At 56.0% G+C, this 228,715-nt stretch carries 220 protein-coding genes, 2 tRNA genes and 4 pseudogenes (2 of these 226 running past the window's edge); 97 read left to right on the top strand and 129 right to left on the bottom strand.

What is annotated here, in order from left to right; all coding sequences use genetic code 11:
* A protein-coding gene (locus Z948_RS0113250; protein WP_081784063.1) for an ABC transporter ATP-binding protein crosses the window boundary here: on the top strand, positions 1-257 show its 3' portion. It extends 1,621 nt beyond the left edge of the window; the window shows 257 of its 1,878 coding nt (coding positions 1,622-1,878); its start codon lies off the left edge, out of view; it ends in the stop codon at positions 255-257.
* Between the two features lie 76 nt (positions 258-333).
* On the opposite strand, the gene Z948_RS0113245 is transcribed toward Z948_RS0113250, so the two are convergent.
* Positions 334-1,011, bottom strand: coding sequence for a TIGR04283 family arsenosugar biosynthesis glycosyltransferase (locus Z948_RS0113245; protein WP_025060040.1), 678 nt, complete (start codon positions 1,009-1,011; stop codon positions 334-336).
* Positions 1,012-1,086: 75 nt separating this feature from the next.
* Between Z948_RS0113245 and ygfZ the strand changes: the two genes are divergently transcribed.
* Positions 1,087-1,830, top strand: a complete 744-nt coding sequence (ygfZ, locus tag Z948_RS0113240) for a CAF17-like 4Fe-4S cluster assembly/insertion protein YgfZ (protein ID WP_025060039.1) — start codon at positions 1,087-1,089, stop codon at positions 1,828-1,830.
* Between the two features lie 56 nt (positions 1,831-1,886).
* On the opposite strand, the gene efp is transcribed toward ygfZ, so the two are convergent.
* Positions 1,887-2,450 carry an elongation factor P gene (gene efp, locus Z948_RS0113235; protein ID WP_025060038.1) on the bottom strand — a complete coding sequence of 188 codons (564 nt, stop codon included), beginning with the start codon at positions 2,448-2,450 and terminating at the stop codon, positions 1,887-1,889.
* A 218-nt stretch (positions 2,451-2,668) separates the two neighbouring features.
* Here efp and Z948_RS0113230 point away from each other — a divergent pair, with 218 nt between their 5' ends.
* A complete protein-coding gene (locus Z948_RS0113230) occupies positions 2,669-2,989 on the top strand; it encodes a DUF6280 family protein (protein WP_008228933.1) in 321 nt (106 codons plus the stop codon).
* Positions 2,990-3,043: 54 nt separating this feature from the next.
* On the opposite strand, the gene Z948_RS0113225 is transcribed toward Z948_RS0113230, so the two are convergent.
* Positions 3,044-3,619 (bottom strand): hypothetical protein, encoded by a 576-nt coding sequence (locus Z948_RS0113225; protein WP_025060037.1) that lies wholly within the window; start codon positions 3,617-3,619, stop codon positions 3,044-3,046.
* Positions 3,620-3,683: 64 nt separating this feature from the next.
* Between Z948_RS0113225 and Z948_RS0113220 the strand changes: the two genes are divergently transcribed.
* A complete protein-coding gene (locus Z948_RS0113220; protein ID WP_025060036.1) occupies positions 3,684-5,144 on the top strand; it encodes a cobyric acid synthase in 1,461 nt (486 codons plus the stop codon).
* A gap of 4 nt (positions 5,145-5,148) precedes the next feature.
* Here the strand turns inward: Z948_RS0113220 and Z948_RS18510 are convergent, their stop codons facing one another.
* From Z948_RS18510 to Z948_RS0113205, 3 genes are all read right to left on the bottom strand, one after another.
* Positions 5,149-6,261 carry a hypothetical protein gene (locus tag Z948_RS18510; protein ID WP_025060035.1) on the bottom strand — a complete coding sequence of 371 codons (1,113 nt, stop codon included), beginning with the start codon at positions 6,259-6,261 and terminating at the stop codon, positions 5,149-5,151.
* A 182-nt stretch (positions 6,262-6,443) separates the two neighbouring features.
* A complete protein-coding gene (locus tag Z948_RS0113210; RefSeq protein WP_025060034.1) occupies positions 6,444-7,880 on the bottom strand; it encodes a TolC family outer membrane protein in 1,437 nt (478 codons plus the stop codon).
* An 85-nt stretch (positions 7,881-7,965) separates the two neighbouring features.
* The gene (locus Z948_RS0113205) at positions 7,966-8,619 is read right to left on the bottom strand and encodes a protein-L-isoaspartate O-methyltransferase family protein (RefSeq protein ID WP_025060033.1); all 654 of its coding nucleotides are present in this window, start codon (positions 8,617-8,619) and stop codon (positions 7,966-7,968) included.
* A gap of 167 nt (positions 8,620-8,786) precedes the next feature.
* Here Z948_RS0113205 and Z948_RS0113200 point away from each other — a divergent pair.
* Positions 8,787-8,860: transfer RNA gene (locus Z948_RS0113200), tRNA-Cys, on the top strand.
* A 68-nt stretch (positions 8,861-8,928) separates the two neighbouring features.
* Here the strand turns inward: Z948_RS0113200 and Z948_RS0113195 are convergent.
* From Z948_RS0113195 to Z948_RS0113185, 3 genes are read right to left on the bottom strand one after another with little or no spacing between them, the layout of a single operon-like run.
* Positions 8,929-9,960: a site-specific integrase gene (locus tag Z948_RS0113195; protein WP_025060032.1), complete on the bottom strand. Its 1,032-nt coding sequence runs from the start codon at positions 9,958-9,960 to the stop codon at positions 8,929-8,931.
* Positions 9,957-10,148 carry a hypothetical protein gene (locus Z948_RS0113190; protein WP_025060031.1) on the bottom strand — a complete coding sequence of 64 codons (192 nt, stop codon included), beginning with the start codon at positions 10,146-10,148 and terminating at the stop codon, positions 9,957-9,959. The genes Z948_RS0113195 and Z948_RS0113190 overlap by 4 nt, the downstream gene beginning before the upstream one ends.
* Positions 10,149-10,172: 24 nt before the next feature.
* Entirely contained in the window at positions 10,173-10,367 is a 195-nt protein-coding gene (locus tag Z948_RS0113185; protein WP_025060030.1) for an Arc family DNA-binding protein, read from the bottom strand.
* Positions 10,368-10,400: 33 nt separating this feature from the next.
* Between Z948_RS0113185 and Z948_RS0113180 the strand changes: the two genes are divergently transcribed.
* Both Z948_RS0113180 and Z948_RS18130 read left to right on the top strand, forming a co-directional pair.
* A complete protein-coding gene (locus tag Z948_RS0113180; protein WP_169736158.1) occupies positions 10,401-10,790 on the top strand; it encodes an Arc family DNA-binding protein in 390 nt (129 codons plus the stop codon).
* Positions 10,791-10,811: 21 nt separating this feature from the next.
* Entirely contained in the window at positions 10,812-13,520 is a 2,709-nt protein-coding gene (locus tag Z948_RS18130) for a UvrD-helicase domain-containing protein (protein ID WP_052033110.1), read from the top strand.
* Here the strand turns inward: Z948_RS18130 and Z948_RS0113170 are convergent.
* Positions 13,517-14,158 (bottom strand): hypothetical protein, encoded by a 642-nt coding sequence (locus Z948_RS0113170; protein WP_025060027.1) that lies wholly within the window; start codon positions 14,156-14,158, stop codon positions 13,517-13,519. The two genes, Z948_RS18130 and Z948_RS0113170, sit on opposite strands and share 4 nt — an antisense overlap.
* 158 nt (positions 14,159-14,316) lie before the next feature.
* Here Z948_RS0113170 and Z948_RS0113165 point away from each other — a divergent pair, with 158 nt between their 5' ends.
* Both Z948_RS0113165 and Z948_RS0113160 read left to right on the top strand, forming a co-directional pair.
* A complete protein-coding gene (locus tag Z948_RS0113165) occupies positions 14,317-14,529 on the top strand; it encodes a helix-turn-helix domain-containing protein (RefSeq protein ID WP_025060026.1) in 213 nt (70 codons plus the stop codon).
* A gap of 2 nt (positions 14,530-14,531) precedes the next feature.
* On the top strand, positions 14,532-14,732 hold the full coding sequence (locus tag Z948_RS0113160; protein ID WP_025060025.1) for a hypothetical protein: 201 nt from the start codon (positions 14,532-14,534) through the stop codon (positions 14,730-14,732).
* An 89-nt stretch (positions 14,733-14,821) separates the two neighbouring features.
* Here Z948_RS0113160 and Z948_RS0113155 read toward each other — a convergent pair whose 3' ends face one another.
* Positions 14,822-16,594, bottom strand: coding sequence for an ATP-dependent nuclease (locus Z948_RS0113155; protein ID WP_081784062.1), 1,773 nt, complete (start codon positions 16,592-16,594; stop codon positions 14,822-14,824).
* A gap of 159 nt (positions 16,595-16,753) precedes the next feature.
* Positions 16,754-17,077, bottom strand: a complete 324-nt coding sequence (locus tag Z948_RS18125; RefSeq protein WP_025060023.1) for a hypothetical protein — start codon at positions 17,075-17,077, stop codon at positions 16,754-16,756.
* Between the two features lie 163 nt (positions 17,078-17,240).
* On the opposite strand from Z948_RS18125, the gene Z948_RS0113145 reads away from it, so the two are divergent.
* The 14 genes from Z948_RS0113145 to Z948_RS0113080 all read left to right on the top strand — a co-directional run bounded on the left by Z948_RS0113145 (position 17,241) and on the right by Z948_RS0113080 (position 28,057).
* On the top strand, positions 17,241-17,567 hold the full coding sequence (locus tag Z948_RS0113145) for a hypothetical protein (RefSeq protein WP_025060022.1): 327 nt from the start codon (positions 17,241-17,243) through the stop codon (positions 17,565-17,567).
* 64 nt (positions 17,568-17,631) lie between these two features.
* Positions 17,632-18,210 (top strand): lytic transglycosylase domain-containing protein, encoded by a 579-nt coding sequence (locus Z948_RS0113140; protein WP_025060021.1) that lies wholly within the window; start codon positions 17,632-17,634, stop codon positions 18,208-18,210.
* Positions 18,210-18,500: a TrbC/VirB2 family type IV secretion system protein gene (locus tag Z948_RS0113135; protein ID WP_025060020.1), complete on the top strand. Its 291-nt coding sequence runs from the start codon at positions 18,210-18,212 to the stop codon at positions 18,498-18,500. Before Z948_RS0113140 ends, Z948_RS0113135 begins: the two co-directional genes overlap by 1 nt.
* 7 nt (positions 18,501-18,507) lie before the next feature.
* Positions 18,508-18,786 carry a VirB3 family type IV secretion system protein gene (locus Z948_RS0113130; protein WP_024096577.1) on the top strand — a complete coding sequence of 93 codons (279 nt, stop codon included), beginning with the start codon at positions 18,508-18,510 and terminating at the stop codon, positions 18,784-18,786.
* Positions 18,776-21,142, top strand: coding sequence for a VirB4 family type IV secretion/conjugal transfer ATPase (locus Z948_RS0113125; protein WP_025060019.1), 2,367 nt, complete (start codon positions 18,776-18,778; stop codon positions 21,140-21,142). Before Z948_RS0113130 ends, Z948_RS0113125 begins: the two co-directional genes overlap by 11 nt.
* The gene (locus Z948_RS18955; RefSeq protein WP_024096575.1) at positions 21,135-21,293 is read left to right on the top strand and encodes a hypothetical protein; all 159 of its coding nucleotides are present in this window, start codon (positions 21,135-21,137) and stop codon (positions 21,291-21,293) included. The genes Z948_RS0113125 and Z948_RS18955 overlap by 8 nt, the downstream gene beginning before the upstream one ends.
* Before the next feature lie 46 nt (positions 21,294-21,339).
* A complete protein-coding gene (locus tag Z948_RS0113115; RefSeq protein WP_052033132.1) occupies positions 21,340-22,434 on the top strand; it encodes a lytic transglycosylase domain-containing protein in 1,095 nt (364 codons plus the stop codon).
* The gene (locus Z948_RS0113110) at positions 22,431-23,210 is read left to right on the top strand and encodes a type IV secretion system protein (protein WP_025060017.1); all 780 of its coding nucleotides are present in this window, start codon (positions 22,431-22,433) and stop codon (positions 23,208-23,210) included. The genes Z948_RS0113115 and Z948_RS0113110 overlap by 4 nt, the downstream gene beginning before the upstream one ends.
* 4 nt (positions 23,211-23,214) lie before the next feature.
* Positions 23,215-23,865: a VirB8 family type IV secretion system protein gene (locus tag Z948_RS0113105; protein ID WP_025060016.1), complete on the top strand. Its 651-nt coding sequence runs from the start codon at positions 23,215-23,217 to the stop codon at positions 23,863-23,865.
* A 3-nt stretch (positions 23,866-23,868) separates the two neighbouring features.
* On the top strand, positions 23,869-24,564 hold the full coding sequence (locus Z948_RS0113100; RefSeq protein WP_025060015.1) for a TrbG/VirB9 family P-type conjugative transfer protein: 696 nt from the start codon (positions 23,869-23,871) through the stop codon (positions 24,562-24,564).
* Positions 24,557-25,870 carry a TrbI/VirB10 family protein gene (locus tag Z948_RS0113095; protein ID WP_025060014.1) on the top strand — a complete coding sequence of 438 codons (1,314 nt, stop codon included), beginning with the start codon at positions 24,557-24,559 and terminating at the stop codon, positions 25,868-25,870. Before Z948_RS0113100 ends, Z948_RS0113095 begins: the two co-directional genes overlap by 8 nt.
* A 2-nt stretch (positions 25,871-25,872) precedes the next feature.
* Positions 25,873-26,868, top strand: coding sequence for an ATPase, T2SS/T4P/T4SS family (locus tag Z948_RS0113090; protein ID WP_025060013.1), 996 nt, complete (start codon positions 25,873-25,875; stop codon positions 26,866-26,868).
* Positions 26,861-27,037, top strand: coding sequence for a DUF4177 domain-containing protein (locus tag Z948_RS18950; protein ID WP_162171777.1), 177 nt, complete (start codon positions 26,861-26,863; stop codon positions 27,035-27,037). Before Z948_RS0113090 ends, Z948_RS18950 begins: the two co-directional genes overlap by 8 nt.
* 21 nt (positions 27,038-27,058) lie before the next feature.
* Positions 27,059-28,057, top strand: coding sequence for a TrbL/VirB6 family protein (locus Z948_RS0113080; protein WP_025060012.1), 999 nt, complete (start codon positions 27,059-27,061; stop codon positions 28,055-28,057).
* A gap of 102 nt (positions 28,058-28,159) precedes the next feature.
* On the opposite strand, the gene Z948_RS0113075 is transcribed toward Z948_RS0113080, so the two are convergent.
* The 9 genes from Z948_RS0113075 to Z948_RS0113030 all read right to left on the bottom strand — a co-directional run bounded on the left by Z948_RS0113075 (position 28,160) and on the right by Z948_RS0113030 (position 43,532).
* Positions 28,160-34,066, bottom strand: a complete 5,907-nt coding sequence (locus Z948_RS0113075) for a DEAD/DEAH box helicase (RefSeq protein WP_025060011.1) — start codon at positions 34,064-34,066, stop codon at positions 28,160-28,162.
* Positions 34,063-37,218 carry a hypothetical protein gene (locus Z948_RS0113070; RefSeq protein ID WP_025060010.1) on the bottom strand — a complete coding sequence of 1,052 codons (3,156 nt, stop codon included), beginning with the start codon at positions 37,216-37,218 and terminating at the stop codon, positions 34,063-34,065. The genes Z948_RS0113075 and Z948_RS0113070 overlap by 4 nt, the downstream gene beginning before the upstream one ends.
* Positions 37,219-37,519: 301 nt before the next feature.
* Entirely contained in the window at positions 37,520-39,412 is a 1,893-nt protein-coding gene (locus Z948_RS0113060; RefSeq protein WP_025060009.1) for a type IV secretory system conjugative DNA transfer family protein, read from the bottom strand.
* Positions 39,405-41,213, bottom strand: coding sequence for a relaxase/mobilization nuclease domain-containing protein (locus Z948_RS0113055; protein ID WP_025060008.1), 1,809 nt, complete (start codon positions 41,211-41,213; stop codon positions 39,405-39,407). The genes Z948_RS0113060 and Z948_RS0113055 overlap by 8 nt, the downstream gene beginning before the upstream one ends.
* The gene (locus Z948_RS0113050) at positions 41,200-41,790 is read right to left on the bottom strand and encodes a hypothetical protein (protein ID WP_025060007.1); all 591 of its coding nucleotides are present in this window, start codon (positions 41,788-41,790) and stop codon (positions 41,200-41,202) included. The genes Z948_RS0113055 and Z948_RS0113050 overlap by 14 nt, the downstream gene beginning before the upstream one ends.
* Positions 41,791-41,964: 174 nt before the next feature.
* Positions 41,965-42,246 (bottom strand): hypothetical protein, encoded by a 282-nt coding sequence (locus Z948_RS0113045; RefSeq protein ID WP_025060006.1) that lies wholly within the window; start codon positions 42,244-42,246, stop codon positions 41,965-41,967.
* Positions 42,233-42,457, bottom strand: a complete 225-nt coding sequence (locus Z948_RS0113040; protein ID WP_025060005.1) for a hypothetical protein — start codon at positions 42,455-42,457, stop codon at positions 42,233-42,235. The genes Z948_RS0113045 and Z948_RS0113040 overlap by 14 nt, the downstream gene beginning before the upstream one ends.
* Positions 42,454-42,657 (bottom strand): hypothetical protein, encoded by a 204-nt coding sequence (locus tag Z948_RS0113035; RefSeq protein ID WP_025060004.1) that lies wholly within the window; start codon positions 42,655-42,657, stop codon positions 42,454-42,456. Before Z948_RS0113035 ends, Z948_RS0113040 begins: the two co-directional genes overlap by 4 nt.
* Positions 42,654-43,532, bottom strand: coding sequence for an ArdC family protein (locus Z948_RS0113030; RefSeq protein WP_025060003.1), 879 nt, complete (start codon positions 43,530-43,532; stop codon positions 42,654-42,656). The genes Z948_RS0113035 and Z948_RS0113030 overlap by 4 nt, the downstream gene beginning before the upstream one ends.
* A gap of 479 nt (positions 43,533-44,011) precedes the next feature.
* Here Z948_RS0113030 and Z948_RS0113025 point away from each other — a divergent pair, with 479 nt between their 5' ends.
* Entirely contained in the window at positions 44,012-44,929 is a 918-nt protein-coding gene (locus tag Z948_RS0113025) for a GIY-YIG nuclease family protein (protein WP_025060002.1), read from the top strand.
* A 74-nt stretch (positions 44,930-45,003) separates the two neighbouring features.
* Here Z948_RS0113025 and Z948_RS0113020 read toward each other — a convergent pair whose 3' ends face one another.
* The 8 genes from Z948_RS0113020 to Z948_RS0112980 form a co-directional block, all read right to left on the bottom strand.
* Positions 45,004-47,658: a TnsA endonuclease N-terminal domain-containing protein gene (locus Z948_RS0113020; protein ID WP_025060001.1), complete on the bottom strand. Its 2,655-nt coding sequence runs from the start codon at positions 47,656-47,658 to the stop codon at positions 45,004-45,006.
* Positions 47,651-49,549, bottom strand: a complete 1,899-nt coding sequence (locus Z948_RS0113015) for a site-specific DNA-methyltransferase (RefSeq protein WP_025060000.1) — start codon at positions 49,547-49,549, stop codon at positions 47,651-47,653. Before Z948_RS0113015 ends, Z948_RS0113020 begins: the two co-directional genes overlap by 8 nt.
* Entirely contained in the window at positions 49,549-52,515 is a 2,967-nt protein-coding gene (locus tag Z948_RS0113010) for an ATP-dependent helicase (RefSeq protein WP_245604577.1), read from the bottom strand. Before Z948_RS0113010 ends, Z948_RS0113015 begins: the two co-directional genes overlap by 1 nt.
* 151 nt (positions 52,516-52,666) lie before the next feature.
* The gene (locus tag Z948_RS0113005) at positions 52,667-52,864 is read right to left on the bottom strand and encodes a hypothetical protein (protein WP_025059998.1); all 198 of its coding nucleotides are present in this window, start codon (positions 52,862-52,864) and stop codon (positions 52,667-52,669) included.
* A gap of 321 nt (positions 52,865-53,185) precedes the next feature.
* Positions 53,186-54,478: a type II toxin-antitoxin system HipA family toxin gene (locus tag Z948_RS0112995; RefSeq protein ID WP_025059996.1), complete on the bottom strand. Its 1,293-nt coding sequence runs from the start codon at positions 54,476-54,478 to the stop codon at positions 53,186-53,188.
* Complete coding sequence (locus Z948_RS0112990) at positions 54,478-54,723, bottom strand: helix-turn-helix domain-containing protein (RefSeq protein ID WP_025059995.1); 246 nt, start codon at positions 54,721-54,723, stop codon at positions 54,478-54,480. The genes Z948_RS0112995 and Z948_RS0112990 overlap by 1 nt, the downstream gene beginning before the upstream one ends.
* A gap of 97 nt (positions 54,724-54,820) precedes the next feature.
* The gene (locus tag Z948_RS0112985; RefSeq protein ID WP_025059994.1) at positions 54,821-55,684 is read right to left on the bottom strand and encodes a hypothetical protein; all 864 of its coding nucleotides are present in this window, start codon (positions 55,682-55,684) and stop codon (positions 54,821-54,823) included.
* Positions 55,681-55,992: a hypothetical protein gene (locus Z948_RS0112980; protein ID WP_025059993.1), complete on the bottom strand. Its 312-nt coding sequence runs from the start codon at positions 55,990-55,992 to the stop codon at positions 55,681-55,683. The genes Z948_RS0112985 and Z948_RS0112980 overlap by 4 nt, the downstream gene beginning before the upstream one ends.
* A gap of 209 nt (positions 55,993-56,201) precedes the next feature.
* Between Z948_RS0112980 and Z948_RS18945 the strand changes: the two are divergent.
* A pseudogene (locus Z948_RS18945) lies at positions 56,202-56,933 on the top strand (transposase family protein); the annotation flags it as partial.
* Between the two features lie 177 nt (positions 56,934-57,110).
* On the opposite strand, the gene Z948_RS0112965 reads toward Z948_RS18945, so the two are convergent.
* The 12 genes from Z948_RS0112965 to Z948_RS0112910 form a co-directional block, all read right to left on the bottom strand.
* Positions 57,111-57,833, bottom strand: coding sequence for an ABC transporter ATP-binding protein (locus Z948_RS0112965; RefSeq protein WP_052033222.1), 723 nt, complete (start codon positions 57,831-57,833; stop codon positions 57,111-57,113).
* Positions 57,827-58,594, bottom strand: a complete 768-nt coding sequence (locus Z948_RS0112960) for an ATP-binding cassette domain-containing protein (RefSeq protein WP_037952425.1) — start codon at positions 58,592-58,594, stop codon at positions 57,827-57,829. The genes Z948_RS0112965 and Z948_RS0112960 overlap by 7 nt, the downstream gene beginning before the upstream one ends.
* Entirely contained in the window at positions 58,588-59,433 is an 846-nt protein-coding gene (locus Z948_RS0112955; RefSeq protein ID WP_025059990.1) for an ABC transporter permease, read from the bottom strand. The genes Z948_RS0112960 and Z948_RS0112955 overlap by 7 nt, the downstream gene beginning before the upstream one ends.
* Complete coding sequence (locus Z948_RS0112950; protein ID WP_025059989.1) at positions 59,426-60,364, bottom strand: ABC transporter permease; 939 nt, start codon at positions 60,362-60,364, stop codon at positions 59,426-59,428. Before Z948_RS0112950 ends, Z948_RS0112955 begins: the two co-directional genes overlap by 8 nt.
* A 40-nt stretch (positions 60,365-60,404) precedes the next feature.
* Positions 60,405-61,949, bottom strand: coding sequence for an ABC transporter substrate-binding protein (locus Z948_RS0112945; protein WP_025059988.1), 1,545 nt, complete (start codon positions 61,947-61,949; stop codon positions 60,405-60,407).
* Between the two features lie 39 nt (positions 61,950-61,988).
* Complete coding sequence (locus Z948_RS0112940) at positions 61,989-62,411, bottom strand: hypothetical protein (protein ID WP_025059987.1); 423 nt, start codon at positions 62,409-62,411, stop codon at positions 61,989-61,991.
* A gap of 97 nt (positions 62,412-62,508) precedes the next feature.
* Entirely contained in the window at positions 62,509-64,473 is a 1,965-nt protein-coding gene (locus Z948_RS18505; protein ID WP_156023537.1) for an alpha/beta hydrolase family protein, read from the bottom strand.
* Between the two features lie 171 nt (positions 64,474-64,644).
* Positions 64,645-66,033 (bottom strand): aldehyde dehydrogenase family protein, encoded by a 1,389-nt coding sequence (locus Z948_RS0112930; RefSeq protein WP_037952423.1) that lies wholly within the window; start codon positions 66,031-66,033, stop codon positions 64,645-64,647.
* A complete protein-coding gene (locus Z948_RS0112925) occupies positions 66,030-67,694 on the bottom strand; it encodes an acetolactate synthase large subunit (RefSeq protein WP_025059984.1) in 1,665 nt (554 codons plus the stop codon). The genes Z948_RS0112930 and Z948_RS0112925 overlap by 4 nt, the downstream gene beginning before the upstream one ends.
* A gap of 15 nt (positions 67,695-67,709) precedes the next feature.
* Entirely contained in the window at positions 67,710-69,215 is a 1,506-nt protein-coding gene (locus tag Z948_RS0112920) for an FMN-binding glutamate synthase family protein (protein WP_025059983.1), read from the bottom strand.
* 181 nt (positions 69,216-69,396) lie between these two features.
* A complete protein-coding gene (locus tag Z948_RS0112915) occupies positions 69,397-70,917 on the bottom strand; it encodes a mechanosensitive ion channel domain-containing protein (protein ID WP_037952421.1) in 1,521 nt (506 codons plus the stop codon).
* Positions 70,918-71,007: 90 nt separating this feature from the next.
* Positions 71,008-72,288, bottom strand: coding sequence for an alpha/beta hydrolase (locus Z948_RS0112910; protein ID WP_025059981.1), 1,281 nt, complete (start codon positions 72,286-72,288; stop codon positions 71,008-71,010).
* A gap of 370 nt (positions 72,289-72,658) precedes the next feature.
* Here Z948_RS0112910 and Z948_RS0112905 point away from each other — a divergent pair, with 370 nt between their 5' ends.
* The gene (locus tag Z948_RS0112905; protein WP_025059980.1) at positions 72,659-73,651 is read left to right on the top strand and encodes a type I glyceraldehyde-3-phosphate dehydrogenase; all 993 of its coding nucleotides are present in this window, start codon (positions 72,659-72,661) and stop codon (positions 73,649-73,651) included.
* Here the strand turns inward: Z948_RS0112905 and Z948_RS0112900 are convergent.
* Together Z948_RS0112900 and puuE are read right to left on the bottom strand one after the other, a co-directional pair.
* Entirely contained in the window at positions 73,648-74,133 is a 486-nt protein-coding gene (locus Z948_RS0112900; protein ID WP_025059979.1) for an ureidoglycolate lyase, read from the bottom strand. The genes Z948_RS0112905 and Z948_RS0112900 overlap by 4 nt on opposite strands.
* Positions 74,130-75,542 (bottom strand): allantoinase PuuE, encoded by a 1,413-nt coding sequence (gene puuE / locus Z948_RS0112895; RefSeq protein ID WP_025059978.1) that lies wholly within the window; start codon positions 75,540-75,542, stop codon positions 74,130-74,132. Before puuE ends, Z948_RS0112900 begins: the two co-directional genes overlap by 4 nt.
* Positions 75,543-75,670: 128 nt before the next feature.
* On the opposite strand from puuE, the gene uraH reads away from it, so the two are divergent.
* From uraH to Z948_RS0112870, 5 genes are all read left to right on the top strand, one after another.
* Entirely contained in the window at positions 75,671-76,024 is a 354-nt protein-coding gene (gene uraH / locus Z948_RS0112890; RefSeq protein WP_025059977.1) for a hydroxyisourate hydrolase, read from the top strand.
* Positions 76,025-76,061: 37 nt separating this feature from the next.
* Positions 76,062-77,297, top strand: a complete 1,236-nt coding sequence (locus Z948_RS0112885) for a urate hydroxylase PuuD (protein ID WP_025059976.1) — start codon at positions 76,062-76,064, stop codon at positions 77,295-77,297.
* 71 nt (positions 77,298-77,368) lie between these two features.
* Positions 77,369-78,172: a phytanoyl-CoA dioxygenase family protein gene (locus tag Z948_RS0112880; protein ID WP_025059975.1), complete on the top strand. Its 804-nt coding sequence runs from the start codon at positions 77,369-77,371 to the stop codon at positions 78,170-78,172.
* A 40-nt stretch (positions 78,173-78,212) separates the two neighbouring features.
* The gene (locus Z948_RS0112875) at positions 78,213-78,557 is read left to right on the top strand and encodes a RidA family protein (protein ID WP_025059974.1); all 345 of its coding nucleotides are present in this window, start codon (positions 78,213-78,215) and stop codon (positions 78,555-78,557) included.
* Positions 78,558-78,645: 88 nt separating this feature from the next.
* Positions 78,646-79,038, top strand: a complete 393-nt coding sequence (locus tag Z948_RS0112870; RefSeq protein WP_025059973.1) for a tyrosine-type recombinase/integrase — start codon at positions 78,646-78,648, stop codon at positions 79,036-79,038.
* A gap of 401 nt (positions 79,039-79,439) precedes the next feature.
* Here the strand turns inward: Z948_RS0112870 and Z948_RS0112865 are convergent, their stop codons facing one another.
* Both Z948_RS0112865 and Z948_RS0112860 read right to left on the bottom strand, forming a co-directional pair.
* Positions 79,440-79,877, bottom strand: a complete 438-nt coding sequence (locus Z948_RS0112865) for a hypothetical protein (RefSeq protein ID WP_025059972.1) — start codon at positions 79,875-79,877, stop codon at positions 79,440-79,442.
* A gap of 381 nt (positions 79,878-80,258) precedes the next feature.
* Complete coding sequence (locus tag Z948_RS0112860; RefSeq protein ID WP_025059971.1) at positions 80,259-80,831, bottom strand: Crp/Fnr family transcriptional regulator; 573 nt, start codon at positions 80,829-80,831, stop codon at positions 80,259-80,261.
* Between the two features lie 78 nt (positions 80,832-80,909).
* On the opposite strand from Z948_RS0112860, the gene Z948_RS18105 reads away from it, so the two are divergent.
* Complete coding sequence (locus Z948_RS18105; protein ID WP_025059970.1) at positions 80,910-81,458, top strand: hypothetical protein; 549 nt, start codon at positions 80,910-80,912, stop codon at positions 81,456-81,458.
* Between the two features lie 377 nt (positions 81,459-81,835).
* Here Z948_RS18105 and Z948_RS18500 read toward each other — a convergent pair whose 3' ends face one another.
* Genes Z948_RS18500 through Z948_RS0112840 form a run of 3 tightly spaced genes read right to left on the bottom strand, consistent with a single transcriptional unit; the run spans position 81,836 to position 85,064 of the window.
* Positions 81,836-83,005 carry a hypothetical protein gene (locus tag Z948_RS18500; protein WP_025059969.1) on the bottom strand — a complete coding sequence of 390 codons (1,170 nt, stop codon included), beginning with the start codon at positions 83,003-83,005 and terminating at the stop codon, positions 81,836-81,838.
* A gap of 40 nt (positions 83,006-83,045) precedes the next feature.
* A complete protein-coding gene (locus Z948_RS0112845) occupies positions 83,046-84,134 on the bottom strand; it encodes an NAD(P)/FAD-dependent oxidoreductase (protein ID WP_025059968.1) in 1,089 nt (362 codons plus the stop codon).
* Positions 84,135-84,170: 36 nt separating this feature from the next.
* Complete coding sequence (locus Z948_RS0112840) at positions 84,171-85,064, bottom strand: pirin family protein (protein WP_025059967.1); 894 nt, start codon at positions 85,062-85,064, stop codon at positions 84,171-84,173.
* A gap of 103 nt (positions 85,065-85,167) precedes the next feature.
* Between Z948_RS0112840 and Z948_RS0112835 the strand changes: the two genes are divergently transcribed.
* Positions 85,168-86,061 carry a LysR family transcriptional regulator gene (locus tag Z948_RS0112835; RefSeq protein ID WP_025059966.1) on the top strand — a complete coding sequence of 298 codons (894 nt, stop codon included), beginning with the start codon at positions 85,168-85,170 and terminating at the stop codon, positions 86,059-86,061.
* A gap of 377 nt (positions 86,062-86,438) precedes the next feature.
* On the opposite strand, the gene Z948_RS0112830 is transcribed toward Z948_RS0112835, so the two are convergent.
* The 3 genes from Z948_RS0112830 to Z948_RS0112820 all read right to left on the bottom strand — a co-directional run bounded on the left by Z948_RS0112830 (position 86,439) and on the right by Z948_RS0112820 (position 89,629).
* Complete coding sequence (locus Z948_RS0112830; RefSeq protein ID WP_025059965.1) at positions 86,439-88,409, bottom strand: pyridoxamine 5'-phosphate oxidase family protein; 1,971 nt, start codon at positions 88,407-88,409, stop codon at positions 86,439-86,441.
* Positions 88,410-88,518: 109 nt separating this feature from the next.
* Entirely contained in the window at positions 88,519-88,995 is a 477-nt protein-coding gene (locus Z948_RS0112825) for a nuclear transport factor 2 family protein (RefSeq protein WP_025059964.1), read from the bottom strand.
* A gap of 10 nt (positions 88,996-89,005) precedes the next feature.
* The gene (locus Z948_RS0112820) at positions 89,006-89,629 is read right to left on the bottom strand and encodes a glutathione S-transferase family protein (protein WP_025059963.1); all 624 of its coding nucleotides are present in this window, start codon (positions 89,627-89,629) and stop codon (positions 89,006-89,008) included.
* Between the two features lie 108 nt (positions 89,630-89,737).
* On the opposite strand from Z948_RS0112820, the gene Z948_RS0112815 reads away from it, so the two are divergent.
* Positions 89,738-90,643 carry a LysR family transcriptional regulator gene (locus Z948_RS0112815; RefSeq protein ID WP_025059962.1) on the top strand — a complete coding sequence of 302 codons (906 nt, stop codon included), beginning with the start codon at positions 89,738-89,740 and terminating at the stop codon, positions 90,641-90,643.
* 6 nt (positions 90,644-90,649) lie between these two features.
* Here Z948_RS0112815 and Z948_RS19295 read toward each other — a convergent pair.
* The 16 genes and pseudogenes from Z948_RS19295 to Z948_RS0112735 all read right to left on the bottom strand — a co-directional run.
* Positions 90,650-90,817: pseudogene (locus Z948_RS19295) on the bottom strand (LysR family transcriptional regulator); the annotation flags it as partial.
* A 422-nt stretch (positions 90,818-91,239) separates the two neighbouring features.
* A complete protein-coding gene (locus Z948_RS0112805; protein WP_025059961.1) occupies positions 91,240-92,025 on the bottom strand; it encodes an SDR family NAD(P)-dependent oxidoreductase in 786 nt (261 codons plus the stop codon).
* The gene (locus Z948_RS0112800; protein ID WP_025059960.1) at positions 92,022-93,122 is read right to left on the bottom strand and encodes an NAD(P)/FAD-dependent oxidoreductase; all 1,101 of its coding nucleotides are present in this window, start codon (positions 93,120-93,122) and stop codon (positions 92,022-92,024) included. Before Z948_RS0112800 ends, Z948_RS0112805 begins: the two co-directional genes overlap by 4 nt.
* Positions 93,119-94,534: an NAD(P)/FAD-dependent oxidoreductase gene (locus tag Z948_RS19275; RefSeq protein WP_025059959.1), complete on the bottom strand. Its 1,416-nt coding sequence runs from the start codon at positions 94,532-94,534 to the stop codon at positions 93,119-93,121. Before Z948_RS19275 ends, Z948_RS0112800 begins: the two co-directional genes overlap by 4 nt.
* Positions 94,527-94,829 carry a (2Fe-2S)-binding protein gene (locus tag Z948_RS0112790; RefSeq protein ID WP_025059958.1) on the bottom strand — a complete coding sequence of 101 codons (303 nt, stop codon included), beginning with the start codon at positions 94,827-94,829 and terminating at the stop codon, positions 94,527-94,529. Before Z948_RS0112790 ends, Z948_RS19275 begins: the two co-directional genes overlap by 8 nt.
* Entirely contained in the window at positions 94,826-95,725 is a 900-nt protein-coding gene (locus Z948_RS0112785) for a dihydrodipicolinate synthase family protein (RefSeq protein WP_025059957.1), read from the bottom strand. The genes Z948_RS0112790 and Z948_RS0112785 overlap by 4 nt, the downstream gene beginning before the upstream one ends.
* A 7-nt stretch (positions 95,726-95,732) precedes the next feature.
* Entirely contained in the window at positions 95,733-96,623 is an 891-nt protein-coding gene (locus Z948_RS0112780) for an SMP-30/gluconolactonase/LRE family protein (RefSeq protein WP_025059956.1), read from the bottom strand.
* Positions 96,620-97,783: a CaiB/BaiF CoA transferase family protein gene (locus Z948_RS0112775; protein WP_025059955.1), complete on the bottom strand. Its 1,164-nt coding sequence runs from the start codon at positions 97,781-97,783 to the stop codon at positions 96,620-96,622. Before Z948_RS0112775 ends, Z948_RS0112780 begins: the two co-directional genes overlap by 4 nt.
* A gap of 90 nt (positions 97,784-97,873) precedes the next feature.
* Positions 97,874-98,665, bottom strand: a complete 792-nt coding sequence (locus Z948_RS0112770) for an IclR family transcriptional regulator (RefSeq protein WP_025059954.1) — start codon at positions 98,663-98,665, stop codon at positions 97,874-97,876.
* Positions 98,666-98,775: 110 nt separating this feature from the next.
* Positions 98,776-99,741, bottom strand: coding sequence for a GlxA family transcriptional regulator (locus tag Z948_RS0112765; RefSeq protein ID WP_025059953.1), 966 nt, complete (start codon positions 99,739-99,741; stop codon positions 98,776-98,778).
* A 109-nt stretch (positions 99,742-99,850) separates the two neighbouring features.
* Positions 99,851-101,404, bottom strand: coding sequence for a trimethylamine methyltransferase family protein (locus Z948_RS0112760; protein ID WP_025059952.1), 1,554 nt, complete (start codon positions 101,402-101,404; stop codon positions 99,851-99,853).
* A gap of 106 nt (positions 101,405-101,510) precedes the next feature.
* Entirely contained in the window at positions 101,511-103,751 is a 2,241-nt protein-coding gene (gene ptsP / locus Z948_RS0112755; protein ID WP_025059951.1) for a phosphoenolpyruvate--protein phosphotransferase, read from the bottom strand.
* 174 nt (positions 103,752-103,925) lie between these two features.
* On the bottom strand, positions 103,926-105,167 hold the full coding sequence (locus Z948_RS0112750; RefSeq protein WP_025059950.1) for an aspartate kinase: 1,242 nt from the start codon (positions 105,165-105,167) through the stop codon (positions 103,926-103,928).
* A 59-nt stretch (positions 105,168-105,226) separates the two neighbouring features.
* Positions 105,227-105,871 (bottom strand): SDR family NAD(P)-dependent oxidoreductase, encoded by a 645-nt coding sequence (locus Z948_RS0112745; protein WP_025059949.1) that lies wholly within the window; start codon positions 105,869-105,871, stop codon positions 105,227-105,229.
* 18 nt (positions 105,872-105,889) lie between these two features.
* On the bottom strand, positions 105,890-106,318 hold the full coding sequence (locus Z948_RS0112740; protein WP_025059948.1) for a DUF1178 family protein: 429 nt from the start codon (positions 106,316-106,318) through the stop codon (positions 105,890-105,892).
* Between the two features lie 57 nt (positions 106,319-106,375).
* On the bottom strand, positions 106,376-106,918 hold the full coding sequence (locus Z948_RS0112735; protein WP_342665863.1) for an NUDIX hydrolase: 543 nt from the start codon (positions 106,916-106,918) through the stop codon (positions 106,376-106,378).
* Here Z948_RS0112735 and modA point away from each other — a divergent pair.
* Genes modA through modC form a run of 3 tightly spaced genes read left to right on the top strand, consistent with a single transcriptional unit; the run spans position 106,917 to position 109,455 of the window.
* On the top strand, positions 106,917-107,690 hold the full coding sequence (gene modA / locus Z948_RS0112730; protein WP_245604576.1) for a molybdate ABC transporter substrate-binding protein: 774 nt from the start codon (positions 106,917-106,919) through the stop codon (positions 107,688-107,690). The two genes, Z948_RS0112735 and modA, sit on opposite strands and share 2 nt — an antisense overlap.
* Positions 107,687-108,379, top strand: coding sequence for a molybdate ABC transporter permease subunit (modB, locus tag Z948_RS0112725; protein WP_025059945.1), 693 nt, complete (start codon positions 107,687-107,689; stop codon positions 108,377-108,379). Before modA ends, modB begins: the two co-directional genes overlap by 4 nt.
* Positions 108,376-109,455: a molybdenum ABC transporter ATP-binding protein gene (gene modC, locus Z948_RS0112720; RefSeq protein ID WP_025059944.1), complete on the top strand. Its 1,080-nt coding sequence runs from the start codon at positions 108,376-108,378 to the stop codon at positions 109,453-109,455. Before modB ends, modC begins: the two co-directional genes overlap by 4 nt.
* 2 nt (positions 109,456-109,457) lie before the next feature.
* Here the strand turns inward: modC and Z948_RS0112715 are convergent, their stop codons facing one another.
* Positions 109,458-110,219 carry an EcsC family protein gene (locus Z948_RS0112715; protein ID WP_025059943.1) on the bottom strand — a complete coding sequence of 254 codons (762 nt, stop codon included), beginning with the start codon at positions 110,217-110,219 and terminating at the stop codon, positions 109,458-109,460.
* Positions 110,220-110,264: 45 nt separating this feature from the next.
* Positions 110,265-110,750, bottom strand: coding sequence for a GNAT family N-acetyltransferase (locus Z948_RS0112710; RefSeq protein WP_025059942.1), 486 nt, complete (start codon positions 110,748-110,750; stop codon positions 110,265-110,267).
* Positions 110,751-110,836: 86 nt separating this feature from the next.
* On the opposite strand from Z948_RS0112710, the gene Z948_RS0112705 reads away from it, so the two are divergent.
* Positions 110,837-111,442, top strand: coding sequence for a flavin reductase family protein (locus Z948_RS0112705; RefSeq protein WP_025059941.1), 606 nt, complete (start codon positions 110,837-110,839; stop codon positions 111,440-111,442).
* Positions 111,443-111,504: 62 nt separating this feature from the next.
* Here Z948_RS0112705 and Z948_RS0112700 read toward each other — a convergent pair whose 3' ends face one another.
* Both Z948_RS0112700 and Z948_RS0112690 read right to left on the bottom strand, forming a co-directional pair.
* The gene (locus tag Z948_RS0112700) at positions 111,505-113,175 is read right to left on the bottom strand and encodes a SulP family inorganic anion transporter (protein ID WP_025059940.1); all 1,671 of its coding nucleotides are present in this window, start codon (positions 113,173-113,175) and stop codon (positions 111,505-111,507) included.
* 345 nt (positions 113,176-113,520) lie between these two features.
* Positions 113,521-113,790: a glutaredoxin family protein gene (locus Z948_RS0112690; protein ID WP_025059939.1), complete on the bottom strand. Its 270-nt coding sequence runs from the start codon at positions 113,788-113,790 to the stop codon at positions 113,521-113,523.
* Positions 113,791-114,288: 498 nt separating this feature from the next.
* Here Z948_RS0112690 and Z948_RS0112685 point away from each other — a divergent pair, with 498 nt between their 5' ends.
* Genes Z948_RS0112685 through Z948_RS0112670 form a run of 4 tightly spaced genes read left to right on the top strand, consistent with a single transcriptional unit; the run spans position 114,289 to position 116,984 of the window.
* A complete protein-coding gene (locus Z948_RS0112685; RefSeq protein WP_025059938.1) occupies positions 114,289-115,161 on the top strand; it encodes an S-methyl-5'-thioadenosine phosphorylase in 873 nt (290 codons plus the stop codon).
* A gap of 44 nt (positions 115,162-115,205) precedes the next feature.
* Positions 115,206-115,817 carry a DUF2927 domain-containing protein gene (locus tag Z948_RS0112680; protein WP_025059937.1) on the top strand — a complete coding sequence of 204 codons (612 nt, stop codon included), beginning with the start codon at positions 115,206-115,208 and terminating at the stop codon, positions 115,815-115,817.
* 10 nt (positions 115,818-115,827) lie between these two features.
* Entirely contained in the window at positions 115,828-116,457 is a 630-nt protein-coding gene (locus Z948_RS0112675; protein WP_025059936.1) for a LysE family translocator, read from the top strand.
* On the top strand, positions 116,454-116,984 hold the full coding sequence (locus Z948_RS0112670) for an adenine phosphoribosyltransferase (protein WP_025059935.1): 531 nt from the start codon (positions 116,454-116,456) through the stop codon (positions 116,982-116,984). Before Z948_RS0112675 ends, Z948_RS0112670 begins: the two co-directional genes overlap by 4 nt.
* Here the strand turns inward: Z948_RS0112670 and Z948_RS0112665 are convergent.
* Entirely contained in the window at positions 116,981-118,399 is a 1,419-nt protein-coding gene (locus Z948_RS0112665) for an FAD-binding oxidoreductase (RefSeq protein WP_025059934.1), read from the bottom strand. The genes Z948_RS0112670 and Z948_RS0112665 overlap by 4 nt on opposite strands.
* 276 nt (positions 118,400-118,675) lie before the next feature.
* Here Z948_RS0112665 and Z948_RS0112660 point away from each other — a divergent pair, with 276 nt between their 5' ends.
* Entirely contained in the window at positions 118,676-118,993 is a 318-nt protein-coding gene (locus Z948_RS0112660) for a hypothetical protein (protein ID WP_025059933.1), read from the top strand.
* A gap of 9 nt (positions 118,994-119,002) precedes the next feature.
* Here Z948_RS0112660 and Z948_RS0112655 read toward each other — a convergent pair whose 3' ends face one another.
* The 9 genes from Z948_RS0112655 to coxB all read right to left on the bottom strand — a co-directional run bounded on the left by Z948_RS0112655 (position 119,003) and on the right by coxB (position 126,545).
* Positions 119,003-119,587, bottom strand: a complete 585-nt coding sequence (locus Z948_RS0112655; protein WP_025059932.1) for a GNAT family N-acetyltransferase — start codon at positions 119,585-119,587, stop codon at positions 119,003-119,005.
* On the bottom strand, positions 119,587-120,849 hold the full coding sequence (locus Z948_RS0112650; protein WP_025059931.1) for a M16 family metallopeptidase: 1,263 nt from the start codon (positions 120,847-120,849) through the stop codon (positions 119,587-119,589). Before Z948_RS0112650 ends, Z948_RS0112655 begins: the two co-directional genes overlap by 1 nt.
* Positions 120,846-122,234, bottom strand: coding sequence for a threonine synthase (thrC, locus tag Z948_RS0112645; protein ID WP_025059930.1), 1,389 nt, complete (start codon positions 122,232-122,234; stop codon positions 120,846-120,848). Before thrC ends, Z948_RS0112650 begins: the two co-directional genes overlap by 4 nt.
* A 3-nt stretch (positions 122,235-122,237) precedes the next feature.
* The gene (locus tag Z948_RS0112640) at positions 122,238-122,918 is read right to left on the bottom strand and encodes an SURF1 family protein (protein WP_025059929.1); all 681 of its coding nucleotides are present in this window, start codon (positions 122,916-122,918) and stop codon (positions 122,238-122,240) included.
* A 95-nt stretch (positions 122,919-123,013) separates the two neighbouring features.
* Entirely contained in the window at positions 123,014-123,820 is an 807-nt protein-coding gene (locus Z948_RS0112635) for a cytochrome c oxidase subunit 3 (RefSeq protein ID WP_025059928.1), read from the bottom strand.
* 25 nt (positions 123,821-123,845) lie between these two features.
* A complete protein-coding gene (locus Z948_RS0112630; RefSeq protein ID WP_025059927.1) occupies positions 123,846-124,421 on the bottom strand; it encodes a cytochrome c oxidase assembly protein in 576 nt (191 codons plus the stop codon).
* On the bottom strand, positions 124,421-124,615 hold the full coding sequence (locus Z948_RS0112625; RefSeq protein ID WP_025059926.1) for a hypothetical protein: 195 nt from the start codon (positions 124,613-124,615) through the stop codon (positions 124,421-124,423). Before Z948_RS0112625 ends, Z948_RS0112630 begins: the two co-directional genes overlap by 1 nt.
* A complete protein-coding gene (cyoE, locus tag Z948_RS0112620) occupies positions 124,615-125,550 on the bottom strand; it encodes a heme o synthase (RefSeq protein WP_025059925.1) in 936 nt (311 codons plus the stop codon). The genes Z948_RS0112625 and cyoE overlap by 1 nt, the downstream gene beginning before the upstream one ends.
* 98 nt (positions 125,551-125,648) lie before the next feature.
* Positions 125,649-126,545, bottom strand: coding sequence for a cytochrome c oxidase subunit II (gene coxB, locus Z948_RS0112615; RefSeq protein WP_025059924.1), 897 nt, complete (start codon positions 126,543-126,545; stop codon positions 125,649-125,651).
* Positions 126,546-126,711: 166 nt separating this feature from the next.
* On the opposite strand from coxB, the gene tldD reads away from it, so the two are divergent.
* The 6 genes from tldD to Z948_RS0112580 all read left to right on the top strand — a co-directional run bounded on the left by tldD (position 126,712) and on the right by Z948_RS0112580 (position 134,965).
* Complete coding sequence (gene tldD, locus Z948_RS0112610) at positions 126,712-128,133, top strand: metalloprotease TldD (protein WP_025059923.1); 1,422 nt, start codon at positions 126,712-126,714, stop codon at positions 128,131-128,133.
* Positions 128,134-128,687: 554 nt separating this feature from the next.
* A complete protein-coding gene (gene dprA, locus Z948_RS0112600) occupies positions 128,688-129,845 on the top strand; it encodes a DNA-processing protein DprA (RefSeq protein WP_025059921.1) in 1,158 nt (385 codons plus the stop codon).
* Between the two features lie 178 nt (positions 129,846-130,023).
* On the top strand, positions 130,024-132,810 hold the full coding sequence (gene topA / locus Z948_RS0112595; protein ID WP_025059920.1) for a type I DNA topoisomerase: 2,787 nt from the start codon (positions 130,024-130,026) through the stop codon (positions 132,808-132,810).
* A gap of 132 nt (positions 132,811-132,942) precedes the next feature.
* A complete protein-coding gene (locus tag Z948_RS0112590) occupies positions 132,943-133,509 on the top strand; it encodes a L,D-transpeptidase (RefSeq protein WP_025059919.1) in 567 nt (188 codons plus the stop codon).
* A gap of 125 nt (positions 133,510-133,634) precedes the next feature.
* Positions 133,635-134,339 carry a CoA transferase subunit A gene (locus tag Z948_RS0112585; protein WP_025059918.1) on the top strand — a complete coding sequence of 235 codons (705 nt, stop codon included), beginning with the start codon at positions 133,635-133,637 and terminating at the stop codon, positions 134,337-134,339.
* Positions 134,339-134,965 (top strand): 3-oxoacid CoA-transferase subunit B, encoded by a 627-nt coding sequence (locus tag Z948_RS0112580; protein WP_025059917.1) that lies wholly within the window; start codon positions 134,339-134,341, stop codon positions 134,963-134,965. Before Z948_RS0112585 ends, Z948_RS0112580 begins: the two co-directional genes overlap by 1 nt.
* Positions 134,966-134,973: 8 nt before the next feature.
* Here the strand turns inward: Z948_RS0112580 and Z948_RS0112575 are convergent, their stop codons facing one another.
* Complete coding sequence (locus Z948_RS0112575; RefSeq protein WP_025059916.1) at positions 134,974-135,798, bottom strand: lytic transglycosylase domain-containing protein; 825 nt, start codon at positions 135,796-135,798, stop codon at positions 134,974-134,976.
* Between the two features lie 358 nt (positions 135,799-136,156).
* Between Z948_RS0112575 and Z948_RS0112570 the strand changes: the two genes are divergently transcribed.
* The 16 genes from Z948_RS0112570 to Z948_RS0112495 all read left to right on the top strand — a co-directional run bounded on the left by Z948_RS0112570 (position 136,157) and on the right by Z948_RS0112495 (position 150,287).
* A complete protein-coding gene (locus Z948_RS0112570; RefSeq protein ID WP_025059915.1) occupies positions 136,157-136,360 on the top strand; it encodes a Flp family type IVb pilin in 204 nt (67 codons plus the stop codon).
* 121 nt (positions 136,361-136,481) lie between these two features.
* Positions 136,482-136,685 carry a Flp family type IVb pilin gene (locus Z948_RS0112565; RefSeq protein WP_025059914.1) on the top strand — a complete coding sequence of 68 codons (204 nt, stop codon included), beginning with the start codon at positions 136,482-136,484 and terminating at the stop codon, positions 136,683-136,685.
* A 122-nt stretch (positions 136,686-136,807) separates the two neighbouring features.
* Entirely contained in the window at positions 136,808-137,659 is an 852-nt protein-coding gene (gene cpaB / locus Z948_RS0112560; protein WP_025059913.1) for a Flp pilus assembly protein CpaB, read from the top strand.
* Positions 137,660-137,875: 216 nt separating this feature from the next.
* Positions 137,876-139,312: a type II and III secretion system protein family protein gene (locus Z948_RS0112555; protein ID WP_025059912.1), complete on the top strand. Its 1,437-nt coding sequence runs from the start codon at positions 137,876-137,878 to the stop codon at positions 139,310-139,312.
* Positions 139,313-139,325: 13 nt separating this feature from the next.
* Positions 139,326-140,000: an OmpA family protein gene (locus Z948_RS0112550; protein ID WP_425427136.1), complete on the top strand. Its 675-nt coding sequence runs from the start codon at positions 139,326-139,328 to the stop codon at positions 139,998-140,000.
* Between the two features lie 286 nt (positions 140,001-140,286).
* Entirely contained in the window at positions 140,287-141,519 is a 1,233-nt protein-coding gene (locus tag Z948_RS0112545; protein ID WP_025059910.1) for a CpaE/TadZ family protein, read from the top strand.
* Positions 141,520-141,545: 26 nt separating this feature from the next.
* Positions 141,546-142,967, top strand: coding sequence for a TadA family conjugal transfer-associated ATPase (locus Z948_RS0112540; protein ID WP_025059909.1), 1,422 nt, complete (start codon positions 141,546-141,548; stop codon positions 142,965-142,967).
* Between the two features lie 11 nt (positions 142,968-142,978).
* Complete coding sequence (locus tag Z948_RS0112535) at positions 142,979-143,941, top strand: type II secretion system F family protein (protein ID WP_025059908.1); 963 nt, start codon at positions 142,979-142,981, stop codon at positions 143,939-143,941.
* A gap of 10 nt (positions 143,942-143,951) precedes the next feature.
* The gene (locus Z948_RS0112530) at positions 143,952-144,935 is read left to right on the top strand and encodes a type II secretion system F family protein (RefSeq protein ID WP_025059907.1); all 984 of its coding nucleotides are present in this window, start codon (positions 143,952-143,954) and stop codon (positions 144,933-144,935) included.
* Positions 144,935-145,525 (top strand): tetratricopeptide repeat protein, encoded by a 591-nt coding sequence (locus Z948_RS0112525; RefSeq protein ID WP_025059906.1) that lies wholly within the window; start codon positions 144,935-144,937, stop codon positions 145,523-145,525. The genes Z948_RS0112530 and Z948_RS0112525 overlap by 1 nt, the downstream gene beginning before the upstream one ends.
* A gap of 74 nt (positions 145,526-145,599) precedes the next feature.
* Positions 145,600-146,448, top strand: a complete 849-nt coding sequence (locus tag Z948_RS0112520) for a tetratricopeptide repeat protein (protein ID WP_025059905.1) — start codon at positions 145,600-145,602, stop codon at positions 146,446-146,448.
* 3 nt (positions 146,449-146,451) lie between these two features.
* Positions 146,452-146,946, top strand: a complete 495-nt coding sequence (locus tag Z948_RS0112515; RefSeq protein ID WP_025059904.1) for a prepilin peptidase — start codon at positions 146,452-146,454, stop codon at positions 146,944-146,946.
* A gap of 63 nt (positions 146,947-147,009) precedes the next feature.
* On the top strand, positions 147,010-148,317 hold the full coding sequence (locus Z948_RS0112510; RefSeq protein WP_025059903.1) for an ATP-binding protein: 1,308 nt from the start codon (positions 147,010-147,012) through the stop codon (positions 148,315-148,317).
* 3 nt (positions 148,318-148,320) lie between these two features.
* Positions 148,321-149,115: an NAD(P)-dependent oxidoreductase gene (locus Z948_RS0112505; RefSeq protein WP_025059902.1), complete on the top strand. Its 795-nt coding sequence runs from the start codon at positions 148,321-148,323 to the stop codon at positions 149,113-149,115.
* 86 nt (positions 149,116-149,201) lie between these two features.
* Entirely contained in the window at positions 149,202-149,864 is a 663-nt protein-coding gene (gene pdeM / locus Z948_RS0112500; protein ID WP_025059901.1) for a ligase-associated DNA damage response endonuclease PdeM, read from the top strand.
* Positions 149,865-149,867: 3 nt separating this feature from the next.
* Positions 149,868-150,287 (top strand): PaaI family thioesterase, encoded by a 420-nt coding sequence (locus Z948_RS0112495; RefSeq protein ID WP_025059900.1) that lies wholly within the window; start codon positions 149,868-149,870, stop codon positions 150,285-150,287.
* Here Z948_RS0112495 and Z948_RS0112490 read toward each other — a convergent pair.
* The gene (locus Z948_RS0112490; RefSeq protein ID WP_162171776.1) at positions 150,284-150,997 is read right to left on the bottom strand and encodes a LytTR family DNA-binding domain-containing protein; all 714 of its coding nucleotides are present in this window, start codon (positions 150,995-150,997) and stop codon (positions 150,284-150,286) included. The genes Z948_RS0112495 and Z948_RS0112490 overlap by 4 nt on opposite strands.
* Positions 150,998-151,110: 113 nt before the next feature.
* Here Z948_RS0112490 and Z948_RS0112485 point away from each other — a divergent pair, with 113 nt between their 5' ends.
* Positions 151,111-151,509, top strand: a complete 399-nt coding sequence (locus Z948_RS0112485; protein ID WP_025059898.1) for a DUF2306 domain-containing protein — start codon at positions 151,111-151,113, stop codon at positions 151,507-151,509.
* Here Z948_RS0112485 and folD read toward each other — a convergent pair.
* Positions 151,498-152,400: a bifunctional methylenetetrahydrofolate dehydrogenase/methenyltetrahydrofolate cyclohydrolase FolD gene (folD, locus tag Z948_RS0112480; RefSeq protein ID WP_025059897.1), complete on the bottom strand. Its 903-nt coding sequence runs from the start codon at positions 152,398-152,400 to the stop codon at positions 151,498-151,500. The genes Z948_RS0112485 and folD overlap by 12 nt on opposite strands.
* A 68-nt stretch (positions 152,401-152,468) precedes the next feature.
* Positions 152,469-154,145: a formate--tetrahydrofolate ligase gene (locus Z948_RS0112475; RefSeq protein ID WP_025059896.1), complete on the bottom strand. Its 1,677-nt coding sequence runs from the start codon at positions 154,143-154,145 to the stop codon at positions 152,469-152,471.
* A 302-nt stretch (positions 154,146-154,447) separates the two neighbouring features.
* On the opposite strand from Z948_RS0112475, the gene Z948_RS0112465 reads away from it, so the two are divergent.
* Complete coding sequence (locus tag Z948_RS0112465) at positions 154,448-154,846, top strand: c-type cytochrome (RefSeq protein ID WP_025059895.1); 399 nt, start codon at positions 154,448-154,450, stop codon at positions 154,844-154,846.
* A gap of 5 nt (positions 154,847-154,851) precedes the next feature.
* On the opposite strand, the gene Z948_RS0112460 is transcribed toward Z948_RS0112465, so the two are convergent.
* The 14 genes from Z948_RS0112460 to ruvC form a co-directional block, all read right to left on the bottom strand.
* On the bottom strand, positions 154,852-155,436 hold the full coding sequence (locus Z948_RS0112460) for an MOSC domain-containing protein (RefSeq protein WP_025059894.1): 585 nt from the start codon (positions 155,434-155,436) through the stop codon (positions 154,852-154,854).
* Positions 155,437-155,548: 112 nt separating this feature from the next.
* Positions 155,549-157,471, bottom strand: a complete 1,923-nt coding sequence (gene ftsH / locus Z948_RS0112455) for an ATP-dependent zinc metalloprotease FtsH (protein WP_025059893.1) — start codon at positions 157,469-157,471, stop codon at positions 155,549-155,551.
* Positions 157,472-157,549: 78 nt separating this feature from the next.
* Positions 157,550-158,818, bottom strand: a complete 1,269-nt coding sequence (gene tilS / locus Z948_RS0112450) for a tRNA lysidine(34) synthetase TilS (RefSeq protein ID WP_052033220.1) — start codon at positions 158,816-158,818, stop codon at positions 157,550-157,552.
* Positions 158,809-159,624, bottom strand: coding sequence for a tol-pal system protein YbgF (gene ybgF, locus Z948_RS0112445; RefSeq protein WP_025059891.1), 816 nt, complete (start codon positions 159,622-159,624; stop codon positions 158,809-158,811). Before ybgF ends, tilS begins: the two co-directional genes overlap by 10 nt.
* 12 nt (positions 159,625-159,636) lie before the next feature.
* Positions 159,637-160,161: a peptidoglycan-associated lipoprotein Pal gene (pal, locus tag Z948_RS0112440; protein WP_025059890.1), complete on the bottom strand. Its 525-nt coding sequence runs from the start codon at positions 160,159-160,161 to the stop codon at positions 159,637-159,639.
* 72 nt (positions 160,162-160,233) lie between these two features.
* Positions 160,234-161,556, bottom strand: coding sequence for a Tol-Pal system beta propeller repeat protein TolB (gene tolB / locus Z948_RS0112435; RefSeq protein WP_025059889.1), 1,323 nt, complete (start codon positions 161,554-161,556; stop codon positions 160,234-160,236).
* 199 nt (positions 161,557-161,755) lie between these two features.
* Positions 161,756-162,853, bottom strand: a complete 1,098-nt coding sequence (locus tag Z948_RS0112425; RefSeq protein WP_025059887.1) for a hypothetical protein — start codon at positions 162,851-162,853, stop codon at positions 161,756-161,758.
* Between the two features lie 3 nt (positions 162,854-162,856).
* Positions 162,857-163,330 (bottom strand): protein TolR, encoded by a 474-nt coding sequence (tolR, locus tag Z948_RS0112420; protein ID WP_025059886.1) that lies wholly within the window; start codon positions 163,328-163,330, stop codon positions 162,857-162,859.
* 3 nt (positions 163,331-163,333) lie between these two features.
* Positions 163,334-164,029 carry a protein TolQ gene (gene tolQ / locus Z948_RS0112415; RefSeq protein ID WP_025059885.1) on the bottom strand — a complete coding sequence of 232 codons (696 nt, stop codon included), beginning with the start codon at positions 164,027-164,029 and terminating at the stop codon, positions 163,334-163,336.
* A gap of 110 nt (positions 164,030-164,139) precedes the next feature.
* A complete protein-coding gene (ybgC, locus tag Z948_RS0112410; RefSeq protein ID WP_025059884.1) occupies positions 164,140-164,526 on the bottom strand; it encodes a tol-pal system-associated acyl-CoA thioesterase in 387 nt (128 codons plus the stop codon).
* Complete coding sequence (locus Z948_RS0112405; RefSeq protein WP_025059883.1) at positions 164,523-165,152, bottom strand: hypothetical protein; 630 nt, start codon at positions 165,150-165,152, stop codon at positions 164,523-164,525. Before Z948_RS0112405 ends, ybgC begins: the two co-directional genes overlap by 4 nt.
* Positions 165,153-165,192: 40 nt before the next feature.
* A complete protein-coding gene (gene ruvB / locus Z948_RS0112400; protein WP_025059882.1) occupies positions 165,193-166,212 on the bottom strand; it encodes a Holliday junction branch migration DNA helicase RuvB in 1,020 nt (339 codons plus the stop codon).
* A gap of 46 nt (positions 166,213-166,258) precedes the next feature.
* Positions 166,259-166,921, bottom strand: a complete 663-nt coding sequence (ruvA, locus tag Z948_RS0112395) for a Holliday junction branch migration protein RuvA (RefSeq protein ID WP_025059881.1) — start codon at positions 166,919-166,921, stop codon at positions 166,259-166,261.
* Positions 166,918-167,424, bottom strand: a complete 507-nt coding sequence (ruvC, locus tag Z948_RS0112390; protein ID WP_025059880.1) for a crossover junction endodeoxyribonuclease RuvC — start codon at positions 167,422-167,424, stop codon at positions 166,918-166,920. The genes ruvA and ruvC overlap by 4 nt, the downstream gene beginning before the upstream one ends.
* A 342-nt stretch (positions 167,425-167,766) precedes the next feature.
* Here ruvC and Z948_RS0112385 point away from each other — a divergent pair, with 342 nt between their 5' ends.
* Positions 167,767-167,985: a DUF1127 domain-containing protein gene (locus Z948_RS0112385; RefSeq protein ID WP_025059879.1), complete on the top strand. Its 219-nt coding sequence runs from the start codon at positions 167,767-167,769 to the stop codon at positions 167,983-167,985.
* A 163-nt stretch (positions 167,986-168,148) separates the two neighbouring features.
* On the opposite strand, the gene Z948_RS0112380 is transcribed toward Z948_RS0112385, so the two are convergent.
* The 4 genes from Z948_RS0112380 to Z948_RS0112365 form a co-directional block, all read right to left on the bottom strand.
* Positions 168,149-168,496, bottom strand: coding sequence for a hypothetical protein (locus Z948_RS0112380; RefSeq protein ID WP_025059878.1), 348 nt, complete (start codon positions 168,494-168,496; stop codon positions 168,149-168,151).
* Between the two features lie 105 nt (positions 168,497-168,601).
* Entirely contained in the window at positions 168,602-169,480 is an 879-nt protein-coding gene (locus Z948_RS0112375; protein WP_025059877.1) for a 50S ribosomal protein L11 methyltransferase, read from the bottom strand.
* A 170-nt stretch (positions 169,481-169,650) separates the two neighbouring features.
* Positions 169,651-170,883, bottom strand: a complete 1,233-nt coding sequence (locus Z948_RS0112370) for an MFS transporter (protein ID WP_025059876.1) — start codon at positions 170,881-170,883, stop codon at positions 169,651-169,653.
* Positions 170,884-170,964: 81 nt separating this feature from the next.
* Positions 170,965-173,148 carry a primosomal protein N' gene (locus Z948_RS0112365; protein WP_174416592.1) on the bottom strand — a complete coding sequence of 728 codons (2,184 nt, stop codon included), beginning with the start codon at positions 173,146-173,148 and terminating at the stop codon, positions 170,965-170,967.
* Positions 173,149-173,275: 127 nt separating this feature from the next.
* Here Z948_RS0112365 and fsa point away from each other — a divergent pair, with 127 nt between their 5' ends.
* The 4 genes from fsa to Z948_RS0112340 all read left to right on the top strand — a co-directional run bounded on the left by fsa (position 173,276) and on the right by Z948_RS0112340 (position 176,581).
* Positions 173,276-173,929 (top strand): fructose-6-phosphate aldolase, encoded by a 654-nt coding sequence (gene fsa, locus Z948_RS0112360; protein ID WP_025059874.1) that lies wholly within the window; start codon positions 173,276-173,278, stop codon positions 173,927-173,929.
* A gap of 266 nt (positions 173,930-174,195) precedes the next feature.
* Positions 174,196-174,903 carry a DUF484 family protein gene (locus tag Z948_RS0112350; RefSeq protein WP_025059873.1) on the top strand — a complete coding sequence of 236 codons (708 nt, stop codon included), beginning with the start codon at positions 174,196-174,198 and terminating at the stop codon, positions 174,901-174,903.
* Positions 174,900-175,838, top strand: a complete 939-nt coding sequence (locus tag Z948_RS0112345) for a tyrosine recombinase XerC (RefSeq protein ID WP_025059872.1) — start codon at positions 174,900-174,902, stop codon at positions 175,836-175,838. Before Z948_RS0112350 ends, Z948_RS0112345 begins: the two co-directional genes overlap by 4 nt.
* 44 nt (positions 175,839-175,882) lie before the next feature.
* Positions 175,883-176,581 (top strand): CDP-alcohol phosphatidyltransferase family protein, encoded by a 699-nt coding sequence (locus Z948_RS0112340; protein ID WP_025059871.1) that lies wholly within the window; start codon positions 175,883-175,885, stop codon positions 176,579-176,581.
* Here Z948_RS0112340 and Z948_RS0112335 read toward each other — a convergent pair.
* The 6 genes from Z948_RS0112335 to Z948_RS0112310 all read right to left on the bottom strand — a co-directional run bounded on the left by Z948_RS0112335 (position 176,578) and on the right by Z948_RS0112310 (position 186,003).
* Positions 176,578-177,033 carry a methylated-DNA--[protein]-cysteine S-methyltransferase gene (locus tag Z948_RS0112335; protein WP_025059870.1) on the bottom strand — a complete coding sequence of 152 codons (456 nt, stop codon included), beginning with the start codon at positions 177,031-177,033 and terminating at the stop codon, positions 176,578-176,580. The genes Z948_RS0112340 and Z948_RS0112335 overlap by 4 nt on opposite strands.
* A 45-nt stretch (positions 177,034-177,078) precedes the next feature.
* Positions 177,079-180,018 (bottom strand): isoleucine--tRNA ligase, encoded by a 2,940-nt coding sequence (ileS, locus tag Z948_RS0112330; protein WP_025059869.1) that lies wholly within the window; start codon positions 180,016-180,018, stop codon positions 177,079-177,081.
* A gap of 162 nt (positions 180,019-180,180) precedes the next feature.
* Positions 180,181-183,048: a DUF2339 domain-containing protein gene (locus Z948_RS0112325; RefSeq protein ID WP_025059868.1), complete on the bottom strand. Its 2,868-nt coding sequence runs from the start codon at positions 183,046-183,048 to the stop codon at positions 180,181-180,183.
* An 80-nt stretch (positions 183,049-183,128) separates the two neighbouring features.
* A complete protein-coding gene (locus Z948_RS0112320) occupies positions 183,129-184,142 on the bottom strand; it encodes a YcjF family protein (RefSeq protein ID WP_025059867.1) in 1,014 nt (337 codons plus the stop codon).
* Positions 184,142-184,591: a GNAT family N-acetyltransferase gene (locus tag Z948_RS0112315; protein WP_025059866.1), complete on the bottom strand. Its 450-nt coding sequence runs from the start codon at positions 184,589-184,591 to the stop codon at positions 184,142-184,144. Before Z948_RS0112315 ends, Z948_RS0112320 begins: the two co-directional genes overlap by 1 nt.
* Entirely contained in the window at positions 184,588-186,003 is a 1,416-nt protein-coding gene (locus tag Z948_RS0112310) for a YcjX family GTP-binding protein (RefSeq protein WP_025059865.1), read from the bottom strand. Before Z948_RS0112310 ends, Z948_RS0112315 begins: the two co-directional genes overlap by 4 nt.
* Before the next feature lie 85 nt (positions 186,004-186,088).
* Between Z948_RS0112310 and truA the strand changes: the two genes are divergently transcribed.
* Positions 186,089-186,856, top strand: a complete 768-nt coding sequence (gene truA, locus Z948_RS0112305) for a tRNA pseudouridine(38-40) synthase TruA (protein ID WP_025059864.1) — start codon at positions 186,089-186,091, stop codon at positions 186,854-186,856.
* Here the strand turns inward: truA and Z948_RS0112300 are convergent.
* The 3 genes from Z948_RS0112300 to Z948_RS0112290 are packed head-to-tail and all read right to left on the bottom strand — an operon-like array spanning position 186,853 to position 189,970.
* Entirely contained in the window at positions 186,853-187,338 is a 486-nt protein-coding gene (locus tag Z948_RS0112300) for a hypothetical protein (RefSeq protein ID WP_025059863.1), read from the bottom strand. The two genes, truA and Z948_RS0112300, sit on opposite strands and share 4 nt — an antisense overlap.
* A complete protein-coding gene (locus Z948_RS0112295; RefSeq protein ID WP_052033225.1) occupies positions 187,335-188,933 on the bottom strand; it encodes a hypothetical protein in 1,599 nt (532 codons plus the stop codon). The genes Z948_RS0112300 and Z948_RS0112295 overlap by 4 nt, the downstream gene beginning before the upstream one ends.
* Positions 188,934-188,986: 53 nt before the next feature.
* The gene (locus tag Z948_RS0112290; protein WP_025059861.1) at positions 188,987-189,970 is read right to left on the bottom strand and encodes a membrane dipeptidase; all 984 of its coding nucleotides are present in this window, start codon (positions 189,968-189,970) and stop codon (positions 188,987-188,989) included.
* Between the two features lie 225 nt (positions 189,971-190,195).
* On the opposite strand from Z948_RS0112290, the gene Z948_RS0112285 reads away from it, so the two are divergent.
* The 6 genes from Z948_RS0112285 (at position 190,196) to Z948_RS0112260 (ending at position 197,011) form a co-directional block, all read left to right on the top strand.
* Positions 190,196-191,392: an NAD(P)/FAD-dependent oxidoreductase gene (locus Z948_RS0112285; protein WP_025059860.1), complete on the top strand. Its 1,197-nt coding sequence runs from the start codon at positions 190,196-190,198 to the stop codon at positions 191,390-191,392.
* Positions 191,393-191,409: 17 nt separating this feature from the next.
* A complete protein-coding gene (locus tag Z948_RS0112280; protein ID WP_025059859.1) occupies positions 191,410-191,853 on the top strand; it encodes a GNAT family N-acetyltransferase in 444 nt (147 codons plus the stop codon).
* Positions 191,854-191,895: 42 nt separating this feature from the next.
* Positions 191,896-192,744, top strand: coding sequence for an NAD-dependent epimerase/dehydratase family protein (locus Z948_RS0112275; protein ID WP_025059858.1), 849 nt, complete (start codon positions 191,896-191,898; stop codon positions 192,742-192,744).
* Positions 192,745-192,907: 163 nt separating this feature from the next.
* Positions 192,908-193,564, top strand: coding sequence for an ABC transporter ATP-binding protein (locus Z948_RS0112270; RefSeq protein WP_025059857.1), 657 nt, complete (start codon positions 192,908-192,910; stop codon positions 193,562-193,564).
* Positions 193,561-195,963, top strand: a complete 2,403-nt coding sequence (locus Z948_RS0112265) for an ABC transporter permease (RefSeq protein ID WP_025059856.1) — start codon at positions 193,561-193,563, stop codon at positions 195,961-195,963. The genes Z948_RS0112270 and Z948_RS0112265 overlap by 4 nt, the downstream gene beginning before the upstream one ends.
* Entirely contained in the window at positions 195,953-197,011 is a 1,059-nt protein-coding gene (locus Z948_RS0112260) for a lipocalin-like domain-containing protein (RefSeq protein ID WP_025059855.1), read from the top strand. The genes Z948_RS0112265 and Z948_RS0112260 overlap by 11 nt, the downstream gene beginning before the upstream one ends.
* A 4-nt stretch (positions 197,012-197,015) precedes the next feature.
* Here the strand turns inward: Z948_RS0112260 and Z948_RS0112255 are convergent, their stop codons facing one another.
* Both Z948_RS0112255 and Z948_RS18940 read right to left on the bottom strand, forming a co-directional pair.
* Positions 197,016-200,222, bottom strand: a complete 3,207-nt coding sequence (locus Z948_RS0112255; protein ID WP_025059854.1) for a reductive dehalogenase — start codon at positions 200,220-200,222, stop codon at positions 197,016-197,018.
* Positions 200,223-200,445: 223 nt separating this feature from the next.
* Positions 200,446-200,664, bottom strand: a complete 219-nt coding sequence (locus Z948_RS18940) for a hypothetical protein (RefSeq protein WP_162171766.1) — start codon at positions 200,662-200,664, stop codon at positions 200,446-200,448.
* On the opposite strand from Z948_RS18940, the gene Z948_RS0112245 reads away from it, so the two are divergent.
* Both Z948_RS0112245 and Z948_RS18935 read left to right on the top strand, forming a co-directional pair.
* Positions 200,638-201,573 (top strand): MYG1 family protein, encoded by a 936-nt coding sequence (locus Z948_RS0112245; protein WP_025059853.1) that lies wholly within the window; start codon positions 200,638-200,640, stop codon positions 201,571-201,573. The genes Z948_RS18940 and Z948_RS0112245 overlap by 27 nt on opposite strands.
* A 313-nt stretch (positions 201,574-201,886) precedes the next feature.
* Positions 201,887-202,351, top strand: a complete 465-nt coding sequence (locus Z948_RS18935) for an NYN domain-containing protein (protein ID WP_156023532.1) — start codon at positions 201,887-201,889, stop codon at positions 202,349-202,351.
* Between the two features lie 85 nt (positions 202,352-202,436).
* On the opposite strand, the gene Z948_RS18495 is transcribed toward Z948_RS18935, so the two are convergent.
* On the bottom strand, positions 202,437-203,174 hold the full coding sequence (locus Z948_RS18495) for a hypothetical protein (protein ID WP_025059851.1): 738 nt from the start codon (positions 203,172-203,174) through the stop codon (positions 202,437-202,439).
* Positions 203,174-203,647: an RNA polymerase sigma factor gene (locus tag Z948_RS0112230; RefSeq protein WP_025059850.1), complete on the bottom strand. Its 474-nt coding sequence runs from the start codon at positions 203,645-203,647 to the stop codon at positions 203,174-203,176. Before Z948_RS0112230 ends, Z948_RS18495 begins: the two co-directional genes overlap by 1 nt.
* A 125-nt stretch (positions 203,648-203,772) precedes the next feature.
* Here Z948_RS0112230 and Z948_RS0112225 point away from each other — a divergent pair, with 125 nt between their 5' ends.
* Positions 203,773-204,369 carry a YceI family protein gene (locus tag Z948_RS0112225; protein WP_025059849.1) on the top strand — a complete coding sequence of 199 codons (597 nt, stop codon included), beginning with the start codon at positions 203,773-203,775 and terminating at the stop codon, positions 204,367-204,369.
* 119 nt (positions 204,370-204,488) lie between these two features.
* Here the strand turns inward: Z948_RS0112225 and Z948_RS0112220 are convergent.
* Positions 204,489-204,947: pseudogene (locus Z948_RS0112220) on the bottom strand (IS3 family transposase); the annotation flags it as partial.
* Between the two features lie 114 nt (positions 204,948-205,061).
* Between Z948_RS0112220 and Z948_RS0112215 the strand changes: the two are divergent.
* Complete coding sequence (locus tag Z948_RS0112215; RefSeq protein WP_052033218.1) at positions 205,062-205,829, top strand: restriction endonuclease; 768 nt, start codon at positions 205,062-205,064, stop codon at positions 205,827-205,829.
* A gap of 513 nt (positions 205,830-206,342) precedes the next feature.
* On the opposite strand, the gene Z948_RS0112210 is transcribed toward Z948_RS0112215, so the two are convergent.
* Positions 206,343-207,041 (bottom strand): hypothetical protein, encoded by a 699-nt coding sequence (locus Z948_RS0112210; RefSeq protein ID WP_025059846.1) that lies wholly within the window; start codon positions 207,039-207,041, stop codon positions 206,343-206,345.
* Between the two features lie 125 nt (positions 207,042-207,166).
* Between Z948_RS0112210 and Z948_RS0112205 the strand changes: the two genes are divergently transcribed.
* The gene (locus Z948_RS0112205; RefSeq protein ID WP_025059845.1) at positions 207,167-207,424 is read left to right on the top strand and encodes a helix-turn-helix domain-containing protein; all 258 of its coding nucleotides are present in this window, start codon (positions 207,167-207,169) and stop codon (positions 207,422-207,424) included.
* A 7-nt stretch (positions 207,425-207,431) separates the two neighbouring features.
* On the opposite strand, the gene Z948_RS0112200 is transcribed toward Z948_RS0112205, so the two are convergent.
* From Z948_RS0112200 to Z948_RS0112175, 5 genes are all read right to left on the bottom strand, one after another.
* On the bottom strand, positions 207,432-208,457 hold the full coding sequence (locus Z948_RS0112200) for a hypothetical protein (RefSeq protein WP_156026500.1): 1,026 nt from the start codon (positions 208,455-208,457) through the stop codon (positions 207,432-207,434).
* Between the two features lie 160 nt (positions 208,458-208,617).
* Positions 208,618-209,714 (bottom strand): IS3 family transposase gene (locus Z948_RS0112195; RefSeq protein WP_156026492.1). Its coding sequence is split into 2 segments (ribosomal slippage): positions 208,618-209,468 and positions 209,468-209,714, totalling 1,098 coding nucleotides; the frame shifts between segments, so codons are not numbered across the junction.
* Positions 209,715-209,769: 55 nt separating this feature from the next.
* Positions 209,770-210,861, bottom strand: coding sequence for a hypothetical protein (locus Z948_RS0112185; protein ID WP_156023539.1), 1,092 nt, complete (start codon positions 210,859-210,861; stop codon positions 209,770-209,772).
* A gap of 57 nt (positions 210,862-210,918) precedes the next feature.
* Positions 210,919-212,313 (bottom strand): site-specific integrase, encoded by a 1,395-nt coding sequence (locus tag Z948_RS0112180; protein ID WP_245604574.1) that lies wholly within the window; start codon positions 212,311-212,313, stop codon positions 210,919-210,921.
* A gap of 254 nt (positions 212,314-212,567) precedes the next feature.
* Positions 212,568-212,657: transfer RNA gene (locus Z948_RS0112175), tRNA-Ser, on the bottom strand.
* Between the two features lie 73 nt (positions 212,658-212,730).
* Between Z948_RS0112175 and Z948_RS18930 the strand changes: the two genes are divergently transcribed.
* Together Z948_RS18930 and Z948_RS18925 are read left to right on the top strand one after the other, a co-directional pair.
* Positions 212,731-212,889: a hypothetical protein gene (locus tag Z948_RS18930; protein WP_156023540.1), complete on the top strand. Its 159-nt coding sequence runs from the start codon at positions 212,731-212,733 to the stop codon at positions 212,887-212,889.
* An 18-nt stretch (positions 212,890-212,907) separates the two neighbouring features.
* Positions 212,908-214,344, top strand: a complete 1,437-nt coding sequence (locus Z948_RS18925) for a hypothetical protein (RefSeq protein WP_025059841.1) — start codon at positions 212,908-212,910, stop codon at positions 214,342-214,344.
* Positions 214,345-214,371: 27 nt separating this feature from the next.
* On the opposite strand, the gene ychF is transcribed toward Z948_RS18925, so the two are convergent.
* The gene (ychF, locus tag Z948_RS0112160; protein WP_025059840.1) at positions 214,372-215,469 is read right to left on the bottom strand and encodes a redox-regulated ATPase YchF; all 1,098 of its coding nucleotides are present in this window, start codon (positions 215,467-215,469) and stop codon (positions 214,372-214,374) included.
* 168 nt (positions 215,470-215,637) lie between these two features.
* Here ychF and trpA point away from each other — a divergent pair, with 168 nt between their 5' ends.
* From trpA to Z948_RS0112115, 9 genes are all read left to right on the top strand, one after another.
* A complete protein-coding gene (gene trpA / locus Z948_RS0112155) occupies positions 215,638-216,429 on the top strand; it encodes a tryptophan synthase subunit alpha (RefSeq protein WP_025059839.1) in 792 nt (263 codons plus the stop codon).
* Positions 216,430-216,501: 72 nt separating this feature from the next.
* A complete protein-coding gene (locus tag Z948_RS0112150; RefSeq protein WP_025059838.1) occupies positions 216,502-217,668 on the top strand; it encodes an alpha-hydroxy acid oxidase in 1,167 nt (388 codons plus the stop codon).
* Positions 217,668-218,258 carry a hypothetical protein gene (locus Z948_RS0112145; RefSeq protein ID WP_025059837.1) on the top strand — a complete coding sequence of 197 codons (591 nt, stop codon included), beginning with the start codon at positions 217,668-217,670 and terminating at the stop codon, positions 218,256-218,258. The genes Z948_RS0112150 and Z948_RS0112145 overlap by 1 nt, the downstream gene beginning before the upstream one ends.
* A gap of 133 nt (positions 218,259-218,391) precedes the next feature.
* Positions 218,392-219,036, top strand: coding sequence for a 50S ribosomal protein L25/general stress protein Ctc (locus Z948_RS0112140; protein ID WP_025059836.1), 645 nt, complete (start codon positions 218,392-218,394; stop codon positions 219,034-219,036).
* A gap of 109 nt (positions 219,037-219,145) precedes the next feature.
* Positions 219,146-219,832: an aminoacyl-tRNA hydrolase gene (pth, locus tag Z948_RS0112135; RefSeq protein WP_025059835.1), complete on the top strand. Its 687-nt coding sequence runs from the start codon at positions 219,146-219,148 to the stop codon at positions 219,830-219,832.
* Positions 219,829-220,875, top strand: coding sequence for a DUF2332 domain-containing protein (locus Z948_RS0112130; protein WP_025059834.1), 1,047 nt, complete (start codon positions 219,829-219,831; stop codon positions 220,873-220,875). Before pth ends, Z948_RS0112130 begins: the two co-directional genes overlap by 4 nt.
* Positions 220,876-220,939: 64 nt before the next feature.
* On the top strand, positions 220,940-222,103 hold the full coding sequence (locus Z948_RS0112125) for a serine hydrolase domain-containing protein (RefSeq protein WP_025059833.1): 1,164 nt from the start codon (positions 220,940-220,942) through the stop codon (positions 222,101-222,103).
* A gap of 12 nt (positions 222,104-222,115) precedes the next feature.
* Complete coding sequence (locus tag Z948_RS0112120; RefSeq protein ID WP_025059832.1) at positions 222,116-222,496, top strand: DUF2237 family protein; 381 nt, start codon at positions 222,116-222,118, stop codon at positions 222,494-222,496.
* On the top strand, positions 222,493-223,068 hold the full coding sequence (locus tag Z948_RS0112115) for a DUF4893 domain-containing protein (RefSeq protein ID WP_025059831.1): 576 nt from the start codon (positions 222,493-222,495) through the stop codon (positions 223,066-223,068). The genes Z948_RS0112120 and Z948_RS0112115 overlap by 4 nt, the downstream gene beginning before the upstream one ends.
* Positions 223,069-223,112: 44 nt before the next feature.
* Here the strand turns inward: Z948_RS0112115 and trpB are convergent, their stop codons facing one another.
* The 5 genes and pseudogenes from trpB to rpsA form a co-directional block, all read right to left on the bottom strand.
* On the bottom strand, positions 223,113-224,345 hold the full coding sequence (gene trpB / locus Z948_RS0112110) for a tryptophan synthase subunit beta (RefSeq protein ID WP_025059830.1): 1,233 nt from the start codon (positions 224,343-224,345) through the stop codon (positions 223,113-223,115).
* A gap of 75 nt (positions 224,346-224,420) precedes the next feature.
* Positions 224,421-225,068, bottom strand: coding sequence for a phosphoribosylanthranilate isomerase (locus tag Z948_RS0112105; protein ID WP_025059829.1), 648 nt, complete (start codon positions 225,066-225,068; stop codon positions 224,421-224,423).
* A gap of 4 nt (positions 225,069-225,072) precedes the next feature.
* Positions 225,073-225,423: a lipopolysaccharide assembly protein LapA domain-containing protein gene (locus Z948_RS0112100; RefSeq protein WP_025059828.1), complete on the bottom strand. Its 351-nt coding sequence runs from the start codon at positions 225,421-225,423 to the stop codon at positions 225,073-225,075.
* Entirely contained in the window at positions 225,423-225,707 is a 285-nt protein-coding gene (ihfB, locus tag Z948_RS0112095) for an integration host factor subunit beta (protein WP_025059827.1), read from the bottom strand. Before ihfB ends, Z948_RS0112100 begins: the two co-directional genes overlap by 1 nt.
* Before the next feature lie 272 nt (positions 225,708-225,979).
* Positions 225,980-227,674: pseudogene (gene rpsA, locus Z948_RS0112090) on the bottom strand (30S ribosomal protein S1); the annotation flags it as partial.
* 352 nt (positions 227,675-228,026) lie between these two features.
* On the opposite strand from rpsA, the gene Z948_RS0112085 reads away from it, so the two are divergent.
* Both Z948_RS0112085 and Z948_RS0112080 read left to right on the top strand, forming a co-directional pair.
* The gene (locus tag Z948_RS0112085; RefSeq protein ID WP_025059825.1) at positions 228,027-228,335 is read left to right on the top strand and encodes a hypothetical protein; all 309 of its coding nucleotides are present in this window, start codon (positions 228,027-228,029) and stop codon (positions 228,333-228,335) included.
* 73 nt (positions 228,336-228,408) lie between these two features.
* On the top strand, positions 228,409-228,715 hold the 5' end (the start) of the coding sequence (locus Z948_RS0112080) for an alpha/beta hydrolase (protein WP_156023541.1). 692 nt of this gene lie beyond the right edge of the window; 307 of the gene's 999 nt are visible here — the first part of the coding sequence; it begins with the start codon at positions 228,409-228,411; its stop codon lies off the right edge, out of view.

Below are 228,715 nucleotides of genomic sequence, written 5' to 3'. Positions count from 1 at the left end.
TCGCCCACCGCCTTAGCACCATTCGCAACGCAGATAAGATCATCGTGATGGACCGCGGCCGCGCCGTTGATGAAGGCACCCACGAAGAGCTGCTGGAACGCGGTGGCATCTATGCCGACCTCTATCGCCTACAGTTCAAAGACGGGAAACTTGTGTCAGACCGCCGAAAGGGCATTTTGGGGCGCCGCGATGCTCCGACGCAGGAAAAACCGCTGAACTTGCTGCAACGCATCGGGCAACATTTCTTTGGGAACTAAGCCCGATTTTCCGCGAGAACCTTCGATCCAGACACCGCAATAGCGTCGCGCCTTTGGCGCGCCCTTTGGATCACCTCTAACGGCGATAGGCCTCGGCCAGCTTTTCAGGCGAGGCCCCTGCAGCATAGCGCACCAAGGTCCACAGGTTTTTGGCACCGCGCCGCAGCCATCCTTGGCGCTGGTATTTGATCGCCGAGGTCACCGCCACGCAATCCAGCTCGACAAGCTTGCCGCGCAAGCGCCGCGCGATCGCCACATCCTCCATCAAGGGCTGATCGGGATAGCCTCCAACCTCTTGGTATAAATTCCGATGGATCAAAAGCCCCTGATCCCCATAAGGCAGCCCCATACGGCTGCGAATATTGGCCCAAGTTGCAACCCATAAGGGGAAGATGCCCTTCTGGTCGAAGGCCAAGCGGAACCACCCTGCCCGATCTTTCTGCGTCAGATGCGCACGGACAACCTGCGCCCATCCGGCCTCCAACACCGTATCGGCATGTAAAACCAAAACCCAGTCACCTTTGGCCACCGCAACGCCACGCGCCAACTGACCACCGCGTGAGGCCGGACCAACAATCACTTCCGCCCCCCAAGCCTGAGCAACGGCCCCCGATCCATCGCTGGACCCGCCATCGCTGACGATCAACTCGCGGATCACACCTTGCTCTAACCCTTCCATCAACGCGCCCAGACAATCTGCCAACGCTGGCTCGGTATTGAGCGTAGGAATAACCACTGAAACTTGCGCGCGCATAATTGCCCCCCAACATGCCCCCTGTAACGCAGGACCGGAGTTGCTATATAAAAGCCAACACCAAAAGGACAGCCCATGCCCCCAATCTCTCGCCAAATCCTACGTTTTACAGGCTCTGACACCCGTGAATTCTTGCAAGGGTTGATAACTAACGACATCCAAGGTCTGGAATCGGGGCTGGTCTATGCCGCGATCCTGACGCCGCAGGGCAAATACCTTGCCGATTTCTTTTTGAAAGCTGACGCAGAGGCTGTTTTGTTGGATGTGGATGCCTCTCTGTCAGACATGCTTCTCCAAAGGCTGAACATGTATAAGCTACGCGCCGACGTGAAAATCGAGGCGAGCGATCTGCACCTGCATCGCGGCACGGGCCCAGCACCGGATGACGCCCTGCCCGATCCACGCCATAGCGCCCTTGGCTGGCGCGCCTATCGCGACACCCCCCAGACCGAGGACACCACGGATTGGCCTGCCCTTTATGTCGAACACGCAATCCCCAGCACCAATAGCGAACTGACGTCGGATAGTTTCATTCTGGAAATGGGGTTTGAGCGTATCCACGGCGTGGATTTCCGCAAAGGGTGTTATGTCGGGCAGGAAGTGACCGCACGCATGAAACATAAAACCGAGCTGCGCAAAGGATTGGCACGTGTTGAGGTTTCAGGTGACGCCCCATCCGGCACAGCGATCACTGTACAGGGCAAGGCCGCTGGCACCCTGCTGACCCGTTCGGGGAACAACGCATTGGCCTATCTGCGTTTTGATCGCGCAACTGGTGCGATGGATGCAGACGGATCTGTGGTAAAGCGGATCGACTAAACAAAAAACGCGGCCCCCAAGGACCGCGCTTTGCTATTCTCGTAAGTGGCGGCCAATCAGGCGCGCTCTACGTATTCCATTGTTTCTGTGTTCACGATGATGTCTTCGTCCTGCCCCACAAATGGTGGCACGCTGACTTTTACACCGTTGTCCAAGATCGCAGGCTTGAAAGAATTCGCCGCCGTCTGGCCTTTTACAACTGGCTCGGTCTCGGCGATTTTGCAGGTCACCTTCTGTGGCAGCGCGGCGTTGATCGCCTCATCTTCGTAATATTCAACAACGATCATCATGCCGTCTTGCAAGAACGGGCGGCGCTCTCCCAATAGGTCAGAGGCCAGCTGCACCTGATCATAGGTGTCAGTATCCATCAGAACCAACATGCCAGCATCCTCATAAAGGAACTGCTGGTCTTTTTGTTCAAGGCGCACGCGCTCTACTTTGTCGGCGCTGCGAAAGCGTTCATTTAGTTTGGAACCGTTGCGCAGATTCTTCAGTTCGACTTGCGCAAATGCACCACCTTTGCCAGGTTTGACGTGATCGACCTTCACAGCCGCCCATAATCCACCGTTATGTTCCAGAACATTTCCGGGGCGAATCTCGTTTCCGTTGATTTTAGGCATGTGGCAAAACTCTGACAAAAGGTTGATGATTTCTTGTTCACCCCTATATCTTGCGTAGGTGCCACGTGCAAGGAGCCCAATTTGGTACCTAACGCTTCAAAAGCCATGCAAAATTAACATGGCAGCCATGCGCATACGGGGTATCCGAATCGCTCTTTATCTGTCAGAAGAGGCGAACGCCGAAATGACAAGAGCAAGAATAAGGGAAGGACGACGAGTTGAAAGATTTCGTTGATGGTACAGCCTTTAATAACGAACAAGGTAACCGTGCCCGTAAACTATTTGCAGCCGTAGTACTGGCCGCATTGGACGATGCTATCGCCGACGACAAAAAATATGGCAATGGCCCAGAGCAAATCGCCCGTTGGGCACGCTCACGTGATGGCCGTGAAGTTCTAAGCTGTGCGGGTATTGACCCGAACGAACGTGTTGTAACCGGTCTGATGGACTTTGTTGGTAAAGGTGTACGTACTTCCGTCGCCCTCTCCCGCGAAGAGTCAGAGCGCCGCAATGCAGCTCAGCAGGCAGAAGCCGCTTAAGCACATCAGCTTTGCACTGTTTAAAAAAGACGCAGCCTTTGGGCTGCGTCTTTTTTATTGGCCAAAATTAAACAGCCATGACCACGTGATCCAAAGCTCTCCCATCAAGAGAACAACAAGGGCGGATTTCACCCTCTGCCCTGCATCCATCAGCCAAAGCCGAATAGCGGCAACAGCTGCCAAAGCCCCTTCCAAGGGCGCAACCCAGCTGGCGCCATGGCCGATGTCCCAATAGCTCAGCGGGGATTCAAAAACCCACCATGATATCGGCCAGAAATGTGATCGCCCGTCATCATGATGAAGCGGGAAATCAAGACACAGATGGATGAGCCCTGCCCCCGCAAAGGCAACAAGCAAAGGCTTGCCCCACCAAAGCGCCGCAGCCAAACCCGCCCCCCACAGGATGAACGAATTATCCATCGCAAAGACGGTTTGCCAAGCGTCAGAAAAATACAGCTGGTTAAACACAACATGGGGATCGATCCCCAAGATAAACAGCGACACCCCCGCCAGCAGATAAAGCGAAAAATCGGGCATCAAAGCCCCCGCCATCGCCGCCCAGATCAACCTCGGTTGGTTTTTCTTGCCCATAACGGCGGCGCCAATCAACAAGTGTGCCGGTGTGTTCATGAAATGCCCTTTTCCTCGCCCTGCGTTTACGCCACTTTGCCCCAAATAGGACTGAGGATAGCAAATGGCAAAAGCGATCATGATACAAGGGACCGGCAGCAATGTCGGGAAATCCATGATTGTTGCGGGTATCCTGCGGGCCTGCCGCGCGCGCGGTTTAAACGTGCGCCCGTTCAAGCCCCAGAACATGTCGAACAATGCCGCCGTAACCTCGGATGGGGGCGAAATTGGCCGCGCCCAAGCTTTGCAGGCGCGCGCCTGTGGCGTTGCCCCGCACACCGATATGAACCCGATCTTGTTAAAACCACAAACCGCCACAGGGGCGCAGGTGATTGTTCAGGGTCAGGTTGCGGGCCATCAAGAGGCCCATGCCTTTGGCAAAAACAAGGCGACCCTCATGCCTGCGGTTCTTGAAAGTTTTCAACGCCTTGCTGCGGAATGCGACCTGATCGTGATCGAGGGGGCTGGCTCTCCCGCAGAAACAAATCTACGGGCTGGAGACATTGCCAACATGGGGTTTGCACAGGCCGCAAATGTTCCCGTGATCCTGATGGGGGACATTGATCGTGGCGGGGTCATTGCGCAAATCGTGGGCACTCAGGCGGTGCTGGATGAGGCAGATAACGCGCAGATCAAAGGGTTTAGCGTGAATAAGTTCCGCGGCGACCGCAGCCTGTTTGATGCAGGGCGCGATGATATTGCCGCCCGAACGGGCTGGCCCTGCCTAGGCGTTTTACCGTGGTTCGATCAGGCATCGCGCCTGCCCGCCGAAGACGTCATGGACCTGCCCGCGCGTGCGCGCTCGGGTGGTGAAGGCGTTGTGATCGCCGTGCCGCAACTGCCGCGCATCGCAAATTTTGATGATCTGGACCCCCTCGCCGCAGAACCAAACGTTGATCTGCGGATGATTACAGCGGGCAATCCAATTCCCGCCGATGCGGATCTGGTGCTGCTGGTCGGCAGCAAATCCACCATTTCGGACCTTGCCGCGCTACGCGCCGCAGGCTGGGACATCGACATCGCCGCCCATATCAGGCGGGGGGGCCATGTGATGGGCCTGTGTGGTGGCTATCAGATGCTAGGACAAACAATCAACGACGAGGCTGGCATCGAAGGACCCGCCGGCACGGTTAAAGGATTGGGGCATCTGGATGTTCATACCACCCTTGAGCCCAGCAAAAACCTGTTGCTGCGCGACGGCGTGCATCTGGGATCAGATGCGGCTCTCAGCGGGTATGAAATCCATATGGGGCAAACCGATGGGCCTGATTGCGCCCGCCCATGGCTGCGCCTAGGCAATACAAATGAGGGCGCAGCAAATGCGGATGGCCGCGTACTGGGGTGCTATCTGCACGGCATCTTTGCCTCAGACGCCTTCCGCGCGGCCTATCTGGCCACGTTGGGGGCAACAACATCTGTTGTGTTTGAGGATCAGGTGGAACAATCGCTCGACGCATTAGCACAGCACATCGAGAGCTACTTTGATCTCGACGCTCTTTTGTCAGCTGCCGCAGAGGTCGCCTAAGCCGTTATTCCATATCCTGCGCGGTCAAAGCGCGGTGGATTTCACGGCGCACCAATTTGCGCACATTGCGAGTGATCCGCTCACCCAGCGCGCCCTGAAGCTCGGCGCGCACGATCTCGCTAACAAGATCACGCAGGGCCGCTTCGTCCATCAAAGGCTCTTCCTCGCCTGCATCGCTATCGGCATGGGGCTCTTCTGGGATTTCTTCGGCTTCTAAAGGCGCGTCGTCAAAAGCAGCGTGAATTGGTTCGCCAGTTGCATCCAGATCAACGTTATCTTCCCACGCCATGGCGGAGGTGACAGTGGATGTGAGTTCCTCTTCGATCTCACCATCTGGCTCCCAATCTTGCGCGATCTCACCCACTGCCGCCTCAAGTGCGGCGATTTTATCGGTCAAAACCGAGGCATTCGCGGCCTCATTCGGGGCCTCAGCAGGCGCTTCAAACACGGCTTCCGGCGCATCATTTACAATGACTTCCTCTATCGTGTGGAAATCCGCTTCATGTGCATCCTCTTCTACCAGATCGCTAGAATATCGATCATTTTCATCAACATTCCAATCCGCATCAGCATCGCCTGAATGCTCTTGCGCGTGCATATGTTCTGCGGACTCTTCGTGAACCTGTGCGGGTTCTGCTAGCTCTGGCGTCTCCCAATAGCTTTCATCGCTATAGTCGCCTTCATCTTGCAAATCTTCGCTGGATTGTTCCTGAGTTTCGACAGCCTCATGCACCAATGCGGCTATATCGGTGTCGCCATCCTGCGCACCCGCCTCGGCAGAGGCCTCTTGCGCGGCGGGAAACAGCATCATTGGTTCGTTTTCGGCCACAACGGTTTCGTCCTCGGCCCAAGTGTTCCGCGCGACAGACCCTAGATCAAGTGGCCCTGCATCATCAGCGACCGCTGCAACATCCTGTTGGTCAGTCACACGCAATGCTGGTGTCAGAACAAATCGGTCAACCACTTCGGGTGCAGGTTCCTGCTCGGCTTCGGGCATCGGAACCGCCTCGGCGCTCGCGCTGCGCAACCCTGCAAGGGGCCGTTTATCTTCGGATACCAATCTGCGGATCGAAGACAATACATCTTCGACTTCTTCATTCGTGACAGGTTCGGACATTTTTTACCACTCTCTACTCACGGCAAAGATAACGCGCTGTTTAGATTCTCACAATGGGGCGAAAATCGTTTAATAATATTAAATTAACAGAATACCTTCATGCGGCATCCAATATTTTCAGAATCAAAACGGGCCACCCGATAAAGGATGGCCCGTTAAAATCTGCCGCTTTTTCGCGGGGTCTAGTCGCGCTGCAACCGTTTCAACACGCGATCCAATTGCGCGCCCTGTTTGGATTTCGCAGTCGGGCTGTCTTTTACCAGATTATAATATTCGGTCACATCATAGTGCTGAACAGGCAGACGCAGATCACGTGCTGTCAGCTGCCCTTGGGTGGACAAAACCTGATAGGTTGCAATGTAAACCTGCGTCTGGGCAGAGATACGCGCCGCTTCTGCGTCCAGCACAGATTGCTCTGCATCCAGAACATCTAAAGTTGTACGCGCGCCCAATGTCGCCTCTTCGCGCACCCCACGGAATGCAATACGCGCGGCCTTGATCTGACGTTCGGATGCGGCCAATGACGCGCGCGCCGAGCTGAGCGTCGCATAGGCTGTGCCAACGTTTTGTTGAACATTGTGGCGAACCACATGCAGGTTACCACGCTGCGCATCCCGTTGGGCCTGCGCACTTCGCACAGCCGACGACCGTGTCCCGCCTGAGTAAAGCGTGCCGCTCGCGTTCAGCCCTACTGAAACCCCACGGGTAAACGAGCTGCTGTCCAGGTTTTCGCTCACTGAGAGCGCTCCCTGCGCTGAAATCGTAGGCCGCTTTTGCGCCTTGGCGCGTTTGATCCCCAGCTCTGCTGCGGCCACTTGGTGCTGGACCGCTCGCATATCAGGGTGAATGCGCACCGCCAGTGCCTTGGCCTTGTCTACATTCCCGCCCAGCTTGGGAAGGTTTGGCGGCGCAGAGAGGCGGCCTGGTTTTTTACCGATAACATTGCGATATTCTTCAACCGCGATTTCATAGTTTCCTTGGGCCGAGGCCAGACCGCTGCGCGCTTCGGCCAACTCGGCCTCGGCTAATGCAACATCTGTTCGCGTCACTTCACCAACCTCAAAGCGGTTTTGCGCAGCGCGCAATTCTTGGGCCAGAACGCGCTGGTTATTTTGGTGCAAGTCCACAAATTCGCTTGCCTCAATGACGCCCATATAGGCCTCGACAGCGCGCTGAAGAACCTGTTGTTCGACCCCAAGCAATGTTTGACGCGTCGCAAGAACCGTTTCCTTAGCAACATCAATGCCCAGTGCGGTCGCACCAAAGTCATGGATCAACTGTTCGACAATCAATGATCCTGTCGCGACCAGACTATCTGCGTTAATGCTCCCTAGCGTGCTTGATGTGCTCGTGCGGCCATAAGTTTGCGTAATACTGGCTGTCCACCGCAAAACAGGTTCAAGCGCAGCCCCCGCAGCCGCGACATCTTCATCAGCGGCACGCAGCAATGCGCGGTTCTGGTCTAGTAAACCAGAATGATTATACGCGCTTACCAGTGCATCGGCAAAACTATCTGCCCTTGCGGATGAAACACTCATCCCGCTGAGCGTGACCGCCGTGACCAAAAACCCCGTGCGCCCTAACCGAGCCGCCCAAAGCTTCACTTCTCTAAATACCATTTCCAGCACCCCTAGAACTTCCCCACAACCCCTAAGGGTTGGAATAACATGGTCAAAATCGCCGCGCTGAGACCGCTCAGCGCGATTAAAACGTAAATGAGATATCTTTTTCGAAACCAGGCAATACAGGCGCTGACGCGTTAAACGCCAAGCGCCAGCTGATGTGTCCATCGCGTTTCACCCCCAGACGAACCTCGCCCAGAGGCCCATCCATGAACAATGCCGCAACACGGCCTCCATCCTTTAGCTGATCCAACAATGTGGCTGGCACCGATTCTATCCCGCCTTCGACGATAATAACATCGTATGGCCCGTGCTGCTGTGCACCTTCAACCAATTCACCGACATGAACAACGGCATTGTCGACACCTGCGGCCATCAACGCCTCTTGTGCCTCGCCTGCCATCGCTTCGTCCTGTTCAACAGCAACAACCGCTTCGGCCATCCGCGCGATCACAGCCGAAGAATAGCCCAGCCCACAGCCCACATCGAGAACCAGTTCGTCATTTTGGATCGCCAGCGCATCCAGCATTTTCGCCAATGTACGAGGCTCAAACAGAATACGCCCCTGCCCCATATCCAGATTTTCCCCAACATATGCGGCCTCACGTTGCGCGGCGGGAACAAAATCCTCACGCGCAACTGTCAACATTGCTTCGATAATCGGAAATTTCGTCACATCAGATGGCCGCACCTGCGTGTCTACCATCATTGTGCGCCGCTTGGTGAAGTTGGTCATGGGAAAGCTCATTCGTACAGAATCCTGATTGGTTGCAATGTGCCACAACCGATCAGCAGCAGCAACGCCAGTTCCTCTACCAGAAACTTAACTTGAAAAACTTAACGCCAACAAAGCATGTTGGCCCTTGCAGCCATCAAATACCCAGTTTATAGCGAGGCACCTTCGGCGAGTTGGCGGAGTGGTTACGCAGCGGATTGCAAATCCGTGTACACCGGTTCGATTCCGGTACTCGCCTCCAATAAAATCAATGACTTGCGTCATCCGTCTTCTCCTTCACTGCCATTTTTGAAACAACCGTTGAAACTTTCACGTTTCGGTCTTGCTTCGTTCCATTTGATTTCTTGCCTCTTGAGCGCGCTTCGCCAGCTCTCTTTGCCGAATTGGCCCACCGTACTTTTTCAGCATCTCAACGCCTGAGTGGCCGGTGACCGCCTTGACCATCTCGTCATCACATCCAGCCAGATACAGCTCGATCGTCGCATTTTTCCTGAGCCCGTGTGTTTTGTAGTAGCTCGCCTTCTCGTGCTTCATCTTCTTTTTGATGGTGCGCATTTCCTCCGCGACGATCCGGTAGCTCACTGGTCGACCCTTGGCGTCGGTCACAACAGTGCCGTCCGTTCGTGCGAGCCCGTCGAGATGGGCCTTGAGGCGGTCGGTAAGCGGGATCCACAACGGCTTATCGGTTTTGCCCTGCGTGAAATCGAAACCTTCATCGGAAAAGTGCCCCCACTTCATCTTCACGACATCGCCGATGCGCTGGCCTGTTCCAACGCACAGCTCATAGACCAGCCGAGCCCGTTTTGAAGCCAGCGCTTCGAACTCGGCACGAACATCATCTGGCCAAGGTTCCCAACCATCGCTCTGCTGTTTGAAGAGCGGAATGCCTTTCGCTGGATTGCCGTGCTCCTTCTTGATGTAGCCAATCAATCGTGCGTGGTTCATCAAGACGACCATGACTTGGACGAGATAGTTGGCCTGCCGCCAGTGATCCGCATTGGCGCGGTGCAATTCATAGATGTGATGGGTTTCGATCCTGGCCGGGTCTTTGTCGGCCCAGATCTCACGAATGTGGCTGATATACCGCCGATAATCGGACCTCGTCCGAGGCTTCAGCTTCTTATATGCGTCGCTCTCGTAGTAGCTAAGAATCAGCGCCTCAAAATTGCGCTTCACCGGCGCAGGCGCTGGCTTACCCTTCAGCAAGCGATTGTAATGATCCCAAAATTCCGGGGTGCCCGCTTCCTCGTGCATCATGACCGAGATACCGCGTGAACGCCGGATGAACCGGAGATACCCCCGGTCATTGTAGACATATTTGGGCAAGCTCTTGCGAGTCATTCGCCCATTCTCAGGTCACTGTTGAGAAAGTCGTCTGCCGCCTCTGGCGCGACCATGTTGGCATCAACAATGACACTGCCATCAGGCTTGATTTCGAACTTCGCGCGTTGCCAACCTGCCTCCCGCGCCTCGCGGATGAAGGCCGAGGCTGCCTGTTTCGCCTTTGTCTGTACACTTGCTTTGGTCATCGTATTGGCACCTCTCTCACCCTGTTAACAACGCGCATTATCACCGTGATCCATAGTGATTTTTCCAAATCCACCGGGTGCAGAACGTCTGTCCTTCGCCGCGCGAATGGCGCGGATCACCTCTGAATTTTGGGAGTTTCCATTGCGATCTGACTCCGCCTTGATCCACTCTTTGAGCTCTTGCGGAAGCCGAAGCTGCATTGGTTTACGACTATTCATGAAACGCCTCCAGGTTGAAATTACACTCCATTAGTGGCACTTAGCCACTATTGCGTCAATTGCTTTTTATGGCACAGTGCCACCATGCCAGAACAAAGCTCTCAAAATCAGGATAAATTCATCGTGCGGCTGCCCGACGGCTTGCGCGATCGAATACGCCTTGCGGCTGAGGCCAACCATCGCAGCATGAATGCTGAGGTTGTTGCCCTCCTCGAAGAAAACTATCCGGCTCCTGTGCCGGATAACGTCACCGATCCTGCTGCAAGGCTTCTTTATTGGCTTGCCAAAAGAATACGACGCAGAACGCCTAAACCGGGTTCAGCGAGGGAGCGCCAAGCGGCGCTTTACGAAACAATTGCCAACGAGATAGTAACGCGGATGGTCGCTATCGAGCGCGACGATGCGAAGAACGAGCGTGGCTAAGCACGCAGGAAAGAGCTCGAATTGATTGAGTGGATTATTGGAACGGCCGTACTCGGCGGCTTGCTGTTTGGTGGTAAAGGGGAATCGAGAGACCCCGGCCCCAAATTGGCACGCACTAGCTTAAAGCTAGTGGAGCCACCGCTTTCAATAACCAAAGACTCTGAATACTCCGCATGGCGAGCAAAGTGGGAAGGCGAAGTTGACCCAGATCGGTGGGTCCCTAAAGGTGCGGCCGAGAGCATTATCCGACGCTTTCCACCATTTAAAAACGGGAGCGAAGACGCTGAACCCACTTCGCAACATCCGCGTTTTCAAAAGGCTCTTTCGAAGGAGTTCGATGCGGCCAACGCCGCTTTCGGCGAAAAACAGAAAGACCGATTGAGTAATTTTTTTTCGTCAGTCGAGCGGAACCCTCTCACCGATGAGCAAATGGATTGCTGCATCTGCATGGATAACGCGCTTCAAATCGTTGCCGCTGCAGGATCCGGTAAAACATCAACTATCGTTGCACGGGTCGGGTACGCGCTAAAGGAAAGCTTGGTCCCACCCGAGGAGGTTTTGATTCTTGCGTTCAACCGATCAGTAAAGGACGAACTGGAAACGCGCATCAAAGAACGCCTTGGTGATTTTCCCAATGTTCAACGCATTAATGTAAAGACATTCAATGCTTTCGGCTTGGAGGTAATCGGCAAGAGCACCGGGCGAAAGCCAAGGTTGGCTGACTGGGCTGAACCAGGCAAAGACGTTCAAGCCATCTCAGAAATTGTAGAAGATCTTCGCCAACGCGATCCCCGCTTCCGGCTTGACTGGGACCTGTTCAGAACGGTTTACGGTCGCGGCATCGATGAGTGGGATAACCTCAAACAACCGCAAACCGACGTCTTAGGTAAAGGCAGTATTCCAACTGCAGACGGGAAAATGGTTAAGAGCCAAGAAGAGCGCATGATCTGCGATTTTCTCTTCTACCACGGCGTGTCATATGAATACGAACGAGCATATGAACACGACACTGCAACCGAAGAGCACTCCCAATACCATCCTGACTTCTATTACCCCCGCTTACACCTCTACCACGAGCATTTTGCGCTAGACGCGCGCGGCAGGGCACCGGCCCATTTTTCCGGCGACTATGTTTCGGGTGTCCGCTGGAAAAGGGAGCTACACAATGAAAAAGAAACCCAGCTATTCGAAACAACCTCGCATGGCTTGCGGAACGGAAGCGACCTAGACCGGCTGAAATCGGAGCTCGAGAAACATGGCGAAGTTCTAGAGTTCGACGAAAACCGCAAATCCACCGGCCAAGAGCCTATTCCAACCAAGCAACTAGCCTCGACGATCCGTGCTTTTCAACAGCATGTCAAAAGCAATGGACTGAGCCCGAGCGACTTGCACCATAAGATTTCTGATCACGAGCGAGGCCACCGCGACCGGCTAACGCGCTTCGTTAAACTCTACGAAAGGGTCGCCGAGGAATGGCAGCGGCGTCTTGCTGTCGAAAACTGCATCGATTTCGATGACATGTTGCTCGATGCGATCAAGCACCTGAAAGAGGGGGCATATCAAAGCCCCTTCAACATGGTTCTTGCGGACGAGTTTCAGGATGTTTCTCAGGCGAAGTTACGTTTACTCAAAGCTCTCAAAGAAAACGCAGGGACTTCTGCAAGCTTGTGCGTTGTTGGCGACGACTGGCAAGGAATCAATCGTTTCGCTGGTGCCGATATTTCTGTCATGACCGGTTTTGACCGAACATTCCCGAACGCCACACAGCTCACACTTAGCAAAACGTTCCGATGCCCTCAGGTTTTGTGCGAAGCATCCAGCGACTTCATCCAGAAGAATCCGACCCAAATAAAAAAGACTGTCGAAACCACCAACACCTATGAAAGAGCCGGACTTCATACATTTGCAGCCGAGACGATGAGTGGCGCTCTTGAGCGCATCGAGAAGGATCTTAGGCAGCTGCATGGTGCCGCCCAAAACGGCCAACTTGACGTTCCCAAAGGCAACAAAATCACCATCATGCTCTTGGGCCGTTATCACAAGGATAAACCCGCCAGCTTCAACAGTTGGAAGCATGCCTATGGCGATCAGCTTGAGCTCAGCTACTCTACTGCCCATGCAGCAAAAGGCCTCGAGGCTGACTATGTGATGCTTCTCAACGTCACCGAAGGCTTGATGGGTTTTCCAAGCCAAATCGTTGACGACCCTGCATTGCTGCTCGCGATGCCAGAGCCCGATGACTTCCCGCTGGCTGAGGAGCGCCGCCTTTTCTATGTTGCCCTGACACGCGCCCGCCGACAAACGCGCATCTACACATTGCAGGACAAGCCTTCGAGATTTGTCGTCGAGCTCGCCAAAGATGGGCATACCGAGATAAAAAGCGAAAAGGCTACGTTGAAGGTTTGCCCAAAATGCGGGGCTGGCACACTTAGCCAAAAGAACGGACGATTTGGGCCGTTCGAAGCGTGCAGCGCGCATCCAGAATGTGATTATACCAAGCGACTACTTTCGGTTGGTAGAGGCCGCGCTTTAGCGGTGAAATCTGTTCGACTAAAAGAACCCATGGCTAATGGGGCGAAATGCCCAACATGCAATCAAGGCACCATGGTTCCACGAATGGGACAAAACGACGAACCTTTCCTTGGGTGCTCTTCCTTCCCTCGGTGCAGAACAACCGCCCAAGTCACCAAATCGAGAAACGGGAATGGAAAAAAGGGCAATAGGCATTAGTAAGCCACCCACTCATATCCATGGTTGCCTTCGTGATCTTCCCATTCGACACCGACCCCGCGCCGCCAATTTGATGATGAACATCGCCGCGACGGCAAAACCCATTGCGGGGCGGCCACTGGTGTCGTGCGCTGCCAGCCAAATTCACCCTGCGTCCCATAGGTTCCGAGGCGCATGTTGTAGCTCTCAGAGCAATCATCGTCGCGACCACGTTCGCGATGACTGTAGTACCGCACATCCCAGACGCGGATCGAGCGCACGAAATCGAATTCCAGGCCACTGATGTCGATATCGGCACCGCCTTCGACCACCAGAGCCAGAGTGACTTGGCCGAGTGTCTGACCATTTTGGTTGCTGGCCTCCGAGATATTAGGGGCCGTACTTTGCAATGGCGCGCGCTCAGAAACACCCATCGGGCAACGCCAAATTTGCAACGGCGGCTCAATCGGCCAGGGCGTGATCCGACGGATGAACACGGCACGAGCATGAGCACATTCTGCTGACGCGGGCCACCCACCAGCCAGGCAAAGCAGAATGGCGCAGTCAACCTGATAGGCTCTCGCCGCCTGCGGAGCCACGGTTGAAAGCAAAGCCAAAGCAACTCCGGCAGTCCAATTTCTGATAAGTTTGCACCGCATATCAATCAATACCCTTTGATTACATTACTGCATTATTGATACACTAACTCCAGCCTCAACCTTCACACCATATGCGAGCATTGGGTTTATGATGTTCGCGCGCGTTTTGTGGAATATATTCCGTAGAGCGGTTCTTGTGATCTGGCCGAATACAGGCCATGAAATTACGGGAACAAGTAGGGTTAAATATCCGGAATCTAAGAAATTCCAGAGGGTTGAGCCAAGAACAATTAGCATTAGCTGCTGACCTGGATCGTAGCTACATCAGCGAGATCGAACTCGCCAAAAATTCAGCATCAATCGATGTTCTGGAGCGGATCGCGGATGCTCTCGAGGTCGACCCCAAGGAATTGTTTAACGAGAGGGGCTAGTTTTGCCCGAATTTGACAGTGTTCGCAAAACGGCCGAGGCCATCGGTCGCATTACGTGTATCAGGACTGGCGAAGAAATAGGTCTGCTGTATCAGTGGGATAACGGCGAGACGCAGGCCGCGATTTTTGAGGACGGCTCAACCGAGTCGCCAGACTGCCAAAATCAGGTCACTGAACCGAGCCTATCCGCAAAGCGCAGCTAATGACCGGAAAGAGCACATCTTGGTGGAACTTTGCGCTCGCTGAAGCGTCGGCCGAAGGCTTGGCTTAAAGAACGAAGCCGTTGATAAACCTACACCTTAGATTGCTTTATTTTTTCAGGCAGTCCCCGCCTTATCCTTTTGTATGAATTAGGAAGGCCTCGTGGATGCAGCCCTCTGGTCGTTCCAAGGACGGAATCCTGACGCTTTAGTTGTTTTCTGCGATTAACTAGAATTCCTTCGGATGAACGCTCTGCGGCGGGCATGCCCAGCCTGTCATACAGAATGTTCTTGGCCGTCTCTGAGCCGACAAGGTCAATGTCCATCGACCAGCGGAAGCAAAACACGCCAACGGCTTCAAGAAGCGGCATGGCACGTGAGTGGTTGGTGAAGAAGTAATCGAGCAATTGCTCCCTCGCCCCCTCGTCGGGCAGCATTTCTTCGATGAGGCATGAGTCTTTGTACTCTCGCCTGTATCGAGGGAAACCGTTGGCGTCGCGGCTGGAGGACAACTCATCGTTTAGGTAGGGCATGAAATAGTCCTTGTCGACGACGGACGCAAAATTGATCCTAAGCTCTCGAAGTAGATAAAAGGCGTGCGGCAGTGAGTCGACGCTATCCAGGCTGATGATAGACACACTGTGTTCCGCAAAACTTAGCCCACCGTCTTCTGCCAAGTAGCGCACCAGCTCCGCATCGATCGGCCCCTCGGTTAGGATCACGTAGTCGGCGAAGAAGAATTCGGAATTTCGTCGGCGATGAAAGTTATAGTATCTTTCTCTATCGATGCCCTTTTCTGCCCAGAACCCGCCCGGCAGCTGGGTAACTGTGATTTCAAACCCGCGAGTATTGGAAGAAACCCTTCGGCAAAGCGCGACCTCTTCGTGCTCTAGACTGTCGATCATTACGGTCGAATGGGTAGTGAACAGCACCTGAAGCGGGAGTTCCTTTAACGCCGCAAGTAGTGATCGCTGAGCTTGGGGGTGCAAGTTCTGTTCAGGTTCCTCGACTCCCAAGATGTATGTTCCACCCAATGCTTCGGCCAGATAGGAATAAAGGCCGATTGCAGCAAGGCTCTGGGTGCCGCTTCCACAGTCGGAAATGTCCACCGATGTCTGTCCATCCACGACGCGCAAAACAAGATCCTGAATCAACAGGCCGTAGTCAGGGGGCGAGGAATAGTCCAATTCGAACTCAAAAGATCCGTTGAGGTGGGTAAGCCCTCTTAGATGCTTGCTCAGCCCCTTGAAGGTGCGTTCCTTAATGATCGTTGTGGCGTTCGCCACCTTCGGAGAGATGTTGTCCCTCTTCTTTGTGTAGTCCTTCACCCAGGTTCTTACCGCAGCTTGAAGAATGCTTTCTTTGCCCCACTGGAAAACGGCTTCGGTGCGACCCACAGGAATGTAGACATAGCGAATGTGAGATTTCAAAGCTTCTAGGAAGCCTTGCGGCGGCGTCTGCCAAACCCCGTTATTAAACAGCTCCCAGTTGGCCGTCTTCTTGTACTTCAATCGAATTCGAACACTGCTGCCACCCGCGACTGCCCTCGGCAAGTCACACGCGGCCGGGGTGTCCGAAAACTCCAAATCAATAATAGCCGTCGATGTCTTCTGAAAAGCATGCCTGGATGCTTCGAAATGCTCACGTTCATCTTCAAAATTGAAGAAGGCATTAAGCGCCCGCAAGATTGAAGATTTACCGCCACTGTTCTGACCTACCAGCGCAAGCTCCATCCCCACATCGATCTCGGCCCTCCGGATACCCCTGAACTTCTCAATGCGAACTTTTACAAGTTTCAAAATACCCTCACATGAAAACCGTTTTTTTGCGCCTCCGTTCTTCACGCAAAAGTTGCGTAAGTCCACCTTTGAGTTTTGAGCAGTTGCACCGAAGGAGCAATAGGCGAGCGCCGAAACGAGTCCATTTCATGGGACCCAGTCACATCATTGAGTGAACTGCGTTGCGAAGAAGCCTAAAAACAACGCCGACAGCGTTCTGGGCTAAGCGCGGCCATTGCCGCACAGCTATCGAACGACAGCATCCCTCCCAGACGAAAAGATTGTTTGTCTTCCAGCATCCAGAATCTCCAAAACGCGCGCGTAGTCTTCGCTGGCTGCACGCGCCTGCTCAAAAACCTCTCGCCGCTGCTGATCCATGCAACGGAAGTACCGCTCGACATCGGTAAAATACGTCTCCGCATCGCCCCTCAGCAGGTCCGCATAGGCCCGTACGTCATCGGCATTGGTCGGCATCCAAGGCGGCGCAGGCGGCAGGCAACTGCCCGAGATCGCGGCAGAACCCCAGCTCAGAACGACCATAACCGCCCATGTTTGTTTCAAAATAAGCATATTATCTTGGCTCAGCCACCCCGTTGCAGTAGATTTGTTTCAACGCATGAAAGGCGCAATAATTCAAATTGCACCTATTGATTGCGAGATTATAATATTGTATCGGTTCGGTAGTCCATGAGGGACTGCCGGGTCCATGCACAATTCTGCAAGGCTCGATCTTATGAATTTGATGCAAGACGCCCCCAATGTTGTCAGTGAAGACGGGCTGCGCACGCTGCTTGCCGAGGGTCATTCGGCGGATGTTGTGTGCCGGGTTACGCCCAAACGTACAGGTGCTCAGTGGTCCGGAGTTTGGACCGTGCATTGCGTCTCGCCAGATGGCGAGACGCGTCGCCTGCTCGTTACCGCGCGCAACAATATGGCCGCCCGAGAATTCAAGACAATCAACGGCTTATCCAGCTTCCTTGCGGGGCTTGGCGCTTCGATCATTTCTATCCCCATGTTTGAGGGCGAAGTCGCCTCTCACAAACTGGACGTCGCGGGCTAGAATACTTGCCGTCCTTGCGGTATTCCTTGCTGTCCCCGCCTATTCTGATGGCTTCGTACTTTCCATGCGGGCCGATGGGCAGCTGGAAACCAAAGCACCACAATCCGGCTTTGCCCAAAACTATGTCGACGGGATTGGCGCAAACCCACCAGAGCTTGTCGTTTTCGCAGCGCCAGAACCTGAAGCGTCTTCACCTGCACCCACCCGCGCAGCTCCCCGCCCCGAAATCTTAGCAGCCCTCGAAAGCACCGCGCATCGCTATGGCGGGCACCCCGCATTACACCGCGCTGGTCTGTCTGTGTCCGAATGGCAGGCGCTCTTCCAAGCCAATATTGAGATTGAAAGCGCCTATCGCCCGAATGCGCGCAGCTCGGCAGGCGCGATTGGCCTCGGTCAGTTGATGCCCGCGACGGCAGCACAGCTCGGCGTTGATCCACATGATTGGCAGGCCAACCTCGATGGCTCTGCCCGCTACCTTCTGATGATGCTGGCGCAGTTTGGCGCGCCCGAACTCGCGCTTGCCGCTTACAACGCGGGGCCAAACGCGGTCGCGCGCTATGGCGGTATTCCTCCCTACCGAGAAACCCAAAATCACGTGCGCCGCGTCATGGCTGTGCGTGACCGACTGACTGGAGCCTCCTGATGCATATTCAATTTCGCACGATCCTGTCGCTGGCTCTGGCCAGCTTGATGATTGCCAACCCGGCCTTTGCTCAAAGCATCGACCTCTCGCCGGTGCAGAACCTGTTGCAGGGCATCGTCGACACGATCACCGGCCCCTTGGGCATCGTCATCGGCACCCTGGCCTTGATTGGCGTGTTCCTCTCCTGGCTCTTTGGCATTCTGGATTTCCGCCAGGCCCTCTGGGTGCTGGTTGCCATTGCAGGCATCGCAGCGGCACCCACCATCGTGACCGCCATCTGGGGCGCGTAAATCTGGTATGGCAACGCAAACCCGCCTCTTCCTGGGCCTGATCCGGCCACCAAAGCTCATCGGCTTGCCGATCATGTATGCCATGGTTTGGCTCTTCGGGTTTGTGTTGCTGTTTCTGTGGGTCCAGAGCTGGCCGGTAATCATTATCGCCGCTCTGGCCTATCCCGCACTATGGAAAGCGGCGGATTGGGATCCGGCCTTTCTTGAGGTGATGGTCACCGCGCTGCAGGAAACGCCGCCCACCCCGAACCGCAAGATCCATTCGGGGGACAGCTATGCTCCATGACCCTTCGGATGACCTTGCCATGTTGCCAGATTGGGCGCGCAAAGAGCTGCCGATGGCCAGCATGCTGCCCTATGTCAGCCTCGTGAATGACGTGACGATCCGCACGCGCGGCAATGCACTGCTCCAGTGTATCCGCCTTGACGGGGTCAACAGCATGACCAGCGATGACACACATTTGGAGAAGATTCGCGCGCTCTTCGCAGCGATCATCGCGCAGATCGGACCAGAGTACAGTTTCTATGTGCACAAGGTCTCAAAAGCGATCGAGACCGCCTTGCCACCTGTGCCTGAAGAAGGGTTTGCGCAAGCATTGGATGCCCGATGGCAAGCGGCCATGACGCGGGCGGGCCTTCGAGACAAAACACTCACGCTCACGGTGCTGAAGCGTCCACCCTTGGGCGCGCAGCTGCGCTTAAAACGTGCAGATTCAATCGCACAGCTGAAGGAACAGACGGCAAAGCAGCTGCGCAAGCTCGAAGAGGTCGTCGGATTTCTGCTGTCATCTTTTGCCGAGATGAACCCGCGCCTGCTTGGGGCTGAGAGCGGCGAACTGCTCGGGTTCCTCGGGGCGCTCAATATTGGTCAGGAACGGCCGCTTTTCGCAAAATCCCGCTTTGGCATCATTGCCGAGGATGTGGCCAACACGCGCGTCACGTTTCAGGGGCGAGGCTTTACGCTCGACGACGGGACGGCGGGCAAGCGGTTTGGTACGAGCTTTGCGATCAAGACCTACCCGGCCAAAACCAACTGCACCATGTTCGATGAGCTCAACCTGCCCGTCGACATGGTGGTCACGCATTCCTTCACGCCGATCAACAGCAATTTCATGGCCAGCCGGATTAAGCGTCAACAGCGCCTGATGAAGGCCAGCGATGATGGCGCGATTTCGCTCGCCGAAGAACTGGTCGACGCGCTCGACGATCTGGAATCCAAGCGGCTCAGTTTCGGCGACCATCACATGACGGTCACGGTTTTCGCCGAGACCGAGGAAAAGCTGGAAGCAATCGCCGCCGAGGTACGCAACATCGCAGCCAGTGAAGGCGTAAACCTAGTGAACGAGAGCTTTGCGGCGCGCACCCACTATTTCGCGCAACATCCGGGCAACGGGCAAATGCGCAGCCGCAAGGCCGCCATCACCAACACCAACTTTGCTGATCTCGCGGCGCTGCATCGTGGTCAACTGGGGAAACCCGGGCACAAAGTGCCTTGGGGCAAGCCGATCACTCTCTTCCCGACGCCTGAACGCTCGGGCTTTCTGTTCAACTACCATGAGACGGGTCAGCCAGACAAAGAGCCGACAGGCGGGCACACCTTGATCCTAGGCCGCCCTGGCTCGGGAAAATCGGTCTTGTCAGCCTTCCTCATGACCCAAGCCCGTCGCTGCGACGCGCGCGTCTTTGTCTTCGACTATCGCGCAGGCATGGAAATGGCGGTGCGCGCCAATGGCGGGCGCTACAGCGCCATCAAGGCGGGTGAAGCAACCGGCCTCAACCCGCTCCGCACGGAAATCGACGGGCGCGGGCAAGCCTGGCTCTCCGATTGGTTGGCCACGCTGCTGCATCGTGCCGACAAGCCCCTGAGCCCGGTTCAGATCAACCGCATCCAAGAAGTGGTGCGCCAAAACGCCGGGGCGAGCGATGCCGCCCTCCGCAACTGGCAGGATCTGGCCTCGCTCTTTGTGGCCGGGGCGGATGAAGGTGATCTGTTCGAACGGATCCAGGAATGGACCGCCGAGGGCCGCTACGGCTGGATCTTCGGTCAAAGCGCTGAGGATACCTTCTCGCTCGATGGTGATGTCGTGGGGTTCGACCTGACCGGTATTCTCGACAGCGAAAGTGAGAAGGAACGCATGGCGGTCCTGTCCTATCTGTTTCGGCGGGTGGAGCGCGTGATCGAGGATCGCAAGCCGACGCTGATCATCATCGATGAGGCCTGGAAGGCTCTGGATAACCCGTATTTTGCGGATCGGCTGAGCAATTGGCTCGTGACCGCGCGCAAACAAAACGCGGTCGTCGTTATGATGACCCAATACGCAAGCCAGCTTGAGAAAACCCGCATCGGCAAGACGATTGTCGAGGCTGTGCCGACGCAGCTTCTGCTACCCAACATCCGCGCCTCGGCCAGCGACTACACCATGCTGGGGCTCACTGAAAAAGAGCTCAGCGTTCTGCTCAGCACAGGCAGCAATTCCCGTCTGGCGCTGGTGCGTGATGATCAAGGCTCGGTGGTGATCGACGCTGATCTCAGCGCGCTTGGCCCCTACCTCACGATCCTTGGCGGCATGGAAAAAGGCGAAGCGCTGGTGGGCGCGGATTACCGCCAGAACCTCGATTTTTGGAGACAGATTGATGCGTAGACTTTGCGTGCTGACCCTCACCCTTTTGACCCTGACAGCCTGCGCGGAATATCGGCCGTCTGAAGCCGAATGCTTCAACTCCTTTGCCGAGGTCAGCCGCAGCAACTGCAATTTTGAACTGCTTGGGCCGATTGGTGGTCTCGGTGAGTAGGCACCGCCTGCATATCTTTGCGGGCTTGGTGTGGTTCGCCGCGCCAATGGCCTATGCCCAAGGCGTGCCCACATTTGATGCGGGCATGTTCTTGCAGCGCGAGCGGGTCTTGCGACAAGGCGAACAAGATCTGGCGCTGCAGCGGGATCGGCTGACCAAAGAAGAAGAGCTTGAAGAGCTCGAGCAAGAACAACTCCAGGCACTGGAAGACATTTTGGGTGCCGCAACGTTGGCCAGCGGGAATTCTGGCGCGCTGGTCGCGAGTTTGGAAGTTGGTTCATCGCCTCGAAACGCTGCAGAGACGCTTTACGGCCCGGTTGACCCAAACCCCGGCGCAGCCCAAATGTTCGGCGATGCCTCCGGCTCAATCGAACTACTGATCATTCGCGCCGCTCAAGAAACGCACCATATGTCCGGCGTGCGCGCGGCGGGTCTGTCGCCCAAACAGTGGCGGTGCTTGTTGCAGGCGCTGATCTGGCAAGAAAGCCGTTTCACCATCGGCGCGCGCTCCCCTGTTGGTGCATTCGGCCTGACCCAGATCATGCCCGGCACAGCACAGGATCTCGGGATTTACCCGGCCTACTATGAAAACCCCTACATCCAGGTCACCGGCGGCGCGCGCTATCTCGCGCAGATGCTGGCCATGTTTGACGGCAACATCATTCACGGTTTGGCCGCCTACAATGCCGGTCCCGGAAATGTGCAGCGCTACGGCGGCGTGCCCCCTTTCGCTGAGACCCAGCACTACGTTCAGGTGATCCCCAAGCGCTACAATCTCTACCTTGCCCGTGTCGGCGGCGTGGACGCGCTTGGCACCATTGATCCAGTTTTGCTCACCAACTCGACCATGAGCCTGACCTCGTTCGGTGCAGGGGTCTATGGCGACTACTCATTGGTCTCCGTGCAAGCAGCCGCGCTGCGCGTTCAGGACATCATCAGGCGCATTGGCGAAACTTACGACATTCATGCGGCCATGTCGCTCAACACCTACGCGAGGGCTGAACTCGCGCGCCTTATCGCGATCCGCACCCGCCTCAAGGCCGCCCATACCCGCCCGCTCAGCGCAGCAGAGCTGGCCATGGCGGCCGTTCAGGCGCGCGAACAAGACTTCATGCAATTCGATCTGGAGGCACTCCGATGATCCGCTTTCTTACTACCGTTGCCACTTGCGCGCTGTTGGTTGCCTCACCCCTATTTGCCCAAGGTGTCCCCACGGTCGACACGCGCAACATCGCGCAGGAAATTCGCCAGCTGCAGCAAATGCTGGAGGATTTCGGGATCCAGACCGACCAGCTCGACACGCTTCTCGACCAGCTCGACCTGGTGCAGCAGCAACTCGACACGCTCAACGAGACTTACGCGGCCCTGACCGGCGCAACTGACATCATCGAGATGGCCATGGGCGGTGATCTTGATGGGCTTCTCGATCAGGAATTCGGCGATCTTCTGGGCACCATCAGGCAAATCCAGAGCGGCGATTTCAGCGGCCTGATCGGCAACGCGGCCCCTCAGATGGAAGGGCGCATGACACAAGCGCTGGAGGATGCAGGCTTTGACCAAGACAGCCTATCCGACATGGCCAGCAGTGGCAATCCAGGGGCGGAGCGCATCGCCAGTCAGGCAGGCACCGGGGCGGTGATGTCAGCGGCGGCCGAGAACAGCTATGACGAGGCCGCGCAGTCCCTTGAACGGGTCGAACAACTGGTCTCACTGATCCCGGATATGGAAACGCTCAAGGAAGCCGTCGATCACAACACCCGCGTCACAGCCGAGCTTGCCATCGCAATGACGCGCATTTGGGAGCTCGAAGCCATTCAGACCGTTGGCGCGGGCCAATCCGGCGTGGTGGATGCCGCTACTCTGGCCGAAGAGCGCCGCTACATGGACTTCACCCTGCCAGAGCTGCGTGCGGACTGACCATATGAACAGCGAGGCAGAAATCATCGAAGAAGAGCTCGTCTATGGCGCACGACGGCGCGAGCTCATGTGGCAGAAACTGGGGCTGACAGGCATGGCGCTTGGCGTGGCAGGTTGCCTCGCCGCTGCCCTCGTTGCCCTGTTCGACGTGGACCCGCCGCCCATGATCGTGCCCTTTGATAGCGAAACCGGCATGGCCCTCCCCAATGCCATGGTTGAAACGGTCTCACTCACGGAACGCCCCGCTATCATCGAGGCACAGGTCTACCGCTATGTCATTGATCGAGAGACATACAATCAGCTCGACAATGATGTGCGTGTGCGGCGGGTCCTGGATCAGTCGGACGGAGCTGCGGCCGCAGGACTACGCGCGCTTTGGACCAGCGATCACGAGGCCTATCCGCCGGACAGCTACGGCACAGATGCCCGTCTTGATGTCGAGGTTCTATCGATTACCCATATCAGCGCCAATCGTGCCCAGGTGCGCCTGCGCAAGCGGCTTAATTCACCGCGCGGCAGTCAAAACGGGCTCTTCACCGCAACGCTGATGTTTGAGTTCCGGCCCGAGAATAGCCGGTCGATCGACGATGTCTGGCAGAACCCCTTCGGCTTCACCGTCACCGAATACGCGATCCGCTCGGATCGTTTGGAGTAACCCATGCGCCGCCTGTTCCTGATCCTCGCTTTCCTCGTACCTCTTGCTGGCACCGCCAATGCAGAAACGCAGCCGCGCCAAGGCCCCTATGATGCCCGCGTCCGGCTGGCCACCTATCAGGATGGGCAGGTCTACCGCATCCGCACCAGCCTGACCCATGTAACCAGCATTGAATTCGGTCAGGGTGAGACCATCCGCTCGATCGTCGCGGGCGACACTGAAGGGTTTCTCCTGGACGGCGTACCCGGCGGCCAGGCCTTTGCGATCAAGCCAGTCTCGCGCGGCGCGCATACAAACATCACCGTCTACACCAATCGGCGCAGCTATTACTTTAACGTCACCGAGGCGAGTTCGCCGACCTTCTACGTCATTCGCTTCACCTATCCCGAGGCGGCCCCTCGGCAATCGCGTGTGGCTGCAGGCGCGCCAGCAAATCACGCCTATGGCGTCAGCGCACGATCCGAGATCACCCCGCGCGAGATTTGGGATGACGGCGCATTCACCTATTTCCGTTTTGCCGCGAACGCACCGCTTCCCGCGATCTTTCGATGGTCTGGGGGCAATGAGCGGAGCGTGAATGCGCTCGCGCGGCCAGACGGCGTGATCCGCGTGTCAGGTGTCAGCGATCGATGGGTTCTCAGGCTCGGCGAGGACGAGATTTGCGTGCAAGAGATGAGCGAGGCAAACCACGATGAGTGAATCAACTGAGCTTAAGAAACGCCTCGAAGCGCTTGAAGAAAAACCACAAAACCCAAAGGCGCAGCCATCTTTTTTCGCCCTCGCCCTGGGCATTGGGGCAATCGCGGCTCTTGGCGGTCTCTTGCTATTGCTTTCTGGCAGCTCTGAACCCGATAGCCTGGAAACCGCGTCCCCGGATGAGTTCCAAGCAGCGGGACCGGGCTTTGGTGCGCTCGAGCCCACGCCTGCACCGATTGACACAACCCCGCCGCCGGAGCCGGAACCAGACAGCGAAACAGCAGATCTGCGCGCGCAAATGGACGCCATGCGGTCGGAGCTTGAAGCCCTGCGCAACGCACCTGTACTTGAGGCTCCGGCCGTCGATACAGAAGCGCTGGACACATTGGGTGCAGAGATCGATGCCCTGCGCAGCGAGGCAGCCGCAACACAGGCCGCCATGCGCGAGGAGCTGGAAGAACGTGCCCGACAAATCCAGCGACTGCAGAACGATCTGGAACTTGCACGCCTAGAAACGCCGCGCACGCCCGCACCAACCGGCCCAACGGCCGAAGACCTGCGACTTCAGGAACTCGAGCGGCGGCGGCAAGCGGAGCTTCAGGAGCTCCAAGCCCGTATTGCTAGCCCAATCATCGCCTATGGCGGTTCCGGTAACGGCAACAATGAAACCGCCGCGCAGCAGCGTCGGCTTGATGGCGACACAGAATTTGTTCGCAACGGCGCTGAACCTGCTGAGGTGACGCAGGCCCAGTTGATCGTGAACCCGTCAAATACGGTGGTTCAGGGCACGATGATCCAGGCCGTGCTTGAGACCGCAATCGACAGCTCGCTCGCCGGTCAGGTCCGTGCGATGGTATCGGAAGATGTCCACGCTTATGACGGCACAAGGATCCTTATCCCGCGCGGCGCGCGCCTCATCGGGCGGTATCAATCCGGCCTCGACATAGCGCAGCAACGCGTGACCATTGCTTGGGACCGGATCATTCTGCCCAGCAACCAGACCGTTGAAATCAGTGCCTTCGGTGGCGACGAACTGGGGCGGTCCGGCACAACTGGATTCGTCGACAGCCGTTTCGGCACGCGGTTTGGGTCAGCCGCCCTGATATCGCTGATCGGAGCGTTGCCCGCCGTGGCAGCCCAGAACACCGAAGATGAGATCGCCTCGGATGTCCTTGAGGGCATTGGCGAAGACCTGCAAGACAGCGCGCAAAGCGTGATTGGCGAATACCTCTCCGTCTCGCCCGTGATCTATGTCGACCAAGGAGCCCGCGTCACAGTGATGGTCGACCGCGATCTGGAGATCTTCTGATTATGGCGGCCAGCTATCTGCAAAGCTCGATGGACAAGATCCCCGAGGCGCGTGATCCGAAGCTGATCGAGCTTTGCATCAACCCCGACGGCACGCTGTGGGCGGAGTTTCAGGGTGATCACTTCATGCGGTCCGTCAGTCGTCGGCTCTCGCCCAATGAGATCAAAGACCTTGGCAATCAGATTGCTTCCGCCGCGAACACCACGCTCAGCCAGACCAAGCCCATCGTCTCGGTCAGCATCGCCTACCGTGACCGCCCAATCCGAGCGCAGGTCATCCAGCCCCCCGCCGTTGATGGTGGCTATGCGATTTCGCTGCGGTTCTTCGCTGACCTTCCGTTGGAACAGATCAAGCTGTCCTACCTATTCGGCAAAGAACGCAGCAACGAGGGAGCAAGACGTATGCGCAATGCCGAGCTGCGAGATGTCGTGGTCACCGGCGACATCGACGCTGCGATCAAGTTCTGCGTCACCCACAAGCTCAATATGATCGTGTCCGGCGGAACTTCGACCGGCAAAACCGTCACGGCGCGCAAGATCCTCTCCTTCGTGCCAAACGACGAACGAATTATCACCATCGAAGAGGCCGCCGAGCTGCGTCCGACGCAACCCAATGTCGTCACGCTGATGTCTGACCGCGATGAGGCCACGCGCAGCGCTGATGTCCTGCTGACATCTACCCTCCGCATGCGGCCGGACCGGATTGTTTTAGGCGAAGTACGCGGCAAGGAGGCCATGACCTTCCTTGAGGCGATAAACACCGGCCATGGTGGTTCTCTTACCACGCTGCACGCTGAAACGCCTCAGCTGGCGGTCCAGCGCCTCGCCATCGCCGCCCTAAAAACCGATGTGCCCATGACCTACCAGGACATGAACGACTACATCACCCGCTCGATCGATGTGATCATTCAAGCCGGTCGCCATGAAGGCACACGCGGCGTTACTGAATTTTACCTGCCGATTGATCCGGCCCATTCAAAGGAAACAGCCCATGTTTGAATACAAGATTGAATTGATCAACACTGCCAAGGCAAAGCCGCCGAAGGTCGAGGCGCAGCTGACGGCTCTTGGCCAGGAAGGCTGGGAATTGGTCTCAGTCGTGCCAGACTTCGACGGCGAGCACATCCTGAAGGCCTTCCTGAAACGCCGCACCGGCCAAAGCACCTAAAAGCAAACCGAGGAGGATCCGATGGGCGTCGTCACGTGGATGGTAGAGACAACCGACAACTTTCTGGAAGACGCAGCCCAAACCACCTTTGGCAACGTCGCTGGTCAGCTTGGTGGCGTCATTGCCGTGGCCTCGACGCTGGCTGTGATCGGCGTCTTCCTCAACATGGTGTTTCAATACAAATCCATGGATGGGCGAACCGCCTTCTGGTTCGCCCTAAAGCTCATGCTCATCTCTCTGTTTGCGATGAACTGGGTCCAATTCAACGCGGTGGCCAGCGCCCTCATCAACGGGCTCGACCAGCTCGCGGGCGGCATGGTGGCAGGGCTTGGCGGCAGCGGTGCAGGTGCATCCTACTTTGCCGAGGCCTTCGACGATCTCATCGAGGAATTTGGCGATTATCTGAACGCGGCCGGTGACAACATGCATTGGATGGCCGGAGCCCTGATTGGCGCGATCGGAGCGTTCCTCTTGGGCGTCATTGGCGCGCTCTGCGGCCTTGTCCTGATCTTCGCCAAGATCATGCTCGCGTTCATGATCGGCATCGCCCCAATTATGATCGCGCTTTCGCTGTTCGACGTCAGTAAGGACTATTTCCACCGTTGGCTGTCCAGCACGGTATCCTATGCGCTCTACCCCCTCGTGATTGCCGGGGTGTTTTCCACCGTCGTCGGCATGTCGCGCTCGCTGATGACCGAACTCGGAGATCCCTCCGGCGCGAGCAACATCGGCGCGCTGGTGCCCTTCTTCATGATGATGTTCCTCGCAGGCGGCATGATCATCTCCACGCCGCTGATCGTGCGCTCAATCTCGGGCAATTTCATGATGGCCGGACCGCCAAGCATTCCCGGTCCCGGCGGGTTCGCAAAGGGCTTGATCGGCACCAAAGGCTCGCGGGCGCGGGCACGGTTCGGAACAAGATCAAATGCCGAAATTGCGGGGGCCGGGATCCGTCAGGCGAGCACTGCGACTGTGTCCGTGGTTCAGCGCGTGGCGGAACGGGCGAAAAGGCTGGCCTGAATGTTACAAGAGACCCTATTCCCTCGCAGATTAGCACCTGAAATCATTCAACAAGCTTTCCGTAAAGCTGTGCATTTGCAAACAATTCATTTCACCCTCCACCTAGCGGCGCTTCTCAACAAAAATACTACATTCTTTGTTTCGTGACATGAGGTTATCGATGCCCGAGCTGACATCGACGCGCCAGGTCTCGCTAGTTTCATCGACGTCAAAGTAGACAACGCGGTCGTGAAAATGGCGTACTTCATGTCGGCGTTTGGGTTCCAGTATCAGCTCGCCGTTGTAATTTCGTTCAATCTCATCTCGTAGCGCCTTGGCCTGAATAGCAGTAGAGTCATCCGAGTTGTCGGAGCTCCAAACAACTTTTAGTTCGCCGATGGTGATACTCATTGCTTGAAGCTGTGCGAGGAATTTCGAAACGCTTTCGCGTCCATGCTGACGGGCCCCACACCAAGGGTCTTCGATTGTTATGTTAACCAATTGCCCCGAAAGTGAGGAAAACGCTGGCTCGAGGTTTCGGACATCCCCAGGCCTAAACCGATGTATGGACAGCCGATCAATCAAAGTACCTAGGTAGGACGTCTTCGCTTTGGCAGCCTCTATAATCTTTGCCGCATTCTGGCCTGCCCAAGTTTCGGATGGAGCGCGTGTACAACGAAAGATGACGCCCTCTCCAAGGCCCGCTAGTGCTGCTGCATGATTTTCATCATCAAATAGTTCCTCCATTTCCCCATTTCCCAAAAGGGTCAAACGCGGTGCGCCCTTGGAAACAGTATCAGGAACTGTTGGAAAATTTAGCCTCCCAGAATCTTCCATTGGCCTCAATATTGCAGCGATTTGGCGGTCCAACCAGTTAGCACTTCCAACATCTGGAGTTGCGCAGAATACCGTTGCCTTGCGGTGGGGTTCTGCCTCCAACCAATCTCGCAACCGCTGTGCGCTTCTGATGGAATTCTCTTCGGTTTCAGCGCCCCAGAGTGTTTCTGCGACGACGGCAACTTGATCTCGGTTTCGCAGATAGCGACTCAACGCATCGCCCGAAGGCGCATCGCTCGGGATCGCTTGGGCTGGAACATGATCTGGTCTTGCTGTGCTGTGGGCCAAAACCGCAGACAACCATTTGAGAGACGAGTGTCGGTTGAAGCGATCCCAATAGGCTTGGTTGGAGTAGTCGTTCAGACACCTCACACAACTTGTCTGGCACTTCTCGCCTCGTTCGCAATCGAGGATTTCCAATGCCTTCGAAAACAAGCGCCGAGCCGAATATCTAGGCTCATCAATCAGGCGGCGCGCATAGCCAGCGCCGCCCGGCGTTGAGTCTGCTAGAATGATCAAATAGTCGTCGGTTCCACTTTCGAAGGTTGCTCTGAGATCACGGGGATCTGTCCCCAATAGATCGGCAGCAGCAAGGCGAATGGCCTCGGCTGCGCCCCTCAGCGTGTCATTGATATAGGCCGTGCCGTCTTTGACTTCCGACGGGATTGCCATTGGTTCGGACAATCGCAGGATCCGCACATCTGTTGTGAAGATGTGCGCCAAATCAATTGGGTATTTCAAAGTTTCAACTGGGCAAGGGTCACCCGTTCTTGGATCAAAGTGTTTGCTCGGAAACTCTGCTTTGGAGAAGTTGCTGCCTTGCGGTGCAGCTTCTGCGTGCTCGCATCTTGGGCAGCGAAAATATCCACTGCCGTGGGGACCGCGGTTCACTACTACCATGCGGCCTTCTTCGCCCTCCACACTTCCATGCGACGGCGCCAAAAAGGTTGTTACTCGCGCAAGATCAGACTTGCTCATCTTGTCGCGCGGAGCCCGCGTCAAGAGGCGTGCTTCATCAACGGCACGCGTTCGCAGTCTGCTCACTCCTGGTTCGCCACCAGCTTTGTCCTTGTATGACGTCAAAAAACCAATGGGCTCTAAGTACTTTCGGGCCTTGGGCAATTGGGTCGTTCCACACCCAAAGCACTGCTCTGAAAGTTGATCCCACTCATCCACGCGCTCCACATGTTGACACGCATCGCAAATACGAATGAAGCCTTCTTCTAGCCATGCATCGCCAGATACTCTGGAAGGTCTTTTGGCGATACCAGCACTTTGCCAGATCCGGCCCGCCGCGACGGTCTCAGCGCCGGGCGCATACTCAGAGATGGCCAACGTTGCGTCGCGGCTCAGCTCAATCTCGCCTTCACTGGGCCCTTGCGTGTCCCGATGTTGAACGATTTCGAGCGTCAGCGAATGCACAGGAAAGCTATAGGTGGGAATAACAGCTGCCCGCGAAAGGCTTTCAACAAGCAGGCGATCTAGGTAGCGTTTTTTCTCTCCGTCGGCCCATTTCATCCGCCCAAGAGCCCGCGATTTCAACTCCTCAGTTTCTGCCTGAGATTGTTCCGTTTCAGCAAGTTCGTACCGATGCTGAATACTGGACCAGCGCCCAGCTACTTGTTCAAGCCAACCACCGATTTCATTGCGTACATGGGCGACCAGTTCGCTTCCCTGCAAGGCCGTGCCCGCGGGCAGGCCTTTTGACATTTCTTTCGCGCGATCAAGAGCCGATTTACCATGGTCGCTAGCAAGCCATGTATCCAAATCATGCAACAAACTGCGCGTCTCTTCAGCATCAAGGCGATCCGCCAAGACGTCGCGTAGGCGCGGAGCACCTTTTCGGTCACTGGTTGCAAGGCGCGTATCGAGCCAGCTTGCTAATACACACGACACCTGATGCCTTCGCAAAAATCGGGCGTTGTCCAAAGAAATATATGGCATAGACGGCATGCTCGCCAAGTATTCTGGGAAAGCGCTGAATGTGGCCTGATCGTATCGGCTGCCGCGTGCAATAGTCAGAGCGATAGGCGCTGCCTGCGCTCTGCGTCCCGCACGTCCTGCGCGCTGTTGGTAATTTGCGATACCAGGAGGAACATTCCGACAAATTACTGCTTCCAAATCGCCGAGGTCTACACCCATTTCCATGGTAGTCGTGCAGCTAAGCAGGTTAAATTGGCCTTCCCTGAATCCACCTTCAATCACGTTCCTCAAGCTTGGGCCGATCGCAGCGGTATGTTCCCGCGCGATTGCCGCCGACGGAAGAGCCTGATAGCGTTGAACGTAGTAACTTTCACTGATTGAATCGTTACTTTCGACGCGTTTGGTTGCACCAGTACACCTGAACGCAAGACACACACCCGAAAGGTCAAATCCAGCCACACGGCCACATTTTTCGCACTGGAAGCGGTCGCGTCCTTTCTCAATTTGCAGCCCATCCAGATCAATGACCAACCCTGCTTTGTGTTTTTGCAAGATGCCCGCTCGCCGTGATGAAAGCGCGTCCCAACAGGCTCTTGCTAAGGTGGCGGTCTCGTCGAAACTTAGTTCAAGCCTTTCTGACAGGACCCAAGTAAGTCGCGTGGGCGTCGTTGGCTTGGAGGGAAGAAGAGTTCTTAGACGTTTACCTTCAGATGTTCGATCCAAATCATACGCCGTCTCAACGGAACCGCGCCCTCTCCCCCATACAGCCTCGTCGGACAAATCGATGATGCCACTTAGATCGTTGATTGCCCTGTTTTGCCTCATCATCAATAGAATGAGCTTGAGAGTTCCTGGAACAAGCGCACTCAGCTTTTCGGACGGAAGCTCGCCCTGCGCCTTCCTGATGACTTGATCCAGCTTTGCGTGGTTAACCTGCCAAAGTCCAAATGCTTCCGGCGAAATTCGACCAGTCGCAGCGAGCGTCATCTCTGCGACTACCAAGGCTAACAATCTGTCTTTGAACTGATCGCCCCTCATAGGGCGTTCCAAGTCTCTGCGATCATAGAGAGCGAATTTGTGCTTGCGCAATCGCCTCGCGACTGAGTCTGCAAGATCGCGGATTCCCATCGGTTCGCCTTCGCCGCAGATGGAATCTAGAATTGCCCCTCGAAGTGCTTCTAGGCGAGACGTACGTTCGAAAAACGGCGCAAAAAATGCAGCATCTTGCCGATTGTCCGAGAAGGCCAGCAACGCGCGACCACCCATCGGGCCATCTGACTCCTCTCTCGGCGGAAGTGCTTCCAGCAGCGCTTGGGCGGCCATGGCAGAAACGGCCTCATCGCCGGGGTGAATATGCGAGACTGGTTCAGCGTAATTTCCAGCTCCTGCCCCGCACGCGAGACATTTTTTCACGTAAGGCTTGCGGTCGCGGTCGTCTTCTTCAGTGCTGGCCACCTGAAGTTCAATCACACCATCGTCGGGTCCGTCCATGATTTGGCCATCGACAGGGTTCAGGTATTCAAGATCAACTTCCGATAGATCGTCTGTGACATCGTCTGTTGCTGCTGTTCCGCTTTTGCCAAGCCGCAAAACGATGCGCTTTGACGACCCATTTCGGATTGGAGTTGGTGCTATTTTCAATCCATCGTCGAAACCTTCGATATATGGCTGCCCACAACTACGGCAAACAAGTAAGGGCCAAAGAGCGGGTGTCTTGTCAGTTGCATCTCGTCCATTCCGACCAATCTCGGGTGTTGTCCAGCTCTCGTCGTTGCTTGGATCCAGTCCAACCAAAATGCCTTCAGTAGCGCTCGCAGAAATATGGTATCTCGCCGGTAGCAATGGGTAACCGTCTACACCTGAGGGGACCGCCAAGACAGCGATTGAAATTAGTGCGGTCATGGCTTTGGTAGATACATCTGGCGGCGCATCGGGGAAAATTTGGGTCGCCAAAACGCCTAACGGCAGAATTTTAGCGCCAGCATTTTCGGCTGGTAAAAGAAGGTGGGCGGTCTGTCGTACCTCGGAAAGAGAGGACAGCGCTTCCGAAAGACGGCTCCCAAGGTGTGGCCCATCCTCTAGGTCCAATATGCCGCCTGAGACATCATTCCAGTCTTCAACATGGTTTTTAGCTTCATCGGGGTGGAGCACGCCATCTCGTTTTAACTCAACTAGACCCTCTCCAAGCTTAATCCATTGTTCCGCTGTAAGTGACCGTATTGGTTTGTCTATTTTCAGTTCAGGATGAAGTTCGCGTTTTGAAGTAATGATTGCTTCGCTACCCCCGCCGAAAGGTTCGCCGAATAGGTCCTCTGCGAATCTTGCAAGTTCGTCCTTTCTAGACGGATCGAGGCTGGCAGATGTCCCAACGCATTTCAGGGTGTTCGGCTTTATGTCTAACGCTGCTTTCAGCTTTCTGAGCAGAAACGCCACTTCAATTGCTTGAGCGCCAGTATACGTATGCAATTCGTCAAGCACGATCCATTGTAGATCAGCCCCTTTGAGGAGAGCACGGTTCTTGGGTAAAAGTAGAATATGCTCCAACATTGCATAGTTGGTGATCAAAATATCAGGTGGGTTCTCCAACATCTCCTTGCGCGACAAGAGCCAGTTTTTGGGCACCTTTTCATCATATCCAAAAGCAGATTGAAAACTCGGTGCTTCACTAATCTCCCGCTCGATTTCAGCCCTACCAGCGCGCGCGCTCGTTTGACCGGTAAAACGACCAAGGGTCAATCCGGGATCGCCAAGCTCTTTGAACAAGAGCTTTGAGATGCGGTGCATTTGGTCCGTCGCCAAAGCGTTCAATGGATAGATAAGGATCGCCTTCACACCCGGAGTGCCGACGCCAGAACGCAAAAGCGCATCGATAAGTGGGAACAAGAAAGCTTCTGTTTTGCCCGAACCTGTGCCAGTTGCCACAAGATAGTTTTCTTCTCGGCCGATTGCCGCTCTTTGGTGAAGATGGAGTTTACGCTCAAACAGCGCAGGAGCCTTTTCCTGCATCGCTTTCCAAGCTTCACAAAGGTTATCAGAGGCAACAAGTTCTGCGATAGACTCGCCTTTCTCGAAGTCGGGAAGGCTCTCTACGAAAGGACCGCTGACGAACGGATGGTGCGAAATCAAAGTTTCAACGGCAGACGCAAGGCGCGGCGCATGCACTGGAGAAATTGATGCTGCAGATAACGTGAAATCGCGCAGGCGGTCGGCCAACGTTTTCTTGAAAACGACGGGATCGAGATCATCGTTTTGCTCGGGCAGATCCTTCATGAACGCAGCCTTTCTAGCTCTTGGCATAATAAGTGAAACGTAAGCAATTCAGGCGCTATTCGTAGAAGTTCGCCAAACAATCTCTTGGTTTCGGCAAGTGAAAAGCCCGTTGACTGTGCGACTTTGTCAAACAACACTAAAACCTTATTGCGGCGCGCTGCACTGGCATATGCCATGAGGGTTTGATCTATCCAAAGCACATAGTCCTGTTCTTCGTGCTCCGGACCTTTAGGGATGTCTGGGGCATTTTTGATGACACCTTGCATAAGCTGGTTAAGGCGGGCGCTTCTTAGGCTCATCGGTCCCTCAGCCGCGTCTTCGGAAAACAATCGGAAATCCTCACAGCGCTCTATCAAGCCGGTCATCGCTGCTTGTCGATGTTCTGGTCCGAGCACAGTTCGGCCATCCCAAAACGCGCGAGAGGTGCCAAGCATTTGCAAAACATTGATGAGACGAAGCGTCGAAAAGCCGGATAGTTCTTCGCCGAGACGATCTGCTGACCGAGCGTTCTTGAAGCCGAGGAGCGCGCGGGGATCTATGGCTGAGTTTTGTCGGATCTGACCGCGTCCGATTGAGTTGAGGCGCGAGAGAGCTCTTCCGATTTGTGAGTCGATCGCTCCAAGAGCTGAGTATTCGAAGGCCTCGGCTGAATGAAGTTCAGGTACGACCTCTACTACATGCTTCATAGGCAGCCAGTTAGAGTCTTCTTCTTCCGCATGTACGAGGCTGAGAATTGCTGCACGGCCACCAGCTTGATGATCAATTGCGCGGACAACTTCTGCCCAGCGGCTCGTCAACAGCCTGTTTAGTCCGCCATCCCAACACTCAGCCGCGAAACATTGGTTTATCCAACCATCAATGCGTGACATGGCTTCAACCGTTGGCTCTGCGGGCTCGGACGCTGGAACGGCGAGCGCTATTCGGTCTCCTCGATTTGTTGAGAGACGGGTCCAACGGCGATTACCGACATCGCGTAGACTTATGTCAAACAAACGCAGCATTTCGGAACTGCGGGAATTTTTCAGCAGTATCGTAACCCTGTCATCGGCTGCTTTCTGTGCACTGATCTTTGGATCCGCAGGCACGTCTGACGGGAAATGATCGAAGCTAAACTCACTGGTAACAACTTGACCACCTTCGTCTTCGGCAGCTATCAAAACCCCACCGATTGAAAAGGGGGCGCGGATCCGTGCGGTGACACCGTCAGCGCGGTAGTTCACCACGAGCTCTTTCGGAGCTGCAACGGTCTCTATGCGTGCCAGCAAGGTGCGTGCGGCACCGTTGACCAGGTAGATCTGGTTGTCGTGAGCTTTGTGAAGTTGACGAAGCGGAATTGCCCAACTTCCCGTATTGGCGAAAGGCCGATCCAACGACCGACCTGCAATGGTCAAGGTTGCGCGGCGATCTGGGGACCGGACAACAAGTGAACTGTTCCAATCGTCAAGGCCCAGAATAATTGCGCTCCCAAGAATCAGGGGCTCACGTGTGCCGTTTGTTTTTTCCAAGACAATCGAAATCTCGGGCCAATCTACGAGAAACTGACGGGTTTCTGAATCAATCTCGAACCCAACCAGGGCTTTGTCGTAACCGCCCCTACGATCCAAACACAGATTGCCGGATTCGTCGTACGAAACATGTTTGGATGATGCTGATACAAAATTTGAAGGTGGCATCGCGCTCAGGAACGTGACGCCGTCCAAGCCGGTGTAAGTCGGCCAAACGAAAATCTCCCGTCTGATTCGCGTCTCGATGAATTGACCATCCGCGTCTCGCAGCATCGTCAAAACGAGACGGATGGGATTTCCCGTCTGGTCTAGATGTAGCTTTTCTAGAATATCGTTAACCGACAATCTGCCAATGTCGTTCTCATCGAGTTCACAGTGGACAAGCTCTGATTTCTCACCACACTGGGCCTTCAGGGTCACAAGGCGATCTGTATAGAGCGCGGCTTCCAGCACTATATCCGCGTCACCGGGCCACAAACTGCCAGCTTTGCCCGATTGCACCGCAATTGGGCGACCGTCGATGCTTATTCTTGTTCTTTTGGAGCCGCGTAGTACCACGTTCCCCTTGGAGGATCGAAGTTCTGCGGGTTTGTCCCGCAAGCTCACTTGAGCGACATATAGATCAGGGCCAAAAAGGTCGGCCGGAACCCCATTCACTGTGAATTCCCGAGTTGAGGTTACCGTCGCCACACTTGTCTGAACAATCCATTCCGTGGTCCCTTTGCGAGGTACAAGCTGCCGACCATCTTCTGGCTCGAAGATGACAAAAGTTGAGTTGTATAACGGTAAATAGCGGTCTTCCCCATCTGCGATCCAAGTTAGCTCCGAGGGAAGCGGGGTAGTTAGAGGCCATGTCTGTCCACGCCGTAGCCTGAGTGTTTGCGAGCCGATGTTAACCTGCAGCCTTCCAGCACCCGCCGGCACCTGCAATTGTGGGCGACCATCCAGCCAAATCAAACGTGGCGAAGGTTGAGAAGCGAGCAGCTTTGACGAGCCAACATCTTTTTCAATTTTGTCCAAAGTTTCCGCGAACTCCGCGGCAAAAGTGCTTTGCTTTCGAAGTTCTGTAGGATTGCCACGCCATTTTAGAAAGAGTGCCGCCATCCAGGCCGTTTCGTCGTGCAAGATAGGGCGCTCAGGAACATGTACGCCCACCGGTAGGAACGTTAAAACAGCATCGTCTTCCCAACGGTTCAATTGAACTACATCATCGGAAGATGGCAGGCCATTGGCAGCCTCCTGCTGCAAGAAGGCCTTTGCAACATGACCCATTTGTCCACGCGCTACGCCGACATGGATCAGAAAAACATCAACATTACGATCGAAGCCGTCCGTCACTAGTCCAATCTTGCGGCAAACGGATTTGAATGAAGCGACGATTTCCGTACGCGCTGCTAGGGACGGTTCCTTGCCAAACAATCGACCAATCAGCGGCCATATTTCTTGGCTTCCTTGACCATAATTCTCAAGCAACGATGCACATATTGCCCATGCTGTCACATTCGGAAATTTATGGAGCAATTTCTGAGGCGTATATCCTTCTTTCACCAAAGCTTGAAGTGCAATTCTCGTGTCCGACAAATGGCTTAGTTCAATTGCGAGGGCCAAGAAAGGTGGCGCATTCAGAGATTTCTGGGCGCGATTCACAAGGAAATCCTTTGTTCTCAGTAAAACCTGAGGGTCCATCGACGCTGACTTTTGCTCACGCATTGAATGCTAAATACCTAGATGTAATACAAAACTTTTAGGCTTTCATATTGCCCGACCACAGCCACAACCACAACCACAACCACAACCACAACCACAACCACAAGTTCAAGCTGGCTCGAGAGGCGCGTCAAACGCAAATATGTCCCTACAAAGAGCCAACGTTGCCCAGCAATCCAACTTCAAACCAAAGCGCACCCCACTTGCTAACACAACTCGAATCGAACGAAAGCTCTCACCTTCACCTCACAGAGGCTTCCTCCATGAATCTCTGTATCCTCTCCGTTCCTACCTGATATTCGTCCAGACTAGGCTTTTCGTCTATGGCCACACCTCGATGTTCACCGGCCAAATCATCGATTTCCTCGCGCCGCGTTCCGTCAATTTCAGCGCCATCACCTGAAACCGCTCTCGGCATCTCAAGCGCCCCAATCTTCGCCTCAAGAGCTTTGATCTGCCCTTGCAGCCCCCGCATTTGATCCCCGGCTGAGGGATATGGCAAATCACCAGTCTGCTTGTCGAAGATCTGCTTAAAGAACCAATCCTCATAGTATTTGATCCGCTTGGCGCGCACTGGCATTTGCGCGTCAACCACCAAAACGATGTCATCAAGATCCATGCGCCGAGCCTCATCCTCGGGCAGCAAAGCGGTTTCTTCCGTCCGTTCAGACATGCTGCGACCGGCAAAAGGGTTGCGGCCGACCGAGCGCGAACGGGTCACGACGCGCTTGGTGGTTTTGCCGACGGCTTTGCTGAGCTCTTCGATGGTCTTTTCATCTGAGGGGGTCAGATAGAGCTTGATACCCGCGTTGCCCTGCAGGGCACGGCGGGCATTTTCGCCGTAGATCTCGTCCAGCGCCGGGATCGTCTGTGTGACGATCGCGAGATTGGCGCGATATGATCGCAGGGTTTCGATGCTGTCGAGAACGATCGGCATTTTGCCCAGGCGATTGAACTCATCGAGCATGATCATAACCGGCCAAGGTTCGTCCTTGCCGGGTTCATGGTCCTGCAGCGATGCCAACAAATCCGAGAAGAACAAGCGGATCAACGGCGCGAGGGGTTTCACCATGAGTGGTTCAACTACGAGATAGACCGAAAACGGCGTCTTTCGGATGTCGCGGAAATCTAAGTCTGAGGTCGCAGTTGCGCGGTCGATGGCCGGGTTCGACCACTGCTTCAGGCCAGATGTCATCAAGAGCGACAAATAGGACGTTAACGTGTCGTTGTTGGTCGATGCCACGCGCATGAAGATTAGCTTGGCAGCCGGATTAGCCACTTCATCGGCGCGTCTGCGATATTCCTTTTGCTTGTCACCGCCTGATGCGGTGATGCGGTAGATCTCGCCCAGGGTCGGCCGTTTGCGCTCGAACGCCAAAAGTCCCGCCGCCACAAACAGATCGATACCGCCATCAAGAAGCCCCTGAACTCGGTCATTATCAGCTTGCAGGAACAGCGAGGCCAGGAGTTGCAGCTCCATCTGCTGGCGGTCGACGTTGTCCAGCGCCGATATGCGCAACAAAGGATTGTAGCGGTGCGAGCGGCCGTCCTTCCAATCAGTGGGCGCAAACCGGAACACCTTGTCGCCTTGCGCTGCCCTGTGGCGCGCCGTTGCCTCGAAGTTTTCGCCCTTCACGTCCAGCACCACGGCACTGCCCTGATAGGTCAAGAGGTTCGGGATGACGAACCCAGTTGTCTTGCCGCGTCCGGTCGGGGCCACGATCAGAGCATGGGGGAAGACCTTGGACATCACGAAGGGTTTGCGGCTCCTGGGCTTACCCATTTTGCCGAGGACAAAGCCATGACCAGGCTTGCCGAAAAAGCCGTTCCGTTTCATCTCAGACATCTGCTGCCAGTGGGTTTCACCGAATTTGGTCAGCGCATCGTTCATCAAAACTGCGCTAAGCAAAACACCTCCCCCGGTGCATATCCCGACAAGCAAGTGAACGATCTGCATATCGCCTGGATGGGTCGTTCGGAGAACCCCATAGCTGCGCGCCAGCATCAGGAAATCGATATCGGCCCCGACCCCGAACCAGCGGAATGTCAGAAAGGCCGACGCTAGAACATAGCCCAACACCGCTCCCAGAAGGGCAAAGCTCATTACGCCGAGTGCGATCCGCGCCTTACCCATGCGTCACACCCTTTTCGCTATCGGCATCGACGTGCCGCTCGCGTTGAACATCAATTTCTTCATTGGCGATCTCGTCGAGGACATGCTCCATCGCCAAACTCTTCGCCAGAACGGCATCGCTCTGCAGATATGCCTTGGCCGCATAGAGCCGGTCTAGGCGGTCTTCCATATGTTCCTCCAGCGCGGTCTCATCGCCAATTGCCAAGTCCGGGGTGTTTTCTTCACCGGCCAGATCCTCCAGTTCGGCCCTCAAGGTCTCGCGCTCCAGATCGCTGCGGAATGGATCTGCGGTCGGGTCGTCCCTCATACGGCTCAGGATATCAGCGGTAGTCGGCGGCAACCTGTCGACTATGGCTTCCTGCCGTTCGGCTTCCACCGCCCCACTGTCCTTAAGAACCTCAGCATCGGCCAACAAACGGCCCAGATCACTGTGCACCTGATCGAGGCGGTCGATCGCTTTTTCGAGCTCATCGGCGCGTGACAGGTCAAAGCCCTCCTTATCGGCAATCGCCTTCAAATCTTGCCCCAGCCATTGCCGTTCCAGCGCGGCATTGCCCGCGCCGATTTCAACGCGACGCGTCGCCTCCAGTGCATCTATGCCGGTGCCTTTCAAAGCCTGCTGAAGACGTTCGGCAAGAGCTGGATCTTGCAAGGCTCCTTGGGCCTCAGCCCGTATATTCGCAGCCGAATAGATCCCACTTTTGGAGGCATCTTCTTGCAAGGTGTGGGACTGCGTTCCCATTGGGCTGAGATGCGACAAAGAGCGATAGATGTCGTTCAACTCATGCTCCAGTGCGGCACGCCGCTCCATCGGGGCGTCCGCTACAATGCGTTCAGCTTGGTTGATCTTGTCGTGAAAGGCATCCACGACCTCATCAAACGAATGCTGTTCTTCGGCCATGCCATATACCTTTCCATCTGCTTCAATCGGTTTGCCCTGTGCCAAGAGCGTCGCGGCTTTGTCCAAGGCTGCTGCAATGTCATGCTGGTTCTCGCGCGAGGCCTCGGCGGCCAAGCCGCGATAGAGCCGCGCGTTCTGGGCGACTTCAGCCAGGGCACGGTCAAGCGCTGGCCCGACGCGCTCACGCTCTATCGGCTCCTCACCGGTGGCTTCCGCGCGACGCTGGTCTGCATCGTTTGGCCTCTTCGTCGTGATGCCACGCTCAAGCTTTCGCGTCGCCTCAAGCCGCAGCCCATAGCGGTCCGACACCTCCACCATCGCCTCACGAAAACTGTCGTAGTTGAAGTGGTGCCCTTCCTTCAGAAAGAAGAACTCCCCGTCCTTGCTGCGCCGGTTCAGAACGATGTGCGCGTGCGGATGGTCCCGGTCCTCATGCACGGCCGCGATGTAGTCGAAGTGGCTGCCTTCGCCCTGAAAGAAGCGCTCGCAGATCTCGCGCGTGATCTCGGCGACATCCTCGCCGTGCGTGCCAATCGGGAAGGCCATCAAGAGATGCGAGGTATGTCCCAGCTTGGGATGAAACCCCTCATTCCACTGTGCTGAAAACCGGCGTGTGACCTGTTCGATCTCTTTGGCAGAGAGAGCCCTTTGGTCGTCATAAGTGCCACGGCTGTCGATGATAAAGCTCGATTTGGTGGTCAGGTATTCCAGCTGGTTGCGAAGCTGCGCTTTATTGTGCGTGCCTCCATCGCGAATGGCTTTGAAGATCGCGGGCGAATGCCCCATGGCGGCGCGCGCCATCTGCTTTGCCCGAGAGCGGGGAACGCTTCCACGAATGCGGCTCCAGTCCCGATCGAAGAATGCCTCCTGCGCGGAGGCAACGGTGCTATTCCGGGCCATCGGCAAAGCCTCCCAGTACGCGCGCAATCTCGCCGGACAGCGCGCTACGGCGGCGCTGCGTCATATCCTGAACCTGGTCCGCGATATCGAAGATCAGTCCGGCCAAGGCGCGGACCTGGCTATGGGCAGAATTGCCATAGGGCGGCGCCTTACCCTGCCGCTTCGCCTCGTTGAGGCGCTGCGCGATCTGGTTGATATTGTTGCCGGTGCGATTGAGAGAGGCCGACAACCCCCGCATCTGGTTGGACAGTTCATCGTCGGGAACGAAGAGATCACTCGACGCATGGATCAACCGCCGCAACCCCTCCGCGCGGCTGGCGATATCATGCCGCGTCAAGACCGCATCAAAGCTCGCCAACTCCTTGGGCGTGAGCCGGACATTCACCAACTCGGAGCGTACGCGCGCATCAAGCTTGCGGCTTTGATCGGCCTTCAACGTGTAGAAGATGCTGCGGGTCGTGACCCCGAATTCGCGGGCCAGATCCTCAATCGGCATCCCCTCGGCACGCTTGCGCACGATGGCAAAACGCTGGTTCTGCGTCAGTCGCTTGTGCCGTGGTGTGTGCGGTCGGTGCATGTGAAGTAATCACCCCTATTTCTTGCCAGCATCATACAGGCAGCCCTGTTATGGCATTTCGCCATAATTGATTCAATATTATAATATTGCATCAACTGCCTGTATTCCTTTTGGAGCAGCCATAGGCTGCGACCGCCGGGCAAAGCCCGGCCACATGCGCAAGGCATGGCACCACTAGTCGTGGCTCCACGCCTCAGCATCGCCAAGCAATTGCAGCGCTATTGCGCAGGCCGCGCCTTCGGCGCTGGCATAGGTTTGATGATCGGGCAGCTCGTGCAGATCAAAGGGCTGTTGCGGGTCGTCCGGGGTCTCCACTCGGACATAGATCGCCCAGCCATCGATCAGTGCCGGATCGTCACAATACTCCTCCCTGCCATCGGGCAAGTTGCAGAACCCATGCAGATGCACGCTAGCGCGTCCCTCTCGGGCCGCCTGCCCGATGTCAGAATACTTCATGGCAAACCTCTGCAACTTCCTCGATGAAAAACTCGTCAGGCTCGCCGTTCAGACGGGTGCCATCCCGACTGGTCAAGCCGATAGCCGACCCGTTCCGCGTGAATGTGATGAGGTATTGCCCGAGGTCATCACACGTCACCACATACCCTATGTTGATCCAGTGAACGCGGTTACCCGCGTCCACTGCTGCTTTGATCTCTTCCACAGTCATCGCAGCGCCTCCTCAAGGATTGCGAGAGCCCCGAGGCAGTCGTCGATATAGGGCTGCTCCTCGCCATCCAGATCGTTCAGCTCGAGCCGGTTCAACACCGCGTAGAGCGTGGCGCGCGCCTCGCGGGCAGCGCTTCGCAAGCTAACTGTGTCTTCCAAACGCGCCGTCGCAAAGTCATCGCTGTGATAGTCAGGGATCATGCTGCCACCTCCTTGCTCTGACCTGCAGCTGCTAGGACAAAATCGGCAGCCTTTTGCGCCTCAGACGCCGCGCGAAATATCGTCCGCTTGTCATCTTTGAGCGCTTTCAACCACCCTTCGACATAGGCGGCACTTTGACCGAACTCAGGCGCGACGCCAATCTGAGCCCCAAGGAAACAAGCGCCGACTTCCGCCACCAGCTCTTCAAAGGCATAGGCCTCACGGTTCGCAAATTTCTTGATCCGCTCAAGCCGCTTTTCGCTGCCGGTCCAATGGATCACCTCATGGGCCAACGTCCCATAATAGCCTGCCGCATCGTGAAACGTGGCAATCGGCGGCATGTGGATGTGATCTTTGGCGGGGCTGTAATAGGCGCGCGGGTCGTCGCTGGTGAGGATCTCCGCCCCTGTCCGGCCGAAAAACGCCTCAAGCTCAGGATCTTCGGCCGTGCCAAGATCGCGCGGGGCCTCGGGCCGGATGTAGTAGTCCTCCGGCAAACCTTCGATCTGATCGGCATTGAACACGCGGTATGCGCGCGCATAGGGCAGTTCTTCCTCAATGCCCTGCTCGTTCTCTCGGGTGAACGTCCCGTATTTGACCACGGTCGACGACGTTTCGCCTTTGCGGACTTGGCCGCCCAGCTCCTGCGCCTGCTTGTAGGTCATCCAGCGGCTGGACACATAGCCATGCTTGGCCGCCATGACCCAGAGCATCAGGATGTTAATCCCACGATACTCCTCGCCGTTGTGTCGGGTCGGCAAGGCAACTCCGGACGCGCTTCCGGTCCACGGCTTGCGCCAAGGCGGCGTGCCTGCCTCAATCTCAGCAATAATGGTGTCGGTGACATGGGCATAAACATCAAACTTCGGTGCCATTTGTGGCCTCCTTGATCAAAGTGACGCGGGTGAGGCTTCGCGCCCCCTTCCGCCGATGGGCTGCGCCTCGGCCACCTGATCTGACCGAATACGCATGTATTCGGCGGAACAGAGTGGGAGAGGGCAAAGCCCGACCCACGACCCTGAACGGGGCTGTCAATCGGCCACATTTGCGAAGAAAATGTCTGCGCCAAAATCAGACGCCAATTTGCTCCGCGAGGAATGGCTCGCCTGCGAGACAGGGGAAATTGGTGGCTGATTTTGGGGGTGGACTTAGGTTGACCGCCACGGTCAGGGATGTTGGGCGGACCAAACAAAAGGAATGATGTCTGGATCGGGGTGAACGGGCCAACGGCCCGTTGAGCCCTGGTGCAGTCTATTGCTAATAAGCCGTCCTCACGGGACGACAATTATCTGATTTCGTGTTTTAAGTGTGCTGCGCAAGCAATTGTTAGAATCAAGTTTTCAAGGAACAAATCGTGCAATCAGAGGACTCATTCGGTCGAACAATCCAGCTTTTCCTCGTAGACGGGAAGCCAACTGGGCTGCGAAAAGCGACGATCCATGGTTGGACAGGTTTGCTTTTTGTAAGCGGCGCATCAGCTTTCGGCGACCTTACCGCTCGTGAAGAGGTCGATCGGACCGGCATCTACATACTGTCGGGTCCTGATCCAGAAAAGGCCGGTGCAACCCGCACCTATATTGGCTCTGGAAACTCCGTGGCTGAGAGGATCAAGCAAAGCGCGATCAAACGAGACTTTTGGGAAACGGCCATCACCATCACCACAAGTGACGATGACCTTTCCAAAGGGCATGCGGAATACCTGGAGGCGCGGCTCATAGAGCAAGCCGCCCAAGCAGGTCGCGTCACGTTAGATAACGGCACGCAGCCGGACACCAGCAGGCGACGATTGCCAGAGGCCGACGTTGCCAACATGGAGCAGTTTCTATCAAACCTTCGCATCATCCTCCCCGTGATCGGTTTGGATATGCTCAAGCCACAACCGCGCGCGGTGACACAGACAGCGAAGCCGGTTGACGAGCGGACCGAAGGAGAAGTGCAGTTCGAGATCCGCCACAAGAGCGGCGTCAAAGCGACGGCCGTCGAAGAAGACGGTGAATTTGTTGTACTGGAAGGGTCTGAGGCGCTCACTGAAACCGGCTATGTCCAACAAAGCTATGGCAGCTTGAAGGAAAAGCTCATTTCAGACGGCATTCTAGTCGCAGACGGCAACCAAAAACTCCGATTCACGAAACCTTGGTCGTTCAATAGTCCTTCGGCCGCCGCTGCTGTCGTCTTGGACCGAAACAGCAACGGACGCCTGGAGTGGAAAGTTAAAGGATCGAAGCAGACGTACCACGACTGGCAACAAGCAGAAGCGAACACCCCCGACTAGCTCGTTCCCCAAATATCACACAGCCAGCAGGACATTCCTGGCGAAAGACACCATTTTGATATTCCTAACGGGTTCTAAGCCATCAAGAATTTGTAGTTGTGTGCTTCGGCATCAGTGCCCTTTATGATCGCATATTCCATACCGGATGCGTCAGCCATCTGCTCAGCATATTCACGTTTAGCCTGCACAATCGGATCGTCGATCATATTGTCACCTTTCACTTCAACGATCACGTAAGTCCCGTCGTCTTTTTCGAACAGGAAATCAGGATAGTAGCTGCGGACCATTCTTGACTCGGGATCCACATACTGGATGAAGAACTCAGACTGGCCGTGGGTAAGCATCCCTGTGAAGTACAGCTTCTTGACAGCTCCTTCCCGGATCAAGTCCCAAAAGAGCGTCTGCTCTGGCCGCGAGTCAAACGCATATGTATCCAGGTGGAACGATTTCGAAGAAACAAGCGCATCTTCAACGTCTTGATCTGTCACCACAAGTTTTGGATCGGCCATTACAGAGTATGAGCCATTTTCGGGCAATCTCACGAGTTCGACTTCATGCTCTTCGGTGATTTCGTGTTGCTCCAAATCGTACAAAAGACCAAAGAGGCGCGGGATCACCACGTCGTAGAGCAATTCGTTGTAATCGTTGATCGCGTCGAGGATGTTTTGGATGCCTTCACCGGTGGATCTAAGGATCGCTTCGATTTCCAACGGGCTGCGCCCCAAATACCTCGCGACTTCGGAAACAAGCATGATCTCCGAGAACTCGACTTTCTGTCGTAGTTCCGTCCGGTCGATGGTTTTGGAGGAAGCCGTTTTGCCAATCTGAGATGGCTCGATGCCGCTTTGTACGGTCTCGAGGAGGTTGTACTTCCCGGTCAGCATTTGCCAAGCGCTCTTATCAGCGCGATTGATGCCAAGCTCCTGATTTGGAAGCAGTTCCTTTTCGATCAGCTCAAAGGAACGGCGAACGCGTTGCAGCTTGATCCGCTCAACGGGTTCTTTGACCAGGATGTCGTAACGTTGCTTGTGGCTGTTTGCATTGTTCAGATCGTCTGCGGAGAGCCTGAAGTTTTGGCTGAGCTCGTCGTTCAGAATCTGAAGGTTGTCAGCGGAAAGATATACGTGAGCGGTATGCTGGGTTTCGCCGATTGCACGGAAACAACGCATCGTGGCCTGAAGAACAAAGACCTTCGACGTTGGCGTACGGAACATTGCTACGCTGAACAGCGAGCGACAGTTCCATCCCTCGCGCCCCTTGTTCACCAGCAGGATGAACTGCTTCTTGGAGCCCGGCGTATCAAGGCGGATGAACTCGCGAATGTCGTCGTTCGTGGTCTTGTCGTCTCCGAGGTTCACTAGGATGCTGTCCGCCGGGAGCCCTTTCTCTTCAAGAATTTTGGCGACCAGCGGCTGAAGCTCGTTGCGCACCTCGTCAATAGTGGTGGCAAAGATCGCCATCTTTGGGAGCAGACCTTCCGGTCGCAATCCGTCAGTCTTGGTGAGGAAGTCATCGATGGCGATGCGCAGGAACTCTTCGGACTTAGTGTTCGAATAGCCGTGCAGATCGGCCTTCTTCAGGTACTCGTTGGCGATCGCGTCGCTCAACCCGTAGGCATAGACGACCTCGGGCAGCACGGTCTGGCCGATATACGGCGTCCCAGTGTAGTTGAAACAGGCGACAACGCGCGTTCCGGCCCGCTCGAGGCGAGAGGCCAGCTTGTCGATGGTCGTACGCAAGCTATTGTCGGTTTCCTTCGCGCCGATGCCCATGTCCTTGGCCAGTTTTTTGCCGAAAGCGTGGTGCGCCTCGTCCACGTAGATGCCAAGCTGGCCAAGGCGGGTAAGCTTCTCAAACCGCTGGTTGGTAGTCAGCTCGCCTTCTTCTTCCGGCGTGTCGAAATCGTATAAGTCGGCGGCGTCGGCATAGACGCTCCCGCTTTCCTTGAACGTGTCCGGCGTTGCGCCGAACAAATCGTCAATCGCGGTCTTTTCCTTGTTCTTCCGCTTCAGAATGATCTTCTGCGTATTAGACACGATGACGTTGAACATAGACTGGTCGAGAGTGTCGAGCGACGTTCCCGCCTCTTCCAGAAAGTGGAACCGGATGTGGGACGTCAGAAAGTTCACGTACTCAGGCGGCACCACCTTGGACAATTCAAAGGTTTCAAGCTCGCGCAGTGACAAAAGCACCGTCTTGTCAGGTGAGAACACCAGCGCGTTGTGGCAATACTTGGGGTCCTTCTTCCATTTGTTGGCCAAGATAAACTCGTAGAAGATGCACGTGGCCATCAGAATGGTTTTGCCGGTGCCCATGGTCAGCGCGAAGATGTAGTTCGGATAGGCCCGCGCGTTTTTACGCATGGCCTTGAACACGTCCTCGTATTGCTTCTGGGAAACGTCCTCGAACAGGCTGATTTGACCGGTATCAGCTGCCACACCACCCTCGGCGCGGTCGGCAAACACGCCTTCTTTTTCGTACCATTCCTTGAAGATCTGTTCGATGCGCTTGTTGTCCAAGAACTCCTTCAAGAACACATAGATTTCCAGCGCCTCGAACTGCGGCGTGCGCAAGTAGGCGTGGGCGTTTTCGGGATCGTTGAAGTCGAGGAACTTCTTGGACAAGTCGCGATAGCTGACCCTTATGCGCTTCTTGTTCTGCTGGTAGAACGTCAGAAGGAACTTGAAGAAAGCGAATTCGCCAAGGGCGGCGTCGGTCTTTTTAGGCATCGATGCTGCCTTCCCAGGATTCCGACAACAGATCGGTGATCTTCACGCGCACCGTGCCTGCGTCCTCGGGCACCTTGTAACGGCCGCTGACCAATTCGTTTTTTTCGGGCACGTCCAACTCGACCGGCTGCAAGATCGCGCCGTCATAGTTCCAGTCCACCATGATGCTTTCCACCATCTCGCGCCAATCTGTGACTTGTTCCTTTTGGAGCGAGAGCTTTTGCAACAGGTTCATGGGGTAGAAGCGTTCGATTTCCAGATAGCCATCATTGATAGCCAGACGCGCCTCGGAGTCGCGTTTGAATTCGAGCTGGGATTTGTCGCGCAGGATATCCACGACCTCCACATCGATTTTGTGGGGTTTCACTTCGAGCTCGAGCTGCGCTTTCAGGTCGGGTTCGTGTCCCATGCAGACAAGCAGGATTTTTTCGACCGGCTGGTTCGGGTTGGCGTTTTGGCGGCGATCAAAGGCCTTGTAGTCAAAGCCTGAGATAAGCTCGGACAGGTCTGCTTTGGTTGCGATGCGGTTGACCGGCATAATCTTGACCATGCGCCCATCTTTTTCGCCATCGTATATGGAGCTGGTTTCGATTTTCTGGATTTCTAGGGCTTCCACAAGTAAAGCCTTCGCTTCCACAGGGTTCCTAAAGATGTCGTAGTTATTGACGTTGTAGACCTCGAAACCGGCCGACGTGTCTTCACCAAGAGAGGCAGGCTCACCCAAGATGTTTATCAACCTTTTTGTTGTGGTTTGAACGGAACCAAGGTTGATATCTGCCCCCAAGAAGCGTCTTTTGAGCTTGGCCGCCGCACTTTGCGTTGTCCCTGAGCCCATGAAACAATCAAAAACCAAGCTGCCTTCGTCGCTAGAGGCGGCAAGGATCCGTTCCAATAGCGCTTCAGGTTTCTGCGTTGGATAGTTTTCCTTCTCTTTTGCTTGCGAATTCAGTCTTGAAATGTCGGTCCAAAGATCAGACAAAACCATTCCAGGCATCTCATCAAGGTACCGTTTGTACCGCGCAACGCCATTTCTAGTGTAGTAAATTCTGCCAGCGTCCTCGAGCTTTTGCATGGATTCCTTGGGCCGCCTCCAAAGCTTGTCATGCCCATTCCATTCATACTGGTAACCGCCGCCACTTAGCCCGTAGGCCGTCAGATTATCGTCTTCAAATTTCCTGCCGTCCGGATCTTTCTTCTGATAGTGCGAAGCCAAGTATTCATCATCATATGGCCCGTACAGTTGGTTCCAAATCGGCGTGTCCGTTTTCGTGTACATCAAGATATGGTTTTGCATATCGTTGAAGAAACTCTGATCACTGTGTCCAGGCGAAGATTTCCAACAGATCCAAGACCTGAAGTTTCCCGTGCCGAATATCTCATCGCAAATCAGCCGGAGGTATGAACTTACGCGCTGGTCGCAATGCAGATAGAGCGTTCCTTTGTCACTCATAAGCTCACGGAGAACGACCAGACGCTCATACATAAACTGGAGGTATTCGTCGTTGTTCCAAATGTCTGTATACTGCTTTTCCTCGAAGGAAGCGGTATCACTTTTGACTTCTTTCCCGCGCAGTTTGATTTTCTTCTTGTAGTCGGCCTTTGAGTCAAATGGCGGGTCAATATAAACCAAGTCCACCTTGCCCCTGAAATCTTTCAGAAGGTGGCTCATGACCTGAAGGTTGTCGCCCCAGAAGATTTTGTTGCGCCAACCGTCAACCTCATCGCCATAGGTTTCTTTCAACTGTGCCGGATAGAATTGGGTCGAGGTAAAGGGCCGCTTGCCGCGCCAATTGAGCATCGGATAGCCCTTGATCGGCTGGAATTTGTACCCATCCACAGACGTCGCCACAGCCTCTGCGCCCAAGTCCATTTTTTCTTGTTCGTCAGCCATCACGCACCGCCCGCCTTAAAATTCCAGTTTTTCATATCGCAATAGGCCCGCATATCGCAGTTTTCACACAGCTTTGCGGGACGTTCCTTGATCGCATAGTCGCGTCCCTCAATCCGGTCCACGACGGCATCAAATGATGCGATAGTTTTGCCAATAGCCTTACCGTCCTTTTCGAATGAGATAAACGGGTTACTGTCCTGCTCGCCGGTATAGTAGAGATGCGTCTTGCTGACCTTCTCACCCGTCCGTTCCTCAACCAAGTGCGCATAGACCTCCAACTGACGCTGATACTGGCGCAAGCGGCTGCGGTCCTTCTCCATGTCAGGCTTGCGTTCGGACTTGAAATCAATCAGCTCGACCGTGCCGTTTTCGCCCCTGATCAGGTCCACACTGCCCTTGAGGATGTAGCTGTCCTTGACCAATGAGATGTCGACCTCGGCCTCCTTCAGCCGGTCGAAATTCTTACGCTCGCGTTCCACGTATCGTTCAACATGGCCATGCGCCGCCCTCAGCGACGGCGGAGCCAGATATTGCCGCTCGCGCTTGGACAGGTAGTGGTAGTTCGTGTCGAACCATCCTTTTATCTGATCCTCGGTGACCAAGTGCGGCTCACCCCGCAGGACGGCCTTGTGCACATCCTCAATTGTCTGGTGCACCAACGTACCAAAGAGCTGCGCCCCCGCTCGGATCGGCTGGAACTCGAGTTCTTTGAAGAAGCGGTACTGTTCGGCGCAGTTCTCGAACAGGGTGATGTGCGAGGTGAAGGAGTATTCCCTCTTGAGGTTCACATCCTTGACCTGCTCGAAGTCGAAGTTTTCAACAACAAACTTCGGATCCCGCCAATGGGGCAGATCGTGGAAGCAGTCATCAAAGTACCGCGACGGAGACCGGCCACGCCCTTCTTTGACCTCCGTGGCAAGTACCAAAAGGTTCTGTGCCCGCGAAAAGGCCGTGTAGTAGAGCCGTCGGAAGTCAAAGAACTTGGTTCGCTCCATCGGTTCGAACGGTGGTTTGTTCAGAAAGGGTTCGAGCAACTCATCGATGTCCGTCCATTGCTTGCGCGGCGTCGCCTCGAGCGATCCGCAGATCACAATCGGGAACTCGAGCCCCTTGGACTGGTGGATGGTCAGGAATGAGACGCACCCACTGGGTGCGTATTCGCTGTCATCCTCGTATTCATTGATCCCACCCTCGTGCAAAAACTTGAGGTAACGGTTGAACAGATCCCGGATATTCTGGTCCAAGAAGCGTGGGTTCAGAACCGTTATGTAGTGAAGATATTCGAACTTCACTAACAGCTGGGAAAACGTCGCCAAGTTGCGCGCCGCGCGTCCTTTATCAACGCCGGTCAGTTGGTCTTCTTCCAGAAACCTGCTGAAGAGCGGAAACTGAAGCAGCTGATAGAACAGCCCGGAAAACGCATAATCAGCATCGGCGGTCAGGTTGAGATGCCGTTTGGCTAGAGGCCGCGCCCACTCCAGCAACCGCTTGTTCTCGGGCTTACGCAGCTCCTGAACGAACAGTTTGAAACACTGCTCATCGTAGTATTCCCACACGCGCATCTCGAGGTCCGCCCGTTCCTGCCGAACATCTGCAAACTGCGGAAACAGGAAGATCAGCGCACCGATCATCAACCTGATCTCTTCGCGCTCAAAATAGAGGTTGGAGCGCGGCGAGTAGACCGGAATACCGTTGGACTCGAGGTGCCGGGCGAGCGCGAGCACCTTGTCGTTTTTCACGGACCGGAACAGAAATGCGACTTGGTTCCAGTCTGTCAGTTCACCAGACGCCTCGAGGTGGCGCAGGAACTCGTAGACCTCATCCTGAAAGTCATTGTCGTCAGTTTGGGTGATTTTCAGAACCGAGCTGACGTCCGCAAAATCATCGGGGCGCGGTTCGATAACCTTGTCATACCGGTATTGCGCGTCCTTATCGCTCCATTCTTCATCAGCGATCCATGAGTTGTAGAAGTCGATAATTTTCGGGTCAGAGCGATAGTTTACCGTAAGGGATACTTGTTCACATTCGCCCTTCGCAAAATTGCTGGGGTACTCAAGAATATTCCGAATAGTCGCGCCGCGAAACCGGTACAAACCCTGATCATCGTCGCCCACGACGCACAGGTTTTTTGTGTCACCGGCCAAGTGGAAAAGTATCTGCTCCTGGATCGTGTTCGTGTCCTGGTACTCATCGACCATAAGGTGGGAAAACTTGGATTTCAGGCTCTCTAAGACACCGGGGTGATCCTTCAACAACCGCAAAGCCTCGAACTGAATGCCCGAAAAATCGAGCGCATTCGCCTCTTCCAATAGGTGCTGATAGGTCGCGAAACACTCGGCAAGCGCCTGAAGTGACGCTTGTTCTGAGCCTTCGAGCGCCTTGATGTCCAGCGTCTCTTCTGTGACTTTGTTCAGCCACTTTAGGAGCTGCGTCGATTGATACCAACGTCCAGACCGGTCTTCGCCAATTAAATCGGTGATTCCATCGATGCCCTTGAACTCTCTGAGACGTTGGTAGAGGAAATATTGCTGATCAAATTGGTCAAGAAGATTGAAACTGCGCTTTAACCTCGTGAATTCGCTATGATCCTTTAAGATGCGGAGGCACAAAGAATGAAACGTGCCAATGTACATCTCGTTGACGTTGAAACTAAGCCCGGCAGACATCAATCGGTTCGAAATGCGGGTTGTTAGCTCTTGAGCCGCTTTTTCTGTGAAAGTTACGACCAAAAGAGATTCAGCCGTGGCTTGTCCGGCCTCGATCAACGCCACAACGCGTTCCACAAGGGTGTACGTTTTTCCGGAACCTGGGCCTGCAATAATTAAGACTGGCCCATCTGAGCATCCGATCGCACGCTTTTGACTTTCGTTTGCTAGCGAACTTGAAATCGTTCTGGCTCCCAAATGACTTTCTGCAACTAAATGGCGCTGTAATAAATCGAGCCATAGCCCGACTCGAACTGGCACACACGCCTAGATTGTCGCCGAAAATCCAGCGTTCGACCAGCCCAACTTCGGTCGTCAGGCCAATGAATTTTCAATGAAAAGCCCTTTCTCGACTTGGTTTCGTGAGGCTTTGCCCAAAAGCTAGGGCGGAATGCCCGCCCTAGCGCTGAGGTCATTCGGTGACGGGATCGTCATCGCGGCGTGGAAAGGCGACCATCTCGACGTTGGGGAACATGCTGTATTTGACGTTGATTGAGGTAATGTTGCCGCTGTCGTCGGTGTTGACGAAGAGGACACCGCAGCGGTCCCAGAAGTTCTTGCCGTCTTTTTCGCCGGATTTGACGTTCAGTTTCAGAGTTTGCGTAGCCAATTTTCAATCCTCACTTTGAGTGTTTCGATGAACATGGCCAAAGCGGGCACCAAGGGGATGTCAGCGGGAAAATTGCCTCGCGAGGAATGCGCTGGCGCAGGGGAATTTTCTTGTTGAAGCGGTGCTTGCACCGCGTCTGGCACGGCTGCCAGCTTATGTTCAGCAATCAGAAACACGGCGTTGAGGATCTGAGTTTGGCCCTCAATCTCTGAGCTGGCCCGTCAAAGCTGTCCTGGAACGCTGCAACTACTGTACTGGGCCTGCAGATTGCTCACAGTAAATATGATCTACCGACCATAAAACGGAAATATGATCTGCGGGTCATACGGCATGAAAGGCAATCGCCCGACGTCGTATGCCAGCAGCAATGGCATCTGCCAGTGGCTGTGGAAACCCATCCGGCAGGTCTGCTAGTGTCTTGTCCAAGGCGGGTTCAAGCTCAGACGCGACGCCCGACAAGACCTCTTCCGCCAGCGCCACACCAAAACCTGCCGCCTTCGCAGCCTGCAGGAAATGACGCGGCACTACTTCGTTTATCCGGTAGTGGCCGTCGACGGCCATCGCGAGGCGCATTCGGTTCTGACGGATTTGACCGTCATCAACGGCTTTCTGAGCGCTCAGCACATCGTAGAGCGGGGTCATGCGGAACCCGCCGGGGCGCAATGCGATGCTGAAATTCTTGGCGTGCCCGTCCGTCGCTCCCAAAAGCCAAAACAGCACCTGCGTGCGGAAAAACACGCGCTGATCCGCCTCGGGGTCATCACTGCCAGTCAGCAACCCGATTCCTTCGGTGATCCCCGGCCCGCCATCCATTTGGTATTTCTGGCTTGGCGGAACTGTGAGCGCTTGGCAAAAGTCTTCCTGCGGGAGGCGGATCAAGCGGCCATCCTTGGTCCAACGCCGATCGAACCGCGTCACAACAAGGCTGCGCACGTCTTCAAAATCAGCAATCTCGACCACCGCGACATCCATGCCCATGGCACGGCAAAAGCTCATACAGAAATACTCGTTCTCAACGCTGTCGGACAAATCGATCCCTGCGGGCAGAACGCCAAGCTGCGTCTTGAGGATATGGGTTGTGGGGGTAAGCCCCGATGGACGGATCCACGTTCCCTCGTGGCGCAGCAGCGCTGTTTTCTCCTGCGCCCCAGCGATCGAAATGCGGAAGTCGTCTGCCTCATCCAAGCCCAGCGGAGCGCTCGCGAGGTTGCGCAGCATATCAGCAATCTGCGCCTCAGTTACGGGCTCTCCCTCGAGTGGGCCAACCTCGGGGACCTCACCTGAGACGAACTGCAACGCCCCTACGCAATCGCGCCCGATCTTCTCCAGCATGTGCCACGCATCCGTGCCGCCTGCGCGCACCCGGGCAGCGACGCGCTCACGTATCGCCTGATTGTCCGGAAGCAGGTTTTCGAGGTAGGCAATGACAGGGCCGCCTTGGTGCGCCTCTTCGCGCAAAGGCAGTGATAACGAGATGGGCATGGCATGTTCCCACGACAGCCAGTCCGGATCATAGGTGAAGCTGATTGCGCCTGAACCAGCGAGACGCAAAGCCCCCACCAACCGTCCGTTCAGAAGCACCTGCATCGTGCCGCTACGCCCGCGTTTCGCCATCAGAAGATATCCTCAATCTCAAGCGAGCCACCGCGCTCCACCAATCGGAACTCAAGCCCAAGTGCCGCCATGACAGCGAGCACCGTGGCGAGCTTGGCTCCCGCGTCGCCATTCTCCAGCGACGAAATCGTCGCGACGCGCAAATTCGTGCGCGCACTGATATCGCTTTGGGTCCAGCCGCGCGCTTTGCGCGTCCGGCGAAGTGCCTCGCCGATCTGCTCGGCCGTTCGTGCAGTGAGGTCCATGATGTGGCTCCTTTTACGGCACAGCGTAAATTAAAACAAATTACGCTGCAACGTAAATATCTACTTTTTACGCCATGGCGTAACAATCGAGTCGCACTTATGCCTGCAGCCCCGCAGCGCGCACCTGCTCAGGCGTCACCAACTTTGACACAATCAAGCCCTCGATCTGTCGGCTTGTAATGTGGCGGCAAAGGGGGTGGCGTTCACGGATCCACTCGGCGAGGCTAGCGCGACCTTTGGCTTCGGCCTCTCGCGCCTTCTCACGGTCCGCCTGCACCTGGGCAAGCCCCTTCTCCCATCGGCGCATCTTGAACCAATTGTCCGAGAAACAGACCTTGCTGCGTGTGTAGCCCTCGGTTCCCTTCGCATAGGCTTTGACCGCCTGCTGCAAGTCATCGGGCTTTGCTCCGGCCTTCACGGCGGCTGCGATCAGGCGCGACGTAGTTCGTCGGTCTCGGATCCTGTCTTCGGGATAGTTTGCCAGGATCTTCTCAGCTTCAAGATCTTCAACCTCTTCCGCCGCCTCGCGCCTGCGCGTAGGTGGTTTATGGATGGTTTTAGGATGGTTTGGGGTCCACCGTGAACCCCGTACCCCGTTCACCGTGGACCCCGTACCGGGTTCAGGCTGGACGGGGTTCACAGTGACCCCCGTCTCAATATCGGGCTCAGCCGTGGGTTCGAGCGCGGCCACGCGCTCCAGAACAATGCGGTAAATGACGGTGTAACCGTTCTTGCACTGCCGTCGCCCTGTCTCGATCAGAATGCCTTCGCGCAGGAAGTCGATGATGGTGCGCTTCACCGTGCTCTCGCTGAGCTCCGTGTGGCGCTGGATCGTCCCTTTGGAACACCAGATGCCCGAACCGTCATCGCTCGCCTTGTCGGCCAGGAACATGATGATCTGCTTGCGTGCGGCGCTGCCAAAGCGGCGCTCGGCGCATTCGTTTGCGATGCGCCAGCTCAATGGATCACCTCACCGGTCAGAGGTTGCGAAAAAGCCGACTGAGCGTTTGCGGTGCGCCGCTGGCCCATGCTAATATGGTGCGAAAGCTGACAGGCTTTTTCTATTTGGCCCCGGTTCACAGTTGCCGCTGTGACGGGGCCTTTTTCGTTTTGAACCGGCGAATTTGGCGTTGAAACTTTCGCATTTTGTTCACTTTTTGTCAGGGGGTGTTTTGCACCCTTAAGCCCTTGTTTTCGCTCGCGCTCTTTCTGGATTGCAAATCCGTGTACACCGGTTCGATTCCGGTACTCGCCTCCATTTACTTTCAAGCACTTAACTCTCTCCTCTCTTTACCCTATCGGGGGCGCTGACAAGTAGAGCGTGTTTTCACGCTCCACAGCGGCTTCTAGCTTGGCCAAAATTGCTTCAGATTCACTTGGCGAAACAGTCGCGTAGTACTCAATGACCTGTGCGGCATTAGTGAACCTGTCGCGGTTTGATGCTGCTCCTTTGATAGCATTTACAGCAACAACGGGGACTGAAACGAACGGACGAGTTCAGGGAAGGTGCGGTTCGTTTTGCGCTGAGCAGTGGGCTAACACGTAGGCAGGTGGCTGATGATCCATTGCCCGGCAGGGTATTGCGCAGCAATGTCCCGAAACGGTGGGCGTTGGCATGTCGACGCTGAGCAAATTGATCACAGCGCATCGGGGCACGGATGTGGTGTCGAAAAAGGATTTGGATCTCGCCAAAGAGAATGATCGGCTTCGGCGCGAGAACCGCATTCTCAAGGAGGAGAGGGATATCTTTTAAAAGGCAACCGGCTTCTTCGCGAGCCAAAAGGCATGAGGTTTAGGTTCGCTGAAGAACATTGCGCTGAGTTTTCAACGGCACGCCTGTGCGAGGTTTTAAATTTCAGCAGTCGTGGATTGCGTGCCTTCCGCAGCCGCCCTGCCAGTCGCCGACAGCGGTCTGACTTGATCACGCTTGCGCATATCAGCCGTCAGGACCCGCAAACACAGGGTGACCACTGACAGCGATCACCAGTTCAACATTGCGCCAAACTTACTGGGTCGAGACTTCACGGCAGGTCGACCAAACCAGAAATGGGCTGCCCCTCTCGGAACATTGCTTCGCAATACCCTGTCCGGCAATGGACATCAGCTATGTTTGGACCCGAGAGGGTTGGCTGTCTCTAGCCGTGATCCTGGATTTGCATTCCCGACGTGTCATTGGCTGGGCTGTGAGCAACCGCATGAAGCGTGCCTTGATTTGTCCGTCCTTTTTGTTGGGCGGTCTCTACACAAAATTGAAGGCGCTTTAGGGGCTCAGGGCACTCAGGTCATGGTGAACCATCCCCTTGAGGGGTTTCACGGCATGGCTTTTGGCGAATGGACCAAATCACAAACAATTGCCCCACCTAAGCTTTGTAGAACAACAAGGCCTGTCAAAACCTATCGATATAGGCGCGTGAAAGCGGGTGGCGTGCTTGGGCCGCAAATTCACCCATTCCTAGGTCTTCGACGATCGCGCCCTCATCCAAGACCAAAATCCTGTCCGCCAATTGACGCAGTGGCGCAAGGTCGTGGCTGACAATTAACATGGCCAAACCTGTTTCAGAATGGAGCTGTCGCAACAGGGCGATGGTGGTGACTTGCGTGACCAGATCAAGCGAGGACAAAGGTTCATCGAGGATCAGAAGTTTGGGTTTTGCCGCCAGAGCCCGTGCCAGCGCCACCCGTTGGCATTGCCCGCCCGACAGCGCATGGGGCCTCCGATCTTGGAGCGCGCCTGTGATGCCAAGCGAGGTCAAAATCGCCTCGGCCTCAGCGCGGCGGCCTGTTTTGGGGCCCACTTTAAACCCATGTAGGCTTTCTAAAACGGCGGCGCGCGCGGTCAGATAGGGGCTCAGAGATTGGGCTGGGTCTTGCCAGAGGTATTGAATGTCTTGCAGGCAGCTGCGGCTACCAGGAATGAAGCTGCGCCCCTCCAGCCAGAACGCACCAGTTTCGGGGGTCTCTAGCCCAACAAGACACCGCGCCAAGGTGGATTTTCCCGCGCCAGACCGCCCGATCAGGCCTAGGACCTCGCCAGTGCCGATGGTTAGATCAATATCGGCCAGTACCTGATGGCGTTGATACCGTTTGGAGATCCCTTGCAGTTCTAACATATGGTCTCCAATGCCTGTGCGGCTTGTGCCAAGGCCCGCGCGGCGGGCACGCGAGAGCCGCCCAAGGTCGCGATGGGCGCGTCTTCGACCAGCTGGCCTTGTTGCATGACCAAAGCCCTTTGGGCCACCACCTTCACAGCGCGCAAATCATGGCTGATAAACAATACAGCAGCCCCCGTTTCATCGGCCATCGTGTTCAACGCCTGCAGAATTTCACCTTCGGTCAGGACATCTAGACCGGTTGTGGGTTCATCTGCGATCAGAATGCGCGGCCGCAAGATGAGGGCCATTGCGATCAACACCCGCTGTTTCATGCCGCCTGACAGTTGATAGGGAAAAAAATCTGCCACGCGCCGATCTAGCGCGACCGCATCAAGAGCGTTGGCAATCGCGGGCGGGCTGTCGGCCCCTGCCCTTTGGGCGGCTTCTGCCAATTGATGCCGGATGCGCCGCCCCGGCGTCAGCGCCGTGCTGGGGCTTTGAAAGATCTGGAACACGCCCTGACCTCGGATCTGACGCCACGCGGCGGGCGCACGCCCTGTCATCTCTTGGCCATCGATTTGGATCGAACCGGTCGTGACCCGCAAGGGCGGGCGCAACAGACCGCAAAGCGCTGCTGCAGTCAGGGATTTTCCGCAGCCGCTTGTGCCCAGAAGGCCAACGCGTTCTGCCGGTGCCAAGTGGAAGTCAAGCTGACGCAACAGGGGCTCTGACCCAGCGCAGACCGTCAAATTTCGCACACTCAGCGCATTGTTCACCATAAGAATGGCTCCCTCTTATCCAACAGATCGCGCAGGCCCTCACCGATCAGATTAAACGCCAGAACCGCCAACGTGACCGCTGCCCCCGGCACCCACAACATATGCGGCGCTTGGCTGAAGAAGGGGCGCGCTTCGTTCAGCATTGCGCCCCATTCAGGGGTTGGTGGCTGCGCACCGATCCCCAAAAAACTAAGCGCCGATAAGGCCAACAAAACCGAGGCTGTCTCAAGCGAAATTATCACGGCAAGCGGCGGTAGGATCTGGGGCAAGATATGGCGCCAGACGACCCGCATCGGCGATGCGCCTGCCAAATAGGCCGCGCGGACAAAATCACGTTGCCCGGCTGACAGCACCAAGGCCCGTACGATCCGCGCATTTGAGGGCCACCATGCTGCTGCCACGCCGATAATTGATGCCTCCAGTGACGCGCCAACAAATCCGATAACCGCCAAGGCAAGCACTAAGGTCGGGAAAGCCATGATGATATCGGCCACCCGCATCATCACTGTGTCGATCTTGCCACATGCCAGCCCCGCAATGATCCCCCAAGGCAAGGCCACCGCAAGGATCACCGCCATCGCCGAGAGCGCGGCGCCCAAAGACACAGGGATCGCATGAACCAGCCGCGCAAACACGTCGCGCCCCAGATGATCCGCACCTAAAACATGCTCAGCTGAGGGGGGCGACAGCCGTGCCAGCAGGTTCATACGTTCCGGCGATTGCAGATCAACAAACAAAGGCGCCAGCCCAAGCGCCACAAACCCGCCCAGCAGGATCAGCCCTAAAACCAATCCCCACTTTCCCGTTCGCAGATAAAAAGACAGGCGCCATTCAGTCATTCTGCACCCCTTTGCGCAGCTGAGGGTCTGCCAAAAGCAACGCGATGTCGGCAAGCAGACTGGTCGTAAAAAAGATCAACCCCATGAAGACCAGATAGGCCTGAATAACGGGAAAATCGCGTTGGGCGATCGCCTGTAAAATCAATTGCCCCAAACCGGGCCAGCCAAAGATGCTTTCGACGATGACGGCCCCGCCCAGCAAAGCGCCAAATGTATTGGCCCATGCCGTCGCCAAGGGTCCTGCAATCCGCGGTGCGATATGGCTGATCATGATGCGTGCAGGGCTCAGCCCTTTGGCGATGGCCAAACGCACATAGTCTTCGCTTCGTTCGGCTTGCACGCGCTCAAACACCACCCGCCCTAGCGAGGCCCCAGCCCCAAGGCTGAGGGTCAGCGCGGGCAATATCAGATCAGACCATGATCCATCCCCGACCAGCCGCGCCCAGCCAAATTGCAAAACAAAAATATAGATCAGCATCAGCGCCAGCCAAAACGCCGGAACCGAGACAAGTAAAATGGTCAGCCCCCGCAAACCAGACCCCAACACAGGGCCCGACACCACCGCCAGCCCCCCGAGCGCGAGCGAAATCAAAACCGCCCCTGCCAGCGCGCTGGTGGCCAGCACCAAAGTGGCGGGCAAATGAATTGCGATCTCGGACATCACTGTGCGCCCTGTCGCAACGGAGGTGCCAAAATCAAACTGGACGGCACGGGCAAGCCAGTCGAAATAGCGCTGGAGCAAGGGCTTGTCCAAACCGAATTGCGCCCTTAGGGCCTCTATATCGGCGGCTTCGGGCACAATGCCCATGGCGCGCAATTCCATCATCACCGGATCTCCCGGTGCTAGCGCCACAATGGCGAATGCAACAAAGCTCATCCCCAATAGGGTTGGAAGCGTCGCCGCAAGACGTATCAAAATAAATCGCAACATAAAGGAAACGCAGCCCGCCCGAAGGCAGGCTGCACTGTGCTTATTTATCGAAGGTCACACGACCGTAATCGATCCAATCTGCATATTCAGACATTGGCACCTCAATGCCCGGACGCGACAGGGTAAAGTTCGGCACCATCAGGATCGGAATGGCGGCAAGGTCGGTTTGGACGATGGCGCGATGCGCTTGGCGCACCAGATCGATGATCTCATCGCGGTTTTGCGCCTTGCGCGCCTTCAGCAGCATCTCATCCACATGCGGACCAGGTGCGGTGAATTTATATCCGCCCCAAGCTGTGGTCGATGTGAACAGGTTGTACAGCAGATACGTGGGGTCTGTGTTGTTGTTGGATGCGAACTCCATATACAAATCGGCCTCGCCCGTATCCAGATACGTGGATCCGTAGACACCGCTGTCATCTACTTCGATCAGGTCGATATCGACCCCAATGTCGGCAAACATCTGGTCCAACATTTCTGGCATGGGCTTCACCGTCGAGACATTCGGATAGGCGGCAACCAAACGCAGGGACAAGGCCCGCCCGTCTTTTTCACGCACCCCGTTTTGGCCCATAACCCAACCCGCAGCCTCAAGCATCTCACCCGCTTTTACGGGATCATAGCCAAAGCCATCGGTGTGATCTTCGCCAAGGTTAAACATCCAGCCCGGCAGGATGCCTTTGGCCGGTTTGCCGCGGCCATCAAACAGCACGCTAGCGAGCGTCTCACGGTCGATCGCCCAAGCCAAAGCTTCGCGCACTTTGTAGTCTTGAATGATGTCAAACGGCGCGGCCCCGTTGAGGTTTGCCAACAAGGCAACATACCGGATCGGGCGGCTTTCGTGCAGCACAACAGATCCGTCCTGCGGCATGGACAGCATCATCTGCGGGGTGACTTCGCCAATCACGTCGATTTCACCGTTTTGCAGCGCAAGCATGCGCGCGTTATCGTCATCAATGAAGCGGAATGTCAGACGATCGACTGTTGGCGCTTCTCCCCAATAGTCAGGGTTGCGGGTCACGGTGATATGTTGTTTTGGCTCATAGCTGTCCAGCTTATAGGGCCCCGTACCTACCGGATTTGTGGCGCGGTCTTCGGACGCCCCAAAAAGAGAGGTCGCGCGGTGCGTCATGTTTTCGATCACCAGCGCCGAGCCAGTCTCGGAGCGGAAGCTGATCCTATAATCCCCCAGTTTCTCAAAGCTCTCTGGATCGATTTGCAAGAAATCCGAGCGGCCCTGATCATAGAGCTTCAGCGCAGCAATCGCACTGTCGGCGTTGAACATTTTCCCATCGGAAAAGCGCACGCCTTCCAGCAAATCGATGGTGTATTTACCATCCGCATAGTCCCAGTTTTTGAACAACAGCGGGCTTGGCAGAAAGTTCTCATCGGGTTGCACAGCTGTCTCTACAATCTGTGCGGCTGGTCGACGGGTGGTGAAATTGAATTTTTCGTCGCCCACATTATAGCGGTCGCGCTTCACGGCGACGGTCAGTTCGGTTTGCGCCTGAACAGGCGTGATCGCCATAGGCAAAACAAGGGTAGCAGCCACAGCCAACTGGGCAGCCTTCGTTACAAAAGTCATTGAAGTATCCTAAAAGTATGTTTTCGGTATCGGTGTCTGTCAGCCGAACAACGGCGGCGCACGCGACGAAAACGGAGGTAGGCCCACAAGTGCTGCATGCAGCTGCACTGGTACAATCACCGACAGGCGCGCAACTTCCAGCTGGATGGGCGCCACATCCGGGGCGCCAAAGGGCAAGGCCGGAACCAATACGCTATAGAAATCACACCATTCGTCAGCCGTGCCCGACCCATCCTCATGTAGCGGCACGGTGACGGTTTCAAACCCGCCGCCTGTGCACAAAACATACGTGATGGTTTCGCCTTCTTGCGCCAGCATAACGCCAGGCGGTCGAATAAGCGCGCTGACCGCAATGGCCAACACCCAACAAATTTTTATGACGAATTTCAGGTTCATTCCGCGCGCGGCACCCAATTTCAGAATCTCAATCGGACCAAAAGGTCGCGCGACATGTACCAGCATGCCGAGAATTGTGAACCCGTTTTAATAAACATCTCGGAAATATATTTATTTCTAACAATAACCTACCCCCCTCAACCAGATCAGGGGGCATGAAAACCTAGTCGATAAAGGCTGGTGCGCGTTCAGCAAATTCAAAACCGCCAGAGCGCCCACCTGCGTGTTTTGCCAAGAATTCTTCGATCAGGCGCGCGCGGCGCAATCTGTCCCGCCACAGATGCACGCCGTGGCCCGCATCGGGGAAATAATGCACCTCGACATCTTTGCCCGCGGCCATTGCATCGGTCTCAAAATCCTTGACCTGCTGAACCGAGGTGATCTGATCGCGCAGCCCGCCTAAGATCATGAGAGGGCCATGTAGCTCGTCGATCCTGTTGGAAGGCGAATACATGCGCATCAATTCCAGATCATCTGCACTATCGACCTTGCCGAAATAACGCCACCAGCCGTGAATGCCGCTTTGCCAGAACCCTGGATAGCTTTTGGACTGGAATTCGATATCCAGCATCGGGAACTCAACAATGGCTGCGTCAAACAGGCCAGGATCGCGGCTCATGGCGAGGGCGGCTGAGTAGCCGCCATAGCTGGTGCCCATCGCAATCAACGCATCCGTATCGGCCAGCCCTTCCGAGACCAGCCAATTGGCCGCATCCGCAATGTCGTCTTGCATGGCGCGGCCAAATTCCTTGAACCCCTTTGACTGGAACTCTTTCCCGAAACCGGTCGAGCCGCGGAAATTCACGGATAATACCCCATAGCCACGGTTTACCCACAGCTGGGTTTCTGGATCATATCCAAGGATGGCATGCTGCGCAGGCCCCCCGTGGATGTAAACGATAAAGGGAATGGGCCCCGCTACATCCTGCGGCATTGTCAGCACTGCGGGGATCTCCAGCCCGTCGCGGGCCGAAAATGTCACTGCTTGCTCCTCTACAAAATGCTCTTTGAATCGCGCGGTCGGGGCTTCGCCAAGGATTTTGTAGGATTTTTCTTCCATGTCGATCAGTAAGAATGTGTAAGGCTTGCTTTGGGCGGAAATGGCCTGTGTGATATAGCGCCCCGATGCGCTGACCACAGTTTCACCCAAGGAGACAGGTTGCGCGAAATCCGATAGAATATCCAAAAACACCTGCCCCCGTTCGGTAAGCGCAATACGGTCTTTATTTGCAACGCCCATACGCAGGACATCCGGCGTATTAGGCAAGGACAAGAGCGTCGTAAAACCAATGTCAGTTTGTGGGTTTTCATGCAGGACAGTTTCCTGCCCCGTCTGCGTGTCAAAGGAAACAAGCGCAACCTTATCACGCCCACGCGAGGAACGGGCCAAAATGGTCCCGTCATTGCGCCCTGCTGAAATCGGCGCGAATTGGTCATTCACATTGATATCGATCAGCGCTGTCCAATCCGCGCCTTGCTTGCCAAAAAGTCGCGTTGTCGCAGGATCAAGGCTGTCTAGCCGCAGTACAGGACTGGTGTAGGTTTCATCAAACACCCAATAGAGCGTTTGCGCGTTTCCTTCAGCCACTTTGTTGGCGTTCAGCCCGTCTTGGGACACTAGCCACATATGGCCATTGTCATTTGCGCTTTCTTTTCCCCATGTCAGAATGTCTTGGTCCGCGGTGGTTGCGATTTCATTTTTCGCCCACCCACCGGACAAGCGATTGGGACTGGTACGGCGCCAATTTTCACGCTCAGGCTGGAACGGGTCCACCTCCCAATCATGGCCCTCAAAGATAAAGCGGATCAGGGGTTTGGTGGGGTGCCACCTGCGAAACTGCACATTGGCTGGAAACTCTGCAATGACCTTATTCGTGGTCAGGTCTTTTACGACGGTCTTGGAACCTGTCAGGCTGGATTGCAGATAAGAGATCAATCGCCCATCGCTGGATGCCGAAAAGCTTTGCGCAGCATTGGGATGGGCGAAAAATGCACGGGTGGGGATAAGGGGCGGTAGGCTGCTGGCCTTTAGGCCCTCATGTGTCGCTGCCGTATCGCGCGTCACAAACATTGCGGCACCCGCACCGATCGCCAAAACGGCAGCGCCCCCCAAAAGCAGTTTTTTCAAAATTGCACCTTCCCAGTAGAACACAGGTTACTGCCGAAAGGACAACAACATCGAAATACTACCAGAGAGGGAATTTATCGCAAGCTGGTTTTGCCACGCCCCACAGTGAACAAGAAAGAAGCGGCCGCCTGTTTTCACACAGCTTTGCGGCCGCCTTGTTTTCACCAATGGCTATAGTTTGATCACTGCCATTTTGTCTTGGGTCATGTCGTGCATCGTATAGCCGATCCCACCTGTGCCATAGCCTGACTGCCTTCTGCCCGCAAAAGGCATCCAATCAACGCGAAAGGCCGTATGGTCATTCACCATGACAGCCGTAGCATCCAATTGCTGCAAGGCATTCATCGTCACATCAAGGTTCTTGGAATAAACCGAGGCTTGGAAGGCAAAGGGCAAGCTATTGGCCTGTTGGATCGCAGCATCAAATGTGTCGTATTCATAAACGCACATCACAGGGCCAAATATCTCTTGCAGGGACACTTTATCAGCCTGCGACGGGCGCAATAAAACTGTTGGGGCATAGGTGGTATCCCCCAGTTTTTCACCGCCACACAAGACATCTGCGCCGCCGGATCGGGCCTCATCCACCCATTGCGCCACGCGATCAACCTCGCGCGGGCGGATCAGCGGCCCTGCTTCTGTCTCTTCCTTGATTGCGTTGCCCACAACCAGTTTCTCAGCAGCGGCGCTCAGCAGTTGTGCTACGTCTTCGGCCATGCCTTTGGGCGCCAACACCCGCTGCACCGAAACACATACCTGTCCGGAGTGATAAAAACCGCCCTTGGCCAAACTAGGGATCATCGCCTCGATATCCGCCGTGGCATCAATGATCACAGGCGCAGAGCCCCCGTGCTCAAGCGCGCAGCGCGTGCCTGGTGCCAGTTTTGAGCGCAGCATCCACCCCACTTTGGCAGAGCCGATAAAGCTGAAAAACGCCACCCGCGGGTCTGTCACCAGTTTTTCCGCCGTGGGAATATCACAGGGGACAAAACGGCACCATTCTTCGGGCAGGCCTGCCTCGATCAGGATGTCGACAAAGGCTTTGCAGGACAGCGGCGTATCATCCGCAGGTTTCACCAAGACAGGGCAGCCCGTCGCCACCGCTGGGGCGACTTGATGCACAATCAGGTTGAGCGGGTGATTAAAGGCCGACACCGCCACAACGGGGCCAATCGGCTCGCGTTGTGTAAAGGCGATGCGCCCTGCCCCCGCCTGTGTCAAATCCATCGGGATTTGCTTGCCCGCGAGGTTGGGGATTTCTTTGATGCACAGGTTCATCCCATCAATGGCGCGCGCGACTTCCACACGCGCATCCATCAAAGGTTTGCCGCCTTCATTGGCAATCAGCATGGCCAGTTCCTCAAACCGGCCCTGCATCAAATCGCCCGCTTTCTTCAGGATGTCGATCCGTTGATATGCGGGCATCCAGCATTTGCGATTTTCATGCAATTGCTTGGCTGTGGCGAGGTAACCATCGATCTGGTCCCAACTGCTCAGCGCGACCGATCCGATCGCCCTGAGGTCATAGGGATTGACGACATCAAGGGTGCCCGCACTCATAGCAGGCACGCTTTTTCAGCCAGCTCGTCGATCAGAACCTTCTGGTTGTCAGAATAATCAACAGGCAAATCAATCAAATGCACGCCGCCCTCTTTGAAGGCTTTGTCGATGGTGGGCACCAAATCATCCGCAGCTTCGATCCGGTGGCCAGATGCACCATAGCTTTCGGCATATTTAACAAAATCAGGGTTGCCAAATTCCAGCCCCCAATCGTCAAAACCTGCCGCCGATTGCTTCCAGCGGATCATCCCGTAAGAGCTATCGTTGAGCACCATCACCACAAGGTTCAGGCGCAAGCGGATCGCGGTTTCAAGCTCTTGGCTGTTCATCATAAAGCCGCCATCGCCGCAAATCGCCATCACGCGGCGGTCGGGGTATTGCATGGCCGCGGCCATCGCTGATGGCAATCCCGCGCCCATGGTCGCCAACGCATTGTCCAGCAGAACTGTGTTCGGTTCATAGGCTTTGTAGTTGCGCGCGTACCAGATTTTATAGATGCCATTGTCCAGCGCGATGATGTCTTTGGGGCCCATCGCCTTGCGGGTATCAGCAACAAACCGCTGCGGCGTGACGGGAAAACGCGGGTCATCCACGCCTTCGGCCAAATGGGTTTCGACCTCTGTTTTGATCTTGTTAAAGTAGCTCAGATCGACCTTCAGCTTGTCGCCGACAGCCGCTTGCAGCTTGCGAACCGAGGCGGCCAGATCACCCACGACTTCGACCTGTGGAAAATAAACTGAATCCACCTGTGCGGATTTATAGTTCACATGGATCACCTTCTTGCCGCCATCCTCCATAAAGAAGGGCGGCTTTTCAACCACATCATGGCCAAAGTTGATCACCAGATCGGCACGATCAATGGCGCAGTGCATATAATCGCCATCAGATAACGCAGCCGTCCCCAAAAACAAATCCGAGCGTTCATCAACCACGCCTTTGCCCATTTGCGTCACAAAGAACGGGATGCCCGTTGCTTCGACAAAACCGGAAATTGCATCGCGCACCTCTTTGCGGTTCGCGCCTGCACCCACCAAGACCAGCGGCATCTTTGCCTTTTGGATCAAATCTGCCGCATCGGCCAGTACCGCGTCATCGGCAACCGCGTAATAGCGTTTGTGGGGCGGGATCACGGCGGTGTCGCATTGTTCTTCTGCAATGTCCTCGGGCAGTTCTAACAGAACCGCGCCTGGGCGTTCTTCGCTGGCGACACGAAAGGCTTCGCGCACCAGTGAGGGGATCGTATTGCCGTGAACGATCTGTTTGCTCATCTTGCAGATCGGTTCAAACAGGCCGACCACATCAATGATCTGGAATTGGCCTTGTTTGGATTTCTTGATCGGCTTTTGCCCCGTGATCATGATCAACGGAAAGCCCCCCAGATGGGCGTAGGCCGCTGGGGTTGCGAAATTCGTAGCACCAGGCCCCAGCGTTGCCATACAAACACCCGGCTTGCCCGTTAAGCGCCCGTAGGTGGCCGCCATAAAGGCCGCCCCCTGTTCGTGACGTGTCAGAACCAGTTTGATGCTGGAGGTCCGCAAGGATTCAACCAGATCGAGGTTCTCCTCCCCCGGGACTGCAAAAATTTCTTCGACGCCTTCGGCCTCAAGAGCCTGAACAAAAAGGTCGGTCGCCTTAACTGTCGGTTTTGTTGCATTCGTCATTGTATCGTCCTCCGGTTATTCTGCTGCGGGCTTGGGGGCGTATTGGGGCAAAGTCTCCTTGCGCGGATAGCGTTCATCCATTGCAATCGATGTCCCGTCAGATTGCATGATACGCACGTGTTTGCGTTTCATCAGGCGCGGACGCCCTACCCCAACCGAGTGTGAAATCACTTCAACTTCGTGGATCATGTTTTTGCAGAAATTGGCGACCTTGACCGCTTTATTCGCCGGATCAAGCCCCTTTTGCAGGCGTTTGTTATGGGTTGTGATCCCCGTTGGGCAGGTGTTTTTGTTACATTTGAGCGCCTGAATGCACCCAAGTGAGAACATGAACCCCCGCGCCGAGCAGATGAAATCCGCCCCAGAGGCCAAGGCCCATGCCACCTCGGATGGGGTCACCAGCTTGCCCGATGCGATCACGCGGATGCGGTCGCGCAGGCCGTATTCTGACAAGATATCAACAACCAGCGGCAAGGATTCCTTGATCACCAATCCCACGTTATCCATCAGCGGCATCGGGGCCGCGCCTGTGCCGCCATCGCCACTGTCGATGGTGATAAAGTCGGGTGCAGATTCAATGCCACGGCGGTGGATTTCCTCGGCCAATGTGGACAGCCAACCATAGCTGCCAACCACCGCTTTGAAGCCCACTGGTTTGCCCGTCACGTCGCGCACATGGTTGATCATATCCAACATTGACGCGGCATCGTTGATCTCTGGGTGGCGGTTGGGCGAGATTGAATCCTCCCCTTCAGGGATGCCACGGATCGCGGCGATCTTTGGCGTCACTTTCGAACCTGGCAGGATCCCCCCCTTGCCAGGTTTGGCACCTTGGCTCATCTTCAGCTCGAACATGCGGACCTGTTCATGTGCGGCGACTTCTTTCAGCTTGGCATCGGATAGGTTGCCTTCTTCATCCCGCACGCCGTATTTTGCGGTCCCGATCTGGAACACGATATCCGCGCCCCCTTCCAAGTGATAAGGCGACAGACCGCCCTCGCCCGTGTTCATCCAGCAGCCAGCCATCTTGGCCCCTTTGGACAAGGCGCGCACAGCCGGCGTTGACAGCGCGCCATAGCTCATGGCGGAAATGTTGAAAAACGACGGCGCGTTAAAAGGTTTTTCGCTATAAGGCCCGATCAAAAGCGGCTGCACTTCATAGGCGTCCTCATCCAGCGTCGGAAACGGGCAGTTCACAAAAATAGGCGTTCCGGGCGCGCTGAGCATCTTGCTGGAGCCAAAAGCGACAGTGTTATCGTCCCCCTTTGCCGCACGCCCGATCCAGTCGCGCTCGGCACGGTTAAAAGGCATCTCTTCGCGGTCCATGGCAAAGAAATACTGCCGGAAAAATTCACCCAATTCGGTAAACACATGACGGAACCGACCGATAACAGGGTAGTTTCTGCGAACCGCATCACTGGTCTGTGTGACATCGACGACAAACATGACAACAAGGGCAAGAGCCGCCAGCCCGATTAAGAAAATAAAGGTCGTGGCTAAGATCGGGAGATAGTTTGTCATAATGTCCTCACATCAGTGGGTTTCCGGCTGAAAACGTCGTTTTCTGCTACCGGACGGGTTACAAATTGGCTGCGCGCTTTTGGCACGTTGCTTTTGGTTAAATCGCATATGTCAGCGATCGCTAGAACCGATTGTACGGTATCTGTCGAAAAGTTGATCACGCCGTGAACGGAGGGCCAGCCTATTGGAGCCAGTGTTCAACCCGTTTTAGAACATCCTTGAGCGTGAGGCGTCGGTCTTCGATCGGGCCCGCGCGATGGGCATCTTGTGCCGCATCCATCCTGTTTTTCAAAATGGCGGCAAATTCATCGCGCAGTTCAGGTCGCGCGGCCAAAACCTTTTGCAGCGCATCAATTTCGATCCGAATGAGCGTGACATTCGTCGAGGCGGTAAAGCTGAGAAAGGACGGCGTATCCATCACGATTGAAGTCAGGCTAAAATACTGCCCCGACCTGAGATGATCAACCACGGTTGGCTTTCCTGACGGGGTGGCGACGCTTGCCTTGACGACACCGTGCAGCACAACATCCACGGTATTGGCGATTTGCCCCTGTGTGGCAATGACAGTTCCGGCGTCAAAAACCTCACGGGTGCTACGCTGGGCAAGCTCGTCCAATTCTTCGTCAGATAGGAACTTGCTGATATCCACCATGCGCAAGGCCAGCATCGTCGTGGGTGGCTCGACAGGTTGCGGATCAATCTGGCGGCTGTGGTGTTCGTAGATATCTGGCGAAACCAATGTTCCCACGTCTTTGAGGGCATAGTGGATTTCTTGAAACAATTGTTCGCGCCCTGCAAACATTGAAACATAATTCGGGAAATGCACCCAAACCATATAGGTGTAGGGCACGGTTGAAGCATCAGCCAAGCGCACCGTTGGCAGCGGATCTTTCATGATCTTGCTGCATTTCAACGCCGCCTCCAGCAGCAATGCTTGGGCAAGGCGGGGGTCGACCTCGGCGGGGACTTTCACCTCATACCACGGCGCATAGGGGTGATCTGCCCCATGCAGGTTTGTGATGCCCTGTTTGGCCAATTCGCTATTGGGCACGACCAGTGTTGTGTTGTCCCATGCCAGCAAACGGGTGGCACGCCAATTCACATCAACCACCTTCCCCTCAGAGCCATCGGCCAAACGAATATATTCCCCCAGCTTAAAGGGGTGTTCGATGCTCAGCGCGATACCGGAAAACAAATCCCCCAAGGTCTGTTGCATGGCAAAGGCAACCAGCGCGGCAACCGCACCCGTTGAGATATACAGGCCGGTGATCGAATAGCCTTGGACAAACATGAACAGGCCAACGCCCGCAAATAAGAAAAGCCCAAACAGTAGCCCGCGTTGAATACCTGGCAGATAGCCAGTGTCGTCCTGATTGCGTTTGGAAAGCAAGGATAGTTCAAGAAGCCGCGCAAAACACCACGCAATCGACAGGAAAAATACAAATAAAACCAGCGCCTTACTTGCATGTCTGGCCGCATCCAACCCAGATAAAAACGCCAATATCGCCGCCCCAACCAACGCCACAAATAATGGCGCCGCACCCAAATCCGCAACGGCCAGCATCAACGGGTATTTCGCAGATTTCCCCGCACCTACAAAAAACCGCCTGCCAAACAACCACACGGCAAGACAACACATGAGGGTTCCTGCCCACCACGGATGGCCCGCCACCAGAGCTTCAAGAGCGTTAAGAAATCCCATGTTTGTGCATTTCACTCATATTGCAGTCTCGACCATCTCGCTGTCTTTCTGGCGCATTTTGCGCTGGGTCATTTGGGGCTTTTATGCCCGTCACAAAGCCCCGTTATAAGGATAGCCGACAGGCATGTTCCAAAAATTACCTTCAATCCGTGTGAGGGGCCTTGCCGCTGTGCCCGGTCGTGCGCTTTCGCGGATGATCTTGGCGATATCGGATAGAACATTTCGGTTGGTTCGGTAATAGGCATGCCCCGTCAGCCCCTTTACCCCGTCCACATTTACAAAACTCACCGTTTTGACCTGCGTGAAAATCTCCTTGTCGACCTCTTTGAGGCTGTTGTGGGTCAGCCGACCAAATCGCTGCCCTGCCATAAGCCGTTGCGCCAGCCCCAAGGCTGTATCGCCGCGGTTCATATAGACCGTGATTTGCCCAATCGCAGCGCCGAAGCCTTCGGCGATCAAGCGCTGGCGTACCACAGCAAAGTCCAAATCAGGGGCTGCCAAGACCAAATTGGCAATCTTCAGCGCGTCCTTGGGTTTCTTCCCCTGATTTCTAAGCGCGATGATCATTTCGCGCAAAGCAGTGGTGATCACATCCGTGCCCCTGCTATGCGCAACGATGTGGATTTTCTCTAGCTCTGGAATTTCTGACAGTTGGGTCAGGAACTCTTTGAGATGAAAAATCGTAAACTCGCCGGATTCGCGGTCTTTGAAATAGCCAAACAATCCCCCTGCCCCAGCAGGCCATGAATATAAGATCGGTACGCCCTGCCGTCCGCTAAAATGCCAGATATCGGCCAGCGAATATAACCCATCCTCAAAGCTGTTATTATATCCGGGCACATGGATAACGACCTCATTCTGGCCAGCAAGGCGCATTTGCTTGCGGATCTCATTCTGGAATATCGCCCGTTTCTCGGTATAGGACGCAATCGCTTCGCGGGTTCGAACCGGCTCACCATTCACAACCCTAAAAGGGATCGGTGTTTTGTCGAACTTCAATATCTCACGGTTTTGCACCACGTTAAGCTTGATCTTTTCTTGGCGCTTAATCTCGCCACTGGCCGCACGCAGACCTGCCCAATCCAGATCATCGCCGAAAGACACCGAAGAGGCGCCAAAAACCATGCGGCTAGAGCGTTCCGTACCATAGGTAACGCCCTGCTCTTGCGGTTCTGCCAGACGGTCGGTCATGTAGAAAATACGAGGCAGGCTGGTTTGGTTCACCTGCGAGATTTCGGCATCGGGATATGCGCCATTGCCAAAAATATTAGGCGTCGGTGCCAAAACCCGCGCAGGGCTGCAGGCGCCAACCCCAATCAGGACAACAATGAACAGAGCATTTCGCAGATTGATCCACGTCGAAACAAACATATTTTTCACATGACGCCCTAGTTTAAGTGACCCCTTGATACCCGATAGGCTACTTCAACAAGCATTAAGTTAACTTGCCCCTAAATCAAGGATTGCCTGTCCCGTATCCGTCCCAGAGCGATCAGAAGAAACCACTATCACGCCATTGTGACCAGTTAACCTATTGAAACGGGCCAGATCACCGCCGCCCTTATGCGGTCTTTTTTGGGGGCTCATTTCAATTGTCTTGGTTAAGGCGCCAAAGCTTCTAACGCAGGATTCAAAAACACTGATGCGTCAGGGAAGGAACAGGTTGAAAGATAGTGAAAAAACAAACAAACCTGTAGAGGCTGGCCATCCCTTTGATGGGCCAAATTTCAGGAGAAACGACATGCGGGTTGTTATAAATGGTTTCGGTCGTATCGGGCGCACAATCCTGCGCCAGCTGCTAACGGATCCCGCCCATCAGGATATCGACGTGGCCTTGATCAATGACATCGCCCCGTTAGAAACCTGCGCCTATCTTTTCAAATACGACAGCACCTTTGGCCCCTTGCCTTTTGATGTAACCATCGAAGGCAACAGCCTGCGCATCAACAATCGATTGATCCCGTTTTCAGATAAGGCCGAGCTGAGCGGCGCCGACCTGCCAGCCAGTGACGTTTTTCTGGAATGTACGGGCAAAGTGCACTCACGCGAGGTCGCCGAGCGCGGGTCAAGCTCGGGCGCCCGTGCTGTTTTGATCTCGGGGCCGTCTGAATTTGCGGATCGTGCCATCGTGTTGGGCGCGAATGAAGAAACCCTTGGCGATGCGCGCATTATCTCCAATTCCTCCTGTACCACCAATGCCATAGCGCCCCTTCTAAAACTCATCGACACGCAATTCGGGATAGAGGCGGCGCATGTGAGCACGATCCATTGCTATACCAGCAGCCAGCCTATGGTTGACGCGCCGCGTGGAGATCTGGCGCGCAGCCGCGCAGGTGCTGAATCAATGGTGCCAACCACAACCAGCGCGGCAAAGGAGCTGACCAAACTGCTGCCCCAAATTGGCGCAAAAACCAGCGTTGCCGCCGTCCGTGTCCCCAGCCTGAGCGTCTCGGCCATTGATGCCACCTTGCAGCTGTCCTCGGCTTTGCCCGATGCGCTTGACGCCGCAATTCTACAAACGATTGATCAATCTGCGGTGATAGGCTGCACGAATGATCCCTGTGTTTCGCGCGACATGCGCGAGCGGCCAGAATCCCTCATCCTTGCGCTGCCCGAAACCCAAACCATCGGTGATCGTCAGCTCCGTCTGTTTGGCTGGTACGATAACGAATGGGGGTTTTCCGCGCGGATGATCGACATGGCGCGGCTATTGGCCAAACGCCACGCCCCCTAAGCCTCGATCAGGAACGGTTGGTCAAACCAATGCTCTTGCAGGTTTGCCCCTGCTCCTATCCGGTCAACGACCGCAAACAGAGCATTTGCCGACAGCGGGGTTAACACCCCATGCCATGTGCCACGGTGAAAGTTGATCCCCTGCCCTGACGCCGTGACAAAGGCGCTGGGGGCTACGGGCTGTCCTTCTACGTCTTGCGCGACGACAACCAGAAACGGGTCGTTCGACATCGGGATAAAGGCCTGACTACCGTCAGGATGCCGCTCAACCATCTCAAGCTTTAGCGGCAGCGTTTCCATCTCGCCGCGAAACAGGCTGATGCCTGCGCGACCATCGCCAAAATCCAGATGCGCCCTATCGTGGAACCGTCCGCATTTGCCTTGGTTAATGATCTTATCGGGCTGGCCTGCGGCATCTAAAACATCGCCAAAGGGCGCAAAGGCGGCCGCTGTGAGGGGGGCAACTTTGATACTTTGGCTCATGCCTTGAAGACCTCGTTCAGGCGCAACTGGGCGATGCGCTCAACCTGTTTGCAGGCCTCGTTAAACTCTGTGTCGCGGTCATGGGTGATGCGTTGTTGAAACGCGTCCATGATTGATGCCTTGCTGTGGTCGCGGACGGCTATGATAAAGGGAAAGCCGAACTTTTCCGTATAGGCCGCGTTCAACGCAACGAACTGCGCCCGCTCATCATCGGTGAGCGCATCTAACCCTGCCGAGGCTTGCTCGGCTGTGGAGTCTTCCGTGAGCCGCTTAGCCGCCGCCAGCTTTCCTGCCAGATCGGGGTGGGCATTCAGCACCGCCAGCCGCTGCCCCTGATCCGCGCGCCGAAAAACCCGCGCCATCATCTGGTGAATACCTGCCGCATTGTCATGGGTTGGTCCCAGCTCTAACCCATAGGCCCCTTCAGCAACCCAAGCGCTATGTTCAAAGATGCCACCAAACAGATCGATGAACGCCTCGCGATCCATCTCGGAGGGGCGCAGCGGTGCCTTTGGCGGGTGCTCAGCGGCCCAATGCTCGGCGATCTGCAAGCGTGTGGCAAACCAGACATCCTCATGCGACTTCATATATTCAATCGCACGGCGCAGCGCCGCCGCACGGCCCGGACGCCCGACCAGACGACAATGCAGCCCGATCGACAACATCTTGGGCGCGCCCGCAGCCCCCTCTTCATAGAGGTAATCGAAGCTGTCCTTTAGATAGCTTTCGAACTGATCCCCGTTCGTATAGCCCGCCTGAATGGCAAAGCGCATATCGTTGCAATCCATCGTATAGGGCACGACAAGCTGATCCTTGCCGTCAAACCGCTCCCAATAGGGCAGATCATCACTGTAGCTATCGGCCACATAGGCAAACTGCCCCGTTTCAGCCACCAGCCGCATGGTGTTGTTCGAACACCGCCCCGTGTACCATCCGCGCGGCGCTTGGCCTGTGACTTCGGTATGAAGCTGGATGGCTTGGGCGATCTGGCTGCGCTCTTCTTCTTCGGGCATGTCTTTATGCTCAACCCACTTCAGGCCGTGGCTGGCGATTTCCCAATGGGCCGCCTGCATGGCTGCAACCTGCTGAGGCGCCCGCGCAAGGGCCGTGGCGACCCCGTATACCGTTACAGGCAGATCGCTGAGCATCCGATGAACACGCCAGAACCCTGCCCGCGATCCGTATTCATAGATGGATTCCATATTCCAGTGGCGCTGATCCGGCCAAGGCGCGGCGCCTGTGATCTCGGAGAGAAAGGCCTCGGATGCGGCATCGCCATGCAGGATGTTATTTTCGCCGCCCTCTTCATAGTTCAGCACAATCTGAACCGCAATTTTTGCGCCATTTGGCCAGTTCGCCGCCGGAGGGGTCGCCCCATAACCTGTCATATCACGCGGATATCTTTGCACGATCTGCTCTCCTTTTTTGCTGGCGTTCGCCCTTGGCCCAAATAGTACACAAAACCGTCACGCGATACCTGTGCATTGGCTTTGTGGAGCAGTATGATCATAAAATACACCCCACGAGGAGAGGTAAAATGAGCGGCTATCTAACAACCCATGTTTTAGACACGGCCCGTGGCTGCCCCGCCCAAGGGGTGCGAATTGACCTGTTTCGGATTGAGGGGGAAACGCGAACCTTCCTCAAGACCCTCAAAACAAACGCAGACGGGCGCACCGATGAACAGATACTGCCAGCCACCTTGTTTGAAATTGGCACTTACGAGCTGGTTTTTCATGCGGGTGACTATCTATACGCGGCAGGAACGCCCCCCGAAGACCCGCGATTTTTGGATATCATCCCCCTGCGATTTGGCATGTCCCAAGGTCAGCACTATCACGTGCCTTTGCTGCTTTCGCCCTTTGGCTATTCGACCTATCGTGGCAGCTAAACCACCTTGCCCTAAATCCCCGTTTCCGGAGTAAACCATGTACGATCTTGCAATCATCTGGGACTGGATCGCCTTTTGCGTGCGCTGGCTGCATGTCGTGACAGCAATGGCATGGATTGGCGCGTCCTTCTTTTTCATCGCGCTGGACCTTGGCCTGCGCAAAGCGCCCGATATGCCAAACGGCGTTTTTGGCGAAGAATGGCAGGTGCATGGCGGCGGCTTTTACCACATCCAGAAATATCTGGTCGCCCCCGACAATATGCCCGAGCACCTGATCTGGCATAAATGGCAAAGCTATATCACGTGGGTTTCAGGCGCGGCCCTTTTGATGATCGTCTATTGGGTCGGCGGCGAGCTGTTTTTGCTGGACCCCAACAAGGCCGAGCTAAGCCTGTTCCAAGGGATCCTGATCTCTGGTGGCTCGCTCACCATTGGCTGGATCGCCTATGATTTCATGTGTAAATCCAAATTAGGAGAGCACTCTACCCTATTGATGTTGCTTCTCTTTGCCCTTTTGGTGGCGATGGCATGGGGGTATAATCAAATCTTCACAGGCCGCGCCGCATTGCTGCATCTGGGGGCTTTCACCGCTTCGATCATGACGGGCAATGTGTTCTTTCAGATCATGCCAAACCAGCGGATCGTTGTTGCGGACCTCAAAGCGGGCCGTAAACCCGATGCGAAATACGGCAAAATCGCCAAGCTGCGATCAACCCACAACAACTACCTCACCCTGCCTGTCGTCTTTTTGATGCTGTCCAACCATTACCCGCTGGCCTTTGCGACCGAGTATAGCTGGATCATCGCCAGCCTGATCTTTCTGACGGGCGTCACTATTCGGCATTATTTCAACACCATGCACGCCACAGGCACAGGGCCGCATTGGACATGGGCGGCAACGGCGATCCTGATGATCCTCATCGCATGGCTTTCCACCGCGCGCGGCACTGACACCTATGAAGAAGCAATGGCCCGCGACCTTACCCCCTTTGAGCAGCAATATGCCTCGGCACAGGGGTTTGAGGAAGCTTATGATGTGGTTCTGGGCAATTGTTCAATGTGCCATGCACGCGAGCCCGCATGGGACGGCATCAGATGGGCCCCCAAAGGCGTTGTTCTGGAAACCCCTAGTGATGTCGCCCGATATGCAGAGCAGATATTCCTGCACGCAGGCGTGAGCACCGCAATGCCGCCACCAAACGCCATTGCGACCATGAGTGCTGAAAACCGTGACACCATTGTTGCTTGGGTGCGTAATGCAAAAAGCGATTGAACCCAATCGCAGCTTGTCGTTTCAAACCCTCGCCCTAGCTTGGCGAAAACAACTCTTTGACAGGATACAAAATGCCTCACCCACTCCTGACCCAACAAGATATCGAAACCTACCAGCGTGACGGCACCGTGCTGGTCAAAGGGCTGTTCAAGGACCAAGTAGAGCAACTGCGCGCGGGTGTTGAGCGCAACATGGCTGAGCCCGGCCCTTATGCCGCTGAAAACCTCAAAGAGGGTGAAAACGGACGTTTTTTCGACGACTATTGCAACTGGACCCGCATTCCCGAGTTTGCAGAGGCGATCCAATCATCCCCAGCCGCTGCCGTGGCGGCCGAGCTGATGGGCTCTGAAACCGTTCAGATGTTCCACGATCATGTTTTGGTAAAAGAACCCGGCACCTCCAAACCCACACCATGGCATCAAGATGGGCCATATTACTTTGTTGAGGGCCAGCAAACCGTCAGCTTCTGGTCCCCGCTTGACCCCGTCACAACGGCCTCTTTGCGCTGCGTTGCCGGATCGCACCTGTGGGAAAAGCCGATCCTGCCCACCCGCTGGCTGGCCGAGACCAGTTTTTACCCCAATGAAGAAGACTACATGCAAGTACCTGACCCCGATGCCGAGGGCATGAAAATCCTTGAATGGGAGATGGAGCCGGGAGACGCGGTTGCCTTTAACTATATGACACTTCACGGCGCCCGCGGGAACGATAGCACCTCACGCAGGCGCGCATTCTCGCTGCGCCTTGTTGGCGATGACGCGCGCTATGTCGAACGCCCTGGCCCGACCTCACCGCCCTTTCCCGGCCATGAGATGCAAGCAGGCCAGCGCCTGCGGCGTGACTGGTTTCCGATGCTGATTGGCTCTGCCGATTAACGCCCCATACTCCCCCATAACACTGCTTGAAAGGCACCCAATGATCGAACGTATCGAAACCTCTGCCCGCACCTCAAAAATCGTCAAACACCGTGGCGTTGCCTATCTGTGTGGTCAGGTTGGCGAGGGTGACACAATCCAAGAGCAAACCGTCGAATGCCTGCGCCGTGTCGACGCGCTGCTTACTCAGGCGGGGTCGTCCCGCGAAAAGATGCTGCGCGCCACGATCTGGCTAGCTGATATGAGCGACTTTGCTGGTTTAAACGAGATCTGGAACGACTGGGTCCCCGAAGGCTTTGCCCCCGCCCGCGCGTGCGGCGAGGCAAAACTGGCCCGTGCCGCGCTGAAAGTAGAAATCATCGTAGACGCCGCCTACGACGAATGATGCGCCCGCATGCTGCGTTATTTCAAACGCAGCATGCCAAGATCGGAAATGTCGCGTTCTAAACCGCGTACCCCTCACACCGCAGGCCATGGCTATCTTGCGCGCCCTGCCCCGAATGACGGATAGCCCTTATGTGTTTTTCGCACCGCGTGGCGGGATGCTTTCAGATATGAGCATCTCCGCTGTTATGCCCCGGATGCAGAACAGCGAAATAAAGTCAGGCCGCGCAGGTTTTTGGGATCCACGCAGCAAACGCGCGGCAGTGCCCCACGGACTACGCTCTACCTTTCGCCAGTGGGCAGCGGAACAAGGTTTCCCTCGTGATATGGCAGAAATCTCACTGGCGCACTTTATTGGTTCAGACGTAGAGCAGGCCTACCAGCGAAGCGACATGCTGGAATGCCGACGAGCGATGATGGAAGCTTGGGCTTGTTTTCTGCTCGGCAGGAACATCTCTAATTCTGTGGTAGATTTGGGCTGACCGCAAGCAGGCAGAAGTAGAGCGCTAATGCCTTGCGGACCCAGAATGAGCCCTACAAAGCGAGAACGATTTAACTCTTCAACGAAGTGATGGAACTTTGCCAGCCCCAAAAACAAGACAGCCCGAAATTTGCCCAGAACGCCCGCTGCTCGACATGGAAATGGGAGCTGCTTGGCGGAAACCATCAGGGCCAGCGGACATTCGCTGCGGTCTGCACCAAGGTCAGCTATGCGCAGAATGCGGGATTTGCAAAGTCACGCGAACGGCCAAAAAATACTGCTCGAGTTGGCCCCGCACGCTGCGACGCAGCTTCCCTGAAGCAGACGTTGATACGTTGATGCAGCATTATTGAGGTATTGAGGTCTGTTACGCGGACTTAGCTGCCGTAGAAGAATTTCACCTCAGCGGCTGACGCGGTATCCTGTGTAAACCCAAATGCATAGAAGAACGACTGATGCAAAAACTGGGTCAATAAACCCAAGGCTCATCCCGCCCGGCATCTTCTCTTCTAACCAATCCGATACAAAATTGTCGTTGCGTAAGACAATTCCGATAATGGCACAGCCGCCAAAGAATAGTGTTGCGCCCGCTGCTTCATCAATTGCTTTTTGTTGATATTGAGTTAGCGACTTTGGCAACAACCTACTAAAAGCATTCAGTACTTTGCCGATGGTCCAAACAAAGAACCAAACGAAAAATAGTTGTAAACCAATTCCAACGCTTGGATTCTTGAGTGCCATCAGGCCGAAAATCACCAACGGAATAACAAGCCACAACTTGTGCTTCTCGGCGAAGCGATCAATCTTCTCATCCAATTGATCGGGTTTCTTATCAGACAATCCCAACTCCCTTTGTATTGATCTGCCGCAAATTTGGACTAAGGCAAGCGCTTAGTCAAACCGGCACTCTGGGCTCTTTGGCGACTTTCGCCGCGATTGCACGTCGAAAAAGCTGGGTCGCAGCCCAGAGCGTCCGTTTTCGTGAAATTGCTCAGTTTCGATTGCGGGCGCAGCGAAGGTACGCAATCCGCCCAAGCTGTCGTTTGGCCTTGTCCGCTTTGGGCTGAGAGCCGACCTTAGACGCGTTTCACACGAACGTCCGCAACGGGCCGTCAAGTTAGCCAGTCTGAGGTCGTTTGGCAGGATCGCGGCAATGCGGCTAACGGCGGGTGTGAGCCCCCTTTGTCGGATACTGCATAGCGTACGAACGGCTGCTGCCTGTTAGTGTTTGCCGCCGCCGCGTAAACGGCTCATTGTGACTGGTGTGATCCCCAAAAAGGATGCTATCAACGTATGGGCAAAGATGCCTTCATAGCCTGGGAATGCTTGGCGAAACCAAGTGAGCCGCTCCGCTCCTTTAAGAGCGGCGAGGCACCATTCTCGATCTGCTTTCTGGCTTAGCGCGTCCCGCAAGACTCCGTTGGCCCAATTTCGGATGGGTTCGGATGAAATCATTCGATCTGAAAGCTGATCACTGTCGATCATTGCAAGCTGGGAATCGGACGTTGCTGCAATGGACACGAGTGACACACCGTCGCGCGTTCGAGCGATATTTGGCGTGATAACGCAGGGAGCTACATACAATCCGACGCTAACTTCTTTGCCATCTTGGTCACAAATGCTGCTCACCATGCACCCTTCCAAAAGAACAAATTCGCCTGTTTCAGGTTGTTCCTGCCGCGTCAGGTGCACGCCCTTGTTCACACGTGATCGTTTCCAATCGGATGCGAAATCGTCGGCGCACCCCATGTCTGACAGGTAAGGTGACTGCATCAGAAATGTCCGTAGATCCATTTTGGCGTGCCTTATCAATTGATAATGCGGGTGACTTCCCTTGAGGGCATGTGTGGCACAGATCAAGGAGTTTACAAAATGACGAATATAAATTTGTCCAAGCATATTGGAAAAATTGCGGTTGGCTCAGGGCTGATCGCTGCATCAATCTATTTGTTGATGATTAAGATCACACTCGCCCATATCGAAACGGTCTCAGGGCATGTTCCCTTTGACATGCGCCCTCTCGGCTATGACCCCACAGAGGGGGCAGCGCTTCTTGAAGCGTTAGGAATGGAAGGGCGCGCGTATTACCTAAGTCACCAGATCGCTTTGGATACAGTTTATCCAGCCATGCTTGCAGTGACTTTGATCGCTACGATCTGCTGGTTTGGGCAACGCATGGGAAACAGAAAACTTGCCCGCTTTGGCATCGCCTTTTCGGTTGGTAGTGCTTTGTTTGATTATATCGAAAACCTTGGTATCGCGGCCATGATTTGGAACTGGCCAGAGGTTTCCGTTCCATTGGTTTATGCCGCCAGCACAGCCACAGTTCTTAAATCCGCCCTAACAACCTTAGCAGTGCTACTAACGCTTTTGGTGGGGTTTAACTGGGCACGTTTCTCTGAAGTGGACGTTCGACAGTAGGCTGGCAACGATAGCTATACCAGCCCAGAAGGCAAACACCTGAACCGCACTAGACAAAACCACCCCGATCCACGCAACAAGCAGCCAAGAGCAGGCCGTCGCAAGTATCCGGCAGAAAAGACGTGTGCGACATATGCCCATCAAAACCCAAATGCTGCCCCTTATTCTAATATCAGTGATGTGCTCAAAACCGACCTTGGCCTAAGGAGGAACGGCCCGAAGCTGCTGTTGGCGCAGTTGTGCATTGTGCAATGAACAAATCGCCAAACCAACCGTTCCACACCTCGCGCCGAAATGTTCATTCTTCCAAAGCTTCAATCCAGACATCCGGTACCGCCCCCTTGCGACGAATGCTCACAAGGGGGGGCAGATTGGCCCTACAAAAGCCAGTTTGCCTCCGCTTTGGGGATCGCTTCAGAGAAGGACATTTCGTGAATGATGCTGCCGGTTGCAACCTCGATGCCGCTTGCAAGCGGCACTGTCATCTTGATATCGCCGCCAAGGCGGAGATAGCCAGGCTGTGCGGTTTCGTCATTCGGTTTCTGCTCGGAATGGCGCGCGTCGCTCAAGAGGTGATTGCCCGAAATCTCGATACGGATGATGTCACCGTTGTAGGGCGTTTCGATCAGGAAACCGTCAGGCCAGCCGTTGCCGGATTGCGGGCCGACATGGATTTCACCAACGAAGCTATCCTCGAATTCACCCGTGCTGAGCAGGATTTCACTGCCTTTTGCCAACATGAACTTGCAAACGACCTTATTCCCATAATCCGAGTTGTGTTGAATATATGAGAAGTTCAGTGTGAAATCTCCGCATTCCGCACGGCCCCAGTGCCAAGCTTTGAGAACACCTTCGATACCGGCGTTGCCCCAATTGTGGTCGTGGTAGCCCTTGCCATCCTCGATTTTGATCGTTTCGCCAGCGACTTGAATGGTGCCATTAACGGCGGCGCGCGGCGCAGGCACGACATGTGCGTTAAACACCGTCAGCGCCTCATCGAAATACATCGCACCAGATCCTGCACGCCAGGACTCAACAGTCGCGACAAGTTCAAGGTCCACAACCACATCTTCGTGCTCTGCGTGAAGCTGCCAAGTCGGATAGCGGCCTTTACACCAGTTGTTGCCTAGTTTTACGTCGCAATGCTCTTTCGATGCGATGAACTCCACACCTGGGAACGGCACCTGAAAATCGCGGTTGGTGCCGTCGGGGAGTTCGACGTTCAACATCATCATGGGCGGCAGATTTGGATTATCCAGCATGATCAACGGGCGGTCCATCAGGATCACCGCTGCCTTCAATCCGGTATCGGTGAAGAGGTCAAAATACCACCACTCGTAATGGCGCGGGTTTGCGTCATTGTGATAGGCGTCGTCGCGGTCGGTCACAACTTCCTGCGCGGCCTGATCAAAAAGGCCCGGAGCCTCGTAATTGCCAATGACGAATTTTGGTGTCTGGGCACTGGCCATGGAGCGCAAGCCAGGCACAAGCAGGAAGCCCGCTCCGAACGCGGTTGAAGTCAAAAGGGATCTTCGGGAGATTTTCATGGTCTTTCCTTTTGGAAGAGTTGGTTAGGTAGAGAGCTGATCAGCTTTCAGACTGGTTCAGCAGCTTTGCGTATTTTTGGAGAAATAGGTCCGCGCCCTTCATCTTGCTGGTCAGGAAGTCCCCTGCGGTGAAAAACCCAAGGAAGGAATTCCCCTGCTTGGGACCAAGCGGCACAAGGATCAGCGCCTTACTGCCCCAGGGCTTGTAGGGCTTCATGTCTTCGACGGTTTTACCCTCTACCACCCCGGTCAGCGTCGCCTTGAGCCATGGCAGCTGGCGGCTGATGGCCACGATGGTCATCGCGTCGCCCGCATCCACAACATCACCGGCCGCAAACACGTTTGGCAAAGCAGACGGGCGCATCCACGGGTCGACCTTGATACGGTTCGCCGTCGATTTCTCGACACCGGCAAGGGCTTCAAGCAGCTCGGAATTTGCACGCGATCCGATAACCGGAAAGATTAGGTCGAAGTCGTGTTGTGACCCATCGGCGAGTTGCAGGGGGCCCGTATACGGCTTGGTCAAGCTTTTCAGGTTTTCCGCCATCTGGCCAAGAATGAGCGTGACGCCAGCCTTGCGCAGTTTCGCAGCAAGCGAACGGCCCAGTTTAGACGGCATCGTCGGGAACAAACTGTCGTCGCTAGAGATCAGCGTCACCTGCTTGTCGGGCATGGCATGGGCGATTTCACCCGCAAGCTCGGTGCCAACCGCGCCCGCCCCGACAATACCGATACTCTGCGCCGCTTTGAGTTGCTGGTGAATACGCTGATTGTCTGCCTTGAGGTCCGCAATATCTGAGCCTTGAGGCTTGAAGGGCACCGCGTTGCCAGATCCGGTGGCAACAACGATTTGATCCGCCTCTACCCGAGTACCGTCCTCCAACGTGACCCCCTTCGCGTCTATGGCTTTTGCCTTGGACGCGATGACCCTGCCGTTCGTGAGCAGCCGATCATAGGGAATGAGAGCGCGATCCAGCAGCGAAGGGTCGACAACGGCGCGGATCATGGCCGGCGCGTGTACGAAGTGACTGCGCGGCTCGATCAATGTGACTTCCACGGTGTCGTCGAGAGACTTCGCAAGCTCGGCGCCTACGTACCCGCCGCCGACAATGGCAATTTTCTGTGACATGATTTTCAACCTTCTTGGGGGGCTTGCGGCGTTATTCTAAGATTTGTGGGCGGCATGATCAGCGGGATAGGTAATCTGCCCGAATTTCCCGCCGCGATACGCGCGGAACGCTTGCGCCAGCTCGCCGTCGCTGTTCATGACAAACGGGCCGCGCATGGCGATGGGGTCGGTGATCGCCTCACCGCCAAACAGCAGCAGATCGAGCGGTTCAACAGTCGGGTTGGTTATCTCCAACGTCTCACCCCCTGCGTCTAATCCGATGAGGGTATGCGCGTCGATCCTTACATCACCGACCATACCCCCCTGCATCGGCAGGTATCCCGCGACAGGCAGACCGGCGTGCAAGGCGATATCGACCGTCGCAAGCGGCTCGACCCTGACGTGCCAGATGAATTCGCGTGCATATGTGGGAATGGGCGAGGATTGCCCATCATAACCGCCAAGCAGAACTTTGACCTCCCCGCGCCCCCCCGCGAGCATTGCAACGGGCAACTCCGAGGATGAGACGGGCATGTATTGTGCAGGCGCGATCTTGTTTGGCGCGGGCAAGTTGATCCAGAACTGAAAGGAATGCAGCACCCCGCCATCACGGCGCAAGGGCGTTGCGAGCATTTCGTCATGGATAATGCCGTTGCCCGCATTCATCCATTGCACGCCTCCCGCCGTGACGGTGCTGTGGTTTCCGAGGCTGTCGAAATGGGTCATCGCGCCTTCCATGACATATGTGAAAGTCACAATGCCCGCGTGGGGATGCGCAAAGCTGCCATCCGGCTCGGGCAACGCACCGGCTGCGATTTCGCGCCTGGGCAGATGATCGAGAAGCAAGAACGGACCGACCGCATTCACTGCTCGGTTCGGAAGGGCACGTGCGATGGTAAATGTACCGACCCGATCGGGCTGCGCTGGCTCTTGGAAAGAAACTTGTTCCATTGGATTTCTCCGGTTGTTGATCCGAGGATAGGCGAAGCGGAACTTGATTGATATTTATACTTTTTTAGTATCTGTATAAGTAATTCTTAACTTATGGTGCCTGATGAAACTCGATCAATTGAATGTCTTGCGCGCCGTTGTTGAAACCGGCTCGGTCAAAGCCGCCGCCGACCAGCTCAACCGGACGCAGCCAGCGATCAGCCAAGCGTTAAAGGCCTTGGAGCTCCAGACCGGAACCGAGCTGTTTGACCGCTCGGGGTATCGGCTTGAACTCACCCCCGTTGGAAAACGTGTCTACCTTCAATCCCTGCGCGTTTTGACGGAGGCTGAGGATTTGGGCCAGTTGATCAAGCATTTCGAGAAGGGACAGGAAGAAACGATCACTATCGCAGTGGATGCGAGCACTGACCTCAACGCGTTGACACCCGTCTTGTCGAAACTGCAAACGAACTTTCCCGAGACCCGCGTGGTCTTGCGCCCCGAGGTTCTGTCTGGCGCCATCGAAGCCGTAAAAACGGAAACCGCAGCAATCGCGATTTCACCAATGTCCTCGATAATGCTCGAGGAAGAGGGCTTTGACTACATCCCCCTTGGAAAATCGACGTTGCGCAATGTTACCGCGCCATCCCTTAGGGCTGATATGGATAATCCCAAGAAGCTCTCGGACCTGCGGCGTTTCCATCAGGTCATCGCAAGCGACAGCGGGCAAGCCGAAGGGATGTTTGACCGCGAAATCGGTGTCCAGAAAGGTCAGCGCCGCTGGTACGTCAGCGACCTACACACAAAAAAGCATCTTCTGATCGCGGGGCTCGGCTGGGGCCGCCTGCCAGAACACATGATCGCCGACGAGTTGAAGCAGGGCCGCCTGTGCGAGATAGACTTGCCACACACGCATCTTGCCTTCGACGTCACCATCTATGCGTTTCGCCAGTCCAAACCAATCGTCCGCGCCGTAGCGGAATTGCTTTGGAGAGAATTTAAAGCCCATGCTGCGTAAGGCATGGGCATCGTGAAAAACGGCTTTGATAGCCGATTTCCCGAAGCGTTTTCGGCTCCTGACCCTTTATCAAAGTAGTGCTCTGGCTGTCCCCGTGATGCCGGCAAATGCATCATGGGATCCCCTGACAGTCGAATGGCGGCTTCAACAAATCCACACGCGTTTTCGCCGCCGTTGAGAACGACAGGTGTGAGCCCATCCTGAAAATTCGGTTTTATTGCTGCGCGCGCATGCAGAGCGGGACATGCTGCGCCGTTTTTAATTTCAAGGCTACCGCGCAGCGGAAAGACCAGACATTCGTACATAATGCAGCAAAGATCAGATGCAGCATTCACAGACTAAGGGCCAAACCGTCATCGGCTTTGTGAGTCTTGTAGTCAGAAGGTGAAGGCTTCACGATGAAGCCTACTTTCCTCGACGCCTAATTCAGTGAGCGCTGCTTCACCCCAAGTCATGAAACCATTCGGTCCGCACATGTAGACCTCTCGCGAGTCGACTGCTGAGATGCATTCGATATCTTCAACCTGCACGCGCCTTTCTTCGATCTGCATCATGTCTTCAGAAAATGCAGAACGCAGATCATTTCTTGCAGATTTTGCGACCATTAGATCATCCTTGGCGCTTTGAAACGCCACAATGCGCAGTTTCACACTGGCTGGGACAGCACCAATTTGCCGCGCAAAATGCTCCAGCACTCTGATGTCATCACCACGGCCAGAAAACAACAGAACGATATCGGTCGATGTTTGCGGGTGGGCACGCGCCATCTCAAGGATGCCGTCCCACATCGCCATGAACGGGGTGATGCCGACACCGCCCGCGATCCACAGCATCTTGGATGGAACACTTGGGAGAGCACCTTTTGTGCCCGGCGTAAAACATGTAAAACTCGCACCTGTGCCTTTGAACTCAACCGGCAGCTTGAGCTGGACAAGTTTGTGGGCGTTATTGTGCAGAACATTAGACATCAAGCCGCCTGTTTTTCTTTTGACGGTGACGCTCAGCTGATTGGTGGCAGCAAATTCATTGCTGTCGGCATCGTAGGCGGGCGCGTTCGACAGGGTCCATGAGCGTAGGTAATCTTCGTTAACCAGCTGCGGGTAGGCTTCGCTCATGTGGCGGTATCCGGCGTCCATCAGGCCAGAGAAGTCAAAGACACCATAGCCGCCAGGCAAAGGCGTTTTGATCGGTTGTGACAGGTCGAAGTTAAAAGTCCTGATGCTGTCAGAAAGCCTGTGCGTCGAAACGAGCGTGGCTGAGATCGGGGACGCGGCTTCAGGGGGGACGAAGACATGGCCCGTCTGTTCCAGTTCGCGGCGCAAATATTTGACGGGCGGGTTATAAAGCGAAACCTGCTCATCGGACGTCAGTCGGAGGTTGAGTGCGTTTTTGACAAAGACGGCGCCCGTTACTTTGATGCGGGTCAGCAGGTTGCTCCGCGGCATCAAGGCTTCTGCTTCGTCATCAAGCAGGTTTTCGGCCTCCCCCGTGATGTAGAGAACGTGACCTGTGCGAAAGTCCGGAAAGGCGAGGCCGACCTCTGGGTCTGTCTCAATATTGCCGAGGGACTGATAGAAACGATTGCCGGAATGGTCGGGTAAAACCAGATAGGTCGTAATCTCGTCACCATTGGTTTCTTCGTAGAGGCGGGTAAAACCCGGTGCGCCGCCGCGATGATTGACGCCCATGTCGGTCTTGATGCCAGAACTGGCCTCATCCGCACTGTGCTTTGTTGCCAAAAATACTGTGCTGGCTTGGTCCACAATGGCTTTGGCGGCATTCGGCAAAGCGGCGGTGTGGGTTTCAAAGCTGTCATACACGAGGTCTGCACTGCGTTTTTCATACGCCAACTCACGCAGGGTAATGTATTTGGGACAGTTCCCCAAATGTTGGTCAGACGCCAAGAGCAGGCTAATTTTCCCGCTCTCTTCAACAGATGCCGCACGAATTTCCCCAGCGATTTTGTTGCGCCGGCGATTGCTGAAATCGACCCCTACGCCAGCAAAGAGTTTTTGCGCATGGTCAGAGGTTGGACCTTGCATCAAAGCCCGCGCGAAGGGATCGTATGGGTTGCTTTCGGCAACAACGCTCATTGTGTTTTGATCGGAAATTTTGATGCCTGCCGACGGGTCACTCTTTGAGTGTGTGACAAGAAGGCTGACCCAAGGCCGCCCATCGTGATCCAGTGTTGCGAGCGGCAAATAGGGCAGATCGGCAAAGAAATCCGCGTGCTGCTGTGGCATGTCAGGGGCGATGTATTGGGGAATGGAGGTGATCATTTCCTTGGGCGTATTGCGCCGCTCTTGAAGCCGCAGCTCGCCTTTATGGGATTTATGAATCTGGGCCATTTCGTGTTCCAATCCTTCGTCTGAAAAGCGGTTGTGTTGCGGTGTTTGCGCTGACTCCTTTCTTTAGGCCTGAAAGGCGTCAGCGGTTATTGGTGTGACAGCGTCAAGGTTATAGCCCCAGATCGCTTAGACTCGGATGACCATTGGGGCGGCGACCGAGTGGCCAGTGGAACTTGCGGTCCGCCTCTTGGATAGGGTGTTCATTGATGCTGGCAAAGCGATGCGCCATAAAACCATTCCCGTCGAACTCCCAATTCTCGTTGCCATAGGCGCGGAACCAGTTTCCACTGTCGTCGTGATACTCATAGGCATAGCGCACGGCGATGCGATTGCCGCCATAAGCCCACAACTCCTTGATCAGGCGATAGCCCAACTCCTTGGCCCATTTGCGGGTCAAGAACTCTTCAATCTGCGCACGCCCTTCGGGAAACTCGGCCCGATTGCGCCATTTGCTGTCAGGCGTATACGCGAGGGCAACCTTTGCAGGATTGCGACCGTTCCAGCCGTCTTCTGCGAGGCGGACCTTTTCAATAGCAGTGTCTTTCGTAAATGGCGGTAACGGATGGCGCGGGGCTTCGGATGTCATGGCCGCCCCCTTATTCAGCCACAAGGCCAACGGCGGTTGCTGGCATGGCCTGAAACCTTGGCAGGGCTTCGAAACGGGCGAGCCATGCGCGGACATTTGGGTAGGGATCAAGCGAGACGTTCCCCTCGGGCGCATGGGCGGTATAGGAGTAATTCGCAACATCGGCGATTGTCGGGCGATCGCCAACCAACCAATCGCGACCTTCCAGCCCATGTTCCAGTTTTTGCATTGCTTTGGTCGCTGTTGCATCGGCGAAATCTACGTCCAAGGGGGCGCCGAAAACGGTGATCAGACGTGCGGCACAGGACCCAAAGGCAACTTCGCCTGCCGCAAGTGTCAACCAGCGTTGAACATTGGCCTCATCGATCGGAGTGCTTGGCATCCAGTCCGGCGCATATGTCCGTGCGAGGTAGACGAGGATTGCGTTGGAATCCGATACGATCACATCGCCATCCTCCATGACAGGGACCTGCCCGTTCGGGTTCATGGCCAGAAACTCAGGTGACTTATGCGCACCATTTGCGAGGTCTACGGGAACTTCCTCATGTGCGATCCCTGCGAGTTTCGCAAACACCAAGGCGCGGTGGGCGTGACCTGATTTTGCGAAGTGGTGAATGCGAACGGCGTTTGACATCGGTGTCTCCAGTCATTTTTCAAGATATGTGCAAGCCCTACCAGTTGCGCATTGCGGCGATAATCGTCTAATTTGGCGTAAGTTTAAGCCCTAGGAGGGCGCAATAACATGGATAAGATCGACCGGATGCGGGCCTTTGCGCTCGTCGCCAAGAACGCCTCTTTCACTATTGCCGCGCAGCGCATGGGGCGATCTGCGCGATTGGTCAGCAAATATGTTGCTGATCTGGAAAACGCGCTTGGGGTGCAGCTGCTCAATCGCACCACGCGCAGTGTCTCTTTGACAGACGCTGGCGCGACATATCTCGCACTGTGTGAGCCGCTGCTTGATGGCTTTGACGAGCTAGAGGAAAGGGTCAGACACGATCAGACCTCGCTCAAGGGGGTGATACATATTTCGGCCCCCACCGGGTTCGGAGCTTTGCGGCTGACGCCGTCGCTGGCAAAGTTCGGGGAGAAACACCCCAATGTTGACCTCAATCTGCAATTCTCTGACCGCCGCGTGTCGATCATTGAGGAGGGCTTTGACCTCGCCATCAGGATTGGCCCGATGCGCGACAGCTCGCTCAAGGTACGGCAACTGGGCCCGATGCCGTTGGTCGTGTGTGCGTCGCCCGCCTATCTGGAACGCGCCGGAACGCCGGACGATCCGCGGGCGCTGGCCACGCATGAGTGTATTCTCGACGGGAACATGACCGAGCCGACTGTCTGGAGGTTTGATATTAATAGTCAGGAAGAGGCTGTTGCGGTCAGTGGACGTTTTCGCATGAACGCGCCCGCAGCCGCAGCACGGCTGGCTGCAACAGGCGCTGCGATCGCCCGTTGCCCCGCCTACACGGTGGCGGATGCCTTTAGGTCCGGTGATCTGGTCGAGCTTTTCGCCGAGCATCGGGTTTCGCCCTATGCTGTTGCGGCGCTCTTCCCGCAGAACAGGCGCCTTACAACGCGGGTGCGCGCGCTTATTGACCATCTCGCAGATGATCCAGAGCTTTGTTCCGATGGTGCCACGACCTGACTGGCGCTACGCCTTTGCCATATCGACGAAAGCTCTGAGACGGCGCGTCATGTTCCGCTTGCTGCGGTAATTCAAGGAATAGCGCGGAAGCTGCCCCACACGGCCACTGAGAACTTCGGTCAGGCCGCCTTTTTCCAGATGAGGCTGGGCTATTTCCCTGTACAGATACGCAAGACCAAGCCCTTTTCGATCGTGTCTCGGACGTCATAGCGTTCAGACTTGTGCTTAAGCGTGTTGATGTAGGTTTCTGTAAGCTTGGCTTGCATTTTTGGTGGCGCTTTGGTGGCGTTTCAATTGATAGGCACACCTTCACCCTGATTTCCCAAAACCCATAAACCAATGTAAACAAACGATTTAAAAACTGTGAGAAACAAGATCTCAAGAATTGCAAATCCGTGTACACCGGTTCATTTCCGGTACTCGCCTCCAATACCTTTCAATAACTTAGCGGATCGAATGATCCGACCACGTTGAAGGTCAAAGCTTTCCGCTCCTTTCGTTGCGCCTAAATTCTCCGCATCTTCTGACGAGGCGTCTTTATCTCAATCAGACATTGCAGCGCAAAGCCCCAGCCCCGCGTCCGCAAAGAGTAAGGATCAGAAGCGCCCGCAATCGACCTTCATTTTATCCCCCGTAATCGCCGAGGAAAGGTCGCTCGCGTAATAGAGTGCCGCGCGCCCCACTTCCTCAGGTGCGACCCAGCGCTTTAGGGCTGCCACATCGGTGTAGTTCTCACGCTCGATCTCCTCGACCGGCCTGCCTTCCGCTTCCGAGCGCCTTTTCAGGATACGGTCCATATTCTCGCCCGAAACCGCCCCCGGCATCAATGCGTTCACCCTGACGTTTACAGGCCCCAACTCGCGCGCCATCACTTCGGTAATCCCGATCAGCGCAAATTTCGACGCCGTATAGGCAGAGCGCATCGGATAGCCTTGGATCCCCATCAACGATGACATGTTAATGATCGATCCCGATTTTTGATCCGACATGATCTTGGCCGCCTCTTGCAGGCAATACATCGCCCCCACAAGGTTGATGTTCATACAGGCCACCCATTCCTCCATGTCAACATCGGCCACAGGCGCAATTGGCCCCGGACCGCCCGCATTGTTGAGCAATATATCAACACGCCCCGTAATCTGCTGGGCTTGTGCAAACATCGCTTTCACCTCGGCCTGATCTGACACGTCACAGGGGATCGCATGGCCGCCAATCTCTTGGGCCACACGCTGCAACGGCTCTAACCGCCGCCCCGTAACAACAACAGTGGCACCCGCATCCGCAAAAACACGCGCAGTTGCTTCGCCAATGCCGCTACCGCCGCCGGTAATAACGGCTAGTTTTCCATCAAGGCGGCAGGTGTCGGTTGAAATCAGGCTCATATCGTTTCCTTGCTAAAATCACGCCCCGGATCAAAGAGAGGCAATTCGGGCTCGCGCCCTAAAATGGCGTCTCCCATCAGTTTTCCAATGTAGGGGCCAATGGTATAGCCCCCGCGCACGCAGCCCAAAACATAGGCCCCCTCAACACCCGGCAAAGCACCGGCCAGCGGGTAGAAATCAGGCACATTCGCCTCAAACCCCGTCCAGCTGCGCAGCACCCGCGCCTTGGCCAAATCAGGCAAGGCGAATTGCGCCAAGGCCAGATTTGGGGTCACGGTCTGGGCGCTCACCTCGCCGCGCCCCTCTTGCGGAGTGCCGCGCCCTTGCCAGCCGCCGCCGATCAAAACAGTGCCGTTCGCCTTTTGCTTCATGGTCAGCAACCCCGTCGCATGGCCAATGACATGAGACATCATCGACGGCATCCGTTCGGTCACCGAAACGGTATTGATGCGTGCCTGAACAGGCAAATCTACATCCAGCAACGCCGCGAGCGGCTTTAGCCACGCACCAGTGGCCAGCAAGATGCGGCGCGCTTGGATACTGCCCTGCGGAGTCTTTAACGCAAAGCCCGATCGCCCCTGTGCGATCGCCCCGACCGCGGCATTCTCGCGATAGGATATCCCCATATCCTTTAGGCGCTTGCGGTAATACTGCCCTGTCAGGGATGAATTCGCATAGCCATCCTGTGAACAATAACTCGCCGCCCTGACCTTGGCACTTAGGCTCGGCTCGGCTGCGCGCAGCTCGGCAGGCGAGACAAAGGAAATAGGCGCCCCCGCCTCAGCCTTAAGCGTCTGGCGCTCAAGCAGCATCGCCTCTTCGCGTTCGGTAAAGGCCAGTGTATACCCCCCCGTTTTGCGAAACCCGACAGCCTCGCCCATCTGCTCCCATTCATGATGACCACGCAAAGCGTAGGGCATCAGCTTGACCCGCTTAATCTGTAGCGACAACGTGCCCGCGTTCACGCCAGAGGCCCCCTGCCCCAAATCGCCCTGTTCCAAAACGATGACACGCATGCCAGCTTCGGCAACACGCAAGGCTGTGCTGCACCCCATGATGCCGCCCCCGATGATGGCGATGTCGTATAGGTCGCTCATAGTGGTGCAGGCTTTGGGATTGGCAAATCATCATAGTCAAAATCCCCTGCCAAAGCAGCCGTCGGCACAGGGCGCAAAGGCGGGCGCGGCGTTGGCGGAGGCACATCCTTTATGTCGCCACCCCGCGCCTGCGCAACCAGCGCCGCAATCGCCGTCTGGCAAAATTTACCCCCACAAGGCCCCATGCCAGCACGCAGCCCTGATTTCACGGCATTGGCGCTTTGCGCCCCTGATGCGATCTCGGCCTCGATCATTGCGCGCGTCAGGCTTTCACAACGACAGACAATCGCTTCGGGCGTTGTCAGCGCCGTTGATGGCTTGGGCTTGCTCAGTGCGGTCATGGCCACCCCAAAACGCGACGCCGCGCGGAAACGCCCAGCCAGTTTTGCAATAGGCGCAACAGCAAGGCCCAGCTGACGCGCCGCGTTTTGCCCTGCTAACTTGCCCTGCAATTCAGCTGCCGCCGCACCGCGTATCCCTGCGCCATCCCCACAAATGATCAACCCATGGGTATCCGTGGTGCCATCGACCTCCGCCTTTGGCACCCACCCGCCAAGGTCGCCCTGATAGGTGATTGCGGCCCCCGCAAGCTGCGCCGCCTCGATTGAGGGGATCAAACCATTCCCAAGGCACAGGCTATCGGCCGATATCTGCGCGGGGTCTCCCCTTGGCGCGCCGCTTGCGTCCAGCTTGGCAATGCCAAGGCCGCTGACGGATTTCTCTCCCGCGATATGGGTCACCCCAGACCCCCAAAAAATCGGAACACGGGCCAGCATAAGATCCGCCAGCCAAACGCCGCCCCGTGCCGCCAAATCGGCACGTGCGGCCATTGCAGGCAGCGCGCGCAACCAGTCCCGCCGCCTGTTCGACGTAACAACACCCGCCACCTGACCGCCAAGGCGGCGAATTTCACTGGCGACAAAGAACACCAATGGCCCGCTACCGGCCACAACAGTCGCCTGCCCTGGCAGGGTCATTTCCTGCTTCATCAGCGCCGTTGCCCCCGCTAGGCCAATAACCCCCGGTGTGGTCCAGCCCGGGATCGGCTGGACATACTCTTGTGCGCCTGCCGCAATGATCAACAACTTTGCGCTCACGCTGGCTGCGCGCCCTTCCTGCAGGAAATGGATGCCCCACGCCTGCCCGTCACGTTCGATCTGCCAAACGCGGGCTTTGGACAAATGGGTTGCGCTACTGCCGCTCAACCCTTCGCGCAGCGCGTTACCTGCTGAATTTTCCGGCGTTTCAGGGGCTGCCAGAATGGCTGCCGACTTGGCCCGCCAAACCTGCCCCCCCGCACGCGGTTGTTCATCCAAAACAACAACCCGCGCGCCATAGCCCGCCGCCTCAATTGCCGCATTCGCCCCCGCAGGACCTGCGCCAATAACAGCGATATCATAGCTCTTAGTCATGGGCGGATTTTCCCAGCGAAAAGACCGCCAGCCCGTCCCCCACGACCTGCCGACAGCTTTCGACGGGCTGCTGATCAACCAGTACAACGCACTCCTGACAAAGCCCCATGCAACAAAAGCCCCCTCGGGCGCCCCCATCAACTGGCGCATCGCGCAAATACGTCACCCCCGCGCGGATCAAAGCGCTCAGAACCGTCTCACCTTCATGCGCAGTAACGGGCTGACCATCAAAGGTAAAACTGACAGCCCCCGCGCGCGAAATAAGAGAAGACTGATCTGGCACAAGACGGATCATGAATAGCTGATACCCAACTGATCAAAGGTGCGCTTGATCTTGTCGATATCGGCCTGTGTTGCGGGCAACACCGGATCACGTGGCACCCCCGCAGGCAAGCCAATCAGGTTCAACGCAGCCTTAAACGAAGCAGGCCACGTCGCCGTCCCCATAAGCATCTCATACAGAACCGTCAGCTGGATATGCGCCTTGCGATAGGCCGCATCAGGCGCCGACGTCCCCGCCGCCGCCATATCCGAGGGCAACATATCGGTAAACTCAGGCCCCGTCGCGATGAACCCTTTCGCGCCCAGCGCAAAGGCAGGCAGGATATAGTGGCACGGCCCCGTCATCACCGACATCTTATCCCCCAAACGATCCAACAGATGCGTGTGATAGAAAAAGTCCCGCTGGCTTTCTTTGATGCCGATCACATTGTGATGGTTCAGCAAAGTCTCGGTCTGGTCAACGGTCAGCGAAAACCCCATTCTGCGAGGCGAATTATACAGAACCAGCGGTTTATCCGTCGCGGCAGACAGCTTATCAAACCGCGCCATCAACTCGGCCTCGGAGGCCTTTAGAACATAGGTCTGCGGCATCGACAGCAAAACATCAGCACCGTTTTCCTCGGCTGCGTGAACATAGGCCAACGAGGCCTCGATTGTGGGCGCCGATATCCCCATCATCACGGGCACACGCCCCTTGGCGGTGTCCTTGGCCAGACGGACCAAACGGCCGCGCTCAGCCGCGTTCAACGCCCAGCTTTCGCCGTTGTCCCCCGCGATGCAAATACAGGTAGCGCCTTTGCCGATCAAAAACTCGAACATGTCGACAAAAGCATCCTCCATGATCTCACCTTTTTCGTTAAAAGGGGTCGCAATTGCAGGCACATAGCCGTGTAGGTCGTCTTTGTTCATGTGATCCTCATGGGGATGGAATTTCGCAGGTAAAGATCGCCCCGAATTGGGCATCTACGATGAATAATTCTGTTGGGTTGTCAGGGTGAAACGTGACCGACGTTGTCCAAAGCCCGTCGGGCAGCAGCACTTCGGCCAGCGGCGTGCCCAGCGCGTCAAAAACATAGGCCCGCCCCGCTTGCGCTTGGGCCACTGCCAGCCAGCCCAGATCGTTGCACGCCAGCCCATCTGGCCCAAGCCCACCTGACAGATGCAAGAATGTCCCAACCATCGGCAGGCCAGCGTCAGGCAGACGCGCAGAAAACCGCCAAACCTGATTGGCGCGTGTCGCGGCAACATAAATCCACGCCCCATCGGGCGAGGTGCAGATGCCGTTTGAGTAAGGGACGCAATCCACAACCAGCCTCAGATCGCCCCCTTCAGGCAGACAATAAACGCGCCCTGTTGGATCGCTGAGCGATGTGCGCCCGCTATCGGTAAACCACAACGTGCCATCGGGCGCATAGGTCATGTCCGACAGCCCCTTAAAGGGCTGATCGGGCAACCCCGTGCTCAGGACCTCAAAACTCTCGCGGCCCGTCAGTTCGATCAGCCCGTGATTGTAATCAACCGCAATACGGCGGCCACCAGAGGCTAGGCGCATCGCATGCGGCGCGCCTTCGATCTGATGCTCTAGGGTCCATTCTCCGGTAGGTGATATGCGAAACACCCGCCCATACGGCACGTCAGACAGCCACAGGTTCCCCTCGGCGTCAAAGAAAGCAGCCTCCAGAAAGGAATGCATCCTCTGCCCCGGGCGCGTGAGCTTGGCCCATGGCGACGGCGCGCCCTTGTGGTGGAACGCATCGGGCAGAACCGCAAAGGGCCGCGCCGTGAAGATGTGGGGAGCGCGCATCATTTGATAACCCCTTTTGCCATCAACGCAGCAATCTGCGCCGCGTCCAGCCCTGCTTCCCGCAAGATATCCATCGAATGCTGGCCATGTTTTGGCGGCCCCATGGTAAGGTCAGCCCCCCCTTCGCTCATCTTGAACGCGGCGAGCGGCAATGTCTCTGCTGTACCATCAGGGTTTTCCCGAAAATACCCGCGCGCCAAAAGCTGGGGGTTTTCAACCGCTTCCTTCAGGGTCTTTACAGGCTCTGCAGGTAAATCAGCAGCCCGCAAAGAGACCATCCAATCGGCTGTGCTTCGCTGTTGAAAAACCTTTACCAGTTCCGCCTTAAGCGCCTCTGAAGCCGCCCAAATGTCTTCCCAATCTCGAAGCTGCGCCAGCCCGTTCACAGGATGGCCCAAGGTTTCTAGCATCAAGGCCAGCTTGCGGTACTGCCCCGCCTGAAACGCGCCTAGCATCAGCTGACCATCTGCCGTCTGATAGGTTTGAATGCCAGCCTCCTTCGGGCGCGCCACCTTTAGCGGGTGCTGTTGCGCGGCGACTTCGGGCGACATCATTTGCAGGGCGACTTCCAACATCGACACCGAGATATGGCAGCCCCTGCCCGTTCGCCCCCGCTGCACCAATGCCGACACAACCGCAAAGGCCGCAGCATACCCCGTACTGTAATCGACAAAGGAAACACCGGGTTTGACGCCCCCGCATTGCGCAATGGTCCCGCTGGTGGCTTGGATCACATTATCATAGGCGCCGGTATCGGCCTCTGGCCCTGTGTCACCATACCCCGTGAGCGAACAATAGATCAGCGCCGGATTGATTTCACACAGCGCCTCATACCCCAGACCGCGCCGCGCCATGCCGCCTGTGGTGTAGTTTTCAACCAAGACATCAGCGCCTTTAACAAGCGTCCGAAACACTTCCCGTCCGGCGTCATCATCCAGATCCAACGCCAAAGCGCGTTTATTCCCGCCCTGCGTTTGATAGTTCAGCCCCAGCCCCATCGCATTCGCCTCTGGGTCGGGGCCGCGCCCACGGGCACAATCCGGCGCATCGGGGGCTTCGATCTTTAGAACATCAGCGCCCAGCAGGGCCATCTGATAGGTGCAAAACGGCCCCGCTAAAACATGGGTCACATCCAGAACCGAGATTTGCTCTAACGCGCCCAATGCCTTCTTCCTTACTCAGCCCCACCAATGTGTTTAATATACAAAACACTGTTTCCGTTACAATACACAAAGATCCCCAAAAGGATCCCCTCATTCTGCCCCCGCATAGCCCAGCTCGCGCGATATCCGCAAAGCGGCCGCTTTGGTTTCGGGCACATAAAAGCTTTGAACCCGATCAAAATCAAAACCACTGTCAGGGCCGGATATGTTCACACAGGCAACCACCTGCGCCGTATGATCACGCACAGGCACGGCAACGCTTGATCCTCCTGCTTCACGGAACCCCTGAGAAAAAACAAAGCCGTCTTCCCGCACGGATTGCACCCGCTGGCGCAGCGCCTCAAAACTCAGCGGCGTCTTTTCGGTAAAGGGAACCATTTCGATCTCGTCACACAGGCTGCGCAACTCATCATCCGACAAGGCCCCCAACAAGCACCACCCGATCGCCGAGGCATAGGCCTGCCGCCGCGTGCCCGTCACCATATTTGAGACATACCCCGTGCGCGCCTGATGGCTACCCAGATACAACACATCATGGCCCTCCAGAACGCTCAGATGCGCGCTGATCCCTGTGACATCGCGCAAATCAGACAGGAAGGGCCGCGAAATCGCGGTGATCGGCTGCTGATGAAGATAGGAAAACCCAAGGTTTAAAACACGCGCCCCCAGCGTATAGGTGTTTTTCTGCTCTGCCTCCTTCAAGAACCCCATCTGCTTTAGCGTATAAATCAGACGAAACGTCGAAGAGCGGCTCAGCTCCATCGCGCGCCCTATATCACTCAGCGACATAGGCTCCCCCGCGGCGCCCAAAATCTCCAAAACGCGCAGGCCGCGGTGCAAACCCGGCACAAAATAGACCTTGTGATTAGGAGATTCAGACATAATCGTCTCGGGCGTTGTTACAGGGGGTGGTTTCGTTTTACGGACAAAACACCACACCTACAATGCAGGAGTTACCAGCCCCCAAGGCGCGCCAAGGCTGTGATTGGCCGTTAATCAATCTTGTTCTTTTGATCGCTAGGCGAAACACCGAATTGCACGCGATAGGTCTTTGAAAAATGGGTGGGCGAATTAAACCCCGTGGCAAAAGCGATCTCGGTCACGGACATATCCGTTTGCACCAACAGACGCTGCGCCTTTTGCAGGCGCAAATCCACATAGTATTTCTTGGGTGAACAATTCAGATACCGCCCGAACAGGCGTTCCATCTGGCGCCCCGATATCCCGATCTCACGGGCAATCAAGGACGGCGGCATCGGCGCGTCTATGTTATCGGCCATGATCTGGGTTGCGCGTGCCAGATGCGCGTTGCGGATGCCATGGCGCGACTGTAGCGAAACCCGCTGCGCCGCGTCGCCCTCACGTACCGCATTATAAACCATCTGATCGGCCACTTCGGTCGCGATATCCTCGCCGTGCTTTTGGCGGATCAAATACAGCATCAGATCAGCAGTGGCCGCGCCCCCCGAAGCGGTTATGACAGGCGCATCAGGCACAAAAACACTGCGGCTTAGGCCAACTTGGGGGAACTCTTCGGCAAAGCTGTCGTGAAAATCCCAGTGGATCGCAGCCATCTGGTGATCCAACATGCCCGCTTCGGCCAGAATATACGCAGCAGAGCAAAGCGCCCCAACCCGCGCACCATGCACCCGCGCATGGCGCACCGCCGCCAATAATTCTGCCGTTGCAGCGCGCTGCACCCCCAACCCTGAAAGAACAAACAGATAATCCGTCTGACCAACATCTTTATAGCTTTTGCTGACGCGGGTCTCGGTCCCGTTTGAGGCGCGCGCATAATCGCCATCAGCCGAGGCAAGCGCCCAGCTGTAAAGCTCCTGTTTGGCCACATGGTTCGCAATTCGCAACGGCTCTAGCGCGCAGGAAAACGCCAGATGAGAGAAGTTTTCGACCAATAGAAAGGTGAAATGCTCTGGTTCCTGATGCCGTGATCCGTCCACGTCTTCTCCGATAAATGCCTACCTGTGGGGGTACCTTTGCAAATTTTCAGGGGCCCATACAGGCCCCCAAGTCATTTTCTACGCGATAGCGCCCAGCACAACGCAGCCCTTAATACGTTTGATTAAGCTCATCCGCCTCGGGGATTTCCCGCTCGCGTTTGTCGATATAGGCCAGCAGCTCTTCGTTGACCGCCTGATCCAGCTTTGGCTCTTGGTATTCGCTTAGCAGTTTGCGCGCATGGGTCAACGCGCGCTCGGTGATCTCGATGCTGCCCTCGGCCTGCCATTGCTCGATCGAATTGTTATCCATCATTTCTGGCATAAAGAAAGCACGCTGAAAGTTCTCCAACGTATGCGGATGGCCTAGGTAATGGCCCCCTGGGCCAATGTCTGACACGGCCGCGATCCCTGCGTCAAAGTCATCCCACCGTGGCCCTTCGGCCATGCGATAGGCCATCGCGCATTGCTCCGCATCCACAATGAACTTCGCGGTCGAACAATGCATCCCCGCCTCGTTCCACCCTGCCGAATGCCAGATATAGTTGGCCCCCGAATGCATCACAGCAGATAGCGTTGTTGCGCTCTCATATCCGGCTTGGGCGTCAAATACTTTGGACCCGCCCAGCGTGTTCGACGTGCGCCACGGGATATCATAAAACCGCGCCATCTGCCCGATCATAAAGTTCATCATGCTGATTTCAGGCGTGCCAGCCATCGGCGCGCCGGATTTCATCGAAACAGTCGCCAGATAATGCCCGTAAATCGCGGGGCACCCTTTGCGGACCACCTGCGTATAGGCCAGCGCACTCAGCGCTTCGGCGTTTAGCTGCGCAACTGTGGGCGCAACCGATGCCGGCGTGTTCGCGCCCCCCAATACAAAAGGAGAGCAAAGCACAGGCTGATTGCGCCTGTTAAACGCGCGCATCGCGCCCAGCATCGTTTCATCCCAAACCAGCGGCGAATTCCCGTTGCAGTTCCCTGTCACAACAGGGTGCGTTTCCATGAACTCCGCGCCAAAAAGGATCGCGCACATGTCCAGCACGTCTTCGGCGTTCTTTGGGCTGGTGGTCATGCCCATAAAGGTCTTGTCAGAGTATTTCATCGACGAATGAGTGATGCGCAAATGGCGGTGGCTGATCGCGTGGTCGTATGGCTCTACGATATGGTGGGCCGAGGAATGCAGCGCAGGCATCATATGCGCCAGCTTGTGGAACATCGCCAAATCGTCCAGCGTGGGGTTGCGGCGCACATTATCCAGATCCCGCAAAAACGGCGCCCCCGTCATCGGGATAAACATCGAATGTTTGCCGCCAAGGCGCACGTTCCGTTCGGGGTTACGCGCATGAAAGGTAAAATCGCTGGGGATCGTCTTGATCAGCTCGCGAACCAGCTCACGGTCCAGCCGCACCAGCTCGCCTTCAACATCCGCGCCCGCCTTGCGCCAATCCTCTAGCGCGATAGGATCGCGAAAGACGACACCGACATTTTCCAGAATGGACATAGAGGCATCATCAATCTTGCGCACCTGCTCTTCGTCCATCACCTCACAAACAGGCAAAGACCGCGTCAGCCCTGGCAACATGCTGAAATCTGTCGCCTCGCGCGTGGCACGGCGCGCGCTGCGCCCTCCGGCACGTCCTGATTTACGGTTGGATGTTTGCATGGCAGCCCCCTTTTTAGCTACCATGAAGCCAGAGCCACCGCGGGCCTGCATCACAATTCAGCGACGCGGAGGGGCGATTTTGCGACCTTACCGCAAAAGATCGCTGTCAGTGCTTTGCGCGCAAATATTCCATAACCGCAGGACGAACGGTCATCTCGCCCCTGTCCTGCGCCTCTTGGATCACGGCGCGCACCTCGGCCAGATTGCTCCGCCGCAACAGGCTTTTTACAGGCCCGATGGATGCCGGCCGCATCGACAAAGAGCGCATCCCGATCGCCGCAAAACACAGCGCCTCAACAGGGCGGCCCGCGTCTTCTCCGCAAAACGACAAAGGCGTGCCCGTCGCATCACAGCGCTCTACAATCCGCTCAAGAAAGCTCAGAAAGCTGACGTTCAACGTGTCATAGCGCTTGCGCACCCGTTCGTTTTCCCGATCCGCCGCAAAGAAAAACTGCTTTAGATCATTGCCCCCGATCGACAAAAAACCGACCTCTTCAAAGAACTTATCCGGTGCAAAAGCCAGACTTGGCGTCTCTAGCATCGCCCCCACCTCGATAGAGGATGGCAGTTTGTGGCCCAGCTTGGCCTCGCGGGCCAATGTCTTGTCCACTTCTGCGCGGGCTGCGCGGTATTCCTCAAACTGGGCAATAAACGGGAACATCACCGTCAGCGGCCCACCATCCGCAGCGCGGCACAAGGCCTGAAGCTGCATCCGCATAATCCCCGGTTTGTCCAACCCGACCCGAATAGCACGCCATCCCAGCGCGGGGTTGGGCTCTTCATTGGGTTTCATATAGGGCAGCACCTTGTCCGACCCGATATCCAGCGTGCGAAAGACCACCCGCTTGCCCTGCGCGGCATCCAGAACACGTTTGTACAAAACGCTCAGATCCGCGCGGCGTGGCATCTGGTTGCGAACCAGAAATTGCAGCTCGGTGCGAAACAGCCCTACGCCCTCGGCGCCCGAGTTTTCCAACGAGGGAAGATCCGCCATCAAACCCGCGTTCATCTGCAAGCTGATTGTCGCCCCGCATTCGGTTGTGGCGGGTTTGTCACGAATGGACGAATAGCGCTCCTGCGCCGCCTCCTGCATCGCGATTTTGTCCCGAAAGGCGGTGGCAACCGTATCGTCAGGGCGCAGATGCACAATGCCCTGCTCGCCATCCACCATGACGTGATCGCCATTCAGCGCCTCATTGGTGATCCGCCCCGCATGTACAATCAACGGGATCGCCAAGGCACGCGCAACAATCGCCGCATGAGACCCGACCGACCCTTGTTCAAGGATAATCCCCCGCAAGGAGCGCCCGTATTCCAACAGCTCCGCAGGCCCAATATTACGCGCAACCAGAATTGGATCGCTCGGCATTTCAGCGCCAGTATCCGATCCTTGCCCCGTCAAAATCCGCAACAACCGGTTAGACAGATCATCCAGATCGCTGAGCCGTTCGCGCATGTAATTATCAGAGGATTGCCCAATACGAGACTGGGCCAAAGATTGCTCTTTTTCCACCGCTGCCTCGGCAGATAGCCCCTGCGTAATATCCGCCTGCATCCGCCGCATCCAGCCTTTGGAATTCGCAAACATCCGATAGGTTTCAATGACTTCCTGTTGGTCCTTGTCCCCTTTGGCCATGGTCAGCATCTGATCAACACTCAGCCGCAGCGCATCCACTGCTTCGGTCAGGCGCTGTGCCTCGCGCTCTGGATCATCCGCGATCGGGTTAGAGACAACAACGCGCGGCTCATGCAGCCAGATATGGCCCTCGGCCACGCCCTCTTGGGCCACGGTCCCGCGCAATAGAACGGGCTGGCTGTGGCGGGCCGACATCGCTGCCCCCTCGCCCACAAACGCGCCCAGTTCGGTCATCTCGGCCAGAACCATCGCGACGACTTCCAGCGCATAAACCTCGTCCATGTTGAACTCGCGCGCGGTCTTGGACTGGGTGACCAGCACCCCCAATGTATCGCCCAAACGCTGGATCGGAACGCCAACAAAGCTTGAATAAATCTCTTCGCCCGTTTCCGGCATATAGCGGAAACCCTTCGCCTGAGGCGCGTCAGAAGTGTTGATAACAAGGCGCTTTTTCGCGACACGCCCCACCAGACCTTCGCCCATCTTCATGCGCGTCTGGTGAACCGCGTCTTTGTTCAACCCTTCGGTCGCGCACAGCTCTAGCGTGTCTTCATCGCGAAACAGATAGATCGAACACACCTCGCACCCCATAGAGGTCGCGATCAAATGTGTGATTTTATCAAGCCGCGCCTGACCTTCATCATCACCGGCCAACGCATCCCGCAGACGGCCCAACAGTTTTCTACTGTCGCTTTCAGTACGTTCTTGCATGCCATCCCTAGTCTCTACTTGCGCCGATTGTACCCGCACCAACCATAGATTGGGAGAGATAAATACGCGCAAGAAGAGAATAGCTGATTTGACGCATGAAATTCATGCACCACATCAACCCAATGAGGCAAGCCATTGGATTTAAATACGTTTACCCAGCCGCGAAATGGCGCCTTAGGTTTTCGGCTTATCCAGCTCAAACGCATCATGCAAAGCTTGCACCGCAAGCTCCATATATTTGCGATCAATCAGCACGCTGATTTTGATTTCCGAGGTTGTGATCACTTTGATATTCACACCCTCATCCGACAGCACCTTGAACATCTTGGCGGCAACGCCTGTGTGGCTGCGCATGCCGATGCCAACAACCGAAACCTTGGCCACGGCTTCATCCGCGATCAGTTCCTGATAGTTAATCACACCATCATCAGCGGCCTTTTGCATCGCAAGGTTTGCACGCTGAACCTGATCCACAGGACAGGACCATGTCATGTCGGTGCGGCCCTCTTCGGCGATGTTCTGAACGATCATATCAACGTTCACGCCACCATCACTGAGCGCCCCAAAAATGCTGGCAGCAATGCCCGGACGGTCCGCAACCGAAACCAGCGTCATTTTCGCCTCATCACGGCTGAACGCGATCCCTGCGACTACATTGCTTTCCATAATTTCCTCCTCATCGCAGACGAGCGTGCCAGCTTCGTCGCTTTGTTCTTCAAAACTCGACAACACGCGCAGCTTAACCTTATAGCGCATCGCCAATTCAACCGAGCGTGTCTGCAAAACCTTCGCGCCCAGCGACGCCAGCTCCAACATCTCCTCAAACGAGATCTTGTCCAGCTTGCGCGCCTTGCTCTCGACGCGCGGGTCGGTGGTATAGACGCCATCAACATCCGTATAAATATCGCAGCGCTCGGCGCCAAAGGATGCGGCAAAGGCAACCGCCGTGGTATCAGACCCACCGCGCCCCAGCGTGGTGATGCGGCCCTCGGGGCTGACCCCCTGAAAACCTGCAACCACAGCAACCTTCATACCATCCGCGAATTTCGCCATGATATTTTCTGGCGGAATCGCCTCGATCCGTGCTGCCGAATGCGCCGAAGTCGTCTGAACCGGAACCTGCCAGCCCTGCCAGCTGCGCGCCGGCACGTCCATTTCCTGCAACGTCAGCGCCATCAGGCCAGCCGTTACATTTTCACCGCTGGACACAACCGCATCATATTCACGCGCATCATGCAGCGGAGAGGTTTCATTGACCCAGCCAACCAACTCATTGGTTTTGCCCGACATTGCCGAAACAATGACGATCACGTCATAGCCTTTGGCCACCTCAACACCCACACGTTTTGCCGCGCGGCGGATACGGTCCAAGGTGGCAACGGATGTGCCACCGAATTTCATTACCAATACTGGCATAAGACCCTCGTCGTCATAACTCCGCGCTGCTCTACGCTAGCAGCGGCGCAGGTGCAAGATCAGTAGGGGTGCGGCCGCCCGTCCCATGTCTCGAAACAACCGGTATTTTCTAGGGAAAGCGCCTCAAATCGTGCCGTTAGCCCGCTTACCGCTTCGTCCACAGTTATTTCCGCGGCGCCACCGCCCATGTCGGTCTGCACCCAACCCGGGTGATAAATCCCCACGGCGATTCCTTCGGATTTCAAATCCGTCGCCAAATTGCGCCCAAGGTTCAGCGCCGCCGCCTTTGAGGCGCGGTAAATATAGCTGCCGCCGGGGGCGCGTTCGGACGATCCCATCTGCGATGAGATAATCGCAACCCGAGGGGCCGCAGCACGGCGCAAATGCGGTAACAACGCCTGAACGCTCAGGAAAACACCCGTTACATTCGTGGCAAAGCTTTGCGCCCAAAGGTCGGCGCCATAGCCCGTTTCAATGTCATCACCTTTATCCAGATAGACACCCGCGTTGCAGACCAACAGATCAATGGCCCGCCCCTCCAGCTTTTGGGCCATCTCGCGATGGCCACTGGGGTGGGTCACATCCAGCGTAACATCAGCCGCAAACGACCGCCCCGTGCCGACCACATCAAGGCCCTGCGCACGGTAATGCGCTGCCAGGCTAGCGCCAATTCCGCGCCCTGCCCCTGTAATCACAACCGTCATCCTACGATCCTTTACGCCTTACTGTAATTTTTGCTTTGGCTTGAACGGCAAGGGCACCACTGGCACGCCATCCTCGATCAACGCGCGCGCCTCTTGGGCATTTGCCTCGCCATAGATCGATTCTTCGGGGGCGCTGCCTTCGTGCATATCACGGGCTTTTTGCGCAAACTTGCCCCCGACATATGTGGCGTTTTCTTCCACGGCACGGCGCATTTCAGCGATCGGATCGGCCTGATCCGCAGGTTCTGCCGCCAGCGGCTCAGGCGCTTTGTCTTTGTCTTTATCCGCAACAACTTGCGGCGCCATCAGCGATTTTTTCACATCCGACACACCACAAACAGCGCAGCTAAGGTGCCCCGCCTTTTCCAAAACGTCAAAAGCCGAAGCTGATTGAAACCAGCTTTCAAACACATGACCTTCTGAACATTTCAACGCGTAACGGATCATTGGCTTGGGTCTTTTCTAGAATTCATACCTCAGGATGGGGCATCAGCCCCGCCTCGGTCAAGCAGAGGCAGATTTTTTCGGAGGGGTAAAACCCGTGATCAGCTTTCCCAGCTCCTTGTGCTGCACCATCTTCGCCGCCTTCTTACGCGACACCCATTTGCGGCGACGGTCGCGCACCTCTGGGAATTTAGACCTTAGTTTCTTGACCTTGACCGGATATAGCATCGCAAGACAGGGAATGGTCTCTTCGCCTTCGCGCAGCCGTTCATAAGAATAAACGCCGATGCAATCATCGCTGGCCTTGCCAACAACACCCGCCTCTTCCCATGCCTCGATCAACGCACAAGCCGCAGGGGTCTTCCCCTCCATCGGCCAGCCCTTGGGCACGATCCACCGCTTGCGGCGGCGCGATGTAATCAGCAGTATCTGCACCTTGCCCGCTTTGCGCCGCCAACAAAGCGCACCGAATTGCGTGCGCGCGCTATCCTTTGCGCCACCGTGTAAAGAAATCGGTAATTGATTGCCCATGATGCGGAAACCCCCGCCCTTAACCTTGTAACAGGGACGTCCTAACGTGATTTCAGGCCCAAGGCCACCCATGCGGCTGCCCCTTGCAGGCCTGCTCTGCTTGGCGGATAGTCTGCACCATATGCGATACCTCTTTGCCTTCATCATTTCAGCGGCTTTTCTTGCCCAACCAGCCCGCGCAGAGCCGATTACCGTCTTTGCGGCAGCTTCATTGCGCAACGTGCTGAGCGAGATCGCCCAAAGCTACCCCGATACTGTTACGTTTTCCTTTGCAGGATCAGGTAAACTGGCACGGCAAATCGCCGCAGGCGCCCCCGCAGACGCGGCCGTCCTCGCCCATAGCGACTGGATGAGCTGGCTCAAAGAGCGCGACCAAATCGACGGCGATATCCAACCCGAAATCGCAACAGGCAGGCTTGTCCTCATCTCCCAAAAGGATGCCGCCCCCCTGCCAGCCCCTGACGCAACCATCCTAATGGCGGCGCTAGAGGGCGGTCGCCTTGCCATGGGCCAGCGCGATGGCGTTCCCGCAGGAAACTACGCCCGCGAATGGTTGCAACATATCGGCGCGTGGGATGCCCTTGCCGGCTCTTTGGCCGAAACGGATAATGTGCGCGCCGCTCTTGCGCTGGTTGCCATGGGGGCTGCGCCCCTTGGCATTGTCTATGCCTCCGATGCCCAAGCAGACCCACGGGTAAAAACCATCTATCCCATACCTTCCGATGCCCATTCCGCGATCCGCTATCCCGCAGCCGCGCTCACCGATGCAGGGCAACCCTTTGTTCAGCACCTGCTAAGCCCCGCCTCCCAAAGCGCATTTGCAAAACACGGATTTAGCCAATGACGCTGGATGCCGTCGCATGGGAGGCCTTCCGCCTGTCGCTTTGGGTCGCTGTCTGGGCGACCCTGATCGCCGTGCCCTTGGCCCTTTGGATCGCATGGGTTTTGGCCCGCAAAGAGTTCTGGGGCAAATCCCTGTTGAACGCCCTTGTGCATCTACCACTGGTCCTGCCGCCTGTTGTAACGGGCTATATCCTGCTCTCTTTGTTTTCACCCGCCGCACCCGTTGGCAGCGCGCTGGAAAGCATCGGCATCGCGCTGGCCTTTAAATGGACAGGCGCGGTTCTGGCCGCGATTGTCATGGGCTTTCCCTTGATGGTGCGGGCCATGCGCCTCGCCATCCAAGCCGTTGATCCAAAGCTGGAAGAGGCCGCCGCAACCCTAGGGGCATCGCGCGCCAACGTCTTTGCGCGCGTGACCCTCCCCCTCATCACACCTGGCATTCTTGCAGGGGCGGTCATGGGCTTTGCCAAAGCCATGGGCGAATTCGGCGCCACCATCACCTTTGTCGCCAATATTCCCGGTCAAACCCAAACCCTGCCCGTTGCCATCTGGACCGCGCTTCAAATCCCTGGTGGCGAAGGGGCCGCCGCCGCGATGGCGCTGCTGTCCTGCGCCGTTGCCCTTGGCGCCGTGTTTCTCTCCGAAGCCCTTTCCCGCCGTGTTGCGGATCGGATCGGAGGGGCAAAATGAAGCTTGCGCTCAAACACCAGTTCAACGGCTTTACCCTTGATCTATCCCTAGAGGCTGGCACGGGTGTGACCGCCCTGTTTGGACACTCAGGCGCTGGGAAAAGCACCGTCATCAACGCCGTTGCGGGCCTGTTGCACCCCGATAGCGGATATCTTGAGGTAGACGGCCAAGTCCTGATGGACACCAAAAGTGGCCTCCACGTGCCCGCCCATAAACGCCGCTTTGGCACCGTGTTTCAGGATGCCCGCCTGTTCCCCCATCTGGACGTTTCACAAAATCTGGATTTTGGCACCCGCTATGCCCCGAAAGGAACCAAGGTCAACCGCGACGAAGTGATTGACCTGCTGGGCCTTGCCAGCCTTCTGTCACGCGCCCCCAACACCCTATCGGGGGGCGAAAAGCAGCGCGTTGCCCTTGGGCGTGCACTGCTCAGCGGGCCACGGATGCTGCTCATGGATGAACCATTGGCCAGCCTTGATAGCGCCCGCAAACAGGAAATCCTCCCCTACCTAGAGCATTTGCGCGACGGCCCTCTCGGCTTGCCCATCCTCTATGTCAGCCACGCCTTGGAGGAAATCACCCGCCTTGCCGATACGCTTGCCCTGATCAAAGGCGGAAAAATCGCCGCCCAAGGCTCCCTCACCGAGGTCATGGGTGACCCTGCTGTGGTTCCGCTGCTAGGGGTGCGCGAAGCAGGTGCCGTGATCGAGGCAACCGTCCTCAGCCACGCCAACGACGGGCTGTCCCAACTGGCGATCAGCGGCGGCACATTAGACCTCCCCGGTGTAAAGGCCAGCGTCGGCACGCGGGTCCGCCTGCGCATTCTGGCCCAAGACATCATGCTGTCGCGCACACGGCCAACAGACCTAAGCGCCCTGAACATCCTGCCCGTAACCGTTCAAGATATCCGCATGGGCGATGGCCCTGGTGCTGCGGTTTCACTGCTGGCAGGCGAGGACAGGCTTTTGGCGCGCGTCACCCGCCGCGCGGTGAGCGCCCTAAACCTCACCAAAGGCGCCGAGATCTTTGCCGTCCTAAAGGCCACCACCGTCGCCCCCTCCAGCATAGGACGCTGAGCCTAGACCGGCGCGAGGCTCTTCATCCTGACGGCAAGGCGCTTGTTCAGCTCTTCGGGGGCGATGTCAGCCTCGATCGCCAGTTTGCGCAGGGCAAAATGAACATGGGCCATTTCCTGATAATAGCTTGTATAGGCGTAATTCGTCGCAGCACCTGCCACCGCACCTAAAACGGGCACGGTTTGCGCCGCCAGCTTTTGCCCCATCACCACCGCCAATCGCGGAGCCACTTTGTGAATGACAGCCTGAACAGCCTTGCCCGATAGCGCCAACCGCGTGGTCAAAAAGGCAAGGTCAGATCCGTCATCATTCGCCAATGGCCCTGCGGCCGAAAAAACCTGAACACAGTCAAAGCGAACCGATTCCGATTTCGGGTCAAACCCGTGCTCTACCGCGACCCCTTCGATCACCCGCAACAACAGCGTGGTGGTGACAGGCAGCTCGGCCAATGCGGTTGGTAAACCGCCCGCGCCGCCCGCCGCCCCCATCGCCGCCGACACCGCCGTGTTCAGCCACGAGGCCTGATCGGGCACCCTTTCGCGGCTTTTGCTGGCTGCGGTCATAGCGTGGTCTAGCGCCTTTACCGTTGCGCCCTCCAGCTGCTTGCGCACGCTGGCTGGCAAACGATCCAACAGGTTTTCCGCCTGCCCGCCAATAAGGTTCAGAACATTGATCCCCACACCGCTCGCGGCCTTATAGCGCCGCGCGATCTTTTCCAGCTCGGCATCTACATCCAGTTTGATCGGCAGGTCGTCCTTGCTCATTCTTCTCTCCCTTTGGGGATAATGTGGGCAATCCAACCGTGATTTTCAACGGGCGCGGGTGACTTCGCCCGTTATGCCAGCCCATGCGCCCTCCCTCAGGGCACGCCCCAAAACCCGCTCTGGGTTGGTGGGTGGAGGCATCAAAACACCGTCTAGCCGCTCAAACCCGTAGCGCCCGTAATAAGGGGCATCGCCAACCAGCATCACCCGGTCCCAGCCTTGCGGCCCCGCGCGTTCTAGCGAGGTTTCGATCAACAGCGCGCCCAGCCCCTCACCCTGACGGGTGGGGTGCACCGCCACTGGCCCCAGCAACAGACAGGCATGCCCGCCCACCTCAACAGGCCAAAACCGGATTGCGCCTGCCAGAATGCCCAGATCATCCCGCGCCACAAGGCTCAGCCCCGCAACAGGGGCCACACCATCGCGCAGGCGATAAGACGACAGCGCCGTACGGCCCGGCGCAAAGCAGGTGTCGTACAAGGCCTCCACTTCCCAAAGGTCGTCTGGCGTTTCTGCGATCAGGTCGTACACTTTGGGATCGGCTCCGTCGGTTTTCCACTGGTCAGCGGCCTATCACGGGGCTAGCTCTGGTTTCAATCACATCAGAAAGGCAATTCATGTTCTATCGTCCGGCAGAAGGCCACAGCCTGCCCCATAATCCCTTCAACGCCATCGTTACCCCACGCCCCATCGGCTGGATTTCCACCCGCGATGCTCAGGGCCGCGACAACCTTGCGCCCTATTCGTTTTTCAACGGTGTCGCCTATGTTCCCCCGCAGGTGATGTTTGCCTCTACTGGCGTCAAAGACGATGTGGACGGCACCAAAGACAGTATGGCCAACATCCGCGAAACAGGCGTATTCTGCGTGAACGTGGTTGAATATGCCGCCGCCGATGCGATGAATAAATCCTCTGCCACCCTGCCCCATGGCAGCGATGAATTCGCCCATGCAGGCATCGAAAAGGCCGAATGCGACGCCATCAATTGCGCGCGCGTTGCCAGTGCACCTGCATCCCTCGAATGCCGCATGACGCAAATCATCCAGATCGAAGGCGAAACCAACTTTGTCTGTTTTGGCGAGGTAATCGGCGTGCACATGCGCGACGATTGCATTGTAGAGGGCCGTTTCGATGTGTCGCGCTATAACCCGCTTAGCCGACTGGGGTATCGTGATTATTCCGCCGTCCGCGAAGTGTTCGAGATCATCCGCCCAGACGATTGATCCAATCACCGCCCCCAAAACGACATCGCGCGCCAAACAGGCGCGCGATGAGTATTCAGAATTTAGTGGCTGCCCAAGACGCCCGTGCGGACCTGATAGTCCACCGCGACCTGATAATCAGGATCATCATCACTATCGATCATCAGGTGGCCCGCTTTGGTCAGCAGCGCATGGCAATCGCGGGTCAGGTGCCGCAGTTCTAACCGCTTGCCAGCTTCTTCGTATTTACCAGCCATCGCCTCGATCGCCTGTAGGGCGGATTGATCCACAATGCGGCTGTCTTTGAAGTCCACAATCACCACTGCTGGATCTTCGGAAACGTTGAACAATTCCGAGAACCCCTCAGCAGAGCCAAAGAACAGCGGCCCCTGAACCTGATACACTTTGGCACCCTCAGGCGTGGTGTAGCTGGTCGCGTGAATGCGGCGCGCATTGTTCCACGCATAGGCCAAGGCGCTCACGATCACACCGACAACAACGGCAACCGCAAGGTCTTCGTAAACGGTGACAACCGTCACCAGCAAAATCACAAAGGCATCCGTCAAAGGTACCTTGCGCAGGATCGTCAGGCTGTTCCACGCAAAGGTACCGATCACCACCATGAACATCACACCAACCAAGGCAGCCAGCGGGATCAGCTCGATCAGCGGCGCGGCGACCACGATGAACAACAACAAGAACACCGCAGCAGCGATCCCCGCCACGCGCGTGCGGCCACCGGATTTCACGTTGATCATGGATTGGCCGATCATCGCGCAACCGCCCATACCGCCGAAAAAGCCCGTCACCGTGTTGGAAACACCCTGCGCGATACACTCTTGGCTGGCACCGCCGCGCTTGTTCGTCATGTCACCCACAAGGTTCAGCGTCAGCAAGCTTTCGATCAGACCAATCGCCGCCAAAATAACAGCATAAGGCGCAATGATATAAAGCGTCTCAAGGTTAAACGGCGCAAGCGCAGTACCATACAGCCCCTCACCCGTGCCAAACGGGTTGTGGAAGCTCGGCAAACCACCCTGAATCGAGGCCAGATCCCCCACGCGCGGCACATCCATACCCGTGAAAATAACAACCGCCGCAACAATCCCGATCCCCGCCAATGGCGCTGGAACCAGCTTGGTAATACGCGGCATGACCCAGATGATCGCCATTGTCGCAGCAACCAGCGCCAACATCAGATACAGCGGCGTGCCAGACAGCCACTCGCCCCCCGACATGCCATGGCCCGTATCAACCATTGTGCCGGGCACTTTGAACTGCCCCATCTGGGCTAGGAAAATCACAATCGCCAGACCATTAACAAAGCCCAACATCACTGGATGCGGCACAAGGCGAATGAACTTCCCCCACTGCATGACACCCGCAAAAATCTGCAACAGCCCCATCAACACCACCGTGGCAAACAGATACTCAACCCCGTGCTGAGCAACCAACGCCACCATCACAACGGCCAAAGCCCCCGTCGCACCGGAAATCATCCCCGGACGGCCGCCAATCAGCGCCGTGATCAAACCCACCATAAACGCCGCATAAAGCCCGACCAACGGGTGAACCCCAGCGACAAAAGCAAAGGCAACCGCCTCAGGCACCAAAGCCAAAGCAACGGTAAGGCCCGACAGAAGCTCAATCCGCACACGCGAAACCGAGAACCCGTCCTCGCCCATCCAACGCAAATCCGTCACGTCTTTGGGCGTTAAGCTTTGGGTAAAACTACGAAATGTCGAGCGCACCATAAGGGCATCCTGTCTGATCAATGATAAGGCTTGGGTTCTGCGTCAAAACGCGTTGCCGCCCGATACCAACAATACCCCCAAAGTGCAAACCCCGCCTGTGGCCAAACGCGTCCCGATGCACAATGTGATCCCCACCACACGCAAACGGCGGGAAAATGAGCGCATCCGATCCCTGAGCATCATAAAGTTACACCAACTCTCGTAACGGAGCAGGAAAGAGCAAAGCGGTTGCTTAGTGTAGGAAGGGGCCTTTGGAATGCCGCATGAACGGCCCAGAGCCGCCGTTCAATAGCCGCTCAAAATTCTGCAGGCGCAGCCCGCACAGCGGACATTGGCCACCTCAAATCAGCGTTTCCAAAAGCGCTTTGTATTCGGCTTTTTAGCCTTGAGATGTTTCTTTAGATCGGTGAAGCCACCAATCTTTGCCCCATCAATGAAGATGAGAGGCGTCGTTGTGATGTGGTGCTTGTCTTTGAACGCATCGGTTTCCCGCCGTGTTCGCAAGATGTGCTCTTCAATGTCATAGTTTTGTTGTCGCAATAGATCACGGGCCGCCGTCCCATACCCACATGTATAGTTCGGTAGGTCCATGCGATACAAAATAGCCTTGGGCATTCGAACGGCTCCTTTTTTCTTTTTTGGAGGTTAGGATTTCCTGTCCGAAGCACAATGCAAAGTTGATAACTTTTCCGTTGATGCAAGCGGCCCAAACACTACCTTGACTGAAACAGGCCACGCCGCAGCGCGGCTTTGCCGAACCGGCCATTCGTGCATCATGCAACATTTTCAGGTGTTCCCCGAAAGGTCGCGTTCAGCCTAATATGTAAATTTACCAAATCCGCTTAGGGCTGCGGGCGGTCATGTCTCGCGAAGCGATGAACGACAGCAAAATCTCTCGCGGCCAGCCGAGTTTTTTCAAAAACTCCGAACATCACGGGTGTCCTCGGCCCTGAAAACTAAAACCCGCCTATGCACTTACCTGTGCACTTGCCCGTGTACGCGCGGTGCACAGTCGGTGCACAACATGTGACACCCTAATCCCACGCAAATGTGTGGTTGCATTCCGCCCCCCTGCGCGCCACCTTTGGGTCAGGCTCGACAAAAGGACATCCCATGACTTCGACGAAAATCGCTGTAATCGGCGGCTCTGGCATTTATGATATTGAGGGTCTTGAAGGCGCTGAATGGACCACTGTGGAAACGCCTTGGGGGGCGCCTTCTGATGCGATCCTGACAGGCACGCTAGAGGGGATCGAGATGGCCTTTTTGCCGCGCCACGGACGCGGCCATGTGCACACGCCCACCACCGTGCCCTACCGCGCCAATATCGACGCGCTCAAACGTCTAGGCTGCACTGATGTGATCTCGGTTTCCGCCTGTGGGTCCTTTCGCGAAGAAATGGCGCCCGGTGATTTTGTTGTTGTAGATCAGTTCATTGACCGCACATTTGCGCGCGAAAAATCCTTCTTTGGCACAGGCTGTGTGGCCCATGTGAGCGTCGCCCACCCCACCTGCCCGCGCCTGTCGGATGCCTGCGAAACCGCCGCCCGCGCGGCGGGGGTGAACGTGCACCGTGGCGGCACCTATCTGGCCATGGAAGGCCCGCAGTTTTCCACTCTCGCCGAAAGCAAAATGTACCGCAACAGCTGGGGCGCGGATGTGATCGGCATGACCAATATGCCCGAGGCCAAGCTCGCCCGCGAGGCGGAGCTCTGCTATGCCTCCGTCGCGATGATCACCGATTACGACAGCTGGCACCCTGACCACGGCGAGGTCGATGTCACTGAAATCATTAAAACATTACAGGGCAACGCCGCCAACGCACGCGATCTGGTCGCCCGTCTTCCCGCCCTGTTGGGCGCTGAGCGCGCGCCCTGTCCCCATGGCTGCGACCGCGCGCTAGAATTCGCTGTGATGACCCAGCCAGATGCACGCGATCCCGCGCTGGTGGCAAAACTAGACGCTGTTGCAGGGCGGGTCCTCTGACCGCGCGCCGCCTCGCTGCGGCCCTATGCTGCGCTGCCTTTCCATTGGCGGCGCAGGATGCAGTTATCAGTGACGGCCCCCTCACGCAGGAGGCGTTTTACAGGCTCGTCGCTTGCGCAGCCCCGCAGGATCAACCCTGCGCAAAACCCTTCTACCATTGGCAATCGCGCGAGATCACTGTTGGCATTGTCCAGCGCGACAAGCCTTTTCTAGGCGGCAAAATTAAACGCGCCGAGGCCGCAGTGGTGCGCGCGTTGCAGCACCTCAACGCTGTGGATATGGGGGTTTCATTGCGGCAAACAGCAGACGACCCAGACATCGCCATTCATCTATTGGATGTGGCCCGAAGCGAGACGATCAACCTTGGGCCAGACCACCTGTTGCACGGGCTTCGAATGGCCAATGCAATTACCGCGCTGGATGTGGAGGGCAGCAGGATTATTGGCGCCTCAATCGCCCTGTCGCGCACCATGACCATCCGGCAATATGAATCCGTTATGCTAGAGGAAATCACCCAAGCTTTGGGCCTGCTCACCGATATCGAAAACCCATATTATCAAAGCAGATCAATCTTCTCGCAGAACGCTGACAACAGCTTGAAAACCCTTGGCGAACAAGACAAACTTGCGCTGATCCGCCACTACCCCCCTCACTGAAAGTTTCCCTATGTCCTTTGATCTTTGGCTCACCTTTGCAGCGGCCTCTCTGGCGCTGCTTCTGATCCCTGGCCCCACAGTTTTATTAGTGCTTAGCTATGCCCTGTCCAAAGGGCGCTCGGTGGCGGTTGCTTCGGCTGCGGGTGTTGCTTTGGGGGATCTGGCGGCGATGTCGGCCTCATTGGCGGGGCTGGGCGCGCTGGTGTTGGCCTCGGCTACCTTGTTCACCGCGTTGAAATGGGTCGGGGCGGCCTATTTGATTTATCTAGGCGTCAAACTGATCCGCTCGGCCCCTACCAGCGGGCTAGACATGCCACAGGCCGATGACATCACCGCGTCACGGGTTTTTGGCCACACCGCAGCGGTGACCGCGCTGAACCCCAAAAGCATCGCGTTCTTCATCGCTTTTGTACCGCAGTTTATTCGCCCGGATGCAGCGCTGCTGCCTCAGTTCACGATCCTGATCGCCACCTTCGTCACCCTTGCAGCCCTTAACGCGTTAGCCTATGCGCTGGCAGCAGATCGTTTGCGCCGTGTCATTTCGCGGCCCAACATTATCGTATGGATCACGCGCGCGGGTGGCGGAGCCCTCATCGCGATGGGTGTCCTAACCGCAACTTTGCGCCGGAGCACATCATGAAAAACGTCAGAGACTACATTCGCACCATCCCCGACTTCCCCCACGAAGGGATTATGTTTCGCGACGTGACAACCCTATTCTCGGACCCGCGCGGGTTTCGCATGGCGATTGATCAGATGCTCCACCCCTACGCAGGGACCCGCATCGACAAGGTCGTTGGCCTAGAGGCACGTGGTTTTATCATGGGCGGCGCAATTGCCCACCAGCTAAGCGTGGGCTTTGTGCCGATCCGCAAAAAAGGCAAGCTACCTGGTAAGACCTTACAACAGGATTACAAACTGGAATACGGCGAGGCGACGATGGAAATCCACGATGACGCCATTCAAGCTGGTGAAAAGGTTTTGGTGGTCGACGACCTTCTTGCCACGGGGGGCACTGCCGAAGCAGGCATCAAACTGCTAGAGCGGCTCGGCGCGGAAATCATCTCGACCAGCTTTATCATCGACCTTCCCGCCCTTGGGGGGCGCAAGCGATTGGAAGCTATGGGGATGGATGTTCAAATTCTATGCGAGTTTGACGGGCTTTAACGCAGCACAGCACCAGGGTTCATGATGCCGTGAGGGTCTAACCCTGCTTTGATGGCCCGCATCGCGCCCATCTTGGCGGGGTCGGCAAACCGCTCAAGGTCGGACACCTTGAACCGCCCGACCCCATGTTCAGCCGAGATAGAGCCGCCAAGGGAATCCACCAGTTCATGCACCGCTGATTTGATCTCGTCTCGTTGGCTGTCGTGGTCGGATCTGCTGCGCCCAGCCTGCGCAAACACGTTATAGTGCAGGTTCCCGTCGCCGACATGTCCAAAACAGTTGATCCTGAACTCCCCCATCCGTGCCAAGGTCTCTCCCGCCTGCGCGATGAAGGTCGGGATCGCGCCCAGCGGGACCGATATATCGTGGCTAGAGATTGACCCGATCCGTTTGTTCGCTTCGGGGATGCTTTCGCGGATGGTCCAGAAACGAGCCGCCTGCGCAGAGGATTGCGCGATCACACCGTCCGTGACCAATTCCGCCTCAGCCGCCTGTTCAAACAATGTTTCCAGCCCCGCTTGCGGGTCCATCCCTTTGGCCAAACCCAGCTCGATCAGCACGCTCCATTCTGGTGGCGTATCAAAGGGCTGGCGCACCTCTGGCATGGTCTCGCTCAGAAACTCAAACCCCTGCTTGTGGATCAGTTCAAACGCGCTGACCATCTCGCCAAAAAGGCTGCGCGCCATGCCCAGCAAAGCCAGCGCCGCCGCGGGGCTATCCACAACCAGCAAAGCCGTGCCAGTGACCGCAGGACGGGCGAACAGCTTGAGCGTAGCGGCCGTGATCACCCCCAACGTCCCCTCGGCACCAATCAACAGGTGTCGCAGATCATATCCTGTATTGTTCTTGCGCAGGCGTGTCAGCCCGTTCCAGATTTCGCCATTTGGTAAAACCGCCTCAAGCCCAAGGCAGAGGTCGCGCGCATTGCCATAGCGCAAAACACCTGTCCCCCCTGCATTCGTGGCGAGGTTCCCTCCGATGCGGGCTGTTCCCTCAGCGGCGAGCGACAGCGGGAACAGCCGGTCTGCTGTTTCGGCGGCGGTCTGAATATCCGCCAGAATGGCACCAGCCTGCGCGACCAAGACATTTTCCTCTGGATAGATCGCGCTGATCTTATTCATGCGCTCCAGCGAGAGGATCAAAGGAGTTGGCCCATCGGGCATAACCTGCCCCCCGACCAGCCCCGTCCCCCCGCCATAAGGCACCACAGCGACCCGCGCCTCATGGGCGAGCCGTATTAACGTCGCGACCTGCTCGGTCGAGCGGGGCTTGGCCAAAACACCTGCCTGCCCTTTGAACCGGCCTCGCGGCTCTTCGAGGTAACCTGCCGATGCGGTTTCGATGATCCCATCGGGCAATGCGGATGCCAGTGTTGCGGCAAAATCAGGGCTAGCGGGATTTAGGGTATGTGTCATATTCTTTTGATCCAATGCCCCTGCAGCGGATGCAAGCAAAACCCGCAATCTTGCTGCTGCGACTAAGAAAATACACATTTTCCTGACGATATATCCCGCTCTGGCGTGATCGCTTGTTGCAAAAGAAGTTCAAACTTTCCTGAACCTTCGCGAGAAAAGCCGCTCTGGGCTTCTGAGCGCCTCACAAGCTGTCACAGGCATTTCATTTGATCAAAGCCGGTTTCGCCCCCATCTCATTAACACACAGCAACACTAGGCCCTTGAAAGGAGCTTTCTATGAAACCGATCATCGCGACATTATCCGCAATCACCCTTACAGCCGGCCTTGCGTTGGTTGGCTCCGCTGCAGCGGCTGATGGGAACAAAATCACCTATCATCAGAATGGCGTCACTTGGAGCACGTCAAATAACATCAGCGTTTTTGGGTCACGCACACGCGACCGTTCATTCAGCGAAAACCGCCACGGGTACCACTTCGGGTCCCCAACACATGGTTCTTATGGCCGTGAGGGCACCTATACCAGATCTGTTGTGAATGCACTGCGGGCTAAAAACCGCCGCAGCAAACGCCATGTTCAGCTAAAGCGCAACTGATCCATCTGCTTAGGTGGCGGTCGTTTTCCCTCGGCGATCGCCCCGCAGCGCGGCATATAGAACATGTGTCCGCCAGCGCCCGTCAATTTGCAGATAGCTTTGGGCCACACCTTCATATTTAAAACCCGAGCGTTCAAGCAGCCCCCGAGAGGCGGTGTTTTCGGGCAGGCAAGCCGCCTCAATCCGGCTTAGATCTAGATGGTTGAACGCGTAATGCACAACCGTCTCGATGGCTTCACGCATGTAACCCTGACGGGTAAACGCCTCACCCGTCCAATAGCCAAGCGTCCCAGCCAAGGCAGGCCCACGGCGAATGTTATCCAAGGTAATCGCGCCCAGCAGGGTCTGATCCGAGCGCCGCACCAGAAACAGAGGCATGGCCGTGCCTGCATTGATCGAACGATTTGCCCAATAGACCCTATTCGAAAACCCTTTGCGGGTTAGATGCTCCTCTGACCATGAGGGCTCCCATGGGGTCAGGAAGGATCGGCTGGCGCTGCGCAAGGCCACCCAAGGATTGAAATCCTGATGGGCTGGCGCGCGCAGGGTCATCCGCTCGGTTTCCAGCTTTAGCTTTCGTCGCCCCAACAACATCAGGCAGCGCGCCTTGCCTCTAGCGCCTGCAAGGTCGGCGCATTTTCAACCGGACCATAAAGCGCCAGCGCGGCGGGTGCGGTCGTGGCCATACGTTCGGCAAAGTCACGCACATCGCCTGTTGTGACAGCATCAATTTGCGCAATCGTTTCCTCCAGTGGCGGGATACGATCCCAAATCTGGATCAGACGCGCCAAACGCTCGGCGCGGTTCGACGGGCTTTCTAGTCCCATCAGCAATCCGGCCTTCATCTGCGCGCGCGCGCGCGCCACCTCGGCGGGTGACATATCGGATGCGGCGCGCTTCATCTCGTCGATGGTGATGCCTGCAAGTTCGGGCAATTGCTCCCCCGAGGTACCTGCATAGACCGTCATCATGCCTGTATCGGCATAGGCACCTGCCTGCGCAAAAATCGTGTAACACAGGCCGCGGTTTTCACGGACCTCTTGGAACAGGCGGCTCGACATGCCGCCGCCAAGGGCCGAGGCGTAAATCTGGGCCACATAGATATCATCCGCGCGGTAGCCCGGGCTTTCGAAACCCAGTGCAAAATGGGCTTGTTCCAGCGCCTTGCTTTGGCGGTGTTCACCGCCTGCAAACACAGCTGGCAACGCAAGCTGGGATGATTTCGGCTTCATATCGCCGAACAGTTTTTCCGCCATTTTCACCAGCGCGTCATGATCCACCGCACCAGCGGCAGACAGGATCATCTGTTCTGGGCCATAATGCTGGTCAATGAACCCGTTCAAATCCGTCCGGTTAAAGCTAGAGACACGCTCGGCAGGGCCAAGGATGGTGCGGCCCATGGGCTGATCGGGATATGCTTTTTCCTGAAGCCAGTCGAAAATCACATCATCGGGGGTATCTAACGCTTGGCCGATTTCCTGAAGGATGACACCGCGTTCAACTTCGATCTCGGACTCGTCCATCACGGGGTTGCGCAGGATATCTGCGATCACATCCAATCCCAGCGGCACATCGTTTTCCAACACGCGCACGTAATAGGCTGTCACTTCGCGCGAGGTATAGGCGTTGATATAGCCGCCAACATCCTCAATCGCTTCGGCAATCTGCAGCGCCGTGCGGGTTTTGGTTCCCTTGAAGGCCATATGCTCTAGGAAATGGGCGATGCCGTTTTGCGCTGGCGTTTCGTGGCGCCCTCCGGCGCCAACCCATACCCCGATCGAGGCCGAGGCCAGCCCCGGCATGTGTTCTGTTACGATGCGAAAGCCATTGGACAGGCGGTGCGTTTGCAATGTCACTGAGCGATCAGTCCTTTAATTTGGGTCTTGAGGGCCTCTAGGTCGTTTGCCACGCGGGTCACGCGCTCAGCACGGTCATAGAGGTCGGCCATACGCGGAGGCAAAGGCGGGCGAATGCCTGTGGCTGCTTCGACCGCATCGGGGAATTTGGCAGGGTGGGCTGTGGCCAGCGTGATCATTGGAGTCGCAGGATCGCGTTTCTCGTTTGCGACTTTCACACCGACTGCCGAATGCGGGCATAGAATTTCACCGCTGCGCCCCAGCATATCTGTGATGGTCGCCGAAGTTTCCTCTTCCGAGGCGCGGCCAGAGGTGTAGTTTTCCGACAAAGCCTGCGCCGCGCCTTGGCTGACATCAAAACCGCCTTGGCCCAGTTCGGCCATCAGCTGCGCAACCGCGCTGCCGTCACGGTCATAGGCGTCAAACAACGCCCGTTCGAAATTCGAGCTGACCTGAATATCCATCGACGGGCTGATGGAGGGGTGGACTGTGTCTTTGTGATACCCCTGCCCTGACAGGCAGCGGTGCAGGATATCGTTCTGGTTGGTCGCCACAACAAGCTGATCAATGGGCAGGCCCATCTTTTTGGCGATGTAACCCGCAAAGATGTCGCCAAAGTTGCCTGTCGGCACGGTAAAGCTCATCTTGCGATCAGGCGCGCCCAAGCTGACGGCGGAGGAGAAGTAATACACAACCTGCGCCAGCACACGGCCCCAGTTGATCGAGTTCACGCCCGCCAGCTTTACGCCATCGCGGAATTCGAAATCGTTGAACATGTCTTTCAGGCGTGCTTGGCAATCGTCGAAATCGCCATCAACGGCCAATGCATGCACGTTGCGTTCAACGGGGGTTGTCATCTGGCGGCGCTGCACTTCGGAGACACGGCCATGCGGGTATAGGATCACCACATCCACATTGGCCAAACCGCGGAAGGCCTCGATCGCGGCCGAGCCTGTATCGCCCGAGGTCGCGCCAACAATTGTCACCCGCTCGCCCTTGCGGCCCAAGGCCAGTTGGAACATCTGCCCAATCAACTGCATCGCAAAATCTTTGAACGCCAGCGTGGGGCCGTGAAACAGTTCCAGCAGGAAGTGGTTCGGCGCCAGCTCTTTCAGCGGCGCGCGCGAGTCATGGCCGAAATCGGCATATGCCTTGGCGATCAGATCGCGAAATTCGGCGTCCGTGAACGTGTCCCCGATAAAGGGGCGCATGACGGTAAAGGCGACCTCTTCGTAAGACTGCCCTGCCATCGCGGCAATGTCATCATGGCTGAGCTGCGGAATGGTTTCGGGAACATACAAGCCCCCGTCACGGGCGAGCCCCGTCAGCATGGCCTCTTCAAAGCTAAGGGAGGGGGCGGTGCCACGGGTAGAGATATAGCGCATGGGTCAGCTCGTTGATTTAGGCGCGCGGCGGGCGCGCAGGATAAAGGCTAGTGTCATCGCCATCCAGATCGCGGCAAGCGAGAACCAAGTGATAGCGTATTCAAGGTGGTCGTTCGGAATCGCGGTGGTGTCAACAGGAAGCGGTGACACAGGGGAATCATTGAAGGATGTTTGCTTTGCTACAACTAGGATCGGGTCGGTTTGCAGGGCTGCGGCCATGGCATCGACATCACGGGCAAACCAGATGTTTTTGGCCAGATCGGCCTCGGGCGTAAAGCTATCGGTTTCTTGGGGCCATTGCAGGTTACCTTGCAGGCTCACCTGCCCGTCATGGGTGGGGATATCGGTCTGCGCCACAGGGACAAACCCGCGATCCACCAAAATGCGGCGCCCGCCAACCTCCATGGCCGAGATGATGCGGTACCCTGCCCCGATCTCTTTCTGGCTGACCAATACACGCAGATATTGCGCGCCCAAAGTTCCGGTGACGGATACGGGCAAATAGATATCCGACGTTGGATCAGGGTTTGCAGGCAGCGCAACGGGGGCGGCATCTGCGCGGGCATTGATATCTGCGATAACGCCCTGTTTCCACTCCAACCGTTGCACCTGCCAAAACCCCAACCACAACAGGATCGCAGCACCGCCAACACCAATAACAAGTAGGAATAGATTTCGGCGCATGAAGCCCCCAGCGGATGGTTAGAAAAGAAAAACGCGCGAGGCATAGCCCCGCGCGTTGGTGTTTAAACTCTGTACCTAAAGGTGCAAGCCCGTCCTTAGGAAGGGATGCCCCAGATGTAGACCGCGAAGAAGAGGAAGAGCCATACAACATCAACAAAGTGCCAGTACCAAGCAGCGGCTTCAAAGCCGACGTGCTGTTCGGATGTAAAATGGCCCGCACGCGCACGCAGCCAGCAAACGAACAAGAACAAAGTACCGATCACAACGTGGAAGCCGTGGAAACCTGTCGCCATAAAGAAGTTGGAATAGAATTCGTAGCCGCCGAATTCCCAACCTTGGTGCAGCAGGTGTTCGTATTCATAAGCCTGTAGGCAGGTGAATAGAACGCCAAGGAAAACAGCGATGATCAAACCGTTTTTCAGGTCTGCGCGGTTGTTACCATGTACCAAAGCGTGGTGTGCCCATGTAACCGCACAGCCAGACAGCAAAAGGATCAATGTGTTGATCAGCGGCAGGTGGAAGGCGTCAACGGGGTAAACCTCTGGCGGGATGTAGGTTGTGCCCACATATTTATCCATCGGATAGATCGCGTGTTTGAAAAAGCTCCAGAACCACGCAGCAAAGAACATCACTTCGGACATGATGAACAGGATAAAGCCATAGCGCAGACCGATCTGAACGGCAGTCGTGTGATCGCCGACCTTGGCCTCATCTACAACGTCGGACCACCATGCAAAGCTGGTGTACAAAGTACCTACAAAGCCAGCCCAAAAGACGAAGGACGTAACATCGTGCATCCACAGAACACCGCCTGTGAGCATAACAAAAGCAAACAGCGCGCTCAGCAGCGGCCAAGGTGACGGGGGTAGAATGTGATAGTCGTGATTTTTTGCATGGGCCATGGCGCGCGTCCCTATGTCCTTTTCATTAGTTCAAGTCTGTTGGCTGATCGACCTCAAGGGCGGCATACCCTTCCGGCAAATCAATTTCGTAGAATGTATAGGAGAGGGTGATGGTATGTATATACTGACCTTCACGATCGCTCACTATTTCGGGGTCAACAAAGAAGCTGACAGGCATTTGTACACGTTCACCAGGCGCTAGCACTTGCTCTTCAAAGCAAAAGCAGTCGATTTTTTCGAAAAAAGCGCCCGCCTGATAGGGTGTTACGTTGTAAGAGGCCTGCCCCGCGATGGGTTTATCCGTCGGGTTATAGGCCTCGTAGAAAGCCAGACCTGTCTCGCCGATGCGGACCTCCATCTGGCGGGTCACGGGTTTGAATTCCCATGGCATGTTGTTGTTCAGTGATCCGTCAAAGCGAATCTTGATCGTCTGATCCAGAATCTCATCCGCGGCGACGTCCGAAATACCCGGCACTCCGCCAAAACCTGTCACACGGCAGAACCAGTCGTAAAACGGCACCGAGACCCATGCGAGCCCCCCCATTAGAACAACTACACTAACTGTTTGAGCGACAGTTTTCTGTGGACCGGTCATTGCCATTAGTCGGATGCCCCCGTGTTCACCTGTTCGCCAACACCATTTGCTTGCGATGCTGGGATGCTAAAGCCCGAAGATGTGATTTTGGTAAAGGTCAGCAATACCACCAGCAGGACAAACGCCCCCAGCAACAGCCCTACCCCGATGTTCAGCCCTTTGCGGCGTGTGTGAATTTCGTGTTCCTGACGCAGGCTCATTACCAGCCCCCCATGCCGAAAGGTTTCAAACCCGCTTCGACCAAAATCGCAACAAAATGTGCAAAGAGATACCAAAGCGACAGGCGGAAAAACTTGCGCTCGACCGCGAAATCATCTGCTTCGCTCATGTCTTCGTCGCGCTGCCAGATGGCATAGGCCCCTTTGAGGAACAAGACGTTCAACACCAGCGCCGTTGCCAGATAGATCCAGCCGCCAATCGCGCTGAATGCGGTGCCAACGGCAAGGATGAACAGCAAAACAGTATAAGCGAGGATGTGGTTACGTGTGGCGCGACGCCCGTGCGTAACAGTCAGCATCGGCACCTTTGCATCGTCATAATCATTGCGCATAAACAGCGCCAGCGCCCAGAAATGCGGCGGCGTCCACATAAAGATGAGGGCAAACATCAACCACGGCTCAAGCGCCATGCTGCCCGTTGCAATCACCCAGCCAATCACTGGCGGGAAAGCACCCGCAGCGCCACCGATAACGATGTTCTGAGGCGTCGAGCGTTTGAGCCACATTGTATAGGGCACAACGTAGAAAAAGATCGTAAAGGCCAGCATAAAGCCCGCCAGCAGATTCGCGCTGAGCGCAAGCATCATCACGGAAAGACCAGATAGGGCGAAACCCAGATACATGGCCGATTGCGGTGTTACCTTACCTGCAGGAATCGGGCGATTGATCGTGCGTTTCATCACCGCATCGATGTCTGCGTCCCACCACATGTTCAACGCACCAGACGCGCCAGCGCCGATGGCCAAAAACAGGATCGAGGCAAAGCCAATCACAGGGTGAACCGAAACAGGCGCCGCCAGCATGCCAACGACAGCTGTAAAAACCACAAGCTGCATCACGCGCGGCTTCATCAGGGCATAGTAATCACCCAGCTGCGGCTCTGCCTCAAAGCTTTGTGTGTTTGTCACGTCTGTCATCGATCGTTTTCCCATGGCATTTCGTGTGGCTAAGCCGCAGCGTGGGGTCAGGCACGCTGCGGCATGTAGGAAGATCAGGGCGAACCCGTTATTTTGCGTCAGTCAGCGGAAGCAACTGTGAGCGTCTGAGGGATACCTGCGTATTCCTCTTTCGCGCGGCTTAGCCACTGGGCGTATTCTTCTTCGGATACAACCTTAACCGTGATTGGCATATAGGCGTGTGCCTGACCGCAAAGCTCGGAACACTGACCGAAATAAACACCTTCTTTTTCCGCGCTGAACCATAGCTCGGCCAGACGGCCAGGAACGCCATCCTGCTTTACGCCAAAGGCTGGGATCGTCCACGAGTGGATCACGTCAGATGCTGTAACCTGAACAACAACGGTCTTGTTTACAGGCACAACAACCGCGGTATCCGTCGCCAACAGCCACTCTGCCTCGGTGTAACCTGCCGCTTCCAGCTCGGCGACGACTTCGGGTGTTTTCATGTTTTCGCCACCCAATGCCGGCGCACCGATCATATAGCTGTCAAAGGCGAATTCATCGTCAACGTATTCATAGGACCAGTACCACTGGTTGCCGATTGCTTTGATTGTCACGTCAGCAACAGGAATTTCCTGCTGGCGGAACAAGATCGGCAAGGACCAAGCACCGATGGCGACGAGAATCAGGATTGGCACAACAGTCCATGCGATTTCCACAGGTGTGTGGTGCGTGAATGTCGCAGGGGATGGGTTCCGTTTCGCGTTATAGCGAAGTGCGACCCAAACCAGCAATGCTGTCACAAACAAAGAGATGATCGTGATGATAACCAGAATCATTCCGTCCAACCACTGCATGTCAGTGGCAAGCTCGGTCACACCTGGTTGGAAGCCCATGTTGCCATCAGTTGGCACGCCGATGATCTCAAGTCCTTGTGGATCAACGCTTTGCGCCCATGCTGGGAGGCTCGTGAAACCAGCCAAAAGGCCAGCAAGTGTGAGGTGCTTTTTCATTTTTGTCGTCCTGATATTCTTGACCCGGGTTGGCAAAATTGCGCCAGAGAGCGCCCTGCCGTTGTAATCTTGCGCCTTACAATCATATTCTGAGAATGAAATAAAGTCCTATGCTTGCGTCACAAAGACGCGAAGCAGCTGATTTGCCCCTAACGGAGTACGCCCGATGGCCGACGCCCCTTTTTCGCCATTCGATGATAACCTTGATCGCGACGCCGCATTAAATGTTTTGCGCACGGCCGTGGCCGGTGCGGATGACGGCGAATTATTTTTTGAACGGCGCCGCTCGGAGGCGCTGATGTTTGACGACGGAAAACTCAAAACAGCCAGCTATGATGCGGCTACGGGGTTCGGTTTGCGTGCTGTGCGCGGCGAAGTCGCAGGCTATGCCCATTCCACAGAAATCTCCGAGACCGCCCTAAAGCGCGCCGCTGAAACCGCCAGATTGGCCGTGGGCGATGGGGGCGGAACATGGGCTGATGCGCCCGATGGCACCAACAAAAAGCTATATACCGACGAGGACCCGATTGCGGGGGCGGAATTCTCTGTAAAAGTTGAAACACTGCGCGAGATGGATGATTTTTGCCGCTCATTGGATCCCCGCGTTGTTCAGGTTAGCGCGTCAATCGCCGCTTCGATTCAGGAAATCGAGATTCTGCGCCCCGAAGGGACCTCGGTTCGGGATATCCGCCCGATGACGCGGGTCAATGTCTCGATCATTGTAGAACATGAAGGGCGGCGTGAAAGCGGTTCGGCGGGCGGTGGTGGCCGGATTGGTCTGGATGGTTTGTTGGCCGCTGAAGATTGGCAGGGCAAAGCACGCGAAGCTCTTAGAATCGCGCTGGTCAATCTGGATGCCGTCCCTGCCCCTGCTGGCGTTATGGACGTTGTCCTTGGCCCCGGCTGGCCCGGGATCTTATTGCACGAGGCGATCGGTCATGGGCTTGAGGGGGACTTTAACCGCAAAGGCTCCTCTGCGTTTGCAGGTCTGATGGGACAACAGATCGCCGCCAAAGGCGTTACCGTTCTTGACGATGGCACGATCCCTGATCGCCGCGGCAGCATCTCGGTGGATGACGAAGGTACGCCCAGCGCCAAAAACACCCTGATCGAAGACGGTAAACTGGTCGGCTATATGCAAGATCGCCAAAACGCGCGCTTGATGGGTGTCAAAAGCACAGGCAATGGCCGCCGCCAAAGCTTTGCCCATATCCCGATGCCGCGCATGACCAATACCTATATGTTGGGCGGCGACACTGCCCCCGGTGATATCGTGGCGGGTTTGAAAGACGGAATATATGCAGTTGGTTTTGGCGGCGGTCAGGTGGACATCACAAACGGCAAATTTGTGTTTTCCTGCACCGAAGCTTATCGCGTCGAAAACGGTATCGTTGGCGCACCGGTCAAGGGGGCGACCCTCATCGGCGACGGCGCGACAGCGTTAAAGCAGATTCGCGCCATCGGGAATGACCCAACCCTTGATCCCGGAATGGGTAATTGCGGCAAACAGGGGCAATGGGTGCCTGTGGGCGTTGGCCAGCCCACCTTGATGATTGGCGGACTTACAGTCGGTGGCGCCGCTGCGTGATCGCCAATATCGGGAAAATTGTGTGGCGGAATGATAAAACCGCCGCTCGGTCCATAGGTTTATGGGATGTCGTGCTGGCAGCAATCGGAACAATGGCCGTCTTGGCCGCGCTAGGCGGCGTTCTGTTACTGGTGGGTGCGGCATTTAATGAACTGAGTTTGATTTGGTTTAGGTACCTTTTAGGCTTTGGCTACCTATTCGCTGTGAGCCCCTTGTTGTCTTGGTTCGGATTTATATTCGGGAGTGCTGGTTTTTTAATCGCCGCACGCTGCGGCGCTGCCGGCTGGCTTTCAACGACCCTTTTGGGGGCCGCCTTAGCAACTTTGGTGTATTTTCCCTTCTTTCGCAATGACATACATCCTGTGGTCCTCATGCTATGTGGTGCGCTAAACGCCATGACTTTCTGGGTCCTTATGAAAGGGCGACGTTCAGACGCTCTGATAGCGCCTCAATCAACGCGGTTATCCAGTTAGAGCCAAATCTTCCAAAATCGATTCATCCCCTGTTAACCACCAAAAGTTATACCTGATTCCAGTAACAGACGGAGTAACGGGATGACTGCTAGGGACACCAATCCTTCTTCCACTCACCCCCCACTCCCACCCCCCCCGGAAGACGAACAGTTCGCCCGTCTCCGTCTGTTACGCTCGCGCCGGGTCGGTATTGCTACGTATAAACGACTACTGATTGAACACGGCACTGCGCAAAATGCGCTGGCCGCGCTACCAGAGGTAGCGCGCGCCGCGGGCGTCAAAGATTACGCGATCTGCCCCGAAGGGGTCGTTCATGCAGAACTGCGCGCGGCCCGTGCCGCAGGGGCCAAGCTGCTGCATATAGATCACCCCGATTACCCTTCAACCTTGGCTGCCTTGCCTGATGCCCCGCCTTTTTTGTGGTTGATGGGCGATCCTGCCTTGCTGAACCGTCCGATGATCGCCTTGGTTGGTGCGCGAAACGCCTCATCTTTGGGGACGCGCATGGCGCGCACCCTTGCCCATGACCTAGGTGAGGCTGGTTTTGTCGTTGTTTCGGGATTGGCCCGTGGCATTGATACTGCCGCGCATCTGGCTGCGCTTCCGTTTGGGACAATCGCGGTACAGGCTGGCGGTGTGGATGTCATTTACCCTGTTGAGAATAGTGAACTGGCCCATAACATACACCAAACTGGGCTGCGCCTGTCTGAGCAACCCTTCGGCCTTCAGCCAACGGCGCGCCATTTCCCCAAACGTAATCGCATCATTTCAGGCCTTGCACGGGCAACAGTCATTGTCGAAGCCGCCGCCAAGTCTGGGAGCCTGATCACCGCGCGCGATGCATTAGACCAAGGCCGCGATGTTTTTGCTGTTCCTGGGCATCCCTTTGATGCCCGCGCCGCAGGCGGCAACATGTTGATCCGTGACGGGGCGACATTGATCCGCAATGCAAATGATATTTTCGAGGCCCTAGGCCCCCTCGAAAACAGCAGCCCAGAGCTGCCTCTTGCGCCCCCTGCCCCAAAACCAACTGCGACCAAACAGCGCCGCAGCCTGCGCGAGACGGCAAACCTGCACCTAACGATTTTGCAACGCCTTGGCCCCTCTCCCGTTGCGGAAGATCAGTTGATCCGCGATCTACAGGTTCCCCCATCCGAAGTTGCCCCAACCCTTGTGGAGTTGGAGATGGATGGCAAAGTGACCCGCAGCGCTGGAGGGTTGCTTTCGCGTCCTGTCTGATGGGAAAAGCATCGCGAAAAAATCGCCAAACCAAAACCCGATATGCGACCGAAGCTGCGATTTTCCCCGCTTCGGGCTAAACCCCAGATTGCATGCCGCATTGACAAAGACCCCTTGCATCCCACATGTCAATGGCCGTAGACGCCGCAATAACTCCACGTCGAAGGACCGAAATTTCATGCCAGTAGTCGTTGTCGAATCTCCCGCCAAGGCCAAGACGATCAACAAATATCTCGGTGATAATTTCACGGTTCTGGCCTCTTATGGCCACGTCAGAGACCTGCCGCCAAAGAACGGATCGGTTGATACGGACAATGATTTCGAGATGCTTTGGGAAGTGGACAGCGGCTCGAAAAAGCACATGAAGGCGATTGCCGACGCGCTGAAAGAAGACAACGAACTGATCCTCGCGACTGACCCTGACCGCGAAGGAGAGGCGATCAGCTGGCACTTGCAAGAGGCGCTGACCGCCCGCAAGTCCATTAAGAAAGACACGCCCGTGAGCCGCGTCGTTTTCAACGCGATCACCAAAAACGCCGTCACGGAGGCGATGCAAAACCCGCGCCAAGTCGACATGCCATTGGTTGAGGCCTATCTGGCGCGGCGCGCGTTGGATTATCTCGTTGGGTTTAACCTTAGCCCGGTTTTGTGGCGCAAACTGCCGGGCGCAAAGTCTGCGGGGCGCGTACAATCCGTCACCCTGCGCCTGATCACCGAGCGTGAGATGGAGATCGAGGCGTTTCGCCCTCGTGAATACTGGAGCGTAAAGGCGCTTGTCGCGACACCAACAGGCAAAGAGTTCGAAGTGCGCCTGACCGAACTCGCTGGTAAAAAGCTGGATAAGTTCGACCTTAGCGATACAACAAAAGCAGAAATGGCTGTTCAGGCTGTTTCCAGCCGCGATCTAAAGGTTTCTTCGGTCGAAGCAAAACCCGCTTCGCGCAACCCGTCTGCGCCGTTCATGACGTCGACCTTGCAGCAAGAAGCCAGCCGCAAATTCGGCATGGGCGCGCGCCAAACGATGAGCACCGCCCAGCGCCTGTATGAAGCGGGCCACATTACATATATGCGGACAGATGGCATCGACATGGCCCCCGAAGCCGTGCAGATGGCGCGGGACGCCATTTCAGACCGTTATGGCGATAAATACGTTCCCGAAAAACCGCGCGTTTACAAGAACAAAGCCAAGAATGCCCAAGAAGCCCACGAATGCGTGCGCCCCACCGAGATGTCCAAGGATGCGGATGCGCTCAACCTCATGGATGCGGATCAGCGCAAACTCTATGATCTGATCTGGAAACGGACCTTGGCCTGCCAGATGGCAAGCGCACGGATGGAACGGACCACGGTCGAGGTAGCCTCGGACGATGCGCAGGTGACATTGCGCGCCACGGGTCAGGTTGTTTTGTTTGACGGCTTTCTCAAGGTCTACGAAGAAGGCCGCGACGATGTCGCTGATGATGATGAAAAGCGTCTGCCCCAAATCGCACAGGGTGATGTTCTCACCAAATCCGCCGCGGCCCGTTTCGCGGAAGAGTTCACAAAGGCCGCTGGCGTAACGGATGAAGATCTGATCGACGCGGGTGACAAAGGCACCTCTGGCATGCAGCGCAAATCGGGCGCGTTGTTGGCCGAAAAAGAAGCCGTGCTTGGCTCACAGCACTTCACCCAGCCGCCACCGCGTTATACCGAGGCGACATTGGTCAAACGTATGGAAGAGCTGGGCATTGGCCGTCCGTCTACCTATGCCAGCATTGTCACAACCATTCAGGATCGCGGGTACGTGCGCCGTGAAGGTCAGCGCCTGATCCCCGAAGACAAAGGCCGTTTGGTAACGGCTTTCCTCGAGAATTACTTCCGCCGCTACATCGGCTATGATTTCACCGCCGATCTAGAGGACCAGTTGGACAAGGTTTCTGCCGGTGACGCGGAATATAAAAAGGTTCTGCACCGTTTTTGGAACGATTTTTCCGCAGCGATCGCGGAAACAGCCGATCTGCGCATCACCGAGGTTCTGGAAAAAATCAACGACGTACTCGCGCCGCACCTCTTCCCGCCGAATGAGGAAGGGACCGATCCGCGTATCTGCCCCAACTGTGGTGAGGGCCGCCTTAGCATGCGCACTGCGCGTTCTGGTGGCGCGTTCATTGGCTGCTCAAACTATCCTGAATGCCGTTATACCCGCCCGTTCGGCCCGCCAAACCCAGAGGCCGAAGCCTCTGCGATTCCACCGGATGGCAAACTGCTGGGCGAAGATCAGGGCGACGAGATTCGCGTCTTTAAGGGGCGGTTCGGCCCATATGTGCAACGCGGCCCCGTGACCGAAGAAAACAAAAAGCCGCCGCGCCAGTCGATCCCAAAGGAATGGCCACCAGAAGAGCTGGAGCTGGAGCGCGCATTGATGTTGCTTTCCCTGCCTCGCGAAATCGGCCCCCACCCCGAAGACGGCATTATGGTGTGGTCCAATATCGGCCGTTACGGCCCGTATTTGAAACACGCGCCCAGCACCTCGGATCGGGGGGGCACAAACGCCAACCTTGAAGGGCTGGACGAGGTGTTTACCGTTGGTATGAACCGCGCGGTACAGTTGCTGGCCGAAAAGGTCGCCTCACGTGGCAAACGGGGCCAACCGGCAGCACCGCTGCGCGAATTGGGCGAACACCCCGAGGCAGGTGGCCCCGTCAATGTGATGAAGGGCAAATACGGCCCCTATGTGAAATGGGAAAAGATCAACGCGACGATCCCCGACACCGTAGACCCCGAAGAAATCACCATGGCGCAGGCCGTGCACCTGATTGATGAACGCGCCGAAAAGGCTGGCAAGAAAAAACCAGCCGCCAAGAAAAAGGCCGCGCCAAAGAAAAAGCCTGCTGCGAAAAAGAAAGCGCCAGCAAAAAAGGCTGCTCCTAAAGCGGCGGCAAAAAAGGCACCTGCCAAAAAAGCTGCTACAAAAACAGACGAATAAGCGTGAGCGGCCCTGTGATTTCACATGGGGCCGCGCACATCGATTCACATTCCCGTTAACGCGCTGATTGCCTCTAGGCCTTTGGGTATTTTTCGCTATCCCTGCTTTTGAGAGACAAATAAGAGCAGAGCAATGACAACCAACCCGATTTCCCGCCGCAAGCTGCTGGTTGCCTCAGGCGCAGCCCTTGCCGCCCCTTCTTTGGCTTTGGCCCAAACGGCTCCTCCAGTCAGCGTTAACCGCCGCAATATCATGAGCTTCACCCCCCAACGGTGGCAGGATCATTTCGACGAATTGGGCAATGGCGCGATTGTTGCGGATATCACGTCACGTGCGCTTCATTTCTGGAGCGGCGATGGCGAGATATATAACGTCTACCCTTCCTCGGTTCCGCGTACGGATGAATTGACCAAACGCGGCTATACCAAGATCGTGCGCAAACGTGTTGGCCCCGATTGGACACCAACCCCGTCGATGATCGAACGGGATCCAGACCTAAAATACATGCCCCCCGGCCCCGGCAACCCGCTGGGCACGCATGCGATGTACCTGTCATGGCCTGCGTATCTGATCCACGGCACCCACGATACACGCAAGATCGGGCGCCAATCCTCGGATGGGTGTATCGGTCTTTATAACCATAAGATCGAAGAGCTATTTGCGCTGGTGGAAATCGGCACACAGGTTCGTCTATTCTAAATATCCATCGGAATTCATCAAAATGTACCGCATCGCGATTTCTGCGGCGCGGCATTCATTGACTCCGCCTTTGCCCAAGGCCACAACTCTCCAACCTATTCATGGATCATGGGGAGCACAATTTCATGAAAAAAGTCTACGCTAGCGCCGCCGAGGCCCTTGATGGGATTCTCGAAGACGGCATGCTGATTGCATCAGGTGGCTTTGGCCTGTGCGGTATTCCTGAACTGTTGCTGGCCGCTATTCGCGATGCGGGCACCAAAGATCTGACATTTGCCTCCAACAATGCAGGTGTTGACGATTTTGGGATCGGTATCTTGTTGCAGACCAAACAAGTGAAAAAGATGATCTCTTCCTATGTTGGTGAAAACGCAGAGTTCATGCGCCAGTATTTGTCGGGCGAGCTGGAACTGGAATTCAACCCACAGGGCACTTTGGCCGAGCGCATGCGCGCTGGTGGTGCTGGCATTCCCGGCTTTTACACCAAAACAGGTGTCGGCACGGTGATTGCTGAAGGTAAGGAAGTGAAAAACTGGGGTGGTCAGGATTACATCCTCGAAGAAGGTATCTTTGCTGATCTGGCCATCGTCAAAGCATGGAAAGCAGATGAGACAGGCAACCTGATCTTCCGCAAAACCGCGCGCAACTTTAACCCGCCAGCCGCAATGTGCGGAAAAATCTGCGTGGTAGAAGTAGAAGAGATCGTGCCAACGGGCAGCCTAGACCCCGATCACATCCACCTGCCCGGCATCTATGTGCACCGCATCATCCAAGGCGAGCACGAAAAGCGCATCGAACAACGCACAACCCGTAAACGCGAGGAAGCATAATCATGTGGGACCGCAACCAAATGGCGGCACGCGCCGCACTCGAGCTGGAAGACGGCATGTATGTGAACCTTGGCATCGGGATTCCGACGCTGGTGGCGAACTATGTCGGCGACAAAGACATCACCCTGCAATCGGAAAACGGCATGCTGGGCATGGGCGCCTTCCCATACGAGGGTGAAGAAGACCCAGACCTGATCAACGCAGGCAAGCAGACCATCACCGAAATGGACCGCACGGCCTATTTCGATTCTGCGACCTCGTTTGGCATGATCCGCGGTGGTAAAATCGCCGCTGCGATCTTGGGCGCGATGGAAGTTGCTGAAAACGGCGATCTGGCGAACTGGATGATTCCGGGCAAGCTGGTCAAAGGTATGGGCGGCGCGATGGATCTGGTCGCTGGCGTTGGCCGCGTTGTTGTTGTGATGGATCACGCCAACAAGCACGGCGAAAGCAAAGTCCTAAAGGAATGCACCCTGCCCCTGACGGGTAAAGGCGTTGTAGACCGCATCATCACCAACATGGGTGTTCTTGATGTTGTAGAAGGTGGCCTACGCATCGTTGAATGCGCCGAAGGCGTTACCGAAGAAGAACTGCGCGCCGCAACCGAGGCAACGCTGGTCGATTAAACCCGCCGTTACTTCATCTGCGCAAAGACACAGCCGTCCGAGATCAACTCGGGCGGCGTTTTACATAGCCCCTTGGCCACCTGAAACGCCGCCAGCACCTTTGGCACATAATCACGCGTTTCTGCATAGGGTGGCACACCCTCATATTTACGAACCGAACCCTCACCAGCGTTATAGCCGGCCAGAACAAGAATCGGATCGTTTTTGAATTCGCCCATCAGCCAATCAAGATATTTGATCCCACCTGCGATGTTCTGTTCAGGCACCGAGCTGTCTTTTACACCAAAACGGCTGGCCGTTGCGGGCATCAGCTGCATCAGCCCCTGCGCCCCTGCACTGCTTACTGCATCTGAACGGCCAGAGGATTCGACCGATATCACCGCCAAGGCCAGCGCGGGCGAGACCTTTGTTCCGATGGTTGAGCGCAAAATGTTTACCCCATGCACCTTTGCGATGTCCTGCATATGCTGAAGGCGCGGCGCTGGCACCGCCTTTGAAGCGCCAGATAGTGTTGTCATCGCTTGCTCTAGGCGACCAGGGCCTGATTTAGCCGCATCAGGCGACACTTTGGTCCAGAACCAATCATATTGCCCCTCCTTGGGGCGAGTCGCTTTGGCTACGGGGGCCGCTGCGACGGCCGATTCTGCGGAAACGGCAGGTGCGGGGCGATTAATTTGCACATTCACGCGTTTTCGCGCCCCTGCTTTGGGCGGTTTTACGAATTTCGGCTTAAAATCCGGAAAGGCGGGAGGGGAATCTGCAAGAATTGGCGAGCTGACAGGCAAAAAGGCCAGCGAAACACCCAGTGCTACTATGATCGAAGTCCGTTTCATGAGGTCTGCTCTTATTATGAGTGCATTTTTTCCAGCAATATCGCGCAGAATCCCGCTCCAATCCAGCAAATGAGGCACTCAATCATGGCGATTTTGCCTCAATTGGGGTGTTTGAGCCGCAGATATTAACTAATTTAAAATTTCTTCACAATTTTTATCATTAGTTTTCAATGCAATAAGCCCATATCCATAAAAACAATCCTAACAAACGCAAATGCCTCATTTGCCGCCAAATTCATGCCCCAATCATCCGGCTATATAGCGTCATACCAAGTCAAGCAGGCCTGAATGAGAGCGGGCCACACGGCGAGACAAGGTTGAACTTGAAAACTTAAAAATCCTTTGGAGGGATACTACCATGATGAAATTCGTAAAAAACTTCCGCAACGACGAAGACGGCGCAGTAACAGTTGACTGGGTTGTTCTTACAGCTGCTGTTGTTGGCCTGGCGATTGCTGCCTACGGCTCCATCCAGTCCGGCGCAGAATCCATGACTGCAAACACCGCGACCTTCCTGGGCGACCAGACAATCGGCGAAGTTGGTGCACCTGTTTCTGAATAAGAAACGCATCTGCTGATAGCTTAAGCTATCGCCAGTTATCAGGGGGCTGCGTTCTGCACGGAATGCAGCCCCCTTTTTCTTTGACGATGCTGCGAAGGTGGCACAGCAAGAAAGACAAACGATGTTTACATATCTTAAATCATTTCGCGCCGATGAGCGCGGCGCCGTTACTGTAGACTGGGTTGTTCTGACAGCCGCGGTTTGTGGCCTAGCCATCGCATCTTTTGCCTCGATCCAGCAAGGCAGCCAAAGCGTCGGCAACAATGTTGGTGAATACCTAACTGACACAGACATCGAAGACATAATGGATCTGGATGGCAGTTAAGGTCGGCAGGCATGCGTTTTTTCGCATCCCGGACCTAATATCACCACAATCTTCCGGCAACGTGGTCGGGAGAATGAAACCCTTCGGGTTCGCTCGGAGCATGAGGAAAAGAGGAACACATTATGCGCATGATTTTTGGACTTGTGCTACTTGTCGGCATCGCGCTGGCTGGTGGGGCGGTGTATCTCGCAAAAGGTCAGATCGGCCAATATAAAACAGCCATTGCACGCGCAGAAGCCGCCAAGGCACAGATTGTTCCGACACAAAAGATTTTTGTTGTGAACCGTGCCCTCAAATATGGAGAGAAACTCGCGAAAGAGGATGTAAGGGAAGTCGATTTCCCGAAAGCAGCTCTTCCTGAAGGGCATTTCACCGACATCGCATCAATTTTTCCCGAAAACACGGATAAACCCCGCGTTGTCCTGCGTCCTATTGAAAAGGACGAGGCATTGCTGGCGGTCAAAATCACCAAACCAGGCGAAGATGCTGGCCTAACCTCCCGACTTGAAAAAGGGATGCGCGCTTTTGCGATCAAGGTTGACGTTTCATCCGGTGTTTCGGGCTTTTTGCGCCCTGGTGACCGCGTAGACATCTATTGGACCGGACGCGCCGGCGGCGGGCAAAGCCGCAATGACGTGACCAAGATCATCGAGGCATCTGTCCCTCTGATCGCGGTTGACCAGCGCTCTGGTGATCTAGAGGGGACACAAATTGCCCGTACAGTTACCGTTGCGGTAAACCCAAATCAGGTTGCCTCCCTTGCTCAGGCGCAATCATCAGGTCGCCTATCGCTATCTTTGGTTGGCGCAGGTGATGACATTGTAACCGCAACCAACATTGAGGTGAACCAACAGGATCTATTGGGGATTGCCCCCCAAGTTGCAGCGCCTGTTGCCAAAGAGGAAAAGGTCTGCACCATTCGGACACGCCGCGGCGCAGAGGTTGTTAACCTTCCTATCCCTTGCACAAATTAATGAAACTTAGGGGGAATTGCCCCTAGGTTCATGCGCCAAAAAACGCCGCCCTCTGCTCGGGGCGGCGTTTCGCGTTGTGGGTATGTTGCCATTTATCCACAGAAAGATTTCCCCTGAACGCATTGATTCTTGCAAAAAAATTCAAACTGAAGCAAGGTTAACCAAACGACGGGCAAAAAGACCCTATTTTGAGGCGTGATCAAAAAGGCAGGTCACATGAAAATCGATAGATTTCTAAAGGCAGCCCTACTGGGGCTAACGCTAAGTGTATCCGCAGTTGCAATGACCGCCCCTACGGCTGTCAGTGCTGATAACCTGCGCGTGGTAAAAAGCGGGACCAGCTCAAGGCTGCAAGTTCCGCTTAATCGGGCGATTGTTGTCGAAAGCGATACCCCATTCGCAGAGCTGAGCATCGCCAACCCTGGCATTGCTGATCTTTCATCCCTTTCGGACCGCACAATTTACGTGCTGGGTAAATCACCAGGGACAACGACCTTGACCCTGTTTGATGCTTCTGGCCGTTTGATCACCAACGTTGAGGTGCAGGTAACCCCTGACCTTTCCGAATTCAAAGAACGCCTGCGCCAGATTCTACCAGGCGAGCGTATCGAAGTACGCTCGGCCAATGACGGTATCGTTCTTTCAGGCATCGTATCTTCCACTCAGCGCCTCCAACGGGCGCTGGAATTGGCCGAACGTTACGCCCCCGAACGGGTTTCCAACCTGATGAGCGTTGGCGGCATTCAACAGGTCATGTTGAAAGTGCGTTTTGCTGAAATGCAGCGTTCTGTGTCAAAATCTCTGAGTTCATCGCTGTCTTTGGGCGGTGGTATTGGCAGCGACCTTGGTGTGTCTGCGGGAACCGGCTCTTTGACATCAAGAAGCGGCAGCACCTCTGCCCTTGCAGGGTCTTTACCAGAAACCAACACCAACACCGGTGCTGTCCTATTCGGATTTAATGCAGGATCGACGCAGGTCGGCATTCTGCTGGAAGCCTTGGAACAAAAAGGCGTGGTTCGCTTTCTTGCCGAGCCAAACCTTGTTGCGCTTTCCGGTCAGGAAGCCAAGTTTTTGGCGGGTGGTGAATATCCTGTCCCCGTTGCCCAGACCAACGAAACAACGACGGTTGAATTCAAACCCTTTGGTGTTGAATTATCCTTTATTCCGCGTGTTGTAGACAAAGATCTGATCAACCTCGAGCTGAATGCAGCCGTATCGGCGATTGATACCACAAACGGGATCACCTTAGACGGTTTTGACATCGCGGCCTTCTCGCGCCGTGAAACATCGACAACCGTTGAAATGCGTGACGGCGAAAGCTTTGCCATTGCTGGCCTTTTGCAAGATGACTTTACCGATAGCTCGGCGCAGCTGCCATGGATTGGCGATGTGCCTGTTCTGGGCGCCCTCTTCCGGTCGGCCAGCTATCAGCGCAGCCAAACCGAGCTGGTCATCATCATCAGCTCGCACCTTGTCACCCCTACCCGTGGCGAAGCTCTGGCTCTGCCAACCGATCGCATCAAGCCTCCGACAGAAAAAGACCTGTTCCTACACGGTCGCACTGCTGCAGGCACACGCACCCCGAAAAAAGGGGCTGCTGGCGAGGTTGCCAAGCAGGACTTTACCGGGTCATATGGCTATGTACTGGATTGAGACAATGCAAAGCATGACCTATCGGAAAATCATTACGGGCAGCATACTGTCAGCGGCGGTGGGTTTGGGCGCATGCACAACCACTTCTAATGATCCAGTTTACACGCAATTTTATAGCGAAGCAGGATCGCTTGTTGATACTGGCGATTTTGGGAATGCGACCCTGAACAACCGATTGGTTATGACTGGCGAACGCCAGTATACCTTTGATTTGGCTCAACGTTTTTCGAACGAAGTCGATAGCACTGTAAACTTTGCGTTCAACTCATCCCAGTTGGATGGGCAAGCGCGTGCAATCCTGCGTCGCCAAGCAGGCTGGATCAAACAGTTCCCCGAAATCCGCTTCCGCGTTTACGGGCACACAGATGCTGTTGGGTCCAACCGCTCAAACAAGAGCTTGGGCCAGCGCCGTGCGAATGCTGTTGTGGCCTATCTGGCGACTCAAGGGATCAGCCGCAGCCGTCTGGAAGCCGTTGTTTCCTTTGGAGAAACCCAACCACTGGTCGTGACCCAAGGGCGCGAGCGTCGGAATCGCCGGACCGTCACCGAAGTGAGCGGCTTTGTGAAACGTCATCCAACCGTCATGGATGGCAAATACGCCCAAATCATTTATCGCGATTATATCGCCAGTGCGGTTGCGCCCTCGCAGCTGTCTTCAGCGGCAACAGCCAGCCTCGCATCCGAGTAAAGCACTGAAAAACAAACAAAAGCCGCCTAATTCAGGCGGCTTTTTTTATGGATTATGGCCTCTTTTTCGACGGGCTAATCCGCCTTTGATCACCATGATCGTTTCAATAAACCCTACAATCGCAGCTTTTAGGCCCCAATCTCGCCCCAGTTGCCTGCGATTTATTCCTCAACGAGAAAACTCCGTCCGGGAAAAAGACCGGAGGGGGGCGCCATGGCCCTGATTGCGGATCACTTTGATACGTAACACGAAGCCAGACCGCCCTTTGATTGAAGGAATGAAGGCAATGAGCAGCGTAATGCCGCAACCAGAACAGGATGTTATCCTTGCATGCACCGTCAGCCGCGACGTGCAGAACTTTGATCTCTTGATCGAGGACATGGAGAGCACATTGGGAGAAAGCTGGGGAGATCTTGGATTTTCCGAGGCTCTTGCGTTCTTTGGCCAGCCCGAGGCCGAGAACATGGAGTTCATTGCCCTTGCGATGGATGACGCCGACGAAGAAGACATGCCTTTGCTGACCGAGATTATCGTTCAGGCCAAAAACCGTGGCTTGAAGGTGATCCTCATTGCCGAAGACGTGACGCCAGCCTCGCTGCATTCATTGCTGCGTCAAGGTGCAGACGAGTTTGTCCCCTACCCGCTTCCCGAAGGGGAGCTGGCGCAGGCCATCGAACGTATCCGCACGCCAGACCCAGAGCCAGTCGCCGCATCCACCAGCATGTTGACCTCTGGTGCACAGAAAGATGGCGCATTGATTGTTGTTCATGGTCTTGCTGGTGGCACCGGTGCCACGACAATGGCTGTGAACCTTGCATGGGAGCTGGCCAATTCCGACAAGACAGACAACCCATCGGTTTGCCTGTTGGACTTTGATTTACAATATGGGTCCGTTTCAACCTTCCTCGACCTGCCGCGTCGTGAGGTTGTTTATGAAATGCTGTCAGATACCGAAAGCATGGATGAAGAGATCTTTGGACAGGCTTTGTTGACTTTTGAAGACAAGCTTCATGTGCTGACGGCCCCATCTGACATGTTGCCGTTGGATCTGCTGACATCCGAAGACATTGATCGCGTTCTGGATATCGCCCGCAACCAGTTTGACTATGTTATTGTCGATATGCCCTCGACCTTGGTTCAATGGTCCGAAACTGTTTTGACCTCGGCGCATATCTATTTCGCTACGCTAGAGCTGGACATGCGTTCGGCGCAGAACACATTGCGCTTCAAACGCGCCCTTCAATCCGAAGAGCTGCCGATTGAAAAGCTGCGTTATGTGATGAACCGCGCGCCAAAATTTACCGACATCAACGGCAAGAGCCGCGTGAAACGTATGGCCGAAAGTCTGGACATTAGCATTGATTTGCAGCTGCCCGATGGGGGCAAGCCGATCACCCAAGCAAATGACCACGGTCTTCCGCTGGCATCTTCGGCCCCCAAAAGCCCGCTCCGCAAAGAGATCGCCAAACTGGCCGCCTCTATTCACAACCTGCGCGACGATAGCGCCGAAGCCGCCTAAGCCCCGAGCAGAGAAAGCACAACGCAATGTTCTCAAAGTATAAAAAAACAGAAGCAGCCCCAGAGCCAAAGGTTGTAGAAGCTCCTGTAGCATCAGCAAAACCAGAAGCCGCCGCCAAAATGCGCCGCGCTGCTGCGCCTGCTGCTGTGGCTCCGATTGATAAGGAACTCAAGCGCAAGCAGCGCATGGGCGATATCAAGCTGGACCTGCACCGTGTTCTTCTCGACAATCTGAACCTGGCCGCGCTAGAGCACGCAACCGAAGCGGACCTGCGTCAGGAAATCAATGCGATCTCCTCTGAGCATCTGGCGGAAAAATCCATTGTTCTGGGCCGCGAAGACCGCATGACCCTGAACTCGGAGCTATATGACGAAGTCACGGGCCTTGGCCCGCTGGAAACCTTGCTGCAAGATGAAACCGTCAACGATATTCTCGTAAACGGCCCGCAGCAGATTTTCGTTGAACGCTCGGGCAAGCTCGAACTCACCGACATCACGTTCAAAGACGAACGCCACCTGCTGCGCATCATCGACAAGATCGTTTCGGCTGTGGGTCGTCGTGTGGATGAAAGCAACCCTTACGTGGATGCGCGCCTGAAAGACGGGTCGCGTTTCAACGCCATGGTTCCCCCTGTTGCGGTGGACGGTAGCCTTGTTTCCATTCGTAAGTTCAAAAAGGACAAACTCGGCATCGACGATCTGGTGCAATTCGGGGCCTTCACCGAAGAAATGGCTGCATATCTACAAGCCGCCGTTGCCACCCGCCTAAACGTTATCGTATCGGGTGGTACGGGTTCGGGTAAAACGACCACGCTTAACGCGCTGTCCTCCTTTATTGATAACGCCGAACGCATCCTAACAATCGAAGACACGGCCGAACTTCAGCTGCAACAGACCCACGTGGGCCGGATGGAATCACGCCCGCCAAACGTGGAAGGCAAAGGCGAGGTTTCCCCCCGCGACTGTCTGAAAAACGCCCTGCGTATGCGCCCTGACCGCATCATCGTGGGTGAGACACGCGGCGAAGAAGTTATCGACATGCTTCAGGCCATGAACACAGGCCACGATGGTTCCATGACCACAATCCACGCCAACTCGGCGCGTGATGGTGTGTCGCGTTTGGAAAACATGATCGCGATGGCGGGTATCGAAATGCCACTTAAGGCCGTTCGTAGCCAGATTTCATCGGCTGTGAACCTGATTGTACAGGCCTCGCGTCTTCAGGACGGTAGCCGCCGCATGACCTCCATCACCGAGATCACCGGCATGGAAGGTGATGTTATCTCGATGCAGGAAATCTTCCGCTACCAGCGTGTGGGCCTAACCCCGGATAACAAAATCATCGGTCACTTCACCGCAACGGGCGTGCGCAGCCACTATGCTGAACGCTTCCGCATGTGGGGCTATGACCTGCCTGCCGCCATCTACGAACCCATCGCCGCGCAATAAGGACAAGAGCCATGAGTGCAGAACCAATCATCTACGGGCTGATCTTTGTCGGCGTCCTCGTTTTGGTCGAGGGCGTGTATCTGGTTGCGTTTGGTAAATCCATCTCGCTCAACAGCCGCGTAAACCGCCGCCTTGAGATGCTGGAAAAAGGTCAACGCCGCGAAGAGGTTTTGGACAAGCTGCGCAAGGAAATGCAGCAGCACATGAAGGCCAAAACCATCCCGCTTTACTCGCTGCTTGCGGAAAAAGCGCAAAAAGCCGCGATTGCCTTTACGCCACAGCAGCTTGTGCTGATCATGGCCGCATTGTCGGGCATCGTGTTTTTGGGCCTGACCGTTGGCACCGCGACCGAAGTGCCCGTGCGCGCCGCGATGTCAGTGGGCATGGGCATCGGGGCTGTCTTTATGTGGGTCTCCATGAAAGCCGGCAAACGGATGGCGATCATCGAAGAACAACTGCCAGACGCTGTGGAGCTTATGGTGCGCTCGCTGCGTGTTGGTCACCCGTTTAGCAATGCGATTTCTATCGTTTCAAAGGAAATTCAGGATCCGCTTGCCTCGGAATTCGGGGTTATCGCGGATGAAGCGGCCTATGGCCGCGATGTTGGCGAAGCGTTAAAGGATATGGCTGAGCGTCTAGACATGCAGGATTTACGCTTTCTTGCTGTTGCGGTGACGATCCAGCAGCAATCTGGTGGTAACCTTGCCGAAATTCTGGCCGGACTGGCCAAAGTGATCCGCGCCCGTTTCCGCCTGTTCCGCCGTGTAAAGGCGATCACCGCCGAGGCGAAATGGTCGGGCAAATTCCTGTCCGGTTTCCCGATCATGGCCCTGATCGTGATCAACATTGCCGACCCGAATTACTATGACGAAGTCAAAGAAACACCTTACTTCATCCCAGCCTGTTTCTTTGTCGGTATCTTTTTGGGCGTTAACCTTCTTGTGATGCGCGTGCTCACAAACATCAAAGTGTAAGGGGGCTGCTATGCTCAGCACCATCAATACAGCAATCAGCGATGTCATGGGGCCCTTTGGCCTGATCATCATTCTTGGCGTTTTGGGGATCATCACGGTTCTTGCAACTGTTGTGATGATGATGAACCAACCCGAAGACCCGCTGGACAAGCTTAAGCGTCAGGCGAGTTCCTCGCGCGGCTCGGGCGATGCCCCTGCGGCCCTGCGCCAGAAAGAGGGCAACGCCCAGCTGGAGAAATTTGCAACGTTTCTGGAACCTGCAGACGAAGCAGAGATGAGCCAGAAACAGCTGGAGCTGCGTCAGGCTGGTTACCAATCGCGCGATGCTGTCCGCATGTTCTATTTTGCTCAAATGTCCTTGGGGATTTTGGGCCTCGTCCTTGGTGTGATCTATACCAACTTTATCGTCGAAGGCGAAATGACCACGCAAAAGACCATCATGTGGACCCTCGGCCCAGGTGCGATTGGGTATTGGTTGCCAAAATACTGGATCACCCGCCGAATTGCGGCTCGAAAAGAGGAAATCGAAGGCGGCTTTCCAGATGCTCTCGATATGATGCTGGTTTGTGTTGAGGCTGGCCAATCGCTGGATCAATGTATTGTGCGCGTTGCTGCCGAACTCAAGGCGTCTTATGCCGCCCTTGCCGATGAATTCGAAGTGGTCGCGCAAGAAATGAAAGCGGGTAAGGACAAGGTCAACGTTCTGAATGATATGGGGACACGTTGTGGCGTTCAGGATGTTTCCTCTTTTGTGACCGTTCTGGTCCAATCGGCCGCCTTTGGTACATCCATTGCGGATGCTCTTCGGGTTTATGCGGCGGAAATGCGCGACAAACGCGTCATGAAAGCCGAAGAAGCCGCAAACAAGTTGCCAACCAAGATGACACTTGCCACAATGATGTTCACGGTGCCGCCGCTGCTGATCATTCTTGTTGGTCCTTCGGTTATGGGCATCTCAAAGATGGGTGAAATGGGCGCTCCCGGAGGCAACTAATGATATCACGATTGGGGCGAAACATTACGCTCCTGATCTTTGCTCTTGCTTTGGCCGCCTGTTCATCGGGCGGCTTTGGCGCATCTGTGTTTGGCCCAAAGACACCAGAAGCCGTTGATGCCCCTGGTGTTGATCTGCGTGCGGATGGGGCTGACAATCTGGAAACAGGTCACCGTCTGGTTGCGTCTGGACAATACGAACTGGCGATCCGTTCATTCAACCGCGCAGCGATTGACCGTGGCACCGTAGACGCCGAGATTTTATCAGGCCTAGGCACGGCCAACCTTGGCTTGGGCCGCCTTGGGCAGGCCGAAAAACTGCTGCGCCGCGCCGTTGAACGTGACCCGACCCAACCTGAAATCTGGAATAATCTGGGTGTTGTCCTGATGGAAAGTGGCAAAAATGCCGATGCAACACAGATATTTCGCAAGGCTTTCGCGCTGGATAATGGCGAAAGTGTCTCAATTCGGGACAATCTTAGATTAGCGCTCGAAAAATCCGAGTATTCTGGTACATCTTCGAGTAATAACGAAGAATACAAACTGGTGCGCCGTGGATCTGCTGACTATGTGATCCGCTCGGGGCTGTGACCTAAAAATAGGCATAGCATCCAATATCCCGCGCAGGGGCACCGGATGAGGCAGAAGCAGCAGAGGACGCAAAGATGCGCCATAAATCCGTTTTGATTTCCCTTTTGGCAGGGGCCAGCATGCTGGCCGCTTGTGCCGAGCAAAGTGCAGAAGAAACCGTTGAGCGTGCATTTCAGGACGTGAACGTCATTGATGATGCAAACCTGAATGACGTCATGCTGACTGTGGCCGACCCGAACGAGGCCGTGACCTATTTCAAACGGGTGATTTCGGAACAGCCAAACAATGTAGAATTCCACCGTGGCCTGTCACAATCCCTGATCCGCGCCAAACGCAATGATGAGGGCGCAGCCGCGTGGCAAAAAACCGTCTCCCTGCCCGACGCCACAAATGAAGACCGCGTTGAGCTGGCAGATGCCATGATCCGTTCAGGCAACTGGGCAGGTGCCGAAAAGACGCTGACAGCAATTCCGCCCACACATGAGACCTTTAAACGCTACCGCCTTGAGGCGATCGTGGCCGACAGCAAACAACAGTGGAAGAAAGCAGACAGCTTTTATGAAATCGCTGTGGGTCTAACCACAAAACCAGCACCTGTTCTGAACAACTGGGGCTATTCCAAGCTGACCCGCGGGGCCTACAAAGACGCCGAGCGCCTGTTTAACAGCGCCGTCACCCAAGACGGGACCCTCTTCACCGCCAAGAACAACCTTGTTCTGGCCCGTGGTGCCCAGCGTAACTATAACCTGCCTGTCGTCCCGATGGATCAGACCGAACGCGCCCAGCTTTTGCACACGATGGCGTTGTCGGCGATCAAACAGGGCGATGTAGAAACAGGCAAAGGCCTGCTGCGCGAGGCGATTGACACGCACCCGCAGCACTTTGAGGCCGCAGCACGTTCCCTCGCCGCTCTCGAAGCCTGACCCATGTCTATTTCCAGCTACGCCGCCCTTTGGTTTTTGCCATTCGTTCTGCCGATCTGTTTTTATGTAATTTATACAGACATTTCGCGGATGAAGATTACGAACAAGGCCAATCTGGCCTTGGTGGGGGTGTTCCTTGTGATCGGGTTAATCGCCCTGCCCTTTGATGTGTATATGTGGCGATTGCTGAGCCTTGTGATCGTTTTGATTGTCGGGATCGTCCTGAACGCCGCTGGTGTTATGGGCGCAGGAGACAGCAAATTCATCGCCGCCGCCGCCCCCTTTATCGCCTTGGGCGATGTTCGGTTTTTGATGCTGCTTTTCGCAGCCACATTAATCGCGGCCTTCGTTGCGCATCGCACGGCCAAATTCACGCCCCTGCGCCAGCTTGCCCCGAATTGGGCCAGCTGGGATCAGGGCAAAAAGTTTCCAATGGGTCTCGCGCTGGGAGCCACATTGGCGATCTACCTTGCGCTAGGTGTCCTTTATGGCGCCTGATTAAGGCCACTTTTATCCCCTATGGGTCATAAAACGCCCATTTGAGCAGAGGGACATAGTATTATGAACGCACCAACTACAGCCGTCATGGCACCCCCACCGCCAAAAACCTTGGCGGATATGCGCCTGCCCATCGTCATGATGCGCGACATCCTGATCAAAACCATCTTCCGAAAGAATTTGGATATGGTCAGCGACCTGTCCAAGGCCGTCTGCCTGCCGATCCCCGTTGTTCAAGAGCTGATCGACATGTGCCGCACCCAGCGTCTGGTTGAGGCAACAGGCACCATCAGCGCCGACAAAAGCAACGAAATGGGCTATCAGCTAACCGATACGGGCAAATCCCGCGCGCTGGATGCCCTTGCCCAATCCGAATATTTTGGCCCCATGCCTGTGCCGCTGGACGTGTACCGCGAACAGGTCAAGCGCCAGTCCGTGCGCAACATGCAGATTACCCGCGCTCAGCTGACGGGGGCCATGGGCCATCTGGTTTTGCCAGATGATCTGCTCGACAATCTTGGCCCCGCTGTTTCGGCTGGCCGCTCTATCCTCATGTATGGCCCTCCGGGCAACGGGAAATCCTCTATCTCGAACGGTATCCGCGATGCGCTTGGGGATCAGGTTTATGTGCCGCATGCGATTGAATATGCCTCGCAGGTAATCACCGTCTTTGACCCGATTGTTCACAATCAGGTCGCCCAAGAAGAGCAAGACCCCCATTCACTGCGCCGCATTACGCGTTTTGATGCGCGTTACGTCTGCTGTGAGCGCCCAACCGTGATCACAGGGGGTGAATTGACCATCAGCATGCTTGATCTGGTTTATAACCCAACGGCGAAAACCTATCAGGCCCCTCTTCAGCTGAAATCCACTGGTGGCATCTTTATCGTGGACGACCTTGGCCGCCAAGCCGAGCCGCCCCAGTCATTGGTGAACCGCTGGATTGTTCCGCTGGAAGAAAGCAAAGATATCCTTGCCCTGCAATCGGGCGAGAAATTCGAAGTCCCCTTTGACACGTTGGTTATCTTCTCGACCAACTTCCACCCGAACGAGATTTTCGATAACGCGGCCCTGCGCCGTATCTTCTTTAAGATCAAAATCGACGGGCCGGATCAGGCGAACTTTCTCAAGATTTTTGCCATGGTCGCAAAGAAACGCAAAATGCCGCTGGATGAAGCGACCCTGATCCACCTGCTAAAAAACAAATACCCCAGCATCGACAATGTCTATGCCAACTATCAACCGATCTTTTTGATCGACCAAATCATCGCCATCTGTGAATTTGAGGGCATCCCCTATCAGATGAGCCCAGAATTGATGGATCGTGCGTGGGCCAACATGTTCGTTAAAGACGAACACATCGTGAAATAGACGATGAAGTCGCGGGCGGGCATTGCTGGTTGTGGACGTATGGGCGCGCCCATGCTTGCCTCATTGCGGGCGGCAGGCCTGCCAGCGCGCGGCTATGATGTGGTGCCCATGGACATTCCACATATCACAGATGATATCGCCGTTTTTTCCGAGGAATTAGAGACGCTTATCACCGTTGTTCGGGACATCGAACAAACCGAGGCCGTGCTGTTTGGCGAACAGAACCTAGCTGCGATCCCCAGCCTGATCCGCATTATCATCAGCTCTACCCTATCGCCACGCTATGTGCGCGACCTGCGCGCGCGGGTGCCTGCCCATATCGCGCTGATCGACGCGCCGATGTCTGGCGCTCAAATCGCGGCCCAAGAGGCGCGGCTTAGCTTTATGATCGGGGGCGATGCAGGCGATATCGACGCGGTTCAACCGCTGTTTAATGCGATGGGTAAACATTTCCACCGCATGGGTGAGTTCGGCGCTGGTATGCAAGCCAAAGTGTTGAACAACCTGCTGGCCGCCTCCAACACCGCCATGACCCGTCTGGTGCTGGATTGGGCCGACGAAGCCGGCCTTGATACCAGCGCATTGTTGGATCTCATCCACACATCTTCGGGGCAAAACTGGTTTGCCTCGGGCTTTAACGCAATCGAATTTTCCCGCGACGGGTTAGAGCCGGACAATACGATCGCAATCCTCGTGAAAGACGTGGCAAGCGCGCTAGACGCTGCTCCTGCGGGGTCTGACACCTCGCTACCCCTTGCCGTGCAGCAAACAATTGCATCTTTAAAACCACGCGATTAGACGCCGCTGCGCCAATTTTTGGCATGCAATCGCCCAAACCCTAGTCGGCCTTGCAGATTTTCGCATTGTGTTCCAAACATTTGGCTATGGATGGTTACGATTTCACCCTTTCAGGCGCGCCTCTAAAGGCGTTGGGGTCTGGTGCGCTTTGGTGGCCAGAGGAAAGCCTGCTGGTCGTGAGTGACCTGCATCTTGGGAAATCTGAACGCATCGCAAGGCGTGATGGCGCGGCCCTAGCCCCATACGACACCCGCGATACGCTCAACAGGCTGGCCGCCGACCTTGCCCTGAGCCATGCGCGCACCGTGGTCTGTCTGGGCGATAGCTTTGACGGTCTCGCCTCTGCTGAGGCTCTGCCAGAAGAAGAACGCCAGTGGATCACCCGCCTTCAGGCTGGGCGCAGGTGGGTTTGGATTGAAGGAAGCCATGACCCCGGACCGGTCGAGTTCGGCGGGGCGCATTTGGCCGAGCTGCCTTTGCCCCCGCTCACATTCCGCCCTATCGCACAGGACAGCGCCAGTGGCGAAATCTCGGGGCATTATCATCCAAAGGCATCGGCGACGATCAAAGATCGTACAATAACCCGCCCCGCGTTTTTGATAGACAGCAACCGCATCATCCTGCCAGCTTATGGCGTTTACACGGGCGGTTTGCGGGCCGCGACGCCTGTTATCGCCAGTCTGATGCGGCCCGAAGCGATCGCCGTTCTAACAGGGGCTAACCCTGCCGTTGTGCCAATGCCGAGGTAAATCATGGATCAAGCAAACATAGACCGGATCGCCAATAGCTTTGGCGCGCAAAGCATGATGGAAACCCTAGGCGCGCAATTGTCTGAGGTCTCAGAAGGTCTAGTGCGCATTACTGCACCGATACTGGAAGGGACACGCCAGCAACAGGGGTTCGGCCACGCGGGCCTTACGTTTTCGATCGGCGATTCTGCGGCGGGTTATGCCGCCCTAACGATGCTGCCAATGGATCAGGAGGTTGTCACCGCCGAGATCAAGATCAACCTACTCGCCCCCGCGCGGGGTGATCTGCTCATCGCGACAGGTCGTGTGATCAAGCCGGGCAAACGATTGGTGGTGGTCACGTCAGAGGTTCACGCCGAGCTGGATGGCAAACAAACTCTGGTCGCTATCTTGCAAGGAACCATGGTTCCTGTTGCCAATTAGAACAGGCCTGCATCCTGTGCAGCGGCCTTAAAGCTTCGGCTAACTGGCACTTCAGCGCCGTCTTGCATCATCAAGATATCACGCCCTTTTTCGCGCCGATGCTTTGCCACCGCATCCAGCGCGATCCAGTGAGAGCGGTGCACCTGAATGCCTTTCCCCGATAGTTCCTCCATCGCGTCCCCGAGCCGCATCAAGATCAACGCGTTACCACGCGATGTTACCACGTTCAGGTAGTGATCCTGCGCCTCAATGCGCACCAAAGGTCCGCGCACATCAATTGGCAAGCGCAGGCCAAAGGTATCTTTCTCCACCACTTCTTCTGCTGGCTCGGGCGAGATGCTCCAGATCACCAGCTGAACCGCCGCAGTAACAACGCCCACAATCGCAAAGAGATACAGCCAATTCCCCCAGCCAGACATATCATTGAAAACAAGCGCGTTTATCCCGTGAACAAGGATTGAAAGCAGCAAGGAAAAGCCGCTCCAAACCATCACGCGACCAACCAAAGAATACCGTTGCGATAATTTGGACGCGCCCACGCCAATCCAAACCGAGCCGCCAATAATCGCGCCCCAATAGAGAGCACGCCCTGCGACCCCCATCACATCCAACGTCCCAAAAGGGCCAGCAACAGCCGCGACAGCCGTCAACGCCAACCAAATCAAAAACGGTACCCGCAGCTTGGTCAATTCACGAAGCGTGAAATGCATTCGCATCTTTATTCCTATTACTCACGTATCATTCAGGCTGTTCACGCAGTGTCTATAGCCGCACCTCAGCCAGCTTGCCATGACAGGTTAACAGAACACAATGGAGCCTGAACATGAACCTCACTGCTTTTGCAAATGCATCCCCTGTCATCCAAATACACACGCTGCTTGCGCTTGGCGCGGTGCTGCTGACCATCTCGATCTTTGCGTTGCGAAAAGGCAGCCCGCTACACAGGGTCATGGGGTGGACATGGGTGATCATGATGGCGCTTGTGGCGCTCAGCAGTTTCTGGATCAACGAGCTGCGTGTGCTGGGCGCTTTTAGCCCCATTCACCTGCTCTCTATCATCACACTGGTCACTTTGGTCAGCTCGGTCACCGCAGCCCGTCGCCACAACGTAAAAAGACACAAGCGCCAGATGAGGACGCTTGTGTTTGGTGCTTTGATCGTCGCGGGTGGGTTTACGTTCCTTCCCGGACGTCTGATGCATACCGTCTTTTTAGGCGGTTAGGCCCTGAGGCTCTGCCAGACCGTTTGCTCGGCAGCAGGCGGTGACCGTGTTCGCCAACAGGCAAGCAATGGTCATTGGCCCCACACCACCTGGTACAGGCGTGATGGCGCCTGCAACCTCAGCACAGCTTTCGTAATGCACATCGCCAACCAGCTTGGTTTTGCCTTCGCCCTTTTCAGGGGCATCCAGACGGTTGATGCCTACGTCAATCACGGTCGCACCTGGCTTGATCCAGTCCCCCGGCACCATTTCAGGGCGGCCAACAGCGGCAACAACGATATCGGCGCGGCGGACAACCTCGGCCAGATCTTTGGTGCGGCTATGGGCGATGGTTACCGTTGCGCTGTCGTTCAACAGCAATTGCGCCATCGGCTTGCCCACAATGTTTGAGCGCCCGATCACAACCGCATCCATCCCCGAGATCGACCCGTGGTGGTCGCGCAGCATCATCAAGCAGCCCAGCGGCGTGCAAGGCACCATAGATTTCTGACCCGTGCCCAACAGGCCCACGTTGGAAATGTGAAAACCATCCACATCCTTGGCCGGATCAATCGAGTTGATGACCAGATCTTCGTCCAGATGTTTGGGCAGAGGCAGCTGAACCAGAATACCGTGGATTTCCGGGTCGTTGTTCAACTGGTCGATCAAAGCCAGCAGATCAACTTCGGGCGTATCAACGTCCAGTTTGTGCTCGATCGATTTCATGCCGACCTCAACAGTCATCTTACCCTTTGAGCGCACATAGACCTGCGATGCAGGGTCTTCGCCAACCAGAACCACGGCCAAACCGGGTGTGATGCCGTTTTCGTCTTTTAGACGGGTTACATGCGTTGCAACCTGTGCACGCACACGCGCGGCGAACTCTTTGCCGTCAATGATTTTCGCTGTCATTTTCATTCCCTTTTTACAGACAAGGCGGGGAAAACCCCGCCCTGCTTTTCGTCATGCTCTGGTTCAGATCAGAACAGGCCTTCTACGTCACCATCCGCATTCAGCTTGATGTTCTCGGCGGAGGGAACACGTGGCAGACCCGGCATTGTCATAATCTCTCCGCAGATCACTACAACGAAACCGGCACCGGCTGACAGGCGTACTTCGCGTACTGGAACCGAAAAACCAACAGGTGCGCCGCGGCGATCAGGATCTGTGGTGAAACTATACTGCGTTTTCGCCATACAGACAGGCAGGTGGCCATAGCCTTGCGCTTCCCAGTCTTTCAACTGGTTACGGATTTTCTGGTCCGCCAAAACATCATCAGCGCGGTAGATGCGTTTCGCAATCGCTTCGATTTTCTGGAACAGTGGCATGTCGTCAGGATAGATCGGCGCAAAGTTTGCCATATCCGCATCTGCGATCTCGGCCACACGTGTCGCCAGTTCAGCCGAACCTTCCGAGCCCAGCTCCCAGTGACGCGATAGAACCGCTTCGGCGCCTTGCGCAGCAACAAAGTCTTTGATCGCCTGAACTTCGGCATCTGTATCGGTGACGAAGTGGTTGATCGCAACCACAACAGGCACGCCAAAGGATTTCACGTTTTCAACGTGACGCCCAAGGTTGGCACAGCCTTTTTCAACTGCTGCTACGTTTTCGTCACCCAGATCGGCCTTGGCTACGCCACCGTTCATCTTCATCGCGCGAACAGTCGCAACAACCACCACAACGGATGGCGTTAGACCCGCTTTGCGGCATTTGATGTTCAGGAATTTTTCAGCGCCCAAATCGGCACCAAAACCCGCTTCGGTCACAACGTAATCCGCCAGTTTCAACGCTGTGGTTGTTGCGATGACCGAGTTACAGCCATGCGCGATGTTCGCGAATGGGCCACCGTGGACAAATGCAGGGTTGTTTTCCAGCGTTTGAACGATGTTTGGCTGCATCGCGTCTTTCAACAGAACGGTCATTGCGCCGTCTGCTTTGATGTCGCGGCAGTAAACAGGGCTGCGATCACGGCGGTGCGCAACGATCATGGAACCCAGGCGCTCTTGCAGGTCTTCTAGGTTTTTAGCCAGACAAAGGATCGCCATAACCTCGGACGCCACGGTGATGTCAAAACCAGCTTCGCGTGGGAAGCCGTTGGATACGCCCCCCAAGGAGGCGGTGATGGTGCGCAATGCGCGATCGTTCATATCCACAACGCGGCGCCATACAACGCGACGTGTGTCGATCTCTAGGGCGTTGCCCCAATAGATGTGGTTGTCGATCATGGCGGAAAGCAAGTTGTGCGCGGATGTGATCGCGTGGAAGTCACCCGTAAAGTGCAGGTTCATTTCCTCCATCGGAACAACCTGAGCGTAACCACCACCAGCGGCCCCGCCCTTCATGCCAAAGTTTGGCCCCAGCGACGCTTCGCGAATGCAAACACATGCGTTTTTGCCAATACGATTCAGGCCGTCACCCAGACCAACAGTTGTTGTTGTCTTACCCTCGCCTGCTGGCGTTGGGTTGATCGCGGTGACAAGGATCAGCTTGCCGTCTTTGCGATCCTGAACCGAGTTGATGAACGATTGCGATACTTTTGCTTTGTCATGGCCATAGGGCAGCAAATCATCGCTAGAGATACCCAGCTTGGCGCCGATCTCCTGAATGGGTTTCTTCTTCGCTTCGCGCGCGATTTCGATGTCAGTCTTAAATGCCATGGTATTCCCCATTCAAAGCAGTTTCCGCAATTTATGAGAAATGCATACTAGGGCATGTCCCAGCCAAAGGTCTGGATTACGACATTTTCAGTTCGCGTTGCGTCGTCCGATCAAATGCAGGTTTCTTTTAAGAAACCAAATCTCGTACCGCAGCCTAACGCCAAGCAATCCGTCGCCGCGAAACCACACTGTTTTTTTAATCTTGCTGGTTGGCTGCTCAATCTGAAGGGCATTGATGCGCATCAATAGGCGCCTTGGTTTTTTGCCCCAGATTCAACGAAACCTATCCAAGGAATGACATCATGGTTCTGCGTAGCGTGTTCTTCGTTATCCCCGCCTTATCCCTATTTGCCTGTACTGCCCCCGTTTCGGAGACAAGCGGCAAACACCTGTACGAAAAACACTGCACCTCTTGTCACGGCAGCACAGCCAAAGGTGACGGGCCGCTTGCCGGTGAGTTCACAGTACCGCCTAGCGATTTGACCACTCTTCAACAAAACAACAATGGCGTTTTCCCTGCCGTGGATGTCATGGCCCAGATCAACGGCTATTCCGGCCGCCACCAATTCGGCGGCATGCCCGAATTTGAAGAGGATCTACAAGGCAAGACCGTGCAGTGGAAAGCCCCGTCCGGCGTGGTCATACCGACGCCACGGGCGTTGCTGGATATCGCGGTCTACCTTGAGAGCATTCAGGAGTAGATGCGCTAGGCCTCAGCGGCCCATGCACGTTGGTTAGGGATGTGCAGACGCATCTTTGTGCCAATGCTCAGCAGCCCTTCGCGTTCGACCCACGCAGTCACCCCACGCTTGCCCCGTGCAGCGGCCTTGAAGGCGGCGCCGTGGCCTGCTGCGTCTTTTTCGATCTCGCGAGCAGGAAAGTTGCAGGGACCGTTTTCAACATCAATGGCAATGCTTGTGCCATTTTCAGCCAGCAACCGTGAACCAGGTGGCACAAAGGTAAAGTCAGGGATCCCCTCCACAACTATCGAGGCCCCCAGCAACAAGGGGTCCAAACGATCCACGCCGATATCCGCAGCGATCTGCGCAAGCTCTTCAGAGGACAGTATAGAAAGCTGCCGGGTGTTGCGGATTTCCGTGCCAACGGGATGCTGCCCCTTTACCCGAGAGCAAGACGCGCGTGTCAGGCCAGCATGGAAATCATCCTCGAACCCCGCATATGTCGCCATCGCAGAGGGGATCGCGACAGAGCGGGTATTTTCCCGATCCACAGGCATCCTGCCCATCCATGTAATCGTTGCGATGAAATCTGTTGCGCGTCGTTCAACCATTGTGGCCTCCGTTAGGTTCACGGTTGACCTAACCCCGAGAGCACCAAAAAGAAAAGGCCCCGCAACCGCAGGGCCTTATGATATTTTCTATCAACTGTTTCACATACAGTGATCAGACGCTTGGTTCAGGCTCCATCCCGCCCGACGGAGGGGTCTTTTTGCCCTTCGCCTTTGGGATCGCCGTAACGCTAGGCGCTGAGCCATTGTCGGGCTTGTCGTCTTCGTCAGGCTCGCTAGGGGGCTTACCATCCATGACGCGCTGAATCTCTTCACCTGTTAGGGTTTCGTATTCCAGCAGACCTTGTGCAAGGCGCTCGAACTCTTCGGCGTTGTCTTCGATCAACTGATACGCGCGGTCATAGCCTTCGTCGATGATCCGCTTTACTTCGCTTTCGATCAACTCTTTGGTCGCCGCAGAGACGCTAAACCCGCCTGCCCCGCCATTGGCCTGATAACCAGCGGCGGCTTCTTGGTAGTCAATGTTACCAACCTTGTCGGACATACCGTAACGCATCACCATCGCGCGCGCCAAGGAGCTCGCCTGCATGATGTCGCCCACTGGGCCTGATGAAACGCTGTCAGCGCCGTATTTCCAGATTTCAGCCGCTTTGCCCGCCATTGTCATGGCGATCCGCTCTTCGGCTTCGTCTTTGAACATCTGCAGCTTGTCCATTTCAGGCAGGCTCATCACCATCCCCAAGGCGCCACCTCGAGGGATGATTGTCGCCTTATAGACGGGGTCACATTTCGGCAGCTTGATACCAACAATTGCGTGGCCTGCCTCGTGATAGGCGGTCTTTTCTTTCTGGTCTTGGGTCAACACCATCGAGCGGCGCTCGGCGCCCATCATGATCTTGTCTTTGGCCATTTCGAAATCCAGCATCGCAACAAAGCGACGGCCAACACGCGCAGCGGTCAGCGCCGCCTCGTTCACAAGGTTGGCAAGGTCAGCACCAGAGAACCCCGGTGTGCCGCGTGCAATGATGCGCAAATCAACATCAGGGCCAAGCGGCGTTTTGCGCGCGTGCACACCCAAGATTTTCTCACGGCCTTTGATGTCTGGATTGCCAACAGTCACCTGACGGTCAAAACGACCTGGGCGCAGCAAGGCAGGGTCCAAAACATCCTTACGGTTTGTCGCGGCGATGATGATCACACCTTCGTTCGCTTCAAAACCGTCCATCTCAACCAGCAATTGGTTCAGCGTCTGTTCGCGTTCATCGTTACCACCGCCATAACCAGCCCCACGAGAGCGGCCAACAGCGTCGATTTCATCGATGAACACGATGCATGGCGCGTTCTTTTTCGCCTGCTCGAACATGTCGCGCACACGGGATGCGCCCACACCCACAAACATTTCAACAAAATCAGAACCCGAGATGGTGAAGAACGGCACACCCGCCTCGCCCGCAATTGCGCGCGCCAGCAAGGTTTTACCGGTACCCGGAGGGCCCTCTAGCAAAGCACCTTTCGGGATCTTACCGCCAAGCCGCGAGAATTTTTGCGGGTTGCGCAGAAACTCAACGATCTCTTCCAGCTCTTCCTTGGCTTCATCAATGCCTGCAACATCGTCAAACGTGACGCGGCCATGTTTTTCGGTCAGCATCTTGGCCTTGGATTTGCCAAAACCCATCGCCCCGCCTTTGCCGCCACCCTGCATTCGGTTCATGAAATAAATCCACACACCGATCAGCAACAGAATGGGCAACAGCGAAATCAGGAAGGTCTGAAGACCGCTTTCCTGCTGGCTTTCCGCACGGAAAGGAATGCTGTTATCGGTAAGAAGCTTTGTCACCTCGGCGTCGCTTGGCTTGATCGTGACATAGTCACTGCCATCAGACTGACGAAAGCGCACCTGCTCACCGTCAAGGGTTACATTGCTAACATTGCCGTTCTCGACAGATGTGATGAAATCGGAATAGCTGATCTCGCGGTTTTGCAAGCCGCTGTTGCCGCCGCCGTTGAACAGATTGAACAACGAAAAGACGAGAACAAGCAACACAGCCCAGAACGCAAGATTGCGGAAATTGCCCAAGGAAACTCTCCTGAATACTTGTCGGTCAGAGGTGACTCCTCCAACCACTCTTCTAAAATAGAGACTGAACCGATTTGTTCAATGCAAAAGCAAAAATGAGGTGAAATCTGCGACGATCTGTGCAGACCAATCCAGATTGTATCCCGCAAGGGGTGCCGCAACTAGGTTTTCTCCCTTCCAAACCGCTGGGGACGACATCAAACTATGGCGCGGAACGCCAATTGCGCGCCAGTCAGGCAGCGCAAGAACCCCTTCACCAAGGGCACGGACCTCAAGCGAGTCGTCATGCGGCCCGACAAGCCGCCACCGTGTGTCCCAAATCTCGTTGGTTTTGGTTACTGTATCCTTAACTGCGTTAAATTCCCGCGTGATCCGAATATGACCTTTGCCCCTTTGAACAAGGCACCCTGCGAGGTTCAAACGATTTTGCGCCTCAAGCTCCCGCCCTAAAAAACCTGCAAAAACCTTGCGCGGCGGATAGGGTAATGACCCGACCCATTGCAGCGCGGCGGCGGTCAATCGGCGCTCGATATCTGCTGGAACCTCCCGCGTGAAATCAGCAGATAACAACAGGTCCCCTCCCTCCTGCGTCACATGCGAGCGGGCCTCCTGCCGAGTATAATGGGCCAAGGCCTCTTGGGATTGACGAAGCGCAAAGGCCGAGTGATGCAAGCTATCTGCATCTATCCCCAGCTCCTTTAGGCTGGGCAAAAGACGGCGCGCTTTTGTGCGCATATAGTGCGGGTCATCGTTGGTGGGGTCATCAACCCATTCAATTTGTTGACGTTTAAGGTAATCGCGCAGGGTTGAACGGTGCTGCTGCCACAGAGGGCGCGACCATAGGATGCCGTTGCGTCGAAACAGGGTTTGCATCTGCGCCAACCCATCCAAACCCGCAGAGCGCCCCAGCCGGATCAACATATTTTCGGCCGTATCATCCATTGTGTGGCCCAATGCGATCCCGCCGACCTTGGCGGTCTTGGCCCATTTGGCCATCAGATCATACCGCGCATCACGCGCCGCTGCCGAAACATTGCCACCACTATTTGGTCCGCTCCACGTAAAAATATCGTGGGAAACACCCAGCTGCGTACAAAGCGCCGCAACCCCTTCGGCCTCGGCACGGCTTTCTGCGCGCAGGCCATGATCAACGGTAACAGCGGCAATGGGGTGGCCCGTCTGTTCGGACCAACGGGCAAAAAGATGCAGCAGCGCGACACTATCACCGCCGCCCGACACAGCAATGCCGACTCGTTTTGGCAATTCGCTACCAAAAGCAACATCAATAGCATGCAGCAACATGGCATCAGCGCCCTGCTGCATCACCCAACTTTGGTCTAGTTGCATCCAAGCTTGCTTTGCTCGGCTACTGCGGCCGCTGCAAATTCGCTGCTGGCAAAACGCGCTGGAACTTCGCCCAAAGTCACGCAGGCCTCACTGCTTTGCCCCAACGCCCCCAAGGAAGCGCCGAGTTTGAACAGAGTTTCCGGTGCTGTTGGTCCAGTCGGTGCCGCGCCAAAGCTGGCAAGATAGGCACGCGCCGCCTCTCGTGTGTCGCCAGTCCCTTGCAAGGCGTCACCCCGCCGCAAATCCGCTTCTGCGGCTAACGGAGAGCCTGGGTAGGTCTGATTGAAGGTCGCAAACTTGTCTGCGGCGGTACGAAAGTCACTGGATGCGAGCGCCTCCTGCGCCCGCTTGAAGTCGTCCTGTTCGCCCACGGCGAGTTGTGTTGTGGTGTTTGTTGGTGTGGGCGCAGGGGCTGGGGCAGTCGCCTGATCTGTTCCGCCCAATGTGGTTGTTTCACCCAAAGTCGAAATATCGCCGCCTTCAAGCTCAACCAAACGGAACTCCAAATCGGCAACGCGGCGTGTGCCATCATCGACAATCCGGTTGATGCGATATTCCAATTCTTCGGTCTTGGCTGTCACACGCGACAATTCGCTTTCCATCGCATTTACGCGGTCCAAAACAGATGTTGCCAGCTGAACGCCGCCCGCTGTGCCTGTGGTCGACAGCTCGCGCTTGAGCTTGCTCATTTCCACGTTCAGAATCGAAAGCTCCTGACGGATATCAGCCAGCGTTTGCGCGTCTTGGGCAGCCGCGCCCAATGGCACCGCCCCCAAAACCACTGCAAAGATAAATGCAAATCGCATGCTCAGGTTCCTTTAGCTGTTTTGCCCACCAGCCAGCACGGTCACCGCGCGGCGGTTTTTGGCATAGCAGGCCTCATTCGAACAAACCTCGATCGGGCGCTCTTTACCATAGCTCACCACGCGCAAGCGCGAGGCTGGCACACCTTTGGACAGCAGATATTCGCGGGCCGAGTTAGCACGGCGTGCACCAAGGGCGAGGTTGTATTCACGTGTGCCCTGTTCATCTGCGTGGCCTTCGATCACGGCCTGATAATCAGTGTTGGTGGTCAGCCACCCCGCCTGCCCGTCCAATGTCGCGCGACCCGCCGCTGTAAGCGTGGCTTGGTCCACCTCGAACAACACGCGGTCACCGACCGTTTGGTTGAAATAGGCGGTTGAGCTGGGGTCATTTGCACTGCCTGGCACAATGCCATTCAACGGCGTGCCAAGAGGGGCCGTTGGCGTGCTCAATTCATCGTCGCCGCCAAAACGGTTCGGGTTGGTGCAGGCCGACAGCGCAACAGCTGCAACCAGAAGGCTCATAGGTAGGAATTTCATCTGTCTCGACCTCACATAAGGTTTTTTATTGTTAGCGCCACTTTATCACACCGTGGCGCCGCCTGAAAAGAGTTACTGCTGCAACGGTGACCAGCTGGGGTCTGATCCACCCTCAGGGGTTGAAACCTGACGCAAAACACGGCCTGTGATATCCACCGAATAGATCGAAGATGCACCGCCAGCGCCCTGTGTTTCACGGGTGAACATGATCACACGCCCATTGGGTGACCACGTTGGCCCCTCATCCAGAAACGATGCGGTCAGGAGGCGTTCTTCGGATCCATCTGTGCGCATCACACCAATGTGAAAGCGGCCACCATGCTGTTTGGTAAAGGCAACCAGATCTCCACGAGGCGACCATACAGGCGTGCCATAACGCCCCTCACCAAAGGAAATTCTGCGGGCTTCTCCGCCAGTTGCAGCCATAATATACAGCTGGGGCGAGCCTGAGCGGTCGCTCTCGAATACAATTTTGCTGCCATCGGGGCTATAGCTGGGGGCAGTTTCGATCGAAGGCGTATTGGTCAGGCGCACAGATTGGCCCGAGGCAATATCCATCGTGTAAATATCTGTATTCCCCCCTTGGCTAAGGGAAAACACCACCGTTTGACCAGAGGGTGAAAAGCGGGGGGCAAAGCTCATCGTGCCTTCGGCGCTTTCCAACACGCGGCGCTGGACCGAGCCGACATTCAAAACATAGATGCGCGGAAACCCGCTTTCATAGCTGGTATACAGCACCCGATCACCCGTAGGAGAGAAGCGCGGCGCAAGAACAATCGCGCTGCTATCGGTCAGGTAGCGTACATTCGCGCCATCATAATCCATAATCGCAAGACGCTTTTTGCGATCATTCTTTGGCCCTGTCTCGGAAACATAAACAACGCGGCTATCGAAATAGCCCCCCTCACCTGTGATGCGGGAATAGACTTCATCGGCCACCTTATGCGCCATCCTGCGCCAGCCTTCGGTTGTGCCGCTAAATTGCAGCCCCTCACCCAGATTAGAACCTGAAACCACGTCAAACACGCGGAACTTTACGTTTACGCTATTGCCAGAAACCGAAACGGCCCCCGTGACCAAAGCCTGCGCATTGATTGCCTTCCAATCAGGAAAGGAAACAGGCGCATTAAAGTCGCTATATTGTGCAATAAAGGCCGAGCTGGGGATTTCACGAAAAACGCCCGTGCCCTGAAGATCAGCTGCGATCACCCGCGCCAGATCACCCGCCAATTGCCCCGCTTCGCCCGTTTCGGCCTGAAAATCGGGAATAGCGATGGGCAGCGGCTGAATGATCCCCTCTTCGATGGTGATCCTTAGGGGGCCTTGTTGGGCACTAACAGCGGAGGAAAGACCAAACGCGCAAAGAAGCGCTAAACAAATACTCAAATACTTCATTTGGAAATCATCCTTTCAGGGCTGAACCGCAGTCCGCTTTTCCGCCATTGATGGTTTTTCTTAACGGGGAGACTGAACTGATCTCTCCCACAATATAGTTCGGCCTGTTTATCAGGTGCCATTGTTTGGCACGGGTTGGCGCCGATGATCAAAACATCACCCGCCCCAAAACGGCAGTGGGAAATATGGTGAGGCACGCTCATCTGATCCGCATCCGCTCTGGGTTAAAGGTCATCTCGATCTCTTTCCACTGGCCGTATTTTTCGGCCGGCAAAGGGTAGCCTTCCTTTTGGCACAACAATATCGCACGGCGCGCAGCACCAAAGGCCGCATTCGCGGTCGATGCATCCCCGCCCTCGCTGGCAATCATCCGCAAAGAGGACGAGACGACTTTGCCATCCTGCGTCATACTCATGGCAACTGTCACAGTTGTCTGGGCCCATCGCGCACCAGGATCGACGTTCCAACAGTTTTGAACGGCAAGGCGCAGAGCGTCTTTTTCACCTGATGACATAGGCGGGCCCGTTGGGATTTCATTCGCTGCCGAACTCAGCGCCGCCTCAAGCGCGGCTTGTACGGCGGCATCATCTACGGCGCTGTCGTCTTGGGGTTGGGTCTGAGCTGTTTGGGTTGGCTCAGCTGCAGGGCGCGGCGCAGATGGGCGGCGCGCGGGGGGGCGCATCGACGCATTTGGCGCGGCGGCTGGCTCTTCGGTGGCCTCGGTCACGATCCGGTCGCTGGCTTGTGGCGTTTCGGCCGCTTCTTGGGGCTGCTCAACGGTTTCGCCTGTCTCTTCGGGCACAACCGCCTCTTGAGGTGTTGGCTCTTGAATGGTTTCAGGCTCTGGGCGGGGGGATGGATCGGGGGCGACAACTTCGGTTGCGCGCTCGACGGGCGTTTCAGCTATTGGCGCATCTTCCACTGTTACTTCAGCGGCGGGTTCTGGCAGTTCGGGTGCGGCATCGGACACCTCCGGTGCAATCTCTTCCACAGGTTCCTCGGCAGGTTCTGCAACTTCGGGCACAGGCGCTGGCGCTGGCTCATCAGGAGCGGCATCAACCTCTGGCGCGTCTTCGGTAACCTCTGGCGCTGCGGGTGTCGGGGTTTGGGCAACCTCTACAGGCTGGCGGGATGCATCGACCAAGGCCTGAAACTCGGCCCCTGAAATCATCGCAACCTCCTGAACCTCAACAGGATCAGGGCGCGACGTGAACAAGCCGCCGAACATAATCCACCCGATTGCGCCAACATGGCCCAATCCGGATACGATATGTCCTGTTTTGCGCAGCGGCAGCATCGCTTAGTTCCCAGAACCGTCCAGCGTCGGCCCGCCAATATCCGTCACCAGACCGATATTGGAAAAACCACCCGCATTCAGCGCGCCCATGATCTCCATCACAGCGCTATAAGGCACCGAACCATCGGCCCGCAAAAAGACGCGGTCGCCTTCACGTTCATCCGCCACCGCGCGTAGTTTCGCAACCAGCTCCTGACGGGGCGTTTCGGTTGTCATGATCTGCACGCCCCCTTCAGCCGTGATCGTCACGGTCAAAGGTTCTTCTTGTTCGGCGGGCAAGGCTTGTGCGGCTGTTTTGGGCAGCTCAACAGGCACACCAACCGTCAGCAAAGGGGCTGCAACCATAAAGATGATCAGCAGAACCAGCATGACATCCACGAAGGGCGTGATGTTGATCTCGGCCATTGGTTGCGCACCACCGCGCCGTCTGCGGCGCCCGTTTCCGCCACCGCTTTTTTGCATGACACCACCCGCCATGGCTCAGCTATCCAACTGGCGGCTGAGGATCGTGGCGAATTCGTCGGCAAAGGCCTCATAGCCCCCGAGGATGCGATCACTATCTGCGTTCAGCTTGTTATAGAAAACCACCGCAGGGATCGCGGCCATCAGGCCGAGGCCTGTCGCCAGCAAGGCCTCGGCAATACCCGGGGCGACAACGGCGAGGTTGGTGTTTTGTTGCTCTGCAATTTCAATAAAGGCGTTCATAATCCCGAAAACGGTACCGAACAGGCCCACAAACGGAGCGGTTGAACCTGTCGTAGCAAGAACCGGAAGGCCCTTTTGCAGGCGCTCTGCCTCTTTCGCGATGGCAACATCCATCGAGCGGTCGATCCGCGCAGTTGCACCGGGGATCAGCCCGCCGTCTTCGCGGTGCGAGCGGCGCCATTCGGTCATGCCAGCTGCGAAAATCTTTTGAGCAGCGCCTGACGGCTCTGGCCCGATCTGCTCATAAAGGCCATCCAGCGGTTCGCCCGACCAAAAGGCGCGGTCAAATTGCGCGGCTTCGCGTTTCGCTTCGCGGTATTGGATCGTTTTTTGAACGATGATGGACCATGTCCAGAAACTGGCTGCGATCAGGGCGATCATCACCAGTTTCACGGTAAAGGTCGCTTGGGCGAACATGCCCCATACGGTAATGCTGCCGCCGATTTCGGCTGCGATCAATGCTGTCTGCATGTTATGTGCTCTACTCTTCTGCCTCGGTCGGGCCTGTTATCAGGCTCCATTTGGGGTGAATCTAGCGCAGCGCAAAGAAAAAAGCGAGGGCCAAGCGTACCCTTGCCTAATCACGTTTTCAGCAGGCGACATTCCGCCGGAAGGCGCACCGGCTTTCCGCTGGCTCCGATGCAGACAATTTGCACTTTGGCGGTAAAGATCAGATCATCCGCGCGCCACACCTCTTGCTGCATCACCATCCGTGCAGGGCTAAGGCTATCTAACGTTGTGCGCACCTCAAGAATGTCATCAAACCGAGCGGGTGAAATATAGTCTGCCTCGACCCGACGCACCGCAAAGACAACGCCGTCTTCTTTCATGGCAAGCTGATCAATCCCCACATCGCGCACCCAGTCGCTGCGCGCACGTTCAATAAAACGCAGGTAATTCGCGTAATAAACGATCCCCGCCATATCAGTGTCTTCATAATAGACGCGGATTTCTTTGCGGTGGATCATTGATCCGCCCCGACTTGCATGCGCGCAAACAACCGCAAGGCGTGGCTTGGGTCGGTTGCCGCTGAGGGCAGCACGGGATCATAGGCCGCGCGGATCACTTCAGAGATGTCGGGGCGCAAGATTGTCGTTTCGCCCACAATAGCAAGGGGGGATTGATCCCGAAATGCCGTATCGGACCACAAAAGGTAGGATTGCACGATCTGGCTGAGCGCTAAGGCTTGTGCATCCATTGCCGCCAGCTTTTCATCCATCCGCAAAAAGACAAAGCACGCCTTGATCGCGCCGTCCTCATCAAACCGAAAGAAACGGTATTGATTGGCATCCGCCGCCTGCAAACGCGCCACCAAAGGGCCAAGGTCTGGCACAAGGCGCTCCATCCCCGTCACATCCAACAACTCGGCCCAATCCGAAAAGAAGAACATCATCAGGTTGGAGCCAAGCTCCATATCCGTTTCGGCCATTTTATGGTCCGCCAGAACGGCAACCGCCTCTAACGCGCCTTTGACAACCTTCAAGGTCTCGTCTTCTACCCCAAAAATATTTGGCGCAATGGGCCGCCCCCAACGCGCAAAGGCAAACTGCCCGTCGCCGCGGGTAAACAGCTGCTCTATCTGTTCCGGTTTCATATCCTGTTGCCCTTTTCTTTGTCCTTCGCGTGCCGCTGGTCTAACCGAATAGATCAACGTCCCGCTTTGGCGGCTCCATCCCCAGATGGGACCACGCCTTTTGCGCCAGCATTCGCCCCCGCGGGGTACGTTGGATCAACCCCTGCTGCAACAGGAAGGGTTCGATCACCTCTTCCAATGCATCGCGGGATTCACTTAGCGCGGCTGACATGGTTTCAATCCCGACGGGGCCACCCTGATAGTTTTCCGCAATCAGGCGCAGATAACGGCGATCCGCCCCATCAAGCCCCAAATGATCCACCCCTAAACGGGTTAGGGCCATATCGGCCAATTCACGGGTGACCCGACCGTCGCCCTCAACGATGGCAAAGTCCACCACACGGCGCAGCAGACGCCCCGCAATCCGTGGCGTGCCACGGGCGCGTTTTGCGATTTCGCGCGCGCCGCCTTCATCTGCGGGCGCGCCCAGCTTGCGCGCGTTACGGTCAACGATGATGTACAGCTCATCCTCGGTATAAAACTGCAAGCGGGTGGGAATGCCAAAACGATCGCGCAGCGGAGTCGTCAGCAGCCCCATGCGCGTGGTTGCCCCCACCAGCGTAAAGGGCTGGAGTTCGATCCGCACAGTGCGCGCGGCAGGGCCTTCTCCAATAACCAGATCAAGCTCAAAATCCTCTAGCGCGGGATATAGCACCTCTTCGACCGCTGGATTTAGGCGGTGGATTTCGTCAATGAACAAGACATCGCGGGCCTCAAGATTGGTCAGGATCGCCGCCAGATCACCAGCTTTGGCCAAAACGGGGCCAGAGGTCATCCGAAACCCGACACCCAGCTCACGCGCCATGATCTGCGCCAATGTCGTCTTGCCCAGCCCCGGAGGGCCGTGGAACAACGTGTGATCCATCGCCTCTTCGCGCTGTTTGGCTGATTGGATAAACACCTTTAGGTTTGCCCGTGCCTCAGCCTGCCCGACAAATTCATCCAGCATCTGCGGACGCAAGGCGCGGTCAGTATCTTCGGGCAGCCCCTCTGGCCGCATTATCGGATCACTATCAATCATGCCGCCCCCAAAGCGAATAGCCCCTTAGGGGCGCGTTGTTCGCACATTACTCTTTTGGCGCCAGAAGTTTCAACGCCGCGCGAATAAGGGCTGGCGTTTCGGCATCTGGCGCGTCACCGGCTGCTTGCGCAACCGCACCTGCCGCATCCCCCGGCGCATAACCAAGGTTGGAAAGAGCAGAAAGCGCTTCGGATTGCGCAGAGGCATTTGATGCAGGGGCTGGCGCCTTGCGTTTCACAGGGGTCTCGACCACCTCAGCTGGCTGTTCACCCAATGCTTCGGCCACCGTGCCGCCCATCGCCATAACCGATGGCGCCTTATCCTTGAGATCCAGAACCACACGCTGCGCGATCTTTGGCCCGACGCCTTTGGCAACCTTCACGGCATTCCAATCGCCCAACGCAATCGCGCGGCTGACCCCGTCAGGGCCAAGCGCCCCAAGGATCGCCAGTGACGCTTTTGCCCCAACGCCCTGAACAGATGTCAGCAGACGATGCCATTCTTTCTCGGCCAAGGTTGTGAACCCGAATAGCTGCATCAGGTCTTCGCGCACCAGCAGATCAGTATATAGGGCCGCAACCTCGCCCACGGCTGGCAATCCTGCCAAGGTACGTTCGGAACAAAATACCAGATAGCCAACGCCGCGCACGTCGATCAGGATGTGATCCGCTGCGCGGTATTCGATCCGGCCTGTTAGTTTTCCAATCATGCGCTTGCCTTTGCTACTGCTTCGGCAAGGCTGGAGGCGCCGCCGTGATGTGCATGGGTAATCGCAATGGCCAATGCATCTGCTGCGTCTGGGCCTTCAAACTGAACACCTGGTAATTGCATGCGCACCATATGCGCCACCTGCCCCTTATCTGCATGGCCCACACCCACAACAGTTTTCTTCACGTTGTTGGGTGCATATTCCCCGACAGTCAGCTGCATTTGCGCAGGCACCAACAAAGCGATCCCCCGCGCCTGCCCCAATTTCAGGGTCGCGACACCGTCTTTGTTAACAAAAGTATGTTCAACAGCCGCAGTATGAGGGCGATAGGTCGTAAAAACACGCGTGAGCTGAGCGTGCAGCGACAACAATCGCTCGGCCAATTCTACACCTGTATCAGAATGACAGATTCCATTTGCCACATGGCTCAGCTTGCTTCCCGCCACATCAATGACGCCCCAGCCCATATTTCGCAGACCTGGATCGATTCCGATCACCCGTATCATTTGATGCCTCTTAGTCTTGTTGCTTTTTTGATGCAGTAGCACGAAACGCGAACATTGCCTACATCTTTAGATAAATAATCCAAAAACGACATCGGGTAGGTTCAAAAACGCCACCCCGTGCCGCAATGCAGCAAAAGCGACGCAAAACCATCCTGAATGCGACATCCTAATAGGCAGGATTTTGCCATACTTAACGATAGGTTAACCATCTTTCTCTGCCATGCAGAAAACGCATATCAGCCGTGCAATTACACCTCTTGCTAGATGTTTCAACTCTGCCTAATTGGGCAGCATAACGCTGATGAGTTCAGCATTCACACTAATAAAAGGACGGCTCCAATGGCTGCTTTTGACACCACCCGCACCAACTATGGCGTTGCATCATTTGCAAACCGCACATTCGCATTTGTAGCCGATCTGGCTCACGCGATTTCCGCATGGAACGACGCACGCGCAACAAACAAAGCGCTTTCCGCTCTCTCCAACCGCGAACTGGAAGATATCGGCCTTGTACGCGGCGACATCGACGCCGTCGCACGTAGCGCGTTCATCCGCTAATCAAGACGCCGGTGCGCAACTGCACCGGCTCTTTTTCCAGACCTAAAAAGGCCGCGAATGGATCACTCCATTCGCGGCCTTTCCTTTGCGCCTACTAGAACGCGCGCAAGCCCGCTATAGCCACCCCTCCCCCCGGAGGGTCTGCTATAACGGTATAAATTAATTAACGCAGAAGCGGGCCCATTTGATCCGCAATATATTGCGTTACAGGGTCGATGGCCAAAACGCTTGCGCCAAAGGCTTCGGCCGCATTGCCGCTTTCCAGCGTCGCCAGACGGTCCTGATAGGTATCAGGGCCATTTGCGGCCAGCATAAAGGCTTTGAAGCAGAAAAAGCTGAGAACCAGCAACACAGCGCCTTTAATGGGCAAGCGGATGCGCATCGCCTTTGGCTTTGCAACGATCACGCCATTTTTGTCGATACGGGTTGTATAGCCTCGGCGCACCAAACGTGACTGTTGTTTGTCTACGTTCCCAACGCGGGCGTGAAAGTCTTCTCTTGTGTAAACCATAGCAGCGGTCTCTCTCAACAACAGCCCCCACCGTTGTTGATTTAATTTTTAGAGATCAAATATGGCAGAATTGGGGCAAATAAGGCGATTTTAACACAAATAGGGTTAATTCGCGTTCATTTTTCGGAGCACTATTGTCGTCCAGTCACCAATGCTTTCGCGGTGGTGTAGATTGATGCCAGATCGTGCATAAACCGCAATTACCTCATCTGCCTGTTCGTTTAAAATGCCAGATAGAATCGCATAGCCCTCTGGTGCCATCACACCAGCCATATCGGGGGCCAAGGCAATCAGCGGCCCTTTCAGGATATTGGCGAAGACCAGATCAAAGGGCGCAGCGCCGGCCAGCGTGGGGTGATCAAAGCCAGCAGCCTCAACGCAGGCAACGCGCCCGTCCAACCCGTTTGCTTTGACATTGGCCTCGGCCACATCAACGGCTACCTCGTCAATATCTGATGCCAACACCTGATCTTCCCAGATCCGAGCCGCCGCCATGGCCAACACGGCTGTCCCACAGCCGATATCAACAACCTTGCGACCGACAAAACCGTCATTCGCCAAACGATCCAGCGCATTCAAACAGCCCAGCGTCGTGCCATGATGGCCCGTGCCGAATGCCATCGCCGCCTCGATCAACAAAGGCTCGCAATTTTCGGGCACTTTATCCGCATCATGCGAGCCATAGACGAAAAAGCGGCCCGCCTCGACGGGCGCCAATTCGCGCCGCACATGGGCAACCCAGTCGGTTTCGGGCAACTCAGAGATCACAAACTCTTTGGCCTCCATCGCCACGGCCAGCACAGCCAGCGCAGTTGCATCGGGGCTTTCTTCGAAATAGCCGCCCACTTCCCACAGGCCTGATCCGTCTTCGACCTCAAACACCCCGACGCCTGTCGGCTCTGGTGTCAGGTCTTCCATGGCTTCGCCCAGTTTATAGGCGGCATCGCGGCCCATGAGTGTCGTCAGCGCGGTAAAGGTTGGCATCTATCGGCTCCTGTGTCTGTCAGAGTTCGGGTATGGGGCTGGCGCAGCGGGGTCAAGGGCTGCATCCGTTCAGACCGCCCTTTTACATAGAACCCGCCCAATTGCGGCCCCCTCCACCTCGAACAGCCTACCACCACGCAAGCCGCGCCGATGATAAACTGCTCTAACGCTTATTCTGCGGCCTGAGGGGCGCGCAACGAAAATATCGTTTCACGACCCGCTTCGGGGTGGCGCGGAATAAATGTGGCCAAGATGAAGGAAACCATGGCCATACCCGCCGCCAGCAAAAATACCGCTGCAGGCGAGACCAGCCAAAGCAACCCTAGAAGAACAGGCAAGAACACCGCTGCAATATGGTTGATCGTAAAGGCAACAGCAGCCGTTGGCGCCATATCACCAGGCGCGCCGATCTTTTGAAAATAGGTTTTCAGCGCAAGGGCCAAGCCAAAGAACATATGGTCCAGCACATATAGCACTGCAGCCACCTGAAACCCCCAATCAAAGAAATAGACACCGCCATAAGAGAGAAAGACAAACACCAGCCCCGCATATTCAAACAACAGCGCGCGGCGTTCACCAAATCGCGCGACGATCTTGCCCAGCACGGGGGCGATCAACATGTTCAGCACAAGGTTGATCAGATACAGCCCCGCAACCTCATGCACGGCAAAGCCGAATTTCTCGACCATCATGAACCCAGCAAACACCATAAAAATCTGGCGCCGCGCACCGGCCATAAACTGCAACGCATAATACAGCCAATAGCGGCGGCGCAGGACCAGCTTTTTGATCTGGGGATGGGGGCTTTCGTATTGCGGATAGGCCAGCAAAGCGAAAAGGGCCAAGGCAACGGTAATCCCTCCCCCCAGCATGAACACCACATTATAGGTCAGGCCCAAGGGCTCCCACAGGATCATGATCACAAAGTAGACGCAAAAAGTCGCGGCCGACCCGACAGCCATCAACTGCCCCATAATCACAGGCGCGCGGTCTTTTGGCAGCCATTGCAGTTGCAGCGACTGATTCACCGTTTCGTAATAGTGAAACCCGACCGAGCTGAGGAAGGTCAGGATCATAATCCCCGTTAGCTGTGGAAACCACGCGGTTACCGCCGTCGCGGCCCCCAGCAGCACCAGCGAGCTCAACCCCAACACCTGTTCGCGCAGAGCAATAATCAGGAAAATCACCAGAAAAGAGAGAAACCCCGGAATTTCACGGACCGTATGCAGCAGCCCAATGTCCGCACCGTCAAAGCTGGCAACCTCCTGAACGAAGTTATTCAGCAGCGCATACCACGTGAAAAACGCAATCGGCATGGCCAAAGCCATGAGAAACAGCAGCGATATCGGACGTCGCCATAGCGGCTGGTCCTTGGCGTCATCTAGGGTCAGGAAATCTATCATAGGGTAGGCTTACGCCTGACAATCGACAAAGGCGATAGGAATTTAGCGCACAGTCAATGTGCGACTGGCCTTTGGCGTTGCTCAATAGAAACTTTGCGGATCAATATCCACGGCCAAACGCAGATCGCCCTTCAGCTTGATCTGGCTGACCCACGCCGCCAAAGCACGCTGTAGGGGCACCCCTTTTTCCGCCTTTACCAACAGGCGCACGCGGTGGCGCCCGCGCACCCGCGCGATGGGCGCAGGCGCGGGCCCGTAGACCTGTGCGCCGATATCGCGCAACGGGCGGTCGTTTCGCGCCAATTGGTTGCCCGCATCAAAAACCGCCCCCATATCAGGCCCGCTGAGGATGATCCCTGCCAATCGTCCATAGGGCGGCATTGCAGCATGCTGGCGCTCAGAGGCTTCGGCCCTCCAGAATCCCTCCTCATCTCCTGCCAAAATGGCCCCGATCACAGGGTGCTCGGGCTGATAGGTCTGCAACAACGCGGTGCCCGGCGCCTCGGCGCGCCCTGCACGCCCTGCGACCTGCCGCATCAGTTGAAAGGTCCGCTCGGCTGCGCGCAGATCACTGCCCATCAGGCCCAAATCAGCGTCAATCACCCCGACAAGCGTGAGTTTGGGAAAGTTGTGCCCCTTGGCAACCAATTGCGTACCAATGACAATATCCGCCGACCCTTCCGCAATCCCTGCGATCTCGGCCTTTAGCGCGCGGGCTGATCCGTACATATCCGAACTTAGCGTCGCAATCTTTGCATCTGGCCATAGGGCTGTGGCCTCTTCGCCCAGCCGCTCAACCCCTGGTCCTACGGGGGCGAGTTTATCCTCGGCCTCGCAAGATGGGCAGGCGGTGGGCATGGGTTTGCTTTCGCCGCATTGGTGGCAAACGAGGCGCTTAAGAAAGCGGTGCTCAACCATCCGCGCATCGCAGTGATCACAGGCGATTTGGTGACCGCATGCACGGCACAGCGTAACAGGCGCATAGCCGCGACGGTTGATAAACAACATCGCCTGCTCGCCCCGAGCAAGGCGCGCGTCCACCTCTTCCTTTAACTTGGGCGAAACCCAGCGATCGGATGGCAACCCCTGAGAGCGCATATCAATGGCCCCCATCGTTGGCATCACCGCAGGGCCAAAACGCGATGTTAGCTCTAGCTTGGTATACTTACCCGCCTGCGCATTGGCCCATGATTCCAACGATGGCGTGGCCGAGGCCAGCACCACATGCGCCCCGCAGATCGACGCCCGCAGCACCGCCATATCCCGTGCATTATACAAAACACCCTCTTCTTGCTTGTAAGAGGTGTCGTGTTCTTCATCCACAACGATCAGGCCAAGGTTCTGATAGGGCAAAAACAATGCCGAACGCGCGCCAATCACCAGTTGCGCCTGCCCTTGGCCGACCATGCGCCAAATGCGCCGCCGCTCGGTCATTGTCGCGCCCGAGTGCCACTCGGCTGGTTTTGCGCCAAAACGTTCTTCGACGCGGGTCAGAAATTCGGCCGTCAGGGCGATTTCAGGCAATAGAACCAGCGCCTGCCGCCCTGCCCGCAACGCCGCTGCAACGGCCTCTAGATAGACCTCGGTCTTGCCCGATCCCGTCACACCGCGCAGCAAGGTTGTGCCATAGGCCCCCGAAGACACCCCTTTGGCCAGCACCGCTGAGGCCGCCGCCTGATCCTCGGTCAGTTCCTTGCTGGGCAAATCGGGGTTTAGCGGGTGGAATGGCAGATCGCGGGGGCTGTCTTCTTCGTGGACCACACCTTGTTTCACCAACCCTTTGATGACGGATGAGGTCACGCCAGCCATCTCGGCCAGCTCTTTGAGGGTGAAAGATAGATCCCCATATTCGTTCAACGTGTCCAGAACCTGCGTACGCGCCTTGGTCACACGGTCAGGTTCCCCCTCGCCTCGGCGATAGATTTTGCGCATCGAGGGCGGATCACCCAAACCCGGTGCGCGGGTGGTCAGGCGCAACATCGCGCTAAGCGGGGTCAGCGTGTATGCAGCCGATTTTTCCAAAAACGACATCATTTCGGCCCGCATGGGCGCGGCATCCAGAACACGGTACGCCGCGCGGACCTTGTTATAGTCAAAATCCCCTTTGCCCTTACCCCAGACAACGCCAATCACCTTGCGCGGCCCCAGTGGCACCTCAACAAATGCGCCCAGCATGCAGCCGCCTTCGGGCGCTTTATAGTCCAATGCACGGTCCAACGGCTGCGTGGTGAGCACAGCAATTAATGCACCTTCTTCAAAGAACATCTGTTCAGACAACCGAGGCTTCCTTGCACCTGAGAGGATCGGGGGCTATCAGCGACACAAGACATGGGCCGACGCGTTCGCCCAACATAACCGCCCTGCGCCCCATTCCAACCGTGAAGGACCAGATATGAAATTTTTTGTAGATACCGCCGAAATCAAAGACATCGCCGAGCTGAACGACCTAGGCATGGTGGACGGGGTGACAACCAACCCTTCCCTGATCCTGAAATCAGGCCGCGACATTCTAGAAGTCACCAAAGAAATCTGTGACATCGTTTCCGGCCCTGTTTCCGCCGAGGTTGTCGCAACGCAAGCTGACGCGATGATCGCCGAGGGCCGCAAACTGGCCGAGATCGCCGAAAACATCACCGTAAAACTGCCGCTGACATGGGATGGCCTAAAAGCCTGTAAGGTTCTGTCAAGCGAAGGCAAAATGGTCAACGTGACCCTGTGCTTCTCTGCAAATCAGGCGCTACTGGCCGCAAAAGCGGGCGCGACGTTCATCTCGCCTTTCATCGGTCGCCTTGATGATATCGATCTTGACGGCATGGACCTGATCGAAGACATCCGCACCATCTATGACAACTACGGCTTTGACACGCAGATCCTTGCCGCCTCTATCCGTTCGGTCGGCCATGTGCGTGAATGTGCGCTGGTTGGCGCAGATGTCATGACCGCCCCACCAGAGGTGATCCGCAAGCTGGCCACACACCCGCTGACAGACAAAGGTCTGGATCAATTCATGAAGGACTGGGCCAAAACCGGCCAGAACATCCTGTAAAAACGATCGCGCGCGGTGTTACGGCCTTTTGCCGAGCAGCGCGCGCAATTCCTCAGGGGTCAGTGGAAAGATCGGCGTTGGCACATTTGATTGCTGGTTTTCCATAAGCTGACCCTAGGGAAATCTGGTCAGGCAAGTCAGGGGAATGCGCCACTCACCCTCCCCTGTATTGATAATTATGGCACGATTATCGACGCGTTAACGAAAAAAGAGCAGAAAACCAAAAACTGCCGTGCTATAGAACTTGAAAACAAGATGAGAGCAGCATGAGCAGCAGCCCAAAAATAGAAGACTCCCTTCGTGAAGTGATCATTTCGCAACCCGATGTGATTCTGGATGACAACGATGTCATGCAGGCCCTGATTGCGGCCAATGAAAAGGCGATGGGCGGTAATATCGTCGATCTGCGCGGCATCGCGATGGAGCGCCTTGAGACACGCCTTGACCGTCTCGAAGACACCCACCGCAGCGTGATTGCAGCAGCCTATGAAAACCTTGCTGGCACCAACCAGATCCACCGCGCCATCCTGCGGATGCTTGATCCGCTCGAGTTTGAGACATTCCTGCGCGATTTGGGCGGCGAAGTTGCTGAAATCCTGCGCGTTGACGCGGTCAAGCTGGTTCTCGAATCCGTCCAAAACGACAACGACCCTGCCGTGCAGCGCCTTGGCGAAGTCCTGAGCGTTTCAGAACCCGGGTTCATCGACACCTACCTAAGCCAAGGCCGTGGTGGCGCCGTGCGCCAAGTGACCCTGCGTTCGGTTCAGGATGCCTCCGAAAACATCTATGGCCCCAACGCCGAATGGATCCGCTCCGAGGCTTGCCTCAAACTAGATTTTGGCGCGGGACGCTTGCCTGGCATGTTGGTTATGGGTGCCGAAGACCCGCATATGTTCGGCCCTCAGCAGGGGACCGACCTACTGGCGTTCTTTACAGGTGTGTTTGAGCGGACCATGCGCCGCTGGCTGTCTTGAGCGAAACACCCGATACCCTTGCTATTTCTCCTGCTGCGCGGGATGCCCTGCAAACATGGCTGGATCATCAGCGCGCCCTGAAAGGGGCGGCTGAAAACACCATTACGGCCTATCGCGGCGATGTGGTTGAATTTTTGGCATTCATGAGCATCCACCACGGGCAGCCTCATGGTCTGGGCGCCCTGTCCAAGATCACGGTTAGCGATATGCGGGCATGGATGGCCTCGACCCGCGGCAATGACGTAGGCCCACGCAGCCTTGCGCGCAAACTATCCGCTGTAAAAGCCTTCTACCGTTGGCTGGCCGAGCGTGAAGGTTTTGAACCCACAGCCGTTTTGGCAACCCGCGCCCCCAAGTTCACCAAAAAGCTACCCCGCCCCCTTGCCGTTGATGCCGCCCGTGAATTGATCGACTGCGTCCAGACCAGCGCCAGCGAACCATGGGTCGCGTCGCGCGATGTTGCTGTACTGACCTTGCTATGGGGCTGCGGGCTGCGCATTTCCGAGGCTTTGGCCCTGCGCGGAGCCGACGCCCCCCTGCCCGATGTTCTACGCATTCTTGGGAAAGGCGGCAAAGAACGGGTTGTGCCCGTTCTGCCAGCAGCCCAAGACGCCGTGAACGCCTATCTGCGCGCCTGCCCCTATGCCCAACAAGACGACACAGCCCTGTTTCGCGGTGTGCGCGGTGGTGCGCTATCGGCAGGGGCGATCCAAAAGGTGATGGCAAACGCGCGAATGCAGCTTGGCCTGCCTGCCACGGCGACCCCTCATGCGATGCGCCACAGCTTTGCCACCCACCTGCTAGATGCAGGCGGCGATTTGCGCGCGATCCAAGAGCTGCTAGGGCACGCGTCGCTATCGACAACCCAAGCTTACACCGCTGTGGATACTGTACGCCTGATGGACGTTTACAAACGCGCCCATCCACGTGCATAAAGCGCTTCTTTATGCCCTAGCTTTCTGAATTGTGAGAGAAAACCATGACCATTCGACAAAAAGCACTCTCCGTTCATTTGCTGACCGCCTCTGGCGCGGTTTTTGCGATGCTGGCCCTGCTGGCCGCTGTGGACGCCAAATACGACATGATGTTCCTGTGGTTGGTGGTCGCGTTTTTTGTGGACGGGATCGATGGCCCTCTGGCGCGCAAATATGATGTAAAAACCAACGCCCCCGAGTTTGACGGCGTGTTGCTGGACCTGATCATCGATTATCTCACCTATGTTTTCATTCCCGCCTTTGCCCTGTTTAAATCCGGCCTCATGGACGGGTGGAGCGGCTGGCTGGCCCTGATCATCGTCACCTTCGCCAGCGCCATGTATTTTTGCGATACACGCATGAAAACAAAAGATTATTCCTTTTCCGGATTTCCAGGGTGCTGGAACATGCTGGTGCTGGTCATCTTTGCGTTGAACATCCCATGGTACATCAGCCTTGTTCTGGTCGCCTTTTTATCCGTGACCATGTTCCTGCCGCTGAAATTTGTGCACCCCGTCCGAACGGAACGCTGGCGCATGGTCACATTGCCCATGGCATTGGCATGGACGTTTTTTGCGGGTTGGGCCGCATGGGTGAATTTCCATCCCGAAAGCTGGGCCGCATGGGGCTTGGTTGTAACCTCGACCTACCTGCTGTTTGCAGGCATCGTGCAGCAAATCCTGTTTGATGGTCGCGATATCTAAATCAGGAAACCGCCTGCGCCCTCATGGCGCAGCAAGGCGACCTTTGTCTCGACGCCCCCTGCCCCTGAAAACCCTGTCAGCCCCTTTGCCCCCATCACACGGTGGCAGGGGATAATCACGGGGATCGGATTGCCCCCACAGGCCCCTCCCACAGCTTGGGCAGGGGCGCCTAGCTGTTTGGCGATATCCCCATAGGTGCAGGTGAAACCAAAAGGGATCGCCGACATGGCCGCGCAAACAGCGCGTTGAAAATCAGATCCTTCAACACGCAATGGCAGGTCAAACGCCTCCAACTCACGTGCATCATAGGCACGCAGTTGGCGGCGCGCCTCGCTTAGACCGTCACTGGTATCTTCACGCACAGCAACGCCCCAGTCGAGCTTGGTGATAAAGCCTTCCTGCTCGAACAGGATCAAATCGCCGAATTGTGTGGGGACAGTGCATGTATTCATGCGCAGGAGCATGGCCCACGTGGGGGCCATGCTCAATCAATTTATTCAGACTGCGAAATCTGAGGGGTTAAACCCTTTTTCGCGCAGCGCCTCGTCACAGCGTTTGCTCACGCCCGGGAAGCTGTATGTGCCAACGTCTGGCAGGATCTTCCACGAACGGGCGCATTTCTGGCCTTCGGCCTTGGCGAACACAACGCTCACACCTTTCACATCATCCAATGTAAAGGCATCCGCTGGCCCTTCGCCCTCAACCAGTTTGATCTGGCTGGTGATGCACAGATCGGCAAAGGTTTCGGGATCAGTGATGATCGCGGCCAGTTCAGCGTTCAGATAGACCACCGGCGCGGCCTCTAGGGACGAGCCGATCACCTTGGCTGTGCGTTGCTCTTCCAAGCAGCCAGTCACCACGCGGCGCACCGCGCGCACGGTCTCGGCCCGCGCGGCAAGCGCATCGTCGCGCCACGTGCTAGGCGTTTCAGGAAAGTCGATCAGATGGACCGACGTGTCCTCGCCGTTACGCTGCAGCCAGACCTCTTCCATGGTGAACGGCAGGATCGGCGCCAGCCAAGTGGTCAGGCGGCTATAGAGGTGATCCAGAACCGTCAGCGCGCTGAGACGGCGCAGCGTGTCGCCATCACAATAAAGCGCATCCTTGCGGATATCGAAATAGAACGATGACAGATCAAGCGTGGCGAAATCAAAGATCGCGCGGAACACCCCTTGGAAGTCAAACCGCGCATATCCGTCGCGCACAACCTCATCCAGCAGGGATAGTTTATGCAGGATCAGGCGCTCCAGCTCGGGCATGTCTTCGGCGGCAACCGCTTTGGACGCGTCAAAGTCAGGCAGCGAGCCCAACATATAGCGCATGGTGTTACGCAGGCGGCGATAGCTGTCTGCGGTGCCTTTCAGGATTTCATCACCGATCCGCTGGTCGCTGGTGTAATCAGTCTGAGCCACCCAAAGACGCAGGATATCCGCACCGTATTGTTGGATGATCTTTTCTGGAACGATTGTATTCCCGATGGATTTGGACATCTTCATGCCCTTGGCATCCAAGGTGAAGCCATGTGTAACCACATTGCGATACGGCGCACGCCCATAGGTGCCACATGATTGCAGCAAGGACGAGTGGAACCAACCGCGGTGTTGGTCGGTGCCTTCCATATAAACATCAGCGATACCATCGTCAGACCCGTCTTCGCGGTCACGCAGGGTAAAGGCGTGGGTCGAACCGGAATCAAACCACACATCAAGGATATCCATGACCTGATCATAATCATCAGGGTTCACGATACCGCCGAGGAAACGTTCCTTGGCGCCCTCTTCATACCATGCATCCGCACCTTCAGCTTCAAACGCCTCAACGATACGTTTGTTCACCGCGTCGTTGCGCAGCAGGAATTCGGCATCCGTTGGCAGCTTGCCCTTCAAGGTAAAGCAGGTCAGCGGCACGCCCCATGCGCGCTGGCGCGACAGCACCCAGTCGGGGCGTGCCTCCATCATAGCATGCAGGCGGTTGCGGCCTGATTTAGGTGTCCATTTCACGTTGTCGATCTCGGTCAGGGCGCGTTCGCGGATGGTCTTGCCAAACGTGTCCTGCCCGTCACCCACAGGGCGGTCGATCGCGGCAAACCACTGCGGCGTGTTGCGATAGATCACCGGCGCTTTGGAACGCCAGCTGTGCGGGTAGCTGTGTTTGATCTTGCCACGCGCCAGCAACCCGCCGACCTCAACCAGCTTGTCGATCACGGCAGCGTTGGCGTTGCCCTCTTTGCCGTTGGGCTTGAGGATCGCCTTGCCACCAAAGAACGGCAGGTCATCGCGGTAGCGGCCATCAGGGTTCACGTTATAGGTGATCACCTGCTCCAACATCCCCAGCTCGCGGTAGAGGTCATATTCCTCTAGGCCGTGGGACGGCGCGCAATGCACAAAGCCCGTACCTTCGGTGTCGGTGACAAACTCGGCCGCACGGAAATCGCGGATGTCGTCCCATTCGCCTTCACCGCCTTCGACACCGTTGAACGGGTGCTTGAGGCTGATGGTTTCGAGCTCTTCATTGGTTACGTCACGAACGCGCGTCCACTGATCTTCTTCCAGACGGCCACGGCCCATAACATCAGCGGCCAGATTATCGGCCAGCAGGTAACGATCACCCACGTTCAACCAGCATTCATCCGGCGTACCTGTGACTTCGTATAGGCCATAGGAAATGCCAGCGCCGTAAACGACCGCCTTGTTGGACGGGATCGTCCAAGGAGTCGTCGTCCAGATGACAACCTGTGCCCCTTCCAGATCCGCAGCCCCGACAACATCGAACTTTACCCAGATCGTAAAGCTGTCTTTGTCGTGGTACTCAACCTCGGCCTCGGCCAATGCGGTTTGCTCAACAGGTGACCACATGACAGGCTTGGACCCCTGATACAGCGTGCCATTGGTCAGGAACTTCATGAATTCTTCGGCGATCACACGTTCGGCGTGGAAATCCATCGTCAAATAGGGTTTTTCCCAGTTACCCTGAACGCCTAGGCGTTTGAACTCTTCGCGCTGGATATCAACCCAACCCGCAGCAAAGCTGCGGCATTCGGCGCGGAATTCGTTGATCGGCACTTGATCCTTGTCGCGGCCTTTCTTGCGGTACTGCTCTTCGATCTTCCATTCGATCGGCAGGCCGTGGCAGTCCCAACCAGGGATATAGCGCGCGTCATTGCCCATCATCTGGTGGCTGCGCACGATCATGTCTTTGATGGTTTTGTTCAGCGCATGACCGATATGCAAATGGCCGTTGGCATAGGGCGGGCCGTCATGCAGCGTAAAGGGTTTGCGCGGCGCCGCTTTGGCCTTTTCGCGCAGCTGGTTATACACGCCCATCTTTTCCCAACGTTCCAGCCACACTGGCTCGCGCTTGGGCAGGCCAGCGCGCATGGGAAAATCGGTTTTGGGCAAGTTCAATGTGGTTTTATATTCTGGGGTCTCGGCGCACATGTCGGGCGTCCTTTTTAGTCGGATATGTCAGGGATATGGGGGCGGTGCGAGCGGCTCAAACACCTTGGCCCGGCGGCTCAGAACTGGCTGAGCGCCGGGGAAGTAATTCGCTGTATGATCAAACGTGTTGTCATCTTGAACAGGCTTATAGGCACCTGCCCCCTAAGGAGCAAGCGAGTCTTGATCCTCATCAGGTAATGCAGGCGGTGAAGGAGGTGGAGGCGCGCCCCCCTCTTCGCGGTCGCGTTCCTGTGCCCAGCGGTTGAGCCACGCCAACCCAGCCAGCGACAGCCCCAAAACCAAAAGCGAGAAGATCCGCGTCAGCCCATCTAGGTCTGAGATATCGATCAGGAACACTTTGGCCACGGCAAGGCCAATCACAACCAGCCCCGCCTTGCGCAGCATAGGCGAGCGGCGCGCGAGGGATTGATAAAACAGCCCCGCACCCGCGACCAACAACACGATGGTATAGGTGTATTGTTCAGGCTGAGAGATGCCATAGCGCAGGCTCATTGATAGCCCCCCCTGCCAGAAGTGGCGAATGACCATCAGTGCCCAGATCACCGCAACACTGCCGCCTATGGTGGCAAAAGCCACCCGCAGACGCCTGTCAATTTGCGTCAAACGCCATGCGCCCAGCAGCAAAACAGCAGCAGGCACCAGATAAGCCGCAGCAAGCGTATTCACCAGAACAGGGCCAAACACCTGATTTGGGAGGGACTTGTTCAACAGCGGGTTCCCAGCCGTCAGCGCCGCAAACAATGCCCCACCGCCGAACACCCCAAAGAGCGCGGCCAAGCCCCAACGCAATTTCGTTAAGATTTTGGACGTCCCCGCATCCGCTCGCTGAACCTGAGCCAGCGCCAGACCCATCCAGATCGCCGCGTGCAGGCCAAAGCTCCAATGCGTATCCATATAAGAGACCCCGATGGCGTTTTCGATCCAGCGCAGCAAAAGCAAGCTGATCGTCAACCCCGCAGTAGACCACACCGCCGAATCCAGCATGACCTGCGCCGTTGGCCGAACCAGAGGCCGCAACAGCCAAAGCGCCGCCAAAAAGGCCGCCAGCGATCCGCCATAAGCCAACAAGACGCTTGGCAAAGGGCCGTCGATCCCGAAACGCAAACCAGGATCAACAACCAGCCGGTACCCGACAGTCACGACACCCACCGCAATATAAATCCCCAGCGTCGGCAGTTTCCACAACCGATCCAACGCCGCCGCCGCAACCACAGTGACCGCCAAGGCGACCGTCAGCGCAACCGAGCTGAGCACAATCACAAAGGCAAACGACATACACGACAGTGCAGACATCATGGCAAAGCTAACCCGCAATCGCTGCTCTGCGTCGCGACGCGCCAAACGTTCAGCAAACAGCGACATCGTTGCGGCCAAAGCTGCCGCATGCAGCGCCCACGGATAGGCCCCAATCACATCCGCCGGCTGCCAGCCCATCTCCAGAACAATCGCCATCGCTGGTGCATAGACACAAGCGAAAGCCGCCCAAGGGACAGCAAATTGCCCTCCCCGCAGTGCGCGCCATAGCCCAAGGATGGAAATCCCAACTCCGATTGCAACCAGAATGGTAATCACCCAAGGGAAATCCGCCTCTGGGTTTTCGCTATAGGTCCGCAGGAAATTCCTGTAGGTCTCGCTCGCGTTTTCGGACTGCGCAAAGACAGACAGCAGCAAAGCAATGGGAGGCAACAGCGCCGCGTCTTGCAATGCGGGGGCTTTGTCAGACCACGAAATCAGCAAAACACCCATGACCGCCAACAGGCCCATGCTCAGCCATAACTCGGCCTCGCCCGTTTTCCATATCGTCAACAAGATAAAACAACTTGCCGCAACGCTGGTGAAGGCCAACAGCGTTGGGAAGGAAGGCCAAGCAACGCCGCGATCTTTCGCCCCCAATGTCGCACGGTCCAATAGGCCCAGCACGGCAGGTGGCCCCGCGTGATCTGGCGACAGGCTACGCGCAGGAATGAGGATCGCAAGCATCGGCAAAATGGCAAAATACAGCTGGCCGCTCCACTGCGCGGCGGAACCGCCCAGCACAATCAGGAAACCCATCCCATAGGCCAACATCAGCGTGAGCGCCGAAATCCACCCCCAACGACGGATCGTATCAACTGCTAGCCCAAGGGCAGCAACAACGGCGAAGTAGCCGAACAGCGGGCTGGCATCTGCCTGCGAGTCAGCCAACATGAAGGGCGCGCCATAGGCTCCGATCACACCAACCGCCACCAACAGCGGCCCGTGCAACCAGCCCAGCACAACAGCCAAAAGCGCAACAGCAACCATGCCCACCATCGACGCACCGCCGCCGATCAAATCATACAGCATCCGCGCCGACAGGATCGCCCCAAACAGGGTGACAATCCCCGCGCCGGAAAACACCGATGGGAGATAAGCAGTGGTTGACTGAACATCATCGCCAAAGCGGCGGCGGATGAATTCCCCCACGCCGATCAACGCAGCACCAAAGGCAAGCCCCGCCGCCACCCGCGCCTTGGGGGGAAGCAACCCGTTTTCCATTCCGTATTGCACCAGAAAAATGCCAGCCAATGCCAGCGATGCAGCCGAGACAGCGTAGAACCAATTCTGCTGCAACCACGCGCCAAACCGCCCCATCGTCTGATCGAAAGCAGTTGGCGTTTCGGCCACCTTCGGCGTCTTAATCGCAGGCGGCACTTTCGGAACGGAACTTGTGACGGGGTCTTTCGCCTTTATCACTTTTTCCGGTGCGGCCTCTGCAAGGGTCACAGCCTCTTCCGCTTGCAATTCCTCTTGCGGCTTGTCCGCTTCTTGTGCGGGTTCACCATCAACCGCTTGCGCCTCAGAGGGCTTAGGCGATTTCTGCCTGCGATAAAGTTCATCTAACGCATTAAGTTTGGATTGTAACTTTTTGATTTCAAATTCAGAATCCGAAATCCTTTTTCGCAGATTACCATGCCCTACAATCAGCGAGATAATGGCAATCGGGATCGCCAGAGCAATAATCACTACGGTCGCAATAATACCATCCATGTCAGCTCACCCTGCCGTCAAAATTTCTACTTCAACGACAGCCTAGCCTCCAACGCAGGAAGATAAAAGTAAGGAATTCCCTAGCCTTCGCCGTCGTTCTTACCAAATAACCCGCCAAGGCTTTGCGCTATTATGGCGCGTATTTTGGGGCGTGCCTCAGTCGTAAATGGCAAGGGGCGGCACACTTCGATCGCCGCAACCCCAACACGTGCGGTCAGGGCGCCGTTCACCAAACCTTCACCGAAACGGCGGCTCAGCTTGCCCAATAATGAGCCGCCCAAAATAGGCTCCAACATGTCATCACCGACAGCAACCGCGCCTGTGGCAACCAGATGGGACAGCACCGCGCGGGTCAATCGCCAGCTCCCGAAAAAGCCCGAACGCCCGCCGTAGATCTCGGCGATGCGCCGGATCATTCGCAGGTTTGACGTGAGGGCCGCAGCGACATCCGCAAGCGCCAGTGGCACCAATGCAGTGACGGTGGCGACCTGCCGTGCAGCGGCCTCGACCTCGCGCTGCGCGGCCTTATCCAAAGGGCCGAGAACCTCGGCCTCAGCCACCGCTAACAACCCAGCGGCATCCAATTGATCCCCCCGCAACTCGGCCAGCCGATCCCGCCCCCAACGGGTATCCTCGCGCCCTTTATACAGCCCAACCAAACGGTCCGTGACTTGCCGTGCCTGTGCCAAATCCTCATGGGCTAACGCCTGCGTGGCCCTATGGCGCAAGCCGTCAATCCGGCCCAAACGGCCAAAGGCTGCTAATTCGCGCAGGCCAACCAACGCCAAAACCAAAAGGAACGCAGCCAAAAGCACGCTCATCGCGATACCCAACAGCGGATAGCGCGCCAGCAAATCGGTGATAAAGCTCCACGCAGCGATAGAAACAAGCGCCCCGATCAAAGCAACAGCCAAGGCCCAGAACAGGCGGGTCAATCGGGATGGTTTGCGCGCAGCCAGCCGTGCGGCGATCTGCATCGCCTGCCCCTGTGGCGCGCCCGTTTCCACTATATCCTGCACCGGAGGCGCGTCGGCCACCGACGGGCGCTTGGCCGTAGCGTCCTCCAGATCAAATAGAACTGGGCCTTTGGCCATTACACGGCCTCCCTTAACCACTCAAAACGGATATCAGGTAGTCTGGCATCATTTCCCGAGCCATCCGTGCGGCTGACCTCCGCAAATCCAGCTTTACCATAGAACCGCGAGGCGCGCTCGTTCTCTTCATAGCTCCACAAGCCCAGCTTTTTGGCGTTTCGCTGCGCATCCACGATCAGTTTGCGCGCCACCCCGCGCCCTTGCAGGTGCGGGCGCAAGTATAGGGCGTGGATTTCAGTGCCTTTGCGGGCAATAAAACCTGCCAGCTCTTCGTCCAGATAGGCGGTGCGCACCCATCCTGCCTCGATCATGTCACCGATCAGCATGATTTCCTCGGCGCCGCTATACAGCTTAGGCAACCACGTAAGGCGGCTGTTTGCCTCGCTCATAATATCTGCAAGTTTTCCCGCATCCAGCGTGCGTGCGGGGCGGATCATGACGACGCTCATAATCTATCTCCGATTAAAAATTCTGCTGCGCGGTCCAACCGTATGTGGGGTGGCCCGTCTCCGGGGCGCAAGGTAAGTGGGGCTGGCGCAAAGCGCATAATTTGGTAATCCGCATCTAGCCACCTGTCCGCACCCGACCGCGCAGGGTTTAACAAATGCGATGGATCTTGGGGCAATTCACCCGGGTAAAAGGCTGCTTCCTTACCATTTTCCAACAATGTGCCGCGAACGACGTCCAATGCGGCCCCTTCGTGGCTCATCGTGTCTTCGGTGGTGGCGCGTAGCGACGCAATCGCCAATGCCTGCGTATCGGCCCCTGCAAAGCGCGCCCGTTCGCGGGCCTCACGGGTCAACGCTTCCATGATCGAGGTAAGCTGGGCGTGCTGGCTGTGGTGCAGGTGGTCCGCCTTGGTCGCCGCAAACAGGATTTTCTCAACCCGCTTTGCGCCCAGAAGATTGCTGAGAAAGCCGTTTCGCCCCGGGCGGAATGCACCAAGTGTTTCACTCATCGCTGCGCGCAAATCCTCGACCGCGGGTGGCCCTGCGTTGATAGCGCCCAGCGCATCGACCAGCACAACTTGGCGGTCGATACGGGCAAAGTGATCCCGAAAGAACGGCTTTACCACTTCGCGTTTATAGGCCTCAAACCGTCGCGCCATTTCACGGCGAAGGCTTTTGCGCCCATCGCTGCCCTGTGCAGGAAGTGGTGCAAAGGTCAGAACGGGTGAGCCCGCCAAATCCCCCGGCAATAGGAACCGCCCCGGCGTGCAATCGGAAAACCCGTCGCTGCGCGCTTGGGTCAGATAGGCGGCAAATGCCGCAGCCAGCTCCTTTGCCAGCGGTTCGTCTAGTTGGGCATCTGGCTCAACGGTGCTGATCCTCTCTAAATACGCTTGGGCTTGCGTCCGTTTGGCGATCCGCTCCAGCGTCTGCGCGCTCCACGCGTCATAGGTGACATCCAACAGCCCAAGATCCAGCAGCCATTCCCCCGGGTAGTCAACAATATCCAGATGAATGGTGCGCGGCCCTTGCAGACCAGACAAAAGCCCCTTTGGCCGCACGCGCAAGCTGAGCCTCAATTCGGAAACCGCGCGGGTGCTGTCGGGCCAATTGGGGGATTGAGCCGTCAAAGCCCCCAGATGCGCCTCATATTCGAACCGCGGTATCGTGTCGTCAGGCTGGGGCTGTAGAAATGCGGCCTCGATCCGGCCTTCGCCAGCCGCGACCAATCCGGGCATTCGCCCGCGATCGATCAGATTGGCGACCAGTGAGGTGATAAACACCGTTTTTCCAGAACGCGCCAACCCCGTAACCCCAAGCCGGATCACCGGCTCGAAGAAGGTTTCTGAAACCGTATCTTGGACGGCTTCGACCTGCCGCCATATGCCGTCAGCTATTTGAGAAATGACCACGCGCGCTCTGCCCTCTTTGCAGCCTTATACATAGGACCGTTTAGCAGGGATTGCCACAGGTCAGCCCCCACGTTAAAGCCCCTTTATGCCACGTTTTGCACTCCAGATAGAATATGACGGCGCCCCCTTCCATGGATGGCAGCGCCAAGCGGACCACCCTTCGGTTCAGGGCGCCATTGAACAGGCGCTTTGCAAGCTCGAGCCTGGCCCCCACACCATCGCCGCTGCTGGGCGCACCGACAAAGGTGTGCACGGGCTGGCCCAGATCGCCCATTGCGACATGAAACGCGACTGGACGCCCTTTCGCCTTTCCGAGGCGCTGAACTATCACCTCAAGCCAAATCCGGTATCGGTTGTGAATTGTGCGCAGGTGCCCGACACATTCCACGCGCGTTTTTCCGCAACCGAGCGCCAGTATCTATTCCGCATCATGCCGCGCCGCGCGCCGCTTACCCATACGCGCGGCTATGTCTGGCAGGTAAAACAACCGCTTGATGTTGATCTGATGATGGAAGGCGCAAGCCATTTGCTGGGCGAGCATGACTTTACCACCTTCCGCTCGACGATTTGTCAGGCGATGAGCCCGATCAAGACCTTGGATCGCCTCGATATCACCAATGTCGAAACCGACCATGGCACCGAAGTGCATTTTGATGTGCGCGCGCGGTCTTTCCTACACAATCAGGTGCGCAGCTTTGTTGGCACGCTTGAGCGGGTTGGATGTGGATCGCTGACACCTGATGATGTAAAAACCGCCCTTGCAGCGCGGGATCGCGCGGCCTGCGGCCCCGTTTCACCGCCCCATGGGCTTTATCTGGCGAAAGTCCTCTACGACACGCCGCCCTTTGGTTAGTCGTTATCGTTAATCCCCGCTCCGGCTCCATTCAGCCGCGACGCTTCGCTTTCGGGCACCAACAGCCGTGCGGCTAGGTCTGACCATTGCGCATACACCCCCTCTGGCAGCGCGATCCGTTGAGGCCTCACACGGTCTGAGGTGGCGTTGAGGTCGATCTCAATCTCGCCCCCCTTCAGGACCGCACGGTAGGGAAGTGTCGCCAGATAGCTTTGCATCAACTGCGCGCTGACAGCCCCATAAGAACCTTGCCCGCGCCCCTCTGTAGCGGCTTCAGCCACCGCCATGATCCGCAGCGGGATATCCAGAATTGGCCCTTGCGGGAGTTCCTCCAACGCTTGCTGCAAAGGTTCAACATCACGTTCGGCTGCCAGATGAGCCGCAGCAGCTGCGCCAAACTGGGCAGCTTGGCTGGGCGGCGCGCCAGCCCCGCGTGCTGCTTTGGTGGCCAGCACCATCACTTCGTTCATTGAACGGCTCATGTTCCAAACACCGGCAGCCACCAATCATCGGCTGTTTCAGTCAACTCATCCGCCAAAGGCGCGCCTTGGCACAGGGTGATGCGCGTCCAGCGGTCAGATTTTGGATCAAATTTGGACGCCCCAAAAAACGACAGTTTGCAGCGGAGCATATCAATGGGCAGACATGTTTGCGCGATTAGATTATCGCGTATTTCGCCGTAAGGGTAGCGCGCCGATAGCGTGACCCGCTCAACGGCTAAAGCATGTTCTGGATAGCGTGCCAAAAAGGATGAGACCGGTTCGCTTTGTGCAGGCAAATCTTTATAGGCCGCACAGACACGCCGCCCAATATCCAATGGCGTTTCCAGTTCCGCGCCCTCTTCGGAAAACCTCAGGCCCAGACGCGGCTCCATCTTGGCCTCGGACACATACCAGAATTGGCCGCAGTTCGGCCGCGCGTGATAATCACAGCCCAAAGCCCAGCCAAATTGGGATTGCATCTGCTGTGCCAATGCATCCGTATTACAAATCGGCGGCGCAAAGGCTTTGCCTTCGTCGGCCATGGTTTCAGCCAAATCATCCACCAGCTCACCAAAAGGTTCGAGGACCAAGGCCGCCATCAGCTCTTGGACATCTTCGCTATAGGGCTGAACCGCCTCTATCACCCCTTGCAAAGGGGTATCGGCCTGAAGCGCCCCTTGGTCCAGCGCTGCCATGGCATGCCCCCAATCGCTCTTTAGCTGTTCAATCCGCATTTGGTGTTCGGCATCGGGCACCTGCCATTGCGCCAAATGCAGCGCCGCGCGATTTGCAAGCGCAAGAAGGCGCGCGATCTGCGCATCATCCAAGGTTTCAATCGCACATACCCGCGCAAGAGCGGTTTCACGCGCCAGCATCCAGTTATTCAACAAAACCGGATGCGTCACCAGAAACGGCGCCATGCCCAGGCCGGTTGAATTCCCGATCCCCAAGTGGCGTTTTGTAGAAGAAGTCAGTTGCCCCTGCCCGACGTGCTCGACCAGTTCATGTGTGAAATGGCGGATCAGCCAAACGGTCAACATTTCTGCGGCGAATGGCCCCTCTAATCCTGGGCGGTCGTGATAGGTATCGCGGTCGGCGATCCCGAATTTGCCGTTTCCGTATACGGCGGTTGTGCGCATCAAATAGCCGACATCGCGGATCATCTGTTCATCTGGCTGCTGCCCCGCACGCAGCGCCTGCGTCACATGTGCAAACAGGCGAACGGATTTGTTCGCGCGGCTTAATACCAGATCGCGCGGACCAAATCGCCCCACCTCTTGCAGCGGCGCATTCTGGGCTATTCTCGCGATATCTGCTGCATCCGGCACGCCGTCGAACAAAACATAGGCCGTGTCCCATGCGGTTGCGATCACACGGTCGGTGCGTTGCTCGGGGGGAAGGTCGGTTGAGATCGCAACCAGTGAATAGCAATACCCCCCCAATTCTACACTAAATACCGCATGGCCGAACCCGTCTTTGCACATTTCCCATGCTTGCCGAACAACTTGTGCCTTTTCCTGTGCCAACCGCCGGATCAAGCTGCGCAAAAACGAAAGGCGGGTTGGAAACATCGCCCCCATCCGCGACAGTCGCATGACCTGATCGGGGGCGCGCAAAGCTATTTGCGCGGGTGTTGATCCCACCCCGTTCAACAAGCAGGCCCAAAGCTGCTGTCGTAGAAGTTCAGCCAGTTGCCGCCCATGATGCCGTCAATCTCACTGCTGGTCAGGCTGGTCGCGGCCAGCCCGTCACGGATATTTCCAAAATCCCGATTATCCGCAAACCAGTTCGGCATCGGCGGGAAGCCCGCATTTGCGGCCGAGCCTTCGCCATAATCTATTACCTTGGACCAGCGCCCAACGCGCATCCATTCAACGATGCTATCAGGTTGATCCTGACACAGATCCGTCCCGATCCCCAACGCCCCCGCCCCATAGCGGCGCGCAGCTTCTTCGATCATCTGGCAAAAACTTTGCAAGGTGCACTGCGATCCGCCCTCAAGGTGGTGCGGATAGATCGAAAACCCCAGCATACCGCCCGATTGGGTGAGCGCGGATAGGACCTCGTCCGATTTGTTGCGCAGGGCCTTGTGCCACCACGACGGGTTCGCATGGGTTATGGCGATCGGGCGTGAGGAGTGCTCAATCGCGTCTAGTGTGGAGCGATCGCCAGAATGGGACATATCAACAACCAGCCCCACGCGGTTCATCTCTGAAACCACCTGACGGCCCATGCGCGTTAGCCCCGCGTCGTAATCCTCATAACATCCTGTCGCCAGTAACGACTGGTTATTATAGGTCAGTTGCATAAACCGGATGCCCAGCTGGTGGCAGATTTCAACCAAGCCAATGTCATCCTCAATCGGGCTAGGGTTTTGGAACCCGAAAAAGATCGCAGTACGCCCTGTTTCCTGAGCACGACGCACACAAGCCGCTGAAGTACCTTTGAAAATCAGGTCTGGATGCGCCTCGAACCAGCGGTTCCACTGTTCTAGGTTCAGGACCATCTCGCGAAATGTTTCGTGATAGGCGATGGTCACGTGAACGGCATCAACACCACCTGCACGCATTTGTTCAAAAATGGCGGGCGAGAAATTGGCGTATTGCAGATTATCGATCAAAGGCGTTTTCATACCCAAGTGATGACCGAGCAGCACAGATTGGTCCAGAAAAATCTACCAGAGCGCAGGCTGGCGTGCGCACGCGCCAACCATAGCCTTGGCGTCAACCGAGTTGCTCAAAAATTCATCCATCAAATCCCCTTTCCCCAGTTTGCAGCTGCAGCGTAGAAAAGCACTAGGCACTCCGATCACTTCATGGTTACGTGCCCCGAAACCTCTCCATAAAAAGGAACTGCCATGCAAACCCCCGCTCACCCCAGTTATGATGTCGTAATTATCGGAGGGGCCATCTATGGCTCATCAGTAGCGTGGTGGTTGACCCAGATGAAGGGGTTTGACGGCAAGGTTCTGGTGGTTGAGCGCGACCCGACATATAGCTTTGCCTCGACCTCGCACACAAACAGCTGCATTCGCCAACAATTCAGCAATGCAACCAACATTCAGGTCAGCCAGTTCGGCGCAGAATTCATCAAGAACTTTCGCGATTTTATGGGCGGCAGCGAAGAGGTGCCGCATCTTACCTTACAAAGCTATGGCTATATGTATCTGGCCGACACGCCAGAATTTGCGGCAACTCTGAAAGAGGCCCAAACGATTCAGGAATCTTTGGGGGCCGCAACAAAACACCTGAGCCGCGATGAGATCGCCGAGGCCTACCCGTTTTACCAGCTGGATGACGTCTTGGGCGCCAACCACAACCTCGTGGATGAAGGCTATTTCGATGGCGGTACAATGTTTGACTGGTTCAAACGCAGCGCGCGCGCCAATGGCGTTGAATACATCCACGCCGAGGTGACCGCCATCAACCGCACTGGAAACAACGTAGATAGCGTAACCCTAAGCGATGGCACCGTTGTCGCCTGTGGTACTGTTGTGAATGCTTCGGGCCCGCGTGCGGCAGCGACCGCAAAAATGGCTGGGCTGGATATTCCTGTGGCCCCGCGCAAACGCTATACGTTTATCTTTGACGCGGCTCAGCCATTGGACCGTGATCTGCCGCTTACCATTGATCCGTCGGGTGTTCACATGCGCTCGGAGGGGAAATACTATCTCGCGGGGTGTCCACCAGATGAAGATCCCGATGTGGCCTTTGATGATTTTGCATTCGATCACAGCATTTGGGAAAACAAAGTCTGGCCAACCGTGGCCAGCCGCATCCCCCAATTTGAAGCGATCAAGGTCATCAACGAATGGGTCGGCCATTACGCCTTTAATAGTTTTGACCAAAACGCTTTGGTTGGTCGCGCCGAGGAATGCCCGAACTTTGTCTTTGTTAACGGGTTTTCTGGCCATGGCTTGCAGCAATCCCCTGCCATGGGGCGCGGGGTGGCCGAGCTGATCGCCTATGGTGAATACCGTAGCCTTGATCTAAGTGCCTTTGATGTGAACCGCGCAGCGCACAAGAAGCACTTCTTGGAAACTGCTGTCATCTAATTCCGTTGGAGGTCTACATGACCGTTACAATTCGCCCGATTACTCCTGCTGACAAAGCTGCATGGGATCTTTTGTATCAGGGCTACGCCGCCTTTTACGGCGTCGAACAAACACCCCAAATGCGTGAAACCGTTTGGGGATGGCTGCACGATCACACCCACGAAGTGAACGGATTTGTCGCCGAAGCGGGGGGCAAGCTGATCGGCCTGACCCATTACCGCCCCTTTGCTTCGCCGCTTGCGGCGAATATGCGGGGGTTTTTGGATGATCTATACGTGGATCCAGGCGCGCGCGGCAGCGGTGCAGCCCAAGCATTGATTGATGCCGTGTCTGAGGTGGGCCGTGAAAAAGGATGGGCGCTGATCCGCTGGATCACGGCGGATGACAACTATCGCGCACGCAGCCTTTATGACCGCACGGCAACGCGCACCCAATGGATCACTTACGACAAAAAACTATAGCGCCCAGCGCGCACCGAAAGAAACAAACGAAAGGCCTAAATCATGCCCGCAAAACTTAGCAAAATTGTCCTCACTGGCGCTGCTGGTCGTCTGGGATCATACCTGCGCGAACCTCTGTCAAAACTATGCGATGAACTGGTCTCAACAGACATCAAAGAACAGCCTGGTACATTGTATGAAGGCGAAACCTATATGCAGGCGGACCTTGCCAGCTTTGACGAGATGAACGCCGTTATTGAGGGCGCCGAAATGGTGGTCCACATGGGCGCCTTTGTGGACGAAGGCCCCTTTGAGCAGCTGCTTGGCCCGAATTTTGTAGGGTCCTATAACATCTGGGAAGCCGCATCGCGCCATGGTGTGCGCCGTGTTGTCTATGGCTCGTCCATCCACGCGGTTGGTATGTATCCAAAGAATGAATTCATCGACACCGAAGTCGCCCACCGCCCTGACACGTTCTATGGTTTGGCCAAATGCTTTACCGAAGATCTGGGCCGGATGTATTGGGAAAAGCGCGGCCTAGAAAGCGTTCACATGCGGATTTTGTCCTGTGCACAGGTGAATAACGCCCGCGCCTTGGGATCATGGCTTAGCTATGATGACCTGATCCAGCTGGTCACGCGCTGCATCGAAACACCTGTCACAGGCTTTGCCGTGATTTACGGCGTCAGCAACAACGACCGCGCGCCCGTGGACAATGCCAAGGCCAGCTTCCTCGGCTATCGCCCCACCGATAACGCGGAACAATTCGCCGAAGAGGTTCTCGCCAACGAGCCTCCAATGGACCCGCATGATCCCAACCACATGTGCCACGGCGGCCCCTTTGCAGGGGTCGAGCTGGGCAATTCCGGTTTGGCAGGCATGAACGTCATCGACGACACCAAGAAAAGCTAAATCTATCGGCTGGCCGCAAGGATACCCGTTGCGGCCAGCCCCCTCCCCCCTCGACGACAGGCAACTGATCGAACAGTGGCAATTTGGCGCCTAAGATATAGGCGAATAGCTATGGCCATTGCGGCGATCTTCGTTAGGTTTCCAGATAGCTACGGAGACCGCCATGTTGCTCAGCGTCAAGTCCCTCAAGAAATCCTATTCAACCGCGCAGGGGAATGTTCCGGTCCTTAAAGGGATCGACATGCATGTGAATGCTGGGGATACCCTTGCCCTAACAGGGGAAAGCGGATCAGGCAAAAGCACGCTTTTACACCTGATCGGCGGGTTGGATTTGGCCGATGAGGGGCAAATTATTCTCGATGGACGCGATGTCACCCATCTGGACGATGCAGGCCGCGCGGCCCTTAGACGGCATAGCATTGGCATTATCTTTCAACAGTTCAACCTCATCCCCTCCTTGGATGTTGCCGCAAATATCGCCTTTCAGGCGCGTCTTTCTGGTGTCTACAACCCCGCCGAAGCGGCCAAGCTTGCTGCGGCATTGGGGCTTGGCGATCAGCTGTCAAAATACCCCGATCAACTATCAGGAGGGCAGCAGCAGCGGGTGGCCATCGCACGGGCGCTGGCGGTAAAGCCGAAATTGATCCTAGCGGACGAGCCTACAGGGAATCTGGACGAAGACACCGCAAGTGACGTTATGGCGCAAATGCTATCGTTGGTCGCCCAGACGGGTGCCGCTTTGGTCATGGTGACCCATTCGCCAAGGTTGGCAGGGCAGATGTCACGCCAGTTGAACCTGCGCCAAGGGTTGCTTGCGTGATTGCCGCAGGCCTCTCTGCGTTGTGGTCGCATTGGCGGCGCAACCCGTTGCAATTGTTCACCTTGATCGCTGGGCTGGCCTTGGCGACGGCCTTGTGGTCGGGGGTGCAGGCCATCAATGCCGAAGCCCGCGCCAGCTATGATGCGGCTGCTGCAACTTTGGGCGAAGGCCAATACGATCAACTGGTGCCAACCTCTGGCGCCACCATCCCCAATGAGACCTTTGTTGCGTTACGCCGCGCGGGTTGGCTGGTTAGTCCTGTTGTCGAGGGTCACCTTTCGATTGAGGGGGTGCAGATCAGGCTGGTCGGGATTGATCCGCTAACCGCCCCCAGCGGGCTGGGGCCTGCTAGCACAGGCGATGATGACGCGCAGCTTGCCACGGTTTTGCAAACCCGACCCGTCTTTGCCGCGCCAGCTGTCGCCGATCTTCTGGAAGGGCACATTGATGCAGAAATCCGAACCACCCCCGAGGTCGCGCCAGACACTGCCCTGACGGACATTTCAATTGCTCAGGAATTGCTGGGGGCAAAAGGCACTCTAAACCGTTTGATTATTGCCCCCGCTCAACCTGTCGGGCGGCCGCCCCTACAGCAGATCGCCCCTGAACTGGAACGCATCGTTGCACAAGGCGGATCAGATGTTGGCCGCCTAACCGATAGTTTCCACCTCAACCTGACGGCCTTTGGATTGCTCAGCTTTGCGGTCGGCATTTTCATCGTACATGGCGCGATTGGATTGGCGTTTGAGCAGCGCCGCGCCATGGTGCGCACGCTGCGCGCCCTTGGCATGCCCCTGATTACGCTGATCTTTCTTATGGCGGCTGAGCTTTTGCTCCTCGCGCTGATCGGCGGGGTTTTGGGCGTTTTCATCGGATATCTGATTGCAGCCAGCCTGTTGCCCGATGTCGCAGCCACGCTAAAGGGGCTCTATGGGGCGGACGTGTCAGGCGCGTTGCAGTTTCGGGCCTCATGGTGGCTATCGGGTTTGGCTATTTCCGTTTTTGGCACAACCATCGCCGCCGCTGGCGCGTTGGTCTCGGTTGCGCGTATGCCGCTGCTGGCCAGCGCCCAACCCCGCGCATGGGCAACGGCGCGGGGAAAGGTGCGTCTGGTTCAAATGGGGGCAAGTGCCGCCTTGCTGGCCATGGCTGGATTACTCGCGGTTTGGGGCCAAGGGCTCATCATGGGATTTGGCCTATTGGCCTGCCTTTTGGTTGGCGCAGCACTTGTGCTACCGCTCTTTCTTGGCGGTGTACTGGCATTTGCCGAAAAACGCGCCAAAGGGGTTACTGCGCAGTGGTTTTGGGCCGACACGCGCCAACAGCTGTCAGGCCTTAGCCTTGCCTTGATGGCGCTGTTGCTGGCCATGGCTGCCAATGTGGGCGTTTCGACCATGGTGTCCAGCTTTCGCCTGACCTTTACGGGCTTTCTGGATCAGCGCCTTGCCTCTGAGTTATACGTCAGCACCGAAAGCACCGATCAGGCCCGCGATTTTGAAACCTACATAAAAAATCACACGTCCGAAATCCTGCCTCTCCTGTCAACTGATGCTGAATTGGCTGGCCTTCCCGCCGAGATCTATGGCGCGCGCGTTGGCAGGACGTATCGGGAAAACTGGACCTTGCTGGCCAGCTCGGCACAGGTTTGGGAGCGTGTCGCGAACGGCGAGGCGGTATTGGTTAACGAACAACTGGCCAGAAGAGCCCGCCTTTGGGTTGGTGATAGATTAGCCCTTTCAGCAGAGCATAGCCTGCCGATCGCAGGTGTGTTTGGCGATTACGGCAACCCGATTGGAAAAGCGATCGTTTCCGAGCCCCTGTTCAAGCGGCTTTACCCCCTTATCCAAGCAACGCGATTTGGCCTGCGCACTGATGATCCGTTAGGCTTGCGCGCGCAGTTGATCAACGATTTTGGCCTATCAGAGCAAAGCATCACAGATCAGGCGCAGATAAAATCCTTTTCCCTATCCGTGTTCGAACGCACCTTTACCGTCACCGCGGCCCTCAACGTGCTCACCCTTAGCGTCGCTGGCTTTGCCATATTTATGAGCCTGCTCACCCTTGCGGGTATGCGCCTGCCCCAGCTTGCGCCTGCTTGGGCCTTGGGCCTCACGCGCAGTCGTTTGGGCCAGCTCGAGCTGATCCGCGCGGTTGTATTGGCCACCCTCACCGCCGCAATGGCGCTGCCGCTGGGGCTTGCGCTGGCATGGGTGCTGTTGGCGGTGGTCAATGTCGAAGCCTTTGGCTGGCGCTTGCCGATGTTCTTCTTTCCCCAAGACTACGCGCTGCTGGGGCTGTTTGCCCTTGCCGCGGCCCTGATCGCAGCTGCGTGGCCTGCCCGCCGTTTGGCCCGAACCCCGCCTGCGGATCTGTTAAAGGTATTTGCCAATGAACGCTAAAGCCCTTTGGACCGCAGCTTTCCTTTTGCTCACCAGCCCTTCCCTTTTGGCCGCTCAAGGGTTTGCAGGCATGGGCAGCGACGCCGAGGGCTTTAATACCCCTAGCCCTGATACCGCGCTGGTCTTTCCTGCCGATCATGGCCCCCACCCCGATTACCGCATCGAATGGTGGTATCTAACGGCCAATATGAAAGGCCCCGATGGGACAGCATACGGGTTGCAATGGACCCTGTTTCGCTCTGCCCTTGCTCCTTTTGCGACAGAGGGCTGGGACAGCCCGCAAATCTGGTTTGGCAATGCCGCCGTTACCACCCCGACAAACCACTACACCGCCGAAAGGTTCGCCCGTGGCGGCACGGGGCAGGCAGGCGTCACCGCCACGCCATTTGAGGCGTGGATTGACGAATGGCACATGCGCGGCGCGGATTGGGGCGCCCTCTCCCTCAGCGCGGCTGGCACGGCCTTTCGCTATGACATCCAGCTCAAGGCCAAGGGCCCGTTGGTTTTGCATGGTGACAGCGGCTATTCTGTGAAATCCAGCCAAGGACAAGCCAGCTATTACTACTCCCAACCGTTCTTTGACCTATCTGGCACGTTGGACCTGCCCGAGGGGACTATCCCCGTCACGGGAACCGCATGGCTGGACCGCGAATGGTCTTCGCAGCCTTTGGCATCGGATCAAACGGGGTGGGATTGGTTTTCACTGTCTTTTGAGAGCGGCGACAAGCTGATGGGGTTTCGGCTGCGCCAAGCCGACGGCAGCTACTACACGTCGGGGACTTGGATCACGAAAGCAGGCGGTGCAACGCCAATCCCCAACGGCCGATTTGATGCAACGCCTTTGGAAACATCCGATGTAAACGGCGTGGCCATTCCAACAGGTTGGCAGGTTGTCGTTCCCGACTATGGCGTAGATGTCAGCGTGCAGGCCAGTAATGCCCAAGCATGGATGGATATGGCCGTCCCCTATTGGGAAGGGCCTGTTCGGGTCACAGGCAGCCATGACGGCATCGGCTATCTTGAGATGACGGGTTACGAGCAGGAATAACGCGCTAGAGATCCACCTCGATCACACCATCGGGTTGGGCTGCGCGGGATTGGCACAGGATCACCCCTGTCTCGCGCTGCGCTTTGGAGAGCACAAAATCGCGATGCTCAACCTCCCCCGAGATCAGCCCGCATTTACACACACCACACAGGCCATCGCTGCATTTTACATCTAGGTGAACGCCATTCTCTGCCAAAACATCCGTTGCAGCGCGATCTGCTGGCACCAGCAGGTCACGACCTGATTTAGCCAGCCGCAAGGTGAAGGCATGGTTTTCATAGTCAGGCGTTTCTGGAACCGTGAAATATTCAAGGTGCCGCGCCTCTTCGGGGATGCCAGCCTTTGCGGCGGCATCCAGAACGGCGGTCATATAGGCCTCGGCTCCGCAGGTATAAACATGGGTGCCCTCTGGCGCAGATCGAAACACCTGATCCAGATCAGCGCGGCTGCCTTCGTCGGAAACATGCAGATGCACATGCGCGGCCCAGTCAAACCCTGCCAGATCGTCCACCAGCGCCATCGCGCTGCGCGAACGGCCTGAATAATGCAGCGCAAAGCTTTGACCTTTGGCGTGTAGCTCATGCGCCATGGCAATCATCGGGGTAATCCCGATGCCGCCCCCCATCAGAATTGAGTGACGTGCCCCAGCATCCAAGGCAAAGTGGTTGATCGGATGCGAAATAAAAATGCGCCGCCCCGTCTGGAAAATGCGCTGCATCATTTTAGAGCCCCCGCGCCCGTCTTCTTCGCGCAGGACCGCGATTTGATAGCGGCTTCGATCCGCAGGATCGCCTGACATTGAATACTGGCGCAAGAATTCAGGCGTTACAACGATGTCCAGATGCGCGCCCGCTTGCCATTCCGGCAGGTCGGACCCGTCGATGGCGCGAAACTCATATTTGATGACACCCTCGGCAGCATGTTCCACCTTTGATACTTCAACTTGAATAACAGGGCTGTCCCCATCGGCCGTATAGATATGGGCGACTTGGTCGATTGTTCCGGCTGTCAAATGGGCCTTATATTCTTCGGCAGTGACCAGCGCTTGATACGCTTCAATGCCCGCCTCGCGGTCCATCGGATAGGGATAAGGGTACGGCGGGGGCGCAAGCGGCGCGGGATAAACCGCCAGCGTCTGATCCTCGTATTTCAGCGCTAGCCCCTTTTGCAACGACCGCTCATTCACCGGATTTTTGGCGGCAAGATAGCCGCCGTTTTCATCCAGCTCTAAATCCCACCACCACTTTTTGACAGGGTTCAGCCCACCATTGCCCAGCGCATCGTCCAGCTTGGCCAGAACTGGCGCAGCCGCGGGCAGGTTCATTGCCGCCCAGCGGAACGGTTTTTCGGCAAACAGCCCTTCCAAATTCCACGGACATGTTTTCATACAGCGCCCGCACATCGCCCCACCCGGTGTGGTGATGCGGTAGGTTGCGCATTTCTGGCTGTCGGATTTCCAGATCTCATAGCCGTTGAACATCAGCTTTGGCCCAGCGGTGATCGCACCCGAAGGACATTCACGCGCGCATTTATTGCAGCTTTCGCAGAACTTTTGCAGGCCGAAATCAATCGGTTTGTCATGCACCATCGGCAGGTCCGTTGTGACCACCCCAGACTTCAGACGCGGCCCCAGAAAAGGGTTCAGGATCACTTCGCCAATGCGGCTGACCTCACCCAAACCTGACAGCAACAACAGCGGCGGTTGCAAAACCTCGCCATCCAGAACCGTATGCGCCTTGGCACTATAGCCCAGATTTCGGATTTGCTGGGCGATCACGCCCCCCAGCAGGGAAAACCGCAGATAGGCGCGCATGGATTGCGCAACACTGATCCAGTCATCTCCGCTGGCGCCTTCCATTGTTTCATAGCCCTGATCGATGATCATGCTGATCGCTTGGTCGTGGCGCGGAACCAACACGTCGCCACGGGCGTCATGGCTATACCATGTCCAATCAGGACAGGCCGAAACCCCCACCGCATCGCACCCCAGCCAATAGGCTGTCGCCTTGACCAAATCTGCAGCCTCTTGCGGTGCGATTTCTTGCTTTTCCCGAGCGGGTTCACCGTCTTGCAATAAAACAAACGCACCAAGCGCGCGGCGCTGTGCCATCGAAGGCGCCGCCTTGCGCGCGTAATACCCACCACCCGCGCCCTTCTGCAGAGGCTTTCCCATATCGCCAAACTGCGCGCGCGCGAACATATCGGCGCGTTTAGGAACACGTGCCACCCGCGCCGCGTCTATATAGGTGGTTGGTTCATCAACCCTTTTGAGCGTTTCAAACGGATGCGCGCCGTCAACAAATCGTCGGTTTTCATATGGAACCGCATTTGCGGCATTGCGTTCGAACCTGCCACCAAACCGCCATTTGCGGCCAAAAGCGGAGGCAGGTTGTTGCGCCATTTCAGCCAAAGGTAAATCCGTGGCAACAGCAAACGACGTCGTCACAGCGGCCAAACCGAACCGCGTTCCAACATAAGGATGGTACAACGCGCCATCCTCAACGCTAGCCACCCCCGCAGCCACTGCCAACTGGTTCAAATCCACATCAGCATCCGCCACCGTATGCGCGCGCGCGTCATATCCCAACAGCCTGATGTATTCGGCAATCACAACCGCCGTTTCCGCCGCCAAAAGCCCAGCCCGATGGGCCTGCGCGCCCCTAAGCCAATCACCTCCACATTCATCCTGCTGAGGATCACGGGGGTTTTCATACATAAAAACAATAGCATGGCTATGCGTGCCTAACCCCGATTTGGAGGCATTCACAGAATCCCGCAGATCGGCCATGATCCCGTCAATTCCAGCCGCCAGTGTTTTGGTCTGACGGGTCTGCAACGCATTGACCAATCGCTGGACCGCAGGGTTTTGAAGCGGCGTTTCCAAAATAGAGCTCTGGGGCAGCAAACAGGTGCCAACCACCGCTGCATCCGAAAAATAACCGAACGCCTTCAGGTGATTTGCGCGCTCTTGCAGATCATCAGGGCAGGCAGCGGGCTGGGCATTCTTGTTCCCTTGGCGAATGGCATCCAACATCGCCTGATATTCCCCCATCGCATTAATTATGCTGCGCGGATCGTGATTGTTTTCAAATGAAAGCCCTTGGCGCTGCGGCACGTCTTTCAAGGGCGGCATGTCAGACCGTCGGGCCAGCAGCTCGCTGGGGAAAGGCCCTAGATGGATGGGCCTGTTCTTGTTTGAAAACAACCGCATAACTTCTCCCGATGCGTTCTGTTGGTGAACCTCTTTAGCATCCCCACCCAGAAAACAGCAGCTTCAATCTGCAATCTTGCCGACCAACGCGCCAGTTTCTATCGCAGGTATGAATTGCACCCGTAACACGGTAATCCTCAAGGACAGGCCCGATCCCGCTATGAGGGTGTTTTTCCCGAAAATAGGTAGCGCCATAGCCCCCCAGCCAATGCGTATTTCCAAGCTATAATCCTATGTTTGCCCCCCACAACAATCCCGCCAAAAACAGCACACCAATTGGGCGACGTCCAAGCTGCTTCTTGTAGAACGGGAAAAATCGACTTGAATTGGTTGCTGGGCTTTGACAAAGCACCGAGTGAATTCTTTCATCGGAATCCAGCACGACTAAAATTTTCTCGATTCTTGGAACTAAACCATGGCCATCAAACATCTCGTTACGCACTCAGGCGGTTTTCATGCTGATGAGCTGTTGTCATCTGTTATCCTTACTCGGCTTTTTCCTGATGCCACAATAATGCGAACGCGTGACAAAGAATGGATAAAACCTTCAGAAGAAAAGATAATCTATGATGTCGGCGGGGCTTTTAACGTCGAAGAGCAAATCTTTGACCATCATCAACGCCCAGGCCCTCTGCGGGAAGACGACCAGCCCTATAGTTCTTTTGGATTGATCTGGGCCCATTTTGGCCGCGACTATCTCGCTGCGATGGGCGTACCAGCCCAAGCCCATGACGAAATCCACAGCAAGTTTGACACAAAATTTGTCCTGCCCATTGATTTACTGGATAACGGCGCGATGGAGCCTTCCGTTGCGGGGCCTTTGTCCATTATGACCCTGCCGTCACTGCTGGGCAGTCTAAAACCCGTGTTTGATGACCCCTCTCCGACTGCCGATGACGACGCTTTTATGGCCGCGCTGCCAATCGCACGCAGCTTTGTCGAAGCGCAGATCCAGAATATGGCCGCCAAAGCGCGCGCAATGGGGATCGTTTTAGAGGCCATCACCAAGGCTGGTAGCTCTCCCATTCTGGAATTGCCAATGGGTATGCCTTACCGCTCGGCTTTGGACCAGATGGAGGCCGACCACATGTGGTTTGTCATCACCCCACGTGGCGACGACTGGACGCTCAACGGGATCAAACTATCTAATGACACCTTTGAGCAACGCGCCGACCTCCCCGCATCCTGGGCTGGATTAACCGATGAAGCGCTGGAATTAGCCTGCGGCGTAAAAGGGGCAACCTTCTGCCACAACGCCCGTTTTCTAGCTGTCGCCAATTCACGCGCAGCTATTCTGGAAATGGCAAACATCGCTGTAGAAGAAGCGAAAGAAGTTAAACAGCCAACATAAAGGCCCTGCTCCCTTGCCCCCCAAATCAATCACCTTAGGAGAGGTGCTCACCCGACGTTCTGCCGAAAACCCAAATCCTAGTATCGGCAGGAAAATAGGGGGCCACCTGAAGGCATTGATCGACAGCGCGTCGCTGGCTTGCATTTCTACGCTGGCCATCTGGTGGTTATTCGGGCAAGCGGATGTCGACACAATCACGGCTTTGCTCTTTTTCACGGCACAAACCCTCTTCTGGTGGTTTGTACTCCGCAGAGTAAGAAGACCGCGCGTTAAAAAATCTCATTTTTTGCTAGACAATGACCGACAGGGTTTCATGGCGGATCTTAGGCTGGACAAGAAATCAGTCGTCATTGATGGCAGCAATATTTACCATTTCGGGCACGACAACAAACTAGACGCCCAGCCGTTGGGCGAAATTGCCGCGCAACTGCGATCAGAAGGGTATCGCGTCATTTGTTTCTTTGATGCCAATATCTTCCACACCCTTGGCGGACATGGTGCTTTTCTGCGTGGCACACCGCATTCCGTGCCCCAGCTGGAAGACATTTTCGGCCTTCAGCGTGACGAGATTTATGTCGTCCCAAGTAGGGTTCAAGCGGATAAATACATACTAGAGTGCCTCAAATACATGCCAATATGTTTTGCTGTGACGAATGACAGGTTCCGCGATTACGCCAGCCAGTATCCGACGGTGATGCAAGATCACCTTTGGCGCAAAGGCGTGTCGATTTCAGACGGCAAAACCAAGCTGCAAAAACATAGCCCAAACAAACCTTGAGCTGCCCCTAGAGTTACAGACGCTTTCCTTACGTAATCTTCGCGCCAAAAGCCCGACATTCTGTAGCGGGCAAAAGCAAGGTACATCAAATTTCGCTGGAAAGGCCTTCGGCGACATTGGAGACCCGTGCCGCATCCGTTCCACCAATAAACACGTAGCCAACACCATTTTTGGTCCATGTTGCGGTCGCAAGGTTGTGAGATCGGGTTGTTTCAACCGCCCGGCCAGAATTGCTAGCGGCGACGATGCACAATGCAAATGGCGTTCCGTCTTCGGATAAATAGGCGATTTGCAGCAAAGGCGCGTCATCAATCGCAAGCAGTTGGGCGCGCTTGAACACCATCCCTGGCACGTCAGGAATAGCCTGAAGGGTAACGCCAGTTTCACGCTTCATTTGCGATAGGACAGCTTCGGTTTTTCCGGGGGCTTGCGCCCCCCCAGCCAGCGTGTCTGTCACATAAAGAGCCTGATAAGAGGCGACACGTTCCACCCAAGTTGGTGCAGGCTCAAGTAAGTGCATCGCAATCAGCCCAAACACAAAAGAGGCCGCAAGTGCCGTTGTGCGAATAAGTTGGGGTGCGATCCGACCAGATTGTGCTTTCTTCGCCAAGAGGTGCTCTGGGACCTTTGGCGCAGCAAGCCGACCCAGATCAAATGCATCTTTGATATCAAAGGCCTGAGCCTGCAATATTTTGATGCGATTTTCCAAATCCGGATCTGACTGCATAGCAAATGTGATCTCTTGCGCTAGATCGGCATCGGCCTGACCATCGGCAAACATCATGATTTCATCATCAGAAAACGGCTGGGAATATGTGTTCATTAGTCCGTCCTCTCTTGGTTTACATCTTCAGAAATGGTGCGCCGCGCCGTTGAAAGCCTGCTCATCACCGTGCCAATGGGGATATTTAACATGTCTGCAGCTTCGCGATAGCTCTGACCTTCGACATACACCAAAAACACGCATAACCGCTGCCCCTCTGGCAGGGCTTGTATCTTCTTTAACACCTGACGGGCAAAAATATTCGTTTCTACAGACGGAGCGTTATCTTCCAGCTCAGTACTCTCGACAGGCACCAGACCTTGTCCGTTGCGTAATTTCTCATGTCGCTTGTTATTCAGCCAAAGACGTCGTGCTATGGTGAATACCCAACGATCCAAATCTGTCCCGACCTCAAACTTACTGGCATGCAACAACGCACGTTCCGACGCGGCCTGCGCAAGATCATCGGCATCGGTGCGGTTTTTCGTAAGCACCAGACAAAACCGCCACAAAAGCGGGTAGAGCGCAGCCAAACCATCACCTACGGCTTTTTTTTGAGTTTTTCTTGATAGCCAGCGAATAACGGTGCTCCTCTGGGTGTTATTCCTATAGCCGCCCCAAAAAGCAGGCGGACTGAAACTTTACTGAAGGAACTCCAATGATAAAACTTAAATCCATTGCTGCCGCTATCACATTGTCGCTATTGGCAGGGGCAAGCTTTGCCGGTGGTCACGCAGAAAGCTGGACGGTTGATACAGAATTATCTGCTGTTTCGTTCGGATCTGTCAAAAATGACTATACTGGCGAAAGCCACACCATCAGCGATGTCACTGGAACGGTGGATGCAAATGGTGTTGTGTCCATTACCTTGGGTCTTGCATCTGTAGAAACCATGATCGACATCCGGAATGAGCGTATGAGGGAGATTGTTTTCGCAAATGCACCCACCGCGACCATTTCCGCTCAACTTGATATGGCTGAGATTTCTGCGCTGGCATCAGGTGACGCAAAAACCGTCGAAACCTCCGGCACGCTCAGCTTGCTTGGTACAGATACTGATTTGGATGCATCTTTCTTTGTGATGCGCCTGAGCGAAGATCAGGTTCTGGTAACAACCAACGGCATGATGATGCTGAGCATCGAAGACACAGCCTTCAACGCAAGTATCGACAAGATGCAGGAGCTGGCGAGCCTTGATTCAATCACCCGTGTCAGTCCTGTGACCATGCGTTTGCTTTTTAAGGCAGATCACTAAGCTTCCGGCAGGTGGCAGGGGCGTCTGAGCGCACTGCCACCTGAATGTCTGTGAGGTGCCCCTAGTTTCCTAGACCTGGACCTGTCCTGCTTTAGTGCCGCCCCAAGTGCTCGTTTAGGTCACTTTTCGCTCGAAGCGACCAGGCTTTTCCAGCCCAATGCTGAGTGACGGCGGCGTGGATTGTAAAACCCGTTGATGTATTCGAAGATCGCCATCTCAGCTTGTCGACTTGTTTCCCATGATCTTTGCCAAATCAGCTCGGCCTTGATGGTTTTGAAGAAGGTCTCGGCAGCTGCGTTGTCATAACAATTGCCTTTCCGTGACATCCACACCTTGAACCGATGCTTTCGCAGGATCTTCTGATAGTCGTGCGAACAATATTGGCTACCGTGATCCGTGTGGTGGATGGATCCTCTGGGTGGTTTCCGGAACGCGATGGCCATCTTCAACGCCTGGATCACGAGGTCACGCTTCATGCGGTTGCTCACAGCCCAGCCTATGACACGTCGGGAATGCAAATCCAGGATCACGGCTAGAGACAGCCAACCCTCTCGGGTCCAGACAAAGCTGGTGCCGCCGCCTATCCTGACAAAAAGGCGGGTGCGATACCAGTTGATGCTGGCACACTGTTCAAGTTCGCAAATGTTATCAAAGAAGGTGATTTGGTCGTGTATCCGTCAAAGTCAGACCGCATGGTAAATATCGGTCGTTTTACAGGCGTAGTTCAGTACGACAAAGAAGACCAAGACGGTTACCCAACCCGCCAGCGCGTCGAGTGGTTGAAGCACATCCCACGCAGTGAGTTCAGTCAAAGTGCGCTTAATGAAATCGGCTCATTCCTAACCCTGTTCCGCGTTAGACGGTTTGCGCTCGAATTTCTAAGCAAGGTTGACCCAACTGCCAGAGAGCCCTCGCCCAGTGACAGTGCAGAACAAGACACAGCAGAGGACGCCACAGACGACGACACAGCCACCGTTACGGCCTCAGTACAGGCAGAGGCCAACACCAGCGACTTCGTCATAAAGCAGTTTATGACGCGCCTATCAGGTCACCAGTTCGAGGACTTCATGGCGCATTTGATGGAATGTATGGGCTACACAGCGCGCCTCACCCCGAAAAGCGGCGTTGGTGGTGTTGATGTTATCGCTCATATGGACCCGCTTGGATTCCAGCCCCCTATCGTCAAAGTGCAATGCAAGCGCACCACAGGCCAAACACCACGCCCAGACGTAGACCAGTTGTTAGGGACACTTGGAGACGGCGAATACGGTCTGTTCGTCAATCTGGGGTCATTCGCGCGCGGTGCTGTAGAGTTGGAGCGCAACCGCGCGAAGCTGAGGCTTATAAACGGCGAACAATTTGTTGAGCTGATTTTCGAACACTATGCCCAACTCGCCCCGCGCTATCGCTCTATGATACCGCTCAAACAGATATTTGTTCCAGACTTGCCGCAAGATTGAGGGACAACCATGCCAAACAGGAATGGGGGACACCAGAACAGCGAGAAGCCCCAAACTTATGATATAATTAATAAAATTTAGGATTTCTGGCGGAGACGAAGGGAGGCTCCACCATATTTCTAAGCCATTGACTTAACTGGACATACAAGAGCGAAGGTTACTCTGTTGTTCCACTTTGTGTCACACTACGGCCCGGATTGTAATGTTGTCAAATGTGATCTGAGTATAAGTTCATTTGAGAAAGGTGATTGTGTAATAATCATTATAATATCAGTATCTTATACATTTTTGATATATGTGGATAATATATATAATTTACATAAAGCCATTCAGGAATGGAATAGACAGATACCATGAAGGTATAACTGACCGAGACAGATACTGGGCCATCCTACTGTCTATATGTGAGGAATAGAACGCAAACCAAGCTAGGTTCTTTCTGTCTATATGTGCGTAGCTCAAAAAGGCACAGGAAAACAGACAGATACCACTCATAGAAGGTCGGGCGATGCCTCAGTGACCATAAACCCAACGCACGGCCCAGCACACGGTTCCGATTGCAATCCCTGCCATGGCCCCGACGTAGGCCGTAACGACTGGTACGGCCCAAAGCTCAAGAGAACTGAACACGCCGACCCTTGGGATCACAAGGCCGATTGCGAACCCCGCCACAGCCCCCCATAGCGCCCAGCGTATTCCAATGCGGGCAACGGCTTTGATAGTAGGCACCAGCTTACCTTTGTTCGCTTCTATGTGCTCAAGGCCAACGTGGTACGCCTCTGACAATCCCGGCAGGGCATGGGGGAACTGTGCGCCTTTTGGTTGTATGTATTCCCCTTCGGAAAAATGTCCTGTAAAATTTTGATCTGGATTGGTGCGCGATTGCGATTGAGCAAGATGTGCCATGTCAATTCGGCTATCTCCGCTGTCGATTGCGAAGCCCTTCTCGCGAGCCTCCTGTATCCATGGAAGTTGCTTTCCATCCGTTAGCCTGTTTGCTTTGTCCATTGCGTGCCGAATGGCGGCGTTGTCTTTATCCGCACTTGAATGCTTGGTGAACAATCGTGCCACTTGGCCGTTTGCGGTATCTGTGCTCGCCCCACTGTCGATGATTTCAAGAAAGAACACAGACCGCACAAACCGCTGCGCACGGCGCTTGCTGCTTTGCCACAGAAGAAACCCAGCGACGCAGAAAATTGCGACAATCCACATGTGATGACCTTTCAAATGCCTGATCAAGCTCAACCTCTTAGGCTGAGATAAGATCAATATCCTAAAATGGTATTATCCTAACTTGGGATTATCCGATTGCCTGAACTCAATCAACAGGCAGTCATTTGACCAAGACACTTCGTACACCTGAACACGTTTACCTGTGCCAACGGCTCAGGCAGGTGCGCCTTGATGCAGGGTTGACCCAAGCTGGCTTGGCTCAGCGTCTGGACAAGCCGCAGTCCTTTGTGGCGAAAGTCGAGACGCAAGAGCGTAGGCTGGATGTAATTGAATTCGTTAAATGGATGGTGGCCTGTGATGGAATGCCAACGGCAAGTGCAATTTTGACAATGGTTGCAAGTGTAGATGAGAAGCCAACATAGGCCTTTCTCAAAATGTCGCGCCAAGCCTTCCTGACGATGAGGGCTTCACGCGGAAAAAGGATATTCCGTCATAAGTCCTTGTGCTCGAATGCTTGTATAACGTCACGACAACACAATCGGTAGTGCCTTCAAAGTCATCCGCGACACTCATTGCCATGGTACGACACCAACCAGTTATGTCGTGTGTTGTTCTCAATTGTTGCTTGTCCATGTAGTTCAAGAGAACCACAAACTGCCTATCTCCAACAGCATACTTAGCGTGTTCGCCCGACTTTGATGATCCACCTCCACCGGTTTTCCATCGCCCAATTCGCCGTTGTAAGTGCATCAGCATCGGGGGTGGCATGTTCAATATCGCAAATATAATATCGAACTTATGTCGGTCAATCTTTGGGTGCCCAGCATAGACCTCACGAACAATAGACTTCCAGCGCGGTGCAAGTTGCACCCCAGAAATATCACAATTCCGCCTATCATCGACTGGTGTTTTGGGTGTTCGCACCATGTCATCCGCATCCACGAGAATAAGTGTGTTTTGTCGTGTGTCATCACCCAAAACGCAAAAGCCATTCGTGAGGTACATGGACAACAAGTCTTGTTCATCACCAACAAAATCCAACAGGCTTTCAATACTGTAACGCCTACTAAGATAGTGTCCAAAAGAAACCTCGCTATCCAAATGCTTGACGATCATCAATAGCTCCCCGATGGACAGGGAAGGTGCCCAAGGGCTTGATCCTGCTATCAGCCCGAGACTTTCAAAATATCTGCGTCCAGCCGTAAGAGACGCTAGACCCTCAATAGTGACGCCAAAGCGATAAACTGCTTTGGGCTTGGTTAGGTCAATATCAACAGGCTCTTTCGAACCCTTTTGACTTAGTTGTGCGGTTTTGCCGTACTCGTTCAGGTACTCTTGAAGCCGTTGCGATTGTTCGGCAGGCTCGACGAACAGTTCTTTCAAAGTGGACTTAAGCGATGGGATACCCCCACGCCTTGCAGGTTCTTTGATCTTTCCTGACTTGGCTTCGAACATGAAAATCTGGTTGCCCAACACGGCGACAACGTCATGTTCGTAGCCCTTCCCGTCTTTTGGATCATCCCAGATGACTGATCTATAAACCTTGGCAGACGGTGACCTGTGCCCCAAGTCTCCTCCAGCTTGGCGCGGAGTCCTTGGGGTTAAATCTTTGGCCTTAGGCAGCCATTTTGTCCATTGTCTTTCTCTGCAAAAATTCCATGGGCGTCAGGTTGCCCAAAGCTGAATGTGGTCTGCGCCAGTTATAGTCTTCTTGCCATTCCTCCAGCGTTTGTCGGGCTTCGCGCAATGTGCCGAAGAGCGTTTCATTGAGGCATTCATCCCGCAGCTTACCGTTGAAGCTTTCGACGAAGCCGTTTTGCTGGGGCTTTCCAGGCGCGATGTAATGCCAATCAATGCCTGTATCCTGAACCCATTTGAGGATCGCCATGCTGGTGAACTCGGTGCCGTTGTCCGACACAATTGTCTTCGGCATACCGCGTTCAGCGATGATCTTACCCAGCTCACGCACGACACGATGTCCTGAAAGAGACGTGTCCGCGACCAACACTAGGTTCTCCCGACTGTAATCATCCACGACGGCAAGAATGCGGAAGCGACGTCCGTCTGTCAGCGCGTCTGATACGAAATCCAAGCTCCAGCGTTGGTTCGGACCGTCGGGCAGTACCATCGGTTTCCTTGTGCCCAAAGCGCGCTTTCTGCCGCCTCTGCGGCGCACCTGCAGCTTCTCTTCGCGGTAGATGCGCCTGACCTTTTTGTGGTTCACCTCGAAACCCTCCCGCGCGATCATCACATGGACACGGCGGCACCCAAACCGTCGACGTTCTCTCGAAACGCGTTTGATAGCGTCTCTTAGTTCAGCATCATCGCTGCGTCGCGATAGGTACCGAACCGATGACCGATCAACTTGCAGAACATCACACGCCCGCCGCTGGCTGACCTGATGTTGTTCCATCAGGTGCGCCACAGCTTTCCGCTTCAAGGCAGGCGTCACCACTTTTTTGAATTGATATCTCGCAGCATGGCGTTGTCCAGCATCTGCTCCGCTAGCAGCTTCTTCAGCTTGCCATTCTCATCCTCAAGTGCCCGCAAACGCTTCGCATCAGACGGTTCCATGCCGCCATACTTTGATTTGTATTTGTAAAACGTCGCTGAGCTGATCCCATGCCGCCGACATACATCAGCGGTCTTCTCGCCAGCTTCCTGTTCCTTGATCATCGCAATGATCTGTTCATCCGTAAATCGTGCCTTCATTTGTCCGTCCTTTTGTTGGGCGGACTCTACACAAATTTGGAGGAGTTTTAGGGGCTCAGGTCAACGGCATTGCAGCCTGAACAGCTTCGGCAATCAGCTCCTCCAACGCTTCTGCTCTTGCATCTGATAGTGCTTTGCGGGTTTTGCCATCTTCAGGCAGCAACGCCCCGATAATGCGAAACGGAAAAGCCAGCGGGATATGTGGAACTGCCGTGAAGTATGAACCATCATCCTTTTCGATGAAGGGTTTGGCCCATACTGGGTTGTTCATAAATAGATGCTCAAACTCTCCATCGGCCTCATCACCTTGTTTTGCCGATAGCTTTGAAACAGTGTCGCGATCAAGTTCCGACAGGTCATCAGGTGCAAATGTATAAATCCACTCATGAGAGATTTCTGACAATTGGAATGCTAGGAACTGAAGCGTTCCGTCGTCAATAGCGCTAAGGTCAACCCGCTGCCAAGTATGGTATGCGAGCGGGCTTTTCTCACAAAGAAATTCAACCCCAGAAATAACCGTACTGCGCTCCGTTGCTTCATAAATCTCTTGGACCCGATCATAAAACTCGTGAAGCCGCTGCACTGTGATGTCCATCAAGGCGAAGAGCGAGAAAATTCGTTTCTCTAGCTGGTGACTACATTGTGTCTTTTGATCAAATCGAGAAGTGATCTTTTTGATTACGGCTAATGCTGCATCACGGTCGAAATTGAACCGATAATGTATGGTCTGCATGCGTGAGCGGTTTGCCATTTCTGAAAGAGCATCTTCTTTGTCTCGCGGCTGCATGCGAATAAAAGCATCAAGCAAGCTCTCAGCAGTGCTCCAAGTTCTGACAAAATTATTGGGCGATAATGGAACTCGTGCGATCGTCTCACGTTGACGCAAAAGCATTGCCTGAAGAACTTCTAGTGCTGGTAGGGTGATGGTCTCAGGGCCTCTTTTCTTCAGCCCTCCTTCTACATTGCAAAGAGATGTTGTGCGAGCAAGCAGGCAAAGTGGGTCATGGATACGCAAGGCTATTTCCAAGCTTAACTTAGCTTTATGGAACGTGTCTGCCCAATACTGAGGGTCGTCTATGTTATCAGCTTTGGGCTGTTCTGATGCTTCATATCCGTGAAGGTAAAGGCTTGAAGGCAATTCACTCATTTCTATCTCACAATAACTATTAGTAGCTCAGCTTGGCTGTCTAGAAATCAACGGGTATCAGGCGGAAAACCGTTCGATGGCGTCTTGCATTTGCGCCAGCGTATGCCCGCCTTTGTTGTAATATTTCTGGGTCACGCCTTGGCGCTCATGGCCCACAATGTCCTGATAAAGCGGCTCGGGGACATCGGCCTTGGCTAGTCGCTCAACCATCGTATGGCGCAAGCTGTGAAAAACCAGCCCGCTTTCTTTCATACCCAGTCCCTTGAGGAAAGGCCCGTTGAACCAGCGCCCAAGGTTGCGGCCATAACCATCCTTGGCATTGTAACTGAAAGACATGAACAGGCGCGGCTTGCTTTCTTGTGACTTCACCCATTCGACAAAACCCAACTTAATCAGTTCAGAATGCAGCGGCACTTTGCGTCTACTAGCATTCGCCTTGAGACGCTTTTTGTCGTCGCCATCATCTGTGATGTTCAAAAACCAAATGCCGTCTTCACAGCACACATCCGCAAGCGCTAGTTGAGCAATTTCATTCAACCGTGCACCTGTGAACAGCCCTAACAATGCACCCCACTTGTGATCGTCTTTCTTGACCAGTCCTGCATGATTTTGCGTTAATTCTGCATACAACTTAGCCGTTTGCTCGTGAGTGTAATCTTTGCGGCCCGGTGCAGATTTCTTTGGTTTGGCGACCTTCATGCGGTCGAACACATTGCTCGGTGCATAACCATGCCGCTCAGCCCAATCACCAAAGCGTTGAAACATTGCCATGTGATTGTTGATTGTCTCAACTGACACCTTTTGAACACCTGCCACTTTAATTGCCTCTGACAAGGGCAAGTCTCTGGTCTCAGGTCGTGTGTTCCGATTGACGGGCAAGGCTTGAACGATCTTCTTCAAGGCACTGGCATCTTGGCGGGATATCTCTGTCATTGAGCGATCTGAGCCAAAATGTTCCAGCATGACGGCCAGAAATGCCTGCGCTCGGTTTGCCATCTGGCTTGACCATTGCGGGCGACTTTCTGCCATAAAATCATCCACGGCCTTACCCAGAGACACAGAGGGCGCTTCTGGTGGCGCTACTGGCCTTTCCTGCGCCGCATCATAGGAATACCCCTCAAGGCGCTCAGCGGCGCTTAGAATGGCTTTGATTTGATCCCGGCGGGCTTTGCGCAGTTCGTGACGCAGGGCAGGTTCATTTTCAGCCCACTGAGCGCCTGAGAGGCCCGCAGACGCCCGAAAGCTGTCCACAGTACCCGTATCAAGGAAAAGGTCCGAAAGGTCATCATAGCCGCCACCAGCGTCTTCATGAACATCAAACTCTTGACGCATGAGGTCCAATGTCTGATCTGGCAATCCGGTATCATTCAGCTTTTCAACGTAGCGATCTAGCGAAGCCATGAAATAGCTGCGCACCATATCCCGCATTTCGTCTTGTCTGAGCCGTGCCAATGCCTTGTTATCCCTGATAATACGACCACAGGATGCAAGATGTCTGGCAAGATCGCCAGCCCTATCTGGACATTTGGTGCGTAAGGAAATCCGAACTGATCGGCGCTTGCGATCTGAGGACATTGGCAACGGCCAACGGAAATACATGATACCGTGTCTAGACGGTGAGACATAGGCAGGCAGCTTCATGGCTTGTGCTCCACTCTGTGTCGCACTTACACGTCCAAGACCTAAGCCATTGTTTTAGAATTGAATGGCGGAGACGAAGGGATTCGAACCCTCGATACCGTTCCCGGTATACTCCCTTAGCAGGGGAGCGCCTTCGACCACTCGGCCACGTCTCCGTTGACCCGTTTAGCGATGGGCGGGAGGGAGGGCAAGAGGGTTTTTTGGGGTGTCACAAAGTGTGCACCGGATGTGCACCGCGCGTACACGGGGATGGCTGCGGGTGTGGGGTGGGAAATTGGGTTGAAAGCGGGGCTGGGGGTTGTGAACTCTCGCGGTGCGGGTATCTTGGGCCTGTATTGGGTAGAGGATTTTCATGGGCTGTTTGACTGCGCAAAGAGCATTCTTTGAATTTGCAGGAGGTGGCTTTTGCCGCTCTTGTGCCGCGAGGCCGCTGGTGAAAGCGGTGGGTGTGCAGCGGGAGCGGATGGGTTGATCGGTGCTGTGACCCAAACCCCCTCTGGTGCGCCGACAGACTGGGCCCTGATTGTTGCGATTGCGGGCCTTTTCTTAGCCCTCGGGATCCCCATTCTTGGCTGGGTTGTTTCCCATTTTCGTGGAGTGGACCTTGAAATCGAGTTGCGTGACATCGCATCGCGAGAGGATTTGATTGAACGGTACCAAGGGCGCAGCGCGGATGCGTATTTTGCGGCGCTGAAACGCATTCTAGGGTTTGCGGATCGGATTTATGGCACAAAGGCGCTATCGTGGCGGGCCTATAGCACCAGCCTGACTATTGCCTATGCTTATCCCATTTTTGCGATTATTTTTGGCTGGGTTTTATTTAACATCAATGCCCCTGCGGGGATCGAGATGTTTCGAGACACGCCAAGCCTGCTCGAACGTTTCATCCGCCTGATCATTTTGATCGGAGGTTGGGCAGCTGCCGTCGTCATAGCCATAAAAACAAAAAGCTTTAGAGACTATGTTGTTGCGCGCCTGTTTAAATCCGTTGACACAAGCAATAGCCGAACCGGTTTTCTCGCGAAGGCGGTTCGGCTATTCTTCGTTGCCGTTGCCGTTGCCGGTGCCATTGCCGGTGTCGTTGCCGTTGCCGGTGCCGGTGCCATTGCCGGTGCCGTTGCCGCTGTCGTTGCCGTTGCCGGTGTCGTTGCCGTTGCCGTTGCCGCTGTCGTTGCCATTGCCGGTGCCGTTGCCGGTATCGTTGCCGGTACCGGTGCCGTTGCCGTTGCCGCTGTCGTTGCCATTGCCGGTGCCGGTGCCCCTGAAACAACCAGCCTTATCCTATTACTCTACGTCCTACTGCCCCTCCTCAATGCAGCGGCTGATATGATCTCACTTTGGGTGACGCGGCATTTCCTGAGCCAGATCGTCAATCACCGCCCCCAGTTATGGTTCATCATCGGGCAAATGCTGCTGGATCTGATCCTTGCTGCGGCTTGCCTGTGCTTGTTGGTTGTTAGCATCATCAGCGGCCTGACGGTTTGGGAATGGATCAGCCCAACTACCCTGCCCGTTGTTTGGAGTGACTATTGGGCAGATGTAAAAACAGCACCGCAGAATGGTGTTGCGCTATACATCATGGCGCTGACAACTTTGGTGCCAACCATCATTCACCTATTTGCAGGGCTGTCCGCCGTGTTGACGCAAAAATCGCGCAGCTTGCAGAAGGTCGCAGCGGAATTAGGCGCGCAGCCACGGGACAAAGCGCTTCCCGAGACAAGAATATCAAACATGAAAAAGCAGATCGGCCGCGCAACCTTTTGGGGGTATGTCGGCGCAGCTGTGGTGATCAGCGGCGTTTTCGCACCGCTGATTTTTGGCGTATATCGGTGGGTGACCTAGGCGGTGTTCCGCCTGAGGCAGCGCGCCTTATGTATTAAACAAGAAGTGCAGGACGTCGCCGTCTTTAACCGTGTAGCCTTTGCCCTCGGCGCGCATTTTGCCTGCCTCTTTGGCGGGGCCTTCGCCGCCCAGCGTCACAAAATCATCGAATGCGATTGTTTCGGCGCGGATGAAGCCTTTTTCGAAGTCGCCGTGGATGACGCCTGCGGCTTTGGGGGCTGAGGTGCCTGCTTTGATCGTCCATGCGCGGGCCTCTTTGGGGCCTACGGTGAAATATGTCTCAAGGTGCAGCAGCTCGTATCCTGCGCGGATCAGCCGGTCGAGGCCTGCCTCATCGAGGCCCATTTCCGTGAGGAACATTTCGGCTTCTTCGTCTTCCAGCTGGCTGATTTCTTCTTCGATCTGGGCCGAGATGATCACGGCCGAGTTGCCCTGCGCGGCGGCCATTTTGGCGACAGCGGCGGAGTGGTCGTTGCCCTCGGAAGCCTCGGATTCACCGACATTACAGACATAGAGCACCGGTTTGGTGGTCAGCAGCTGCAGCATGCGCCATGCTTTGGCGTCGTCTTCGTCGATCTCGACCGTGCGGGCGGGTTTGCCGTTTTCAATGGCGTCTTGGGCGGCGGCGAGCAGGCGATCCTGTTGCACGGCCTCTTTGTCGTTGCCTTTGATTTTGCGCACGAGGCCTGCGCGGCGTTTTTCGATGCTTTCGAGGTCGGCGAGCATCAGCTCGGTCTCGATGGTTTCGGCGTCGGCCACGGGGTTCACGCGGTCTTCGACGTGGGTGACGTCATCGTCTTCAAAGCAGCGCAGCACGTGGGCGATGGCGTCTGTTTCGCGGATGTTGGCGAGGAACTGGTTGCCGAGGCCTTCGCCTTTGGAGGCGCCTTTTACCAGACCCGCGATGTCGACGAATGTCATGCGGGTTGGGATGATGGATTTGGATTGGGCGATCTCGGCCAATTGGTCAAGGCGCGCATCGGGGACGGCCACTTCGCCCACGTTGGGTTCGATGGTACAGAAAGGGAAGTTCGCAGCCTGTGCAGCGGCGGTGCGGGTGAGCGCGTTGAAAAGCGTTGATTTGCCCACGTTCGGCAGACCTACGATACCCATTTTGAAACCCATGACAGCGTCCTTTTTTGCGTTTGGGTTCTGTTAGGGTGTCAAAGCCTTGGGTGCAAGGCCTGTGAGGGGGGCTAATCGGCGGATATGGCCGCATCTGTGCCCGTTGCGCATTGATTTCCCCGCGCGAATTGGGCATTGCGAGATGAACACTTTCGAAAGGCCAATATCATGACCCGCATCGACGCCAAATTCGCTGACCTGAAAGCCAAGGGCAAAAAGGCATTTGTATCGTATGTGATGGCGGGTGACCCTGATTTTGAACGCTCGTTAGAGGTGGTGCGCGGGTTGCCGTCGGCTGGGGTTGATATCATCGAATTGGGTCTGCCGTTTACCGATCCGATGGCCGATGGCCCGACGATTCAGTTGGCGGGGCAGCGCGCGTTGGATGGTGGCATGACGCTGAACCGCACGCTGGAGCTGGCGACCGAGTTCCGCAAGGAAGATGACACAACGCCGATCGTGATGATGGGCTATTACAACCCGATCTATTCCATGGGCGTGGACAAGTTCCTTGCTGCGGCAAAAGAGGCTGGCATCGACGGGTTGATCGTTGTGGATCTGCCGCCGGAAGAGGACAGCGAGCTGTGCATCCCTGCGCAGGCGGCTGGGTTGAACTTTATCCGTCTTGCGACCCCGACAACCGATGACAAGCGCCTCAAGCGCGTTGCGCAGAACACATCGGGTTTTGTTTACTATGTGTCGATCACAGGCATCACAGGCGCTGCCGAAGCGGATGCGGGGGATGTATCCCCTGCCGTGGCGCGGATCAGCAAAGAGACAGGCCTGCCCGTGGTTGTGGGCTTTGGCGTGAACACGCCCGAGAAATCCCGCGCAATTGCCGAGGTTGCTGATGGTGTTGTTGTGGGGTCGGCCATTGTGAGCCAGATCGCTGCGGGCAAGAGCACGGAAGAGGTTCTGGCCTTTGTAAAAACCCTGTCGGACGGGGCGCATTCGGCCTAGAAAATTTGCGGCATTGATCTGGCGGCAGGGAAGAGGTAAACTTTCTTTACCAATTTTCCTAGGAGCCCCACAATGCCGGCCATTACCAACATCGACGATCTGAAACGCATCCACCGTCGGCGGGTGCCAAAGATGTTTTATGACTATGCCGAAAGCGGCAGTTGGACCGAGCAGACCTTCCGCGAGAACACGTCGGATTTTGACCAGATTCGCCTGCGACAGCGCGTGGCCGTGGATATGTCAGGGCGTAGCACTGCAACCAAGATGATCGGCGAAGACGTTTCGATGCCTGTCGCCTTGGCCCCTGTTGGGCTGACGGGCATGCAGCATGCGGATGGTGAGATCAAGGCGGCCCGTGCGGCTGAGGCCTTTGGTGTGCCGTTCACCCTCTCCACCATGTCCATCAACTCGATCGAGGATGTGGCGTCGGCCACGCACAAGCCGTTTTGGTTCCAGCTGTATACGATGCGGGACGAAGACTATGTGAACCGGTTGATCGAACGCGCGCGGGCGGCGAATTGTTCGGCTTTGGTGATCACGCTGGATCTGCAAATCCTTGGGCAGCGCCACAAGGACATCAAAAACGGGCTGACCGCCCCGCCAAAGCTGACCCCTGCCACCATTGCAAACCTTGCAACCAAATGGCGCTGGGGCATCGAGATGTTACAGACCAAGAACCGTGGTTTTGGCAACATCGTGGGCCACGTCGACAACATCTCGGATGCGTCCGACCTGAGCGCATGGACGGCCGAGCAGTTCGACCCGACCCTTGATTGGGGCAAGATTGCCAAGATCAAAGAGAAATGGGGCGGCAAGGTGATCCTGAAGGGTATCTTGGACGCGGAAGACGCCAAAATGGCGCTACAGGTTGGTGCGGATGCGATCATCGTCAGCAACCACGGCGGCCGCCAATTGGACGGGGCGCTCAGCTCGATCCGGATGCTACCTTCGATACTGGATGCGGTTGGCGATCAGGTTGAGGTGCATTTGGACAGCGGCATTCGGTCTGGTCAGGATGTGCTAAAGGCCATGGCGATGGGGGCCAAGGGCACCTATATCGGGCGCGCGTTCATCTATGGTCTGGGCGCGATGGGACAGGCGGGTGTGACCCGCGCGCTGGAAGTGATCCACAAAGAGTTCGACACGACTATGGCGCTTTGCGGTGAAACGCAGATCGGAAATCTGGGCCGCCACAACCTGTTGGTTCCAAAAGATTTTGAGGGCGACTGGCAGGGCTGATGCTGGTATTTTCCGCGCAAAACCTCGTCTTGTTTTCGGTCCCTAAAACGGGGTCGACAGCGATGGAGGTTGCGCTGAAGCCATGGGCGGATATTGCGTTTTACAAACAACGCAAACACACGCCCGTGGGCCGCTACCAGCGCAAGATCGCGCCGTTTCTGCGCGAGGCCTATCAGCTAGAGCCAGAGACCATGGCCGTGATGCGCGCGCCGATTGAGCATCTGCGCAGTTGGTACCGTTACCGCGCCGCGACGCTGGAGGTTGATTTTGACGGGTTTGTGCAGGCGGTCCTGTCTGCCAGCCCGCCAGAATGGGCCAAGATCGGCAGCCAGCTGAATTTCCTGACAGGGCCCACGGGCGCCTTGGGGATCGACCACCTGTTTGCCTATGAATCCCAGCCTGTTTTGCGCAACTGGCTGTCTGCGCGTATGGGCGCGGATATTACCTTTAGGCCGATGAATGTTTCCCCCCCTGCCCCGACCCCGATTTCGGATGAAACCGAGGCCCTGTTCAACAGCCGATACGCCAAGGAAATCGCGCTATATCAACAGGTGACAGCGGCAGGTGGCCATCTGGCACGCGCCGCGTAACACAGCCCCCTAATTTCAGGGGGAAATTGTGCAAATAGTGCTTCCCTCGAAAACGATTCCCGTCTATACGCGCGACTTCACGCGGGGATACAGCCTTGGAGGATTCCCGCCCTAAACGTATTGGAGAATTATTATGGCCGGACAGATCCCAGATCTCGAAGCTTTTGAACGCACGGGGACAGGCAAGGGCGCCGCTCGTCAGGCACGCCGCGATGGCATGGTTCCTGGAATTGTATTTGGTGGTGACGTAGACCCGCTGCCGATCAATCTGGATTTCAACAAACTGCTGACCATGCTGCGCAAGGGCCGCTTTAAGGCGACTTTGTTCAACATGAAGGTCGAAGGCCACGACGACGTTCGTGTGATCTGCCGCGACGTTCAGCGCCACGTTGTAAAAGACCTGCCAACGCACGTCGATTTCATGCGCCTCAAGCGCACAACCAAGATCAACCTTTTCATCAACGTTGAAGTTGCTGGTGAAGAAGAGTGCCCAGGCCTGAAAAAAGGCGGCACGCTGAACTTGGTTCGTCCAGAAGTCGAACTGGTTGTGACAGCTGCAGACATCCCAGAGAGCATTGTCGTAGACATCTCTGAGCTGGAAATCGGCGATAACGCGACCATCGCAAACGTGAAACTGCCAGAAGGCTGCAAGCCGGTCATCGACCGTGACTTTGTGATCGCTCAGGTTTCCGCACCATCCGGCTTGGCTTCCTCTGACGACGAAGAAGAAGGCGCTGACGGCGAAGAAGCAGCAGCAACAGAGGGCGGCGAAGAGTAATCTTCCCCCAACTGATAAAGCTATTGAAAGGGTCGCCTTCGGGCGGCCCTTTTTGCTTTGCGCGCGGGGCCTGCACAAAGTATCTAGAGGGCAAGCAGCGGAGAAGCGTATGAAACTCATCGTAGGTCTTGGAAATCCAGGGGCGAAATACGCCCGCAACCGTCACAACATCGGCTTTATGGCGGTTGAGCAGATCGCGGCGGATCATGGCTTTGGCCCGTGGAAGAGCAAGCATCAGGGCAGCATCAGCGAGGGCCGTTTTGGCAGCACGCGGGCGGTTTTACTGCGCCCTGAGACCTATATGAACAAATCTGGCGATAGCGTTGCCGCCGCGATGCGGTTTTACAAGATCGAGCCAGAGGATGTGGTTGTTCTGCATGACGAGCTCGACCTTGCCCCGGGTAAGGTAAAGTACAAGATGGGGGGCGGGCATGCGGGCCACAACGGGTTGCGCTCGATCCACAGCCACCTTGGGCCTGATTACGCGCGCGTGCGCCTTGGCGTTGGGCATCCGGGTCATAAGGACCGCGTTGCCAGCTATGTGCTAAACGATTTCCCGAAGGCAGACGCGGGGTGGTTGGACGATGTGATGCGCGGGATCAGCGATGGCGCGCCCTACCTTGCCGAGGGCGATAGCGCCAAGTTTATGAACGCGGTGAGCCAGCGCACCGCCCCTTCGCGCCCCTCGACCGGTACCAAGGGACCAGCCAAGCCAAAGGCGGCGACGCCGCAACCGCAAGCAGAAGCGCCTGACGAGAGATCCGCCATGCAAAAGCTGATGGATCGGTTCAAATGACCCTCACCGAGGCCTTTCGTCACCAAGCCATATCTTGTGCCGCGCTTGGCAGTCCGTTTATGGGCCAGCTGTTGAACATCCTGGCCGAGAATTGGCCAAGCGATAGCGCATTGGCCAAGAAGTTTGAGGGGTTTGAGGGGGATATCGGCCCTGCGGGGCACTCCCTCCCCCTGCGCACGGCGGGTGGGTTGCACGCGCTGGTTCTGAGCGGGCAGGACGAGGGCCTTGCGCAGGTATACCCGCCGAACACGCCAACCGATGCGGCGCTGCGGGACGCGGTGCTTGCCGCTTTTGAAACCCACGCTGCGTTTTTGTTGGACTGGACGGATAGCCCGCCCCAAACCAACGAGGTGCGCCGCTCGGCCGCGCTGATTGCGGGGGCGCATGTGGCGGCGCAGTATTTCGATTTACCCATCCAGCTGAGCGAGCTGGGGGCGAGTGGCGGGATGAACCTGATGTGGGATCACTATGCGCTTGCGGTTGGTGGTGCGCAATTTGGCCCTGCCGCGCCTGCCTTGGTGCTATCGCCTGAGTGGACGGGGGCGTTGCCCCCTGCCCGCGCACCGCAGATCGCAGAGCGCGCTGGCGTGGACCTGAACCCGCTAAACCCAAAGCGGGCGGATCATCTGTTACGCCTGACGGCTTACCTTTGGCCCGACCAGCCCCATCGGCTGGCGCTAACCCGTGCTGCGGCGGCGGTGATGGATGCGCCGATTGACAAGGGCGACGCGGTTGAGTGGCTTGAGGGGCGGCTAGGCGCGGCGGCTGAGGGGCGTTTGCACCTGATCCAGCATTCGGTGGCTTGGCAGTATTTCCCTGACGCGGTTCAGCATCGCGGGCGGGAAATGATCGAAGCCGCTGGGGCAAAAGCGACCCCAGATCGCCCGCTTGGGTGGCTGTCTATGGAGAGTGACGGTGACACAACAGGGGGCAAAGGCGCGGCGATTACCCTGCGCCTCTGGCCCGGTGATATCACGCTGCATTTAGGGCGGGCGGATTTCCATGGCCGCTGGATCGCGTGGCATCACCCAGCGGAAGGCTAAACTACGGCTAGCCTGATTTCGCCAAACGTGTTTCAGTTAACCTAACATTCTGAAAGGTGGGAACATGCGTAAAATCGGTAAATGGGTTCTTCGTATTCTGATTGTCTTTGTGCTGGCCGCTGTTGTCGTGGGCCTATGGCAGCGCGAGCAGATCACGCGTTTGCTGGCGGTTAATTCGCTTTTTTCGCCAGAGAAGATTGTTCACAATTTCTCCAACATGGATGCTGCGTTTTTGAACACGCCAGTATCGCGGGGCAATGGGCCGACGGCCGAGCTGCCTTATGGGGATGACGCTGATCTGCCCGATAGTGTTGATCCGTGGATTGATGCGCGCAGCGTGACCGCGCTGGTGGTTCTGAAAGACGGGGCCATCGTGCATGAGAGCTATTACAAAGGGACAAACCCAGATGACCGCCGCATTTCATGGTCGGTCGCCAAAAGCTATCTGTCCGCCCTGTTTGGGGTTCTGGTGGCCGAGGGCGCAATCGCCTCGATCGACGATCCTGTCGTGAAATACGCCGAGGCGCTGAAGGGTGGTGCCTATGACGGGGCGAGCATCCGCAACGTGTTGAACATGTCCAGCGGGGTGACCTTTGACGAGGACTATCTTGATCCGAAGTCTGATATCAACCGTATGGGCCGTGTGCTGGCCTTGGGCAAAAGCATGGATGGCTTTGCCGCCGAGCTGCAAGAGACCTTTACGACAGCGGGGGCCGAGTGGAAGTATGTCTCCATCGATACCCATGTGCTGTCGATGGTGGTGCGCGGGGCGACAGGCCGCCCAATCGCCGAATTGCTGAGCGAAAAGATCATTGCCCCGATGGGGGTTGAGCAATCGCCCTATTACCTGACCGATGGTTATGGCACCGCATTTGTGCTGGGTGGGCTGAACCTGATCACCCGTGACTATGCGCGCATGGGGCAGACGTTTTTGCAGATGGGCAACTATAATGGTGTGCAGATTGTACCTGAGCAGTGGGTGATGGAATCGACCGTCCCCTCCGCCCCTACAGCGGACGGCGCGATCGGGTATGGCTACCAGTGGTGGATCCCGCAGGGCGCGCCAGAGGGTGAGTTTTTGGCCCGTGGCATCTATGGGCAATATGTCTATGTGAACCGCCCGCGTGGGGTGGTGATTGCCACAAACGCCGCAGACCGCAAGTTTCGCGAGGACGGCGTAGCGGATCAGAACATCGCCATTTTCCGCGAGATCGCGAACAACCTGTAAGGAGCCGTCTTCATGCAGCCAGATGACAGTATAAACGTTGAGGGTGGCACGCTGGCCCTATGCGGCAGCGACCCTGTGACGGGGTTCTTTCGCGATGGGCATTGCAACACCGGCGCCGCAGATGAGGGCAGCCACACGGTGTGCGCCATCATGACGGCCGAATTTTTGGCCTATTCGAAATATGTGGGCAATGACCTGTCCACGCCGAACCCTGCCTATGGTTTTGCAGGCCTGAAACCGGGTGATCCGTGGTGCCTTTGTGCGGGGCGGTTCCTCCAAGCGGCGGATGAGGGCTGTGGCCCCAAGGTTCATCTGGCAGCCACGCATATCCGTGCCTTGGATGTGGTGCCTTTGGCGGTTTTACAGGCCCATGCGGTGGATCGTGCGGAATGAGGATCGCAAGTTTTGCCGCCTTTGTTCTCATGGCCAGCACAGCCTATGCACAAGACATCAGGCCGCAAGAACAGGCGCGGCTTGACCGATACGAGCGCACAGCAGGAGCGGCATTGTTAGAGGCCATGGCTGGGGGCGCGCCTGCTGATGTGGCGGCCCTTGGCACGGCGTTGTCAGGCAAGGCGCAAGTGGCCTTTGACCCCTCCCTGCAAGGCGAATGGCGGTGCCGCACGATCAGGTTGGGCGGTGCAGAGCAGCTGGCGGTCTATACCAATTTCAAATGCCGCATGGCATTGGACAACACAGGCGTATCGTTTGAAAAGCTATCGGGGTCGCAACGGACCAAGGGGCGGATCACGCTGCGCGGAGGCCGTGCCGTTTATCTGGGGGTTGGGTACCATTCCTCGGAAACGCCGCAGGATTACGCAGACCTAGCCACCGATTTTGAAGGGACCGAGACCCTGACACCCGATGTTGCGGTGTTTGAGCGCGTTTCGCCGACCCGCGCGCGGCTGATGTTCCCCGCGCCGATCAACGAAAGCGATTTCGATATCCTAGAGCTGACGCGATAGGGGCCAGCGCATAGGCAGGGGCGTGGGCCCCTACCCTTTTTTGATCAGGCGAATTCGCCCATCTCGAAGCCCAGTGCGCGGGCCACGGTAAAGATGTCTTTGTCGCCGCGACCACACATGTTCATGCAGATGATGTGATCTTTTGGCAGGGTCGGTGCGATCTTCATCACATGGGCCAGCGCGTGGGACGGTTCCAGCGCGGGGATGATCCCCTCGAGCTGGCAACATTTCTGGAAGGCGGCCAAGGCTTCGACATCGGTGATCGAAACATATTGCGCGCGACCGATGTCGTGCAGCCATGCGTGCTCGGGGCCGATACCGGGGTAGTCGAGGCCAGCCGAGATCGAGAAGCCTTCGAGGATCTGACCATCGTCATCTTGCAGCAGATAGGTGCGGTTGCCGTGCAGCACGCCCGGGCGACCGCCTGTGAGGGAGGCGCAATGCTCCATCTTTTCGTTGACGCCTTTGCCGCCGGCCTCAACCCCGACGATGTTCACGGATTTATCGTCAAGGAAGGGAAAGAACAGGCCCATGGCGTTGGAGCCACCACCGATGGCGGCGACCAGCGTGTCGGGCAGACGCCCTTCGGCGGTTTCCATCTGGGTGCGGACCTCTTTGCCGATGATCGCTTGGAAATCCCGAACCATGGCAGGATACGGGTGTGGGCCAGCCACGGTACCGATGCAATAGAATGTGTCGCGCACGTTTGTGACCCAGTCACGCAGCGCGTCGTTCATCGCGTCCTTCAGCGTGCCACGGCCAGAGGTCACGGGCACGATTTCAGCGCCGAGCAGGCGCATGCGGAAGACGTTTGGTGCCTGACGTTCCACATCATGGGCGCCCATATAGACCACGCATTTCAGGCCGAATTTCGCGCAAACCGTCGCCGTCGCCACGCCGTGCTGGCCAGCGCCTGTTTCGGCGATGATGCGTTTTTTACCCATACGGCGGGCAAGGATGATCTGCCCCAGCACGTTGTTGATTTTATGCGCGCCTGTGTGGTTCAGCTCGTCCCGCTTCATGTAGATTTTCGCGCCGCCTAGCTCTTCGGTCATGCGTTCGGCGTGATAGAGCGGGCTGGGGCGACCAACATAGTGCTCCCACAGGTCGTCCATCTCGGCCCAGAAAGTCTCGTCTGTTTTCGCTTTGTCATACTCGGCCTGCAGATCGAGGATGAGAGGCATCAGGGTTTCAGACACAAACCGCCCGCCAAAATCGCCAAAACGGCCATTCTCATCGGGACCGTTCATGAAGCTGTTGAAAAGATCGTCTGCCATTGCGTCTGTGCCTTTTAGAAACTGTGTTATTCACAGCAGTATCGACCTTGTGCGCAATGGTAAAGAAGCTGCGTGTTATGCGGCCTGTGCTGCCTGAATAAATGCGCGGATCAGGGCCGGATCTTTGACGCCGGGGCTGGTTTCGACCCCTGAGGAGAGATCAATCTGGCGCGCGCCTGTGGTTTTGATCGCAGTGCCCACGTTTTCGGGGGTCAGCCCCCCTGCCAGCATCCACGGACAGCGCCAGACACGGCGCGACAGCAGCCCCCAATCAAAGGTGAGCCCGTTGCCACCTGGAAGGTCGCTGCCTTTTGGTTTCTTGGTGTCGACCAAGATTTGATCGGCAACACCTGAATAGAGGTCGATCTGGGCGAGATCGCTGCGCTCGGCCACGCCGACGGCTTTCATCACGGGCAGGCCATAGCGTGCCTTCACCTCGGAAACGCGTTCGGGGCTTTCCGAGCCGTGGAGCTGCAACATGTCCAAAGGCACGGCATCCACCAGCGTATCGAGAAAGGCGTTATCCGCATTCACGGTCAACGCGACCTTGCAAAGCCCGATAGGTGCCGCAACAGACAGGGCTGCGGCCGCAGGGATTTCCAGATGGCGGGGTGATTTTGGAAAAAATACAAATCCGACATAGCGCGCGCCCGCAAGGGCGGCCGCGTCTATGTCGGAACTTTTGCGTAATCCGCAAATCTTAACAGCGGTGTCCGCAGGCATCAGCTTAGCTGGCTTCATCCAGCAGCGCGATGACTTCGTCTTTGCCTTCGTGCTTTTCCGCTTTCAGCTTTTCAAGCTCGCGCTTGAGGCGGCGCATTTCGCGGGCCTGTTTGGCGGCTTCGGCGCGTTCGCCAAATTCGCGGATCCATTCCCAGACAAACCCGACCAGCAGGCCCATAAGGATGCTACCTAGAATCACAATGAACAGTGGCAGTTGGATGGAGGGGTTCATCGCAAACAAACCCGACACTTCCGTCGGAAGAACCTGCAAGGAAACCACATCGCGGTTTGCCAAAGCAACAGATACCAAAGCCACCGCAAAGATGGCGATACATAGATAGCGAACGTAGCGCATTAACTTTTCCCGTTTAACCGATCACGGAGCAATTTCCCCGTCTTGAAAAAGGGTACATGTTTCTCTTCGACATGAACAGTCTCACCTGTACGGGGATTTCGCCCGACACGTGCATCACGTTGCTTAACCGAGAAGGCGCCAAAGCCGCGCAGCTCAACACGGTCGCCTTTGGCCATGGCGCCGGTTATCTCGTCAAATATGGTATTAACGATCCGTTCTACGTCCCGCTGGTACAAATGTGGATTGTCGTCGGCAATCTTCTGGATCAATTCTGACCGGATCATTCGTTTTCTCCCCTTGCGCATTTTTGCGTCGCTATACGTTTACTATAGGAAAATTCGGGCTTCACTAAAAGTAAGGAGCGATGAATTGTCACGATTTAGGGTATATTTTTGTCCATTTTTGAAAACTCATACTACCAAGGGTAGTGAGTGGGCGAAATTATACACCTAAAAACTCAGGCTCTAAAAATAGGCTAAACCGATTCGCAAAAAAGGGCCCCATGCAAAATGCATGGAGCCCCTTGATTTAACTACAAACCTTTAGGTTTGAATGTTTATTCGTCGCCTGTTTTCAGAGCGGCGCCAAGGATATCACCAAGGGACGCACCGGAGTCAGAGGAACCATACTGTTCCACGGCTTCTTTCTCTTCAGCGATTTCACGCGCTTTGATCGAGACGCCCAGACGGTGTGCTTTTGTGTCGACGTTTGTGATGCGAACATCAACTTTGTCGCCAACAGAGAAGCGCTCTGGGCGCTGCTCGGCACGGTCACGGGACAGGTCGGAGCGGCGGATAAAGGCTTTCATGCCTTCATATTCCACTTCGATGCCGCCATCTTCGATGGAGGTAACTTCAACAGTTACAACAGAGCCGCGCTTAACGCCGCCAACTGCTTCGGCGAATTTGTCGCCGCCAACACCTTTGATGGAGAGCGAGATACGCTCTTTCTCAACGTCGACTTCAGATACAACCGCGCCGACCATGTCGCCCTTGCGGTAGTCCTGAATGGCTTCTTCGCCACGTTGATCCCATGACAGGTCGGAGAGGTGAACCATACCGTCGATGTCACCTGGCAAGCCAACGAACAGACCGAATTCGGTGATGTTCTTAACTTCGCCTTCAACTTCGGTACCTTCTGGGTGTGTTTCAGCGAACACTTCCCATGGGTTGCGCTGAGTCTGCTTGAGACCAAGAGACACGCGGCGCTTGGAACCGTCGATTTCCAGAACCATAACTTCGACTTCTTGCGAAGTGGAAACGATTTTGCCTGGGTGCACGTTTTTCTTTGTCCAAGACATTTCGGAAACGTGAACCAGACCTTCAACACCTGGCTCCAGCTCAACAAAGGCGCCGTAATCGGTGATGTTGGTCACGCGGCCAGTGTGCGAGGATTCCAGTGGGTATTTCGCAGCAACCAGATCCCATGGATCTTCTTGCAACTGCTTCATGCCCAAGGAGATACGGTGTGTATCTTTGTTGATCTTGATGACTTGAACCTTGATGGTCTCGCCAATTGTCAGGATCTCGGATGGGTGGTTCACACGGCGCCATGCCATGTCTGTGACGTGCAGCAAGCCGTCAACGCCGCCAAGGTCAACAAACGCACCGTATTCGGTGATGTTCTTGACCACACCGTCAACAGTCTGACCTTCGGTCAGGTTGCCGATCACTTCGGCACGCTGTTCGGCACGGGATTCTTCGAGGATCGCACGACGCGATACAACGATGTTACCACGGCGACGGTCCATTTTCAGAACCTGGAATGGCTGCTTGAGACCCATCAATGGGCCTGCATCGCGCACGGGGCGCACATCAACCTGAGACCCTGGCAAGAACGCAACAGCGCCGCCCAGATCAACAGTAAAGCCACCTTTAACGCGGCCAAAGATTGCGCCTTCAACGCGCTCTTCTGCGGCATAGGCTTTTTCCAGACGATCCCATGCTTCTTCACGGCGTGCCATCTCACGGGAGATAACGGCTTCGCCTTTGGAGTTCTCTACCTGACGCAGGAACACTTCGACTTCGTCGCCGACAGCAATTTTGGGAGCTTCGCCAGGATCGGCAAATTCTTTTAGCTCAACGCGGCCTTCCATTTTGTAGCCTACGTCGATGATGGCTTGGCCCGCTTCGATCGCGATAACCTTACCTTTAACAACAGAACCCTCTTCGGGGGTGTCCATTTCGAAGCTTTCGTTCAAGAGTGCTTCAAACTCGTCCATCATATTCGCCATGTAGCGTATAGTATCCTTTAAATGTGTTTCTGGCCGTGCGGTTGTCTCCGCCGGTCTTTGGGTTTCAGTTGGTCGTCAGGGCCGAGAGGCGCGAAATTCACGCCAATCCAGATTTCGGAACGCAAACGAAAGAGGGCCGGAACAAACCGACCCTGCCTGTGAATTTGCGTCCGAGGCTGTATCCGCCCCTTAGACAAGCGCGCATATAGGCGATTTTTGCCTGTGACACAAGTGTTCTGGCGGCGCCTTGTCGTTTCTTGGAAACGCAGGCAAAGCCCCGCGAAACAGCGGGAAAAATTTCGACGGAAGATTTCCCTGCCGCCGTATCACGCCCGTCTTGCCCAGCTGCAGGACCAAAAAGGATACGAGTATGACCAAAACAACCACACAACGAATCGCAATCGTTACCGCCCTTGCCTTGCTGGCCCCTATGGCAGCAACAGCCGAGCAAAAGCAGCGGCCACCACGCCCTGATTTGGGAAAGATGGCCGCGCAGCTGAATGTTTCCGAGGCCGCGCTAAAAACATGCATGCCGGCGCCAACCAAAGGCGAACGCCCTGCGCGCCCGGACGCCCAAAAGATCGCCGGTTGCCTTAAGGGCGACAACCCCCAGCTGACAACCGCCGATGTTGATCAGGCTCTCAAGGCCAACGGGCCAAAGGGGCAACGCAAGAGCTAAGGTCTAACCCCGTGGTGGGCTGCGACAGGTCGCACGCCCACCGCGCAGCACAAAACAAACAGATGGGTGGCCTGTGAGGTTAATCATATTAGCAGTGGCTGCTTTTGCGGTTGCGGGGTGCGGTGCACGCGACCAGATCGTCGTTGTGCCCCCTGTTGAAGGCGCTGTGCAGCATGACGTGCTCTTTGCGACAAACAGATCCACAAGCGCGCGGATGTTTAGCGAAGGCCGCAGCCAGACTGCGTCTTATGGGCAGGCCACTGTTTCCGTTCCCCCAAAACATGAGCTGGGCGTGGTGGAATACCCAAAGAAGAACGCAAATCCAAAGTCAGAGTTCGGCATCATCCGCGCCCAGACGACAACCAGCCTATCCGCTTTTG

This window comes from Sulfitobacter donghicola DSW-25 = KCTC 12864 = JCM 14565, from assembly GCF_000622405.1.
Lineage (GTDB): Bacteria > Pseudomonadota > Alphaproteobacteria > Rhodobacterales > Rhodobacteraceae > Sulfitobacter > Sulfitobacter donghicola.
Note: the sequence above shows the minus strand (reverse complement) of the source record. Positions and strands in the feature narration are given on the sequence as shown.

Excerpts from the sequence above, each read along its gene's own strand:
- Z948_RS0113245 (WP_025060040.1), bottom strand. The coding sequence starts at position 1,011 with ATGCGCGCGCAAGTTTCAGTGGTTATTCCTACGCTCAATACCGAGCCA.
- ygfZ (WP_025060039.1), top strand. The coding sequence starts at position 1,087 with ATGCCCCCAATCTCTCGCCAAATCCTACGTTTTACAGGCTCTGACACC.
- efp (WP_025060038.1), bottom strand. The coding sequence starts at position 2,450 with ATGCCTAAAATCAACGGAAACGAGATTCGCCCCGGAAATGTTCTGGAA.
- Z948_RS0113225 (WP_025060037.1), bottom strand. The coding sequence starts at position 3,619 with ATGAACACACCGGCACACTTGTTGATTGGCGCCGCCGTTATGGGCAAG.
- Z948_RS0113220 (WP_025060036.1), top strand. The coding sequence starts at position 3,684 with ATGGCAAAAGCGATCATGATACAAGGGACCGGCAGCAATGTCGGGAAA.
- Z948_RS18510 (WP_025060035.1), bottom strand. The coding sequence starts at position 6,261 with ATGTCCGAACCTGTCACGAATGAAGAAGTCGAAGATGTATTGTCTTCG.
- Z948_RS0113210 (WP_025060034.1), bottom strand. The coding sequence starts at position 7,880 with ATGGTATTTAGAGAAGTGAAGCTTTGGGCGGCTCGGTTAGGGCGCACG.
- Z948_RS0113205 (WP_025060033.1), bottom strand. The coding sequence starts at position 8,619 with ATGACCAACTTCACCAAGCGGCGCACAATGATGGTAGACACGCAGGTG.
- Z948_RS0113195 (WP_025060032.1), bottom strand. The coding sequence starts at position 9,960 with ATGACTCGCAAGAGCTTGCCCAAATATGTCTACAATGACCGGGGGTAT.
- Z948_RS0113190 (WP_025060031.1), bottom strand. The coding sequence starts at position 10,148 with ATGACCAAAGCAAGTGTACAGACAAAGGCGAAACAGGCAGCCTCGGCC.
- Z948_RS0113185 (WP_025060030.1), bottom strand. The coding sequence starts at position 10,367 with ATGAATAGTCGTAAACCAATGCAGCTTCGGCTTCCGCAAGAGCTCAAA.
- Z948_RS0113170 (WP_025060027.1), bottom strand. The coding sequence starts at position 14,158 with ATGCGGTGCAAACTTATCAGAAATTGGACTGCCGGAGTTGCTTTGGCT.
- Z948_RS0113165 (WP_025060026.1), top strand. The coding sequence starts at position 14,317 with ATGAAATTACGGGAACAAGTAGGGTTAAATATCCGGAATCTAAGAAAT.
- Z948_RS18125 (WP_025060023.1), bottom strand. The coding sequence starts at position 17,077 with ATGCTTATTTTGAAACAAACATGGGCGGTTATGGTCGTTCTGAGCTGG.
- Z948_RS0113145 (WP_025060022.1), top strand. The coding sequence starts at position 17,241 with ATGAATTTGATGCAAGACGCCCCCAATGTTGTCAGTGAAGACGGGCTG.
- Z948_RS0113140 (WP_025060021.1), top strand. The coding sequence starts at position 17,632 with ATGCGGGCCGATGGGCAGCTGGAAACCAAAGCACCACAATCCGGCTTT.
- Z948_RS0113135 (WP_025060020.1), top strand. The coding sequence starts at position 18,210 with ATGCATATTCAATTTCGCACGATCCTGTCGCTGGCTCTGGCCAGCTTG.
- Z948_RS0113130 (WP_024096577.1), top strand. The coding sequence starts at position 18,508 with ATGGCAACGCAAACCCGCCTCTTCCTGGGCCTGATCCGGCCACCAAAG.
- Z948_RS0113125 (WP_025060019.1), top strand. The coding sequence starts at position 18,776 with ATGCTCCATGACCCTTCGGATGACCTTGCCATGTTGCCAGATTGGGCG.
- Z948_RS18955 (WP_024096575.1), top strand. The coding sequence starts at position 21,135 with ATGCGTAGACTTTGCGTGCTGACCCTCACCCTTTTGACCCTGACAGCC.
- Z948_RS0113115 (WP_052033132.1), top strand. The coding sequence starts at position 21,340 with ATGGCCTATGCCCAAGGCGTGCCCACATTTGATGCGGGCATGTTCTTG.
- Z948_RS0113110 (WP_025060017.1), top strand. The coding sequence starts at position 22,431 with ATGATCCGCTTTCTTACTACCGTTGCCACTTGCGCGCTGTTGGTTGCC.
- Z948_RS0113105 (WP_025060016.1), top strand. The coding sequence starts at position 23,215 with ATGAACAGCGAGGCAGAAATCATCGAAGAAGAGCTCGTCTATGGCGCA.
- Z948_RS0113100 (WP_025060015.1), top strand. The coding sequence starts at position 23,869 with ATGCGCCGCCTGTTCCTGATCCTCGCTTTCCTCGTACCTCTTGCTGGC.
- Z948_RS0113095 (WP_025060014.1), top strand. The coding sequence starts at position 24,557 with ATGAGTGAATCAACTGAGCTTAAGAAACGCCTCGAAGCGCTTGAAGAA.
- Z948_RS0113090 (WP_025060013.1), top strand. The coding sequence starts at position 25,873 with ATGGCGGCCAGCTATCTGCAAAGCTCGATGGACAAGATCCCCGAGGCG.
- Z948_RS18950 (WP_162171777.1), top strand. The coding sequence starts at position 26,861 with ATGTTTGAATACAAGATTGAATTGATCAACACTGCCAAGGCAAAGCCG.
- Z948_RS0113080 (WP_025060012.1), top strand. The coding sequence starts at position 27,059 with ATGGGCGTCGTCACGTGGATGGTAGAGACAACCGACAACTTTCTGGAA.
- Z948_RS0113075 (WP_025060011.1), bottom strand. The coding sequence starts at position 34,066 with ATGAAGGATCTGCCCGAGCAAAACGATGATCTCGATCCCGTCGTTTTC.
- Z948_RS0113060 (WP_025060009.1), bottom strand. The coding sequence starts at position 39,412 with ATGGGTAAGGCGCGGATCGCACTCGGCGTAATGAGCTTTGCCCTTCTG.
- Z948_RS0113055 (WP_025060008.1), bottom strand. The coding sequence starts at position 41,213 with ATGGCCCGGAATAGCACCGTTGCCTCCGCGCAGGAGGCATTCTTCGAT.
- Z948_RS0113050 (WP_025060007.1), bottom strand. The coding sequence starts at position 41,790 with ATGCACCGACCGCACACACCACGGCACAAGCGACTGACGCAGAACCAG.
- Z948_RS0113045 (WP_025060006.1), bottom strand. The coding sequence starts at position 42,246 with ATGAAGTATTCTGACATCGGGCAGGCGGCCCGAGAGGGACGCGCTAGC.
- Z948_RS0113040 (WP_025060005.1), bottom strand. The coding sequence starts at position 42,457 with ATGACTGTGGAAGAGATCAAAGCAGCAGTGGACGCGGGTAACCGCGTT.
- Z948_RS0113035 (WP_025060004.1), bottom strand. The coding sequence starts at position 42,657 with ATGATCCCTGACTATCACAGCGATGACTTTGCGACGGCGCGTTTGGAA.
- Z948_RS0113030 (WP_025060003.1), bottom strand. The coding sequence starts at position 43,532 with ATGGCACCGAAGTTTGATGTTTATGCCCATGTCACCGACACCATTATT.
- Z948_RS0113020 (WP_025060001.1), bottom strand. The coding sequence starts at position 47,658 with ATGCCTAAAAAGACCGACGCCGCCCTTGGCGAATTCGCTTTCTTCAAG.
- Z948_RS0113015 (WP_025060000.1), bottom strand. The coding sequence starts at position 49,549 with ATGGCTGACGAACAAGAAAAAATGGACTTGGGCGCAGAGGCTGTGGCG.
- Z948_RS0112995 (WP_025059996.1), bottom strand. The coding sequence starts at position 54,478 with ATGGCGAAACGCGGGCGTAGCGGCACGATGCAGGTGCTTCTGAACGGA.
- Z948_RS0112990 (WP_025059995.1), bottom strand. The coding sequence starts at position 54,723 with ATGGACCTCACTGCACGAACGGCCGAGCAGATCGGCGAGGCACTTCGC.
- Z948_RS0112965 (WP_052033222.1), bottom strand. The coding sequence starts at position 57,833 with ATGTTAGAACTGCAAGGGATCTCCAAACGGTATCAACGCCATCAGGTA.
- Z948_RS0112960 (WP_037952425.1), bottom strand. The coding sequence starts at position 58,594 with ATGGTGAACAATGCGCTGAGTGTGCGAAATTTGACGGTCTGCGCTGGG.
- Z948_RS0112955 (WP_025059990.1), bottom strand. The coding sequence starts at position 59,433 with ATGACTGAATGGCGCCTGTCTTTTTATCTGCGAACGGGAAAGTGGGGA.
- Z948_RS0112950 (WP_025059989.1), bottom strand. The coding sequence starts at position 60,364 with ATGTTGCGATTTATTTTGATACGTCTTGCGGCGACGCTTCCAACCCTA.
- Z948_RS0112945 (WP_025059988.1), bottom strand. The coding sequence starts at position 61,949 with ATGACTTTTGTAACGAAGGCTGCCCAGTTGGCTGTGGCTGCTACCCTT.
- Z948_RS0112940 (WP_025059987.1), bottom strand. The coding sequence starts at position 62,411 with ATGCTGGTACATGTCGCGCGACCTTTTGGTCCGATTGAGATTCTGAAA.
- Z948_RS0112930 (WP_037952423.1), bottom strand. The coding sequence starts at position 66,033 with ATGAGTGCGGGCACCCTTGATGTCGTCAATCCCTATGACCTCAGGGCG.
- Z948_RS0112925 (WP_025059984.1), bottom strand. The coding sequence starts at position 67,694 with ATGACGAATGCAACAAAACCGACAGTTAAGGCGACCGACCTTTTTGTT.
- Z948_RS0112920 (WP_025059983.1), bottom strand. The coding sequence starts at position 69,215 with ATGACAAACTATCTCCCGATCTTAGCCACGACCTTTATTTTCTTAATC.
- Z948_RS0112915 (WP_037952421.1), bottom strand. The coding sequence starts at position 70,917 with ATGGGATTTCTTAACGCTCTTGAAGCTCTGGTGGCGGGCCATCCGTGG.
- Z948_RS0112910 (WP_025059981.1), bottom strand. The coding sequence starts at position 72,288 with ATGTTTGTTTCGACGTGGATCAATCTGCGAAATGCTCTGTTCATTGTT.
- Z948_RS0112905 (WP_025059980.1), top strand. The coding sequence starts at position 72,659 with ATGCGGGTTGTTATAAATGGTTTCGGTCGTATCGGGCGCACAATCCTG.
- Z948_RS0112900 (WP_025059979.1), bottom strand. The coding sequence starts at position 74,133 with ATGAGCCAAAGTATCAAAGTTGCCCCCCTCACAGCGGCCGCCTTTGCG.
- uraH (WP_025059977.1), top strand. The coding sequence starts at position 75,671 with ATGAGCGGCTATCTAACAACCCATGTTTTAGACACGGCCCGTGGCTGC.
- Z948_RS0112885 (WP_025059976.1), top strand. The coding sequence starts at position 76,062 with ATGTACGATCTTGCAATCATCTGGGACTGGATCGCCTTTTGCGTGCGC.
- Z948_RS0112880 (WP_025059975.1), top strand. The coding sequence starts at position 77,369 with ATGCCTCACCCACTCCTGACCCAACAAGATATCGAAACCTACCAGCGT.
- Z948_RS0112875 (WP_025059974.1), top strand. The coding sequence starts at position 78,213 with ATGATCGAACGTATCGAAACCTCTGCCCGCACCTCAAAAATCGTCAAA.
- Z948_RS0112870 (WP_025059973.1), top strand. The coding sequence starts at position 78,646 with ATGGCTATCTTGCGCGCCCTGCCCCGAATGACGGATAGCCCTTATGTG.
- Z948_RS0112860 (WP_025059971.1), bottom strand. The coding sequence starts at position 80,831 with ATGGATCTACGGACATTTCTGATGCAGTCACCTTACCTGTCAGACATG.
- Z948_RS18105 (WP_025059970.1), top strand. The coding sequence starts at position 80,910 with ATGACGAATATAAATTTGTCCAAGCATATTGGAAAAATTGCGGTTGGC.
- Z948_RS18500 (WP_025059969.1), bottom strand. The coding sequence starts at position 83,005 with ATGAAAATCTCCCGAAGATCCCTTTTGACTTCAACCGCGTTCGGAGCG.
- Z948_RS0112845 (WP_025059968.1), bottom strand. The coding sequence starts at position 84,134 with ATGTCACAGAAAATTGCCATTGTCGGCGGCGGGTACGTAGGCGCCGAG.
- Z948_RS0112840 (WP_025059967.1), bottom strand. The coding sequence starts at position 85,064 with ATGGAACAAGTTTCTTTCCAAGAGCCAGCGCAGCCCGATCGGGTCGGT.
- Z948_RS0112835 (WP_025059966.1), top strand. The coding sequence starts at position 85,168 with ATGAAACTCGATCAATTGAATGTCTTGCGCGCCGTTGTTGAAACCGGC.
- Z948_RS0112830 (WP_025059965.1), bottom strand. The coding sequence starts at position 88,409 with ATGGCCCAGATTCATAAATCCCATAAAGGCGAGCTGCGGCTTCAAGAG.
- Z948_RS0112825 (WP_025059964.1), bottom strand. The coding sequence starts at position 88,995 with ATGACATCCGAAGCCCCGCGCCATCCGTTACCGCCATTTACGAAAGAC.
- Z948_RS0112820 (WP_025059963.1), bottom strand. The coding sequence starts at position 89,629 with ATGTCAAACGCCGTTCGCATTCACCACTTCGCAAAATCAGGTCACGCC.
- Z948_RS0112815 (WP_025059962.1), top strand. The coding sequence starts at position 89,738 with ATGGATAAGATCGACCGGATGCGGGCCTTTGCGCTCGTCGCCAAGAAC.
- Z948_RS0112805 (WP_025059961.1), bottom strand. The coding sequence starts at position 92,025 with ATGAGCCTGATTTCAACCGACACCTGCCGCCTTGATGGAAAACTAGCC.
- Z948_RS0112800 (WP_025059960.1), bottom strand. The coding sequence starts at position 93,122 with ATGAGCGACCTATACGACATCGCCATCATCGGGGGCGGCATCATGGGG.
- Z948_RS19275 (WP_025059959.1), bottom strand. The coding sequence starts at position 94,534 with ATGACTAAGAGCTATGATATCGCTGTTATTGGCGCAGGTCCTGCGGGG.
- Z948_RS0112790 (WP_025059958.1), bottom strand. The coding sequence starts at position 94,829 with ATGATCCGTCTTGTGCCAGATCAGTCTTCTCTTATTTCGCGCGCGGGG.
- Z948_RS0112785 (WP_025059957.1), bottom strand. The coding sequence starts at position 95,725 with ATGAACAAAGACGACCTACACGGCTATGTGCCTGCAATTGCGACCCCT.
- Z948_RS0112780 (WP_025059956.1), bottom strand. The coding sequence starts at position 96,623 with ATGATGCGCGCTCCCCACATCTTCACGGCGCGGCCCTTTGCGGTTCTG.
- Z948_RS0112770 (WP_025059954.1), bottom strand. The coding sequence starts at position 98,665 with ATGTCTGAATCTCCTAATCACAAGGTCTATTTTGTGCCGGGTTTGCAC.
- Z948_RS0112760 (WP_025059952.1), bottom strand. The coding sequence starts at position 101,404 with ATGCAAACATCCAACCGTAAATCAGGACGTGCCGGAGGGCGCAGCGCG.
- ptsP (WP_025059951.1), bottom strand. The coding sequence starts at position 103,751 with ATGCAAGAACGTACTGAAAGCGACAGTAGAAAACTGTTGGGCCGTCTG.
- Z948_RS0112750 (WP_025059950.1), bottom strand. The coding sequence starts at position 105,167 with ATGCCAGTATTGGTAATGAAATTCGGTGGCACATCCGTTGCCACCTTG.
- Z948_RS0112745 (WP_025059949.1), bottom strand. The coding sequence starts at position 105,871 with ATGACGGTTGTGATTACAGGGGCAGGGCGCGGAATTGGCGCTAGCCTG.
- Z948_RS0112740 (WP_025059948.1), bottom strand. The coding sequence starts at position 106,318 with ATGATCCGTTACGCGTTGAAATGTTCAGAAGGTCATGTGTTTGAAAGC.
- modA (WP_245604576.1), top strand. The coding sequence starts at position 106,917 with ATGCGGCTGCCCCTTGCAGGCCTGCTCTGCTTGGCGGATAGTCTGCAC.
- Z948_RS0112735 (WP_342665863.1), bottom strand. The coding sequence starts at position 106,918 with ATGGGTGGCCTTGGGCCTGAAATCACGTTAGGACGTCCCTGTTACAAG.
- modB (WP_025059945.1), top strand. The coding sequence starts at position 107,687 with ATGACGCTGGATGCCGTCGCATGGGAGGCCTTCCGCCTGTCGCTTTGG.
- modC (WP_025059944.1), top strand. The coding sequence starts at position 108,376 with ATGAAGCTTGCGCTCAAACACCAGTTCAACGGCTTTACCCTTGATCTA.
- Z948_RS0112715 (WP_025059943.1), bottom strand. The coding sequence starts at position 110,219 with ATGAGCAAGGACGACCTGCCGATCAAACTGGATGTAGATGCCGAGCTG.
- Z948_RS0112705 (WP_025059941.1), top strand. The coding sequence starts at position 110,837 with ATGTTCTATCGTCCGGCAGAAGGCCACAGCCTGCCCCATAATCCCTTC.
- Z948_RS0112700 (WP_025059940.1), bottom strand. The coding sequence starts at position 113,175 with ATGGTGCGCTCGACATTTCGTAGTTTTACCCAAAGCTTAACGCCCAAA.
- Z948_RS0112690 (WP_025059939.1), bottom strand. The coding sequence starts at position 113,790 with ATGCCCAAGGCTATTTTGTATCGCATGGACCTACCGAACTATACATGT.
- Z948_RS0112685 (WP_025059938.1), top strand. The coding sequence starts at position 114,289 with ATGACTTCGACGAAAATCGCTGTAATCGGCGGCTCTGGCATTTATGAT.
- Z948_RS0112675 (WP_025059936.1), top strand. The coding sequence starts at position 115,828 with ATGTCCTTTGATCTTTGGCTCACCTTTGCAGCGGCCTCTCTGGCGCTG.
- Z948_RS0112670 (WP_025059935.1), top strand. The coding sequence starts at position 116,454 with ATGAAAAACGTCAGAGACTACATTCGCACCATCCCCGACTTCCCCCAC.
- Z948_RS0112665 (WP_025059934.1), bottom strand. The coding sequence starts at position 118,399 with ATGACACATACCCTAAATCCCGCTAGCCCTGATTTTGCCGCAACACTG.
- Z948_RS0112660 (WP_025059933.1), top strand. The coding sequence starts at position 118,676 with ATGAAACCGATCATCGCGACATTATCCGCAATCACCCTTACAGCCGGC.
- Z948_RS0112655 (WP_025059932.1), bottom strand. The coding sequence starts at position 119,587 with ATGTTGTTGGGGCGACGAAAGCTAAAGCTGGAAACCGAGCGGATGACC.
- thrC (WP_025059930.1), bottom strand. The coding sequence starts at position 122,234 with ATGCGCTATATCTCTACCCGTGGCACCGCCCCCTCCCTTAGCTTTGAA.
- Z948_RS0112640 (WP_025059929.1), bottom strand. The coding sequence starts at position 122,918 with ATGCGCCGAAATCTATTCCTACTTGTTATTGGTGTTGGCGGTGCTGCG.
- Z948_RS0112635 (WP_025059928.1), bottom strand. The coding sequence starts at position 123,820 with ATGGCCCATGCAAAAAATCACGACTATCACATTCTACCCCCGTCACCT.
- Z948_RS0112630 (WP_025059927.1), bottom strand. The coding sequence starts at position 124,421 with ATGGCAATGACCGGTCCACAGAAAACTGTCGCTCAAACAGTTAGTGTA.
- Z948_RS0112625 (WP_025059926.1), bottom strand. The coding sequence starts at position 124,615 with ATGAGCCTGCGTCAGGAACACGAAATTCACACACGCCGCAAAGGGCTG.
- cyoE (WP_025059925.1), bottom strand. The coding sequence starts at position 125,550 with ATGACAGACGTGACAAACACACAAAGCTTTGAGGCAGAGCCGCAGCTG.
- coxB (WP_025059924.1), bottom strand. The coding sequence starts at position 126,545 with ATGAAAAAGCACCTCACACTTGCTGGCCTTTTGGCTGGTTTCACGAGC.
- tldD (WP_025059923.1), top strand. The coding sequence starts at position 126,712 with ATGGCCGACGCCCCTTTTTCGCCATTCGATGATAACCTTGATCGCGAC.
- dprA (WP_025059921.1), top strand. The coding sequence starts at position 128,688 with ATGACTGCTAGGGACACCAATCCTTCTTCCACTCACCCCCCACTCCCA.
- topA (WP_025059920.1), top strand. The coding sequence starts at position 130,024 with ATGCCAGTAGTCGTTGTCGAATCTCCCGCCAAGGCCAAGACGATCAAC.
- Z948_RS0112590 (WP_025059919.1), top strand. The coding sequence starts at position 132,943 with ATGACAACCAACCCGATTTCCCGCCGCAAGCTGCTGGTTGCCTCAGGC.
- Z948_RS0112585 (WP_025059918.1), top strand. The coding sequence starts at position 133,635 with ATGAAAAAAGTCTACGCTAGCGCCGCCGAGGCCCTTGATGGGATTCTC.
- Z948_RS0112575 (WP_025059916.1), bottom strand. The coding sequence starts at position 135,798 with ATGAAACGGACTTCGATCATAGTAGCACTGGGTGTTTCGCTGGCCTTT.
- Z948_RS0112570 (WP_025059915.1), top strand. The coding sequence starts at position 136,157 with ATGATGAAATTCGTAAAAAACTTCCGCAACGACGAAGACGGCGCAGTA.
- Z948_RS0112565 (WP_025059914.1), top strand. The coding sequence starts at position 136,482 with ATGTTTACATATCTTAAATCATTTCGCGCCGATGAGCGCGGCGCCGTT.
- cpaB (WP_025059913.1), top strand. The coding sequence starts at position 136,808 with ATGCGCATGATTTTTGGACTTGTGCTACTTGTCGGCATCGCGCTGGCT.
- Z948_RS0112555 (WP_025059912.1), top strand. The coding sequence starts at position 137,876 with ATGAAAATCGATAGATTTCTAAAGGCAGCCCTACTGGGGCTAACGCTA.
- Z948_RS0112550 (WP_425427136.1), top strand. The coding sequence starts at position 139,326 with ATGACCTATCGGAAAATCATTACGGGCAGCATACTGTCAGCGGCGGTG.
- Z948_RS0112545 (WP_025059910.1), top strand. The coding sequence starts at position 140,287 with ATGAGCAGCGTAATGCCGCAACCAGAACAGGATGTTATCCTTGCATGC.
- Z948_RS0112540 (WP_025059909.1), top strand. The coding sequence starts at position 141,546 with ATGTTCTCAAAGTATAAAAAAACAGAAGCAGCCCCAGAGCCAAAGGTT.
- Z948_RS0112535 (WP_025059908.1), top strand. The coding sequence starts at position 142,979 with ATGAGTGCAGAACCAATCATCTACGGGCTGATCTTTGTCGGCGTCCTC.
- Z948_RS0112530 (WP_025059907.1), top strand. The coding sequence starts at position 143,952 with ATGCTCAGCACCATCAATACAGCAATCAGCGATGTCATGGGGCCCTTT.
- Z948_RS0112525 (WP_025059906.1), top strand. The coding sequence starts at position 144,935 with ATGATATCACGATTGGGGCGAAACATTACGCTCCTGATCTTTGCTCTT.
- Z948_RS0112520 (WP_025059905.1), top strand. The coding sequence starts at position 145,600 with ATGCGCCATAAATCCGTTTTGATTTCCCTTTTGGCAGGGGCCAGCATG.
- Z948_RS0112515 (WP_025059904.1), top strand. The coding sequence starts at position 146,452 with ATGTCTATTTCCAGCTACGCCGCCCTTTGGTTTTTGCCATTCGTTCTG.
- Z948_RS0112510 (WP_025059903.1), top strand. The coding sequence starts at position 147,010 with ATGAACGCACCAACTACAGCCGTCATGGCACCCCCACCGCCAAAAACC.
- Z948_RS0112505 (WP_025059902.1), top strand. The coding sequence starts at position 148,321 with ATGAAGTCGCGGGCGGGCATTGCTGGTTGTGGACGTATGGGCGCGCCC.
- pdeM (WP_025059901.1), top strand. The coding sequence starts at position 149,202 with ATGGATGGTTACGATTTCACCCTTTCAGGCGCGCCTCTAAAGGCGTTG.
- Z948_RS0112495 (WP_025059900.1), top strand. The coding sequence starts at position 149,868 with ATGGATCAAGCAAACATAGACCGGATCGCCAATAGCTTTGGCGCGCAA.
- Z948_RS0112490 (WP_162171776.1), bottom strand. The coding sequence starts at position 150,997 with ATGCATTTCACGCTTCGTGAATTGACCAAGCTGCGGGTACCGTTTTTG.
- Z948_RS0112485 (WP_025059898.1), top strand. The coding sequence starts at position 151,111 with ATGAACCTCACTGCTTTTGCAAATGCATCCCCTGTCATCCAAATACAC.
- folD (WP_025059897.1), bottom strand. The coding sequence starts at position 152,400 with ATGACAGCGAAAATCATTGACGGCAAAGAGTTCGCCGCGCGTGTGCGT.
- Z948_RS0112475 (WP_025059896.1), bottom strand. The coding sequence starts at position 154,145 with ATGGCATTTAAGACTGACATCGAAATCGCGCGCGAAGCGAAGAAGAAA.
- Z948_RS0112465 (WP_025059895.1), top strand. The coding sequence starts at position 154,448 with ATGGTTCTGCGTAGCGTGTTCTTCGTTATCCCCGCCTTATCCCTATTT.
- Z948_RS0112460 (WP_025059894.1), bottom strand. The coding sequence starts at position 155,436 with ATGGTTGAACGACGCGCAACAGATTTCATCGCAACGATTACATGGATG.
- tilS (WP_052033220.1), bottom strand. The coding sequence starts at position 158,818 with ATGCAACTAGACCAAAGTTGGGTGATGCAGCAGGGCGCTGATGCCATG.
- ybgF (WP_025059891.1), bottom strand. The coding sequence starts at position 159,624 with ATGCGATTTGCATTTATCTTTGCAGTGGTTTTGGGGGCGGTGCCATTG.
- pal (WP_025059890.1), bottom strand. The coding sequence starts at position 160,161 with ATGAAATTCCTACCTATGAGCCTTCTGGTTGCAGCTGTTGCGCTGTCG.
- tolB (WP_025059889.1), bottom strand. The coding sequence starts at position 161,556 with ATGAAGTATTTGAGTATTTGTTTAGCGCTTCTTTGCGCGTTTGGTCTT.
- Z948_RS0112425 (WP_025059887.1), bottom strand. The coding sequence starts at position 162,853 with ATGCTGCCGCTGCGCAAAACAGGACATATCGTATCCGGATTGGGCCAT.
- tolR (WP_025059886.1), bottom strand. The coding sequence starts at position 163,330 with ATGGCGGGTGGTGTCATGCAAAAAAGCGGTGGCGGAAACGGGCGCCGC.
- tolQ (WP_025059885.1), bottom strand. The coding sequence starts at position 164,029 with ATGCAGACAGCATTGATCGCAGCCGAAATCGGCGGCAGCATTACCGTA.
- ybgC (WP_025059884.1), bottom strand. The coding sequence starts at position 164,526 with ATGATCCACCGCAAAGAAATCCGCGTCTATTATGAAGACACTGATATG.
- Z948_RS0112405 (WP_025059883.1), bottom strand. The coding sequence starts at position 165,152 with ATGAAACCGGAACAGATAGAGCAGCTGTTTACCCGCGGCGACGGGCAG.
- ruvB (WP_025059882.1), bottom strand. The coding sequence starts at position 166,212 with ATGATTGATAGTGATCCGATAATGCGGCCAGAGGGGCTGCCCGAAGAT.
- ruvA (WP_025059881.1), bottom strand. The coding sequence starts at position 166,921 with ATGATTGGAAAACTAACAGGCCGGATCGAATACCGCGCAGCGGATCAC.
- Z948_RS0112385 (WP_025059879.1), top strand. The coding sequence starts at position 167,767 with ATGGCTGCTTTTGACACCACCCGCACCAACTATGGCGTTGCATCATTT.
- Z948_RS0112380 (WP_025059878.1), bottom strand. The coding sequence starts at position 168,496 with ATGGTTTACACAAGAGAAGACTTTCACGCCCGCGTTGGGAACGTAGAC.
- Z948_RS0112375 (WP_025059877.1), bottom strand. The coding sequence starts at position 169,480 with ATGCCAACCTTTACCGCGCTGACGACACTCATGGGCCGCGATGCCGCC.
- Z948_RS0112370 (WP_025059876.1), bottom strand. The coding sequence starts at position 170,883 with ATGATAGATTTCCTGACCCTAGATGACGCCAAGGACCAGCCGCTATGG.
- Z948_RS0112365 (WP_174416592.1), bottom strand. The coding sequence starts at position 173,148 with ATGTTCTTTGAAGAAGGTGCATTAATTGCTGTGCTCACCACGCAGCCG.
- fsa (WP_025059874.1), top strand. The coding sequence starts at position 173,276 with ATGAAATTTTTTGTAGATACCGCCGAAATCAAAGACATCGCCGAGCTG.
- Z948_RS0112350 (WP_025059873.1), top strand. The coding sequence starts at position 174,196 with ATGAGCAGCAGCCCAAAAATAGAAGACTCCCTTCGTGAAGTGATCATT.
- Z948_RS0112340 (WP_025059871.1), top strand. The coding sequence starts at position 175,883 with ATGACCATTCGACAAAAAGCACTCTCCGTTCATTTGCTGACCGCCTCT.
- Z948_RS0112335 (WP_025059870.1), bottom strand. The coding sequence starts at position 177,033 with ATGAATACATGCACTGTCCCCACACAATTCGGCGATTTGATCCTGTTC.
- ileS (WP_025059869.1), bottom strand. The coding sequence starts at position 180,018 with ATGTGCGCCGAGACCCCAGAATATAAAACCACATTGAACTTGCCCAAA.
- Z948_RS0112325 (WP_025059868.1), bottom strand. The coding sequence starts at position 183,048 with ATGGATGGTATTATTGCGACCGTAGTGATTATTGCTCTGGCGATCCCG.
- Z948_RS0112320 (WP_025059867.1), bottom strand. The coding sequence starts at position 184,142 with ATGGCCAAAGGCCCAGTTCTATTTGATCTGGAGGACGCTACGGCCAAG.
- Z948_RS0112315 (WP_025059866.1), bottom strand. The coding sequence starts at position 184,591 with ATGAGCGTCGTCATGATCCGCCCCGCACGCACGCTGGATGCGGGAAAA.
- truA (WP_025059864.1), top strand. The coding sequence starts at position 186,089 with ATGCCACGTTTTGCACTCCAGATAGAATATGACGGCGCCCCCTTCCAT.
- Z948_RS0112300 (WP_025059863.1), bottom strand. The coding sequence starts at position 187,338 with ATGAGCCGTTCAATGAACGAAGTGATGGTGCTGGCCACCAAAGCAGCA.
- Z948_RS0112295 (WP_052033225.1), bottom strand. The coding sequence starts at position 188,933 with ATGCGACTGTCGCGGATGGGGGCGATGTTTCCAACCCGCCTTTCGTTT.
- Z948_RS0112290 (WP_025059861.1), bottom strand. The coding sequence starts at position 189,970 with ATGAAAACGCCTTTGATCGATAATCTGCAATACGCCAATTTCTCGCCC.
- Z948_RS0112285 (WP_025059860.1), top strand. The coding sequence starts at position 190,196 with ATGCAAACCCCCGCTCACCCCAGTTATGATGTCGTAATTATCGGAGGG.
- Z948_RS0112280 (WP_025059859.1), top strand. The coding sequence starts at position 191,410 with ATGACCGTTACAATTCGCCCGATTACTCCTGCTGACAAAGCTGCATGG.
- Z948_RS0112275 (WP_025059858.1), top strand. The coding sequence starts at position 191,896 with ATGCCCGCAAAACTTAGCAAAATTGTCCTCACTGGCGCTGCTGGTCGT.
- Z948_RS0112270 (WP_025059857.1), top strand. The coding sequence starts at position 192,908 with ATGTTGCTCAGCGTCAAGTCCCTCAAGAAATCCTATTCAACCGCGCAG.
- Z948_RS0112260 (WP_025059855.1), top strand. The coding sequence starts at position 195,953 with ATGAACGCTAAAGCCCTTTGGACCGCAGCTTTCCTTTTGCTCACCAGC.
- Z948_RS0112255 (WP_025059854.1), bottom strand. The coding sequence starts at position 200,222 with ATGCGGTTGTTTTCAAACAAGAACAGGCCCATCCATCTAGGGCCTTTC.
- Z948_RS0112245 (WP_025059853.1), top strand. The coding sequence starts at position 200,638 with ATGGCCATCAAACATCTCGTTACGCACTCAGGCGGTTTTCATGCTGAT.
- Z948_RS18935 (WP_156023532.1), top strand. The coding sequence starts at position 201,887 with ATGGCGGATCTTAGGCTGGACAAGAAATCAGTCGTCATTGATGGCAGC.
- Z948_RS18495 (WP_025059851.1), bottom strand. The coding sequence starts at position 203,174 with ATGAACACATATTCCCAGCCGTTTTCTGATGATGAAATCATGATGTTT.
- Z948_RS0112225 (WP_025059849.1), top strand. The coding sequence starts at position 203,773 with ATGATAAAACTTAAATCCATTGCTGCCGCTATCACATTGTCGCTATTG.
- Z948_RS0112215 (WP_052033218.1), top strand. The coding sequence starts at position 205,062 with ATGGTAAATATCGGTCGTTTTACAGGCGTAGTTCAGTACGACAAAGAA.
- Z948_RS0112210 (WP_025059846.1), bottom strand. The coding sequence starts at position 207,041 with ATGTGGATTGTCGCAATTTTCTGCGTCGCTGGGTTTCTTCTGTGGCAA.
- Z948_RS0112200 (WP_156026500.1), bottom strand. The coding sequence starts at position 208,457 with ATGTTCGAAGCCAAGTCAGGAAAGATCAAAGAACCTGCAAGGCGTGGG.
- Z948_RS0112185 (WP_156023539.1), bottom strand. The coding sequence starts at position 210,861 with ATGAGTGAATTGCCTTCAAGCCTTTACCTTCACGGATATGAAGCATCA.
- ychF (WP_025059840.1), bottom strand. The coding sequence starts at position 215,469 with ATGGGTTTCAAAATGGGTATCGTAGGTCTGCCGAACGTGGGCAAATCA.
- trpA (WP_025059839.1), top strand. The coding sequence starts at position 215,638 with ATGACCCGCATCGACGCCAAATTCGCTGACCTGAAAGCCAAGGGCAAA.
- Z948_RS0112150 (WP_025059838.1), top strand. The coding sequence starts at position 216,502 with ATGCCGGCCATTACCAACATCGACGATCTGAAACGCATCCACCGTCGG.
- Z948_RS0112145 (WP_025059837.1), top strand. The coding sequence starts at position 217,668 with ATGCTGGTATTTTCCGCGCAAAACCTCGTCTTGTTTTCGGTCCCTAAA.
- Z948_RS0112140 (WP_025059836.1), top strand. The coding sequence starts at position 218,392 with ATGGCCGGACAGATCCCAGATCTCGAAGCTTTTGAACGCACGGGGACA.
- pth (WP_025059835.1), top strand. The coding sequence starts at position 219,146 with ATGAAACTCATCGTAGGTCTTGGAAATCCAGGGGCGAAATACGCCCGC.
- Z948_RS0112130 (WP_025059834.1), top strand. The coding sequence starts at position 219,829 with ATGACCCTCACCGAGGCCTTTCGTCACCAAGCCATATCTTGTGCCGCG.
- Z948_RS0112125 (WP_025059833.1), top strand. The coding sequence starts at position 220,940 with ATGCGTAAAATCGGTAAATGGGTTCTTCGTATTCTGATTGTCTTTGTG.
- Z948_RS0112120 (WP_025059832.1), top strand. The coding sequence starts at position 222,116 with ATGCAGCCAGATGACAGTATAAACGTTGAGGGTGGCACGCTGGCCCTA.
- Z948_RS0112115 (WP_025059831.1), top strand. The coding sequence starts at position 222,493 with ATGAGGATCGCAAGTTTTGCCGCCTTTGTTCTCATGGCCAGCACAGCC.
- trpB (WP_025059830.1), bottom strand. The coding sequence starts at position 224,345 with ATGGCAGACGATCTTTTCAACAGCTTCATGAACGGTCCCGATGAGAAT.
- Z948_RS0112105 (WP_025059829.1), bottom strand. The coding sequence starts at position 225,068 with ATGCCTGCGGACACCGCTGTTAAGATTTGCGGATTACGCAAAAGTTCC.
- Z948_RS0112100 (WP_025059828.1), bottom strand. The coding sequence starts at position 225,423 with ATGCGCTACGTTCGCTATCTATGTATCGCCATCTTTGCGGTGGCTTTG.
- ihfB (WP_025059827.1), bottom strand. The coding sequence starts at position 225,707 with ATGATCCGGTCAGAATTGATCCAGAAGATTGCCGACGACAATCCACAT.
- Z948_RS0112085 (WP_025059825.1), top strand. The coding sequence starts at position 228,027 with ATGACCAAAACAACCACACAACGAATCGCAATCGTTACCGCCCTTGCC.